The 229,800-nt window shown below is 50.6% G+C and carries 236 protein-coding genes, 3 tRNA genes and 2 other RNA genes (1 of these 241 only partly in view); 112 read left to right on the forward strand and 129 right to left on the reverse strand.

The window, feature by feature from the left end:
• The 6 genes from HYT76_00005 to HYT76_00030 all read right to left on the reverse strand — a co-directional run.
• Positions 1 to 2,980 (reverse strand): LamG domain-containing protein (locus tag HYT76_00005; protein ID MBI2081928.1); only part of this gene is annotated, 2,980 nt, incomplete at its 3' end.
• Positions 2,977 to 4,269, reverse strand: coding sequence for a PEGA domain-containing protein (locus tag HYT76_00010; protein MBI2081929.1), 1,293 nt, complete (start codon positions 4,267 to 4,269; stop codon positions 2,977 to 2,979). The genes HYT76_00005 and HYT76_00010, both read right to left, overlap by 4 nt.
• 201 nt (positions 4,270 to 4,470) lie before the next feature.
• Entirely contained in the window at positions 4,471 to 5,349 is an 879-nt protein-coding gene (locus HYT76_00015; GenBank protein ID MBI2081930.1) for a hypothetical protein, read from the reverse strand.
• 117 nt (positions 5,350 to 5,466) lie between these two features.
• Entirely contained in the window at positions 5,467 to 5,856 is a 390-nt protein-coding gene (locus tag HYT76_00020) for a hypothetical protein (GenBank protein ID MBI2081931.1), read from the reverse strand.
• 88 nt (positions 5,857 to 5,944) lie between these two features.
• On the reverse strand, positions 5,945 to 7,201 hold the full coding sequence (locus HYT76_00025; protein ID MBI2081932.1) for an NADH-quinone oxidoreductase subunit H: 1,257 nt from the start codon (positions 7,199 to 7,201) through the stop codon (positions 5,945 to 5,947).
• Complete coding sequence (locus HYT76_00030; protein MBI2081933.1) at positions 7,180 to 8,607, reverse strand: (2Fe-2S)-binding protein; 1,428 nt, start codon at positions 8,605 to 8,607, stop codon at positions 7,180 to 7,182. The genes HYT76_00025 and HYT76_00030 overlap by 22 nt, the downstream gene beginning before the upstream one ends.
• 108 nt (positions 8,608 to 8,715) lie before the next feature.
• Between HYT76_00030 and HYT76_00035 the strand changes: the two genes are divergently transcribed.
• Positions 8,716 to 10,146: a DUF1565 domain-containing protein gene (locus HYT76_00035; protein MBI2081934.1), complete on the forward strand. Its 1,431-nt coding sequence runs from the start codon at positions 8,716 to 8,718 to the stop codon at positions 10,144 to 10,146.
• Here HYT76_00035 and HYT76_00040 read toward each other — a convergent pair.
• Positions 10,143 to 10,421 carry a hypothetical protein gene (locus tag HYT76_00040; GenBank protein MBI2081935.1) on the reverse strand — a complete coding sequence of 93 codons (279 nt, stop codon included), beginning with the start codon at positions 10,419 to 10,421 and terminating at the stop codon, positions 10,143 to 10,145. The genes HYT76_00035 and HYT76_00040 overlap by 4 nt on opposite strands.
• Before the next feature lie 6 nt (positions 10,422 to 10,427).
• A complete protein-coding gene (locus HYT76_00045; GenBank protein ID MBI2081936.1) occupies positions 10,428 to 10,691 on the reverse strand; it encodes a hypothetical protein in 264 nt (87 codons plus the stop codon).
• Between the two features lie 213 nt (positions 10,692 to 10,904).
• Between HYT76_00045 and HYT76_00050 the strand changes: the two genes are divergently transcribed.
• Positions 10,905 to 11,813 (forward strand): hypothetical protein, encoded by a 909-nt coding sequence (locus HYT76_00050; GenBank protein MBI2081937.1) that lies wholly within the window; start codon positions 10,905 to 10,907, stop codon positions 11,811 to 11,813.
• Here HYT76_00050 and nuoF read toward each other — a convergent pair.
• The 10 genes from nuoF to HYT76_00100 all read right to left on the reverse strand — a co-directional run bounded on the left by nuoF (position 11,803) and on the right by HYT76_00100 (position 22,864).
• Positions 11,803 to 13,065: an NADH-quinone oxidoreductase subunit NuoF gene (gene nuoF / locus HYT76_00055; protein MBI2081938.1), complete on the reverse strand. Its 1,263-nt coding sequence runs from the start codon at positions 13,063 to 13,065 to the stop codon at positions 11,803 to 11,805. The two genes, HYT76_00050 and nuoF, sit on opposite strands and share 11 nt — an antisense overlap.
• Positions 13,065 to 13,538, reverse strand: coding sequence for an NADH-quinone oxidoreductase subunit NuoE (nuoE, locus tag HYT76_00060; GenBank protein ID MBI2081939.1), 474 nt, complete (start codon positions 13,536 to 13,538; stop codon positions 13,065 to 13,067). The genes nuoF and nuoE overlap by 1 nt, the downstream gene beginning before the upstream one ends.
• Entirely contained in the window at positions 13,535 to 14,698 is a 1,164-nt protein-coding gene (locus tag HYT76_00065; GenBank protein MBI2081940.1) for an NADH-quinone oxidoreductase subunit D, read from the reverse strand. The genes nuoE and HYT76_00065 overlap by 4 nt, the downstream gene beginning before the upstream one ends.
• Positions 14,698 to 15,180: an NADH-quinone oxidoreductase subunit C gene (locus HYT76_00070; GenBank protein ID MBI2081941.1), complete on the reverse strand. Its 483-nt coding sequence runs from the start codon at positions 15,178 to 15,180 to the stop codon at positions 14,698 to 14,700. Before HYT76_00070 ends, HYT76_00065 begins: the two co-directional genes overlap by 1 nt.
• A gap of 3 nt (positions 15,181 to 15,183) precedes the next feature.
• On the reverse strand, positions 15,184 to 15,669 hold the full coding sequence (locus HYT76_00075) for an NADH-quinone oxidoreductase subunit B (protein ID MBI2081942.1): 486 nt from the start codon (positions 15,667 to 15,669) through the stop codon (positions 15,184 to 15,186).
• A gap of 55 nt (positions 15,670 to 15,724) precedes the next feature.
• Positions 15,725 to 16,093 carry an NADH-quinone oxidoreductase subunit A gene (locus HYT76_00080; GenBank protein ID MBI2081943.1) on the reverse strand — a complete coding sequence of 123 codons (369 nt, stop codon included), beginning with the start codon at positions 16,091 to 16,093 and terminating at the stop codon, positions 15,725 to 15,727.
• Positions 16,090 to 17,562 (reverse strand): NADH-quinone oxidoreductase subunit N, encoded by a 1,473-nt coding sequence (locus HYT76_00085; protein MBI2081944.1) that lies wholly within the window; start codon positions 17,560 to 17,562, stop codon positions 16,090 to 16,092. The genes HYT76_00080 and HYT76_00085 overlap by 4 nt, the downstream gene beginning before the upstream one ends.
• Positions 17,559 to 19,058 carry an NADH-quinone oxidoreductase subunit M gene (locus HYT76_00090; GenBank protein ID MBI2081945.1) on the reverse strand — a complete coding sequence of 500 codons (1,500 nt, stop codon included), beginning with the start codon at positions 19,056 to 19,058 and terminating at the stop codon, positions 17,559 to 17,561. Before HYT76_00090 ends, HYT76_00085 begins: the two co-directional genes overlap by 4 nt.
• Before the next feature lie 12 nt (positions 19,059 to 19,070).
• Positions 19,071 to 21,113 carry an NADH-quinone oxidoreductase subunit L gene (gene nuoL / locus HYT76_00095; protein ID MBI2081946.1) on the reverse strand — a complete coding sequence of 681 codons (2,043 nt, stop codon included), beginning with the start codon at positions 21,111 to 21,113 and terminating at the stop codon, positions 19,071 to 19,073.
• 104 nt (positions 21,114 to 21,217) lie between these two features.
• The gene (locus tag HYT76_00100; GenBank protein ID MBI2081947.1) at positions 21,218 to 22,864 is read right to left on the reverse strand and encodes a trypsin-like peptidase domain-containing protein; all 1,647 of its coding nucleotides are present in this window, start codon (positions 22,862 to 22,864) and stop codon (positions 21,218 to 21,220) included.
• A gap of 114 nt (positions 22,865 to 22,978) precedes the next feature.
• On the opposite strand from HYT76_00100, the gene HYT76_00105 reads away from it, so the two are divergent.
• Together HYT76_00105 and HYT76_00110 are read left to right on the forward strand one after the other, a co-directional pair.
• Entirely contained in the window at positions 22,979 to 23,209 is a 231-nt protein-coding gene (locus tag HYT76_00105; protein MBI2081948.1) for a type II toxin-antitoxin system Phd/YefM family antitoxin, read from the forward strand.
• A complete protein-coding gene (locus HYT76_00110) occupies positions 23,206 to 23,619 on the forward strand; it encodes a type II toxin-antitoxin system VapC family toxin (protein ID MBI2081949.1) in 414 nt (137 codons plus the stop codon). Before HYT76_00105 ends, HYT76_00110 begins: the two co-directional genes overlap by 4 nt.
• A gap of 19 nt (positions 23,620 to 23,638) precedes the next feature.
• On the opposite strand, the gene HYT76_00115 is transcribed toward HYT76_00110, so the two are convergent.
• From HYT76_00115 to HYT76_00160, 10 genes are all read right to left on the reverse strand, one after another.
• Entirely contained in the window at positions 23,639 to 25,114 is a 1,476-nt protein-coding gene (locus tag HYT76_00115; GenBank protein MBI2081950.1) for a hypothetical protein, read from the reverse strand.
• A gap of 110 nt (positions 25,115 to 25,224) precedes the next feature.
• Positions 25,225 to 25,716 carry a hypothetical protein gene (locus tag HYT76_00120; protein ID MBI2081951.1) on the reverse strand — a complete coding sequence of 164 codons (492 nt, stop codon included), beginning with the start codon at positions 25,714 to 25,716 and terminating at the stop codon, positions 25,225 to 25,227.
• 102 nt (positions 25,717 to 25,818) lie between these two features.
• The gene (gene nuoK, locus HYT76_00125) at positions 25,819 to 26,124 is read right to left on the reverse strand and encodes an NADH-quinone oxidoreductase subunit NuoK (protein MBI2081952.1); all 306 of its coding nucleotides are present in this window, start codon (positions 26,122 to 26,124) and stop codon (positions 25,819 to 25,821) included.
• A complete protein-coding gene (locus tag HYT76_00130) occupies positions 26,124 to 26,633 on the reverse strand; it encodes an NADH-quinone oxidoreductase subunit J (protein MBI2081953.1) in 510 nt (169 codons plus the stop codon). Before HYT76_00130 ends, nuoK begins: the two co-directional genes overlap by 1 nt.
• Positions 26,617 to 27,108: an NADH-quinone oxidoreductase subunit I gene (locus tag HYT76_00135; protein MBI2081954.1), complete on the reverse strand. Its 492-nt coding sequence runs from the start codon at positions 27,106 to 27,108 to the stop codon at positions 26,617 to 26,619. The genes HYT76_00130 and HYT76_00135 overlap by 17 nt, the downstream gene beginning before the upstream one ends.
• Position 27,109: 1 nt before the next feature.
• The gene (nuoH, locus tag HYT76_00140) at positions 27,110 to 28,318 is read right to left on the reverse strand and encodes an NADH-quinone oxidoreductase subunit NuoH (protein MBI2081955.1); all 1,209 of its coding nucleotides are present in this window, start codon (positions 28,316 to 28,318) and stop codon (positions 27,110 to 27,112) included.
• 51 nt (positions 28,319 to 28,369) lie between these two features.
• Positions 28,370 to 29,491: an NADH-quinone oxidoreductase subunit D gene (locus HYT76_00145; protein MBI2081956.1), complete on the reverse strand. Its 1,122-nt coding sequence runs from the start codon at positions 29,489 to 29,491 to the stop codon at positions 28,370 to 28,372.
• Between the two features lies 1 nt (position 29,492).
• A complete protein-coding gene (locus tag HYT76_00150) occupies positions 29,493 to 30,008 on the reverse strand; it encodes an NADH-quinone oxidoreductase subunit C (GenBank protein MBI2081957.1) in 516 nt (171 codons plus the stop codon).
• 21 nt (positions 30,009 to 30,029) lie between these two features.
• Positions 30,030 to 30,536 carry an NADH-quinone oxidoreductase subunit B gene (locus HYT76_00155; protein ID MBI2081958.1) on the reverse strand — a complete coding sequence of 169 codons (507 nt, stop codon included), beginning with the start codon at positions 30,534 to 30,536 and terminating at the stop codon, positions 30,030 to 30,032.
• 9 nt (positions 30,537 to 30,545) lie between these two features.
• Entirely contained in the window at positions 30,546 to 30,983 is a 438-nt protein-coding gene (locus tag HYT76_00160) for an NADH-quinone oxidoreductase subunit A (protein MBI2081959.1), read from the reverse strand.
• A 129-nt stretch (positions 30,984 to 31,112) separates the two neighbouring features.
• Between HYT76_00160 and HYT76_00165 the strand changes: the two genes are divergently transcribed.
• From HYT76_00165 to HYT76_00185, 5 genes are read left to right on the forward strand one after another with little or no spacing between them, the layout of a single operon-like run.
• On the forward strand, positions 31,113 to 31,934 hold the full coding sequence (locus HYT76_00165) for an MBL fold metallo-hydrolase (protein MBI2081960.1): 822 nt from the start codon (positions 31,113 to 31,115) through the stop codon (positions 31,932 to 31,934).
• Complete coding sequence (locus tag HYT76_00170) at positions 31,931 to 34,015, forward strand: adenylate/guanylate cyclase domain-containing protein (protein MBI2081961.1); 2,085 nt, start codon at positions 31,931 to 31,933, stop codon at positions 34,013 to 34,015. Before HYT76_00165 ends, HYT76_00170 begins: the two co-directional genes overlap by 4 nt.
• Positions 34,016 to 34,222: a hypothetical protein gene (locus HYT76_00175; GenBank protein ID MBI2081962.1), complete on the forward strand. Its 207-nt coding sequence runs from the start codon at positions 34,016 to 34,018 to the stop codon at positions 34,220 to 34,222.
• Positions 34,215 to 34,568 (forward strand): hypothetical protein, encoded by a 354-nt coding sequence (locus HYT76_00180; GenBank protein ID MBI2081963.1) that lies wholly within the window; start codon positions 34,215 to 34,217, stop codon positions 34,566 to 34,568. The genes HYT76_00175 and HYT76_00180 overlap by 8 nt, the downstream gene beginning before the upstream one ends.
• 6 nt (positions 34,569 to 34,574) lie before the next feature.
• Positions 34,575 to 36,029 carry a hypothetical protein gene (locus tag HYT76_00185; protein ID MBI2081964.1) on the forward strand — a complete coding sequence of 485 codons (1,455 nt, stop codon included), beginning with the start codon at positions 34,575 to 34,577 and terminating at the stop codon, positions 36,027 to 36,029.
• A 2-nt stretch (positions 36,030 to 36,031) separates the two neighbouring features.
• On the opposite strand, the gene HYT76_00190 is transcribed toward HYT76_00185, so the two are convergent.
• The 9 genes from HYT76_00190 to HYT76_00230 form a co-directional block, all read right to left on the reverse strand.
• Positions 36,032 to 36,105: transfer RNA gene (locus HYT76_00190), tRNA-Arg, on the reverse strand.
• Positions 36,106 to 36,143: 38 nt separating this feature from the next.
• Entirely contained in the window at positions 36,144 to 36,665 is a 522-nt protein-coding gene (locus HYT76_00195; protein ID MBI2081965.1) for a hypothetical protein, read from the reverse strand.
• A 104-nt stretch (positions 36,666 to 36,769) separates the two neighbouring features.
• Entirely contained in the window at positions 36,770 to 37,114 is a 345-nt protein-coding gene (locus tag HYT76_00200) for an ATP synthase F0 subunit C (GenBank protein MBI2081966.1), read from the reverse strand.
• Between the two features lie 92 nt (positions 37,115 to 37,206).
• Positions 37,207 to 37,908 carry a F0F1 ATP synthase subunit A gene (gene atpB / locus HYT76_00205; protein ID MBI2081967.1) on the reverse strand — a complete coding sequence of 234 codons (702 nt, stop codon included), beginning with the start codon at positions 37,906 to 37,908 and terminating at the stop codon, positions 37,207 to 37,209.
• Positions 37,881 to 38,141 carry a hypothetical protein gene (locus HYT76_00210; GenBank protein MBI2081968.1) on the reverse strand — a complete coding sequence of 87 codons (261 nt, stop codon included), beginning with the start codon at positions 38,139 to 38,141 and terminating at the stop codon, positions 37,881 to 37,883. The genes atpB and HYT76_00210 overlap by 28 nt, the downstream gene beginning before the upstream one ends.
• A gap of 1 nt (position 38,142) precedes the next feature.
• A complete protein-coding gene (locus HYT76_00215) occupies positions 38,143 to 38,370 on the reverse strand; it encodes an AtpZ/AtpI family protein (protein ID MBI2081969.1) in 228 nt (75 codons plus the stop codon).
• Positions 38,367 to 39,644 (reverse strand): glutamate-1-semialdehyde 2,1-aminomutase, encoded by a 1,278-nt coding sequence (hemL, locus tag HYT76_00220; protein ID MBI2081970.1) that lies wholly within the window; start codon positions 39,642 to 39,644, stop codon positions 38,367 to 38,369. The genes HYT76_00215 and hemL overlap by 4 nt, the downstream gene beginning before the upstream one ends.
• Positions 39,641 to 40,315, reverse strand: coding sequence for a hypothetical protein (locus tag HYT76_00225; protein ID MBI2081971.1), 675 nt, complete (start codon positions 40,313 to 40,315; stop codon positions 39,641 to 39,643). Before HYT76_00225 ends, hemL begins: the two co-directional genes overlap by 4 nt.
• A 54-nt stretch (positions 40,316 to 40,369) precedes the next feature.
• Positions 40,370 to 41,314 (reverse strand): hypothetical protein, encoded by a 945-nt coding sequence (locus tag HYT76_00230; protein MBI2081972.1) that lies wholly within the window; start codon positions 41,312 to 41,314, stop codon positions 40,370 to 40,372.
• A gap of 81 nt (positions 41,315 to 41,395) precedes the next feature.
• Here HYT76_00230 and hpnH point away from each other — a divergent pair, with 81 nt between their 5' ends.
• From hpnH to HYT76_00250, 4 genes are all read left to right on the forward strand, one after another.
• Entirely contained in the window at positions 41,396 to 42,442 is a 1,047-nt protein-coding gene (gene hpnH, locus HYT76_00235; GenBank protein ID MBI2081973.1) for an adenosyl-hopene transferase HpnH, read from the forward strand.
• A gap of 122 nt (positions 42,443 to 42,564) precedes the next feature.
• Positions 42,565 to 45,822, forward strand: a complete 3,258-nt coding sequence (locus HYT76_00240; protein ID MBI2081974.1) for a hypothetical protein — start codon at positions 42,565 to 42,567, stop codon at positions 45,820 to 45,822.
• Positions 45,819 to 46,202: a hypothetical protein gene (locus HYT76_00245; GenBank protein MBI2081975.1), complete on the forward strand. Its 384-nt coding sequence runs from the start codon at positions 45,819 to 45,821 to the stop codon at positions 46,200 to 46,202. The genes HYT76_00240 and HYT76_00245 overlap by 4 nt, the downstream gene beginning before the upstream one ends.
• Before the next feature lie 21 nt (positions 46,203 to 46,223).
• Entirely contained in the window at positions 46,224 to 46,850 is a 627-nt protein-coding gene (locus tag HYT76_00250) for a hypothetical protein (GenBank protein ID MBI2081976.1), read from the forward strand.
• Here the strand turns inward: HYT76_00250 and HYT76_00255 are convergent.
• The 8 genes from HYT76_00255 to queG form a co-directional block, all read right to left on the reverse strand.
• Entirely contained in the window at positions 46,837 to 47,250 is a 414-nt protein-coding gene (locus tag HYT76_00255; protein MBI2081977.1) for a hypothetical protein, read from the reverse strand. The genes HYT76_00250 and HYT76_00255 overlap by 14 nt on opposite strands.
• Positions 47,251 to 47,345: 95 nt before the next feature.
• The gene (gene metH / locus HYT76_00260; GenBank protein MBI2081978.1) at positions 47,346 to 50,876 is read right to left on the reverse strand and encodes a methionine synthase; all 3,531 of its coding nucleotides are present in this window, start codon (positions 50,874 to 50,876) and stop codon (positions 47,346 to 47,348) included.
• Entirely contained in the window at positions 50,873 to 51,583 is a 711-nt protein-coding gene (locus tag HYT76_00265; protein MBI2081979.1) for an RNA methyltransferase, read from the reverse strand. Before HYT76_00265 ends, metH begins: the two co-directional genes overlap by 4 nt.
• An 8-nt stretch (positions 51,584 to 51,591) precedes the next feature.
• Positions 51,592 to 51,864 (reverse strand): hypothetical protein, encoded by a 273-nt coding sequence (locus HYT76_00270; GenBank protein ID MBI2081980.1) that lies wholly within the window; start codon positions 51,862 to 51,864, stop codon positions 51,592 to 51,594.
• A gap of 174 nt (positions 51,865 to 52,038) precedes the next feature.
• Positions 52,039 to 52,111 (reverse strand) — tRNA-Ala (locus HYT76_00275).
• A 27-nt stretch (positions 52,112 to 52,138) separates the two neighbouring features.
• Entirely contained in the window at positions 52,139 to 52,624 is a 486-nt protein-coding gene (locus tag HYT76_00280) for a tetratricopeptide repeat protein (GenBank protein ID MBI2081981.1), read from the reverse strand.
• 10 nt (positions 52,625 to 52,634) lie between these two features.
• Complete coding sequence (gene erpA / locus HYT76_00285) at positions 52,635 to 53,012, reverse strand: iron-sulfur cluster insertion protein ErpA (protein MBI2081982.1); 378 nt, start codon at positions 53,010 to 53,012, stop codon at positions 52,635 to 52,637.
• 44 nt (positions 53,013 to 53,056) lie between these two features.
• Complete coding sequence (gene queG, locus HYT76_00290) at positions 53,057 to 54,058, reverse strand: tRNA epoxyqueuosine(34) reductase QueG (protein MBI2081983.1); 1,002 nt, start codon at positions 54,056 to 54,058, stop codon at positions 53,057 to 53,059.
• A 44-nt stretch (positions 54,059 to 54,102) separates the two neighbouring features.
• Between queG and HYT76_00295 the strand changes: the two genes are divergently transcribed.
• From HYT76_00295 to HYT76_00315, 5 genes are all read left to right on the forward strand, one after another.
• Positions 54,103 to 54,840 carry an FAD-dependent oxidoreductase gene (locus tag HYT76_00295; GenBank protein MBI2081984.1) on the forward strand — a complete coding sequence of 246 codons (738 nt, stop codon included), beginning with the start codon at positions 54,103 to 54,105 and terminating at the stop codon, positions 54,838 to 54,840.
• The gene (gene pabB / locus HYT76_00300) at positions 54,833 to 56,182 is read left to right on the forward strand and encodes an aminodeoxychorismate synthase component I (GenBank protein MBI2081985.1); all 1,350 of its coding nucleotides are present in this window, start codon (positions 54,833 to 54,835) and stop codon (positions 56,180 to 56,182) included. The genes HYT76_00295 and pabB overlap by 8 nt, the downstream gene beginning before the upstream one ends.
• A 216-nt stretch (positions 56,183 to 56,398) precedes the next feature.
• The gene (locus HYT76_00305; protein ID MBI2081986.1) at positions 56,399 to 57,223 is read left to right on the forward strand and encodes a TIGR02147 family protein; all 825 of its coding nucleotides are present in this window, start codon (positions 56,399 to 56,401) and stop codon (positions 57,221 to 57,223) included.
• A 1-nt stretch (position 57,224) separates the two neighbouring features.
• Positions 57,225 to 58,931: a hypothetical protein gene (locus HYT76_00310; protein ID MBI2081987.1), complete on the forward strand. Its 1,707-nt coding sequence runs from the start codon at positions 57,225 to 57,227 to the stop codon at positions 58,929 to 58,931.
• Entirely contained in the window at positions 58,928 to 59,506 is a 579-nt protein-coding gene (locus tag HYT76_00315) for an ABC transporter substrate-binding protein (GenBank protein MBI2081988.1), read from the forward strand. Before HYT76_00310 ends, HYT76_00315 begins: the two co-directional genes overlap by 4 nt.
• On the opposite strand, the gene HYT76_00320 is transcribed toward HYT76_00315, so the two are convergent.
• The 3 genes from HYT76_00320 to HYT76_00330 all read right to left on the reverse strand — a co-directional run bounded on the left by HYT76_00320 (position 59,487) and on the right by HYT76_00330 (position 61,501).
• The gene (locus tag HYT76_00320) at positions 59,487 to 60,230 is read right to left on the reverse strand and encodes a hypothetical protein (GenBank protein MBI2081989.1); all 744 of its coding nucleotides are present in this window, start codon (positions 60,228 to 60,230) and stop codon (positions 59,487 to 59,489) included. The two genes, HYT76_00315 and HYT76_00320, sit on opposite strands and share 20 nt — an antisense overlap.
• A 5-nt stretch (positions 60,231 to 60,235) precedes the next feature.
• Positions 60,236 to 60,562: a hypothetical protein gene (locus HYT76_00325; protein MBI2081990.1), complete on the reverse strand. Its 327-nt coding sequence runs from the start codon at positions 60,560 to 60,562 to the stop codon at positions 60,236 to 60,238.
• A 90-nt stretch (positions 60,563 to 60,652) separates the two neighbouring features.
• On the reverse strand, positions 60,653 to 61,501 hold the full coding sequence (locus HYT76_00330) for a hypothetical protein (GenBank protein ID MBI2081991.1): 849 nt from the start codon (positions 61,499 to 61,501) through the stop codon (positions 60,653 to 60,655).
• Between the two features lie 91 nt (positions 61,502 to 61,592).
• On the opposite strand from HYT76_00330, the gene HYT76_00335 reads away from it, so the two are divergent.
• Entirely contained in the window at positions 61,593 to 62,465 is an 873-nt protein-coding gene (locus HYT76_00335; protein MBI2081992.1) for an aminotransferase class IV, read from the forward strand.
• On the opposite strand, the gene thiD is transcribed toward HYT76_00335, so the two are convergent.
• The 4 genes from thiD to HYT76_00355 all read right to left on the reverse strand — a co-directional run bounded on the left by thiD (position 62,419) and on the right by HYT76_00355 (position 65,116).
• On the reverse strand, positions 62,419 to 63,168 hold the full coding sequence (thiD, locus tag HYT76_00340; GenBank protein ID MBI2081993.1) for a bifunctional hydroxymethylpyrimidine kinase/phosphomethylpyrimidine kinase: 750 nt from the start codon (positions 63,166 to 63,168) through the stop codon (positions 62,419 to 62,421). The two genes, HYT76_00335 and thiD, sit on opposite strands and share 47 nt — an antisense overlap.
• Positions 63,169 to 63,251: 83 nt before the next feature.
• Positions 63,252 to 63,887: a thiamine phosphate synthase gene (gene thiE / locus HYT76_00345; GenBank protein ID MBI2081994.1), complete on the reverse strand. Its 636-nt coding sequence runs from the start codon at positions 63,885 to 63,887 to the stop codon at positions 63,252 to 63,254.
• Positions 63,888 to 63,891: 4 nt separating this feature from the next.
• Positions 63,892 to 64,632, reverse strand: a complete 741-nt coding sequence (locus tag HYT76_00350) for a ZIP family metal transporter (GenBank protein MBI2081995.1) — start codon at positions 64,630 to 64,632, stop codon at positions 63,892 to 63,894.
• A gap of 1 nt (position 64,633) precedes the next feature.
• Positions 64,634 to 65,116 carry a hypothetical protein gene (locus HYT76_00355; GenBank protein MBI2081996.1) on the reverse strand — a complete coding sequence of 161 codons (483 nt, stop codon included), beginning with the start codon at positions 65,114 to 65,116 and terminating at the stop codon, positions 64,634 to 64,636.
• Between the two features lie 81 nt (positions 65,117 to 65,197).
• Between HYT76_00355 and HYT76_00360 the strand changes: the two genes are divergently transcribed.
• The 5 genes from HYT76_00360 to HYT76_00380 are packed head-to-tail and all read left to right on the forward strand — an operon-like array spanning position 65,198 to position 68,947.
• The gene (locus HYT76_00360) at positions 65,198 to 65,656 is read left to right on the forward strand and encodes a hypothetical protein (protein ID MBI2081997.1); all 459 of its coding nucleotides are present in this window, start codon (positions 65,198 to 65,200) and stop codon (positions 65,654 to 65,656) included.
• Positions 65,653 to 66,432, forward strand: coding sequence for an enoyl-CoA hydratase/isomerase family protein (locus HYT76_00365; protein MBI2081998.1), 780 nt, complete (start codon positions 65,653 to 65,655; stop codon positions 66,430 to 66,432). Before HYT76_00360 ends, HYT76_00365 begins: the two co-directional genes overlap by 4 nt.
• Entirely contained in the window at positions 66,429 to 67,487 is a 1,059-nt protein-coding gene (tsaD, locus tag HYT76_00370; protein ID MBI2081999.1) for a tRNA (adenosine(37)-N6)-threonylcarbamoyltransferase complex transferase subunit TsaD, read from the forward strand. Before HYT76_00365 ends, tsaD begins: the two co-directional genes overlap by 4 nt.
• Positions 67,487 to 68,299, forward strand: coding sequence for a ribosomal RNA small subunit methyltransferase A (rsmA, locus tag HYT76_00375; GenBank protein MBI2082000.1), 813 nt, complete (start codon positions 67,487 to 67,489; stop codon positions 68,297 to 68,299). Before tsaD ends, rsmA begins: the two co-directional genes overlap by 1 nt.
• Positions 68,300 to 68,308: 9 nt before the next feature.
• The gene (locus tag HYT76_00380) at positions 68,309 to 68,947 is read left to right on the forward strand and encodes a deoxynucleoside kinase (GenBank protein ID MBI2082001.1); all 639 of its coding nucleotides are present in this window, start codon (positions 68,309 to 68,311) and stop codon (positions 68,945 to 68,947) included.
• On the opposite strand, the gene HYT76_00385 is transcribed toward HYT76_00380, so the two are convergent.
• Positions 68,948 to 70,087, reverse strand: coding sequence for a hypothetical protein (locus HYT76_00385; GenBank protein MBI2082002.1), 1,140 nt, complete (start codon positions 70,085 to 70,087; stop codon positions 68,948 to 68,950). It abuts the gene before it with no gap.
• A gap of 130 nt (positions 70,088 to 70,217) precedes the next feature.
• Between HYT76_00385 and HYT76_00390 the strand changes: the two genes are divergently transcribed.
• The 5 genes from HYT76_00390 to HYT76_00410 all read left to right on the forward strand — a co-directional run bounded on the left by HYT76_00390 (position 70,218) and on the right by HYT76_00410 (position 73,113).
• Positions 70,218 to 70,688 (forward strand): nucleoside deaminase, encoded by a 471-nt coding sequence (locus HYT76_00390; GenBank protein MBI2082003.1) that lies wholly within the window; start codon positions 70,218 to 70,220, stop codon positions 70,686 to 70,688.
• An 18-nt stretch (positions 70,689 to 70,706) separates the two neighbouring features.
• The gene (gene panB / locus HYT76_00395) at positions 70,707 to 71,582 is read left to right on the forward strand and encodes a 3-methyl-2-oxobutanoate hydroxymethyltransferase (GenBank protein ID MBI2082004.1); all 876 of its coding nucleotides are present in this window, start codon (positions 70,707 to 70,709) and stop codon (positions 71,580 to 71,582) included.
• Positions 71,521 to 72,357: a pantoate--beta-alanine ligase gene (locus tag HYT76_00400; protein ID MBI2082005.1), complete on the forward strand. Its 837-nt coding sequence runs from the start codon at positions 71,521 to 71,523 to the stop codon at positions 72,355 to 72,357. The genes panB and HYT76_00400 overlap by 62 nt, the downstream gene beginning before the upstream one ends.
• A gap of 73 nt (positions 72,358 to 72,430) precedes the next feature.
• The gene (locus HYT76_00405; GenBank protein ID MBI2082006.1) at positions 72,431 to 72,694 is read left to right on the forward strand and encodes a ribbon-helix-helix protein, CopG family; all 264 of its coding nucleotides are present in this window, start codon (positions 72,431 to 72,433) and stop codon (positions 72,692 to 72,694) included.
• Positions 72,691 to 73,113: a type II toxin-antitoxin system VapC family toxin gene (locus HYT76_00410; GenBank protein MBI2082007.1), complete on the forward strand. Its 423-nt coding sequence runs from the start codon at positions 72,691 to 72,693 to the stop codon at positions 73,111 to 73,113. The genes HYT76_00405 and HYT76_00410 overlap by 4 nt, the downstream gene beginning before the upstream one ends.
• 14 nt (positions 73,114 to 73,127) lie before the next feature.
• Here the strand turns inward: HYT76_00410 and HYT76_00415 are convergent, their stop codons facing one another.
• The gene (locus tag HYT76_00415; GenBank protein MBI2082008.1) at positions 73,128 to 74,240 is read right to left on the reverse strand and encodes a hypothetical protein; all 1,113 of its coding nucleotides are present in this window, start codon (positions 74,238 to 74,240) and stop codon (positions 73,128 to 73,130) included.
• A gap of 28 nt (positions 74,241 to 74,268) precedes the next feature.
• Between HYT76_00415 and HYT76_00420 the strand changes: the two genes are divergently transcribed.
• Both HYT76_00420 and smpB read left to right on the forward strand, forming a co-directional pair.
• Positions 74,269 to 75,540, forward strand: coding sequence for an amidohydrolase family protein (locus HYT76_00420; GenBank protein ID MBI2082009.1), 1,272 nt, complete (start codon positions 74,269 to 74,271; stop codon positions 75,538 to 75,540).
• A complete protein-coding gene (gene smpB, locus HYT76_00425; GenBank protein ID MBI2082010.1) occupies positions 75,518 to 76,000 on the forward strand; it encodes an SsrA-binding protein SmpB in 483 nt (160 codons plus the stop codon). Before HYT76_00420 ends, smpB begins: the two co-directional genes overlap by 23 nt.
• On the opposite strand, the gene HYT76_00430 is transcribed toward smpB, so the two are convergent.
• Positions 75,981 to 76,697 (reverse strand): hypothetical protein, encoded by a 717-nt coding sequence (locus HYT76_00430; protein MBI2082011.1) that lies wholly within the window; start codon positions 76,695 to 76,697, stop codon positions 75,981 to 75,983. The genes smpB and HYT76_00430 overlap by 20 nt on opposite strands.
• Positions 76,698 to 76,734: 37 nt before the next feature.
• Here HYT76_00430 and HYT76_00435 point away from each other — a divergent pair, with 37 nt between their 5' ends.
• Entirely contained in the window at positions 76,735 to 76,953 is a 219-nt protein-coding gene (locus tag HYT76_00435) for a hypothetical protein (GenBank protein ID MBI2082012.1), read from the forward strand.
• Positions 76,954 to 77,096: 143 nt separating this feature from the next.
• On the opposite strand, the gene HYT76_00440 is transcribed toward HYT76_00435, so the two are convergent.
• Positions 77,097 to 77,369 carry a hypothetical protein gene (locus tag HYT76_00440; protein MBI2082013.1) on the reverse strand — a complete coding sequence of 91 codons (273 nt, stop codon included), beginning with the start codon at positions 77,367 to 77,369 and terminating at the stop codon, positions 77,097 to 77,099.
• A 128-nt stretch (positions 77,370 to 77,497) separates the two neighbouring features.
• On the opposite strand from HYT76_00440, the gene HYT76_00445 reads away from it, so the two are divergent.
• Entirely contained in the window at positions 77,498 to 78,091 is a 594-nt protein-coding gene (locus HYT76_00445; GenBank protein MBI2082014.1) for a hypothetical protein, read from the forward strand.
• Between the two features lie 119 nt (positions 78,092 to 78,210).
• Entirely contained in the window at positions 78,211 to 78,663 is a 453-nt protein-coding gene (locus tag HYT76_00450) for a tRNA (cytidine(34)-2'-O)-methyltransferase (protein ID MBI2082015.1), read from the forward strand.
• 4 nt (positions 78,664 to 78,667) lie between these two features.
• Here the strand turns inward: HYT76_00450 and HYT76_00455 are convergent, their stop codons facing one another.
• Both HYT76_00455 and HYT76_00460 read right to left on the reverse strand, forming a co-directional pair.
• Positions 78,668 to 79,942 (reverse strand): hypothetical protein, encoded by a 1,275-nt coding sequence (locus tag HYT76_00455; GenBank protein ID MBI2082016.1) that lies wholly within the window; start codon positions 79,940 to 79,942, stop codon positions 78,668 to 78,670.
• A 360-nt stretch (positions 79,943 to 80,302) separates the two neighbouring features.
• Positions 80,303 to 83,965, reverse strand: coding sequence for a S8 family serine peptidase (locus HYT76_00460; GenBank protein ID MBI2082017.1), 3,663 nt, complete (start codon positions 83,963 to 83,965; stop codon positions 80,303 to 80,305).
• A gap of 114 nt (positions 83,966 to 84,079) precedes the next feature.
• On the opposite strand from HYT76_00460, the gene HYT76_00465 reads away from it, so the two are divergent.
• Positions 84,080 to 85,528, forward strand: a complete 1,449-nt coding sequence (locus tag HYT76_00465; protein ID MBI2082018.1) for a haloacid dehalogenase-like hydrolase — start codon at positions 84,080 to 84,082, stop codon at positions 85,526 to 85,528.
• Here HYT76_00465 and HYT76_00470 read toward each other — a convergent pair.
• From HYT76_00470 to HYT76_00500, 7 genes are all read right to left on the reverse strand, one after another.
• Positions 85,485 to 86,921, reverse strand: a complete 1,437-nt coding sequence (locus HYT76_00470) for an FAD-dependent oxidoreductase (GenBank protein MBI2082019.1) — start codon at positions 86,919 to 86,921, stop codon at positions 85,485 to 85,487. The genes HYT76_00465 and HYT76_00470 overlap by 44 nt on opposite strands.
• Positions 86,897 to 88,234 carry a 4-aminobutyrate--2-oxoglutarate transaminase gene (gabT, locus tag HYT76_00475; protein ID MBI2082020.1) on the reverse strand — a complete coding sequence of 446 codons (1,338 nt, stop codon included), beginning with the start codon at positions 88,232 to 88,234 and terminating at the stop codon, positions 86,897 to 86,899. The genes HYT76_00470 and gabT overlap by 25 nt, the downstream gene beginning before the upstream one ends.
• Positions 88,234 to 89,703, reverse strand: coding sequence for an aldehyde dehydrogenase family protein (locus HYT76_00480; protein MBI2082021.1), 1,470 nt, complete (start codon positions 89,701 to 89,703; stop codon positions 88,234 to 88,236). The genes gabT and HYT76_00480 overlap by 1 nt, the downstream gene beginning before the upstream one ends.
• An 11-nt stretch (positions 89,704 to 89,714) precedes the next feature.
• The gene (locus tag HYT76_00485; GenBank protein MBI2082022.1) at positions 89,715 to 91,184 is read right to left on the reverse strand and encodes an aldehyde dehydrogenase; all 1,470 of its coding nucleotides are present in this window, start codon (positions 91,182 to 91,184) and stop codon (positions 89,715 to 89,717) included.
• Between the two features lie 75 nt (positions 91,185 to 91,259).
• Complete coding sequence (locus tag HYT76_00490; GenBank protein MBI2082023.1) at positions 91,260 to 91,592, reverse strand: ORF6N domain-containing protein; 333 nt, start codon at positions 91,590 to 91,592, stop codon at positions 91,260 to 91,262.
• Between the two features lie 7 nt (positions 91,593 to 91,599).
• Positions 91,600 to 91,824: an ORF6N domain-containing protein gene (locus HYT76_00495; GenBank protein MBI2082024.1), complete on the reverse strand. Its 225-nt coding sequence runs from the start codon at positions 91,822 to 91,824 to the stop codon at positions 91,600 to 91,602.
• A 144-nt stretch (positions 91,825 to 91,968) separates the two neighbouring features.
• Complete coding sequence (locus tag HYT76_00500; protein ID MBI2082025.1) at positions 91,969 to 92,886, reverse strand: DMT family transporter; 918 nt, start codon at positions 92,884 to 92,886, stop codon at positions 91,969 to 91,971.
• 75 nt (positions 92,887 to 92,961) lie between these two features.
• Between HYT76_00500 and HYT76_00505 the strand changes: the two genes are divergently transcribed.
• From HYT76_00505 to nuoB, 8 genes are all read left to right on the forward strand, one after another.
• Positions 92,962 to 94,146 carry a saccharopine dehydrogenase NADP-binding domain-containing protein gene (locus tag HYT76_00505; GenBank protein MBI2082026.1) on the forward strand — a complete coding sequence of 395 codons (1,185 nt, stop codon included), beginning with the start codon at positions 92,962 to 92,964 and terminating at the stop codon, positions 94,144 to 94,146.
• A 53-nt stretch (positions 94,147 to 94,199) separates the two neighbouring features.
• On the forward strand, positions 94,200 to 94,916 hold the full coding sequence (locus HYT76_00510) for a hypothetical protein (GenBank protein MBI2082027.1): 717 nt from the start codon (positions 94,200 to 94,202) through the stop codon (positions 94,914 to 94,916).
• Positions 94,917 to 95,031: 115 nt separating this feature from the next.
• Entirely contained in the window at positions 95,032 to 97,011 is a 1,980-nt protein-coding gene (locus HYT76_00515) for a hypothetical protein (protein MBI2082028.1), read from the forward strand.
• A 13-nt stretch (positions 97,012 to 97,024) separates the two neighbouring features.
• The gene (locus tag HYT76_00520) at positions 97,025 to 97,924 is read left to right on the forward strand and encodes an NADH-quinone oxidoreductase subunit H (GenBank protein MBI2082029.1); all 900 of its coding nucleotides are present in this window, start codon (positions 97,025 to 97,027) and stop codon (positions 97,922 to 97,924) included.
• A gap of 3 nt (positions 97,925 to 97,927) precedes the next feature.
• The gene (locus HYT76_00525) at positions 97,928 to 98,560 is read left to right on the forward strand and encodes a hydrogenase (protein ID MBI2082030.1); all 633 of its coding nucleotides are present in this window, start codon (positions 97,928 to 97,930) and stop codon (positions 98,558 to 98,560) included.
• Positions 98,557 to 99,999, forward strand: coding sequence for an NADH dehydrogenase FAD-containing subunit (locus HYT76_00530; GenBank protein MBI2082031.1), 1,443 nt, complete (start codon positions 98,557 to 98,559; stop codon positions 99,997 to 99,999). Before HYT76_00525 ends, HYT76_00530 begins: the two co-directional genes overlap by 4 nt.
• Positions 99,996 to 101,453, forward strand: coding sequence for an NADH-quinone oxidoreductase subunit C (locus HYT76_00535; protein ID MBI2082032.1), 1,458 nt, complete (start codon positions 99,996 to 99,998; stop codon positions 101,451 to 101,453). Before HYT76_00530 ends, HYT76_00535 begins: the two co-directional genes overlap by 4 nt.
• 11 nt (positions 101,454 to 101,464) lie before the next feature.
• Positions 101,465 to 102,160 (forward strand): NADH-quinone oxidoreductase subunit NuoB, encoded by a 696-nt coding sequence (nuoB, locus tag HYT76_00540; protein ID MBI2082033.1) that lies wholly within the window; start codon positions 101,465 to 101,467, stop codon positions 102,158 to 102,160.
• Here nuoB and HYT76_00545 read toward each other — a convergent pair.
• Positions 102,052 to 103,158 (reverse strand): tRNA-dihydrouridine synthase, encoded by a 1,107-nt coding sequence (locus tag HYT76_00545; GenBank protein ID MBI2082034.1) that lies wholly within the window; start codon positions 103,156 to 103,158, stop codon positions 102,052 to 102,054. The two genes, nuoB and HYT76_00545, sit on opposite strands and share 109 nt — an antisense overlap.
• Positions 103,159 to 103,199: 41 nt before the next feature.
• On the opposite strand from HYT76_00545, the gene maf reads away from it, so the two are divergent.
• Complete coding sequence (gene maf, locus HYT76_00550; GenBank protein ID MBI2082035.1) at positions 103,200 to 103,751, forward strand: septum formation protein Maf; 552 nt, start codon at positions 103,200 to 103,202, stop codon at positions 103,749 to 103,751.
• 70 nt (positions 103,752 to 103,821) lie between these two features.
• Positions 103,822 to 104,171, forward strand: a transfer-messenger RNA (tmRNA) gene (gene ssrA / locus HYT76_00555).
• Positions 104,172 to 104,233: 62 nt separating this feature from the next.
• Here ssrA and HYT76_00560 read toward each other — a convergent pair.
• The 4 genes from HYT76_00560 to HYT76_00575 form a co-directional block, all read right to left on the reverse strand.
• Positions 104,234 to 105,388, reverse strand: a complete 1,155-nt coding sequence (locus HYT76_00560) for an ATP-binding protein (GenBank protein MBI2082036.1) — start codon at positions 105,386 to 105,388, stop codon at positions 104,234 to 104,236.
• Positions 105,389 to 105,459: 71 nt separating this feature from the next.
• Positions 105,460 to 107,661 (reverse strand): hypothetical protein, encoded by a 2,202-nt coding sequence (locus HYT76_00565; protein MBI2082037.1) that lies wholly within the window; start codon positions 107,659 to 107,661, stop codon positions 105,460 to 105,462.
• A 296-nt stretch (positions 107,662 to 107,957) separates the two neighbouring features.
• A complete protein-coding gene (locus HYT76_00570) occupies positions 107,958 to 110,783 on the reverse strand; it encodes a hypothetical protein (GenBank protein ID MBI2082038.1) in 2,826 nt (941 codons plus the stop codon).
• Positions 110,764 to 111,918, reverse strand: coding sequence for an MFS transporter (locus HYT76_00575; GenBank protein ID MBI2082039.1), 1,155 nt, complete (start codon positions 111,916 to 111,918; stop codon positions 110,764 to 110,766). Before HYT76_00575 ends, HYT76_00570 begins: the two co-directional genes overlap by 20 nt.
• A gap of 4 nt (positions 111,919 to 111,922) precedes the next feature.
• Between HYT76_00575 and HYT76_00580 the strand changes: the two genes are divergently transcribed.
• Positions 111,923 to 112,885, forward strand: coding sequence for a hypothetical protein (locus HYT76_00580; protein ID MBI2082040.1), 963 nt, complete (start codon positions 111,923 to 111,925; stop codon positions 112,883 to 112,885).
• Here HYT76_00580 and mutY read toward each other — a convergent pair.
• The 7 genes from mutY to folB are packed head-to-tail and all read right to left on the reverse strand — an operon-like array spanning position 112,871 to position 118,532.
• Complete coding sequence (gene mutY, locus HYT76_00585) at positions 112,871 to 113,923, reverse strand: A/G-specific adenine glycosylase (GenBank protein MBI2082041.1); 1,053 nt, start codon at positions 113,921 to 113,923, stop codon at positions 112,871 to 112,873. The two genes, HYT76_00580 and mutY, sit on opposite strands and share 15 nt — an antisense overlap.
• On the reverse strand, positions 113,923 to 115,329 hold the full coding sequence (locus tag HYT76_00590) for a hypothetical protein (GenBank protein MBI2082042.1): 1,407 nt from the start codon (positions 115,327 to 115,329) through the stop codon (positions 113,923 to 113,925). Before HYT76_00590 ends, mutY begins: the two co-directional genes overlap by 1 nt.
• A gap of 19 nt (positions 115,330 to 115,348) precedes the next feature.
• Complete coding sequence (locus HYT76_00595) at positions 115,349 to 116,374, reverse strand: mechanosensitive ion channel (GenBank protein ID MBI2082043.1); 1,026 nt, start codon at positions 116,372 to 116,374, stop codon at positions 115,349 to 115,351.
• Between the two features lie 2 nt (positions 116,375 to 116,376).
• Entirely contained in the window at positions 116,377 to 117,123 is a 747-nt protein-coding gene (locus tag HYT76_00600; GenBank protein ID MBI2082044.1) for a type 1 glutamine amidotransferase, read from the reverse strand.
• Positions 117,124 to 117,126: 3 nt separating this feature from the next.
• Positions 117,127 to 117,531 (reverse strand): 6-carboxytetrahydropterin synthase, encoded by a 405-nt coding sequence (locus HYT76_00605; GenBank protein MBI2082045.1) that lies wholly within the window; start codon positions 117,529 to 117,531, stop codon positions 117,127 to 117,129.
• Positions 117,515 to 118,192: an SDR family NAD(P)-dependent oxidoreductase gene (locus HYT76_00610; protein MBI2082046.1), complete on the reverse strand. Its 678-nt coding sequence runs from the start codon at positions 118,190 to 118,192 to the stop codon at positions 117,515 to 117,517. Before HYT76_00610 ends, HYT76_00605 begins: the two co-directional genes overlap by 17 nt.
• Positions 118,182 to 118,532 carry a dihydroneopterin aldolase gene (folB, locus tag HYT76_00615; protein MBI2082047.1) on the reverse strand — a complete coding sequence of 117 codons (351 nt, stop codon included), beginning with the start codon at positions 118,530 to 118,532 and terminating at the stop codon, positions 118,182 to 118,184. Before folB ends, HYT76_00610 begins: the two co-directional genes overlap by 11 nt.
• 218 nt (positions 118,533 to 118,750) lie before the next feature.
• On the opposite strand from folB, the gene HYT76_00620 reads away from it, so the two are divergent.
• Entirely contained in the window at positions 118,751 to 119,461 is a 711-nt protein-coding gene (locus HYT76_00620) for a hypothetical protein (protein MBI2082048.1), read from the forward strand.
• Here HYT76_00620 and HYT76_00625 read toward each other — a convergent pair.
• The 3 genes from HYT76_00625 to HYT76_00635 are packed head-to-tail and all read right to left on the reverse strand — an operon-like array spanning position 119,458 to position 123,343.
• Positions 119,458 to 121,029: an FAD-dependent thymidylate synthase gene (locus HYT76_00625; protein MBI2082049.1), complete on the reverse strand. Its 1,572-nt coding sequence runs from the start codon at positions 121,027 to 121,029 to the stop codon at positions 119,458 to 119,460. The two genes, HYT76_00620 and HYT76_00625, sit on opposite strands and share 4 nt — an antisense overlap.
• Positions 121,030 to 121,740: a phosphoadenylyl-sulfate reductase gene (locus HYT76_00630; protein ID MBI2082050.1), complete on the reverse strand. Its 711-nt coding sequence runs from the start codon at positions 121,738 to 121,740 to the stop codon at positions 121,030 to 121,032.
• Between the two features lie 49 nt (positions 121,741 to 121,789).
• On the reverse strand, positions 121,790 to 123,343 hold the full coding sequence (locus HYT76_00635; protein ID MBI2082051.1) for a hypothetical protein: 1,554 nt from the start codon (positions 123,341 to 123,343) through the stop codon (positions 121,790 to 121,792).
• Positions 123,344 to 123,498: 155 nt separating this feature from the next.
• On the opposite strand from HYT76_00635, the gene HYT76_00640 reads away from it, so the two are divergent.
• The 9 genes from HYT76_00640 (at position 123,499) to rnpB (ending at position 129,645) form a co-directional block, all read left to right on the forward strand.
• A complete protein-coding gene (locus tag HYT76_00640; GenBank protein ID MBI2082052.1) occupies positions 123,499 to 123,699 on the forward strand; it encodes a 30S ribosomal protein S21 in 201 nt (66 codons plus the stop codon).
• Between the two features lie 5 nt (positions 123,700 to 123,704).
• Positions 123,705 to 124,148 carry a GatB/YqeY domain-containing protein gene (locus HYT76_00645; protein ID MBI2082053.1) on the forward strand — a complete coding sequence of 148 codons (444 nt, stop codon included), beginning with the start codon at positions 123,705 to 123,707 and terminating at the stop codon, positions 124,146 to 124,148.
• 86 nt (positions 124,149 to 124,234) lie between these two features.
• Positions 124,235 to 125,932, forward strand: coding sequence for a DNA primase (locus tag HYT76_00650; protein ID MBI2082054.1), 1,698 nt, complete (start codon positions 124,235 to 124,237; stop codon positions 125,930 to 125,932).
• Between the two features lie 13 nt (positions 125,933 to 125,945).
• Positions 125,946 to 127,760, forward strand: coding sequence for an RNA polymerase sigma factor RpoD (gene rpoD / locus HYT76_00655; protein ID MBI2082055.1), 1,815 nt, complete (start codon positions 125,946 to 125,948; stop codon positions 127,758 to 127,760).
• Positions 127,761 to 127,762: 2 nt separating this feature from the next.
• A tRNA-Ile gene (locus tag HYT76_00660) sits at positions 127,763 to 127,835 on the forward strand.
• A gap of 9 nt (positions 127,836 to 127,844) precedes the next feature.
• The gene (locus HYT76_00665) at positions 127,845 to 128,573 is read left to right on the forward strand and encodes a hypothetical protein (GenBank protein ID MBI2082056.1); all 729 of its coding nucleotides are present in this window, start codon (positions 127,845 to 127,847) and stop codon (positions 128,571 to 128,573) included.
• The gene (locus HYT76_00670) at positions 128,570 to 128,869 is read left to right on the forward strand and encodes a hypothetical protein (protein ID MBI2082057.1); all 300 of its coding nucleotides are present in this window, start codon (positions 128,570 to 128,572) and stop codon (positions 128,867 to 128,869) included. Before HYT76_00665 ends, HYT76_00670 begins: the two co-directional genes overlap by 4 nt.
• A gap of 3 nt (positions 128,870 to 128,872) precedes the next feature.
• On the forward strand, positions 128,873 to 129,277 hold the full coding sequence (locus HYT76_00675; protein MBI2082058.1) for a ribonuclease HI family protein: 405 nt from the start codon (positions 128,873 to 128,875) through the stop codon (positions 129,275 to 129,277).
• Positions 129,278 to 129,290: 13 nt separating this feature from the next.
• Positions 129,291 to 129,645, forward strand: an RNA gene (gene rnpB, locus HYT76_00680) — RNase P RNA component class A.
• A 23-nt stretch (positions 129,646 to 129,668) separates the two neighbouring features.
• Here the strand turns inward: rnpB and HYT76_00685 are convergent.
• Positions 129,669 to 130,097 carry a hypothetical protein gene (locus HYT76_00685; GenBank protein ID MBI2082059.1) on the reverse strand — a complete coding sequence of 143 codons (429 nt, stop codon included), beginning with the start codon at positions 130,095 to 130,097 and terminating at the stop codon, positions 129,669 to 129,671.
• Between the two features lie 129 nt (positions 130,098 to 130,226).
• Between HYT76_00685 and HYT76_00690 the strand changes: the two genes are divergently transcribed.
• The 4 genes from HYT76_00690 (at position 130,227) to HYT76_00705 (ending at position 135,972) form a co-directional block, all read left to right on the forward strand.
• Entirely contained in the window at positions 130,227 to 131,384 is a 1,158-nt protein-coding gene (locus HYT76_00690; protein ID MBI2082060.1) for a thiolase family protein, read from the forward strand.
• Positions 131,381 to 133,741: a 3-hydroxyacyl-CoA dehydrogenase/enoyl-CoA hydratase family protein gene (locus HYT76_00695; GenBank protein MBI2082061.1), complete on the forward strand. Its 2,361-nt coding sequence runs from the start codon at positions 131,381 to 131,383 to the stop codon at positions 133,739 to 133,741. Before HYT76_00690 ends, HYT76_00695 begins: the two co-directional genes overlap by 4 nt.
• 44 nt (positions 133,742 to 133,785) lie before the next feature.
• Positions 133,786 to 135,408 carry an OmpA family protein gene (locus HYT76_00700; GenBank protein MBI2082062.1) on the forward strand — a complete coding sequence of 541 codons (1,623 nt, stop codon included), beginning with the start codon at positions 133,786 to 133,788 and terminating at the stop codon, positions 135,406 to 135,408.
• A 99-nt stretch (positions 135,409 to 135,507) separates the two neighbouring features.
• Positions 135,508 to 135,972 (forward strand): hypothetical protein, encoded by a 465-nt coding sequence (locus HYT76_00705; GenBank protein MBI2082063.1) that lies wholly within the window; start codon positions 135,508 to 135,510, stop codon positions 135,970 to 135,972.
• Between the two features lie 61 nt (positions 135,973 to 136,033).
• On the opposite strand, the gene HYT76_00710 is transcribed toward HYT76_00705, so the two are convergent.
• From HYT76_00710 to HYT76_00770, 13 genes are all read right to left on the reverse strand, one after another.
• Complete coding sequence (locus HYT76_00710) at positions 136,034 to 136,519, reverse strand: YajQ family cyclic di-GMP-binding protein (protein ID MBI2082064.1); 486 nt, start codon at positions 136,517 to 136,519, stop codon at positions 136,034 to 136,036.
• Positions 136,520 to 136,551: 32 nt separating this feature from the next.
• On the reverse strand, positions 136,552 to 138,084 hold the full coding sequence (locus HYT76_00715) for a 2,3-bisphosphoglycerate-independent phosphoglycerate mutase (protein MBI2082065.1): 1,533 nt from the start codon (positions 138,082 to 138,084) through the stop codon (positions 136,552 to 136,554).
• Positions 138,081 to 138,428: a ribosome silencing factor gene (rsfS, locus tag HYT76_00720; protein MBI2082066.1), complete on the reverse strand. Its 348-nt coding sequence runs from the start codon at positions 138,426 to 138,428 to the stop codon at positions 138,081 to 138,083. Before rsfS ends, HYT76_00715 begins: the two co-directional genes overlap by 4 nt.
• A gap of 40 nt (positions 138,429 to 138,468) precedes the next feature.
• Complete coding sequence (locus tag HYT76_00725; protein MBI2082067.1) at positions 138,469 to 139,725, reverse strand: glutamate-5-semialdehyde dehydrogenase; 1,257 nt, start codon at positions 139,723 to 139,725, stop codon at positions 138,469 to 138,471.
• Positions 139,722 to 140,849 (reverse strand): glutamate 5-kinase, encoded by a 1,128-nt coding sequence (locus HYT76_00730; protein ID MBI2082068.1) that lies wholly within the window; start codon positions 140,847 to 140,849, stop codon positions 139,722 to 139,724. Before HYT76_00730 ends, HYT76_00725 begins: the two co-directional genes overlap by 4 nt.
• Complete coding sequence (locus HYT76_00735; GenBank protein MBI2082069.1) at positions 140,837 to 141,079, reverse strand: BolA/IbaG family iron-sulfur metabolism protein; 243 nt, start codon at positions 141,077 to 141,079, stop codon at positions 140,837 to 140,839. The genes HYT76_00730 and HYT76_00735 overlap by 13 nt, the downstream gene beginning before the upstream one ends.
• Positions 141,080 to 141,112: 33 nt before the next feature.
• A complete protein-coding gene (locus tag HYT76_00740) occupies positions 141,113 to 144,133 on the reverse strand; it encodes a cyclic nucleotide-binding domain-containing protein (GenBank protein MBI2082070.1) in 3,021 nt (1,006 codons plus the stop codon).
• Between the two features lie 24 nt (positions 144,134 to 144,157).
• Positions 144,158 to 145,141: a GTPase ObgE gene (obgE, locus tag HYT76_00745; GenBank protein ID MBI2082071.1), complete on the reverse strand. Its 984-nt coding sequence runs from the start codon at positions 145,139 to 145,141 to the stop codon at positions 144,158 to 144,160.
• Positions 145,142 to 145,271: 130 nt separating this feature from the next.
• Positions 145,272 to 145,523, reverse strand: a complete 252-nt coding sequence (gene rpmA, locus HYT76_00750) for a 50S ribosomal protein L27 (GenBank protein MBI2082072.1) — start codon at positions 145,521 to 145,523, stop codon at positions 145,272 to 145,274.
• Positions 145,524 to 145,534: 11 nt separating this feature from the next.
• Positions 145,535 to 145,846, reverse strand: a complete 312-nt coding sequence (rplU, locus tag HYT76_00755; protein MBI2082073.1) for a 50S ribosomal protein L21 — start codon at positions 145,844 to 145,846, stop codon at positions 145,535 to 145,537.
• A gap of 53 nt (positions 145,847 to 145,899) precedes the next feature.
• On the reverse strand, positions 145,900 to 147,417 hold the full coding sequence (locus tag HYT76_00760; protein MBI2082074.1) for an Rne/Rng family ribonuclease: 1,518 nt from the start codon (positions 147,415 to 147,417) through the stop codon (positions 145,900 to 145,902).
• Positions 147,418 to 147,476: 59 nt separating this feature from the next.
• Complete coding sequence (locus HYT76_00765; GenBank protein MBI2082075.1) at positions 147,477 to 148,583, reverse strand: hypothetical protein; 1,107 nt, start codon at positions 148,581 to 148,583, stop codon at positions 147,477 to 147,479.
• A gap of 101 nt (positions 148,584 to 148,684) precedes the next feature.
• On the reverse strand, positions 148,685 to 151,132 hold the full coding sequence (locus tag HYT76_00770) for a TIGR03960 family B12-binding radical SAM protein (GenBank protein MBI2082076.1): 2,448 nt from the start codon (positions 151,130 to 151,132) through the stop codon (positions 148,685 to 148,687).
• A gap of 61 nt (positions 151,133 to 151,193) precedes the next feature.
• On the opposite strand from HYT76_00770, the gene HYT76_00775 reads away from it, so the two are divergent.
• The 4 genes from HYT76_00775 (at position 151,194) to HYT76_00790 (ending at position 155,681) form a co-directional block, all read left to right on the forward strand.
• Positions 151,194 to 151,640, forward strand: a complete 447-nt coding sequence (locus HYT76_00775) for an EF-hand domain-containing protein (GenBank protein ID MBI2082077.1) — start codon at positions 151,194 to 151,196, stop codon at positions 151,638 to 151,640.
• Positions 151,641 to 151,758: 118 nt separating this feature from the next.
• Complete coding sequence (locus HYT76_00780; protein ID MBI2082078.1) at positions 151,759 to 153,969, forward strand: hypothetical protein; 2,211 nt, start codon at positions 151,759 to 151,761, stop codon at positions 153,967 to 153,969.
• Between the two features lie 50 nt (positions 153,970 to 154,019).
• Entirely contained in the window at positions 154,020 to 154,622 is a 603-nt protein-coding gene (locus tag HYT76_00785; GenBank protein ID MBI2082079.1) for a phosphoribosyltransferase, read from the forward strand.
• 9 nt (positions 154,623 to 154,631) lie between these two features.
• Positions 154,632 to 155,681: an endo-1,4-beta-xylanase gene (locus HYT76_00790; protein ID MBI2082080.1), complete on the forward strand. Its 1,050-nt coding sequence runs from the start codon at positions 154,632 to 154,634 to the stop codon at positions 155,679 to 155,681.
• A gap of 40 nt (positions 155,682 to 155,721) precedes the next feature.
• On the opposite strand, the gene HYT76_00795 is transcribed toward HYT76_00790, so the two are convergent.
• From HYT76_00795 to HYT76_00840, 10 genes are all read right to left on the reverse strand, one after another.
• On the reverse strand, positions 155,722 to 156,696 hold the full coding sequence (locus HYT76_00795) for a hypothetical protein (GenBank protein MBI2082081.1): 975 nt from the start codon (positions 156,694 to 156,696) through the stop codon (positions 155,722 to 155,724).
• Positions 156,697 to 156,699: 3 nt separating this feature from the next.
• Positions 156,700 to 158,058: a 30S ribosomal protein S12 methylthiotransferase RimO gene (gene rimO / locus HYT76_00800; GenBank protein MBI2082082.1), complete on the reverse strand. Its 1,359-nt coding sequence runs from the start codon at positions 158,056 to 158,058 to the stop codon at positions 156,700 to 156,702.
• Positions 158,015 to 158,869: a 3-hydroxybutyryl-CoA dehydrogenase gene (locus HYT76_00805; GenBank protein ID MBI2082083.1), complete on the reverse strand. Its 855-nt coding sequence runs from the start codon at positions 158,867 to 158,869 to the stop codon at positions 158,015 to 158,017. The genes rimO and HYT76_00805 overlap by 44 nt, the downstream gene beginning before the upstream one ends.
• A 56-nt stretch (positions 158,870 to 158,925) precedes the next feature.
• Positions 158,926 to 159,591, reverse strand: a complete 666-nt coding sequence (locus HYT76_00810) for a hypothetical protein (protein MBI2082084.1) — start codon at positions 159,589 to 159,591, stop codon at positions 158,926 to 158,928.
• Between the two features lie 36 nt (positions 159,592 to 159,627).
• Positions 159,628 to 160,893, reverse strand: coding sequence for a crotonyl-CoA carboxylase/reductase (ccrA, locus tag HYT76_00815; protein MBI2082085.1), 1,266 nt, complete (start codon positions 160,891 to 160,893; stop codon positions 159,628 to 159,630).
• 125 nt (positions 160,894 to 161,018) lie between these two features.
• Positions 161,019 to 162,383 (reverse strand): hypothetical protein, encoded by a 1,365-nt coding sequence (locus tag HYT76_00820; GenBank protein MBI2082086.1) that lies wholly within the window; start codon positions 162,381 to 162,383, stop codon positions 161,019 to 161,021.
• 147 nt (positions 162,384 to 162,530) lie between these two features.
• Positions 162,531 to 164,492, reverse strand: coding sequence for a protein meaA (locus HYT76_00825; GenBank protein ID MBI2082087.1), 1,962 nt, complete (start codon positions 164,490 to 164,492; stop codon positions 162,531 to 162,533).
• A 46-nt stretch (positions 164,493 to 164,538) separates the two neighbouring features.
• Positions 164,539 to 166,125: a hypothetical protein gene (locus tag HYT76_00830; GenBank protein MBI2082088.1), complete on the reverse strand. Its 1,587-nt coding sequence runs from the start codon at positions 166,123 to 166,125 to the stop codon at positions 164,539 to 164,541.
• A gap of 62 nt (positions 166,126 to 166,187) precedes the next feature.
• On the reverse strand, positions 166,188 to 167,330 hold the full coding sequence (locus HYT76_00835; protein MBI2082089.1) for a MaoC family dehydratase: 1,143 nt from the start codon (positions 167,328 to 167,330) through the stop codon (positions 166,188 to 166,190).
• Complete coding sequence (locus HYT76_00840; GenBank protein ID MBI2082090.1) at positions 167,327 to 168,883, reverse strand: acyl-CoA/acyl-ACP dehydrogenase; 1,557 nt, start codon at positions 168,881 to 168,883, stop codon at positions 167,327 to 167,329. The genes HYT76_00835 and HYT76_00840 overlap by 4 nt, the downstream gene beginning before the upstream one ends.
• 110 nt (positions 168,884 to 168,993) lie before the next feature.
• Here HYT76_00840 and HYT76_00845 point away from each other — a divergent pair, with 110 nt between their 5' ends.
• Together HYT76_00845 and HYT76_00850 are read left to right on the forward strand one after the other, a co-directional pair.
• Positions 168,994 to 170,424 (forward strand): hypothetical protein, encoded by a 1,431-nt coding sequence (locus HYT76_00845; protein ID MBI2082091.1) that lies wholly within the window; start codon positions 168,994 to 168,996, stop codon positions 170,422 to 170,424.
• A gap of 59 nt (positions 170,425 to 170,483) precedes the next feature.
• Entirely contained in the window at positions 170,484 to 171,896 is a 1,413-nt protein-coding gene (locus HYT76_00850; GenBank protein ID MBI2082092.1) for a hypothetical protein, read from the forward strand.
• Here HYT76_00850 and HYT76_00855 read toward each other — a convergent pair.
• Positions 171,893 to 172,888, reverse strand: a complete 996-nt coding sequence (locus tag HYT76_00855; protein MBI2082093.1) for a CoA ester lyase — start codon at positions 172,886 to 172,888, stop codon at positions 171,893 to 171,895. The two genes, HYT76_00850 and HYT76_00855, sit on opposite strands and share 4 nt — an antisense overlap.
• Positions 172,885 to 173,295 (reverse strand): methylmalonyl-CoA epimerase, encoded by a 411-nt coding sequence (gene mce, locus HYT76_00860; GenBank protein MBI2082094.1) that lies wholly within the window; start codon positions 173,293 to 173,295, stop codon positions 172,885 to 172,887. Before mce ends, HYT76_00855 begins: the two co-directional genes overlap by 4 nt.
• An 82-nt stretch (positions 173,296 to 173,377) precedes the next feature.
• Here mce and HYT76_00865 point away from each other — a divergent pair, with 82 nt between their 5' ends.
• The 5 genes from HYT76_00865 to HYT76_00885 are packed head-to-tail and all read left to right on the forward strand — an operon-like array spanning position 173,378 to position 179,216.
• Positions 173,378 to 174,685, forward strand: coding sequence for an NAD-dependent malic enzyme (locus tag HYT76_00865; protein ID MBI2082095.1), 1,308 nt, complete (start codon positions 173,378 to 173,380; stop codon positions 174,683 to 174,685).
• A 47-nt stretch (positions 174,686 to 174,732) separates the two neighbouring features.
• Positions 174,733 to 176,049, forward strand: coding sequence for a malate dehydrogenase (locus HYT76_00870; protein MBI2082096.1), 1,317 nt, complete (start codon positions 174,733 to 174,735; stop codon positions 176,047 to 176,049).
• A gap of 58 nt (positions 176,050 to 176,107) precedes the next feature.
• Positions 176,108 to 177,046 carry a thiamine pyrophosphate-dependent dehydrogenase E1 component subunit alpha gene (locus HYT76_00875; GenBank protein ID MBI2082097.1) on the forward strand — a complete coding sequence of 313 codons (939 nt, stop codon included), beginning with the start codon at positions 176,108 to 176,110 and terminating at the stop codon, positions 177,044 to 177,046.
• Positions 177,046 to 178,023, forward strand: a complete 978-nt coding sequence (locus HYT76_00880) for an alpha-ketoacid dehydrogenase subunit beta (GenBank protein ID MBI2082098.1) — start codon at positions 177,046 to 177,048, stop codon at positions 178,021 to 178,023. Before HYT76_00875 ends, HYT76_00880 begins: the two co-directional genes overlap by 1 nt.
• 5 nt (positions 178,024 to 178,028) lie before the next feature.
• Positions 178,029 to 179,216, forward strand: coding sequence for a 2-oxo acid dehydrogenase subunit E2 (locus HYT76_00885; protein MBI2082099.1), 1,188 nt, complete (start codon positions 178,029 to 178,031; stop codon positions 179,214 to 179,216).
• Positions 179,217 to 179,222: 6 nt separating this feature from the next.
• Here the strand turns inward: HYT76_00885 and HYT76_00890 are convergent, their stop codons facing one another.
• Both HYT76_00890 and HYT76_00895 read right to left on the reverse strand, forming a co-directional pair.
• Positions 179,223 to 180,389 (reverse strand): hypothetical protein, encoded by a 1,167-nt coding sequence (locus HYT76_00890; GenBank protein MBI2082100.1) that lies wholly within the window; start codon positions 180,387 to 180,389, stop codon positions 179,223 to 179,225.
• A complete protein-coding gene (locus HYT76_00895) occupies positions 180,386 to 181,267 on the reverse strand; it encodes a hypothetical protein (protein ID MBI2082101.1) in 882 nt (293 codons plus the stop codon). The genes HYT76_00890 and HYT76_00895 overlap by 4 nt, the downstream gene beginning before the upstream one ends.
• A gap of 95 nt (positions 181,268 to 181,362) precedes the next feature.
• On the opposite strand from HYT76_00895, the gene HYT76_00900 reads away from it, so the two are divergent.
• Positions 181,363 to 182,238 carry an ATP phosphoribosyltransferase gene (locus HYT76_00900; GenBank protein ID MBI2082102.1) on the forward strand — a complete coding sequence of 292 codons (876 nt, stop codon included), beginning with the start codon at positions 181,363 to 181,365 and terminating at the stop codon, positions 182,236 to 182,238.
• A 444-nt stretch (positions 182,239 to 182,682) separates the two neighbouring features.
• A complete protein-coding gene (locus HYT76_00905) occupies positions 182,683 to 182,988 on the forward strand; it encodes a hypothetical protein (protein MBI2082103.1) in 306 nt (101 codons plus the stop codon).
• On the opposite strand, the gene HYT76_00910 is transcribed toward HYT76_00905, so the two are convergent.
• Complete coding sequence (locus HYT76_00910) at positions 182,985 to 184,181, reverse strand: endonuclease/exonuclease/phosphatase family protein (protein MBI2082104.1); 1,197 nt, start codon at positions 184,179 to 184,181, stop codon at positions 182,985 to 182,987. The genes HYT76_00905 and HYT76_00910 overlap by 4 nt on opposite strands.
• 55 nt (positions 184,182 to 184,236) lie before the next feature.
• Here HYT76_00910 and HYT76_00915 point away from each other — a divergent pair, with 55 nt between their 5' ends.
• Genes HYT76_00915 through HYT76_00925 form a run of 3 tightly spaced genes read left to right on the forward strand, consistent with a single transcriptional unit; the run spans position 184,237 to position 186,864 of the window.
• Positions 184,237 to 184,983, forward strand: coding sequence for an ABC transporter ATP-binding protein (locus HYT76_00915; protein ID MBI2082105.1), 747 nt, complete (start codon positions 184,237 to 184,239; stop codon positions 184,981 to 184,983).
• Complete coding sequence (locus HYT76_00920; GenBank protein MBI2082106.1) at positions 184,971 to 185,738, forward strand: ABC transporter permease; 768 nt, start codon at positions 184,971 to 184,973, stop codon at positions 185,736 to 185,738. Before HYT76_00915 ends, HYT76_00920 begins: the two co-directional genes overlap by 13 nt.
• A 7-nt stretch (positions 185,739 to 185,745) precedes the next feature.
• Entirely contained in the window at positions 185,746 to 186,864 is a 1,119-nt protein-coding gene (locus HYT76_00925) for a hypothetical protein (protein ID MBI2082107.1), read from the forward strand.
• Here the strand turns inward: HYT76_00925 and HYT76_00930 are convergent.
• The gene (locus tag HYT76_00930) at positions 186,833 to 187,108 is read right to left on the reverse strand and encodes a cold shock domain-containing protein (GenBank protein ID MBI2082108.1); all 276 of its coding nucleotides are present in this window, start codon (positions 187,106 to 187,108) and stop codon (positions 186,833 to 186,835) included. The genes HYT76_00925 and HYT76_00930 overlap by 32 nt on opposite strands.
• Before the next feature lie 53 nt (positions 187,109 to 187,161).
• Between HYT76_00930 and HYT76_00935 the strand changes: the two genes are divergently transcribed.
• Complete coding sequence (locus HYT76_00935; protein ID MBI2082109.1) at positions 187,162 to 188,388, forward strand: thioredoxin domain-containing protein; 1,227 nt, start codon at positions 187,162 to 187,164, stop codon at positions 188,386 to 188,388.
• Here HYT76_00935 and HYT76_00940 read toward each other — a convergent pair.
• The 5 genes from HYT76_00940 to pal all read right to left on the reverse strand — a co-directional run bounded on the left by HYT76_00940 (position 188,357) and on the right by pal (position 192,384).
• Complete coding sequence (locus HYT76_00940) at positions 188,357 to 189,748, reverse strand: GldG family protein (protein ID MBI2082110.1); 1,392 nt, start codon at positions 189,746 to 189,748, stop codon at positions 188,357 to 188,359. The genes HYT76_00935 and HYT76_00940 overlap by 32 nt on opposite strands.
• Positions 189,739 to 190,434, reverse strand: a complete 696-nt coding sequence (locus tag HYT76_00945; protein MBI2082111.1) for an ABC transporter permease — start codon at positions 190,432 to 190,434, stop codon at positions 189,739 to 189,741. Before HYT76_00945 ends, HYT76_00940 begins: the two co-directional genes overlap by 10 nt.
• The gene (locus HYT76_00950) at positions 190,418 to 191,134 is read right to left on the reverse strand and encodes an ATP-binding cassette domain-containing protein (GenBank protein MBI2082112.1); all 717 of its coding nucleotides are present in this window, start codon (positions 191,132 to 191,134) and stop codon (positions 190,418 to 190,420) included. Before HYT76_00950 ends, HYT76_00945 begins: the two co-directional genes overlap by 17 nt.
• Positions 191,131 to 191,889: a tol-pal system protein YbgF gene (gene ybgF, locus HYT76_00955; GenBank protein MBI2082113.1), complete on the reverse strand. Its 759-nt coding sequence runs from the start codon at positions 191,887 to 191,889 to the stop codon at positions 191,131 to 191,133. Before ybgF ends, HYT76_00950 begins: the two co-directional genes overlap by 4 nt.
• A 63-nt stretch (positions 191,890 to 191,952) precedes the next feature.
• Entirely contained in the window at positions 191,953 to 192,384 is a 432-nt protein-coding gene (gene pal / locus HYT76_00960; protein ID MBI2082114.1) for a peptidoglycan-associated lipoprotein Pal, read from the reverse strand.
• A gap of 139 nt (positions 192,385 to 192,523) precedes the next feature.
• On the opposite strand from pal, the gene HYT76_00965 reads away from it, so the two are divergent.
• On the forward strand, positions 192,524 to 192,934 hold the full coding sequence (locus HYT76_00965) for a hypothetical protein (protein ID MBI2082115.1): 411 nt from the start codon (positions 192,524 to 192,526) through the stop codon (positions 192,932 to 192,934).
• Positions 192,931 to 193,272, forward strand: coding sequence for a PilZ domain-containing protein (locus HYT76_00970; protein ID MBI2082116.1), 342 nt, complete (start codon positions 192,931 to 192,933; stop codon positions 193,270 to 193,272). The genes HYT76_00965 and HYT76_00970 overlap by 4 nt, the downstream gene beginning before the upstream one ends.
• On the opposite strand, the gene HYT76_00975 is transcribed toward HYT76_00970, so the two are convergent.
• The 6 genes from HYT76_00975 to HYT76_01000 form a co-directional block, all read right to left on the reverse strand.
• Positions 193,263 to 194,342 (reverse strand): ArsA family ATPase, encoded by a 1,080-nt coding sequence (locus HYT76_00975; GenBank protein MBI2082117.1) that lies wholly within the window; start codon positions 194,340 to 194,342, stop codon positions 193,263 to 193,265. The two genes, HYT76_00970 and HYT76_00975, sit on opposite strands and share 10 nt — an antisense overlap.
• Positions 194,339 to 195,223 (reverse strand): ArsA family ATPase, encoded by an 885-nt coding sequence (locus HYT76_00980; protein MBI2082118.1) that lies wholly within the window; start codon positions 195,221 to 195,223, stop codon positions 194,339 to 194,341. Before HYT76_00980 ends, HYT76_00975 begins: the two co-directional genes overlap by 4 nt.
• On the reverse strand, positions 195,224 to 195,670 hold the full coding sequence (locus HYT76_00985; GenBank protein ID MBI2082119.1) for a hypothetical protein: 447 nt from the start codon (positions 195,668 to 195,670) through the stop codon (positions 195,224 to 195,226).
• Complete coding sequence (locus HYT76_00990; protein ID MBI2082120.1) at positions 195,657 to 196,067, reverse strand: hypothetical protein; 411 nt, start codon at positions 196,065 to 196,067, stop codon at positions 195,657 to 195,659. Before HYT76_00990 ends, HYT76_00985 begins: the two co-directional genes overlap by 14 nt.
• Positions 196,060 to 196,239, reverse strand: a complete 180-nt coding sequence (locus HYT76_00995; protein ID MBI2082121.1) for a twin-arginine translocase TatA/TatE family subunit — start codon at positions 196,237 to 196,239, stop codon at positions 196,060 to 196,062. Before HYT76_00995 ends, HYT76_00990 begins: the two co-directional genes overlap by 8 nt.
• 71 nt (positions 196,240 to 196,310) lie before the next feature.
• Positions 196,311 to 196,961 carry a ribulose-phosphate 3-epimerase gene (locus HYT76_01000; protein ID MBI2082122.1) on the reverse strand — a complete coding sequence of 217 codons (651 nt, stop codon included), beginning with the start codon at positions 196,959 to 196,961 and terminating at the stop codon, positions 196,311 to 196,313.
• A 344-nt stretch (positions 196,962 to 197,305) separates the two neighbouring features.
• On the opposite strand from HYT76_01000, the gene HYT76_01005 reads away from it, so the two are divergent.
• The gene (locus HYT76_01005) at positions 197,306 to 197,761 is read left to right on the forward strand and encodes a hypothetical protein (GenBank protein MBI2082123.1); all 456 of its coding nucleotides are present in this window, start codon (positions 197,306 to 197,308) and stop codon (positions 197,759 to 197,761) included.
• Here HYT76_01005 and HYT76_01010 read toward each other — a convergent pair.
• From HYT76_01010 to HYT76_01025, 4 genes are read right to left on the reverse strand one after another with little or no spacing between them, the layout of a single operon-like run.
• Positions 197,741 to 198,670 (reverse strand): methionyl-tRNA formyltransferase, encoded by a 930-nt coding sequence (locus tag HYT76_01010; protein MBI2082124.1) that lies wholly within the window; start codon positions 198,668 to 198,670, stop codon positions 197,741 to 197,743. The genes HYT76_01005 and HYT76_01010 overlap by 21 nt on opposite strands.
• Complete coding sequence (gene def / locus HYT76_01015; protein ID MBI2082125.1) at positions 198,663 to 199,280, reverse strand: peptide deformylase; 618 nt, start codon at positions 199,278 to 199,280, stop codon at positions 198,663 to 198,665. The genes HYT76_01010 and def overlap by 8 nt, the downstream gene beginning before the upstream one ends.
• Complete coding sequence (priA, locus tag HYT76_01020) at positions 199,226 to 201,184, reverse strand: primosomal protein N' (protein ID MBI2082126.1); 1,959 nt, start codon at positions 201,182 to 201,184, stop codon at positions 199,226 to 199,228. Before priA ends, def begins: the two co-directional genes overlap by 55 nt.
• Before the next feature lie 24 nt (positions 201,185 to 201,208).
• Positions 201,209 to 201,466 (reverse strand): hypothetical protein, encoded by a 258-nt coding sequence (locus tag HYT76_01025; protein MBI2082127.1) that lies wholly within the window; start codon positions 201,464 to 201,466, stop codon positions 201,209 to 201,211.
• A gap of 102 nt (positions 201,467 to 201,568) precedes the next feature.
• Here HYT76_01025 and HYT76_01030 point away from each other — a divergent pair, with 102 nt between their 5' ends.
• The 8 genes from HYT76_01030 to HYT76_01065 all read left to right on the forward strand — a co-directional run bounded on the left by HYT76_01030 (position 201,569) and on the right by HYT76_01065 (position 207,267).
• Complete coding sequence (locus HYT76_01030) at positions 201,569 to 202,381, forward strand: hypothetical protein (GenBank protein MBI2082128.1); 813 nt, start codon at positions 201,569 to 201,571, stop codon at positions 202,379 to 202,381.
• Positions 202,382 to 202,387: 6 nt separating this feature from the next.
• A complete protein-coding gene (locus HYT76_01035; GenBank protein MBI2082129.1) occupies positions 202,388 to 203,098 on the forward strand; it encodes a Crp/Fnr family transcriptional regulator in 711 nt (236 codons plus the stop codon).
• 75 nt (positions 203,099 to 203,173) lie between these two features.
• On the forward strand, positions 203,174 to 203,506 hold the full coding sequence (locus tag HYT76_01040) for a cyclic nucleotide-binding domain-containing protein (protein ID MBI2082130.1): 333 nt from the start codon (positions 203,174 to 203,176) through the stop codon (positions 203,504 to 203,506).
• Between the two features lie 77 nt (positions 203,507 to 203,583).
• Positions 203,584 to 204,270, forward strand: a complete 687-nt coding sequence (locus tag HYT76_01045; GenBank protein ID MBI2082131.1) for a cytochrome c oxidase subunit II — start codon at positions 203,584 to 203,586, stop codon at positions 204,268 to 204,270.
• 82 nt (positions 204,271 to 204,352) lie between these two features.
• Positions 204,353 to 205,918: a cbb3-type cytochrome c oxidase subunit I gene (locus tag HYT76_01050; protein MBI2082132.1), complete on the forward strand. Its 1,566-nt coding sequence runs from the start codon at positions 204,353 to 204,355 to the stop codon at positions 205,916 to 205,918.
• Positions 205,915 to 206,460 (forward strand): cytochrome c oxidase subunit 3, encoded by a 546-nt coding sequence (locus tag HYT76_01055; protein MBI2082133.1) that lies wholly within the window; start codon positions 205,915 to 205,917, stop codon positions 206,458 to 206,460. Before HYT76_01050 ends, HYT76_01055 begins: the two co-directional genes overlap by 4 nt.
• Positions 206,457 to 206,726, forward strand: a complete 270-nt coding sequence (locus HYT76_01060) for a cytochrome C oxidase subunit IV family protein (GenBank protein MBI2082134.1) — start codon at positions 206,457 to 206,459, stop codon at positions 206,724 to 206,726. The genes HYT76_01055 and HYT76_01060 overlap by 4 nt, the downstream gene beginning before the upstream one ends.
• On the forward strand, positions 206,716 to 207,267 hold the full coding sequence (locus tag HYT76_01065; GenBank protein ID MBI2082135.1) for a heme-copper oxidase subunit III: 552 nt from the start codon (positions 206,716 to 206,718) through the stop codon (positions 207,265 to 207,267). Before HYT76_01060 ends, HYT76_01065 begins: the two co-directional genes overlap by 11 nt.
• A gap of 73 nt (positions 207,268 to 207,340) precedes the next feature.
• Here HYT76_01065 and HYT76_01070 read toward each other — a convergent pair whose 3' ends face one another.
• Positions 207,341 to 207,505, reverse strand: a complete 165-nt coding sequence (locus tag HYT76_01070; GenBank protein MBI2082136.1) for a hypothetical protein — start codon at positions 207,503 to 207,505, stop codon at positions 207,341 to 207,343.
• A gap of 264 nt (positions 207,506 to 207,769) precedes the next feature.
• On the opposite strand from HYT76_01070, the gene feoB reads away from it, so the two are divergent.
• The 24 genes from feoB (at position 207,770) to HYT76_01190 (ending at position 228,730) form a co-directional block, all read left to right on the forward strand.
• Positions 207,770 to 209,722, forward strand: a complete 1,953-nt coding sequence (gene feoB, locus HYT76_01075) for a ferrous iron transport protein B (protein MBI2082137.1) — start codon at positions 207,770 to 207,772, stop codon at positions 209,720 to 209,722.
• An 11-nt stretch (positions 209,723 to 209,733) separates the two neighbouring features.
• Complete coding sequence (locus HYT76_01080) at positions 209,734 to 210,168, forward strand: ferrous iron transport protein A (GenBank protein ID MBI2082138.1); 435 nt, start codon at positions 209,734 to 209,736, stop codon at positions 210,166 to 210,168.
• A gap of 95 nt (positions 210,169 to 210,263) precedes the next feature.
• Entirely contained in the window at positions 210,264 to 211,517 is a 1,254-nt protein-coding gene (locus HYT76_01085; GenBank protein ID MBI2082139.1) for a hypothetical protein, read from the forward strand.
• Between the two features lie 144 nt (positions 211,518 to 211,661).
• On the forward strand, positions 211,662 to 212,345 hold the full coding sequence (locus tag HYT76_01090) for an ABC transporter ATP-binding protein (GenBank protein MBI2082140.1): 684 nt from the start codon (positions 211,662 to 211,664) through the stop codon (positions 212,343 to 212,345).
• Positions 212,342 to 213,028, forward strand: coding sequence for a heme exporter protein CcmB (locus HYT76_01095; protein MBI2082141.1), 687 nt, complete (start codon positions 212,342 to 212,344; stop codon positions 213,026 to 213,028). Before HYT76_01090 ends, HYT76_01095 begins: the two co-directional genes overlap by 4 nt.
• Entirely contained in the window at positions 213,028 to 213,678 is a 651-nt protein-coding gene (gene ccsA, locus HYT76_01100; GenBank protein ID MBI2082142.1) for a cytochrome c biogenesis protein CcsA, read from the forward strand. The genes HYT76_01095 and ccsA overlap by 1 nt, the downstream gene beginning before the upstream one ends.
• Positions 213,675 to 213,800: a CcmD family protein gene (locus tag HYT76_01105; protein ID MBI2082143.1), complete on the forward strand. Its 126-nt coding sequence runs from the start codon at positions 213,675 to 213,677 to the stop codon at positions 213,798 to 213,800. The genes ccsA and HYT76_01105 overlap by 4 nt, the downstream gene beginning before the upstream one ends.
• A complete protein-coding gene (locus HYT76_01110) occupies positions 213,797 to 214,237 on the forward strand; it encodes a cytochrome c maturation protein CcmE (protein MBI2082144.1) in 441 nt (146 codons plus the stop codon). The genes HYT76_01105 and HYT76_01110 overlap by 4 nt, the downstream gene beginning before the upstream one ends.
• Positions 214,234 to 216,267 (forward strand): heme lyase CcmF/NrfE family subunit, encoded by a 2,034-nt coding sequence (locus HYT76_01115; protein MBI2082145.1) that lies wholly within the window; start codon positions 214,234 to 214,236, stop codon positions 216,265 to 216,267. The genes HYT76_01110 and HYT76_01115 overlap by 4 nt, the downstream gene beginning before the upstream one ends.
• Positions 216,264 to 216,773, forward strand: coding sequence for a redoxin domain-containing protein (locus HYT76_01120; GenBank protein ID MBI2082146.1), 510 nt, complete (start codon positions 216,264 to 216,266; stop codon positions 216,771 to 216,773). Before HYT76_01115 ends, HYT76_01120 begins: the two co-directional genes overlap by 4 nt.
• A complete protein-coding gene (locus HYT76_01125) occupies positions 216,770 to 217,156 on the forward strand; it encodes a cytochrome c-type biogenesis protein CcmH (GenBank protein ID MBI2082147.1) in 387 nt (128 codons plus the stop codon). The genes HYT76_01120 and HYT76_01125 overlap by 4 nt, the downstream gene beginning before the upstream one ends.
• Positions 217,153 to 217,839: a hypothetical protein gene (locus HYT76_01130; protein ID MBI2082148.1), complete on the forward strand. Its 687-nt coding sequence runs from the start codon at positions 217,153 to 217,155 to the stop codon at positions 217,837 to 217,839. Before HYT76_01125 ends, HYT76_01130 begins: the two co-directional genes overlap by 4 nt.
• Before the next feature lie 98 nt (positions 217,840 to 217,937).
• Positions 217,938 to 218,162 carry a cytochrome c gene (locus tag HYT76_01135; protein MBI2082149.1) on the forward strand — a complete coding sequence of 75 codons (225 nt, stop codon included), beginning with the start codon at positions 217,938 to 217,940 and terminating at the stop codon, positions 218,160 to 218,162.
• Between the two features lie 6 nt (positions 218,163 to 218,168).
• Entirely contained in the window at positions 218,169 to 218,852 is a 684-nt protein-coding gene (locus HYT76_01140) for a hypothetical protein (GenBank protein MBI2082150.1), read from the forward strand.
• On the forward strand, positions 218,849 to 219,991 hold the full coding sequence (locus HYT76_01145) for a hypothetical protein (protein ID MBI2082151.1): 1,143 nt from the start codon (positions 218,849 to 218,851) through the stop codon (positions 219,989 to 219,991). Before HYT76_01140 ends, HYT76_01145 begins: the two co-directional genes overlap by 4 nt.
• A 3-nt stretch (positions 219,992 to 219,994) precedes the next feature.
• Entirely contained in the window at positions 219,995 to 220,423 is a 429-nt protein-coding gene (locus tag HYT76_01150) for a Rieske 2Fe-2S domain-containing protein (protein MBI2082152.1), read from the forward strand.
• Positions 220,411 to 221,208: a cytochrome c3 family protein gene (locus HYT76_01155; GenBank protein ID MBI2082153.1), complete on the forward strand. Its 798-nt coding sequence runs from the start codon at positions 220,411 to 220,413 to the stop codon at positions 221,206 to 221,208. Before HYT76_01150 ends, HYT76_01155 begins: the two co-directional genes overlap by 13 nt.
• A gap of 3 nt (positions 221,209 to 221,211) precedes the next feature.
• On the forward strand, positions 221,212 to 222,267 hold the full coding sequence (locus HYT76_01160; GenBank protein ID MBI2082154.1) for a cytochrome bc complex cytochrome b subunit: 1,056 nt from the start codon (positions 221,212 to 221,214) through the stop codon (positions 222,265 to 222,267).
• Positions 222,268 to 222,504: 237 nt separating this feature from the next.
• Positions 222,505 to 222,777 carry a c-type cytochrome gene (locus HYT76_01165; protein ID MBI2082155.1) on the forward strand — a complete coding sequence of 91 codons (273 nt, stop codon included), beginning with the start codon at positions 222,505 to 222,507 and terminating at the stop codon, positions 222,775 to 222,777.
• Positions 222,778 to 222,861: 84 nt separating this feature from the next.
• Positions 222,862 to 223,386 (forward strand): cytochrome c3 family protein, encoded by a 525-nt coding sequence (locus tag HYT76_01170; GenBank protein ID MBI2082156.1) that lies wholly within the window; start codon positions 222,862 to 222,864, stop codon positions 223,384 to 223,386.
• A gap of 3 nt (positions 223,387 to 223,389) precedes the next feature.
• Positions 223,390 to 225,579 carry a molybdopterin-dependent oxidoreductase gene (locus tag HYT76_01175; GenBank protein ID MBI2082157.1) on the forward strand — a complete coding sequence of 730 codons (2,190 nt, stop codon included), beginning with the start codon at positions 223,390 to 223,392 and terminating at the stop codon, positions 225,577 to 225,579.
• 2 nt (positions 225,580 to 225,581) lie between these two features.
• Complete coding sequence (locus HYT76_01180) at positions 225,582 to 226,271, forward strand: 4Fe-4S dicluster domain-containing protein (GenBank protein MBI2082158.1); 690 nt, start codon at positions 225,582 to 225,584, stop codon at positions 226,269 to 226,271.
• Complete coding sequence (gene nrfD / locus HYT76_01185) at positions 226,272 to 227,600, forward strand: polysulfide reductase NrfD (protein ID MBI2082159.1); 1,329 nt, start codon at positions 226,272 to 226,274, stop codon at positions 227,598 to 227,600.
• Complete coding sequence (locus tag HYT76_01190; GenBank protein MBI2082160.1) at positions 227,597 to 228,730, forward strand: c-type cytochrome; 1,134 nt, start codon at positions 227,597 to 227,599, stop codon at positions 228,728 to 228,730. The genes nrfD and HYT76_01190 overlap by 4 nt, the downstream gene beginning before the upstream one ends.
• 8 nt (positions 228,731 to 228,738) lie before the next feature.
• On the opposite strand, the gene HYT76_01195 is transcribed toward HYT76_01190, so the two are convergent.
• The 3 genes in view from HYT76_01195 to HYT76_01205 are tightly spaced (at most 60 nt apart) and all read right to left on the reverse strand, a layout consistent with a single transcriptional unit that may run on beyond the window.
• Positions 228,739 to 229,035, reverse strand: a complete 297-nt coding sequence (locus HYT76_01195; GenBank protein MBI2082161.1) for a hypothetical protein — start codon at positions 229,033 to 229,035, stop codon at positions 228,739 to 228,741.
• Between the two features lie 60 nt (positions 229,036 to 229,095).
• Entirely contained in the window at positions 229,096 to 229,383 is a 288-nt protein-coding gene (locus HYT76_01200; protein ID MBI2082162.1) for a hypothetical protein, read from the reverse strand.
• Positions 229,380 to 229,800: the 3' portion of a hypothetical protein gene (locus HYT76_01205; protein MBI2082163.1), read on the reverse strand. Its footprint extends 134 nt past the window's final position; only the last 421 of its 555 coding nucleotides appear in the window; its start codon lies off the right edge, out of view — the gene reads right to left on this strand; the stop codon is at positions 229,380 to 229,382. Before HYT76_01205 ends, HYT76_01200 begins: the two co-directional genes overlap by 4 nt.

Raw genomic sequence — 229,800 nt, forward strand, 5'->3', positions numbered from 1 at the left:
TATAATTCTCTTGTCCATTGAACCGGAGGGCGGTCTCAAGAATCCCGTCATTCCGCCATCTGGAGGAAGAGAGAGGACCGTAGAGACTCCCCTGATTCAGCGGTGAGTTCCCGCTGAGGTCGCCAACTCCTGTGCCAGAAACCTCATCAAACGACCACCACCCGACCACTGAGTTGTCGGTCGAAAAGAGGCGGGTGAAGTCGAACGTTTGACTACCCTGAGTCGCGGTTACCTTTAACTCAAAATCGGTATCAAACTGCGTTGCAGGATTAAATGGTTCAATAAGATAACCAGTGGTGGTTTTGCCTCTGTCAATTGGACCGATCCACGGGAAAATACCCTGTCTCAATTCTTTGAAAGTCACCGAATACTCCAAATCATCATAAAGCAACTCCCCCTCCCTCCCCCTCTCCCCCCTCCAGCTCCAGTAGGCGCGAGTGGGCGGAAGGACCTGATTTGGGAGTGGGGTGAGAATAATTGGTTCGCGGGGATCGGGGCATCCTCCTTCGCCGGAGGCTACGGAGGACGAGGTACGTCGACACGACTGCCGGATCTCATCGACCGTCAGTGCCCGGTTGTAGATCGCGATCTCATCGAGGGATCCCTGAAAATATCGCCACAACTCCCCATCCACCCCTATCTTCAGCGTCGATGTCGAATTCGGTACCGAACCGGTGAAAAACTCCGAGGAGATCTTCTCCCCGTCCAGATAAAACTCCCACCGATCCCGATCCCTCACCAGCACGATCTGATGCCACTCACCCGTTGACAGGGAGGCGGTGGCCCCAAGATCTTCTGCAATACTCCCCTGCATGTGAAAGCCGATCCCTCCGGTCAGGGGATAGTTATAGCCGATCCCCCACTTGTCCTGGGATCCCCCTCCATTGGATTGACCGATCAGGTTATGAATAGCGGCGAGATCACTGAAATTTGCCCAAAGCTCGATCGCGAAATCGCCTGAACCAAAATTCCAGAGGGGATTATCGGGAATCTCAACGTAATCATTCACCCCGTCAAATTGAAGGGAACCGTCAGCCCAGTCCGGTGATCCGATGAGTGTCCCGTTATTCCCGTTCCCGCTCGAATCCTCAGTTGTCGTTCCGCTCCCTTCATCGAGTCTCCACCAGCCGATCAGGTTGTCGTCCGTAACAATACCGGAAGTAGAAGCGGAGACGGGAGAGATGTTATCGGAGGTTGTCACGGTAACGGTATAACGAGTCCTCGCCGCAAGGGTTAGTGGGCTTGCCAATTCTCCATAAGTCTTTCGATCCACTAAGGAGAGGGAACAGTTTGTCGTAGAGCCTCCTTCAAGGAATGATCCTGAAATATTGGAACAGGTGATCGTAGGGCTACTATTCCCTTCCGGTGTCAAGGCAACCGTGGAGGTTAATCTGTCGCCATCAGGGTCAGAAATAGTCCAGCCGATAGTAAAATTTTGGGGTTGGATTGCCGATCCATTGGTCGGGCTGAAGGTCACGCCTGAAATGCTGGGTGGGTTGTTGACAACTGTCACATCAAAATCGACCTGGGCCTGATCCCGAAAGTTCCCATTGGTAAAGGTCAAGACACAACTGACCCGACGCGAGCGCTGGGCAGCGGTGACATTCGGGGGAGTCAGGGAAACAATGGAACCTAATCCGGAGAAATTAAACCCTGAAGAATCGCTGCACAACCAGCTGTAGATCTTCGACTGGGAATCAAACGGCCCATCGCAGAGGGAAGCATCGAGTTGCAAAGCGGCAGTTTCAGCAACCGGACCGGAGGTCGGACTGCTATCCAACAACAATCTCGCGACCGCTCCGAAAACGGTCACAGGAGCGCTGTTTTGGAGTCTTACGGGAACAGTCTTGCGATCGGTATTCCCCAAAGAATCTGCTACAACCAATTCCACCTGATACGCCCCATCGGGAAGATCGGTCACCAGGTAATCGACCGACGCCGAAAAGCGCGTGGTGGAACTATCCTGATCGGTCAACGGAACCGTTACGGTGAACGGGTTGTCCTGATTCCGCAGGAGGACCGAAACAGAACTGATCCCGGAGGGGTCGTTTGCCTCCAGGCCAAAGCTCAACTTATCCCGAATGATCTGGTCGGCTGTGAGACCTGACTCGAGGATAGCAGGCCCAAGGTTGTCGATCGGGTTATAGGCAGCGAAAGTCAGGATCGTATCACGGACAATGTCGAACTCATCGGTCACCCGGACGGTCAAGGAGATCTGCCCAACATTCGGCCCTGCCACAAACCGGAGGGTGTTGAGCTTGATCTTCAGTTGTTTGTCATCGAAGTTGGTGGAAAGCAGCTCAAATCCGTAGTGAGGAGAGACCACCTCCATTGATTTCAGATCAAAAGGGGTCTCAGCCTCGAGGATCAGTTCTACCTCACCCCGAAGGGCAGCAATCGGATCGGAACCCGAAGGCGGGAGACCGACGGAGGGATTTACGCCCAACGGATCGTCCCGAGAACCGCTGACCCTTGCTCCTCGTGGGAGACTTTCCGTAGAACGGGGATCGCTCCCATAACCAACCTCAATCAAGTTGTTGTAAGCATCCCCATCCAGATTGAGGTCATTCGGGACCCCAGGAGTCAGGTCAAACAGTGTCTGCCAGTTCTGTTCATCTCCCTGATACTTGACATCCATTGAGCTGCCAGAAGCAACAAGTCCTCTACGGATGTAATGAGCGATCTGTACCAACTCTCCGTCCGGCTCTTCAGCCTCATAGACGACAGTCAGGTCAAACGTTTCACCTGTCGGGACCTCAACCGAACCGGTGAACCGGTTCGTCGCCCTATCCAAGGTCAGGCTGAACTTCCGACCGGGATCAATGGAGGTAACAACATAGGCGGAGAGTGGAACACCGAGGGCTGTAAGTTTTGCCGGCGGGACAGACTGAAACGCCCCTTCCCGATCTGAAGAGCCGCCGCAGGAGGCAAGCAATCCTTCCGCAAGGACTAAGGCAAAGAGAAGTAACCGTTTATTCATTTCGCCTCCAACACAGGTGCCGGCAGTTCGACTGAGATTGAGGTACCGTCACCACCACCCCCTACTCCGCCACCCAAGGCGAGCCCGAGACCGGTCCCTGTCCCGGCAAGGAGAAGTCCCCCCACAATCCAGAAGACCGGTTTCTTCCAGAAAGGTTTTCCTCCCTTCACTGTTTTTTCGGGGGTCACAACCGGTTGAAAGCTGTTCTTATTCTGTACGACGTAGGTCGAATCTGAAAAATGCGCGAGGACGAGTCGACTCCCCTCTTCCACCGCTTCATCATGATTTGAGAATGTCCCCCTCTTCTGGACAAAGCTTCCTGGCTTGGAGAGATTGACCAACGTGATAGACAAAGAACCGCTCTCCTCGGAAACCTGCAAAAGGGCAACCTGCTGAACCATCAGCCACTGACCGGCGATCACCCCCTTGCGAACGATCTCTTCTTGAGACTCTGAACCGGAAACAAGGATCCCAGCATCCGTCGGCTGCTGGTCGAGCTTTTCCTCTTGAAGCGAAAATGAATGCTCGAGGATTCCGCCGGAAGGGATCTCAACCGGTGTGACCGTCGGCTCGTACCCCTCCCTCTTCAACATCAGATAATGTCGGCCGGAAACAAGTTGTTCCAGTCGCAGAGGGGCGACCCCTCTGAAATTCCCATCGAGAAAAACCTCTGTCTTCTTTTGATCGGCATTCACCTTCAACCCCCCAACTGAAAATTTTCCATCCGAGACCTCCTGCCTTGCCCGTTCGAAGGTCGCCCGGACACGAGGTGAATGATCCCGTTCGTTTAAGACAGTCTCCGGAGAGAGACGAACCACCTCTCGAAAGGCACGAATCGCCTCCGTCGTCTCCTGAAAGGCGAGATGGATCGTCCCCATAAGAATATAAGCCGGCACGAGGTCATGAATCTCGATCGCCTTCAGCTCGCCGGATTCAATCTCTCGGATTTTTTTCTTCAGAAGACTCTTCGCGAGATCGAGCTCCATCCGGTAGTAGGCATCGGTCGACTTTCGGATGATCTGGGAAAGTTCCTGATCGGAATCCCCCTGCTCCTTGACCAGTTGACCCAAACCCCGAGCGGTCTCCTCACGACTCAGCACAACGAGAGAGGTCTCACGTGCGAGGTCATGCCGAACCCGATCGGCCATCTTCCTGACCAACGACCCCTCGCTCCCTGATGAATAGACCTCCAGAACGGCAATTTTTTTGGTGCCCTCTGCAGAGGCGAAAGACGGATAAATGGAGTAAAATAAGATCAGTAAAGAACCAACCCAGCTAACGAATCGCATGAATCCCTCAATTCTTAAAACGCGTGATTGAATTATCGGTTGTACCCGCTTCATGTTGCTTGCTTTCATTGCCTTCTTTGCTTTCTTTCTTGAGAAGGGAATACAAACGGCGTGCCAAACTTAACTATTTGAAAAATAATGATTATTAAAAATGGTGAGCGTCCGAAAATCGGACGGAGCGTTTGATTTTCGGACGGAAAGCTAACCCAAAACCCCACGGGCAAAGAGGGCCAGGTATCCCATAAGCTCCTTCGAGCTACCAATTACCCAACAGGTCTCTCCTATCGGGAGTAATCGAACCGGCTCATCCCAAGTAAGAGGTTTTGAGTCGGGACGACCATGCCATGGTGGAAGGGAGGGTCGACCTTGAAAGGCTGCTGCTGGAGGTGTCTTGCCGGCGATCCTTGCTGCACGCTCAATCCTGCTTGAGAGTGTCGAATCGCCGAGACGTTCCAGGACATGTCGTAAATTCGCCGCATGAATTAAAGGATTACTTCCGACCGCCCCCATTTCAAGAAGCTCTAAGGTCGCATCAACAGATCTCTCGACATCCCATACCCGTCTCGCCGCAGGGATTTCTGCCAGTGATCGTATCGCGGTCCCGACTCCGCCGGCGACAACATTCCTCCAATCAAATGTCTGGGGACCCTTGGCCCTAAGGGTACGATTCCTCTCCAACACCCGGACAATGGAGTTGCCATAAAGGGCTGTGCGTAAGGCCTCCAGATCGGTATCCTTCCGCATTGTGCGTGTATGCATCAGTGTCCTTAGTTCCTGCACGAGACGATCCGCCTCACGTCGAAGTTGGAAATCCAATTTGTCTGGCCTCACCCTTTCTGCTGAAAATCGAACCCAATAGGGAATTCTGAAGGGCCCAGGTTGGGCATGGGGCTCACCGGGAGCGGCATGGATCAGTGTGAGCCAAGGATTCGCCTTGGGGCCTTGAACCAGCTCAAATCCCCCCTCATCAACCATCCGAGCGAGGCGCCTGACAAAACGTTCAACCGGTTCTCCCGCCAGCCGCGTGGTAGCGGCAGAGGCAACGATACTAAATAGTGGTTTAGTAGAGATAGCTGGCATAAAAATTGGACAGTTGGTGTATCGACGAGAGAGAAAATTGGTTGCTAAGTGACTTAAAAAAATCGGGGCAGCTTATAGAAGCTACCCCGATTAAGAACAGCAAAACTTAGTGGTGGCTTATTCCTCTGACTGCTTGATTGTCCCGAATGGTGTCGCCGTCCCGCGCTCAACTGTCCCACCCCTGACCGCACGCTGCTGGCCTGGAGGGACACAACCGGCCTTTTTGATCTCCTTCGAGGCCCCTAGCTTAAAGAGCCTGATCCCACCCTTTTCCTCAGAGAGCTCTTTGGAAACAACCTTGTCGTCTTGCATCAAAATACAGCTGTGTTCACCGTAAAACCATGCCGAATACCCCTCGGCATAAGGATCGATCCGTGATGGACCCCCCTTCATCTCTGTCATGACCATCTGACCCGTCATGCCGGGGACAATCTTGTCCCACTTGGGGCCAGCGGCACATGCGGCTAATGCCATAATGGCAACGCCGAGAATGACGATTGATTTCATATGATTCCTCCTTGTTTTTCTATTTCTAGAGAGTGTCAAAATGCCACAATAGGAAAAAAAGTAAAGTTTTCTTTCAAACGGTCACCTCTTAAACTGTAAAAAGAAGATAAACGCCTGTTGCGATGATATTGAAAAGCGCAAGTGGCAACAGCCCCTTCCACCCAAAGGACATCACCTGATCATAACGAAATCGTGGCAGCGTCCAACGGACCCAGACAAAAAAGAAACAGAAAAGCGTCACCTTCGTGAGGAAGGACCCCATTTGACAGGCGGCAGCAAAAACCGATCGTGCCCAATCCGGCAGGATCGGGACCCCTACATAATAGAGATAAAATCCTAAACCGAATCCGACAAGGATCGCCGGAATCCCTAAAACAAACACTTCATAGTCACGAAGGTCTCGATATTTTCCACGTCGGAACTTCGACAGCAGAAGGAGACCGGCCAGGATCGAAATAACGCCTGCCGCGAGAAGGACCATTCTCAGATAAAAGGAGGCCCCTTCTTTTAACATCTCCGTCGAAAGAAATGGGACCTGCCAACCGCCGAAGAAAAGCGAGACAATCACGGCAGAAGCAACAACCATCGCCACATACTCGGCCATAAAAAAGAGGGCGAATTTCATGCTCGAATATTCGACATGAAAACCGGCGACCAACTCCGATTCCCCTTCAGGGAGGTCAAAAGGGATCCGATTCGTCTCGGCAAAGACTGCCATGACGAAGAGCACAAAGGCGAGCGGCTGTTTCAGAAAATACCAGTTCCAGGGCGCCGTCCCCTGAGAACGGACGATCTCGCCGAGACTCACAGACTCCGAAAGCATGAAGATGGAAACGATCGAAAGTCCGAGCGCCACCTCATAGCTGATCATCTGAGACGAGGCACGCAGTCCTCCAAGAAAGGAATACTTGTTGTTCGAGGACCACCCCGCCAACAGGATCCCATAAATAGCGAGCGAGCTCATCGAGAAGAGGTAAAGAACACCGACGTTCAGATCAGCGACCTGGAGCGGAATCTTCCACTTCCCAAGCTGCAGCTCATCTCCAAAAGGGATCACGGCGACTGTCACGAAATAGATAAACATCGTGAGGAACGGGGCCAAGACAAAATAAAACTTGTTCGCCCCTGCCGGGATAAATTCCTCCTTCGTCAGGAGCTTGATGACATCGGCCAGATTATGAAGCATCCCACCAAGACGAATCCCGAAAATACTGGCGCGATTCGGACCACGCCGATCCTGCATATACGCTGCCCCTTTTCGCTCAAACCAGATCAGCAGCGGGATAAAATTCAGAACAATGACGGGAATTAAAATGACCTTGATTAATGTGGTGGTGATTTCCATTCTCTCTGGATCTCCTTAAAAATTTCGGAGGCCTGCCTCGCCTCGCCGGGTGGGGAGAAGGCAGGCAGGATTTCTTGTCTCATCCCCTTCTTGTTGGTGAAGGTTCCCTCGGACTCGGCCCAGCTCGCGATCGGGAAAATGAGATCGGCATATTCGTATTCGGAACTCTGGTGCGACACAAAAAGGGCGACCTTTCGACCCTTTTCAAATGAAAGCGGTTGGATCACCGACTCAGCCACCCCTCCCAGGATCACAAACCCCTGATACCTCCGAAAATCGGAAGCCGGAATCGGATTCATCCCTAATGCGGTAACGCCGGCACGATTTGGATTTTTATCTGGTGAAATCAGGAATTGATCTTGTGAAGGATGATCGACCTCTTTTGCATGGAAATAAAAATCCTGGACACCGATCTCACGTAGACATTCCATCATTGCAAGATTGTCTTCATTGGTTCCCCAGGCAGAACCGATCCCGACAATGGCGCTCGAATCGATCCCGCGAAAAATTTGAACAAGCATCTCGATCGCCTTTTTCATCCGAACCCCCTCTAATCCTTTTTCCGTACGAACGAATGGCGTCCGGAGGCGATTCGGTTCATTGACCTCTTTGTAGGTCATCCGCCCCTCGTCACACATCCAGCCTTGGTTCACCTCCGGATTCTCGCGGGGGAGGAGGCGATAAATGATACCTTTGTTGTGCTGGATCTTAATGTTGCAACCGGTCGAGCAACCGGGACAAATCGAATCGGTCGACTTCAGAAACCAGACACGCTGCTTGAATCGGAAATCGGAACTCGTGAGGGCACCGACTGGGCAAACATCCACCGTATTCAATGAATATGGATTGCCGAGTGCCTTGCCGGGATAACAGGTCAGTTCCGTATGATCTCCCCTCTCGATAAAACAGAGTTGGTCCTCGTGCGCGATCTCCTGACAAAAACGGATACAGCGCGAACAAAGGATACAACGCTCCATATCGAGCATCACATGAGGACCGAGCGGGATCGCCTTATCCTTATGAACCTTCTCCTCCTCCATCCTTGAGACCTTCAGGTCATGTTGCATGTAATACTCTTGGAGCTTACACTCACCCGCCTGATCACAGACAGGGCAGTCAATCGGATGATTGACTAAAATAAATTCGAGCACCCCCTGCCGCGCCTCAAGAACTCGGGGGTTCTTCGTGTGTACGACCATCCCCTCGGTCGCCTTTGTATTACAGGCGATCTGAAGCTTCGGCATCTTTTCGATCTCGACCTGGCAGATCCGGCAGTTCCCGGCAATCGAGAGCTTCGGGTGGTAACAATAATGAGGGACCTCGGCCCCAACCTTGCGCGCTGCCTCGATCAGATTCGTCCCCTCAGGGACTTCAATTTGTTTACCGTCAATCGTTAGCTTGGGCATGGGCAACCTTTTCTACATGTTTTCCCTAGAAAACAAATAAATAGATCGAGCTGTATTTGCCAGCAACTGCTTTCTGAAGAAGAGCGATATAATTAATATAACGGTTTTATGCAGAGATCTATTTTATTTTTCTTAGCAATCCCGCTTCTCCTGCTCGGTTGTTTGGAGAACTTGCCGGGAGATGATCAAGATCAGGAGCCTGGAATTACCGCCTCAGAAGGGGTAACAGAAGATACTTCAATAGAAGACGAAGAGTCTCAGGAACTCCCATTAATCACGACGGGAGGGATGCCTCTGCTACCGGCCTCCTCTCCACAGCCGGCCACGAAAAAATGGCAGCCGAATCCGGAGAAGAGCGCCCCTGTTTCAACCTGTTTCCCTGAAAAGATCGAGTTGGATGAAGGGCCCGGGCCACATTCAAATTCAATCGATACGAATAGCTGGAAGGGAGAGATTGTTTACGTCGGTGGTCAAACCGATGGTGATGGTCAAAAAGAGACGCCGTTTCGAGCCCTCAGTGAGGCATTGGATAAAACCAGAGATACGAAGACTCCAACACTAATCCTTGTCGCGGGGGGCACATACGAGGAGCCGAGTCTCTCTGTCGGAGGGGGACAGTATCTGATCGGCGGCTTCGATCCGAAAAACTGGGAACGAGACCTTTCCAGCCATCCTTCCGTCATTCAACTCACAAAAGGTTCCCTTTCCATTTCAAACAATTTTTCAATCGATTCGAAATCAAAACCGATACTGATCGATGGATTTGAGATCACTGGGGCAAAGACCAGGGAGCCGACGATCAAGATCGTCAATAACACCCGTGTCATCCTGCGCCACAACGTCATTTCGACAAACCTCGATGTCGTCACATGGGAGACGTATGGAGACACGCATTATGGTTCGGCGATTGAAGGGATCGGCACCTCGCTACATGCCTACCATAACCGTTTTCTGGTCCCATCAGACTCACCCCAGCAGGTGATCTCGCGTGGCATTGTTATGACGAGTAGCTGCCTCCTCCTTGAGAAAAATCACCTGATCAGTTTCAGGATCCCGATCAGCAGTTCGAATTCGACCGGCGTCATCTCCAGCAATGTTATTGAAGATGGATACAACGGGATCTTCACGCGAGAAGAAGAGATCGCGATCGAGAATAATACGATCGGGCTCAAGGCGTACGAGAGCGGTTGCGGCTATGCGATTTATATAGAGACCCGAAACACTCAGAAAAAAACACGCCCCCGTATCGTCGACAACCAGATCTTATTAGAAGGAGGATCCGCTAAGGGGATCAATGAAGCGGACGTCTACTCCGACCCGCTGGTCTTGACTGGAAATCGTTTTGTCCTTTTGGATCTCGTTCCGCCAACCATGGGGACGCAAATGCTCTACGGAGACGCCGATGGACCGCATGGTCCGAATCGGGTCAATCAAATCCTCTCAAAGATTGAAGAGGTCGATCTTCTCTCCGACATTCCGGAGATCGGGGATAACGTGATAGAAACCTCGGTTTCGGAGATCCTCCAGACGCAGTATTAGAGGGATTTCAGGTAACGCTGGATATCATCATGGTTCCCGACACGATGGAAGCTGATTGCGTTTGGTTCGAATCCAAAGAGCACCCTCAATCCAAGACCAATGCGTGCTTCAAAAACTCCAGAACGATGAATCTTGCGCAAGCCGAGTCCGCTGTGGAGATGAGGGTTCTTGAGGACCGCTGGCACCTTGAGCATGACGGAGAAGAGTTGTGCTTGCTCTTCATCTGACAAAGAGCCGACATCCCGTTGAAAACTCTCCGTCAGTTTGATCTGCATGGATATTCAGGAATGTTGTTTTCTGAGAAAGGTTATCGCCTTGGCAGGGTTTGAAAAAGTTCGGGGACTCTCGTCTTCCAGTTCTGCCCAGAAGCGCTTTGCCTGCTCATCGGTCAACGGGGAGTTGATCTGCAAGTCCCTTGAGTGGAGGGGAACCAGAGTGGCCACCACTTCGGAGCCGCGCATCAGGACAACCTGCTCTCCCGATTCGGCCGCCTCGACCAGCTGATGCAACCTCGCCTTCGCCTTGTTGAGTGTCACCGTGATCATGCCTCACAATCGCAAAAAAGTAGGTCCCTTGTCAAGGACTTACTTTTTTATAGATTCCGAGCGCCTGTCCACCAAAGCTTTAGCGGTTGTGAAAGACCACCCCTCTGTGGAGAGAAACTGGTCTCTTCAGAGAACAGTCAAGGATCCATGGCCGCACGCGGCGGCTGAAAACAAACAACTCTCGAATGAGAGTCTACGATAGATCCCTTGTCCATGGCAGAAGCGACTTCACTATCGAAGAAGTACGAAGCGGTGCTCGGTCACCCATCGACCGATCCCTATGACCTTGGGGTCGCTCAATGCCTGAATGTCATTGACCAGGCAAGAGAGGGACAAACCAAGTGGGATCAGATCGATCGGGACTTCAAATTAGTTCAAGAAGGAAGACTCTTCCAAACACAACAACCAGAGTTCCTTTGGGGGTTTGCCAGGGCCTGCCGATGGACAGGTCCTTTTTTAGGTGATCCCAAAAAACCAATCCCCGATCGGGAGATTGAAGAAACCTTGCAACAAATTCAGAAAGGGTACGTTCCGCATCGACTTTTACTCAGAAAACAAAGAGTCGACCCCGCTGAGGCTGAAAAATCAACCTTGGCCGACCCAAAAACCTTCCTGAAATCGTCCCCAAAACCGGGGACCGATGGAAGAATTGTCCATCTTGTTGCGGTCATGCCGGCTTCTATTGACGAAGCGGCACGTATCTTGGGACTTGAGGCGACGAAGATGAAACAGAGGTCTCCTAAATGCCTCCAATCGGATATTGTCGGTGACGTCCAACCCAATCTTGAAGGCAAGCCATTTCAGATGAGGGTTGGCCTAAAAATGCCGCCGTTATTTTTTAATCGTTTCTTTGATATCAAGGTTAAGGTCAAAAAATGGGGGAACCATGGTGATCCCAATGAGGGGATGCGGATTGATATGCGATACGTGGCTGACTCCGGAAATATCAACGCCTTCGAAGGAACAGCGGAAGTCTGGAGAATTGATCCTGAGAGATTTGTTATCTCCTTCCGACTTTACGTCGATGTGAATCTGCTTTTATCCGCTGACTGGATCCAAGATATGCAAACAAAGCATCTCGGTGAATTTGTGAAAAAGCTTGTTGCTGAGGTTAAGAGGTAGCAGGGCAACTCTTTCCGATATGATTCTCAAACTCCTCGCGAAATTTCCCGATATGACTGGCGATCGGCATCGCAAGCGCATCGGCCAGGACGCATACCGTCATCCCGGTCATCTTTTTGCCGATATCCAGCAGGAGATCGATATCCTGCTCTGTCCCCTCCCCCTCTTCAAACCGTTTGAGAATCTTGTACGACCATCCGGTCCCTTCACGACAGGGGGAACATTGGCCACACGACTCATGCGCATAAAACCGCGCGAGGTTCATCAAGGCACGCACAATACAATACCCCTCATCAATAACGATCACCCCGCCCGATCCAAGCATTGAACCTTTTGACTGCAGCGATTCGTAGTCGAGATTCACCTCTTCGACCTCCTGTGCGGTCAGAATCGGGACGGAGGAACCGCCCGGAATCACCGCCTTCAGGACCTTTCCATCAGCCATCCCACCGGCATACTCCCGAATCAGTGTGCGTAGCGGGGTCCCAAGCGGAACTTCGTAAACCCCCGGCTTTTTCACAGGCCCGCAAATAGAAAAAAGTTTTGCCCCTGGGCTTTTTTCGGTCCCGATCGCCTTGTAAGCAGCCGCCCCTTTCTCGATAATAAAAGGGACCGACGACAGGGTCTCCACATTATTCACGACCGTCGGACATCCGAAAAGTCCCTGCACCGCCGGGAACGGAGGCTTGATTCGCGGATAACCGCGTTTCCCCTCGAGTGACTCGATCAAAGCGGTCTCTTCACCACAGATATAGGCCCCCGCCCCTCGATGGATGTAAATTTCCAGATCGTAGCCAGACCCAAAGATATTTTTGCCGAGATACCCTTTGCGATACGCTTCTTGAACAGCCGCTTCTATCCGCTTCAGTGAAAGATCAAATTCCCCACGGATATAAATATAAGCGGTGTGACACTGAATCGCGTAGGAGGCGATCATCGCCCCTTCGATCAAGCGATGCGGATCTTTTTCCAAGATCGGTCGATCCTTGAAGGTCCCCGGCTCGCTCTCATCCGCATTCACACAGAGATAGGTCGGCTTACCGGTATTTTGAGGGACAAACCCCCACTTCATGCCGGCCGGAAAACCGGCACCACCACGCCCACGAAGGCCGGAGGACTTGACCTCGTTGATAACATCTGCCGGCTTCATCTGGAGCGCCTTTCGGACCGCCTGATAACCACCGGTTTTCTCGTAAACCGCGAGGGTCCAGGATTCGGGAAGGGAGAAATTTTTTGTGAGAACGAGTTCCATTATTTCAATTTTTCCAAAATCTGATCGACCTTTTCCGCCGTCAGCCCCTCATAATACTTCTCATTCACCATCATTGCGGGCCCAGTCCCACACGAGGCGAGGCACTCGACGGTGGTTAATGTAAATTTCTTATCCTCGGTGGTTTCGCCATCCTCGATCCCGAGTCTCTTTTTGAGATGTCCAATGATCGAATCAGACCCCATCAAGGCACACGGGAGTGTGCGACAGACCTGAAGGTGATATTCCCCGACCGGTTTTTTGTAGAGCATCGTATAAAAGGTCGCGACGCCGTAGACGTGGGCCGGTGAGAGGTCGAGACGCGCCGCGATCAGTTCCATGACCTCCTGAGAAATCCAACCAAACTGCTCCTGCGCGATCCAGAAAACCGGAAGCAGCGCCGCCTGGCGGGTTGGATAGTGCGAGAGGGCTTCCTGAATCTTTTGTTCGGATTTTTCGGTGAAATTTGGTTTCATCGATCCAGCTCCCCGACAATAATATTCAGACTCCCCAACACCGCCACCGCATCCGCAATCATCCCCCCTTCTACCATCTTCGAGAATGCCGAGGTGAGAAGGAAACAAGGAGGACGAACACGGACCCGATACGGCCTCCCTCCCCCATCACTGATAATATAAAAACCGAGTTCGCCATTCGCCGCCTCTGTCGCGGAATAAACCTCTCCAGCAGGGACCTTGATCCCATCCATCAGGAGCATGAAATGGTTCATGAGACCCTCAATATTCCGGTACACCTCTTGTTTCGGTGGCAGTGCAATGCGGGGATCCTTCACCATAACCGGTCCTTCCGGTATCATCCGAAACGCCTGTTCGATAATCCTTGCCGATTGTCGCATCTCCTCAAATCGAACCATCAGTCGATCATAAACATCACCCACAGTTCCGACAGGAATCTCGAAATCAAAGGTATCGTAATGATAATAGGGCTCCGCCCGCCTCAAATCATGGGGAACACCGGTTGCCCGAAGACAGGGGCCTGTAAAACCCCAGCTGATCGCATCCTCCTTCGAAATAATCCCGACCTTTTGCGTCCGATCCATAAAGATCTTATTTCTCTCCAGAAGCCGGCTCACATCCCGAATCGCCGATCCAAGATCCTTCAGGACCTTCCGGATCCCATCCGCAAAATCAGGTGTCAGATCCCTCATCACCCCGCCAATTCTGGTGTAATTCGTGGTAAGTCTGGCCCCACAAAGTTTTTCGGTAAAATCGTAGATCGCCTCTCGCACATTGAAAAAGTACCAGAAATTCGAAAGCCCACCCAGATCGACCGCCGCGGCCCCCAAACAGATGAGATGATCCATGATACGTGACAGCTCACAGACAATCACACGGATAAACCGGGCCCTCTCCGGAATCTCGACACCGAGAAGTGTCTCGACCGCACGACAGTAACCGACATTGTTCATCATCGAGGAGCAGTAATTCAAACGATCGGTGTAGGGAATCACCTGTGTCCAGGTGCTCACCTCTGAGTGTTTCTCAAAGGCACGGTGCAGGTAGCCGATCTCGACATTTGATTTTTTGATCGTCTCTCCATCCAGCTCAACGAAAAACCGCAACGCCCCATGGGTCGCCGGATGCGAAGGACCGATGTTCAAGGCCATTTCCTTCATCAGACAATCTCCCCAGGAATCGGAATTTTTTGGCGTTTGTTAATCGGATAGTCTTTTCGCAACGGATGCCCCTCAAACCCCTCGAAGAGCAGCAGGTGTTTCAAGTTCGGATGCCCCTCAAAACGGATTCCAAACATTTCCCAACACTCTCTCTCTGACCAATCCGCCGCCTTCCAGAGATCGACGACAGACGAAATCACCAGCTCCTCTTCAGGCACTTTGATATGGACACGCAGACGATGGTTATGGGTCAGTGAATAGAGCTGATAGACAACCTCAAATCGGGGGGATTCGTTTAATTTCAGCCGATCAACGCCGAAGAGGTCGATCAGGAATTCAAATTTCAAGGCTGGTTCGTCCCGCAAATAGGTGAAAAATTCATGGGATCTCTCTTTTTTGACGAAGGCAAAGAGATTTCCATACCCCTCACCCGTCTTGATAATCTCCAAAGGAAATTTCTCCTGTAATTGCTGTAGGATCATACCTTAAGCGGCAACAACCTTGCCCCTTGCCTCTGCAACAATCTTCTCTTGAATCTTCATCACTCCGTTTAAAATCGCCTCGGGCCGTGGAGGACAACCGGGGACATAGACATCGACAGGAATCAATTCATCGATCCCCTGGATAACACTATAGTTGTCATAAAAACCACCGGAAGAGGCACAGGCACCGGCCGAGATCACCCACTTCGGTTCGCACATCTGTTCGTAGATTCTCTTTAAGATCGGCGCCTGTTTGTAGTTGATCGTCCCCAAGACAATCAGGAGGTCCGCTTGTCTGGGAGAGAACCGAACCAACTCGGCACCAAACCGCGAGATGTCAAAGTACGATGAAACAGTCCCCATGAATTCAATCCCGCAACAGGCGGTCGCATACGGCATCGGCCAGAGGGAGTTCTTCCGTCCCCAGGCAACCACTTCCTTCACGCGAGTCGTGATCACCGCACCGGCGAAGAGGTCTTTCATGGACATAATGAAATGAAGAGTAGAAGCGAGTGATTACCTTGTCAAGCGTGGGATCAACCCTTTACTCCCACTTCAGTGCCCGGCGACCGTAGACATAGAGAAGACCGACAACAAGGACACCGAGAAAAACCGCCATCTCGACGAAGAGGAAAAGTCCCATCCCCTCTCGAACAAATTCCTTGAAGAGGACCGCCCAGGGATAAAGAAAAACGACTTCGATATCGAAGACGATGAAGATCATCGCGACGAGATAAAATTTCACGGAGAAGCGGTGCCGTGGTTCATCGACCGGATTCACACCACATTCATACGGAAGCATCTTGGCCTCAGTCTTTTTGAGGGGACCCAAGAGATGGGAGACTAAAATAAAACCACCCGAGACAAGGGCGCCAAATAAAAAAAGAAGTAATAAAGAAATATAGGGGCTCATAGCAACAAGCCACTCGATTGGGTTATCCACCGCGCCAGTCCATTCCAAAAGATTCCTAAATAGAGGGTCAGAAATGCCAACCCAACGAGAATTGTCGAATGACGAGGTACCAGCGTTGGAAAGGGTCTCGAATCAGTCGGAGGGTCGAAATACATCACCTTGATAATCCGCACATAATAATAAAGAGAGACGACGCTATTCAGGACACCCGCAATCGCCAGACCGTAAAGCCCCGATCGAATCACCGCGCCAAAAAGATAAAACTTCCCGACAAACCCGGCAAAAGGAGGAATGCCGGTCAGTGAAAAGAGGAAGATCGACATCGCCAGCGCCAGAAGCGTTCCCAGTGTGCCCCGTCGTCCCAAGCCTTTATAACCATCCAACTCCTCCACATCCAAATGATGAGAAACCACAATCACAACCAAAAAGGCGCCGAGGTTCATGATGACGTAGACCACGAGATAGAAAAGGATCGCCTGTAACGCCTCGTCATTCAGGGCGGCGAAACCCATCAGCAGATACCCCGCATGGGCGATCGACGAATAGGCGAGCAACCTTTTCATATTCTTTTGACCAATAGCGGCGAGATTCCCCACAGTCATCGTCGCCACGGACAACATCATGATCATCTCAGGCCAGCCAGAAAATTTGATATCGACAAACCCGTGTTCTCCTCGCGAGGTCAAGGCGGTCAAAAAGAAACGGATCAGGATCGCAAAGCCGGCTGCCTTCGGACCGACAGAGAGAAATGCGGTAAAGGGGGTTGGGGCCCCCTCATAGACATCGGGACACCACATCTGAAATGGAAAAGAGGCGATCTTGTATCCAATCCCTGCCATGATCAGCAGGACCGAAAGAAAAAGGACCGATCGATTCACCGCATGGTTCTGGAGGTACTCGGCTATCGCAGGGAACTCCATCGCCCCTGTTAAGCCATACAAGAGAGAGAAGCCGTACGCCATCACCCCTGAGGCAACACCCCCGTAGATCACATATTTTAAAGCCGCCTCTGAGGAGCGTCGCGATCCACGGACATATCCGGTCAGGATGTACGAGAGGACACTCACAAATTCGAGTGAGAGATAGAGCATCAAGAAGTGATTAGAGGTGGCAAGCAGCATCATCCCCAACGTCGTCGCGATAAGCAGTGTGTAATAACTCGTCTCATCCGTCTGAACGACTTCCTTCTGCTTTAATGAAAAAAGGATCGCGAGAAGGGCCGCTCCACCAAAAAGGTAATTGAAAAAATAGGACATCCCGTCGAAGGTGACCATGCCGGAGAAGTAGCGGATCGGTGTGAGATTGTACTGGAAACCGTTTGCGATCATCATCAAGACAAGACCGATGATCCCTAGTACAGGAACAGCTTCCTTCCCTTTTTCTCCCCCAAAAAACTCAACTAGAAAGAGAAAAACAATTGTCCCGACAAGAACCAAACCTGGCAAAAATAGCAGGAGATCACTCTTCATAGTCCAGCAACTTTCCAGGCTTCTAAAGCGCTATTCAACGCCGTCAGAGAAATATTCTGTAGATCCAGGATAAATCGAGGATAGATCCCGACCGCAATCACAATAAGTCCCAAGGGGACCAGCGTAAACATCTCACGACGATTGATCTCAGGGAGAGTCGCATACTTCTCATTCAGCTTCCCTAAAAAGATTCTCTGGTAGGTCCAGAGCATATAACCGGCCGTCAACACAACACCGGTAGAAGAAATGATCGTGTAGAGTCGAAAACTCTTGAAACCACCGAGGAAGCAGAGAATTTCGCTCACAAAACCGGAAAGTCCGGGGAGACCAAGCGCAGCGAAAAAGGCGAGCGCCGTCACGGTCGCATACTGCGGCATCGACTTCGCCAATCCCCCAAACGCATCAAGGTCACGCGTATGGGCGCGGTCATAGACCACACCAACCAGCAAGAAGAGCATCGCGGTGATCGTGCCGTGATTGAACATCTGAAGGACCGCCCCATTGATCCCCTCTGGTGTAAAAGAGGCCATGCCGAGGAGACAGAATCCCATATGACTGACCGAAGAGTAGGCGATCAACTTTTTGAAATCCTTTTGAGCCATTGCACAGAGCGCACCGTAGACGATGTTGATCATCCCGATCACAACCATGAGTTCTGAAAAATAGATCGTGGCATCCGGGAGGAGTGGATATGAAATTCTCAGGATCCCATAGATCCCCATCTTCAGCAGGATTCCGGCCAGGATCACTGAAATAGCGGTCGGCGCCTCCACATGCGCATCCGGCAACCAGGTGTGAAACGGGACGGTCGGGACCTTGATCGCAAAACAGATAAAAAGCCCGAGCCAACAGAGGGTACGGAAGGTAGGTGATGTCAGCGGACCGAGATGCTTTTGCTGATCCGCAAGTTGAACAAGATTAAAGATGTTCCCATCACTGTAGAAATAGAAGGCCAACATGACAAGAAGCATCAGGACGGAGCCAAAAAGGGTGTAGAGAAAAAACTTGATCGCCGCATACTCGCGCCTCGGACCGCCCCAAATCCCGATCAAAAAATACATCGGCAGGAGCATCACTTCCCAAAAAACATAGAAGAGGAAAAAATCGAGGGCACAGAAGACCCCCATCATTCCAGCATCCAAAAGAAGAAAGAGGGAGAAATATCCCTTTACTTGTTTATCGATCCCCCACGAGGCGGGAATACAAATAAAACAGATCAGGGCGGTCAAAAGGACCATCGAGACAGAAACTCCGTCGATCCCCATATAGTATTGAATATGAAATGCCGGGATCCAATCGAATGGTCCTTCAACAAACTGCATTACCGACGTTGTTCGATCAAAAAGGAAAAAAAGATTTGCCGCTGCCAGGAGCGGAGGGATGGTCGCCACCAAGGCGACCCACTTCACCCAATGATCTTTTCCCTTCGGCAAGAAGGGGATAATGATCGCCCCCAAGAGTGGGAAAAAAGTCATGAAGGATAGGTATGGGAACATAATGACTCCTTATTAAAATAATCGATACAGTAATATCACCACCACCGCACCCAACGCATAATAAAGATAACTCTGAATCTGTCCTGTCTGGATCCTTCGACTCCCGGCGCTGCCAAGAAAGGTCCCGTCGGCAACACTATTGACAGCCCCGTCAACAAATGTTCGATCAAACCACCCCGAGGCAAATGAGGTCAATTTCGTGCCAAGGGCAGAGAGGTTTACGAGGCCGTCAATCACAACAAGATCGAAACGCCCCAGAAAATCCTTGAGCCACATCAGGCTCCGAACAACGACGGCAAAATACAATTCATCGACATAAAACTTATTGGAAACCAATTTGTAAAACCTTGGATAAGAAGCAACAATTCTTTGAGGGATATCGACACGACGGGTATAAAAATTAAATCCAAGATAACAGCCAAAAGCAGCAACAGCGAAGGAGAAGATCATGAGACCATATTCAACTGAATGCGGAAGAGACTCAGGAACCATCGTCGGTTCCGGCATCACCTCTGACAGCCAGTGATGGATCAGGTTGCTCTCGTGAAGGCCAAAGAGATGCCCCAAGGCGTCCGGAAAGCCGAGCAATCCACCAACAACCGAAAGGATCGCGAGCGTGACCAACACAAAGGTCATCGATAAGGGGGATTCATGGATATGATGACGCGCCTCTCCCTCAAGTCGTAATTTTCCATAAAAAGTCAGCGTCGCGAGCCGGAACATGTAGATCGCTGTCCCCAAGGCAGCAACAACACCGACCACCCAAAGTGCGGGGATTCGATTGAAGGTCTGCCACAAAATTTCGTCCTTCGAGAAAAAGCCGGCGAACGGAAAGATCCCCGCAATCGCGAGTGTCGCGACAAAGAAGGTCATAAATGTAATCGGGAGATGATGTTTGAGCCCTCCCATCCGTCTCATATCCTGTTCTCCACTTAAGGCATGGATCACGGAGCCCGATCCCAGAAAGAGACAGGCCTTGAAAAACGCGTGCGTGACGAGATGAAAAATACCGGCGGAATAAGCCCCAACCCCCATCGCCCCAAACATGAAACCGAGCTGGCTGATCGTCGAATAGGCGAGGACCTTTTTGATATCATTTTGGGCGAAGGCGATTGTCGCCGCAAAGGCAGCAGTCAAAAAACCAACAACGGCAACGACATTTAAGGTAAAAGCAGACATCGAATAAAGAAAATTGAGTCGCGCGATCATATAGACACCGGCGGTCACCATCGTCGCGGCATGGATCAAGGCAGAGACCGGTGTCGGACCGGCCATCGCGTCGGGAAGCCAGACATAAAGAGGAATCTGCGCCGATTTTCCTGTCGCCCCGACGAAGAAAAAGAGCGTGATCAGTGTGACAGCAGGGACTCCCAACCAGAATTTCCCGGCAAGGAGAGGGGCTGCCTCACGAAGCTCTGTAAAGTTCATTGTCGGGAACCCAACCTCGTAGAGACTCCAAAAGAGGAGGAGCACTCCAACGATGAATCCGAAGTCGCCGATCCGGTTCACGATAAACGCTTTCATACCGGCGACTGCCTTTTCCTTGTCAGCAAACCAGAATCCGATCAGCAGATAAGAGCAGAGCCCAACCCCCTCCCATCCAATGAAGAACATCAATAAATTTGATCCCATCACGAGGAGCAACATCGCGAAGCAGAAGAGATTCAGGTAAGAAAAGTAACGGGCATACCCGTCATCATGCGCCATGTAACCGATCGAATAGACATGGATCAGAAAACCGACACCGGTCACGACCAGCATCATCGTCAGTGAAAGTGGATCGACCAGAAAGGCAACATCAACCCAAAAGGTCGAGGTCGTAATCCAGTTGAAGAAGGTCACGGTCACCTCTCGAGATTCAGTCGGAAGCGAGAGAAAATGAAAGAAGGTCGCGGCGGTGATGACGAATGAGAGAAAAAGGGAACCACAGGCGATCCAATGCACGATCGGACGGACCAGTTTCGCCCCACTGAAACTGTAAAATCCGTTCAGAATCGCCCCGATCAATGGAAGAATCGGAACGAACCCGACTAAATGACTAACGTGTTCAAACATAAGGAGAAATTGAGTCGGGACGCTATGATAAGAGACGCATCAGGTCAAGGAGATTGAAGCCTTGGAAACTTCTTGTGAATCAATAACGATAGGAATTCGGTGTATCATGGATCAACAGCGCAGATGGGTAGTTTTTTGTGGCCCTGTTTATTTTTGTAGGAGTCTTTACAGGTATATTCCGGAACCTTGGGCCACTTCTTAGTTCGGTGGGCTTTAATCAGCCATCGAACCGCCCCCCCAATCAGATCAATTGCATATATTTTACTCCCCGCAATAGGGGCATCGAGAATCCCTTGTTGAGTAGGCTCACTTGCTTCATATTTTCGATAAGAATCAGCTGCCGTCAGAATACCAACCAGATTTCCATTGAGATCGACAACAGGACCACCACTGTTCCCTGGGAGGGCTACAGCGGTTGTTCGTAAGAGACCTTCGGCATTCGTCATAAACCGGTTCCCATAAACTCGGCCCGTCGAGGCAAGTAGATCGGACCCCTCTTCTTGAGCAGGATAGCCAATGACAAACAATGGACCTGGGCGATACACGCGAAAAGTGGTGCTAAAGGGAATAACATAGCCAGTACCTATCAGATGCTCATTCATTAACCTAATCTTGACAGGGGTATTGCTCTCAACAGTATCTAGAGTGGATATTCCATGCTCTTCTCCAAGAAAATTGGCCGCAAATGAAATAGGTGGAACCGTTTCTGGCAAGGAAGGGACATAAAGCAGGACAAGATCAGCAGATTTAAGGTTCAAAAAGAGGCGCGATTCAATTTCGTCTGAAAAGGGGGGGAAAGAGATCACCTCAAAACTTCCCCTTAATTCTTGATCTCTTCCTTGATTACGAAACCTTATCGTTACCTGAGTTCTCGGAAAAGGAAATCTCTGAGGATCGTGGGACGCAAACAATCTTGAAAGCTCATGACGATTTGTCAGAATATAGTTTCGGTCCACCACAACACCACTTCCCCACCCTCTTTCTGTTTGAATCATCACTGCGGATTGCGCCGCTCGCTGAACGGTATCCGGCACTTGATCCAGGCGATAAAAGAGTCCCTTCATGACATAGTGAAGAGATGGAAGGTAATCGCACGGAGATTCGACCGCCATTGTTGAGCTTTGTACGCGCCCTTCTTCTGTTATTTCATCATGCAGATGATGATTCCGCCAACCATTGATCGCTCCGAGAAAACCAACGCGGAGCGCCTCTTCAGAGAGCCAGCAGTTGTTTGTCATGACCTCTGAGATCACTGCTTTGGTCCGATCCGGATACAATAAAGTGGGTGATGGAGTTGTAGGAAGAGGGTCGCGATCCGGAGACCAATGATCCAACGCCTCAAGAACGGCGCGTAACACCAACGCTTCGTCTGAATTTATTTCAGTATCTTCAGACAAGAGAGGTTCTAGACTTTGCTCAAAGGCACGATCAAGAAACTTTCGTAACGCATCAGCCGCCGGATTCCCTGTCGTAGAAACGGAAGAACCTCGATCAAGAGTTTTTTTACGCTCCAAGAGAGTTCTGGCAGAATCCTTTCTAAAAAGTGGATTAGAAGAAGGAGAAGCAAGCCTTGCAAACCTCTGAAAAAATTCGAAAGGAACCCCAATTCTTTCAGATGCCTCACGGTAAAGGACTCTTTTGCCTGGATCACCCTCCTCCTGAGCTAGATAAATTCCAAGCTGTCCCAAATTCCATATCAAAACAGGATCATTCGGAAGCTCTAACCGGTCTCTCGAAACAGGGGGTGCCATCTTGCCAATATTTTCGGCTTATCAGGGGTTTAAGTTGCTACCACTTTACTGACAAGATTCTATTTGACATAAAATGCACATAGATGTACATTAAGGAGCATAAAGGAGACCTCCGTGAAAAAAGTGGCCTTCACCGATTTCAGAAAAAGTGCCTCTGAGTTTTTTGACGAAGTGGAAGAAGGACAAACGATCCGGGTGTACCGCCACGGACGGGCCATTGCGGAAATCGTTCCCCCATCGGACGAAAAACGGGCTCCTTCATGGAAAAAAAGTGGCCTGAAACTGACCGTCAAGGGGGCTTCCTTGAGCCGGGCTATTTTGGAGGAAAGGGAGCGGGGCCGGTGAAGGTTTTCTTTGATTCCTCCAGCTTCGCCAAGAGATACATCCGGGAGGAGGGGAGCGATGAGGTTGATGAAATTTTAAAGAAGGCGACAGCGCTGGGTCTTTCGGTGCTTTCTCTTCCGGAAGTCATCTCCGCTTTGTCCAGAAAACTCCGCGAGTCGATTCTCAATCGAGAGCAATATGCCTTGGCTAAACAGGCCCTGCTGGCGGATACCCAGGATGCTGACATCGTTAATGTAACTCCGCAGGTGGTGGGACATGCCATCACCCTTCTGGAAGACAATTCCGTTCGAGCCTTGGATGCCCTTCATATCGGGAGCGCCTTGGGGTGGAAGGCGGATACGTTTATCTCCTCAGATAAAAAACAGCTGGAAGCAGCCTCCCACTCCGGTCTTAAGACAAAGCTGGTTTGAATCATTCCCGGATGATCGGCTACTCAGGTAAAATCTCTGAAAGAGAGGCGACCTTGATCTCATCATCGGTCGCGACAAAGGCCCTCTCTCCATAAGAGGTGATGTCGTAGGCACGGCCAAAACCGTCGGAAACGAGCATGCTGGAGGCGCTTGTCGACATCGTCGTCCAGACCTCAGGGAGGTCTCCGAGCGGCCAGAGATCCAACGGCTCATTCGGGACAAAATAGAGAACCCCGTTCTCATCGTCTCCTGCCAGGACCGTCATGGAGACAGCGTCATTCGAAAAAACGAGGGCTGAGTTGATGATCCTCCCCTCGGGGTTAAAACCGGGTGAGAGTGGGTTGTAGTCCCCCCTAACCCTCGTAAGCGTCTCTTCGGGGGTGTCCCTCCACGCATCCATCGCCTCATCATAGGGCCAACGCAGGATTCCACGCGGCAAAAAACCATCGTCTGACTGATGAAATGGAATCACCAGATGTCTTGATCGCGGGACCTCGACATGGGGAATCGCATCGGCAACGATCGGCACAGACATCTCACCCGAAAAGACCGCCAGACTGGCCGATAACATCCGAAACCTGGTCGAAGATTCCGGGGAGGAGACGAGGAGATTCAGGACCGATTGTTCACCCGCCCCCCTTGCCGTTCCATCGTTGGTCGTCACACCAAGGCAGTTACCACCCATATTGGAGGCGAGTGCGAGAGTACCAATCCCATCCGCCTTCACCGCCACATAGTTTTCGGAAGGATAACATTGAAAATCGATTCCAGGAACGGTGCAAAAAACAAAAAGAAGATAGGGATGTTCCGTCCCCGAAACATCCCTCCCTGTCGTTGTGATACAGATGTTTCCATTTAGGGGAGCCGCATCAGCACCAGAGAGTCGGCTGCGATCAAAATAAACCAGATTCCCATCGAGATCCTCAAGCGGAGGAAGTCCATTCAGGGTCACCTGTTCCTGAATCTCCCCTGTTTCATGATTCAAGGCGAGCAGGCCATTCGTTTGGCCAACCAAAAGAGTGGTGCCCCAGTTCATTAAATTAACCGGCTGCATCTCGGCTGCCACTAACAAGGGATTCCAATTCGGTTCCCCATCCACCATCTCGGGCGTCCCGTCCGGATTGAAACTCAAACGATAGATGGTGGAGGGATTTTCATAGGCCAGAAAGAGATAACGAAGCGGTTCGGTTGGTGGCAGATTCGCGTTCCATGGAGGATACGTCGCCAGGGCTGCGACAGTCCCTTGAGCGGTTGATGGATAAGCAACAAACGAGTCAACAGAGGGCCCCGGGATACGAATCGCCTCTCCCAACCCTCTCGTTTTTCCCCGATCAGGATCGGTATCAATCGAAACCTTGTCGTCATCGGTTGGAGGCTTAGGAGAACCGGCATCAGGCAAGGGCTGATCTGCCTCTTGGAAATCGACACCCCCTGAAGCAAGACAGGATGCGAGACCCACAACAAGCCCAGAAAGTTTTTGGTAGCTCACCCTCATATTGTCTACCTCAAAAAACTGAATCGAGATTTAAATCGATGAATAAATATATCTGTTGTGAGGAATATCTTATTGAAGTCTATTTTCTGTACCCCCATGGTGTACGTCTTTCATGGGCAAACCCGATAGGTTGTCAGTGCCGCATGCAACAAAAGATCATTCGAATCGGGAATCCGACAATCAATCTGATTCGGGAACCAGCGACGCGCCATCTGACCCTTTTCATCCCAAAGAACAGCCGCAAAGCGCCCTTCTTCATCATTCTGAGGATAATATTGAAACTGGAGCAGACGCTTTACAGGAATACGGGTATAGTGACCGGGGCTATCCTTCTTCAAGACAACATCGGGGACCTCGAGGCTATAAAAATCGACACGCCTTCCATCTTCATATTCCACAGGGGTCGGTTGGGAACTGACCTCCATGGAACCTTCCAGATAGTCCACTCGAAGTTTCCGATACATTTGACCGATCGGTTCCGTGGTCGATTGCAATTCAGGTGCTGGAGGTCCTGAAAAATGATCGATCAAAAACAGACTCGCAATACCCCCGAGTCCAAGACCAAAAGCTGTCGGGAAATTCAGTCTTATCCTGTTGAGCATAACGTCGTCTGACTCGGTACTCTTCGAAAGAAGTTGCTAGCAAGTACGTCGCAAGGAGTGCCAACGAAGGCAACGAAGCAAATGGACTTTTGCAGAGGCTTCCTATCCCTTCAACGTCGTCGCCTCACTCGCCTCAATCGTATGGAACTGCCGATAGATCGAGACGACGATGGCAAGCGCCACCGCTGCTTCGGAGGCAGCAAGGACAATCAGAAAGAGGGAGAAGATGTTTCCGGCGATGTCATTCCCATTGAAATGCGCGAAGGCGACCATGTTGATCGAGGCGGCGTTCAGGATCAGCTCAACCCCCATCAGGATCCCGATCGAGTTGTTTCGGGTGAAGATATTGTAGAGGCCGAGCGAGAAGAGGATCGCGGTGACGATGAGATAGGATTGAAGGGAGACCATTATTTTACCTCCCTCTTGATCAACACAATCGCCCCCACAAGTGCACCGAGGAGAACGATCGAAACAACCTCAAACGGCAGGAGATACTTGGAGAGCAAGGCATCGCCAATCGGCTTTACCATCGAGCGATACTCTTCTTTTTCCACAACAAGCCAGGTCCCCTTCGCAAGGGTAGAGAGGAGGAAGAGGGTAAAAAGAGTTATGATCGGAATGCCGATCTTCCGATTCACCGAAAGATTCGTCAACTTCACATCTCCGATCTTCGAGGTCAGCATGATCGCGAAGAGGATCAGGACAAGGATCCCGCCAACATAAATGAGCAGCTGTGTTGCTGCGACGAAATCAGAGGAGAGCAGGACGAAGAGTCCTACCGCACCTGCAAAGCTCCCCAGCAGGGCAAAACCGGAATAAACAATACTTCGTGAAAACGAGACAATCGCCGCTGAGACAAGCGTGAATCCTGCTATGCCTAAGAAAACGAGATCTTTAATTTCAGGCAGCGGCAACATCCTCTTTTTCCTTTTTAGGCGCCTTGTACGGCATGATCCTCTGACCACCGGGGACAAATTTATAAACCAGATCGGCCAACGTCTCCGTCGCTCGCTCAAACTGACGCGTAAAATGAATCGCGCCGGTCGGGCAAGGTTCTGTGCAAAGCCCACAATACATACACTTCGCCATATCGATATCAAACTGTGTCAGAAGCCTCTCCTTCGAGGCCTCGTCCTTCTCGGTCACGATCTTGATGCAGTCAATCGGACAGTCATTCATGCAGGCGAGACAGGCGGTGCAGATCTCCATGTCGACTTTCAAGAAACCGCGAAATCTTTCCGGAAGTGTTTCGGACAATTTCTTTGGAATCCGATCGGGATACTGGATCGTGACCGGTCTCCTGAAGAGATGGGAAAAGGTCACCGCCATCCCCTCGAAAATTGTCGAGGTAGCGTGAGAGATGTTTTTGAAGTAGGAAACAAATGTATCCATATTATACAAACGGATTCAGATGCACCCTCACGTTTGCCGCCTTCAATTGATACCACACCCGATAGAAAAAATAACCCCCTGTCACCACGGCCCCACCGAAAAGGGTGTAACTCACCAAAGGGACTCCTTTTGGAAACAAGACCATCCATAAGGCGGTCCCTAACGCACAGGCAAAACCAAATGGCAAAAGATATTTCCAACAGAGAATCATGAGTTGATCGACCCTCACACGCGGGAGTGTCCACCGGATCCAGATGACAACAAAGACAATCGCGATCGCTTTGATGAAGAAGGTCAAGAACTCCAGGAGATGGGGAAGGATAAAATGAGTCGCAGCCCCCCATTGACGAACTGCCGGTGGAATCTGCCACCCGCCGAGGAAGAGCGCCGTCCCGACAGCGGCAATCAGATAAATATTGGCCCACTCCTCAAAATAAAAGAAAACGAATCGCATCCCGCTATACTCTGTCGAATAACCGGAAACGAGCTCGCTCTCCGCCTCCGGGATATCAAAAGGGGCACGATTTCCTTCGGCCAGGGCCGAGATAAAGAGGATGAAAAAGGTCATCGCCGTAAATGGGTTTGAAAAGAGGAACCACTCCCAGGGATACGCCCCCTGTGCCGCAATGATCTCCTGCATGGAAAGACTCCCTGACAAGAGGACAATCACGAGGATCGCAAGCCCTGTCGGAATCTCATAGGAGACAATCTGGGCCGCCGACCGCATGCCTCCCAACAGGGAATATTTGTTATTCGAGGCCCAACCACTCATCATGATCCCGACCGTTACGATTGATGTGACCGCAATGAGATAAAAAATACCGATATTCAGATCGGCAATGATCAACTTGCTCGAAAAAGGAACAACCACGAAAGCAACAAACATCCCGATGAAAACGAGATACGGCGCCAAACGAAAGAGAATCGGATCGGCGTTCGTCGGAATAATATCCTCCTTCAGAAGTGATTTGATCCCATCGGCAAGCCACTGTAGAAAACCCTGGGGTCCTACCCTGTTCGGTCCGACTCGATCCATCATTCGGGCAGCCACCCGTCGCTCTACCCAAGAGATGATGCCGGCAAACGGGGCCACAAAGAGCATCAGCATCAGGAGGGCAAATATCAACTGAACCCCGATATAAAGGTATTCCGTGGGCAAGAATGCTGGATACGGAATTTTCGTGAGGAGCCAATTGGCAAATTGTTGCATAATTTTAAAATCTCCTCTTACCCCACTTTGAAAAAGGGGGGTTGGGGGGATTTACCTATCTATCTCCGGTGCCACAACATCCAAACTCGCAATAAACGCCACCAAATCAGCAATCATCATCCCTCGACTGATCTTCTCGACGATACTCATCGCCGTAAAGGAGCCAGCCCTGAATTTGACCCGATACGGCTTGTCACTTCCATCGCTGACGAGATAACAACCGAGATCTCCCCGTGTACTTTCTGTCCGGACATAAACCTCACCGGCAGGGGGACGAACCTTCTTGGGGACCTTCACCTGAGCCTCCCCCTCCGCAGGGATTTTTTCAAAACATTGTCGGAGGATCTTGCAAGACTCCCTCATCTCCTTGATTCGAACCATGTAGCGATCGTAACAATCACCCAACGCACCACCTTCACCGGTCCCAACCGGGATCTCAAAATCAAACTCCGGATAAACCGAATAGGGAATATCCTTCCGAAGGTCCCATTTCACTCCGGAGCCGCGGAGGTTGGGCCCCACGAGGTTATAGTTAATCGCATCCTCTTTCGTAATCACACCAATCCCGCGAAGCCGATGGATCAGGATCTTGTTATCGGTCAGCAAACGATTGAACTCCTCGAGGAGAGGTTCGAACTGGTTGATAAATGAAAGGACCTTTTTATCCCATCCCGGCGGCATATCGTAGATAACTCCACCCACACGGGCATAGTTATAGGTAAGCCTCTGACCGCAAAGCTCTTCGATCAGGTCATTCACCTTCTCTCGCTCGCGAAGCCCATGAACGAACGGCGTATAGGCCCCCACATCCATCCCGAGGGCGCCGACAGCGAGCAGATGTGAAATGATTCGATTCAGTTCCATGGAAATGACACGCAAGAATTCGGCACGGCGACTTGTCTCGATCCCCGCCAATCTCTCAACCGCCAGCGCATAGGTGTAGTTGCAGTTCATCGCCGCGAGATAATCGACCCGATCGGTCCACGGCATGAAGCCATGATAGGTCGCCTTCTCCGCAATCTTTTCGATCGAACGATGGAGATAGCCGACATCCGGGACCGCCGTCGTCATCACCTCACCATCAGTCTTCACGACGAAGCGGATGACGCCATGGGTGCTCGGATGCTGAGGGCCCATATTCAAAAGCATTTCTTGTGTGCGAAGTTCGCCCATACTATTGTATCAACGGTGGTCGCGTTGTCGCGATCCCATGATAATCCTCTTGCTCCTTATAATCCTTACGCAGTGGATGCCCCACCCAATCATCCGGGAGCATGATCCGTCTCAAATCACTGTGCTGATCAAACTTGATCCCAAACAGGTCGTAGACCTCTCGCTCGAACCAATTCGCGCAACCCCAAAGCGACTCAACTGTAGAAAGATGTGCGGTGTCCCCTCTCTCCAGATAGATCTTCAGGGTAACGTTGTGCCGATGTTTGTAGGAAAACAGATGATAGACCACCTCGAAACGCTGATTCGCAAAACGATCAACAGCGGTAAGACTGGAAAGACAATCAAAAGAGAACTCTTCCCGTGTCTTCAAAACCTTGGCAATCTCCAAAATCTTCGCAGCGGGGACAACAAGAAAAGGATCTCCACTCGTCGCCGAAGTGACAGGAAGTTTCGCCCCCTCTACCCATTCGATTTGGGAATGTTTTATTAACTCTCTGTAGATCTCTTCGGGTGTCATGGTTTTTTCCTTGAAAGCGAATCAGGCAACCATTTGGGTTTTCTCTCGGTTGCGCAATAAGAATTTTTCCCGTTTCATTTTTTCCTGAATCTTCAAAAGTCCCTCGGTCAATGCCTCCGGGCGCGGCGGGCAACCAGGGACATAGACATCGACAGGAATGATCTTGTCGACCCCTTTCACGACGGAATAGGCTGGCTGAAAAAGCCCTCCGCAATTCGCGCAACTTCCCATCGAAAGAACATACTTTGGCTCCGGCATCTGGTCGTAAAGAATCTTCGTCCGAAGCGCCATCTTGTAGGTCAATGTCCCGGCGACAATCATCAGATCTGACTGACGAGGTGAGGCGCGAGGGACAGCGCCGAAACGATCCAGGTCGGTTCTGGGCCCGCCGGTCTGCATCATTTCAATCGCACAACAAGCCAACCCGAAGAGCATATACCAAAGCGATGAAAGCCGTCCCCAATTCAGCAGGCTATCCACACCGGCCGTAATCACATTCTCCGGAATCTTGTTTTTTAATGTCAGCATCTCAACCCCTTAAGGCACATAACTCGCCTTCGGAACAATCGACTCTCCTTGTCCTTCGGGCTCAATCGCCACCTTCTTCATCCACTCGAGATCCCCCTTTTTCCAGACATAGACGAGGCCCAAAAGCAAGATGAAAACAAAAATCGCGATCTCGACAAACGCCAACATCCCCTTCCCCTCTCCAATCCAGGCCTTGAAGACAGTTCCGACCGGAAGCATCAGTGCAATCTCAACATCAAAAATGATAAAGAGGAGGGCGAGGATATAAAAACGGATATTAAAATTAATCCGTCCCCCTTCGGTCGGGATCTCACCACATTCATAGGTCATAAGTTTTTCTTTAAACGGCACCTGCGGACGAAGCAGTCGACCGATCAGGAGCGAGGCAAAGACAAACCCGGCCCCAACAATCAGAAACATCAATATATTCGCGAAGTTAAAAAGCATATAAGCCCTTTCAAGCAGGGCTATCTTAAGCCCGTCCCTGTAAATTTGTCAATTTAAGACGGCAAAAATTCTGGTCTCAACGACAAATCTGGAGTAATATTCAATAGCTTGAAGCGACGTGGGGGAAAATTGCAGGTCCGATTTTGGGGGACGCGCGGTTCGATTCCGTCGCCCGGCAGGTCAACCCTTCTTTACGGCGGAAACACCTCATGTCTTGAAATTATTTACGGTGATCATTCACTCATCCTCGACGGGGGAACCGGCATCCGTCTCCTGGGACAATCGCTTCCGAAACACTCGAAAAAACCGGTTAATATTCTCATCAGCCATACCCATATGGATCATATTGGTGGAATCCCGTTCTTTACCCCTGCCCTGAATAACGGCCAACCAATCAGGATCTATGGCCCCCCAGGATTAAAACGGTCCCTTAAAAATCTTTTCCCCTTCCCCAAACTCCAATCCAGAAAAAAAGTCCTCGAAATCAAACCACACTCTTTTCGAATCCCCCCCTTTCGAATTAGTTGCCGTTGGGTCAATCATCCGGGGGGCAATTTGGGATACAAGATCCAAACCCCCTCTGGACATTCTGTCGTTTATATCAGTGATCATGAACCATCCCTTTCCTGTCGTCATGGGAAATGGGCTCCTTTAGACGAGGAGATTGCCCGATGGATCGATCACACTGATCTCCTCATCATGGATGCCCAATATTTCGAAAACGAATACAAAAAACGTCTGGGATGGGGCCACAGTCCTATTTCTTATACAATTCAACTTGCGATTCATGGGGGGGCAAAAAAACTTTGTCTCTTTCATCATGATCCGAATCATTCCGATGCTACCCTAAAACAAAAATTGAAGCTGGCGCGAGCATTGATCACCCATTCCGGCACCAAATTACCTTGTTCTCTGGCACAAGAAGGGGCGGTGATCACCCTCTCATCATGAAGAAAGCGATCCTTCTTCCTCTAGTCCTCACCGCTTTTGGTCTCCTCCTCTCTTTTCTGAGACCCCCTTTTTTTGAGACCCTTGAAGGGAAACTCTACGACATCCACTTCACACTCCGAGGCCCTGTCCCTATCTCAAATCAGGTCGTTATCACGATGATCGATGAAAAAAGCATCGGCCAGATTGGTCGTTGGCCTTGGCCACGGGCTATTTTTGCGGATTTGTTCGAAGAATTAGTGGCCCAAGGGGCGAAGGTCGTCGCCCCCGATATCTTTTTTTCCGATCCTTCAATCGGTGAACAAGGAGCCCAGCAAGACACCCTTCTGGCAACCACCCTGCGTCAGTCTCCTCAAATCTACACCGGCTACTACTTTCTCATGACACCTGAAGAGATAAAAGAGAGCGCGCTTGATCGAGAGACTTTGAATCAAAATTTTGAAGATGTCCAAAATGATGCCCTCGATGTCGCCTATAATCCAGATAAAAGTCTTGAGGCGCTCGGGATCCAAAACATGTATGCCCCATTCTCACACTTCTTGGGCGAGAAACGACAGGGTTTTTTCAATATTGTCCATGGTCTCGATGGGACCGTCCGTGCCCTTCCGCTTCTCATTGCTTATCGGGAAAAAGTCTTCCCCTCCTTCCCCCTTCAGATCGCGTTGGGAACAATCGCCAAAAACGACCCGTTGAATTTTCTGAAACAGCTCCGGCTCGATTCCCAAGGCAAATTCCTTGTCAATTTTCGAGGTCGGGGAAGCTCCTTTACACGCATCAGCGCCGTGGATGTCCTGGAAGGGGATCAAACAACTGTCCTCAAAGATCGGATCGTCCTGGTTGGCGCGACGGCAGCCGGCCTGGAAGACCAGCACCCCACCCCGGTCGATCCTGCGATGGCGTCAGTAAATCTCGCTGCCAATGTCCTGGATAACATGATCAAGGGAGACCTCTTAAGACATGACCTCATCACAGAGATTTTCTCTGCCCTTCTGATCCTCTTGATTGGAACCAGTCTCGCGTTCTCGCTCTCAAGATTGAATGCGGCGTTTGGATTCCTATTTTTTCTTGGAGTGACCGTCTTTCAAGCCTTCCTGCTCCACTTCGTCTTTATTAAGTTTCAATGGGTCTTGCAGAATATCTATCCCATCTTTTCTGGATTCCTGGTTTACGGCGGCACAACCCTCTATCGATATTTCGGAGAGGAAAAAGAAAAAAGATTTATCAGTGAAACATTCCAACACTATCTTTCGCCTGATGTCATACGGGAGCTGACCGACAACCCTCAAAAGCTCCGATTGGGGGGAGAAAGAAAAGAACTCACCGTCTTCTTTAGTGACATCCGAAATTTTTCATCGATGGTAGAAACAACGCCCCCTGAAACCCTTGTCAGTTTCTTGAATGGCTATCTGACACCGGTCACCAATATTATCCTCGAACACAAGGGGCTCCTTGATAAATACATTGGAGACGCCGTCATGGCGGTTTTTGGGGCCCCTCTCCCGGAACCAGAACATCCACGTCTCGCCTGTGAGTCCGCTGTAGAAACCATCAGACTGGTCAAGGCCTTCCAGGAAAAATGGGAAAAGGAGTTCAATGTCCCGAGGCTTCGGATCGGCATCGGGATCAATACAGGGGTGATGACTGTCGGAAATATGGGGTCGGAGAGACGATTTGATTATACGGTCCTCGGTGATGCCGTTAATTTGGCCTCGCGGCTTGAGGGGCTCAACAAATACTACACGACAAATATCCTGATCAGTCAGTGGACCTATGAAAAAGTCAAAGAGCATTTCCTCTTTCGTGAGCTTGACGATGTCCAGGTGAAGGGAAAGCGTGCGACAGTTCGAATCTTTGAGCTCCTCGTCGATCCCCTCTCGGCAGAGGAAAAGATGCTCCCGATCTTTGCCGAGGCGCTCCATCTCTATCGGCGTGGGAGCTTCCGGGAGGCGAGGGGACTCTTCGAGAAATGTCTGCTCCTTGACCCGAAAGATGGCCCCTCACAACTTTTTGTTGAACGTTGCCAGCAATATGAGAAGAATCCTCCGGAAGATTGGGAGGGAGTCACTGCGTTTAAGGTGAAATGAATGGAACCAATTGAAGAAGTCACACATGAAATGTTAAAGAAGGCAGTCGGACATCCGATCGAAGTCGTCGCCTTCGGGATCTGTTATCGTGGGAAGCTGACCCAGTTTGATCCAAAGTTGGGGACAATCCGGATTGTCGATGAAAAGAAAAATTATGCCGTCCTGGAGATTGAAAGGATCGAGGGGTTTACAAAGCTGGATGAATAAAACCATGCTCAAAGTATTGGGTCTGTTTTTCTGCTTGTCTTTACAACAAATCTGTCTGGCCCAAACCTCAGAGCCTCAAACCAGCGGCATTCAGATCGTCCTCGTGAAGATCAGCTCCTATACGGAGTCCCAGGAAATCCGCAACGAGATCCTGAAAATCTCGGGGGTCGATTCGATCACCACCCGATCGGAGGCGAAGGAGCTCATCACATTGAGGATCCTTTATTCAGGTCCCTCGGAGAACCTCATCGAGGCACTCCGAACAACCTTTCAAGGCCGTTATTCGATCACACCCAAAAAACTGGCGTCAGGAATTGTAGAAATCAACTTAAGTCTTGGGGGATAAACTTGCATGATGACTCATCACAAATGTTTCAAGCTCGGTGTTGTTCTCCTGACAGCCTGTCTGCTCTCTTGTGATAGCGGATCTGGCACCTCAACAACATCGGAAGTCGTATCGGATCCCTCTGAATTTGACGATGTCGATTTTGTCCCGGCGGATATCTCCCTCATGAACCTTATAGGGACATCGACAACGACAAGCACACTTGAATTTGAACCTGCTGAGATCGGAAGTTCATCCCTTATGGGCTGCCAGGCCCATCAGCTTCTCAAGGAGGTCGAAAGAATTGGCCAGCAAGCTACTTTATTTCAATGCTATATCAGTAATGCCACCGCCTTGCTGCCGCTCGCAGGAATTTTTCTGTCGCTCGATGAATATACTTACGTAACACTCGAACTCAAAGGCGAGGCGTTAAATACCAAGGGATATATTGGCGATGACGGCAAAATGAAATTCCGAATAAAAAAGGGGGTCGCAACTTCGAAGGTTGGAACACTCGCAGTAGAACTATGTCAGAACGATACACAAACAGACGCTTTTTTTCTCCAGATTGATCTCAGCACCGGAGCCGTTTCACTCAACCTGACCCACCGCTACAGGCATAATCTGGACGACCCGGCTCTGGATGATTGGACACAAGTCACCGGGACAGTCCTCATTGATCCGGCTCAAAAAGGAACCAATGTCTTCGCAAAAGTGGAATCATTGGCGAATATTATTTATGCCCTTTATCAAATCAAATTTGATGGAACTTTTGGCGCCGGTCATATGCAATTTCAGTACGACAACGATGGCGGCCCTGATGAGAAGGCCAACAATTTTGCTTCAGGATGTTTTGATGGTAATTTCTCGGGAACGGATCAGTTTTTAACATGCATGCTCTCCCTTTTTAACTCTGAAGAGGGATCAGGGAAATTTGCTGCAACCGGAAACTTCCCTGGCATTACGTTTCAAAATTTGCCTAAATTCCCCGGTTTGATTGCCGCTGGTGAAGGCACAATTTATTGCCCCATCAGTGGTTGCAATCCGGTAACACAAGCTCAACAGGACACATGCAAAACCCCGACCCCCGCGGTATCTTGTTTTTGTCTGGAGACAAAACCTGTCGCTGAGGGCTGCTCTTTTACGGCCGATCGTACTGAGCATTTTACGATCTCCTCCTCTGAAGGAACACCAACATTTACCGTAGCAAACAGTTCTATCTTTTCGTCTCTCGTCGAAAATTTCAGTATGCCCACAGCTGTTGAAACCCTCAGCAAAAATTTTGGTGATTATGCGTGGGATTGCAAAACCCCTTCAAAAGCAGCGTCTGCTTCCATTCAAACAAGCAGCTTCGATTTCAATGGAACAACGTGTGACAAGGTCTATGCGAAAGCGAATTTTGAGGAATCAGAACAGACCTCTTGCTTTCAAGACGAGGGGGCAGATCTCGTCTCAGATATTGCCAAACAACTTGGATTATAATGTGCGCCTGGCAGGATTCGAACCTGCGACCCCTTGCTTCGTAGGCAAGTGCTCTAATCCACTGAGCTACAGGCGCAAAACGTTTCCTGTATATCGTATATTGGGGGATCGAATTCAAATACCTTTTTTTGAATCCGAAAAGACAGAAAGAAGACCGGTAAACAAAAGGAAGGCGATCGTTAACTTACCTGTTGTTTGTGAGCTAAAAACTCTTATGGCCCTCTGAAAGGCATCGTTCACTCCAGAGTAAAAGAGACCAATGACAAATGCCGATCGATGCTGAGGCCACCCAGACTGGTTCATCGCTCCATAAGCTCGCCGCATTTCATACGAAATAATTCCAAGGTCATCGTACCACCGCCGTAACTCCTCTGCCGAAAGAGTTGCACTGGGAAGCGGGTATCTTTTCTGATGAGCAGCGGCACGATTTGCTGCAGATACGAGACGACGGTAATGATACCTCGCTTTTATTTCAAATCGTGAATCCCCTAATCGATCAGCCCAAGGTTGGACCTTCGCCTTGAGTTCTCCAGGAAGTCTTTCCATCCCATCGGCAGGGGTAATCAGGCGCAGCCCGGAAAGTGCCCGAGCATACCGACCGATCCCAATCACGGCATCCTGCTGTCCCCCATCCATTCTAACAGGAGCGTCGTCTTTGACAAAATAACGTTGCGAGGAAAATACAAAAAAAAGCCCCCACGCCAGAAAGGCGAGGGGGCTTTTCGCTCTATACCATGACCTTAGATCTTCCCCTGTAGCAAAAACGCAATAACCAGTGCGTAAATGACGAGGGATTCGATGAGCGCCAATGCGATGATCATCGGGGTTTGGACCTTTGCGGCAGCACCTGGGTTTCGTGCGATTCCTTCAAGTGCAGCGGCAGCAGCTCGGCTCTGGCCTAAGGCACCGCCGAAAGCAGCGATACCAATTGCAAAACCTGAGGCGAGCGCCAACATCGGCTTGACCCACAGGCTGTCACCCGCCGCAGCAGAGGCCACCTCAGCTCCATGCTCTTGGGCAAACGTGACCGCAGAGACGAGAAGAAAAGAACAGAGTCCGCTTAAGAAAGTAATAATCCGCTTCATGATATTCACCTCCTTCCTTCTGAAAGTCCCTGCAGTCTCTCTTGCGTGTCTAAACAGTCCAAAAAATCGGACAAATCGTAGCTTTTATCTAGTTAATGTCCCTCTTCATGTGCCGTCGCGAGCGCGATATAGATCATCGACAGCAAAGAAAAGACAAAAGCCTGGATAAAGGCGACAAACAGACCCAGGGCCATAAAAACAACCGGTACCAGGACCGGTACCAAATCTGAAAAAATTCCCAAAACCAGATGATCGCCCGTAATGTTCCCAAAAAGACGCAGTGAGAGCGAAACAGGGCGCACCAGATGACCGATCATTTCAATCACAAACATGAGCGGTGCGAGCCAGACAATCGGTCCCATGAAATGTTTGAGGTAGTTTTTAAGACCATGGGCGCGAATCCCCATCGCATTGTAATAGACAAAGACGGTAATCGCACAGGCGAAATTGGTATTAATGTTATCTGTCGGGGGTACAAAACCGGGGATGACCGAAAGGAGATTGCAAAGAAAGATATAGATGAAAAGCGCCCCAATGAGTGGGAAATATTTCGGGGCCTCATGACCCATGACCCCTTCCATGAGTCCGAGAATATTTTCGACAGCCGCTTCAAAAATATTGGTGAGACTCATCTTCCCCTCTGGAATCAAACGAGACTCAGGATTCTTCAATTTTCGGTGGGCAAGAAATGAGGCGATCACAATCAAAAGGACAATAAAGGCAGACGAAAAGATATGGACGTTGTGATGATCAATCTTGTCCGTAATCAGGCTGAACCACGTAAAGTCATGCATAAGTAAACCACCAAAGGGACCGAAAAACCTCCCAAAAACGCGAGGGGGGTAACATGCCCCTTCCAGAGAATCAAGGAGATAATCCCGAAGAGAAAGAGGAACTTAGCCACGACCAACAGACCGAGCCTCCCCTTCCCCTTCTCCTGTCCGATTCTTCGAACAATTTTCGCGAGGAAGTATAGATTAATCCCCGCAATAATCCCTCCCAAGAGAAAACTCGTTATGATTTTCACGTTACTTCCTCTTCTCCTTCCAAGTCGCAATCCGGATCAGATTATAAAAACCGCCGATCGACCCAAGGATCAGCCCGATCAGGGTCAACCACGGCATCGTCCCCCACTTCCGATCGAGCCATTGTCCGAGCAAGAGTCCACCGATCACCATGCTGGCGAGCTGAAACCCGATCGCACCGTAGATTCCCCAGGCGACGATGAAGCTGTCTTTTGGAGGTTCTTTTTTCATTCAAATGCCTTTTCTGCTGCCTTCACCGTCTTCTCAATATCTTTTTCACTATGCCCCATCGACACAAACGCCGCCTCAAACTGCGAGGGGGGGAGATAAACCCCGTTCTCCAACATCCCATGAAAGAATTTGGCAAACCGCTTTGTATCACAACTCCTCGCTGATTCCGCATCGAGAATCTCTTTCTCTGTAAAAAAAAGGGTAAACATCGAACCGGCCCTTTCAACCTTCACCGAAATGTTTTTCGCCTTTGCCACCTCTTCCAAACCTTGGGTCAGTTTCTGAGTCAAGGTGTTGAGAAAAGCGTAAGGCTTTTTCTTCTTCAAGACCTTGAGGGTCGCAAGCCCCGCTGTCATCGCAACAGGATTTCCCGACAATGTCCCCGCCTGATAGACAGGCCCTTCAGGGGCGACCAACCCCATGATCTCTCGTCGTCCGCCATACGCCCCGACTGGAAAACCTCCACCAATAATCTTCCCCAACGTGGTGAGATCCGGAGAAACCCGATAGAGCTCCTGCACCCCCCCATACGCAACACGGAATCCCGTCATGACCTCATCGAAGATAAGAAGCGCCCCTTCTCGCTGACACAGTTTTTTGAGGCTGGTGAGAAAATCCCTCCTCGGCAGAATCACACCCATATTTCCGACGATCGGTTCGACAATCACCGCGGCAATCTCTCCTGGGAATTTTTGAAAATGCCTTTCGACAGAGGCAACGTCGTTAAAGTTGGCCACGAGCGTCAAGGAGGCGAACTCCTCGGGGACGCCGGCACTGTTCGGCACACCCAGTGTCGCTGCGCCGGAACCGGCCTGTACGAGCAGAAAGTCGGCATGTCCGTGATAACAACCATCGAACTTGACGATCCTCTTTCGCTTCGTAAAACCACGAGCAACACGCACCGCCCCCATGACCGCCTCGGTCCCTGAATTGACAAAGCGAACTTTTTCTATGGAAGGAAAGGCCTCGCAAACCTCCTGGGCCAGTTCGACCTCTGTCTCCGTCGGGGCCCCGTAACTTGTCCCCTTTTTTAATTGTTTCTTAACGGCATCAACAACATCCGGGTAAGAGTGCCCCAGGATCATCGGCCCCCAACTGCCAACATAGTCGATGTACTCGTTCCGATCGACATCCCAGATCTTCGCTCCTTTTGCTCGTTGAATAAAAAGGGGAGTCCCTCCGACAGACTTGAAGGCGCGAACGGGGGAGTTCACACCTCCGGGCATGAGCTTAAGGGCTGATTGGAAGAGACCCTCTGACTTGGAAGAGTTCATCTTCTGCGAACCCACGACTCGCAGGCATAAAGCAGGCGACAAGACTTTGCAAAGACACGTTGAGACTTATCCAGGAGAACCATATCATCAACCATTGCCCGATCACGAGGTCCTCTCACAATTCTCGCCTGAAGTTTCCCGATCCTTTCGGTCAGCAAATCAAAAAATGCCTGCTCCCTTCCCCTCAAGGGCCGTTCGGATCGTCTCATGCGACGACGTAATTCACTCATGACCGCTTCAGCCACATCGGGATTCCCCGTATATCGGCCAACGGTCACCTGAACTTTTTCCATTTTACGGTGGGCAAACACAGAAGCAAGAACGGCCAAATCCCAGTTGGACGGTTTCAATCGATCCAGTTTTTGAGTGGTTAAATTGTATTCCGCCCCCCTGCGAGGTGGATGGAACCGTGGCCGTGGACTCGGACCGATCCTTGCTTCACCACGCCCTCGAACATTCGGCGCATACCCCCTCGCCGCTGCGGCCCGATGGGAGAAGGTTCCTGTTCCTACAGTCGGTTGGAGGCCAGCCCAAGGGGACCTGGAATGAACAAGTCCTGCGAAACGATCAACACCCGGTGTGGGTCGCCCTCCAAAAACGGCACGCGTGACGTGACGAGCAACACGCCCTCCCAGTGCGACAGCAGCTCTACTTATAGAATGGATGGCCATAATGAGATCTTCCTATTGCAGATACAACTACGAAATTAAAAAAACAACAAAGAGTTAGGAAACAAACCCTCTTAGAAATTCCTTCACAAACGATTCTGAGAGCGGTGGAGTACTCGCTGATAAATCCCACGCCCTTTCTAGCTGGGCCCGGGCAAAATAAAAATCCCCCGATGGATCTTCCTCCCAAAAAATCCGGAGGAGCGGATCTTCTTTTCTTCTGTAAAGTAACATCAGGTCGGCATGGAGTTGATGTGGTGTTGGAGGGACGGAAGTAAAATATCCGACCAGATAGCCATCAGGAATCGCACCCGTTTTGAGAAATCCCTCATAGTGGGGTGAGCTTCGATGTACATAATCACTATAGTAATCAGCGGGACGAGATCGCAATACCCGCTCCATCGCCTCTCGAGCCGCCTTTTGGGCGTCTCCTTTCAGACGAAAGGTCAGTGTCCCTGAATAAACCTCCCGTCCATCATGAAACTCAAGTCGTGGAGCCGCACGGAGGATTCTTTGCTGCCATGGCTTCCCTCGGGCGTTCATGACATCTGCCAAATAAAACAGATTCCTGAGCAGGGAATCGGCAATAATTCTTGAGCCAATAGCACCTCCAATTAAGGCAATCGCGGTGGGAACCAGCGAATTGGTTTCAGGAGAAACCATCGAATATCTGAACTCATTCACAGTAGCATAAAAAATTATACCCGCCACGAGCAATACCGGATGATGGGAGATCATCAGGCAGGTGGCAGCCAGCTCTGAAACATCAAATCCAAATTCATGAAGCGCCACACCTGTGGAAACTTCACGGCTTGAATGGAAATAATTGGCAACCGTACGGGCCATCACTATAGCCCCCCCAAAGAGGGCAACATATTTCGCACGACTCCACCTCGGAGATTCCTTATGAACTGCGTGCGAAAACCCCTGTGTCACTGCCAACTGCAGAAGACTCCCTGTACAAGCAGAAAGGGGAAAAGAGGGGGGGATCAAATCAACCATCGTTCAATCTATCGGCAAATACCCACAAACGTTGCTTTTTGTCTTGATTGGAGAGCGAAGCAAGACTAATCCCTCTCCCTTATGTCGGTTCCTGTTTCCCAGGCCGTGCGGATCATGAGTTATGTGTTGATCCAGAAATATCTGAGACACCGAAAGCGCTATCCGCTCGTCCTGATGCTCGAGCCGCTTTTTCGATGCAATCTGGAGTGTGCCGGTTGCGGAAAGATCCAATTCCCAGAAGAAATACTGAAACAAAGTCTGACCCCGGAACAATGCCTGAAGGCGGTCGATGAGTGTGGGGCCCCGGTCGTCAGTATCCCCGGGGGGGAACCGCTGATCCATCCGCAGATCAAAGAGATCGTCGAAGGGATTGTCGCACGAAAGAAGTACGTTTATCTTTGCACGAACGCAATCCTTCTGAAAAAGAAGTTGGACTTGTTTACCCCTTCAAAATTTCTGACCTTTAGCGTCCATATGGATGGGCTGAAAGAGGAACATGACCATGCCGTTTGTCGTGAAGGGATTTTTGATCTCGCTGTCGAGGCGATCCGTGAGGTCAAGAAAAGGGGTTTTCGAGTCACCACGAATACCACCCTGTTCGATGACGCGGACCCCGAGCGGGTTCGCGAGATGTTTGATTATCTCTCGGAACTCGGTGTGGAAGGGATGATGATCTCACCCGGCTACTCTTACGAAAAGGCGCCGGATCAGGAACATTTCCTGAAACGCGAAAGAACCCGTCAGCTCTTTTCCCAAATCCTGTCAAACCCGAAGAAAAAATGGCAGTTCAATCAATCACCTCTTTTCTTACGATTTCTGCAGGGAAAGGAAGACTACGAGTGCACCCCTTGGGGAAATCCCACCTATAACGTCTTTGGTTGGCAAAAGCCGTGCTACCTGCTGAGTGACGCTGGTTATGCAAAGACCTTCAAGGAACTGATGGAAGAAACCCCATGGCAAAAGTATGGCACGGGCCGCTATGAGAAATGTGCCGATTGCATGGTCCATTGCGGCTATGAGGCATCGGCAGTCGAAGAGACCTTCTCCTCATGGAAAGGTTTTTCAAAAACGGTCCGCATGACCCTTTTTGGGGACAAGGAACCCCAGGTAGGTCCCGTCTCAAATTGATAAAATTATCATTCTGAGAAAGGGGGTTAGAAGGGAGGAGCCGTTAAGCAGATGATATCTGCAACCTTTGTATCACGGCCCTCAGACGGCTTTTGGCATGAGAATTGCTTATCTAGTCTAGTATGGATCTTAGAGGAGTGCTGTTCTGGCTCCTCGGGGGTCTCGTAAGTATCGTCTGTTGTCCCCCCACCCTCGTTGCAGGCCCATCAAAACAAATCGGACAAGTTCTACCAAAAACCTGTGCGGGACTTCAAAAAGGGATCGTGGATCATTGTTGCGATAACTTTAAAGGAAAGAAGGTTCAAAAAACTTCGACGACAGCAAATCCACTTCAAAACGAGGTTCGGGTCAGAAATATCACCGTCACCGATTGTCTCGGAGGTCACTACAAAGTCAAATGTGTCGATCAACATGGAAACGATCTGACACACCTTCCACACGACAAGAGAAACAAGAAAAAATTTACGAAGACCAAGCTAAAGGGTTCCTCCGACCCTACTTGTCTTGTTTACGAAAAGGAATTTACAAAACGAGGTTGTGAAAAGAAAATCCCGGAAATTGTCTGCCCTGCAGAGGTCACGAGTGAATCGGTTACGATAGCCAACATACCAACCTGCCAGGAGGTACAAAATCGGGCAAGGATCACCTGTCCAAAACTCCCAGAAATTAATACGGAGGCGCTCGATACCTCCGTGAGCCTTGAACCGACAGCAGGGTCATCCGCCACCCCCTTCTCTACCGATGACAACCCCGAAAATACCTATACAGGGGAGATCCCTTCTGTCTTTACAAACATCCCCGAGGAAGATCGGCATCAAGTTTTGGATGTCCTTCGATTCGAGCTTCCTGCAAATTCTCTTCGATATTGGATTGCCCGATCTGCCTTTCGCGTCGCTGTCCAGCAACTCCCCGATGCCGCTGTCTTGGGGGGTGCGTTGGAGGGAGCCTTGTCGTGTGACACGGATCAACTATTCTGTGAAATAAGACCGCTGGGGCTTATCGATCTGGATGAGGCCTTGAGCGCATCACTTTCAGAATTGGAAAGCGACACCGAGTACCGTGATGACATGAGAGAGTTTCGGATCACCGGTCTCTCCTACTCAGAGGATTGGATCGATATCGACTGGACAGGCTGGATTTCGATCACATCCACGGGGGATTGGGGATTTGATCTCAAGAACCAGGCACGATTCAATTTTCTCCCCACACACTTTCCTGAAAATGGATACGAAACAAGCACTGAGAACAACCCCCTCGCAACCACTCAGATGATCAATGGACTCCCATGGTCGCTTTGTAGCGCCACAGCCGCCTTGGCAGAAAATGGACAGTATTATGGATACAAAAAACCATTTTCCACCACCTGCAATAGCACGACAAATCAGTATAAAAATTTTGGTATCCTTGATGAATTTCCTCGACCGATCGACCCGCTTCCCCTTTCGGAACATATCGAGGAGTCTGAGGAGGCGGGAGGAAATCCTTTTTCATTTGCGACACGTTGCTATGACATGCCTTGGGCCTCCATCGTTGCCGCTGGCCCATCTGGTGCTATGCCTCTGATGGATAATGCAGACCTCACCTTCCCCGTAACCAATGCCACTGGGACCTTAACTGAACCTGAATTCACATCTCTACGGACGAGCACAGCCCAATTTGGTTGTGCTGGCCAAGAGTACGCATTTAGAAGCGACCTGCCAGGACTTGCCTATCTACCTATTGAATCGGATTTCATTGAGCTGGGACTTGCACTCGAACATTACGTCGTCTCTGCCGCTGGAACTGATTTCGCCGCAACCCTGAAGCTAGGTGGATTTGAAGCAAATATCCATCCGGGGGTTTTAAATATCGAATTTCGCGTTTTGGTCGAGATCTCTGAGTGGATCGAAGAGAATGTCTGGGGGGGATGGCTGATCGGCTGGGCCCTGCGGTGGGTCGAGAGAATCTTCTCCGGCCTTGTCACCATCATGGCCAATGGATTTAATATGACGATTCTCTGGTCGCTCCCCTCCACCTATGAGATTGAGGCAAATGACATCACCGCCAACATCCATGGAGTCATCCGACAGATCCCCTATCTGGATGATGGAATCACCGAGGAAGCGAGACAAGAGGGGATCGCGATCGGAACACGACGTCTCGTCACGTCAACACCAAGCGTCACGCGCCCTGCCATCTCCTCCAGCTGGTATTTTGACGAATGCTCCGAGAGCTACACCGCATTGGGAGAGGGACGCTTTATCGATGCGCTTCTCTCGTTGCTGGGAGGCTGCCTCTTCGAACAGGCAGCCAACCTCATTCGGTATGTGACCTCACCGATTGTGACCGTCTTCATCGATTTTGCCGATTGGTTATTTGATTTCATGAACGCTATCCAAGGCGCCATTAATCAAACCCTGATCACAAATGTCGACCGTATCCAGGAACAGAACGACTTCGCAGGACTCATTCAGACGTCAGTGGAACAAAGTTATTACCAAAGCAGTTACCTGACAGAGGAGGTCGTCCCGCCTGATGCCGAATCGATCGTGAACCGCCTTCCCTATCCTTATAGCCAAGCCTGCACGATCGCAGGTCCTGAATCAGGGGCCTGTGAAATCATGGAACTGATGCTGGGAGGACCACTCGTCGCAAGACACAGCAGTCGTCTAGAAATCAATCGTATCGGGGCCAAGACACACTACCGAAGCTACAGTGACTTTACCGATTATTTGGAGTCTGGAGAGGAATTGGATTTTAATTTTCCACCGGTTCGATTCTGCACGGGAGGAGACAACCCCCCTGCCGATGAATCGGTCTATCCCTTCACGAAGGCGGAGATTGATAGTTTTAGTACCTTCGAAGAGATCAAGATTGACACCCCTGGAAATTGGCAAAATCAGTGTGCCTATTTTATCGATGTCAAACCACAATTCTGTATTGCCGTGGATAATCCGACTCCCGTTCCAACCCCGACGGAAGAATCGTATGGACTTTTTTTCGCCCCGACGTTGCAAACGGTTCTTCTGGTCAATGAAATCTTCTTCTGCCCTGAAAATTCCTGGTGCAATATCAGACTCCCAAACCTGAGACGGCGGGCTGAGGCAGCGGCCTGCTCTGTTCTCGCGGATACCTGGTACCATCAGATCGTCCTCCCCGGTGACGCAACAACCCCTTCAGACGTTAACCTGCTCCAATCACTCACAGGGAGTGATAGCAGCGCGAGGACAACCGTCGAAGAGGTACTCGGGAGGGCAGGATATAGTGACGAAGAGATCGAGCGGATGATCGGTTTTGCCAGCAGCTGCCGGACGGTTTTTGAAGAGGCAGGCGGCACGATCCCAACAGCCCCCGAAAGGAACCCCTGTCAGCCACCTGCTGAGGAGGGGGGATCTCCATGAAACGCATTCTCATTTTGTTGGGAAGCCTCCTTGTCATATTAGTGAGCCTCTGGTTTTTTCTTCAACCGCGAATCACTCAACTCAAGAAAACAGGGCTAAAATTTGAATCCAGAGATTTTGAGAAGATCGAGACAACACGAAACCTTCAAGGCCAATATCTCACCTTAAAAGAACACTACCAATCCTTCCTGGGACGAAAGGAGAAAAGAGAACCAAGGCGACATTTCCCTCTTTCTCATGCCGTTGGAATTTACGACTCCAGAAAATTAATGACCCTCTCTTCGGCACGGCGAAATCGTTTAGAGGAGAAAGCTGCCAAGATAAAAAAGCGTCTCGGAAAAGCAGACCTTGTCTCGGTTCTCCGATCTTTACAGCGTTAGAATTTACGGTAAAGAGGGATCGTGCCTGCACTCATCTACGCCTTGAGCGATGAGATCAAACCATTTCTCAAAAAAAATCGAGAGGGATCACCCCTCCTCCTCTGTCGTTGTGGTATCGGGATGGGGAATGCGCATGAGGCGACTGAAATTCTGATTGACCGTTCTCATCCCGACTTTATCCTCTCCGCCGGATATGCTGGAGGCCTCCGGGAGGGGATGCGGCCGGGTGATATTGTGCTGCCCACTGAAATCTGGTGTGAGTCTCCGGATCGTTTTTCTCCAGATCCAACATTAAGGAATCGGCTCAAGGACGAGATCCAGAAATCGGATCTGCCACTTCACGAAGGTCCACTGCTGACTGTTTTTAATCCCCTCAAATCACCCGAAGAGAAAAGAGAGGCTGGCAAGAGAGGGGCGATCGCCGTCGACATGGAGACCGTCGCGATCGCCGCGGTTTGTTCCAAGAAGGGGGTCTCGTTCGTCTCGCTTCGTGTCGTTTTCGATCCCGTAGAGATGGAGGCACCGGAATTCGAGCCGAGTAAGGTCATCCAAAAATCCCCGCTTAAGATTCCGAAATTGTTTTGGATGAATCAGAATTGCCGCAAAAATCTGTCGACTCTTTTAGAGAGGTTTTTCAAACTCGTCTGAAAAGTGCCGAACTCCATCGAAGCCCCGACATCCCTTTCCCTAAAGAATCGGCCGCCTCCAGAACCCCTCGAACCATCTGACGGATAACATCATCCACTGATGATTCTGTCATCGTCAGGAGTTTCCGTCTCTCATCACACACCCACCAGTCCGTCCCTACCAGAACCCCCTTTTTCAGTTTGATGAGCGCGTCTTGTCGGGCCAAGGTCGCGGAGGCAACCAAATGAAAACCTGTCGTCGGTCCTAAGCTCAGCAGTCTTCGGACATCGATCCCCGATCCAAGCATCCGCGCCCGTTGAACCTCCAAATGGACCATCTCTGGCCTGACAAAACCCCTGACATAAACCGGCTCATAAACTCTTCCTGTATCACCAAAAGGGAGCAAGACAGCGCGAGACATGGAACTGTCTCCTGGTAGATGCACTTGAGGAGACAACCGACCCAGGTCCAATTCCTCAAAAAGAGTCGTCACGAGTTGTACCGGATAGATTTCCATTAGATTACAAAATACTTACAATCCGGATGATGCAAAACAATCGCCGAGACGGAGGCCTCAGGCTCCATCATCATCCCTTCGGTTAATTGTACCCCAATATCTTCGGGATGGAGAAGCTTCCAAATCCCCTTCTGATCGTCGAGATCAGGACAGGCAGGATAACCAAAGCTGTAACGATTCCCGCGATACTTGGCCTGCAACCGATCTTTCATCGTCATCGTAACGGGATCGGGAAACCCCCAATCCTCACGAATCCGGCGATGAAGCCATTCCGCAGCCGCCTCAGCCGTTTCAATCGCCAACGCCTGAAGGGCATGGGATTTGAGATACTCCCCCTTCGCCTTGAATTCCTCCGACTTCTCACGAATTCCCTGACCGGCACCAACGACAAAAAGCACGACATGGTCTCTTGGAGGTAGAACATAATCGGCCAGGCAAAGCCCCTCCTCTTTTCTCTGTCGATGAAAGTGAAACGTATGAATGGGGCTTTTGACATTCGGAGCGAAGAGATGCAGGTCGTTTCCCTCCGACGCCACCTCAAAGAACTGCCAGACCGCCTTCACCTTCATGAACTTTCTCGCGTCTCCCTTAACCTCTTCAATGATCCTTTGCAGTTCGAGCGCCTTCGGATCACGCCCCTTCAAACTCTCCTCGAATTTTCCCTTGAAACCCAAATGCCTCACAAAGAGCATCTGGGGATTGATATACTCCCAGATCTCATCAAGCTGTGGAACATCGCGGATCTTGCGCTCGAGGTAGGGGGCCGGTGGAACCGGAATGTTCAGTGAAACCTGTCGGCTGCGAACAGTGGTCTCCGGTAGGGGCGCTGCTTGCTGCGCCCTATTGCTGAGGGCGAGGCTAGCCTCGCCCCTATGTAATCCCGCTTCAATCTTCTTCCTTTCCTCCCCATCCATCAGTTTATTCGCAAGACCCAACCCCGTCATCGCATCCTTCGCGTACAGGACAAGTTTTGTGTAGGATGGGGCAATTTTCTCACGTGTGTATTTATCCGAAAGCGCCGCTCCTCCCACCAGAAGAGGAACGGTAATCCCAGCCATTTTTAAATCCTCTGCCGTCACCGCCATCTGTTGCGCCGACTTCACGAGAAGCCCTGAAAGCCCAATGATGTCCGGCTGGTGCTCATGATACGCCTTGATCAACTCCTCAGGCGGCACTTTGATCCCAAGATTGATCACCTCATAACCATTATTATTCAAAATGATCTCGACAAGATTTTTTCCGATGTCGTGGACATCCCCCTTCACCGTCGCAAGGATCACCTTCCCCTTTTTCGTCACGTCGGCCTTCTCCATAAATTGTTCGAGATAGGAAACCGCCGTCTTCATCGCCTCGGCTGATTGTAAGACCTCAGCAACAATCAATTCATTCTGATTAAAGAGCCGCCCCACCTCATCCATCCCCTTCATCAGAGGACCGTTGATGATCTGAAGCGGTGTCGCCCCCTCTTTTCGTTTGAGCTCGAGGTCTGTAATCAGACCATCCTTTGATCCTTCAATAATATACTGCGCCAGCCGCTCATCGAGTGGGAGATCGACCCGCTGTTTCTTCTCCACCTTTACCCGATCCCGGAAGTGGGCAGCAATGGCAGCGATGTTGGATTGATTGATCGCGATACGTTGGTCGCGAGTTTGACTTCGCCAATCAGAAATCCCCCCCTCGCTCCCCCTCTTTGACAAAGAGGGGGATGGGGGGAGATTTTCAGACCAATTAAACAACACCCTCTCCGCCAGCTTCCTCTCCTCCTCCGGAATACTCGCATACCTCTCCAACTTCTCGGAATTCACGATCGCAAGATCGAGACCAGCCTTCGTCGCATGATAGAGAAAAACCGCATTCACCACCTCACGTGCCTGAGGCGGCAAACCAAAGGAAATATTTGAGACACCGAGGATTGTGCGGCAATTCGGAAACTCCTTCTTGATCAGACGAACCCCTTCGATCGTCTCAACCGCCCCCCCGATGTAGTTTGCATCCCCCGTGGCACATGGGAAGACGAGTGGATCAAAAATAATATCTTCTTCTGGAATCCCATATTGATTCGTCAGGAGATCATGGGACCGCTTCGCTATGCCAAGCTTTCTCTCCCGCGTGAAGGCCTGCGCCTGCACCGGATCTTCATCGATACAACCAACGACAAGCGCCCCCCCGTATTTTTTTGCTAACGGGCAGACCTTTTGAAACCGCGTCTCCCCCTCTTCCAGATTGATGGAGTTAATGATCGACTTTCCTTGGGCATACGTCAGCGCCTTCTCAATCGTACGTGGGTCTGTCGTGTCGATCATGAGTGGGGCTTTGATCTTCCGGACAAGTTTTTCGTAAAAGGGCTCAATGTCGTTGAGCTCATCCCGATCGGTACTCTGGAGACAGACATCGACAATCTGCGCCCCATTTTTGACCTGACGACGCCCGATATCGGTCGCCTCTTCCCACTTCTCCTCATTGACAAGCCCCTTGAAGAGACGGGATCCGATGACATTGGTCCGCTCTCCCACAATCAACGGTCGGTTATCTTCAGTTGATTCAACCAGCTCAATGCCACTGTAAAAACACCTTCCTCTCTTGAGTTGAAGAGGACGCGGCTTCTTGCCTATAACCATTTGGGCAATGGCCCGAATATGTTTTTCCGTCGTCCCGCAACAGCCACCGACAATATTGAGCCAGCCGTTTTCAATGAATCGCTCCAACTGCCTCGCCAACGACTCTGGGGTTTCCAGATATTTCCCGTCTTCATTCGGAAGGCCGGCATTCGGATAACAGGAGACGGCAGTATTTGCGAATTCATGAATCGTCCGGATATGGTCCGTCATAAATTCCGGACCTGTGGCGCAATTGAGACCGATCGCAAAAAGATCAATGTGAGACGTCGAAACGACCAACGCATCGGCCGCCTGACCCGCGAGCATCGTCCCCATTGGTTCGATCGTCCCGGAGATAATCAGAGGGACCTTTTTCCCAAACTCCTGAAGGCATTTCTGAATCCCAATCACCGCTGCCTTGATATTTCGGGTGTCCTGACAGGTCTCGATCATCAGGAGATCCACACCACCATCGAGCAGTCCCAAGACTTGATGATAAAAATGATCGATTAATTGCTCAAAGCTCACACCACCTGTCACGGAAATCGCCTTCGTCGTCGGGCCGATCGATCCGGCGACAAACCGCGGTTTGGCTGGAGTTGAAAACTCCTCTGCCGCTTTTCTCGCAAGATCCGCTGCTGTTTTATTGATCAAATGGGTTTTATCCTGAAGACCATACTCTCCCAAAACGAGTGGTGTCGCACCAAAGGTATCGGTCTCGACAATATCCGATCCCGACTCAAAATATTTTCGATGGATATCGAGGATGACATCGGGGCGGGTCAAAACGAGATTCTCATTACACCCCTCAAGCTGAGGTCCGCCAAAATCGGTGGCCGTGAGATGACGCTGCTGGAGCATCGTCCCCATCGCGCCATCGAGGACGAGGATCCGTTCTTGAAGCAGTTCTTGAAGTTCTTTTGATCGACTCATAACGCCCTCTGTATTCTCCACAGCACTTGATGACAGATTCCTCGCATCATCCGAATTTCTCTTATTGTCAAATTCGTTCGTGAGAAGAGCCGTCTCAATTTTCTCATCACCGACGTTGGATTCTGATGTGGGAAAAAACCGATCGACCCAAGCATCTCCTGGAAATGACCGAACATCCCCTCCACATCCTTCAAAGAGGCGAGTTGTCTGTCTTTGAGGTGTAATTTTTTCTGCGGCACCTGAAACTGATTTCGCGACAGTTCATACGCCATGAGCATGACCGACTGGGCCAGATTGATCGACGTAAATCGAGGATTCACCGGAACCGAGACGACCTGCTGACACTTCATCAGCTCCTGCGTCGTGAGACCCTTATCCTCAGGACCAAAAAGAACCCCGATCTTTTTTCCGACCGGGAGACGCTCAGACAATTCTGTCACCGGGAGAAACTGTCCCCTTTTTTTCCCGTAGCGACAACTCGTTCCGATCAGCAGATGAAACCCTTGGATCGCCTCCTCTAAGGTTTTATAAATCTTCGCCTTCCGCAAGATGTCGGCCGCCCCCACCGCGAGCCGCTTCGCCTCCGGATCGGTCGGTTTTGCCCGCGGAGAAACAAGGATCAGTTTCGAAAACCCCATATTCTTGAGCGCCCGTGCGGCGGCCCCGATATTTCCGGGATAGAGAGGGCGAACCAGAATGAACGCCACTTCCGACCTCACTTTTCACCCCTTAATATCTTCTCTTGTTCCCGCGTTTCTCTCATTTTGAGGAAGAACTTCCGCTCTTCAGAACTGATCTGACCATCCTGATTGTAGTCAAACCCTTTTTCACGTCGATGGAAGACGCGGCCGATGACATTTTTCTTTGGCGGTTCCTGTTGCGCCTCTTCCTCTTCAATCACCCGCTTGCCGTACATCCACGGCCAAAAGGAGGCGCATGAGAAATAGAAAGGTAAAAGAAGAAAAAAGAATAAAAAAAGTTTCTTCATGAAACATGCATTGTGGAGCTGAGGGGGATCGCCCTCCGCCTAAACACGTTGTTATTTACGGCTTCGGGCGTCGGCACCTCACTGCCGCTCGCCGGAGTTGGCTCGCTTTTCCTCCCTCACCGGTCGGCGTTCGGTGCCGTTCGACCCCCAACGAAAAAACATATACATCCACTATGGAGCTGAGGGGGATCGAACCCCTGACCTCGTCGTTGCGAACGACGCGCTCTCCCAGCTGAGCTACAGCCCCAGTACCGTTGACGTTATTAATAAAAGATTACTGAATCGTCGATGAGATTTTTTCGAGGGCCTCTTGGGCAAGCAAATATTCCGGATCCCGTTCAAGGGCCTTTTGATACTCCTCTTGCGCCTTAAACATCATCCCCTTGATCTCATAGGCCCTGCCCAGATTGTAATGTGGGAAACAGTAGCTCTCATACCGAGGAGCACCGAGCGCCTTCTGAAGATAAGGGATCGCCTCATCGATCTTCCCCTTTTCGATCAGATAGGCCCCGATATCATTGTAGGGATTCCCATATTCAGGATCGACCTGAATCGCTTTTTCACACAATTCGATCGCCCGTTCGAAATCCCCCAAGAGACTAAAGGTCCAACCAAGAAAGGTATAGGCCTCGGCTGTCGGACAAGACTCAATCGATCTTTGGTAGAGTTGAATCGCCTCAGAGAAACTCCCAGACATCTGGGCTTCGTAACCCCGCTGAAAATATTCAATCGCTACCTTTCGTCTCTGATCACCATTCATATTCTAAATTTTAAGCTGAGAATGATGTCCCGCACCCACAACTTGAGGTCGCATTGGGATTTTGAACGACAAAACCGGACCCTTTAAAGTCCTCAAAATAATCGACCACAGAACCCTTCAAATACTGAAGGCTTGTCGGATCGACTAAAACCTTAAGTCCGTTAGGGGCATCGACGATAAGGTCATCGTCCCTCTGATCATCAAACCGAAATCCGTACTGGAAGCCTGAGCATCCGCCTCCTTCAATATAGACGCGGAAAAACTTCCCCTCCGCCTCCTTGTTGTTTTGGGCATATGCCTTCACCTTCGCCACCGCCTTTTCGGTCACCTTCACGGTCGGTGAGTCCTGAATGGTCGGTAATTCAAAAGAATCTACTTGTGGCTCCATAATCTCCTCCCTTTTGATAAATATAGGGAGTAGCGCCCAAACTGTCAACGCCCCTTATTATTTCTGCAGGCCTCCAGATTTCGTCTCCATTGGCCCCACCGGATCCTCTCCATGGCACTCCCCTGCCGGATCGCCTCAAACCCTCTTTCATCGACTTTCGCCAACTCCTCTAAATCAGGCGATCGAAACAGCTCCCTTGGGTAGAACTCTAAGTGGCTTGATGCTTGAATCCGATCATTATAAGGACAGACCTCCTGACAGATGTCACAGCCGTAGAGGTGATTGCCGACCATCTGTTTCTGTTGATCGGTAAACTCCCCTTTGTATTCAATCGTCAAATAAGAGATGCATTTTGTCGCATCGAGAATCCCCGGCTCGGGCAAGGCACCGGTGGGACAGGCATCGAGACACTTTGTGCAACTCCCACATTGATCGAACGTCGGTCGATCATAGTCGAGGAGAAGGCTCGTCAGGATCTCACCAATAAAGAAAAAAGAGCCTAATCCGTTATTAATGAGGCAGGTATTCTTGCCAATCCAGCCAAGGCCCGCTTGGGCGGCATAACTCCTTTCGAGAATCGGGCCGGTGTCGACATAGGTTTTTGTCTGCGCTCCCGGATCAATTTCTTTTTGGATGAATTCAGCAAGTTGGGCAAGCTTCTCACCAACAATCCGGTGATAGTCCTCGCCCCAAGCGTAGGAAGAAATCCTAGCTCTATAGCTTTCAGGAGCGGGTGGCTGGGGGTCGGGCGCCCGGTCGCGCGCAACGGGTGAGCACGACTGGGCGGAACCCCCAGCCAGGACCCGCTCCTGACCTGAGTAGTAGTTCAACCCACAACAGATGATCGACCGAACCCCCGGTAGGACCAGTTCTGGATCTCCCCTCTTCTCCAACCCCCTCTTGAGATAATTCATTGAGCTGGCAAACCCTTGATCAAGCCACCAACGGAAGAAATCAAAGTCGGAAACCGATTTCGCGGGGGAAATACCGACGAGTTCGAAACCAAGTGCGTGGGCTTTTGATTTGATTCGATCGGAAGGTTGCATATCCCACTCTCTTACATTAAGAGAGTGGTAAAGGAAACAACCCGATGCCCCTCGAACCGATTACCGCTACCCTCGAACAGGTCGTTGACCTCACACCGACGGTCAAGCATTTCAAGATCGGTTTCCCGAGAGGGAATCGTCCCACTTTTCAAGCCGGCCAGTTCTGCAGCATCCATATTCCGGAAATATGTGGCCTGGACTCAAAAACAGGGAAGCCGCTCCGACGGGCCTATTCGATCGCGTCACCTCCTCATGAAGAGGGATTCGTTGATCTTTGCATCAAGAGGGTTGAAGGAGGCCCGGCAACCAACTGGCTCTGGCAACAAGAAGAGGGGGCAAGTGTTCTTGTCAGCATTCCGTATGGAAAATTTTTGATGAAGGAGCCGGTGAACTACACCCCCGTCTTTGTCGCAACAGGAACCGGCATCGCCCCGCTTCGAAGCATGCTCTTCGACCTTTATTATAAGAAGGGGCTCGCCACCGGGCAGGAAGTCTGGCTGATCTTCGGAGTCCGTCACGATGATGAAATCCTCTATCAAGACGAGTGGAAGAAGTTAGAAAAAGATCATAAAGAATTTCACTTTATCCCGACCGTCTCCCGCCCCAAGAAGTGGCCCGGAGAGGTTGGCTATGTCCAGGACAAGCTCAAAAAATTCATCACAGACCCTATGGGCAAAGAAATCTACATCTGCGGCCTCGGTGCGATGGTGAAGGCGGTACAGGAAACGGCGCTATCGATCGGGTTCAAGAAGGAACAGATTCATTTCGAGCGATATGATTGATCTGCAACTGACTCCCGATCAGCTTCCTCGTGAGCTCTTTGAACAACCTTATTTTTTCCTCCTGGAAACAACATTGCCTGACAGTCGAAACCGATGGACGATCGCCGGATGGAATCCCACACTCATTCTTTCGTCAACTTCAGAACCAAACCTTCTGGAGAGGCTTCGAAAAGAATTAATAAAAGAAACATCTGAAAGGGCGTATCGCGATACGCCCCTACTACCTTTTCAAGGCGGATGGATCGGTTACATCGGTTACGAGTTTTACCGCTTTCTGGGGGAGAAAATCCCCTCTCGGAAATCAGACCTGATCCCTGAAGGACTGTTTGGGTATTATGAAAAATTTTATGCTTATGATCATGAGAAAAAGAAAGCCTACCGGGCGCCAAAAGACCAGGAGCTTCCCTCCTGGTTTCTGCGAAAATCGCAGCACCATTCGAGTCATGTCCCTCTGGTCCAAGGCTTCCCGGCGGGTCATGACTCGAGTTTAATGGTAGCGACGTCCTCGAAACCATCCGGGAAGGCTCCTGATCTTTTCAGCAATTTCTCAAAAAAAGCTTACCTTCGGACAATTGACAAAATCAAAAACTACATCACCGCCGGTGATTGTTATCAGGTTAATCTGTCACAGAGGTTTTCTTGTGCCGTGAAGGAATCCCCGTATGACATCTATCAACGCTTAAAACAAATCAGCCCCGCCCCTTATTCGGCATTCCTGAATCTCGGTGACACCCAAATCATCTCCTCCTCTCCCGAATCTTTTCTGCAGGTGAAAAACAAAGAGGTCACAACACGGCCGATCAAAGGAACACGCCCTCGTGGAAAAACTGTCGCCGATGACGCTCGATTAAAAGAGGAATTGACCATCAGTACGAAAGATCGAGCCGAACTCCTCATGATTACCGATCTGCTCCGTAATGATTTAGGAAAAGTCTGTGAAAAGGGATCGATTCATGTCCCCTCCCTCTGTGAAGTCGAGAGTTTTGCCCAGGTCCATCACCTGGTCTCGACGATACAAGGGACTCTCAAAGAGGATACCGACGTTATCGATCTCCTGAAGGCAACATTCCCAGGTGGTTCGATCACAGGGGCCCCGAAGATTCGGGCGATGGAAATTATCCATGAACTCGAAACGGTGCCAAGAAACGTCTATACAGGTGCGATCGGTTTTATCAGCCTGAATGGTCATGCCGAGTTCAATATTGCGATTCGAACAATGGTTATTAAGGAAGGACAGGCCTATTTCTGGGGTGGAGGGGGGATCGTCTCCGATTCGTCCCCTGAAGAAGAATACCTGGAAACAACGGTCAAGGTGGAAGGACTCGTCTCGTCAGTTTCTTAAATAAATTAATAAATATTTGATTTTATTAACTACTTTATAAATAGGCCACCAGTGGCCTGTTTTCTGAAGTAAACAAAAATTGCCCATTCCAAGCAACATCCGGTTGGCTTGAGCCGATAAGTAATCTTAGAAGGACGAGTGAAATTATGACCAAGTCCGGGCACCCCCGCGCTGCGGGGGTGGACGCGGAAATGGTTGGAGACGGAGTCGGAAACCATGGCCAACATCTACGATTATCTCGACTACAGGCGTTTTCTGAAGGATCGGGTAGAAAATCTTCGGATCAATGGTCGCTTTTCCTTCCGAAACTTCAACCGCCGCTCCGGTTTTCGATCCTCGGCAGCCCTCAAGTTGGTCATGGATGGGAGGAGAAACCTGGCTCAGGAGGGGATTTTCAAGGTCACGAAGGGTTTTAAATTAACCTCGACCGAGGCGAAATTCTTTACCCACCTGGTCCAGATGACCCAGGCGACAACCCACGAAGAAAAAGATTTTCACTTCAGACAACTTGCCGCCTATCGCCCTTTCCGCAAGGCAAAGGAACTCACAGCACTTCAGTATGATTGCCTCTCTCATTGGTACTACGCCGCTATCCTTGAACTCGTTCGGCTTCATAACTTTCAGGAAAATCCTGAGTGGATCGTCCGTCGACTCGGCGGAAACGTCACCCTTTCTGAAGTCCGAAGGGCCTTGACCGATCTCGAACAACTTAAATTTCTGCAACGAAACAAAGAGGGAAAAATTGAGAGAACAGAACAGACATTGGTCACACCGGATGAAGTCAGAAGCCTCTCTGTCGTCAATTTTCATCGGCAGATGTGTGATCTTGCCAAAAAGGCGGTTTCAGAAGTTCCGTCAGATCGTCGAGAGTTTTCTTCGATCACGATTGCCCTCTCTGAAGAAGGGTTTTCGAAAATCAAGGCGAGATTTCAGGAGTTCAAAAGAGAACTGGATTCCTATTTAGAGGAAAATCAAACCCAGAAAAACCAGGTCATCCAAATCAACCTGCAAGTTTTTCCGCTCACAACGAAGGAGAGCTAAGATGAAACGAAAAATAGCCATTTTGGTCGCCTTATTTCTTATCCTGTCAGGTTGTTTTGGATCGAAGAAAAAAGATCCCGTTGGCCCCGGCGACCCCGAAGGAACGATTATTGGAAATCCAGCCCCCTCCGCCCCTCCTGCTGGAACGTTTAATATTTATACGGACGCCGGTGCGCTTCGTTACCGGGTAGTCGTGCAGATTGACGGGTCAGCAGATGTCACGATTTACAATGACGACGGAACCGTTCAAGAAACGACCTCCGGCCGTTTTACACAGACAGAAACCTCTGAGAGTTCGTCAACATTTGCACTAGAAATTAATTTATCAGATGGAAGTCGAGTTGTCATAACCCTCACCAGCAACACAGATAATACGATCACAGACGTTTCTCTTTCCCTAAACGGTCAGCCAGCCAGCGCGGTCGTGGAGTTTGTGATGCCTGGAGGGGCAACCACCACCTTTACCTTGACGGGAGAGGTCAGTATCGAACCTCCACCCCCCTGCCCTTCGGCTTCAGAATGTTTTGATTTGGCGATGACCGCCTTGGGAACTGCCCAGATCACGACGGCCCAAACCTATTTTGATCAAGCGGTTGTTTTCGATACCAGTCATTCCAGCTCCCATTTCGGTGCCGCCTTGGCCCGAATCCTCCTCTTACCCCAATCAGTGCCGGTGATTTCACTTCAAGATGGACTCGGTCAGGAACATTTCACAACCGACGATGCGGTGGGGCCAAACAGCTATCTAGACCAGTTGAACGAATTTAATGCCGGTCGTCGCGCGGAAGATCCTGATCTCTCGCGATTCCCCTATGGTTATCTCAGAGAACCCAGGGAGGGTCCGAGCGATAACTTCAGCCTGGGAGAGATCCTCGCACGCGCCCTCAACGGATTTACTGCAGAAGATGCGCAGCAGAACCTCGCAACACTTCGAACCGGGATGGATGCCATTATCGACTCGCTCGATTCCGCCCGCGAGGATGCGAGTTTCGAATTCACAATCCCCGGTGCGCTTTACTATTCGGATGACAATATTGTGGTCGGAAGAGCCGATGTCACGCTGCTTCTCTCTGGATTCTACTTTGCCCAAAGCAGCCTCTCATTTGCCAATACCTGGAGATTCGATATCGATCTTGGAATCCTCTATACGGCTGAGGGAAACAATGAAACGGACCCGGAAACACTGATTGGAACCTTCAATCAATTCTTCCGACTCCGTAGCACCGATGAGTTAGCTGAGGCCCAATCGGCCCTTGCAAACGCCTTGACCACGCTGATTGAAGGGCTTGGTCAATTACCTACCGACCCAGCGCCCGGCGTTTTTGAGACAAGCGCGCTTACCAGTGCGGGTCTTACCGAATTGGCCGATCTAGCGCGAGCGATCAATCTATCATTCGGGGGACTCACTACCCTACCCGGCACCACTCCTGTCACGTCGATTAATCTCTCGAACCTCTTCTCAGATCCCCCCGATCTTGACGATATCGGTATTGACCCGTTCGTCGTGGATGATGGGAGAGTGGAACTCGTCGAAGCGTTCTTCCAAGAGATGATTAACCGTGCCTTGGTCGGCTTTGACCTCGATCAAGAGTCGTTCGAGATCCTGGCCTCTATTACTGGTGATGCCAGTGAGGCCTTTTATCAAGACCTCTTCTCGGAATTCCGAGATTTCACCGTCTCGGGAGAAAATTTATGGGAGAGCCGATGATAAAAACCATCCGAATCCTTATCGGACTTCTACTGTTCTGGCCCTCACTCACAGTCGCCTCGACACCACTCGAAACGGCGCGCTCCTTTCTGAAAGAACTCGTCACTGTCTCCACTCTCCAGACGATTGAAGAGCGAACCGACAGGATCAGAGGGCTGGTCCAAGGGCACTTCGACTTCAACAGTTTCTATCAAAAGACACTGGCTGATCATTGGACTCAATGGACCCTTCTGGAACAACTCAGCTTTGATCATTCCTTTCGGGGAAAATTTGTCGAGCATCTTGCAAAGAATGCCAACCGTATAAAGTCGCTTCATGAGACCCAGATTCGCTTCAAGCTCTCCAAACTCCCAAACCAAGTAGTTAAGGTCACCGCGACGGGAACCCACGGTGGAGAAAGGATCCCGGTCTCGCTCTACCTTGTTTTTCGAAATGGTGACTGGAAGGTCTACGACCTCGATGTCGCGGGCGCGAATCTTTCACGGAATTATAAGGGGAGGTTTAACTACCTGATCCGAAATGAAGGGTACAGCGGGCTTCTTGCAAAACTTTCAACTACAACTCCACACCCATAGCAAGTCCACCCAGCAGAATGGTCGGGTCATCTAATTCCCTGCGAAGCCCGCTATCGAGGATGACGCTCAATCCTGCATAAGGTCGGACAAAGAGGTATTTTTGAGGCTTCCAGGTGAGCGACGCCGCCACAAGATGGGCATTGAGGGCGGACCTGGAAGGACCAACCATGACCTCATTAAATAGGGGAGAACCCCAGCCAATCGACGTCGACGATTTAAACGAGAGTTGCGAACCCCAGTTGCGGTCATAGGAGATCCCAACCTCTCCGAAATACATCCCTGGGTGAGCGATAAGATCGGCGACATGACTTGTAAAAATGCGGATAATAGAAATGGGATAAGAAACGGTGAGACCTGCAAAACTCGTTGGCGATACGTCTTGATTCGGAAAAAAGAAAAAGCCCAGCCAAGGATTGAAGGAGATTTGACGCCACTCATGTGTTGAATCCAGAAAAAAATCGACTTCATTAAATTGACCCTCATTTGTTTCTTCGATCAATACGAGATTCCCTCGAGTCCTCAATGTGACCTTATTCAGAGAGACCCATGCCGAGGGTTGAAGGACTGGCCCATCGCTGAGCGGGATCCCTACCCAGACATAGCGAGAGGCAAAGTTCGTCTCGGCACCGTAGGAAAGATTCCCTTTGTTCTCTGCAAGGAGGTTGCCTCCCAAAAAGAGAAGAGATAGGAAAAATGAAAAAAGAATAAATGTTTTTTTGAGCATAGGGGTTAGATCCAATACGTCGGAATGATCTCTGAGAATTCAGTCTGGACCGGCAAAGCCCCCTTTTCAGGGAAGACCATCAGGTACAAGACACGGGTGACCAGGAAGAAGTTATAGATCCAGACCGGGTAGAAGTAGGTGAGAAGGATCACAAAACCGACCAGAAAGAGAAAAAGGCCGCTCGCCCGGTGGGCCTTAGAGATCTTTTTCTGAAGTCTTTTCGGGAGCTTAGCATACTTCTTCTGGAGTTTTAGCGTCCACCGAGGGTGAAAGATCAACCCCATCCCCCATGTGAGCGGCAGGAGACCCCAAGCAGTGACCAGTAGACCCATTATTGTTTACCTCTTTCCTTAAGTTGGAGAATTCGTCTCACATTAAAGTTATCGGCTTCTCGCGGAAAAGGTTTCTGGTCATTCTTCAAATTAATGTGGCCAGTCACAATTTCCTGTCCTTCTCTGCTCCCCAGTCGCGGGATCTTCTTCCCAACACTTATTCGCTTCCTTAGCCGCTTCGCGGCATTTGTTGTAGTTTGGATAGTAGGCAGCAGGATCACTCAGAAAGATCAGGAGAAAGGTGTGAGGTCCTACAATATATTTAAATGGAAAAGTATCCAGCAGCCCCTCAAAATGCCTTCCAATTTTCCTGTGATAACCTGACTCAAAGTAATACCTCTTCGCAGGATCAAAGGTATACCAACGGCTCAAGTCCTGCGCATATTTTTCGACCTCGACCGGATTCCCGGGATAAAGTTTTCCTGGCAGGGCGGATAGAGACAGGACCACCTCTGGATCTCCGAACGGCGTTGGAAAAGGTGAAAAAGGCTGGGAAGGATCATCTTCGGATAATTTCCCAAAAGAGGCCAATGGAATCCCCGAGAGACCAGGACGAGCCGGTTCACGACGTCTCACGTGCACCTTGGGGGGAGACGGTGGTGGTGGGAGGGGTGGCAACGGCGGTGGGGGGATTGCCGCACAAATCGGCGCTAACTCATATCCCTCTTCCTCTGGATCCCAACATTTCTCAGTACAGCGTTGACTTCGAATATATCTCGCCAGAAATGTTTTGAAATCATCAAACCGACTTCCCCATCGGCTGAGATCGTGTCCTGCCAGGCTCTTGGCAGTATACTGAAAATCTTCCTCTGAAAATTCGTCGTCGGGGCCCCGATTCAGAGTCCGAAGCCAACTTTTAAGTTGAGTTTTATTGTCCCAGTGGACAACACACTCGGGGATTTGATCAAAACGGATGGAACTGATGGGCGCCTCAGACATCCTCGCCCTCCATCAATATTATCGGCTGAAAAAACAACATGTTGCTTTAAGTATTGAAATTTAAAAGAACGCACGCTAACGCTCCCACCTCGTGAAACCTTTCGTATCCATTAATAGCCGGCTTATCCCACTTCAGAAGGCACGGATCTCCGTCCTGAATGCCGGCTATCTTTACGGCGAGGGGCTCTTCGAGACGCTTTTGGCGGTCGAGGGAAAGGTCCTATTTTTTGAAAAACATCTTGAACGACTATTGAATGGGACAAAGGCACTGCAGATCACCCTCCCGATGTCCGGTCCGAAAATCAAACAGGAAATCCTCCGACTCCTGAAAACGAACAAACTCTCGAAGAAGGTCGCCTACGTCCGTCTCTGCCTTTCGGCCGATGAGGAACAGGTTGGCTCCAGAAATCGGAGCAACAGCGCATTGAAAAGGAGAAAGACAACACTGGTTATTTTTGCCATCCCTTTTCACCCGTTCTCGCCCGAGTTCTTCAAAAAAGGGGGACGACTGATCTTGATCCGTTCGACACGAAACGACGACTTCCCGGTCGTCGGAGTCAAATCAACGAACTACCTGACCCGGATGATGGCGCGTCGGGAAATTCTGAAGAGAGGTGCCGTCGAGGGACTTCTGATGAATCAATCAGGACGCCTTACCGAAGGGGCCTCGAGCAATTTCTTTCTGGTCAAAAAAGGGGTCTTGATCACACCTCCCCTCTCGGAAGGACTCCTGCCGGGAGTCACGCGAGACGTGATTATCCGTTTAGCCAAAAAAATAAAAATCCCATTCCAGGAAAAACCGGTCACCATCAAAGATCTACGAAACGCCGATGAGATTTTTGTGACGAGCACGCTGAAAGGGGTGATGCCGATTCGAAATTTTGAAGGTGCCAATAAAAAACCGGGGGAAATCTCTGCTACTCTGATGTCCGCCTACGAATCCAGCTGGTCACGTAGTCCTTAGCGAGTTTCGCCGACCTCTCGATCGATTGCCCCCGCGCCAGGTAAGAAGCCAAAGCGGCGGAGTAAACACACCCGGTCCCGTGAACTTTTTTTGTGAATTGAACATGGGAGGTATAGAAATGCCATTTCTCCCCATCATAGAGGACATCGGTCGCCTCTTCTTCCAGATGTCCCCCCTTCACCAGAACCGCCTTCACACCACGGCATCCTTGATGAAGATAGAGGGCTGCCGCCTTCATCTCTTCGATCGTCCTCACCCGAAGACCGGTCAGAACCTCCGCCTCATCCAGATTCGGTGTCACGACAGTTACCTTCGGAATCAGTAACTGCTTCAGGATCGCAACCCCTTTCGGGTCGAGGAGGATCGCCCCCGTGGAGGAACGGATAATCGGATCCAGAACAACCTTCGCATTTTTCTCAGATTCCAAAAACCGATAAACGGCGAGGACATTCTGTTCTGTCCCCAACATGCCGATCTTGATCACCGATGGCTTGAAGTGGGGGGTAATTGATCGAAGTTGTTCTCTCAAGAGGGTCGAGGCGACCGGATTCATCGAATAAAACCGCGCCTCGTTTTGAGCGGTCAGAGCAGTGATCGCCGAGATCCCATTCACTTTTAATGAATGAAAGACCTGGAGATCGACCTGAATCCCCGCTCCACCAGAAGGGTCAGAACCAGCAATAGTGAGGACAATACGCAACATTTTTAAATCAGTGCCGATAACTCCTATAGATGACCACTTGGGCTTTTACAGCAGAATGTCTCGATCCTTCATACGACCCTAATTCAACTTCTACCTTTGAAAAGACCCCTGTAAAACTTCACCTCGTCTACAGTGCTAACGCCCGGTCGGAGCAAGGCGGAGATCATTGCGACCATCGAGACACCAGTCGACAAAACCCTCTTTATATTGTCGCGTCCAATCCCACCTATCGCAACGACGGGAACATTTAGAAGGCTGACAACCTCCCGCAACTTTTCAATTCCTTGCACCGGATGATCATGCCCTTTCGATGGAGAGGGAAAGATCGCCCCAAACGCCACATAATCGGCCCCCCTCTTTTCCGCCTCTAACGCCTCGGCAACCGAATGTGACGAATACCCGATCAATTTCCGAGGCCCTAAAATTCGGCGCGCCTCTTCGATTGACGGATCTTCTTTTCCTCCATGGTACCCATCGGCATTGATCTCTCGGGCCACTTCCAGAGAATCATTCACAATCAAGCGGAAATTAAATAACTCCTTCAACCCAACAATCTCGCGAGCCGCCTGAAAAACTTGATCAGCAGGAGCCCCTTTCATCCGGAGCTGGAGGGTCGTCGCCCCCCCCTGAAGGTACATTAAGGCAATCTCTCTCGGCGAAAGGTTTCTAGAGGAATGAGTATCAGCAATCGTGTAAAGTCCTGCCAGATTTTCATTCATAAAATCACCCCGCGGCGTGTAAAACCTTCCCTAAAAGATACATCCAGAAAAGACCGAAAAGGAAACTCACAAATAGCGTTACCCTCCTGTCAGAATATTTATGGATCTCCGGTAAAAGATCGGAAATCGCTATGTGGAGAAAGGTCCCTGCAGAAAAGGCAAGGGCGTAACCACTCAGATGGGGGAATCCAAATCCTGAGAGCCAATAAACCAACAACCCCCCGACAGGAATCATGACGATCAGGAGGAGATTGAAGAAAACAACCCTCGTGCGGGCCTTCGATTCATGCAGAAGAATCGAGGTCAGGGCAAAGGCCTCGGGAAGTTTGTGAAAGAAAATAGTGACTAAAACAACAAAACCAAGCCCTGAAACCAGGAGACCGGAGCCAAGCGCAATCCCATCAGTCAGGGCATGGGCGGAAATCCCGATCGCTGCCGCAATCCCCATCGAATGCACCTCACACTCAAGCGCCTCACAGATATGAACGGTCACGAACCGCTCAAAGGCATAAAGGAAAAGAAATCCGATCAGGACCCAAAAAGAGGTCTCCTTCCCAATCAGCTCGATCGCCTCAGGGACCAGATGAATGAGTGTCGCCCCCAGCATGATCCCGGCAGAAAAGGAGAGAAAAACAGGGAGATGCTTGCGAACAACGGAAAAGAGCAGCGGGATAATCCCGCCGAGAATAACAGAGAGAGAAAGAACGGCGGAGTAGACACCTAAATTGGTGAGAAAACCTTCCATATTACTGTTTGGGACGTAATCCCATCTCCTTAATCTTTTTAAAAAGGGTATTTCGATTCATCCCTAAAATCCGCGCCGCCTTCAACTGATTCCAATCTGTCTTTTGTAAAACAAGCTCGATGAGTGGTTTTTCAACCCTTTTTAAGACCTCTTCATGAAGGTCCGAAATCTCATACCCCTCCCATTTCGAAAAAAAGGCAACCAATTTCCCACGAATGATCTCTTCGAGAGAAGAGTCATTGTAATCAGCCTTTGGAATCTCCCCTTTTGGAAATTCAATCTGGGAAATTATCAAAGCTGAAGGGGCCAAAACCACGGCTCTTTTCATGGTCGCCTCAAGCTCACTTAAACCCGACCACGGATGTTTCTTCAAGAGCTCGGCGATATTGGGAGCGATTTTTTTATAAGGACAGGCAAGCTCATCGCAATACTTTCTCAAAAAAAATTCTGCCAACACCGGAATGAGCTCTCGATCGACTTCCATAGAATTCCTTATTCGCCCCTTCAATATTTCCTCTTGCCAACACAACCTTTGATACCTAATTTCTGCCTGAGGATATAGAAAATGGCAACCCCGTTTAAACTCCTCTTCAATCGATCCGCCCCCTTGCTCCGCCTCCTCGAGGCGATCGGAGTCATTAATTCTTTTTTCTTTCTCAGGAGTAGAGAACCCGATCTCCTCTTCGGACTCTACCTGTTTCTGCTCCTCGCCTATCTTTTTATTCGAGTTTGCAATGCCCTCCGTTGGTATTCAAAAGAAGAATCTGCCCGATGGGGGAGATCGATTGGGATCCGTGTCCACTTTCAGAAGGCACTCGTCCCGACCTCTTATATCCTGGCGATCGTATCGACGATTTGCCTCCTCGGAATCGATTGGCTTTCGCTGACAATGACTCTGCTGGCTGATATCTGCATGTTGATTATCGCCCCGGTTAATGGGATCCTGATTTGGTTTCATTGCCGGGATCAAGAGAAGATGCCGATTAATTATTTTAGTCTTAACAGGAGAGAGACCGACCTGTGAAATATATAATACTTGAAAATCGCGGCCCTGCCCTCTGGATCACCCTCAATCGCCCCGAGGTCAAAAACGCCTTCAGTCTCGAGATGGCGACTGAATTGTTGAAGGCGATCCGACAGGGGATGAAGGAGAAACAAACAGCGGTCATTGTCATAACCGGTGCCGGTGGCAGCTTCTCTGCCGGTGGGGATATCAAGGCGATGAGCCAGACAAAAAAACTAAAAGATTTTTTTCTGAAGATTTCCAAAATCATCCACGCCGCTGTCCTCGAAATGAGAAACGGTGACAAACCGGTTATTGCCGCCATTCCCGGTTATGTCGGCGGGATCGCGTTTGGAATGGTTTTGGGAACTGACCTCCGAATCGCCTCGACAGAGGCGAGGTTCAATGCCGCCACAATCCGCCTTGGTCTTGTTGCGAATGGAGGGGCTACCTGGTTTCTTCCTCGACTCATCGGTCTCGCGCGCGCCTCCGAAATCCTGCTCTTGGGGGATATCCTCTCCGCCGATGACGCATTGAAGATCGGTCTCATCAATCGAGTTGTTTCTGCTGCAGAATTGGAGACAACCGTGCAATCGATCGCGGAGCGCCTTGCGGCAGGACCCAAAAAGGCGTTGGGTCGTTTAAAAAAGATCCTTCAACAAGGCCTTCACTCCCCCCTCCCCCTCCAACTCGAACGAGAACGTCAGGCAATCGCCTGGTCGTCAACAACCGACGATTTTCAGGAGGGGATGAGGGCTTTCCTTCAAAAAAGGAAACCTGCATTTAACCGACCATGATCATCCTCGGCATCGAAACCTCGTGTGATGAAACCTCGGTTGCTATTTTAAATATGAAAATCCGTAGGGGCGACCGGCCGGTCGCCCCTACCATTAAAATCCTCTCGAATCTGATCGCCTCTCAAGATGAAGTTCATACCCCGTATGGTGGGATCGTCCCTGAGCTCGCCAGTCGTCGACATATAGAGATCCTCGAACCAATGGTCCGAGAGGCACTCAAACGTGCCAATCTCAAACTCTCGGGCCTCAATGGAATTGCTGTCACACATATGCCGGGGCTGGTTGGATCACTCCTCGTTGGACTTTCTTTTGCGAAAAGCCTTGCGTTCAGCTTACAAATCCCGTTCATCGGTGTGAGTCACCTGGAGGGACATCTGAACGCCCCCTTCCTGGAAAACCCAAAGATCTCCTATCCGCAGATCGGTCTGATCGTCTCCGGTGGTCATACCGCTCTCTATGAAATCAAAAAGTTTGGTGATTATCGACTGCTTGGTGGGACCCGAGATGACGCCGCCGGTGAGGCGTTCGACAAGGTCGCCAAAATTTTGGGTCTCGGTTATCCAGGTGGGCCCTTCATCGATCGGCTCGCCAGGGAGGGAAATCCGGAGGCTGTCAAGCTGCCAAAACCAAAACTGCCTCGGTACGACTTTAGTTTCAGTGGATTAAAAACAGCCGTGAAGAATCTTACGCATGACGCACGACGCAAGACGCATGACGTCTGCGCCTCCTTTCAGGAAACAGTCGTTGACCATCTGATCGAAAAAACAATCGCGGCGGCCAAAAACCGTCGTTGCCGTCATGTCATTCTGTCCGGCGGTGTCGCCTGCAACTCCCGACTGAAAGAAAAACTTGGGGCGTCACTGAAGAAATCAGGCCGCCATCTCTGGTTCCCCTCTCCCAAATTCTGCACCGACAATGCGGCGATGATCGCCTACACCGGTGGGAGGTATCTTCTGCAGGGGAAGTCGTCGCCACTTGACTTGAATGCGTATGCGAACGTTGATTTAAAATCCCCCCTGGCCCCCCTTTTTCAAAGGGGGGTTGTGAAAATTTAATGAAGTTTCGCGCCAAAAAATCGCTCGGCCAACACTTCCTGCTGAATCCAACGACGATCGATTCCCTCCTGAAAAAGGCCCATCTCAGCACCGAGGATCAAGTCCTCGAAATCGGCCCTGGACCGGGACTCATGACGGAAAAGATCGCCCAAAAAGCAAAGCGGCTGATCACCGTTGAAAAAGATCATCATTATGCCGAAGAATTGAAAACGAAATTAAAACACCTTCTGCACGTCACCATCGTTGAAGGTGATTTTCTCTCGATTAACCTTGAGAAACTACTCGAGTCCGGAACGTGGAAGGTCATTGCAAACCTCCCCTACAATATCGCGACCGAGGTCATCTTTCACCTGCTCGAGGTCAGCAGCCTTTTTTCTGCATTTTATCTGATGTTACAGAAAGAGGTCGCGGAACGGATCACGGCAGTACCCGGCTCTAAAAATTACGGAATCCTCTCGATCTTCAGCCAGCTCATCTCCAAAAATCACATCGTTATGAGACTCCCGCCCGGTGCCTTTACGCCACCGCCGAAGGTCCATTCCGCTGTCGTCGAATTTCTGGTTCAAGAAACTACTCCCTACGATATCCATCACCTCCCGACCTTTGAGTCAGTTGTCCAGGCGGCGTTTTCACAGCGCCGGAAGATGATCCGTAACGGCCTCAAGAATGTTTTTAATACTATGAGACCAGAAAATATGGATCGTGCCCTGAAGGATTCGGGCATTGATCCGCAGGCCCGTGGCGAGACGCTCCCGATCTCAAAATTAGCAAACCTCGCGAATCTCTTGTCAGCCGTCAACAAAGTGGGATAAGGCACTTCTGTGCCATCACCCCGTTACATCGCGGTCGAAGGTCCTATTGGAGTCGGAAAAACCTCATTCGCCAAAAAACTCGCGGAGGATTTTAATGCGAGACTGATCCTCGAAGAGGCCGATGCCAACCCGTTTCTCGCCCCCTTCTATAAGGACCGGGCCAAACATGCGCTGAAGACCCAACTCCTCTTCCTGATCAACCGCTATCTCCAGCAAAAAGAGCTTGCCCAGCAGGATCTTTTCCAGAGGACAGTGGTCTGTGACTACCTCTTCGCAAAAGACCGGATCTTTGCCGCACTGAATCTTGGCAAGGATGAGATGTTCCTCTATGAGAAGATCTATTCGCTCCTCGATACGAATCTCCCAAAACCAGATCTTGTCGTCTTCCTGCAGGCCTCGCCCGAGATTTTGATCAAGCATATCAAGAAGCGCGGGATTGATTACGAAAGAAACATTGACTCTTCATACCTGAAAGAATTGATCGATGCCTACAACAGATTCTTTTTTTCTTATACGGATACCCCTCTGGTTGTTGTGAATGTCTCCGACATCGATTTTGTAAAACGAAAGGTCGATTACGAAAGTCTCGTCCGAGAGATCCTGTCCGATAAAAAGGGTGAGAAACACTACGTGTCGATTGGAAGGTAATCAGCGAGGACGTTCAGAACATTCCCGATTATAAGCTGGATCACTGAGCGCCTTCCACATATCGATACAGAGTCTGGAATTCTCAATATCACGTGGTGAGAATCGCTCCAAAATCGAAAAAAATCGATAATAGACCGGCATGTGACACCGTAATATTTTCCGCCCCTCCGGGTGATTATAGAGAATCGCCACACCCGCAAAAAACTCCCGTTCTGTTGTGAATGCATGGGGGACAAGCTGTCTTTCCGTAAACCGCAACAAAGTCGGTTCATCTATTTTCCCACCATGATCCTGTTCCTTGGCCCTTTCTTTTGCCGCTCCAATAATTTCTCTTAAGACCTCGGTATCCGAGATATCAAACGCCCTTTCATACTCACCAAGTCTCTCAGGGGCATAGACCTGGACCAGCTCCCTTTCATAGGCAAACTCCAGATTCTGGAAACAGATGGGATCGATGGAAAAAACGGAGACAGAGCCATCTCTCGACGGACCATTCTCCACTTCATATCTGTTAGCCACATAGTAATCGATCGCATGCCCCATTTCGTGCTCGGTGGTATGCGCAATCATCTCAGCAGAGATCTTTTGAAATTTGTAGAAGGGGTAGCTGCGAATAAAGATGAGGCTCTGATCCTCATGATCCTCGAAGAGACCATAAAAATTTTCGAGGTCTGTAATCGAAAAATTGTCTTTTATCTCCCGCCCAACCTTGTTCCATTGATCAATCGGCCCAAAATAGATCCGTGTCTTCTTCTTGCCCGGTCGATCTGAAAAGATCTCGCGGACGAGCCATGGATCGTGACGACGTATCCCCTCACCGATCGCAAGCATCTCCTCGACATCCGGGTTTCCTCCGATCTGGATGTCGATCCCATGAACCCGGATCAGATGGCGTTTTTCATCAACAACGGTGACTAATTGGTCGGCAACCGCCTCAAGTTTTTTAACGGCATCCGGATAACTTCTCTGAAGACCGGGAAGACCCTTCAAGATCCTCTGGAGTTCATAATAACCAGAGACCGCCTTCAGGCCCTCTTCATATCGGATCTGCCCATCCTCAATGACATCCCCCAGATAATAATTGACGAGGTTCCCATGCCAGGGGCCAAAGATTGAGCCGTCCCTAATACTCTGTAACAAGGCGGGATCTAGAGGAATCGGATGGAAAGCGGGACGAGAACTCATATGCCGTCATTATCGGCCCATGAACAAACAAAGTTGTCTTTTATGATGCGGTCCACTCTCCCACCATGCTATAGCGCCATGAGCTATGAACCATAATAAATTCATGCGCTTGGCGATCAAAAAGACGCAGCAAGGGATGAAAATGGGAAACACCCCCTTCGGCGCCTGCATTGTAAAAGGTTCCCAAGTCATCAGCTGCTCCCACAATCAGGTCTGGAAAGACTGTGATATCACGGCCCATGCCGAGGTGACGGCAATCCGTGCCGCCTGTAAAAAATGGAAGGCAGTTGACCTCTCCGGCTGCGTGATTTATTCCACCTGTGAGCCGTGTCCGATGTGCTTCGCCGCCTGTCATTGGGCTGGGATTTCGAAGATAATCTATGGGGCAGCGATTCAGGATGCCCGTCGGATAGGGTTTAATGAGCTTTCTCTTTCGAACAAGATGATGAAGAGATTAGGGAAGACTCCAATGACTGTTCAAGGAGGTTTTTTGAGAAAAGAATGTCTCGAACTCTTCCAGAAATTTGAAACTTTGAAGACCAGAAGAATTTATTAAGGGGCTTTAATAATATTTATGAAATCCAAGATCACAATCCCGAAGATCCAAAAAATGAAGGCGGGCGGGGAGAAGATTGCGACAATTACCTGTTATGACTTCTCCTTCGCGAAGATTGTCGATCAGTCAGGGATTGAGATCATCTTGGTCGGTGACTCCCTCGGGATGGTCATTCAAGGCGAGCCAAACACGCTGCCGGTCACGATCGATCAGATGATCTATCACAGTGCGTGCGTTGCGCGTGGACTGACCGTCCCTCATCTGGTGACCGATATGCCGTTCATGAGCTATCAAACCTCGCTCAAGGATGCGCTCCAGAATGCCGGGCGACTCATGAAGAAGGGACGGGCCGAGTCGATCAAGATCGAGGGGGGAGTCGAGGTCGCCGAACTGATCTACCGAATGAACCGTCTTGGCATACCGGTCATGGGACATATCGGCCTTCAACCCCAGTCGATCCATAAGTACGGTGGTTACAAGATCCGTGGAAAGACATTCGAGGAAGAGAAGACCCTCCTCGAAGATGCACGCGCCATAGAAGAGGCGGGGGCATGGGGGGTTGTGCTGGAGGGGGTCCCACGCGAGGTCGCTGAGAAGATCACGAAGAGACTCAAGATCCCGACAATCGGCATCGGCTCTGGCCCCGAGTGCGACGGTCAGGTCCTTGTCCTCTATGATCTGTTGGGGCTTGATCCTGAATTTCAACCCCGTTTCGTCAAACGTTATGCCAATCTTTTTGAAACCGTTTCCCAGGCATTGAACCAATATAAAAAAGAGGTGAAGGAGAAATCCTTTCCTGCAAATGAACATTCTTTTCGAAAGAATCTGATCGATGCAAAAGATAAATTCCATACAAGAAATGCTCTCCCACGCGCAAAAGGGGCGAACGGATAAAAAAAGGATCGCCTTTGTCCCAACGATGGGGGCGCTTCATTCCGGTCATCAGGCCCTTATGCGCGAGGCGGCCCGTCATGGCGAGATCCGTGTCGTCAGTATTTTTGTGAATCCGACGCAATTCAATAACCCCACTGATTTTGAAAAATACCCCCGAACACTCGAGGAGGATCTGAAGATTTGCGCACAAGAGGGAATCGATTATCTCTTCACCCCATCGGTAAAGGAAATTTACCCGAAGGGGCTCAAGGTCGAAAACTCCCTTCCGAAGGTTGCCAAAGTCCTGGAGGGGGAGTTTCGTCCTGGACATTTCGCCGGTGTCTGTACCGTTGTGGGGCGTCTTTTTGACGCGGTCCAGCCTGATGTCGCACTCTTCGGAGAAAAGGATTATCAGCAGTGGCTTGTGATCCGCGAGTGGGCGAAACAGAAAAAAAATCCGGTCAAGATCTTAAGTTGCCCGACCGTGCGAGATCAGAATGGTTTGGCCTTGAGTTCACGAAACCGTCGATTGAGTCCCAAGGGACTCAATAGGGCCTTGGCGATTCCTGAAGCAATCCGAAAGGCCCAACAGCTTTTCAAAAAGGGGGAACGAAAGACCGAAAAACTGGTTCATGTCGCGAAGGAACATCTCGGAAGTATTCCCGTAGACTATGTCATGGTCGCTGATGACGAGAGGCTTCAGACCCTAGAGATCATCGATCGCCCTTCCCGAATCTTTATCACGGCGCGAATCGAAGGGGTACGACTGATCGATAATGCGAGTTTGGACGGTTAAATGGCACTCCCCATCTCATTAAAGAATGGAGTTGATTTAAGACAAAATTGGAAGTAATTATTATATAATTTTTATGTCTAAAGTAATGATTTCTATGCCGCAAGAGGTCTTGGAGGAGCTGGATCGGGCTGCCAAGGCGAATCATAAGCGTCGCAGTGAGCTTCTTAAGGATTTGGTCCTGGAATACCTGCGTTCCGGTAAGATTTCTGGTGAAGGTCCGCGGACCTACCATCCTTCTACCAGGAAAGCGATCGAGGATCTGCGGGAATTTACCTTCGAGATAGAACCGGGTGAGACTGCGGCCGGCCTGATACGTAAGGAACGAGAATCCCATTGAAGCGGCAAATCGTCGTTGATTCTTCCGTCGTCGTAAAGTGGTTTGATCAAAAGGAGCCCTCTGCTTCCAACGCGATACGCATTTTAGAGGAGTTTATTGAAGGCAAATTTGAGATCATCATCCCAGACCTTCTCTTCTATGAAGTGGGCAATGTCTTCCTGAAAAAATGGCCGGGCGAATCCTATAAAATGAAAAAGGGCCTCCAAAAACTTTGGCGTCTCCCCTGGCTCCTGATGCCACTTCGCGACTCTCTTCTGAGTCGTACATTAGAAATTGCGGATCAGTGTAGAATTACCTTCTATGATAGTCTATTTCTTGTTGTCGCCGAATATTCAGGCGTTGAGTTGGTCACTGCCGATGAAAAATTTCTCAAGAAGGTCGGGAATTTTTCGTTCGCAAAATCGCTTGAAAGATTCTGAGCCTGATGGATCATTCAGCCAAACAAAGAATCCCCACCGAGACCGAGGAAAACCAAGGCGCCGGCGGCCAAGATACCACCCTTCTTCAGGCTGCTTCGTACCAAGCCATGGACCACACTCCCTGTCCTTGGTGTCGCGGAAGCGACGGCGAATCGAGCCATATGGGTACCCAAAGAGGATTCTCCCGCCACAGCAAGTACCGGTCTTAGGGTGACTTCGAGATGCGGTGGATGTTCCCTCAGCGCCGGGAACTCCCCCATCTGACGAAGCAAGGCATCTTTTGCATCTCTTGCTCGCTTTTTGGCGGTTCGAATGAGCCCAGCATTGTTTCGTATATCCTTGGCTCCATTGTCTGTTGCATTCCCCCAAAGGAGCCTCCCGGCAATATCATGATCGGCAAGGGCTTGATCAAGATACCCTTGGAGCTGACTATAGCAGGGATTTGCAAGGCCTTTTGTTCGAACTAACTCCAATGCCTCTGCATACCTTGAAAATGGGAGTCCTTGGGAAGCACCAAACAGATGAAAAAATCGATCCCCTGCCGCAGCACAATATCCATAAAGCAGTTGAACCCCGAGGTAATCCGTCGCTCCCCCACCCCCTAAATAGAGGACATTTCTGACACCCTCGAGATAATAAACAGCGCCTAAGGGAACACGGGCGTAGGCAGCGTGGATAAGATCCATTCGGGCTGCCGCAATATGCGGATCGGCAAATCGTGTCGCCTTTTTATAAACGCTGAGAACATCCCTCCATGTTACCGTTTGCCAATGAATTCCCTCAGAATGTTCTCTCAAAGCGGTCACGAACCCCCGCCAGGTTACCGCTTCTTCTCGCAATATTTTTAATTTTTCTGGAACCTCCCGAGGAAGCCCTCGAAGAATAGCCTCCAGTCGAACAAGTAATCCCTCATAGGAATCACGAAGTCCAAGTAACCCTCTTCTTACTGTTTCACGATCGGTACGTTCAAAACGATTTTGGGGTGTTACGAGATGCAGATCTCCAAATGACCTCCCCCACGAAGGTCCCCCTTCAGACTCGATACGAGGGTAATAAAGCCAGGAATCACGCGCATCGGCCCATGCGGTAATCCATTGGTCAACGATCGGTTGGGCTTCCAGAGACATCGAGTCTGTTATCGGTAATTGAATCAATATGTTGCCCCCGATCTTCAGGTCTGATACGCTCGGTTTTGTCTTGAAACTCCTTTCTGCCCAGTATCTCCTCCCGATCTCCGAGGGACCAATCCCTGAGGGGGCGGTGGTTATCGCCGAGGGGAAGATCGTTGAGATCGGTCCTCTTTCAAAAATTCGAGAAAAATACCCAGACGCACCGTCTGAAGAGTTCAACAACACTGTCCTGATGCCGGGACTTGTGAACACCGATACCCATCTCGAACTCCTCTCACTGGAGGACGACGGACGCGAGCCGAATTTTATCGACTGGTTTTTTGCGCGATTGGAACACAAACAACGACTCACGCCGACAGAGAGACGGGCAAACTTAAGCGAAGGGGTTCGCCATCTCTTACAGTGCGGAACCACCACCGTCGGTGATGTCGGTGACTACACCGGCGCCCTCTCACACTTGGACGACTTCCCGATCCGGATGACGCTCTTCCCGGAGATCCTGACTTCGGCAGAGGCTGACGTGCAGGATCGGTATCAGGCCTCACTCGCACTGGTCGAAGAGATCATCGGAAAACAATCCCCTCGCCTCACCGCTGGCATCGCCCCCTACTCCGCCTATACAGTCTCAAAAAATCTGCTGAAGGTAATCGGCCAGCAGGCGACCCAAATTCCAATCAAGATCCATGCGTCAGAATCATTCGCGGAAATGCAGTTTTTCTTTGAGTCAACCGGAGAGATTGCCGAGCGACTCTTCCCGAGGCTTGGATGGACGAACTCTCTCCCCCCTCCGCATCGCAAGACACCGATTCAGTTTCTCGACTCGATCCACCTGCTCTCAAACAGATCCCTGCTGGTCGGTTGTCTCCATCTCGCCGAAGGGGATCTTCAAACCCTTGTCAAACGACAGACTCCTGTCGTCCTGACACCACGCGCACAAAAATATCTGAAGTTAGGCGAATCACCGATCGGAAAACTTAAAAAGGCCAAAATCAAGATCGGTCTTGGAACAAATGGTCTTGGCCCAAAACAGTCCCTCTCGCTCTGGGAGGAGATGCGCCTCCTGGCAGAAGACCTCAAACCTGAAGAGATCCTTCAGATCGCCACACTCGGCGGGGCGACCGTCCTCGGTCAGGAGAAGGAGATCGGCTCGATGGAGCTTGGGAAACGGGCCGATCTGATTGCCGTCAAAATTTCACCCAAAACTTCTAGAAAAGATCTCATTCCTCATCTTATTGACCGAACGACCGAGAGAGAGATAGCGTCGGTCTTCATCGATGGGGAAAAAGTTAGAATCTAAATCGACCGGCCACAAGATCGTCGCGGATAATCGTAAGGCGGGCTTCCGCTATTTCTTCCTCGAAAGATATGAGGCGGGGATTGCCCTCACCGGTAGTGAGGTCAAATCGCTGCGGGACGGCAAGGCGAATCTCGGAGATAGTTATGTGGTCCACCAAGGGGGGAATCTGGTTCTGATCAATTGCCATATCTCCCCGTATGCACCGGCCAGCAGGATGAATCACGACCCCTTGCGCTCCCGCCGACTCCTGCTTCATGCCGAGGAGATCGAACACCTCTTGGGAAAGATGAAAGAGAGGGGGCTCACGCTGATCCCGACGAAAATCTATTTTAAAAAAGGGCGCGCCAAATGCGAGATCGCGCTCGCGAAGGGGAAGAAGTTCCACGATCAACGTGAAGAACTTCGAAAGAAGGCGCATGTGAGGGAAATCGAGCGGGCGATCAAGGGTGGGAAGAGCTGATTCTTCGTGTCGCCGCAATCCAGGCATCAGCGGCTGCCTGACAAAGCCCCTGGAGCCTTGTTGCAAAAGGGTGCTCCATGACACCCAACTGACCCCCTTCGAAACTGATTACCCATTCGGCCAGATGCCGCTCATAAAGAAAAATCCTCGCGACAACCTCAAGCCTCTTTGGATCCTGACACTGCACAAACCGATCCGGCAATTTTTGAAGTACCGTTTCACACCCACTTGCCACCTCTGAGACAATCCTCTGTCTCTCGCCAGAACTGAACTGAGCTCCCTCGAAGATAAGTCTTTCAAAGATCGCATCGATTTGTCGGTTGAGGAGTTGAATCCGTTCGGTATTCGCAAGAGAGGCTCCTGCAACTTTTTCCAATTGAAGTAACTCCATCGCCATCGTGGCAACCCGATCCGCAGCCTCAGCCTCCCTTCGATAAACCCTTCTCACAATAATTGCCCGAGAAGGATCTCTTCTCCAAGGGTAGTGATGCAAGGGGCCACTACGTGGCATCGGGCATCGGGCGGCCGAGGCCCTCCGAAACAGCGGCTGGAGAGACCAATCAGTAGAGGGCCTTAACCTCCCCAGAAATCTTCGTGTCTCTGAAAAAACTGGTAATCGAGAAGGTTGGAGATGACTCCCCCTCCTGAAAGCGGCGACAACACCCCTCGCAACCCTGCTCAAACCTCGAACTCGCATTTGACCTTACCATCGACCTTCATATAAATCAGTTGCTATGCTTCGAACCCTCTTCTTGATCTTCCTCGGCTATCTCACCTATCGTATGCTCCGTCTTTTTCTGCTCCCTATGAGAAAAGTCGATTTTCAAAAAAAGGGAAAGAGAATCGAGGCGGAAGAGATGGTCGCCTGCAACCGGTGTGGGACGTTTGTGGCTCAGAACCAGGCGATCTCTAAAAACAGCCGACTCTTCTGTAGTGTGAGTTGCTCCTCATAACGCCTCGCTAAGGGGAGGTAGTCGGAATCGCTGAACGCTTTGTTAGTGGGGTTGACCTGTCTTTTCTTTGTGGTGAATAAAATAAGCGAAAATAGCCGCGACAATCACTGTGGTCACGGCAATAGCAGCAACAATTTCCATAATTATGCCTCCCCTCCATCTTGCGGAGTGATATAAAAAGCCAGGACGATCAAAACAAACGAAAAGAAAATAGCGACCGCACTGGAAACCAGACTCGCATCTTTTGCCAAAAAAGAACCGACAGCGATCGTTGTCAAAAGATATTTCGCCACATCAAAAAAGAGCCCACCTAATGCCTTTCTCCGCTCCCGATGCGTAGTGTAATAACACAACAAATCACGGGATGATTCAATCGGTATTTTTTTGGACGCATTACGAATAGAGATTCTTATCATCGTGAATCCAAAATTCTTTTGATCGGGACCAGAAGCAGGGAAGTCTCAAAAGCGGTGGGAGTTTTTGAGAAAGGATTGGTGTTATAATTTTATTGACACAGGCTCCAATTGTCACTTAGGGACTACGTGTGGGATCGCCTCTTGCCACCGCTGACCCTCGTTTCACACTCCCCGCAGCTACTACATTGCCTGTTATTTCCAATGCAGTTCCTTATCATGAACTGATGTTTGATGGTAGGCTTGGTCTGGATAATTTTGCAGCCGTCAAGACCCGCGATTTTGATTGGGCAAATGGATATCGTGGGCCTGTCCTTTTATTCACTTCTGACAGAACAGTTCACGACTCTGTCGTTCAGGCTTATCGGCTTGACCCTCAAAAGATACCGAAAGGGGCGCTTGTTGGAGTAGGGGAGCTTGTTGATGTTAGAGAATTGACCTTTAGGGAACAGGCGATTCTGATTGATCGGTTTAATAATCTGGGACTGGGTCGGGTAAAACTTTGGGGCTTGGCAAGGAATCTCAGGCGCCAAACCGTTCCTGAATCCTTACGAGCAAAGATTGGGATCGGGCCGGGCAAGTTTGGACTTTTCTTCCGTCGAGTGTATCGTTTTCCCGTTCCCATACCGTTTGTTCGGCCTCCAGGAGGAGGGGATCGTTTTGTAGCACCCGTATCGCTTGTAGTGGAGCAGCTGATCGCTGTGGGGCTCCGGGTGTTTAGTTAAGATTCATCGCACGAGACACACAGTTTTTTTGAATGGTTGAGACTGCGTGATAGGGAGTGGCTCTGTTTTTATCCTTCCCCAGTATTCGAAACCTCTGAATTCTTGGCGGAGGAGCTATAATGAAGGTTGTGCTTTACCAGCCAGAAATCCCACAGAACACCGGTAATATTGGCCGTCTCTGTGTCGCGACGAAGACCACGCTTTATCTCATCCGCCCCCTCGGTTTTCATATCGATTCAAAAGAGATCGAGAGATCAGGACTCGACTACTGGAAAGATCTTGATTTGAAACTCGTCGATCGACTCGATGAGGTCATTGTCGAAAGCCCTCACTCGCAAGTCTGGTATCTCAGTACAAAAGGAGAGCGCCTTTACACCGATGTCGCGTATCAGGCTTCTGACATCCTGGTTTTTGGCTCCGAAGGACACGGCCTGCCTGCAGAGATCCTCTCAAAGAATCGAGAGAGTATACTCAAAATCCCGATGTGGGGGCCAACACGGAGTCTGAATCTCGCGACATCGGTCGGAGTTGTCCTCTATGAGGCGTATCGGCAGATGGGATTTGGCGATTAAAACATTATTTTTTCCGTTTGGACGGTTCTATCGGCGAAGGTGGTGAACCTTCTGTAACGAGTTTGAAGGGGATATCGATCACCTGTTCTGCCTGTAATGAAGGAGATGAATATCGAAGCAGGTAGCGTCCCTTGGGAAGACCAAAGAGGGTGTAGCGGCCATGGCTGACATGAAATTCGGCCTTGTGATACTGGGAAACCCCTCGAACCTTCAGTGGACCAGAGAGATCGATCGGGCGATCGTTGGCATCACAAAGTTGCCCCTCGGCCTGGGGAAAATCCTTCCCCGGAGACTCGGCGATTGAAGAGGGATCTGGTGTATTGGCAGTCGCTGGAGGTGGTGTGTCAAGCCTGACAACGAAATGTCGTGTATGATCATCAGGGATATCAATTCTCAGAGTTCCCGACCAGTGCCTTAAGGCACCTGTCGCCTTTATTTCATATTCTTCCCCGCCGTCAAGATCCAGACCTCCCTGGCCGGCAGGGAATCTCCCTAGCCAAATGAAAGGGGTATCGCCAACTCTTCGGTACTCAATATCAGCGGCGGTATGTCTTCCCCCTTCTGTTTGAACTTCTATTTCAGCCAATGCATTTTCAACTGAAGGATTATCTGCCGCATAAAAAACAAAAACCCCGTTTTCAAGAAGCCTCCCCGTCCTGGTGGTGTATCCTGAGTAACGACCCGAAAGGCACCCTACCGTTACACGTGATCGTTTGTTGGGGTCGCTCGTTCTACAATCATCTCCCAGAACAGTCTCTCCAGCATCTCCAAAGAGAGATCCATCACCTCTAGTCGAACATTGTGCCGTCCTCTCGGGCTGACACTCAATCCACTCGTCAATCACACCCCCCTCTGCTGGAAGGATAACGGTCTTCACGAGCTCATCCCCACATCGCTGTTCGACCTTTGCCCTGCACCCCTCACCACTCGGAGTCATCACTTGGTAATAATTCTCAGGAGTCGAATCCGCCCCACCAAATACATTTGAAAAGAGCGATCGGAACTGATCCAAGGACTCAGGTCGTGAGGGCAGCTCTGATTTTTCAGGGATCCTGGCATTTGAATTGCCCGGCATAACACGGAGACAGGGCGCCGGCTCCTCTCTTGGAGTTATCCTTAGAATCCTTGGTCTCGGAGAAATTGTGTTGTTGAGATTTTGCCTGAGATCACTTTCAGCAAATACCGTCGGAATCACCAAGACAAAGGCCAGCAGAATCAGATATCCCCTCATCGACCAAACCCTCCAGGAAAATTCAGAGTCGCTCAGTTTTTTGAGCATCAATAGTAGAATATGCAAGTTCAACACCAAGAAGCATTGCACCCGATACAATTATATCCATTTGAAAAATAAAGTTTTTTTATATGGGATGGGATGGGATGGGTTGGCTATCGGCGAGAGTCCCCAAAAAGGTGTCAGAAATCCCACGCCCGATTATCACTTTGATAATCAAATCCCCCTCCCACGAGAGTCAGGAATAACCTCTATTATTCGCCCGACGGTCTTTCCTTTGGAGCACCAAGAGGAAGCGCCTCATGCTGAATCTTGATGTCGTAAAAAAACTTGTCCTGTATGGATCCTGCTTGAGGTCACTCTCAAAATGATAATGGTTATCGTTTTGATAAAACTTCCAGAGACATTTTATGGCAGGGGGCGAAAAAACTTAAATCTCCGCAGAAAATCGACAGGAATTTCCAGGAAACGCCAGGAGGTTGGCTCGGTACAGTAAAGTCCTGTCCGATTGAGTTCAAGCCCCGGACAACATTCCTGCCCTGGAATACCAAAGACTCCTGCCGGCTGACCACGTCCAATACAGCTCCAGCATGTCACCGTACAACCATCTCGATCATCCCGGTTCCCGTCATCGCATCGTTCCCCGGAGTCACGAACACTATCTCCACAACGGGCCGATTGACAGTTCGCACGACAGGCATCCGGGAGAGAATCATTATTCAACGCCCCATTATCACATTCTTCTCCCTGCAAAGAATCCAGCTCCCCATCACCACAAAAAGAGGTCTCTCCCGATCGAAGATGACAGGTGGAATCACAGACGTCACAGGAGGTGAGACCGTAAACGCAAGCTTCCAATTCTGTATTCCCATCATCACACTCTTCGCCTTCGCTCAAGAGACCGTCACCACAGATAGCTTCTGTCTGACAGGAAGAGCTGCACCCATCACCATCCAGGGTATTCCCATCGTCACACCCTTCCTGAAAATCGATCACGCCATCACCACATCGATCTGCAGGGAAAAAGAGATAGACGGTTGAATGGTCTCCCGCTGCCGAGACGGCGATATCCAGATCTCCATCCCCATCAAAATCTCCACTCACAATGCTCCTCCCAAATTGTGTCGGTCTTGAAAGAATGCTCTCTTCTTCACCATCCTTCAAAACATAACTCGCGATATGAGGGAAAATGTCTGAGCTAAAAGAAGGCGAACCCAAGCGAACGTAGGCAATCCCGGAAGAAAAACCTCCCAGGAGATCGGAGCCACTGGCCCCGAGAGCGATATCATCCAATCCATCTTCATTGAGATCTCCCAACCTCTGGATAACGCGTCCCCCGCGATCGAAAGAAGAGATTGTGGAAAAAACAGCGTGGGGAAGCTCTGTATAATCATAGATTCCAGTGAGGGTGGAATCACCCAAGAAGAGATGTGCCGCCCCCAGAACTCCAAAGACGAATAAACCATCACTCCCCACCATAATTTCATCCAATCCGTCTCCATTCATATCACCAACACCCAATGCCGTGATCCCAAAGTAATCATAGGCGGAACTCTCTAAAATCAGCGTGGCATCTGAAAAAGAACCACTCGGGATACCACTGCGATTCCCTAAAAAAAGATAAGTCCTCTCTTGAATCGTCACAGGATTCCCGATCACGAGATCATCGATCCCATCTCCATTAAAATCTCCGGCACGACTGATATCGATTCCCTCCCCGAAATAAGAGTCACTACATCGAAAACTGATCGAGGCAGTACCGGTGAGAGAGGTTCCACTCGATCCCTCAATGCCTGCGGAAACTCCCCACGAAGATCGATCTCTCCCATAAATGATGTAGACCTTCCCAAAATCAGACCCCGCCTCATCATGACCACAAGCACTGGTTGCGATATCTCTTGCCCCATCTCCATCAAAATCCCCGGTTGTGAGATGGTATCCCAAACGGTCTCCCGCCTCCTCACCATAGAAACAATAATCGGCAGTCGTCAGAGACATTTCCCGAGTCCAGGTTGATGAAGAACGTGCCCCTCCGAGAAAAAGACAGATCTTCCCTGAGAAGACACCATTGTCCGCAGCACCCGGTATCCCCATCAGAATATCCCCATAACTATCGCCATTGATGTCAGCAATTTCCAAAGAGACACCTAAACGGTGGGACGCGTCATCCCTCCAGGAAACAGGGAAGAGTGTGACATCGCCAACAGAGACATCGTGCCCTAATCCAGAGGTCCCTCCATAAACCAGATAAACCTCGCCATCCTCATTAGTCATCGAAGAGCATTGATAAGGGCTCTCGCAGGAAGGGGCACCGATCAGAAGATCAGCCTTCCCATCATGATCCAGATCACCAGCAGCCAAGGAAAAACCCAATCTCTGTTCGCTGATCGCCTCTCGGATAGAAACCCTTGCCCTCAAAGGAGCGTACTGAAAAAATCGCCGCTCTTCTCCACAGAGTCTTCCTTCATCATCATAGACACGAAGCCGCAGTGACTGCCCCCCGATTTGAGAGGGGTCGAGGGAAAGTTCTCCGATGAGCCCTTCCGCTATGGGAGCCGCCCCTTCTGCAATCGTAACCCATTCGACAGCAGACATCCCCCTCCCCCATTCCAATGTAAAACGTGAAAAATCCCGACCACCCACTTGCCCCTCGATCATCACCTCATCTTCTCTGAGAATGGCATAATTCTGGGGCGAAGAGATCACCGCCTCGCAGGTTGGTTGTTCAAGAAGGGTTCTCGGGAGATTCAAGCGTCCATAGCCGACCTCCAGATCCCAGCCCGTCTCCTCAATGTCTTCAGCACTCATCCGTAACCTCTGTCGAATCTCTTCGGGCGTGAGACTCGGATCATGGCTCAAGAGAAGGCCCACAGCCCCTGTTACATGAGGGGAGGCCATGCTGGTTCCTCGGGCACGATAATAGTTGGATCCAACAATCTGGATTCCCCCTCCATACATATCTGTCCCTTCGGCCCGGAGTGAAAGAATGCTCCGACCTGAGTCAACATCCGCAGCCTCACCACCACCAGGGGCGGCGACATCTATTTCAACACCATAATTGGAAAAAGAGGCGCGTTGATCCAGCGAGGTTGACGCCGCAACAGAAATCGCTCCGGGATAAGAGGAAGGAAAATGAAACGCTGCATTTGTCCGACTATTTCCGGCAGCAGCAACAATCACAACTCCATTGGAATGGGCATACTCCACAGCCTCTTCCAAGGCCGGCACCCTACCCACCCCCCCCAGGCTCAGATTAATGATCGAGGCCCCTTGATCCACCGCATACACAACAGCATTCGCGACAAGATCTGAAGGACAACGGGCATCGGCACTACAGGCCTTGACCGATAAGATCTTCCCGCTCCAGAGGACACCAACAATTCCACTCCCATTATCTCCGACTGCCGCAATCGTTCCCGCCACATGCGTTCCATGTCCATGATCATCTGAAGGATCACCATCTTCGGACACAAAGTCATATCCATGAATATCATCCTGATAACCATTCCCATCATCATCAACACCGGTTGACCCTGTTTGTTCACTCAGATTCGAAAAAACGTTACCCACAATATCAGGATGGTCGAGATCGAGACCAGAGTCGACAACAGCAATCATTAAATCAGGATCCCCTGTGGTGATCTCCCACGCCTCCGGCGCCCCAATAATCTCCAACCCCCACATGTCGCGGATCCCCTGCCCCCAGGAAGAAGAAGAGAGGAAATAAGGATCATCGGGAATCGTCTCCAGTTCCAAAAGAAAATTAGGGGAAACAGTTTTAATCCCAGGAATTTTTAGAAGTAAAAGGCTTAAGAAATCAAAATCAGGTATATTTTGAGGAAAGGAGAGTTTGTAAAATCGCGCAAGGGGGGTTCGACCTCCCTTTCTAAAGAGAGGGGTCACCGTTGGTCTCCCCACCTTCTTATAAATTTTTTCTAATGTTGCGCCCCCCCTTTCCAATTCAACCAAGATAACGTTCTTTTCCCATGCCGCCTCCAGAGGGAGTGGTTGAAGACCCCACAGGAAAACAAGAAGAAGATAGAGGGGATTTATTCGGAACCGGTTTGCCATAGTGCCATAGGCAGATGAGTGATCGGTACGCGAGTATTAAGAGTTGTGTCAAAAAGAGCCTTTCGAATTTATTTCTAAGCAACCAAAACAGGACTTGGCCGAAGTTTCCGAGTGATGAATCGAAGTCGTCTCTATTTTGGCCTCGGTGTCGCCACATCGGCAGGTGCCATTGAACTGTGGTTCGGGGTGAGAAAAATCTGGCGTGACCATCAAGAGCACAAAAAAGGGGTGCGCGTCCCTCCCGATCTCTATTTCAATGAGAAGGGTGCTCAGGAGCTCGCTCAGGCTACCGAACCCCGCTCCCTTCTGAACCCAAACGATCTAAAGACCGTTTTTAAATTGACCGATACGGAAGCTAGCCGTGTCTACCACCAGCTCATCAGTCGCCGTGAGGGGGAAACATTTCGTCATCCGCTTTTTATCAATTTCAACCACCTCCCGATCCGGAGCGCCTCACAATGTGCGGATGGCGGAACGCCTCGGGAGAATGGAACCGAAGAGAGCTGTTTTGTCGTGAAGACCACTCGGGACTACAGTGATTATTTCCCAGGCAACTCATGGACCTCACAAAACTTGGAAAAGATCAGGGCATGGTTACGTTCTCTGGAACTCTGGACTCCGGCATCCCTCATTACCTTCACCGATTGCGATGACACCCTCTGGGCACAGGGGGTCAATTACGCGGTCTTGAGGACCGCTGTCGATATGAAGCTTGTCCCGAAAGAAAGGGCGGAGGAGCTCAATGCCCGATACAATCGTGGCGATCATGATCAGGCCTACGCCTACATGACAGAAGAGGTCTATGCCGGTCTGACGCTGAACCAGGTCTACGCCGCCTTTCAAAAGGCAAAAACAAGTCCATTTTTTCCAAAAGTCTATGATGAGATGAGACAACTCGTAAATCATCTCTGGGGACAAGGGATCACGGTCGGTTACGTCTCTGCAGCTCCATTTTTTATCTCAGCCCCGATGCTGGAGGAATCAGGATTTAACGCCCCCTTGTGGGCTATTGAAGGAAACGATGTCTTTGTCGTCCCTCCCGACAATCCATCAGCCACACCGGTCAAATTATCGAATCTCGTCCAATCAGGCGGATTCAAAAACTGGGCTGAAGTCCTTGGCAAGCTTGGCGGGTACAAAATTGTCTCTCGAGAGATGGACCAGATCGTGAGTCGGAAGGGAAAGGGGACAGCGGCACGATCGATCCTGGAACGCCATGTCATCGACTGGAATAATCATCGAAAAACCAACGTCTCCTCTCAAGTAAGGGTTGCCGGGGTTTTTGGCGATAATTTCGCCCCCTTTAGCGACCTGCAGTGGTCGAAGCCGATCGAGAACGGAAACGATCAAGGGATGATCCGGGCAGCACCACTGATGCCGGGCGCCCTTCTCCTCAATATCACAGAGGTTGAAGAGACAGAAAAAGGGATCGCTCTTAGTAAAAAAGGACGAAAAAAATTAGATGAATTTAATGCATTTCGGGGACAACTTGAACTCACCGAACCTAACCTAATCCCACTCAGTCAGCAGGCGATCCGAACGCGTGGTGTTTTTTCTCAATAATATCCTTCACGACTCGAAAGGCAGAGCGAACCGCCCCATCGGAATGGGTGTTTTCGGTGAAATCCCCCGCGAGGTAGAGGCGACCGATCGGACGTCGGACCGCTTCCGAAAGCTTGTCGAAACGGGATCGACCGACCGGCCATGAGGCGATCGCGCGAGGGTGATAACGGAAGAACTCCCAACTCAAGATCTCCTGCCCGATTCCAGGGAAGAGCGCTTCGAGTGATTTCTCAAGCTCTTGGCGAACTTGCGATAACGGTTGTAGATTGAACGCCTCGGCAGAGGCACCGCTGCTGAGAAAATTGAGAACCCTGACCTTCGGATTTTCGTCATACGGATTCCCATCATAGACAAAACCAAGCGGGCCATCACTCAAAATCCCAAGCGTGGTTTCTCCATCCACTGTCCAGAATCGTTCCGCTGTCGGTTTCAAGAAAACATGCGCGCTAAAATAGGAACCCCATGTTTGAGTGCCAATCGCCTCCTGAATCTCCCTTGGAAGTTCGGGGTCGAACTGAACCTCAAAGAGTCGGAACAGCGGAATCGTACTGATCACATTATTCGCTTCAATCTTCACAACAGACTGCCCCTCATTCTGCACTGTCGTAACGATGATTCTATCTTCCAGTTGTTGAATGCCGGTCACCCGTGTGTCGAAAATGATATTTTTCTCCCCAATGGAACGGACCAGCGCCTGAATCAATCGGTCATTCCCTCCGACGATTCGGTGAGCGGTCTCTCCCCCCTCAACAAAAGTCATCCACTCATCAATTCCATCGAGAGCTGAAATAAGATCCCAACCTGTCGCTATCTCTATCTCGACGGTGATCCGGATCCAGTTTTGAACTCGTGGCGACAGTTCAGAATTCGCAACCCACTTGGCAAATGAGATGCCTTTTAAGGTCGAAAGCTCCTGGTTCGAATCTCCTTTTTGAATTGAGTTGTAGACTTCTTTGACCCTTTCCTCCCATCGTCTCAATGACTTAATTTCCGTTTCGGAAAACAGGCTACTCAAGAATTCCTCAGAGGTCTCGTGAACAAAAGGATGAAGTTTCCCATTCAGAATAACACTTGAATAAGCGACTTCCTTTTCAACAGGGATCTTGAAATCCTTGATAAACTGCAGGATGCCGTTATCACTCCAAAACTCCGCAAGCCCCGCTTCAACAACCGTATCACCATAATGAACTGTTTTAAGTCGCCCCCCCGCACGCGTGGTGAGTTCAACAATCTTGAAAGGAATCCCCTCTTTCTTCAGGAGATGACCGGCGCTGAGTCCACTCAAACCAGCCCCAATGATCAAGACCTCGGTTTTTTCAGGAATCTTTTTCTGACAACCCCCCAAAAGAAAAAGACACAGGAGGAGTGCTAATTTTTGGCCGATCTTAGACATTGTTCGACAACATCCAACCCTTCCTCAAGTTGTTCATCGGTGATCGACAAAGGGGACAGGAAGCGGATCACATTTCCATAAAGTCCAGCGGTGAGTAACAGAACACCTTTCGACGCGGCCTTCTGGACAATGCTTGCGGCGGTATCCTTGTCCGGTTCACGCGTCGCGCGATCCTTCACAAGTTCCACAGCGATCATCGAACCCAAACCGCGAACCTCACCGATCAATGGAACCTCCTTCTCCAGCTTCTTCATCCGTTTCCAGATCTTCTCACCAATGATCTTCGATCGCTCACAAAGTCGCTTTTCCTCAAGGATCTGGATCGCAGCCAATGCTGCCACACAACTCACCGGATTTCCGCCAAACGTCCCACCGATCCCGCCGGTCTGTGGCGCATCCATGATCTCAGCGCGTCCCGTCACGGCACCAAGCGGAAGACCGTTTGAGAGCGATTTCGCCATTGTGATCAGATCCGGTTCAATCCCGTATGGTGCCGAGGTGAAGAGTGTCCCTGTTCTCCCAAATCCGGTTTGCACTTCATCCGCAATAAAAACGATCCCCTCTTTTTTACAAAAGGAAACGATCTCCTGAACAAACCGCTTCGGTTGAACAATAAATCCCCCCTCCCCCTGAACCAATTCAAGGATCACGGCAGCCACCTGATCAGGCGCAACAGTCGCCTTGAAAAAGGTCTGCCACCTCGAGAGAACCTCATCGATATGTTCCTCCTCGGAAAGTCCGGCAGGTCGTCGATACGGATAAGGTCCTGGAAAAATATAAATCTCCGGCGCAAACGGCCCAAACCCTTTTTTATACGGTAGATATTTTGAGGTGAGACTCATTGTCAGAAGGGTTCGCCCATGAAATCCATTTTGGAAGGAGATGACGGCGGGTCGTTTCGTATAACCCCTCGCAAACTTGATCGCATTCTCGACCGCCTCCGCCCCTGTATTGAAAAGGGCAGTCTTCTTTTCAAATTTCCCAGGTGTGATCTCGGCAAGTTTTTGGGCCAATTGGACATACGGCTCATACATCGCGGTCATGAAACAGGTGTGTTGAAGTTTTTCGGCCTGACTCTTAACCACTTCAACCAATTCTGTTGGACTATGACCGACATTGAGACTTCCAATCCCTCCGATGAAATCAATGAAGGTATTCCCATCGACATCGGTCAGAAGCGCCCCTGCGCCTCGTTCGACAAAAATCGAGGCGGCATGGATCGAGACAGAGGAGGAGACATAGCGACGCCGTTTTTCCAAAAGGGCACGGCTCTTCGGGCCAGGGATTTCGGTTTTGAGATGAATGTGGCCCATCAATACCAACCGATCGGATTCTCATTCAAATTCACGTAAACCTGTTTCGACTCCAGAAAATTCTCGACCCCATATTTACCCAACTCCCTGCCAGTCCCGCTCATCTTGTATCCACCCCATGGCCCCTCGACATAACAAGGCTGCATATGATTGATCCAAACCGTTCCGGCACGAACCTGCTTCACGACACGGAACGCCTTGAAGATATCCCGCGTCCAAACCGCCGCTGCCAACCCGTAATCACTCTGGTTGGCGATGGCGATCGCCTCCTTTTCATTTTCAAAAGGGATGACCGCTGCCACCGGACCGAAGATCTCTTCGCGCGCAATCTTCATGCTGTTTTTCACATCATCGAAGATCGTCGGCTCTATGAAGTAACCTTTCGCGAGCTTCCCATTCGGTCTCTTCCCACCCATGACCAGCTTCGCCCCTTCCTGAACGCCAGCCTGGATATAAGATTCGACGCGTGCGAGCTGATTCGCGGAAACAAGCGGCCCCATCTTCGACTGAGGATCCGATCCCGGGCCCAAGACAATCTTTTCTGCCTTCACCTTCATCGCCTCAACAAATTTTTTGTGGATCGAACGCTCAACCAAGATTCGAGAGCCGGCCGAACAGACCTCGCCTTGATTGATAAAGACACCGAAGAGCGCGCCATCGACCGCCGCCTCAAAATCAGAATCGGCAAAAAAGATATTCGGCGATTTTCCACCTAATTCGAGGGTGACCTTTTTTAAATTCGTATCGGCGGCAGCCCGCATAATGGAACGTCCCACCTCTGTCGACCCAGTAAAAGCGACCTTATCGACCGATCGACTCTGGGCCAGACAGGCGCCGGACACCTCTCCAACACCGGTCACAACATTCACAACCCCCTTAGGAAGATCGGTGATGCCGTCCAGAATTTTGGCGAGTTCCAGAGCCGTCAGGGGTGTGTCCTCCGCCGGCTTCAGAATCATCGTACATCCGGCAGCAAGCGCCGGTGCGAGCTTCCAGGCTGCCATGAGAAGTGGATAGTTCCAGGGGACAATGAGACCACAGACCCCAACCGGTTCCTTCACCGTAAAAGAAAACGCCTGATCCGGAACCGGGTTCACCTCGCCATAAATCTTCGTCGCCCAACCGCCAAAATATTCAAAACAGGTCGCGGCATCGGCGAGATCAAATTCGGACTCGACAAGCGGCTTCCCCATATTCAATGTCTCTAACTCGGCCAACCGTTTTGCCTCTCGTCGAAGCGCCTCGGCAATCTGAAACAAGACGCGCCCCCGTTGCTGGCCGGTTGACTCCTTCCAGGGTCCCTCATCGAAGGCCCGACGCGCCGACTGGATCGCAACGTCAATATCCTCAGTCCCCGCTTCCGGAACTGTAGCGATCACCTCGCCGGTCGCTGGATTGCGAATCTCTCTCCTCTTCCCAGCCCGGGATTTTACGAATTCACCATTGATGTACATTTTATAGTCGTTCATGAGGCCTCCTCTTAAGGAACGGATCTGTTCTTATAGGGGAACCAATAACTCTTCCTCTCCATCACATAATCGAGATGCACATGTTTCGTCTCGCGGAAGGCATCGAGCCCTTCGAGACCCAATTCTCGGCCAAAGCCACTCTGGCGCATCCCGCCGAAGGGCCCGGCATCGTTATCAGAGAGCGGATCATTGATCCAGAAACTCCCCGCCTTGATCTCCTCCATCGCCCTCATCGCCGTCTTCAGACTCCCGGTATAAATGCTCGCCCCCAAACCATAGAGGGAGTTGTTCGCCTCTTCGATCGCCTCGTCTTCTGTTTTAAAAGTGGAAATCGCAGCGATCGGCCCAAAAACCTCTTCGTTAAAGAGCGGATTATCCCGCTTCACCTTCGTAATCACCGTCGGTAGGTAATACCAACCCTTGAGTCCGGGCGCCCGCTTCCCACCATAAAGCAATTCCCCTCCCGCTTTCAGCCCCTTCTCCACCTGTTTCTCTACCTTCCTCAGCTGCTCCTCAGAAATCAACGGACCAACATCGGTCTCCGGATTCATCGGATCTCCGACGCGAATCGTTTTTGTATGCTCGACAAAACGTCGGACGAATTCCCCTGCGATCGATTCAGCAACATAAATACGTTTCGAGGAGGTGCAGACCTGACCGGCGTTAAGATAACGAGCCCAAGCGGCACCCGGGACCGCTACCTCCAGATCGGCATCTTCAAAAACAATTAATGGATCGATACTTCCGAGCTCGAGATTGACCTTCTTCACACGATCCGCCGCAAGCCGCATGATCCCCTTCCCGACCTCGGTCGAACCGGTAAAGGCGATCATGTCGACATCCGGATGGCGGACGAGCGGATCGCCCACTTCTTCACCCGTGCCTGTCACCACATTCACAACTCCAACGGGGAGCAGCTCAAAGGCCCGCGCCATTCTGAGCGTCGAGAGCGGTGTCTGCTCCGCCGGTTTGACGACAACGGTATTCCCTGCCGCGATCGCCGGCGCCACCTTCCAGGACATCAAGAGGAGCGGGAAATTAAACGGGACGATACAGGCGACCACTCCGTACGGTTCTTTGATCGTAAAATTGACCTGATGCGGAGCGACCGGTGGGAGGGAAAACCCCCTCTCATGACGACCGATCTCGGCGTAATAATCAAAACAGGCGGCGACCCATTCAACACAATCGAGGCTCTCGATGAGCGGCTTGCCTGATTCGAGGGTCAGGAGTTTTGCGATTTCTTTGTTGTCGTTTCGAATTTTCTGGGCGATTTCGTGGAGGAGATGCGCCTTCTCGACCCCCGGAATCTTCTTCCACTCTTTTTGTGCCTGTTTCGCCGCGGTAACGGCACGATCGACATCTTTTGAATCTGATTCGGGGACCTGATCGATTTTCTCAAGGGTAGAAGGATTGATGACAGGATGCGTGCGCCTCGTGAGACTCTCGCACCATTCGTTCCCGATGAAAAGTTGAGCCATGGAACACCCCCCGGACGCGATATCCCTCGTTCAGGACAGAGGCGTCAAGGGAGAAAATTCCCACACCGTCTTGTGTTAAAACCCGATCCTTCTTCTAGTCGGCACCACTGGTTTCATCAACTGCCGTATTGCATCGAATACAACCTTGAATTGGGAATCATATCTCTTCTCCAGATTTTCAAGTTTTCGGGCGAGATCTTTGTGAGTGGTCAGAATCTGGCGAAGGCGACCAAATGTTCTCATGATTTCGATATTAACGAGAATTGCCCGCCGGCTTCGAAGCACACTGGATAACATAGCGACCCCAAATTCGGTAAAGACATAAGGAAGATAGCGTCGTCCACCCCACTCATTTGAGGTGCCAATTTGGCACCTCAAGATGGCAACCTCTTGATTATGGTTGATCAACTTTTGGTTAGTACATTTTTATTGATAAACCATAAGTATTTCTAACTTTTAGCGGGCACGTTCGTGCCCACCAAAAGTTGAAATGACGTTCGCGGTTTCTTTTGACAGCACGGTTAAGCACCTTGGCTTCTACCCCATAAAGCTCCGCAAGGGTCCGATCCAGCATTACCTTCTGTCCTCGGATCAGCAGGATTTTACTCTCAACCCTCTCTGCTGGTAACAGTGTGTTCATAATTTCTCCCTCTTAAGATGGGACATCCCTTGAAGCCTGATAAGCAAATTGGATGCCACGATAGGATCGGATTAAATCAATCGAGAGAGGCTAATCCGTCCGATTTTTGGACTCAGTGTCTATTTATCGTACGGTCTTGAGGACTCAGCTCGCACCCAACGAGGTCATGAAGACCCCAATAATGATCATCACGACAAAAACCCACTGAAGTTTTGTAATCTTCTCTTTCAGGAAAAGTCTCGCGAAACCCAACGTGATCACCGGATAGGCGGCGCTGATCGGTGTCACGATCGAGGTCGGGCCGGTGCGGTAGGCGATCAAGACGCCGAGATCGCCACTCCCCATCACCGCCATCGGCAATGCGGATCGTTTCCATTCACCGGGGGCCTGCTGCTGCCCCTCCCCTTTTCTCCACTTCCCCTTGAGTAGCCCATAAAGCCCGAGGGTCAGCATCCCGCCACTGATCCCCAAAAGCGACATGTTCGATTCGCTCGAACCGGTCAGCAGATAGGCATATTTAACCGTCGTCCCTGCAACACCCCAGAGGAGGAGTGCCGTGATCGCCAACGGAACCCAGCGACCATGCTTGACCCTCTCGGTGATTTGATGTTCAGAAGGGATCGAAAGACCGATACAACTCACGATGACCATCAGAACCCCCAACATCTGGTAAGAGCTGATCTGTTCATCCAGAAAAAATTTCGCGAAGATAATTGTCAGCGCCGGATAGGCTGCAGAGATTGTCCCCACAATCGTGATCGGACCTGAAATAATTGATTCATAGTAGAGGATCCAGGCGATCCCGTCTAATGTGTAACTCAAAAGCCCAAAGAGCAGAAAGGATCGCGCCTCCGGTGCCAAGAGAGGGGTGACCTCCCCTTGGGCATACGAGTAGAGGTAGAAACAACCCATCACCAATGAACGAGCCAAGATGTAATAGAGACAGAACCGCGCCGGTGAGACATCCTCGATATATTTTTTGACGAGACCTTGACCCAACCCCCAGAAGATCATCGCGGCAATGGTCGGGGTCATCCAGACAATCATTGGATTTTCGATCATTCTCCCTTCCCTATACAATGCCCTGCACATGTCAATCTTCTTGACCTGATACTGGGCTCCTTTTAGATCAACTCCATGCGTTACGTTGTCTTAGGCGGTGCCGGTGCGATGGGGCGGATCACGATTCGAGATCTCTTCGAGACCGATCCCGATGCCGAGATCATCATCGCCGATTTTAATCTGAAAAACGCCGAAACATTGGCGGCTTCGTTTCGCTCGCGACGTGTGAAGGCTGTTTTTGCCGATATCAAAAACCGGCAGTCGTTAGTGAAGGCGTTCCAAGGATCTTTTGTCGTGATCAACTCCACCCCTTATGTCTTTAACGTCGAGGTGATGAGGGCGGCGTTGAAGGCAAGGGTTCACTACGTCGATCTCGGCGGGCTTTTTCATGTCACGCGGAAACAACTACAGCTTCACAATCAATTTAAGAAGGCGGGGCTCTTGGCCTTGCTCGGCATCGGAGCAGCCCCTGGAATCACTAACATCATGGCGGATCACGCTGCCTCTCAACTCGATCGCGTGCAGGAGATTCATATCCGATTGGGGGGCAAGGATCTGACGCGGTATGATCGTGACGTTCCAATCTCCGTTTCCTATTCCCTCGACACAATCCTCGATGAGTTCTCCATGCCACCCGCTGTTTTTCACAAAGGGCGATTCGGTTTCGTCGAACCGATGTCAGGTCGCGAGGAGCACCTGTTCCCTTCACCGGTCGGGATTCAAAAACCGATGCACACGATCCACTCGGAGGTTGCAACACTCCCACTCTCTTATAAAGATAAGGGGGTTAAAGAAGTCAGTTTCAAAATCGCCTTCGATGAGGAGTTTACCGAACGGGTGCGGTTCCTGAGGGACCTTGGACTCGCCTCACAAAAACCGGTTCAAAATGGCCAGATCAACTTTGTCCCACGAAAAATCCTTTTGAAGTTGATCTCAGAGTTACCAAAGGGAAAACCGGTCGGTCCGATCCGGCAATACGAGGTGATCCGCTCGATTGTCCTCGGCAAGGAAAAAGGGAAGAAGGTGTGCTGGTTAGTCGACTGTCACACAAAGGGGATGCCACAATGGGGGATCGGACTCGATATCGACACCGGTGCCCCTCCATCGATCGCCGCCCAGATGATCGCTCGTGGTGAAATTGATGCCTTTGGCGCCTTGCCACCGGAAAAAGTGGTCCCCCCTCAACCGTTTTTCAAAGAACTGGCCCGACGGGGAATGACCGTTAAGACAAAAAAAGTCGCCGGCTGGAGCTTTTTGTAGCAACTTCTCAAAAAAATAATCCGAGTTCCTGAGTAGAAACTGATCGGGGGATCATGTCTAGCAGCTCGCTGATCAAAGCGATCACCGTCACCTTCGGCACCAACATGCTGGCCGATCTCGCTTCGGACAGGGTCCTCCATCCAGGCTACAAACTCGATTACGGATTGCTCAATCCACTCCTCGGCCGCGATATGTATGAGCCTTTTTGGGGAACACGTCTGCAGCACCTTGTCGGTATCGCAGGATCGTTGACTTTGACCGAACATGTTTCTTCATCTATTTTTAGCTTTTTCTTGAGAAAGGCAAAAATCCTCAAGGCAACGGAAGATATCTTCAAAATCCATAAAACTCCGCTCTCCTATCTACTCCATAATTTCATCTCAGTTTTTTTGGGAGTTTTTATCTACTGTTCCCTCGATGCCCTCTTCAATCCCTTGTATAAGAAAGAAGGAGAGCGGATGGAAACATGGGAAAAAACACTCTTGCCGACTGTTGCTGGAACCCCGTGGGCCCTTATCGAACCGGTACTCGGCTACGGTCTCAAAAAGGCATTCACCCCATGGGCTTGGCTTATACCTCATGCCAGTTTGACACTGAGACAAAAAACCAGTCTTTGGGTTTCTGATCTCTTGATCCCCGATATCGCCATCTATGGAACGATCAAGGGGTTTGGATGGCACGAATACGCCGATTACGGCCTGACCGATAGCGAGTTAAAATTAAACAGGATCTATTTCGAACGGGCGAAGCCAAAAACGATTCTTTACTAACCGCGATATTCCAAAGGCGAGTGCGGCCCCGGCAATTCCGGCAAAAAAATCCTTCCATTCATTGATAAATCAAATCAAAAGTGCTTAGTAGATTGAATTCATAGGCTTGGACACCATGAACTACCTCATTTTTTCTTTGGGAATACTGCTCGTTTCCTTCTGTCTTACCTTTCTGGTCCAGACAGAAAAACAGAAGAGGTTTCTCTCCTGTGGGGGAGTCATTGCCGGATCCGTTCTCGGGATTATTCCAGCCTTGCAGGTCCTCACGAGTGGTATCCCTTCCAGGGTAACGAGCCTCGCCTCGCCGATCCCGGGGCTTGAGGTTTCACTCGGACTCGACCCTTTGAGCGCCTTTTTTCTCGTCGGCATTTACGGTCTTTCCGGTCTCGTTGGAATTTACAGCTGGGGTTATCTGAAAGATCGACGGAGGCTCCTCCGAACGGCACCCTTCTTCCCGCTTCTCGTTGCCACCATGGCGACAGTCGTCGCCGCTCGCGACGGCTTCTTTTTTCTGATCGCCTGGGAGGTGATGTCACTCGCCTCCTTTTTTCTGGTCACTGCCGAGCACGAAAATAAAGAGGTCCGTCACGCGGGATGGATTTACCTTGTGGCGACACACCTTGCGACTGCCTTTCTGATGGCCTTCTTCACCCTCCTTTATAAGAAGACAGGGACATTCTCTTTCGAGGCCTTTTCCCAGATCGGAGCTGTCTCACCAACCCTCGCCAGTCTTCTTTTCGTTTTGGCCCTTGTCGGGTTTGGAACCAAGGCGGGGATTTTCCCCCTCCACGTCTGGCTTCCTTACGCCCATCCGGCAGCCCCAAGTTATATCTCGGCGCTGATGAGTGGGGTGATGATCAAGACAGGAATTTATGGGATCCTCCGCGCGCTGACCTTTTTGGGAGTGCCACCCCTCTGGTGGGGCGAACTCCTGGTCGGCCTCGGAATCCTGTCGGCGGTCCTCGGGGTCACCTACGCCCTGATACAACACGACCTGAAACAGCTCCTCGCCTATTCCAGTGTCGAAAACATCGGGATCATCGTAACGGGAATCGGGTTGGGATTGATCGGACTTTCTCGAAACCAACCAACCCTCACGCTTCTCGGATTCGGCGGATCCCTTTTTCACGTCTGGAACCATGCTATTTTCAAGGGGCTCCTCTTTCTGGGGGCTGGAAACGTCGTGCGTGTCGTCCACAGCAGGGCGATCGATCAGCTCGGAGGGCTCTTCAAAAACATGCCGTTCACGGGGGCAACCTTTTTTATCGCCTCGGCAGCGATCTGCGGACTTCCACCTCTGAACGGTTTTATCAGCGAATGGTTGATCTACGTCGGTTTCCTGAAGGGTGTCACCTGGAGCTTCGGCCCATCCCTTTTCTTTTCTATTGCGGGAATCATTGGAATCGCCTTTTCCGGAGGACTCGCGATCGCCTGCTTCACAAAGGTTGTGGGGGTTGTCTTTTTGGGAGAACCGCGTAGCGAACAGGCGGCAATCCCCTACGAGGTCTCTCGTCTCATTCTGGCCCCGATGGTGGTACTCGCCTTCCTCTGTCTTGCGTTCGGTCTCTATCCCCAGATCATCTGGTCCGCTGTTTTTTTTACCGTCAAATCCTTGCTGCCTTATGGGGCGATAGCGGAGCAAAATAGAATCCTCACCTCACTCTCCAGTATAAACGTCATTTTTTGGTTCGGTCTCGTTTTCTTTCTCGCCCTGGGCCTTTTAACTCAACTTATTGTCGGCAAGAGGCCAATTCGTCGCGCGGTTACCTGGGACTGTGGCTATGCCTCTCCAACACAACGGATGCAATACAGCGCCTCTTCTTTTGTAGAATCATTGGGGGTTTTTTTCGCCCCTCTCCTCAAACCCCAGACAGATCTCAAGAAACCTGCCGGTCTCTTCCCGCAACCAGGAAGCTTCGCAGAACAGGCAGAGGATCTCGCCGAACGGCGCCTCTTCAGGCCGCTCTTCAAGAGGACCGATCAATCCTTTTTATTTGTCCGAAAGATGCAGCAAGGGAAGATCCAGGCTTACCTTGCCCTCATCTTTGTGACCATCCTGGCCCTTCTGTTATGGGAGGTATGGTTTGGAATTTAACGTCCCATCACTCGTGCTCCATCTCGTTTTGATCGTCACGACCCCACCGTTTTTCCTCGGGGTAATCGCAAAGACGAAGGCCTTTCTGGCTGGCAGAAAGGGACCTCCCCTGCTCCAGATCTACTACGATCTCTTAAGACTCTTTCGAAAAGGGACAGTCTACAGCCGAAGCTCCTCGATACTCCTTCGTCTTGCCCCCGTCATGATCGTCGCATCCATTTTTTCGAGCAGCCTCCTGGTCCCCTTGCTCAAGACCGCACCGATTCGGTTTGAGGGGGATCTGATCCTCTTCGCTTACCTCCTGGGGCTCGTCCGATTTATGACGATCCTCGCCGCCATGGACGTCGGTTCCAGTTTTGAGGGGATGGGGGCCAGCCGCGAGGCGAGTCTGGGGGCCCTCACAGAACTCGCCTTCTTCCTCGGGCTGGTAGCCCTTTCGGCGATGACCCGCTCGACCTCACTCACTGCGATCTTCGAGTGGGAGGGGGGACATCCTTTTTGGAACCCGGCCCTTCTAATCCTCTTCGCCACTTTTTCCCTGATCCTCTTGACCGAAAATTCCCGGATGCCGATCGATGATCCGACAACACATCTGGAACTCACGATGATCCATGAGGTGATGATCCTCGATTACAGCGGACCGGATCTGGCGCTTATCCTCTACGGAGCCTCCATGAAACTCTTCCTCTTCATGGCGTTTACCTCCTCGCTTCTCTGGCCTCCCACGACGGCTAACATCTGGATGGGGGGCGGTTGGTTGATCTTGAAGGTTACAGGGATGTCGATCGCGATCGGTCTGATCGAATCGGCGAATGCCCGCCTGCGCCTGATCAAGATCCCGCAACTCCTGGTCGCGAACTTTGTCGCCGCAGCGCTCGGTCTCGCGATTATCCTTATCGGAAGGGGGGTATAGATTATGGAATGGTTCTTGACCGGCATTATCGTGACAACCTTCTTCATCCTGGGGGCGTCACGGCTCGCCCCCTGTATCCGGATCGCAGCGGTCCAAGGGGCGATGCTCTCCGTCCTGCCGATCCTGGCCCGCGGGTCGGTGACCGATCCGCACAGTTTGGGGATGTTTTTTGGAACCTTTCTCATCAAGGCGATCCTCATTCCGATCCTGCTTTTTCGCTCCCTGCGACAGTCCAAGATTCGTGAGGAAATGGAACCGACCGTCAGTCGTCACCTGTCGCTCCTGGCAGGCGGTCTCGTGGTGGTTCTCTCCTTTTCGTGGCAACTCCCTAACCTTCCCGGCTCTCACTCTCCCCTCATCGTCCCGACAGCGCTGGCGATGGTCCTTTTGGGGTTTCTGCTTCTCGTGACGCGCCGTAAGGCGGTGACACAGGTGATCGGATTTCTGGTCCTCGAAAATGGTGTCTTTCTCTTCGGAATGACACTCGCCACCGAATTCCCGATAACGGTGGAGATGGGGGTTTTGCTTGATCTCCTTGTCGGCGTGTTCGTCATGGGAATCATGATCAATCATATCAATCGAACCTTTGATCACATCGACACAACATTGCTCGCTTCACTGAGGGAGACCGAATGATACCGATCCTCCTTGTGGCGCTGCCAACCTTTTTGGGAATCGTCACCCTCCTGATTCGAGGGGAAAAAAGACGAAAGATTCGTCGGCTCTTTCTCATCCTGGGAGCTCTTGCGCATGCGGCAGGAACAGGTTGGCTCCATATCCGGCCGGAGGAAAAATCCCTTATGGGACTCATCGAGGTCGATCCCTTGGGGCTCCTCTTCCTGACGATCACAAGCCTCCTTTTCCTTATCTCGTCGATCTATAGTCTCGGTTATTTCCAACATGAACGTACGAAATATACCGAGGAGGGGGTGAGCCACCTCTATGTCCCTTGCATGCTCTTCTTCCTCGCCTCCATGACACTCACAACCTTCGCTTCCCAATTGGGAATCCTCTGGATTGCCATCGAGGCCACCACTATCGCCTCGGCCCCCCTCATCTATTACCATCACCATCACCAGGCGCTCGAGGCAGCCTGGAAGTATCTCCTCATCTGTTCCGTCGGGATCGCGATCGCCCTCCTCGGAATCTTTTTTGTCGCTGCTTCAGCGAAGGGAAACGTCGCCGATCTCTCACTCTCGACGATGATCGCTTCAGCAAGATCTCTCGACGCGCGCTGGTTTCGGGCTGGCTTTCTGCTGATCCTTGTCGGGTTTGGAACAAAGATGGGCTTGGCACCGCTGCATAGCTGGCTCCCGGACGCCCATAGCGAGGCCCCCTCTCCTGTCTCGGCCCTCTTGTCAGGTGCGCTTCTGAACTGCGCCTTCCTGGGGATCCTTCGATTCTATCAAATCCTGATTGCGGCGGGACTTGCCGATTTCGCTGGCAGGGCGCTGACACTCCTGGGGCTCTCCTCGCTCTTCATCGCGACCGTCTTCATCACCGGACAACGGGATTATAAACGGCTGCTCGCCTACTCCAGTGTGGAACACATGGGAATTATGGCATTGGGCCTCGGCTGGGGGGCCAAATTCGGGGTGCTGCTCCATGCGGTCAATCACTCCCTCACGAAGGGGCTTTTGTTTCTTGTCGCCGGCCAGATCCTGATCGCCTATCGAACAAAAAATTGCTCCGAAGTTCAGGGACTCATCAGGACAATCCCAGCAACAGGACTTCTCTTTCTTGTTGGAATCTTCGCCATCATCGGTTCCCCCCCCTTCGGTCCCTTCGTCAGCGAATTTTTGATCCTGCGAGAAGGCCTCGGCAGAGGGCATCCGGTCGGCTCTTTTCTCTACCTCCTCTTCTTAGGCGTCATTTTTATCTCAATGTCACGCATCGTCCTTGGAATGATCCAAGGGGAAAAACGGGATATCCTGCCGGGAGAAGCCCCTTCGCGACTCATGGTCTTCCCGCCGGTCGTGCTTGCCGTCGCTGTCTTCCTCTTCGGCCTCTATATTCCGGAGTCAATGGTTTCCTTCCTCAAAACCGCCTCTCAACTGATTGGAGGGGGTTCATGACTTTTTCAGCGACCAAGAATGCCTCACCTGTTTTGATTTCCGAGATTCCGATTCTCACCCTTGAAGACTGGCGGCTCTGGATCCTGGAGACCTGTCAGAAAAACGGTGGCCGCATCGTTTCGCTTTTGGCCCATCAGGAAAAAGAAACCGTTCGGATCTATGGAATCCTCGGGATTGATTCCAAAGGAGAATTACAGATTGCCGGTCTCGATCTTCAAAACAAAAAGTATCCCTCTCTGACACCTGATCTCCCTGAGGCGCATCTGTTTGAGAGAGAGCTTTTTGAACAGAGCGGCATCGTCCCTGAAGGACACCCCTGGCTGAAACCGGTCCGACAGCTTGCCAACTATCCCTTTTATCAAATGGCCGGGGAGGAGATTCATGAAGTGGCAGTAGGACCGGTCCATGCCGGGATTATTGAACCGGGACATTTCCGGTTCCAATGCCATGGTGAGAAGGTCTTTTATCTGGAAATCCAGCTAGGCTATCAACACCGTGGGCTAGAACAACTCATCGTCACGTCAAACCCAAGTCGCCGTGCGGTCCTCGCCGAATCGATCGCCGGCGATACCGTGATCGGTCATGGACTTGGCTTTTGCCACGCCATCGAAGGACTTTCCCAAGCAGAGGTCCCACAAAGAGCGAAGGGACTCCGCGCTATCGCGCTGGAACTTGAAAGACTCGCGAACCATTCGGGAGATCTCGGGGCCTTGGCCGCCGATATCGGTTTTCTGCCAGCAAGCGCCTGGTTCGGGAGGCTTCGGGGGGAATTTTTAAATCTCTTGATGGAGCTCACAGGAAATCGGTTTGGCCGATCTTTCTTGAGGCCGGGCGGGGTGCTTTTTGATCTCACAAACGAGATGATCATTGATTTCAAGAAACGGATCCTGCATGCCGCCTCGGAGATGAAGGAGATCTCTGACCTTTTCTTCAACGCCTCGTCAGTTCTTGCGCGACTGGAACATACAGGAGTCGTCGCAACAGAGACCGCAAGGGGCTTGGGAATGGTGGGGCCTGCGGCACGCGCGAGCAATCTCGTACGTGACGTGCGCCACGACTATCCCACAGAATTCTACCGCCTTTTCCCCATCCCTCCGATGAGACTGACCACAGGGGACGTCTCTGCTCGTGCACGCATCCGATCATTAGAAAGCAAAAGATCCTCTGAATTTATCCTGAAACAGCTCGACACGCTCACGTCGGACAAGATCCTTGGCACCTGCGAAGAACCAAGGGGCTCATCCCTGGTCGTGAGTCTCGTCGAGGGGTGGAGGGGAGAGATCGCGCATATCGTCCTGACCGATGAGAGGGGAGAGATCATGAGGTACAAGATCGTCGATCCCTCATTTCATAACTGGATGGCATTGGCCTTGGCGATGCGGGACGGACAGATCTCCGATTTCCCGCTCTGCAATAAGAGTTTTAATTTGTCGTACGCTGGACATGATTTGTAGAGGTAGCATCTATGTGGGAAATTCTTAAAAATCGTTGGCGGCAGGGATACCGAACACTGAAATTTCCGGAAGAAGCGCTTCTTCCCGAACGTTTTCGGGGAAGGCCAATCCTCACAGATGGGAACCCACTCGATCTCGGGAAATGCCTCTTCTCGCCGGATGATAATGTGGTCTACTCTCGTGATTACCGGATGGCTGTCCGCAAAAGGGAAGATTTGATTTTGAAGGGAGAGGAAATCAAGTTGGCAACAGCATTGGATAAGAAAATGAGGAAACTCTTTGGACGATCGCTGAAGCTCCGGGCGGTTTGTGCCGGAAGCTGTAACGGGTGTGATCTCGAGCTTCAGGCATTGAATAACGTCGTCTTCGACCTTTCACGATTCGGGATACAATTTGTCGCATCGCCCCGTCATGCCGATGGCCTTGTCGTCACAGGACCTGTGACCGAAAATATGAAACTCGCCCTCAAAAAAACCTACGAGGCAGTTCCCGATCCGAAGATCGTGATTGCGGTAGGCGCCTGCGCTATCAGTGGTGGACCTTTCGAGGGAAGTCCCGAGGTGAATAACGGCGCTGACAAGATACTCCCCGTCGATCTCTACATCCCTGGTTGCCCGCCGCATCCACTCACGATTCTTGATGGACTCTTGAGACTTTTGGGGAGGATCGAAGCCAATTCTTCCAGATTGACCGCTTGCAAGGCCTGATTTCTTACCGAACTGGCCTCAGGGAAATAGCGCAAATAACCGGACAGGTGTTTACGCACCTTCCTGAGATCATCGCCTGCCTCTGCGTAGAGCGAGGCATGTTCCAGCGCCACCATCGCACGTCTTTCATAGGAAATATTGAGTGGGTCAATCCCTTGAAAAAGCCATGGATTGCCGATGGCGCTCCGTCCGATCAAGACTCCATTGACGCCAGTTTTCTGGATGAGGGAGGTCGCTTGGGTGAGCGATTCGATGTCACCATTTCCTAAAATAAGGGTGCCGCTTCCGCGAGCCACTGCCACCGCCTCCGCAATCGCCTCCCAATGGGCAAGCCCCCGATACATCTGTTTCAAGGTGCGACCATGTATCGAGATCACCGCGGGTGATTGCTGTAGCAGGGTCTCGACCCACCGATCGATAATGATGGCATCATAACCGATCCGTGTCTTGATCGAGTAGGGAATCGGCCGCCTGACCACGAGTCTCTCTGCCCCGATTCGAGCCGAGTTCATGCGGCAAACGGTGGCAATGACCCGTTCCGAAAGCTTGAGCTCTTCCAGCGTTTGTCCTCTTGACCAATCCTGAATCGCGTGACGGACCGCCTTGATGATCTCGATCGCAAGATCGGGTGCCGTGATCAACTTGGCCCCGCAGTTTTTTTCGACCACTTTTTTTGAGGGACAGCCCATGTTGATATCGACCCCATCAAAGCCGAGTTCGCAAACAACATGGGTCGCCTTGTAAAAATCATCCGGGTCATGGCCATAGATCTGGGCGACAACCGGCCTCTCAATCTCGCTGTATCGAAAATCGTTCAGGATCCTTTCGGGGGCGTAAAAGAGTCCCTCGGCAGTCGTGAACTCGGTAAAGAGGACATGGGGCCGCCCATGCCTCGCCATGATCGCACGACAGGCAAAGTCGGTGACCCCATCCATCGGCGCAAGCGCAATGATCGGTTGGCAGAGGTTTTTCCAAAATCCTAAAAAAGGAGACGTCATTTTGTGCCTTATATAGTATGGGGTTCCTGAGGACAATGAGAATGAAGCTTTATCTGGCATCAACATCGCCCCGCCGGAAGAATCTTTTGGCCAGATTGGGGATACCTTTCGAAGTCGTCCCACCCACCTTCCTCGAACATGAGACAACACTCACTCCTTCAGAAGAGACCCTTCTCTTCGCCGAAGAAAAGGCACGCTCAATCGCTTCCCCCCCTCCGAATGCCCTGATACTTGGTTGTGACACCTTGATCGCGTGCGACGGCCAGAAGCTTGGCAAACCCGAAGATGCCGCCGATGCGAAACGGATCTTGAAAATTCTCTCAGGCAAGACACACGAGGTCCATACGGCGTTGTTCCTTTTAGACACTCAAAATGGCTCTTCTAAAAGGCATCTCGAAACAACGCGAGTGACTTTCCGAAGACTTTCTGATCCAGAGATTGCCACCTATGTCGCGACGGGTGAGCCATTCGGCAAGGCAGGGGCCTACGCGATTCAGGGAAGAGCGAGGGGTTTTATCACGAAGATCGAGGGGGACGAGGAATCGGTGATTGGGTTGCCGCTGAAAATTCTTAGGGGATGGCTCGGTTCTTGACAGAGACTCACCTAGTGAGCGAGCATTGATCGGATCCTGGTTCTTTGAAAACAAGTTTTTGAGATGTCCCGGGGGCGAATTGGATTCGACGAGAGTGCTGACGGCACCAGTCGCAGGTCGAGGTCGCTGGACCCTCGTTAAACACTGGCAAAAACCTAAATGACAATAGCGTAAGCTATGCCATGGCTGCTTAATTAGCCGCCCGTTCTCAATGTCCGCTCCCACCGGGTGTTGATGGACGCAACATGTGGGATGCTCATCTGACCGGGACGCTGGGTCAGATGTTAAGACATACAGTGTCTGGTCTTCCGGCCCCGGTCTTGGAGGTCACCGGAAGATGAGAAACAAACCAAGGCTAAGCCTGTAGTGACTTTGCTCGATCACCTTCGGACGCGGGTTCGATTCCCGCCGCCTCCACAAAAAAATCGGCTCGAACCGTAATGAAGGAATCTTCACCGGTGGATCCGGATGTGGTAGCTTGATCATCTCCCTCGATAAAGGGCCGCAACTGGAATGCAGCGAATGTCTTCGATACTGTAATAATCTTCCCCCAAATAGAACAGGTATCCGCTCCTATTCTCTTTATCCATACCAACAAACTCCTTGAGGTTGTTAATGTCTTTTCTGGAAGGGCGAAGGGTTGATTTTATTTCCACAGCCTTGAGTTTCTGATTTTCTACAAGAATAAGGTCAATTTCAAAACCGGAGTTATTCTTATAAAAAAACAGCTGATCCGTTTTATAAAACCCAAGTTTCCGCCTTTTCTCGATTTCAGAGATAACGAAATTTTCCACAATCTGTCCCCTGCTACACTGCGTACCCAAAGCGGAGATCATCCCTGTATCACAATAATAGGATTTTGATCCCTTAACGTATCTCTTGGAAGGACCATGCTGATATCCTGCCAAAGTAAAACCCAAACCGGATTGATAGAGACTCTGTAAATATTTCTTTGCTGTAATGTGGTTTAAATTGGCCTCATGTCTGAAATTTTCAATCTGTGTAATGTTGCCGATGGAAAGGGCGTAATGATTCAACATGGCCCGCAGGCCCGTAACATCCTGTATATTGGAAAGTAGACTTAAGTCTCTGGTGAAGTAGGTATTGCGATAATTCTCCAATATTTCTTTTTTCTCTGTTTCATCTTTGGCCGAGACGACTTCTGGAAAACCACCATACTTTAAAAATGATTCTAATTTCCGCTGTGCTTGAAGGATTTGAGGGAGGGAAGCCTGATCTTCAAAAATGGAATGTGTTGGCTCACCGAATTCTTCCCCCCAACAACAAGGGGGTAATTCCAAAATTTGTATGCGCCCCGCCAACGAGTCTGCCGATGCATCCAACAATCCGATTCGACTGGAACCGCTCATCAAAACAGTAGCCACCTGTTCGTCGATGGAAAATTTTGCCGCAATCGTTAGCCTCGGAACACGCTGTATCTCATCGAGGATTACCTTGGGGTTACCTTCCAAAAGGGCCTTGGGGTCTTTCTCAGCCAAGGCGAGTACGTCCAGATCATCCAATGTCAAGTATTTGAAATCAGGGAAGTTTTTCTTTAAATACATGCTCTTTCCTGCCCTTCTAGGGCCTAAAATTAAAGCGCTTTTAGCAGGTTTTCTAAGCCATCTATCAAACATGATATTAAAATAGTATGGATTTTTATATAGTCAACTATAAAAATTATTTGGATCCAGGTCTGATTCGGTTTTTAAGGAGCTTTTCCCATCCCAACCGACAGACACGACCCGGTCAGTTCCTCAATGAGATTGATCTTCAGATCATCGCCGATATTGCGAATCCGGAGTTGAGGGGTCGCATCCGGTTGGACTTCGATCGCCTCAAGTCGAAGTCGGAGCCGCTGACGGTCGAAGCCACAGGCAGCCGCCTCGCGGGGAAGGAGCGTCGGCTCTGATTCCTCGGCATCGATAAAAATCCTTTCAACAACCACACCACCCGCCTCACTGGGGGCCCTATCTTCAACACTCTCGACCGTCATCTGAATCGGCATCTTTTTCCGGACCCGGAAAGGAATCTTCACCGGTGGATCCGATAACGAAATCGCCGCCTGACCTGTCAACTCCCCTGAAAGAGACATGTGGTCAAAGAAGGCCTCCATCAATTCCAGAGAACCATCCTCGGCCGGTTGAATCTTCAGACGATGCCCCATAAAACGGGCATTCGTAATATTTAAACGAAGATCGTTCCATCGCACAAAGGCCTGGTGTGTGGAAAAAACAGCCCCACCCGGATGTTCTGCGAGAATTTCAACCTCTCGACGTTGTGGGACGATCTGAACCGAGCCTTCGACATCCAGATCCGCTTCGGCAACCCTCGTTGAGAAAATTCCCTCACGACTCCTGTTACTGACCCGTAGACCAAGGGTTGGTAAATCGGCATGCAGCTTGGCATTGCTAATAGAAATACGAGTATGATTCGGATTTTTCTCATCGGAACCTATGGAGAGAGGCGCGATGCCGGCAAGGGGACGAAATTTAATCTGCCCTAATCCCTGAATAGCGCCATCTGGAAAGTGATACGAGACAACCCCATCCATCTGGCTCGTGATGATCCCCTCGAAGCGGGGTCTCCCATTCACAACCTGAAAGTGGACATCGGCCAGACCGGCCCCTTCGGGGATTTCATTCAACCACTTATGGTCTCCCTCGAATTGCCGTCGTTTTGCGACAGTATGCAATGAAACCCCATGCCCATCATATTTGAGCTCGCCGGTTCGAAGCTGTTCAATCGAGACATCAGGGGTCAGACCATCAAGTCGGACGGTAAAATTCTTCACCTCACCACCTTGAGGGAGCTCCAGTTTGGAAAGGACCTTTCCGTTCGACCTCGAAATCTCTTCCAATTTTAATCCATCGTTATGATTCCAGCTAAAAGCAGCGGCAAGTTCCCTCGTATTCCGCGGATTCAGGGAAACCGCCACCTTCAGAGGGGTTGGGGTACGAGCGGTATTGCTGGCCCGAATCAGTCGCTCCGGATGGACGTATTCAATCGTCTTCAGACCGGCGATCTCGACTGTCGGTGAAAAAAGCCCACCGCGAATCGCAATCCGATGCCCCCCTGGCGGGACCTTCCCCGTGAATTCAAGTCGCAACTTTCTCACCTTTTTTGGATCCATCCTTTTTTGAAGATCGGTCTCCAGATCGACCTCGATCGTGCGATTCGAAAAATCACCGGTGATCTCGATGGTCGCTTGTTGCCAACGAGGGATTGTTCCCAAAAATTCTGAGTTGAGCTTTTTCTCTGTTTTGGCGGGTACATGAGCTGAACTCTGAAATCCCCCCTTGCCCCCCTTTGACAAAGGGGGGTTGGGGGGATTTTCTTTCTCACTCCCCCCCAAAATCATCCCGACAAGCTGATGAAGATGCTCGGGGACGCGATAAACAGGAAGTCCCCTCTTCTCAAAATCCCTTTTCGTGATCCCACCGGCATCGAAGACCATCTTTCCCCCCTCCACCGTAAGATCAAAAAAGAGATAGTTCGCCGTGACGAAAACGGCCCTATCTGGCGTCTCCTGTTCCAATTTTTCACGATAGGACTCCACAAGAAGACCGGCCAACGGAAGGGCCGAAACCACCTGCAACCAGAGCGGGAGGATTTTTTTATCCTCATCAACCATCTCGACCGCTTTCCCACGTACAGAGACCCATGGGCCAACAATCGGAATACCTGTAAAAAATTTTAGCCACGGCTTGAGCGGGATCGGACCGACCGGTGGTTTTGAGACAAGGCGAATCTCTCTGATTTCTCCTCCCTCCCCAACCTCAGCGACAAACTTGAGTTGGAAGGGGGACTGGGGGAGATCGGCCTCCAAGGGAAGTTGGACCTCGGCACGGATCTTCAAGTTCGGAACTGGCGAAGCTTCTCCAGATGCGGTTTCGAAAAGTCCTCGCACAAGTCGTTCGACAAAGGCGCTTCGCGGTTCCTCAACAACTGCTTTGTCCCGAAATCGCGCAGCGGAAACAGCAACCGGGGGTCTTTCGCAATAAGGTTTTGAGGGAGTTGCTTGGCAATAATAATCTCTCTGACCGATCCCAAAGTGTTCCCTCGGAAGGTCCGAGAACCTGTCTGAGACCCACCTTGAAACCGAACGATTTTCCGCAGGGAAGCCTTGGACCGGAGGAAAATCGTTCGATGGTGCCGGGCGAGTTTCGCAGGACCTGGAGAGAGGACACGAGGGATCGGTCGGCCTCATTGTTTATTCTCCAATGGCTTCCTTAACAACGACTCTCGAGTCAGTGGCAGCTTACTTCCACACCTCTTCAGATAAAACCACTTCCCATCTTTCTGAACCAATTCGACCTTATCTCCCAAAAGTGAAGCGGCCTGAGGATTCACAAAACCGGAGAAACAGAGACCACCGATCGTGTCTGTTCGTAACTGGCCCCCACGGATCCTTGCCGGCTCATTCAAAAGAACCTCAATGCCTCGAGCAAGAGTAAATTCTCTTCTCTTTTTCCCTATCCAGCTCCTAAACCCAACCTCCCCATGAACAAAACCGCTTGGATTTTTTTGAGGACGAATGGATCTCCTCTTTAAATCGAAGGGGATAGCGAGACCCCCTTCAATCTGAGTCGTCACAACATACTGATCGGGTGATTCTCGATTGTAAATCCACAATTTGAGGGATGATGCCGCCGGTCTTGACAAAAAGCTCACGGCACCATTTCGGACAGAGAATTGCCCACGGTAATCCAACGCTCCCTGGCCCCAGAAAGGATGCCTCGTTGTTGGTTCAATCCCAAAAAAGGCCCTAAAACCCTCTTCGTGCCATGGGATCAGCAATTTGCCATGAAAATTGACCTGATCTCCGACAGATCCTTTCGCACAAAAGAGCTCCGCTCTTCTATTGTTCCCCTCCCAAACACAGTTGAGATCACCCACAACCCTCTCTCCTCCCCTGTAAATGTTAGAGGGGGTACGAACCGTCCGGAAGGATGAGTCTTGCTTCACCCCATTGAGAATCTCCGTCTTCCCCTCCGGCTTAAATTTCACCTCTCCCTCCGTAAATCCACGAAAGGTCCAGTCAGAAAAAATCTGTTCGAAGGCTGGGACAATTTTTAACCGAATGGTTTCAAAATCACTCGAACCAAAGAGGGCCGTCGCCAAACTCACCACGGGCGAAGCGGCTGGCTGATTATTGAGTGACAAATGACCATCCCAGGTCATCCGACAGGAGTTTCCTTCAGGCTCGGCCCAAAGCTGCCCACCGGAATCAAAAACCAATTCCTGTTTGAATAACGGGACCGACTCTGCCTGGAGATTAACGAGGAGGTGAGGCCCATGCCCCGGCTCCGGAGGGACCCCGCTAAGTGACGCCCGAATCCCACGAACTTCATAAGGAGTCCCCCCCTCTGAGGTCACTCTCAGATTGGCCTCTGCCTCCGCCTTCAACGTGATGAGGTTCAAAGGCGATCGGACCCGCACCACGAGGTCCGAAAAATCAAGATTGTTCTTCGGTCCATGCGAAAAGGCGAACCCCCGAAGCTCAATCTCCTCGCTCATCGGCCCCTCGACCCGATCAGGGTCGTAGTCAAAAGAGACATAACCGTCTTCCACCAGACCGCCCGTCATCGTTTCGCCTACCTGAAATTGAATCGGTCCCCCATCTGCCGATCCAATCGCAAGCTCATCGATTTCGAGCCAACTCCTCTGTAAAACAGGTTTGTCTCCAGACAGGTCCAACTGAACAGAGCTATTCAGGCGACCCGACGAGCGAAGAGATCCCAACTGAGAGGTTGGAATATTTTCCACAACATACTCGAGATTATCGAAATAGATTTCGGCAAGATTCGGATGTCGCAGGACAATCTCGATCTCGCCTCGAAGGGCCAACGGTACCGATGTGGGAAGGGTCACATCAATATCCGACAGGACGATGGAGGTTGTTTTATCCGCTGCATTGTACGACCAATGCAGATCAAGCGTCCCTTCCGCATTTGGAATCAGGAGACTCGCCGGAAGTTTTGGGAAATTGGCGTAAGAATCCCCCTTGATCCCCTCAAAATCAAACTTGAGGAAACGTCCGGATTTTAAGGTTTCCATCAATCTCTGCCAATCAAGATGAAGGTAGCTCCTCCCGACAAGCTCATGGTTTGGTGGAGGTCTCGAATCAACCGTAATCTGTAAATCATCGAGGGTCCCGATGGGACCCTGGACCCATTTGGAACGCTCGCCAAACCACTCCTCAATGACCTGTCTCAAGCCTGACGAGTCCTGATCGACCCAGCTTCCCATGAGCGCCTTCAAAAATCGGCGACCAAAAGATTCTTTGTAAACGGCATTTTGCCTCTGTACTGAAAATGGCTGGGGATCGCTCCTCTCTGCTGGATCAGGATAGGCGGTCAAAGCCCTCGTCCTCGGTATCGGTGTCAAAAGAGATCGCCCGAGACCGAACAAATTCAACCCCTCGGTCACCTTGACTGTCGGGAGTCCCCGATGTGCGAGATGCGGAACAACGAGTCGCGCCTGATCTGTTTCAGAAAACCTGCTGACAAAGATATCTGAAAATCGTCTCTTCCTCCTCGTCAGCCCCGCCACATCAAAACCGTAAAAAACCTCAAGCCCATCGGTCCAAACATCCCCATCGATCTTGAACGTGTCATATCGAGACCGAGCGTTGAAGGCGAGCTCCGCCCCCTCATCCCAAGTCACATCTCCCGTCCAGCTATCCCTTTCGACCCTTCCCTCATGAAATCTTGCCCTCACGTAATAATCGTGATTCCCAAAAAAATGATAGGTGATCGGTAAGGATCTCCGAAAGCTCATCGGCTCTCGGCGGTCGAGAAGTTTCTCCACTATCCCTTGTTTCGTTGGATAGGCAAAACCGGCTTGCTCAGCAGCTACTGCAAAGAGATCAAGCAGACTCCTGTTCGGTGTCTCAGGAGGAGCTGCGTCAAAGGCAGAACAAAAAAGGTCTTCGAAACGAGAAGGTGCGGGGGAACCATTGACCGTAGCTGTCACACCCAGACAATCGGGTGCGATCGGAAGGAGGTTGCTACCGAAACCGAAGCACAATCAGGGCACTCAGTGTCGTCAATCCCCCCAAGGCCCAGAGGGTCATCGGAAGTCCCCAACTATCCGTGATCCATCCCAAGACAGGGGCAATTACGACAAAGAGGAGATGCTGTAAAAAATCCTGGGTCGAAAGGACGGTCGCCCTCCTCTCCGAAGAGATCAATTGATTGACCGCCTGACTCGTCATTGGGAGAAACAGACCCCAGATAAAGTAGACAAGACTCGCAAGAAGAAAGGAAAAGGGGTGGTGGATGAGGGCAAGCGCTGAAAGCGTCAGGGTAAAGAAAAAGGCGAGCAGAAAGAAATTCCCCCTTTTCAGAAAACGGTTTGGAAGATGCCTGGCCAATTGACTTCCCCCCATGCTGGCCATTTGGAAGAAAAGGAAGACCAAGCCAAAGTAGGCGAGAGGGACCCCCACCTCCTTCAGGTAGGGTTGAATAAGGGTTACAATAAAAACGAGGATCGTCGTGAAAAGGAGAGAATAGTAACCGACCATGGTTCTCAGATTTTTCGAACCGGATCGTATCTCACGAACACCCATCAGAAACGACTCGGCCCCCGCTGACGCCGTCTTTCTCGTCTTGGGGGGCTCGTGAAGGGTAATCGCAACAATCGCCGCCACCAGGAAGGCGATTGCCGAAAGGAAAAATGGGAGCCTCCCCGAAAAAATATAAACAGACCCTCCGATTAACGAGGCAATCCCCATCCCGACGAATTCAAAAAACTTCCCTTGGGCATAATCGACCTGATACCGATCGCTGACAGCCCTGTTCTCCAAAAAATTAAAGAGATAGGCCTCCTTGGAGCCGGTATAGAAGGCCTGCCCTATCCCCATGAAAATCTCGCCGACAACCGCCATTCCGATATGGAATGGAAAGGCGAGGAAGATGACACCGATCGATTGAAAAAGACCGCAGAACATCATCGCCCATTTATGGCCAAAATGATCCGAGAAGAGACCACTCGGGATCTCGGCAATTGTCACGGAGAGGAAAAAGATACTGATGAGGATCGTTACCTGAAGTTGTGTAAACCCGTGGGCCTGAAACCACAAAACCAAAATCGGGATGAAAAAATAGAGTCGTGACAAAAACGAGTGAAAGACATAGGGTTTGACTGTTGGGGCTTTGGGCATTCGAATGTTTTTTTTCTTAAAACTATTTTTTGTTGTTGTCATCTCTCTTTCCGCTTCGGTCGCTCACGCTGATCAGAATGTTGGATACGACCGTGGAATAAAGGGAAAGGAACGGAGCTGGATCCCGGCAGAGGGGTGTACCCTGAAACCCTGTGTCATCACCCAGTGGGGTGCGATCCGACTCCCCAAAGAGTTTGCGAGAACCTATCGTATCGAGATGGGGGGACTTCATCGGGGAAATTTCAGATCGATCGCTATTTTTCAGGAAAGTTCCTCTTTTGAACAAAAACTCTCCGAACGGGTTTTCAACCGCCAACCGAACCGAAAGATCGTGAATCTGGAGCGTCTGATCGAGACGGGAAAAACCAACACCATTTATATGTACGGTCTCCTCCTGCAGTATGAGTTTGACGAGGGAGACCTCCTCGGCATTAAATTCACCTCACTCAAAAATCCGAATAACGTTCAGGAATATTTCTTTCGTTATCACCATGACGGAACCAAGTGGGATATCGACTTCGCCTTTATCCAGCCGATTAATATCTTTCATCCCAATCCGAATGGAGTCCTGCGCGCCGCCTACTCGACAGGCGCCCTCTCCTTCTCCTTTGCACGGGCGATGGATCCGGACAAACATTACAGTTTTCTTTCGAAGGCGATGCGGGCAGTCCGTGTGAACCTCTTCACGGGAATTCTGCTCCGACGCGAGGTCGCCCCACTCAATGGCGACAATATCGTCGAGGACCGGATCGATGCCTTTGGGGGACTTGGTCTCACCTTCCTCGATTTTATCGCCTTGGGCTATGGTGGGACGATGGCCAATTCCCCACGCACCACCTTCCCCTTTGTCGGGATCGAGATCCGCCACCTCATGGAATTCCTCCGAACCCTGAAAAAGGACACCCACAGCCGCTGGCAGCGGTATCTGAAGGAGGAAATGGAAAGGACAAGTTCAGAGAAGTTTTGAAAGGATCTTTCGATTCATCGATGAGGTTGGGAATCGATCGATCTCCTCCGGATGAATCCATTGAGATTTCATTCGTGGAATTCGGCTCATTTGGCAGAGATAAGGGGTAATGACTAATCTCTTATTCAAAACAGAGTGCCGAATCGATCCCAAAGCACGAATCGGTCTGAAACCGAAATCCCTGACTAATCTCTCAGCCCCCCCCTCCACCATCGGAAATTCCCACATCTCTTTCAAGATCCCCTTCGCAGGCCTGCGAACCATGAGGAGAGAATCACCTTTTTGAATCAAGGCTGCCGTCATCGTGATCTTCTGAGCAGGAGCCCTTTTTGCCAATCGTGGATACAGATCCTGTCTCCCCTTTTTACGCGCCTCACACTCATCGTAGACAGGGCAGACCAAACAGGCGGGTCGTCTCGGTGTACAAATTGTCGCACCGAGTTCCATGAGCGCCTGATTAAAATCGCCAACATCCCTATCGGGCAAAATCAGCGCGGCGAGACCCCAAAAGATCTTCTGGCCTGCAGGACTTTTGGGATCACTTCCGATCAAAAAGAGTCGTGACAGGACCCGAACCACATTCCCATCGACTACCGGGACCCTTTCCCCAAACGCGATCGAGGCAATCGCCCCGGCGGTGTAGCGACCGATGCCGGGGAGTTGCTGCCAGTCTATTCGCTCGGACTGGCAAAGCCAGATCCTCGCTTGATTCGAGAGAGATACCGCTCTCCCTCGAGCTCCCATCTGATCAACGATTATCTTAGCTGCCTTCAATAGATTCCTCGCTCGCGAATAGTACCCGAGCCCCGACCAATACCGTAGCACCTCATCCTCTTCTGCCACTGCAAGTGATTCGATCGTCGGAAATCGTTTCAAAAATTTCTCATAATACGGAATCACCGTCTCGACCGTCGTCTGCTGGAGCATGATCTCCGAAACCCAGATCCGGTAAGGGTCTTTCGTCTTACGCCAAGGGAGGTCTCGTCGATGGGTGCGATACCAGTGAAGAAGCTTGTCTCCCCCGCGAAACTTTTTCATCATTGCTGAGGATTATTATTGGGAGGTGTTGGGTCAACGACCGTTTGTGAAATCTCTGTCGCGGTGACTGCTGCCCCGGAGACAGGTGTGAAGGAGGTATTAATCTTGAATGTGGTGTCTCCGTTGATTTCAGCGGGAAGTTGGAAGGCGACATTTTTTGAAATCTCGGCTCCTTTGGCAAGATTTGACATACACTCAATCTTCTGCCCCAGATTGTTACACCCTTCAGGAGTCGATTGAATCGTAGAAGAGCCGGTCAATTCGACAATCAATTTTGCCCCTGTCAGATCCCTCTGACTGTTATTGCGAGCGAGTGCGCGAACAGTCACCGTCTGGCCGAGACCCAAGGATCCTGAGAGAATGGAGTGTTCCACAACCAACTCAGGTTGTTTTTCGACCTTGAAGAGGTGTTTATGGAGGGTAATGGTTTGATCGTCCGGACAAATCGCTGCCGGAGTAAAGGCAATCTCCCCCGAGGCGCGATCATTTAATTGGAGACAGACCGGATCACACTTGATCTCCCCTCCCGGAATTCCTGTCGACCCACCGGTGGAAGAGGGCATGTCTACCGGAATCGTCATCTGCCGTGTCACGACATCAAACTGGAGTCCTCCTTGAGGGGAACCGCACGGCTCCAACCCTTCGGGAAGGGCAAAAGGTTCCAATTTGCATCGCACGGGGTAACAAACCGAGGCGTTGGTCCGCTCACCCACCGTCATTGTCTTGGTCTCAGGGACAGCGATCTTGGCAATGATCTTGTCATATTTCGGAGCAACCGCGACATTGATCTCCACAACACCTATCCCCTCACGACAGGCCTCCAAGGCACCCACCTGTTGTTTCACCCCAGAATCTGTTGTCGTCGTTTTGGAATCTGATGTGTCAGCTTTTTCGTCAGTCGTCTTTTTCTGATCCTCGTTTCCTGAACCTTGCTGGCTTCCGGAGGTTGTCTCACCGGATGTCGTACCGCCTGATGCTGTTTGACCCGACTGCTGCTGGCTTCCCCCTGCCGTCCCCTGATTCGTCTCTAACGCCGCGAGTTGAACTTGCTGTGGTCTCGGCAAAATCGCAACTGCCTGAGAGATCAGCGAGGCCTGCTGGATCTTCACACAATACTTGGCCTTTCCCGGGGTTTTGGCCTCTGTTGAATTTCCTGAATCTCCAGAAGGTTCGATCTTCGACGGATCAATTTCCAGTTTAAACTTTCCATCCCGATCGGTCACCACGTCTCCATGGGCCTTTCCTTCGCGATTGACCGAGATGATAACACCAGCCAAGACAGGTTCGGTCTCTTCCTTGTTAAGATTATTGTTTTCATCGAGATAGATCTGACCGTTTATCACGGTGCCACAACCGGCTGTCAGGAGGATAAAAAGGGAAATTCCAAGAAGTCGCCTATCCATCACGGTTTGAGAGTATACAGACTTATGTCTCCTTCTGCAAGTAAACTGTCCGAACGGGAAACGGGATCGAGATCCCTTCCTTCTGATAACGCTGATGGAGCCTCTTGATGAATTCATGTTTGAGCAGGAACTGATCGGTATATTCCCGAGCCCTGAGAGCGACGGAAAAATTAATACTCGAATCCCCAAAGGTATGAAAGCGAACCACCGGTTCGAATCCCGGAATACCCCCCGTCACCGATTTCATCACGTCTCGCGCAATCTCGACTGTCACTGTCTCCACCTTTTCCAATGAACTGGAATAATCAACACCCACGTCAACCGTGAAGGCCATCTCCTTATCGGGGTAATGGTAGTTCGTAATGACACTGCCGGACAATTTAGAGTTCGGAATGACAACGATATTGTTCGGAAGAAGCCGAATCCGGACCCCCCTCCAGCCGATCGACTCAACGTAACCGCAATCACCTGATTCGAGCTTCACGAAGTCCCCCACTCGAACCGGCTTGTCGATCAGGATGTAAAATCCTGAGAAAAGGTTAGCGAGCGCATCCTGTAGGGCCAAGGCAATTGCGATACTCCCCACACCCAGTGAAGCGATGATCGGCGTGATCGAGATCCCCGCCGTATCCAGGAAGATCAGCAGAAAAAGGGCATAGACGCCGATCGTGATAAAAACACGAATCAGGCTGGAATAATTTTTAAAAGACTCGTGATTCGAAACATAGCGACGATGGAGCTCGAGAAGGATCTTCTGAATAAAGAGGGCAAACCCGAAGATCGCAAGGAGCCGCGCCAAGAGTCCGATTGTCCTTTGCCAATTATCAGAAAGGGACAAAAAAGGTGGGAGAAGCCCAACCACTCCAGCCAACAAAAAAAGCGTGACGGGCCGATCCAACGCCTCAACAATCAGATCATCCCATTTCCCTTCCGTCCGTTCGGTCCATTTTCTGAGCAAACGAAAGATAAATTTCTTAAGCAGAAAGAGGACAACGGCACCCGCCGGAATAATAAGGAGCGAACCCCACTGAGGTAGATCGTGTGACATCTTTACGCCGCTCGCCTCACATTTTCACGAATGAGTGTGGCAAAACCATAAAAAAACTTGTGGCACAACTTTGCGAGATCCGGGAGATAGCTCGGGATCTCGTCTAAAATCTTTTCCGGATCCATTCCGGAACGATGAAGCCCATCACGCTCCGAAGCGACCCATTTTTTGATCATCTCTTCCGTCATTTCCGGATGAAACTGGATCCCCACGGCGTTTCCCTGATAACAAAACATCTGCACCGGATAATGATCATTCCAGGCGAGACGATACCCCTCGACCGGGAGATCAAAAAGATCTCCATGCCAATGAAAAACAATATGCTGTTTTGAAAGATCGCATTGAAAGGTCAGCGGATTCCTCTTCGAAAACCAATCATCGAAACGAATCCAATGCCAGCCGATCTCTTTCTTCGGCCCTTTCCTCACCTCAGCCCCGGCGGCATGGGCAAGAAGCTGAGAACCCAGACAGATCCCCAAAATTGGCATCTTCAGACGTAATGCCTCACGGAGGAGGAGAAATTCCTTCTCCATCCAGGGATAACGCCCATTCTTCATTTCATAAACAGACATTGGTCCACCGAGACTGATGACCGCACTGTACTTCTCTTCCAGTTCCTTTCCTGTCGGAAATTGCGGATTTCGATAGACCTCGAGAATCTCATATTCCAGATTTTGAAGACGGATCTCCTTCTCAAGATTCCCTAAAGTCTCTGTCTCGGCATGTTGAAAAACGAGAATTTTCTTCATGTTTCATTCTCCTCGATAGGAAGCCCAAGCACTCTCGGTCTCCCAGACCTTCACCTCTTCCACAGGTAATTCCTTCTGAACAGCGTAGCGATAAATCTTCCGGGCAATCGCCTCCGCAGAGGGGTTCGCCTCAAAAACCACGACCGGTTCTCCAAGCTCTCTTAGGGGACCGATCAACGGATCGTCTTTTCGGAGGAGCATTTTGTGATCCATCTCCTGATCGATCCAGGTCTTGACCTTAGCGGTGATCTCACCAAAGTCAAAGACGAAATCCCTCTGATCGAGCGTCTCACTCTTCAAGAGAATCTCCACCCTCGCATTATGTCCATGCAAGTGGCCACACCCCCCTTCGTGACCCATCAACCGGTGGCCGTAACAAAAGTAAATTGTTTTACAGATTTGAAACATTCAAAAAAACCGCCTTCACAAAATCTTCCACCGTCCCCCACCACTTTTTCGACATTCTTCCCATCACCTTTTTCTGGCGCCCCTTCCCAAGATAGGAGGCTGGCAGAATCGGACCGGGACAGACGGCAAAAATCTGTATCTTGGGGGGCAGGATCTTGGCAAGCCCTTCGGTAAGGGCGATGAGAGCTGCCTTTGAGATAGAGTAAGGGAGAAAATTTTTGTCAGGACGACCCCCTCCCCTGTCACCGATATTAATAATCCTCCCCCCTCTTCTCATAAGCGGGGCAATCGACTGGATCAGAAAAAAAGGGGCCTTCAAATTGATATCCAGAAAGGCATCCCAGTCACCTTCTTTCACACGACCAAAAGGCGCTGGATAAAAAATCGAGGCGTTGTTGATCAGGATGTCGATCGAGTAGCCATCGCGCCTTATTTTTCGAACCATTCGAGCGATCGATTTCAGATCGGAAAGCTCCGCCTGATAGGCATCGGATTCCACACTCCGATTCCGAAGATTAGAAACGAGCGCAAGCGCTTCTCTGCGAGACTTTCCATAATGAATGAGAACGTTCGAGCCTTTAGAGGCGAATCTTTCGGCAAGCGCCCGCCCCAAACGCCTCGCGGCGCCGGTAATGAGTACTGTTTTTCCTTTAAGATTCATCAGAGCTGACCTTCACAGAAACCGAATCGGCGAACCGGAGGGCGAATGGTTTCTCAACCTCGACCGTCGCACGAAGGACCTTCCTGTTTTTCATCACAAGTTTGAGAATTTCACTGGCTAATTTCTCGATCAGGAAATAACGCGACGATTCGACATGTCGAATAATCGCCTTCGTCATCGGCTTATAATTAACCGTATCTTTCAATCGATCTGTCTTGCATGCCTTTTGGGCATCAATATCCATCTCAATATGAACAACAATGTCTTGTTTGACCTTTCTTTCCCAGTCATCGGTCCCAATAATCGTCCTGAGTCTCAGGCTTTTGATTCGGAGGATCATGGTCCTGCCTTAGCGTCGATGGATCTGACTCGTCAAGCAGGCATCCCGATCATTTTGAGTTCTGTTCTAGCAGTAACCATCTCATCGATTCAAGCGGCGGCAGACAAGGTGGGATTGTCGACTCATTTCAATCGGGTTGTTAGAGAAAAAACTAGCAACTCAAAGGGCTGAATGCCGAAGAGCAGGGTAAGTTTTTCTTGTCTATCAAGGAGGTCCTCATGAGATTACGAACTTTACTGGGTATCGCAGCTGGCCTTGGAGGAGGTGCAGCCCTGTTAACTGTAGCATACCAGCGGCGACAGGCCGCTTCTCGTGAAATTCATAAGATGATGATCAGTCGGGATAGGATCAATTTTTATGTCAGCGATGTCAGCTATGGAAGGCCGTGTGTGAGCTCAGATGGAGGAGACTCAAACAGGACTTATTACAGCAGGACTTATTACAGTCAGATCGTCGGTAGCGCCCTCGCCCCTCATGAGCCTACCTATATCACTCCTAAAGGTTCGGAACCTACTTGCGGGTGGACTAATGAAACATATGAAGTGACTGATCCTCATCGACAAATATTCGAAACCGCCCAACGTCATTGGGGTCGCCTACAAAAGTTTTTTACCTTAACTGAAATCCGCTTGGCCTCATCCTGCCATCCCCTGACCGAGGCCGATTGGAGAGATCAACTTCACTTGAAACCGGAACCGATCGTTGACTCGGCGGTGATCTGTAAATTGGGCGCGTCACAAGCCCAACCCAATGGCGAGGCAACAGTTGTCGTAGAGTCTTTACACAATGGACGCAGCTTCTCAACCCGCGTTTATCTGAATGTCGACGGCGCCCCTCAACCTCCTCTTGTCTGGATGGACGACTCTTGGTCTACCAATGTCAAGAAGGTGAGGGAACTACACGCCACAGGATCGTCGGGAAACGACTAAAGAAGCCGCTCGTACTGCTCAATCCCATACTTCCAAACCGGCACGCCGCAGTACCGATCCCCCTCGGGACAGTACGGTTTGATCCCCGCCCCTTTTCTTAAATAACAAGGGGCAAGGATATGTCGTGCAATCCGCGGATGGATCTCCTGCACCTGTTTCAGTTCATCGATCGTCGCGAAGAAGATCTCCTCTTGCGCATCGTAACAGGCGCGCGTGCGCCATTTATGATGCAGATTCAAGAGATCCCCCGACTCCTGAAACCGGATCGGAAAGGCGTTCGGCAAGAGGTAGAGCGCGAATTCAGGAGAGACCCCATCACTCAAGAGATCATTGATCCCTCGGAAAATCTTCCGCATCGCCTCTTCGTAAACTTGTCGAGGCCCGTCGTTCTCCCGAATCAGCATTGGCGAAATATAATCCGGCTCTCCGGTATAATGAGCGAACAGGATCGGGCGCGAGGCCGGGGTCATCCGGTGACGTTGATCCTGCGAGTCAGCGGTATGCGAGATCTTTTTCTGAAAGGTGTAGTGAGGATGGGCCATCGTCCGTGTCAGCTTGGAGAGCGTTGTGAGATTGAGCGTATCTCCAAAATAGGAATTCTTTGCCGGATTCATAACAAGATCGATCGCCTCATCATCGACAAGTTGCGCTTTGAAAAGGCCCAGCACCTCCCGCACCGACTGGGCTAGGACCGCCTCGGCGTTTGATTTGTAGTCAACGAGCCTTGAATCATGCCCGTCGAGAGATTGATCAAACTCCCGGATAAATTCCTTATTTCTTGCGGGATTAAATCTGCCAAATTTTTCTGAAAAGAACCGGTACTCAGGCGTCTCTTCCAGAGGAATTGGATCTTTGAGCTCCTTTTTAAAATCAGGATCCGCCTCGCAGACCGCATCAACCATCTTCTGGACCACATAACGCTGCTCAAAAGGGGTATCGAACAATTCTGACAATCGGTAGTAGCGCAAAAGTGTCAGGGCACTTACCGTATGGTACATGTAAGAATGTGTCGCGACCGGCAGGATATACCGAGCGATTTCATAGGCCCGTTTTTTCAGTTTCGCTTCGTAAATCTTTTCTGACTTTTCCCGTGCCGGAAAAATTTTAAAGAATCTTCGCCGAATATCCGGAAGAAGAAGCTCAATGAGTCGATTATAGGTCTCCATCTGGAGGTTGACGACCTCAAGATACCGATCCTTCTGCCGATCCTTGAGTGGAGGGATCGTGAAATGGCCGGGGGCGACCTTCACGTATCTCTGACTCACCTGTTCTGAATTGTAAAAAGGATGGCTGTGCAGAAACGACCAGATGAAGTGGCGTGAAATTTTATCGAGCGCAAAGACAAAACTTCCATGCTGCCGGGTTGTCAGATGTCCCGCCTCGAGGGTTGACTTCGCAATCTTATCCCGAAGCGCAAGGGCCGCTGAATCCTTAACGACATCCGCCGTCGTCAGGATCCCCTTCGAGGAGTAACAGGTCCTCGCCGCAGCGATAGAGAGATTGTATGGTTCCCCAATAAACCCAGCTAAGGTAACAACAGGTGGCTCTGAGAGGAAGACTTCTGTCATCTACTTCTTTACATGAAGCCCGCATTCCTTGGTCTCCGGATTTTCCCACCACCAGCGACCGGCGCGCTCATTCTCTCCAGGTTTCACGGCGCGTGTGCAGGGGGCACAACCGATCGAAGGATAACCGGCATCATGGAGTTTGTTGTAGGGGACCCCGTTCTTTTTGATGTAGTCCCAAACCTGATCCTTCGTCCAATCAGCGATCGGATTCACCTTGATCATCTTGTTATGCGCCTCATCAACTTCAATCTTGGCCACAGCGGTTCGGGTCACGGACTGTTCCCGTCTTAAACCTGTCACCCAGGCATCGAGCCCCTTTAACGCACGATTCAGCGGCTCGACCTTGCGAATACCGCAACATTCCTTCCGGTTCTCGATCGAGTCATAGAAAAGATTCATCCCCTTCTCTCTGACCATCGCCTCGACCGTATCCCACTTCGGGAACATCACCTCGAGCTTGATCCCGTATCGCTCACGAACCCGATCCATGACATCATAGGTCTCGGGATTCAGACGACCGGTATCGAGGGTAAAAATCCGCGCCTTCGGGTTGATCTTCACCATTATATCGATCAGGACCACATCCTCAGCCCCAAAGCTGGAGGCGAGCGCGATCCGCGGATGGTAGGTCTGGAGGGCCCATTTTAAGACCTCTTCAGCGCTCTTTTCCTCCATCTCCTGGGCTTTCTCAGCGACAGCAACTCCTGCCATAAAAATCTCCTTCCCTATTGAGTGAGTTTATTAGGTTGGCGGTAACTTTTCAAACTACTTCTGTCAACTCTTCCTCTTCAGAATCGCGTCTCCGATCTTGGTGGTCTCCCTGTTGTTCTTGACCCTCTGCCGCCTCTTCAGGTTCTGGGACCTCGGGCAGGTCCTCGGAAACTTCTTCGGCATGGATCTCATACTCCAGCACCTGAGCCACTGCCTCTATTTGGGTGCTGTAATCACTCCCTCGAGGCTTGAGGGCGCTTGTGTCCATTGGGAAACTGACGATGCGAGGCTGCATCTGAGGGGTGAAACAAAAGTAGGTAGCCGATGATTCTGGAGCAAGGGGTGAAAATTCCACAGAACCAAAAAGGCCTCTGGATCGCCCTCCCTCAAGTAGCAATTTCCCTTCCCCTCTCCGCTCCCCTGACAACGAAACTCGTTTTCGTTTCAATAAAGAAGTCCTACCCCTCGGAGCTGGAATGACTGAAGGGCTATCCTGCCCAGGGAGATCAGATGCCGCCAAGACCAAAGATTGCTGTTGGATCAAGGAAGGGATAAAACCGGCCTCGGGAGGAAGGGCCCCTGAAACCCCATTCCCCCTTTCCGACAACTCATACGGCATCAGATAGGAATTTCTAGCTTTAGCAAAAAGAGGAGCAAGCCCCTCTCTCGTCCCTGCAGGTGAGGCCTCTCTCTCGGAATTTTCCAACACAACTCTCGTCTCTGCATCTCCTCCATCCGGAGTCAAAGAATCCTCTCTCATCGGGAGGAGTGGTGGAACCGCTTCCCCTCTCCTCTCCCTCACAGGAGCAGGCGGTGGAGAACTGTCACCCCTTAAATATCGATTTGTCAAAAGGATCCAGGTCGCTACAGGCCTGTCAGCCTCTAGTATTTGACCGCTGCGATCACGATATGGGTATTGAAAAGTAAGGGCTCTTGGCTGTTCGATAGCGATCGGACGTCCAATCTTCGCATCCACCATCCTGACGGTATGAAGGATATGAATCCCTTTTCCCTGAGGAGCTAATGGGAAGGATCTGCCAAGAGAAGAAGTACTTTTTTGTGGAGATAAAGCCGGTGGACGGGTCGAAGGAGCAATCTCTATCGGTTTCTGGAATAAACTCACTCGTCCCTGTTGAGACCATCGGCCACTCACCAAACTAAATTTTTCTAAAGAGGGATCTGAGAAAACGTCAGGAGACGACACCCTCTGCAATAAATAGGCTACCGCGGCAGTTGCCACTGCAGTGGGAAGCCATCTCACAAGAGGGGTAACGATTCTTTCAAGATGAAGATGGGTCGCTCCTTTGAAAAGACTCCTCAGACCTGTTACGATAGTCTCTGTATCTACTTTTTTCGAAAGAAAATAGGCACCGGCAATCATCGCCGCCCCAGCAACAGCAATTCCTGCTACAGCCATCACTTTTTTAAGATCAAGTTCTTCTTCCTCAACTTGAACGCGAGAAGTCGCTGAGGAGGCAGACTCAGCCGGAACAAAACGGTCAATGGGAACTGGTTTTTCAGAAGCGGGAACCCCTGGGACAGGAAGCGAAGCAACAACCGCCTCGATCAAACGAGTCCCGATTGGGGAATAGACCTCACCCATAAATTCTTTTCCTCTCACATTAAATATCGGGTAACCCTCTGAAATGTTGTTACAAAAACCTGCTTGACAATCATTTTTTCTCACCCTAACCTTCACCACCTTGGCGTTTTGTTAAGACGTTGTTTTTATTTGAATTTTTCAAAGGAGTGCCACAGGTGTCAGGCATTAAGATCCGAGAAGGTGAATCATTCGAAAGCGCTGTCCGGCGATTCAAACGATCTTGCGAAAAGGCGGGTCTGTTAACCGAACTTCGTAAAAGAGAGCATTATGAAAAACCGTCTGTAAGACGAAAGAAGAAAAAAATCGCAGCAAGGAAAAGGGCGCTGAAAAAATTCCGTATTAGGGAGCCCTGGTAAGTTCCATGTCAATCCAAGAAGAACTCAAGAAAGGCGCTATTGCAGCCGCCAAGTCCAAGGATCAAATCAAGCTAGATACGATCCGGATGGCCTCATCGGCCATCAAATACAAGGAGATTGAAAAGCGAGGAGTCTTAAACGAAGATGAAATCCAGCGCGTGCTCGCGACTCTCTGCAAACAGAGGCGGGAGTCGATCGAGCAATTTGAAAAAGGGGGAAGAAAGGATCTCGTTGAGAAGGAAAAACGTGAGCTCGAGATTCTGAAGGCGTTTCTTCCTCCGGAACTTCCTGAAGAAGAAATTCGAAAAAAAGTAAAAGAGATTATTGGATCTATGGGCGCTACCTCACCGAAGGATATTGGAAAAGTGATGAGGGTTTTGATGAAGGAGTTGGCGGGACAGGCCGACGGATCGGTTGTGGGGAAGATTGTCCAGGATCTTCTGAAATAAGGGGGCTTCCTATTCCATATTTTGATGACGAAGAGATCGACAAGGTCCGTCGTGCGGCCGATATTGTTCAGGTCATAGGTGATTTTTTGCCCTTAAAAAAGGCGGGACGACACTTCAAAGGTCTCTGCCCTTTTCATCCTGAAAAAACAGCCTCTTTCATGGTGAATCCAGAACGCCAGATCTTCCATTGTTTTGGGTGTGGTGAGGGAGGAAATGTTATCGGCTTTCTGATGAAATATGAATCATTGGAGTTCCCGCAAGCCTTGGAAAAACTGGCCCAGCGCTTTGGGATTACACTCAAAAAAAGCTTTCAGGACAGCCCTGCCCATCAAAAAAAGAAATCGGAAAAAGAGCTCCTTCTGAAAATCAATCGAATCGCTGCCCGTCATTTCTTCGACAACCTTCATGAAGGCGAGAAAGGTAAAAAAGGCAGGGGGTATCTGGAGGGACGAAAAATCAATCTCAAGAGCGCCCGAGAGGCACTCCTGGGTTATGCCGTTCCCTCTGGCCGTGAACTTGTCAATCACCTCAGGGAAAAAGGGATCTCTCTCGAAGCGGCCGAAAAAGTCGGACTTATACGAAAAAGAGATGACCAGACATTTTATGATTTCTTCCGAGATCGCCTTATTTTTACAATTGTCTCTCCCCAAGGAGAGATTCTTGGTTTTAGTGGGCGTTCTTTGGATTCAGAAGTCGATCCAAAATATCTCAACTCAGCCGATTCCCCCATTTACAACAAAAGCGAATCACTCCTGGGATTTCATGTTGCTAAACAACCGATCCGAATGAAGGACCAGGTCATTCTGGTTGAGGGAAATTTTGATCAACTCCGTCTCTACCAGGAAGGAATCATGAACACCGTCGCGCCCCTAGGCACCGCCTTGACAGAAAAGCAGGTCACGCTTCTCAAACGTTACACCTCAAATTTTATCCTTATTTTCGACGGCGATGCTGCAGGACAAAAGGCAGCAATGCGGGCGCTCGAGGTCTGCCTGCCTCTGGGGATTATGCCTCGCGCCGTTACCCTAAATCCCTCAGAAGATCCCGATAGTTTTGTCATGAAGGAAGGGGCAAAACCGATCCTGGATCGTATTGAAAGGGCCCCTCTGCTCCTGGATGCCACCCTGGAGAAAATCGTTGAAGAGGGAGGAGATTCCGCCTCTGGAAAGCGAACCGCTGTGGAAAGAATCGGTCATTTTCTGACCCTCCTGGCAGGGGATGTAGAGAAAAGTCTCTATATTCAGAAGGTTGCGCATCTTATTGGACTCCCTGAGAAAATTGTTGCCGAGACCACCTTGAAAAGGTCGAAGAAAGGAAGCAACTTTTTACCTGATTTCCACGAGGATGAACATCGAGTTCCGGTGGTTGAGAAGACGCTTGTTGAAATTCTGATCTCGGGACGCGTACCGCCTGCAGATCTCCTTCTGGAAATAAGGGGTTCTGATTTTAGCTTCCTTCTTTTAGGGGAGGCCTGGGAACGGCTCAGGGTTGATTATGAAGGGAACCGGGCGATTGATGTGGGACGGATTGTCACTCAGGAACTCTCAGAAGGCTTGAGGAAGATATTAACCGAATTGGCCATCGGGGCCACAGAGTGGGAAGAGAAAGAAGAGGTTTTTGCTCGTGACTGCATTAAAAACTTCCATCTTGGACGGTATCGGGGCCTTTTGAAAGGAATCTCTCGAGAGATCCGAGAGGCGGAAAGGGCCCATGATCTGGTGAAAGTCAGAGAGCTCTTGAAACAAAAAAATATGCTTTTGAGAGATATCAATACATTACATTAGGAGAAAGAAATTAATGAAGGCTGAAGCAACAACCACCAACCCAGAAAAAAAAGAACTCAAAGAAGTCAAGGAACTCATTACCTTAGGCAAGGAAAAAGGGTTCTTAACTTATGAAGAGGTTAATGAGGCGTTGCCAGATGATGTCGTTTCGGCCGAACAACTCGACGATGTCCTCAACATGTTCGATGAGATGGATATTGAAGTTGTCGACGGTGAAGATGACGCCAAGGCAATAAAAAACAAGGTCGGGACGCCAGAAGGGTATTCGATCGAGGAGAAACCTGTCCTTCCTGAACCGATTGATTCAAAATCTTTTGATACCGATCTTGAAGTCGCCAGCAAATCAACAGACCCGGTCCGTCTCTATCTCCGCAAAATGGGTTCGGTCCCTCTCCTCACAAGAGAAGGAGAGGTGGAAATCGCCAAGAAGATTGAACAAGGTGAAGACGAAGTCCTTCGTATTCTGATTCAGACACCGATCGGATTGAACGATTTCCTGGAGATGGGTGAGAAACTTTCGAAAAGTAAGATCCGCGTTGCGGAGCTGGTCAAGGATTTTGATGATATTGAAGATGGCCAAGGGCTTGATGAATCAGAGTATCGACTCAAGGTTCTAAAATTAATGAGCCGGGTTCGTACGGCGGCAGCGCTCTACCGAAAAAAGACGGGGCGCGCAAGCAATGAACGACTTCGGGAAGAGAATCGTAAAAAGGCAGAGAATGAAGCTGCGGAGGCCCGGGAGATCATCCTGAACTCCCTCAAAGACATGCGCCTCAACAAAAAGACGATCGACAATCTTATTGGCAGTCTGATCAGTTTTGAAGAGACGCTCGATGAGCAGGAAAAGATCCAGGCCAACCTTAGGCGTCGTCTGAACACCGATTTGGAAGGGATTAAAGAGCTGACGGGACGGTATCGTCGGAGTCCCTATCTTCGTCGGAAGGTCGCCGATGAGCTCAAGATGGAACCTGAAGAGCTTGATCCTCTCTTTGAATCTTATCAGCAGGCCGAAAAGAAAATTCGCGAGGCGTTGAAAAACTTCGGCGATGATGCGAAAACTTTAAGGCAAACCATTAAAGATATCTATAGGGCTCAGGCCTTTGCGGAAAGGGCGAAGTCAGAACTTGTAGAAGCCAATCTCCGTCTTGTCGTCAGCATTGCGAAGAAATATACAAACAGAGGTCTTCAATTTCTGGATCTGATTCAGGAGGGGAATATCGGCCTCATGAAGGCGGTCGATAAATTTGAATATAAGCGGGGGTACAAATTTAGCACCTATGCCACCTGGTGGATTCGCCAGGCAATCACGCGAGCGATCGCGGATCAGGCAAGAACGATTCGGATCCCTGTACACATGATCGAAACCATCAATAAGCTCATCCGAACTTCGAGATATCTGGTCCAGGATCTTGGTCGGGAACCAACCCCGGAAGAGATCGCTGAAAAAATGGAGCTCCCTCTGGAAAAGGTGCGCAAGGTCCTGAGGATTGCCAAAGAACCTATTTCTCTGGAAACACCGATTGGCGAAGAAGAAGACAGTCATCTGGGTGATTTCATCGAAGATAAATCGATTCCAACCCCTTCTGATGCCGTCACCGGATTTAATCTGGCGGAACAAACCCAGCGGGTCCTTGCCACGCTGACACCACGAGAAGAAAAGGTTTTGCGAATGCGGTTTGGTATTGGAGAAAAATCGGATCATACTTTAGAAGAGGTGGGGCGCAATTTTTCAGTCACCCGTGAACGGATCCGACAGATCGAGGCAAAGGCGCTGCGCAAGTTGCGCCATCCGAGTCGCGCGAAGAGGCTTAGAAGTTTTGTTGATTGACCGGGCCTGTAGCTCAATTGGCAGAGCCCCCGGCTCATAACCGGGTCGTTGGAGGTTCGATTCCTCCCGGGCCCAGAGGATAAAATGAGCGAAGCAAGAATCATTCAAGATCAACTTCAGCAACTCTACGATCTTTCCCAGATTGATCGCGAGATCACGAAGATTCGAAGTAAAATCGGTGATGCCCCGAAGCGTCGTGAAGAGCTCACCCACCAGTTAGAAGCTGCTGAAGTTCAAATGACCGAAAAAAAAGCGAGGACCGCGGTGCTTGAAAAAGAGAAAATCGGCATCGAATCGGAGGTCCAATTCTCCAGAGACCGTTTGATGGCATTCGAATCAAAAGTAAATCAAATCAAGACAAATAAAGAATACCAGGCAGCCCTCAAAGAAATTGCCGAGACCAAAAATGCCCAAAAACAGATGGAAGATCGAGTTTTGAAGTTAACCGCCGAACTTGAAGAGATTCAGAAGGATTTGAATGAGAAACAGCAAGCGTATGAATTGGAAAAGCAAAAAGCAGAGGAAGAGTTAAAAAGCCTTGCCGAACAGGAGACTCAAGTTGCCCAAGAGACACACGACTTCGAAGAAAAAAGAAAAGGGATGCTGGCGCGGCTCGATGCAGGCTTGAGAGCCAAATATGAAAAAATTCAAACGTCTCGCGGAGCCGCTATTGCCCTGGTGGTCAATGGAACCTGCCAGCAATGCAATATGAGGATTGCCCCTCAGCTCTTAATTGAGGTTCAACGATTCACCGCAATCCATTCGTGTCCTTCTTGTTACCGAATTTTGTACACCACAGGAGGTTCGTCATGAAAATTCAGTCTTTACCCAAAGACCTATTGGCCGAGGTTATTCACTACATCGCCGACTACGAGTCTCTGGACGGTTTGCGCGAAAACCTGGCAGCCGACTTCACCCAGGAAGATATTCGAGGTGCCCTGCGGGAGGTAGCGGTTCAGCTTCTGAAGGAGATCGAGGAGGAAAAGGAGTCGGGGAGATCCGAAATCTCCACCCGCCTTCTTTCTCAGGAGTCCAAAGAACTCCTCTCCTCCCTTTCGCCTCTTGAGGGGAAAAAACTCCTGAAGGCATTCGGGTTTCTTGACAATTAATCCATGAAAGTCGTGAGGCTCTATACCGATGGAGCGGCTCGAGGAAATCCTGGCCCTGCAGGTGCCGGTGCCTACCTTTGCGATGAAAATGGGGATACCGTCGCTGAGCTTTGCGAATACCTTGGAGAAACAACAAACAATATCGCTGAATACCGAGCCCTCCTGCTCGGTTTGAAAAAGGCGATTGAATTAGGATTCGATGAGATTGAGGTCTTGGCCGACTCAGAGCTGATGGTACGCCAACTCCTCGGAAGATATCGGGTCAAGAACGAGGGACTCAAACCTCTTTTTCAAGAAGCGGTCCGCCTCTTGAAACAATTTAAGAAATACTCTATAAAGCATGTGTTCCGGGAAGCGAATCTTGATGCGGATCGACTGGCGAATCAGGCGGTTGATGAAAATTATTGATCTTTGAAAATTGAGAGCTGGTCGGGCAACTACGCTTTCAAGCCTTGTTGCAAAAGGTTTGGAGTGAGGAAAGTCCGGGCTCCACAGGACGCCGCACAGGTTAACGACCTGGCATCGCGAGATGACGGAAAGTGCAACAGAAAGTATGTACGGTCCGCCGTAGCTTTAGCGAAGGCGGATGCTGTAGTGAAATCCGGTAAACCCTGCGGGGAGCAAGATCAAGTAAACCGTACCCCTAAAACCCATTGGTCCGATGGGGTTCCTGAAAAGGACGGTACGGAGGGTTGATCGCTAGAGGCGTTTGGTAACAAACGTCCCAGAGGAATGGTTGCCGAAGACAGAACCCGGCTTATAGACCAGCTCTTATTTTCCTTTCTCTATTTTCTTAAGATTAAGCGAGACCCAGTAAGGTCCGAACGCCTTCTGGAAGTGGTCCTTTTCTTTCGAGTCTTACGTAGAGATCCGAATCAGCCACTCGGTGGAAAAGGGACGCGCCGAGGGAAAAGGCTTGTTCACCGAACCTCACCACAGTGATCTGATCGACAGTCTCCCCCGAAAAACGGATACTGCTCACCATCCCCAGACCTGGTTCCGCACAGGCAAGACGAACATCCCGGCTTGTAAATAACAAAAAGCGCCGCCAACCTCCCCCTACCTGGAACTGGTCTGCCCTGACGGCTGTGGCATTAAAACCTGGGACTGCGGAAAAGGCAGTCTCCGCTTCTATCGCAACAGCCTTTTTTACTGCTACGATGATCCAATCTGTAGGACTACCTCTTCCTAAAATGGCAACAACACGGGCAAGGGCTTTTTCAATCATATTCTGTCAAGATGGTCGTATAGCAGGAAGAATTGTTGCTCCATTTTTTTAATGAGCCAATCACCTGACCAGAATCAATTTGACAGTGTGCGTTAGGGGGTGCAGGGAATGTGGGATGGAGGATAAGTTATGAAAGACGCCGTTATTGTTTCTGCCGTTCGAAGCCCGATGGGAAGGGCTGGGAAAGGGTCGTATGTCACGATGAGGATCGATGACCTCGGTGCCCTTGTGGTCAAAGAGGCACTCAAACGTGTCCCTCAGCTTGATTTGAACGAAATCGAAGATGTCCTGATCGGCTGTGCGATGCCGGAGGGGGAACAGGGGATGAATGTCGCCCGCCAGATTAGCCTCCTCTCCGGAATCCCCTTTTCCGCAGCCGCGACCACCGTGAATCGCTTCTGCGCCTCAGGACTCGAGACAATCAATACCGCCGCCCTCCGTGTCATGACCGGAAATGGTGAGGTCTTTGTTGCCGGTGGTGTCGAATCAATGACCCATGTCCCGATGGGGGGGTTTAACCCTTCCCTGAATGAAAAACTTTTCCAACCGGGGGCCCCACAGGCCTATATCTCAATGGGAATCACCGCCGAAAATGTCGCGGCCAAGTACAAGATCAGCCGTGAAGATCAGGACAAGTTCTCGCTCGCCTCGCATCAAAAGGCGATCCGGGCCCACAAGGAAGGAAAGTTTAAGGCAGAGATGATCCCGGTAGAGATTAAAACAGCCGATGGGAAGAAGATTGTGCTGGAACGTGATGAAAATCCACGCGAGGAGACGACACTTGAAAAACTGGCCCAGCTCAAACCGGCCTTCAAGGAAGGGGGAACCGTCACTGCAGGAAACTCATCACCACTGACGGATGGTGCTGCCGCGGTCGTGGTCATGTCTGCCGATCGCGCCAAGGCGTTGGGGATCAAACCGCTCGCCAGAATCCGGGCGATGGCGGTCGCTGGACTCGACCCTGCCTACATGGGAATGGGACCGGTCCCGGCGGTTCAAAAGGTCCTGAAGCGAGCCGGCATGACATTGAAGGATATCGACATCATCGAGATCAACGAGGCGTTTGCCGCCCAGTCCCTTGCCGTCTTGAGAGAGCTTAACGTCGATATGGAAAAGGTGAATCCTCATGGCGGTGCGATTGCCTTGGGACATCCCTTGGGATGCAGTGGTTCACGAATTATGGCGACGCTGATTAATGATCTGACAATTTACAAGAAGTCGATTGGTCTGGAGACGATGTGTGTGGGTGGGGGACAAGGGGCAGCGACGATCATTGAGATTTTATGACGGGTGAGGGCATTAAAAAAGTCGCGGTCTTGGGTTCTGGCATCATGGGGAGCGGTATCGCGGCCCATCTTGCGAGCGCCGGCATCCCCTCTTACCTCCTCGATATCGTTCCAAAAGATGCCGGAGGTGATCGGAATAAACTGGCAAAGGCCGGCATTGAAAATATCCTGAAGGCAAAACCGTCGCTGATTTATTCGAAAAAGGATGCCCGCCTGATCACCCCAGGAAATTTTGAAGATGATTGGGGGAAACTTGCGGAGTGTGATTGGATTATTGAGGTAGTTGTCGAAAAGCTCGAGATCAAGCGCCAGGTCTTCGAACGGGTTGAAAAGGTCATCCGTCCAGGGACCATCGTCACCTCCAATACCTCAGGCCTCTCTCTCACTGCGATGGCGGAAGGGAGGGGGGCGGAATTTCGACGTCACTTCCTGATCACCCATTTTTTCAATCCGGTCCGGTACATGAAGCTCGTCGAGGTGGTTTCTGCGCCAGAAACAGACCCTAAGACGGTCGCACGGGTCGTTAATCTCCTCGAGGAAAGGCTCGGCAAAGGGGTCGTCTATGCGAAAAATACCCCCAGTTTTGTCGCGAATCGGATCGGCGTTTATAATTGGGTCTCCACATTACAAACGATCCTTCAAGAGGGGTATCAGGTGGGTGAGGTCGACAAAATATTGGGGGCTGCCATCGGTCGACCAAAGAGTGGGATGTTCCGGACATCGGATATGGTCGGTTTGGATACGCTCGTCCATGTCGCCCAGCATACCTATGAATACTGCTCTCGCGACGAAAAGCGGGAGGCCCATCGAATCCCCGCTCCTGTCGAAAAAATGTTGGAAAAGAAAATGCTGGGTGAAAAAACTGGCCAGGGATTCTACAAAAAAATCAAAAAAGAAGATGGGGGCAGTGAGATATTCCAGCTCAATCTGAAGACATTAGACTATGAGCCCCAGCCCAAGTTCCGTTATGAATCACTCTCCGCCACCAAAAATATCGATGACGTTTCGAAAAGGATCCGGTTCCTGGTGGATCAAAAAGATCGGGCCGCCAGCCTCGCCTGGAAATCGGTTCGGGATATGCTTCTCTACTCTGCCCATCGCATTCCTGAGATCGCTGATGATGTGGTTAATATTGATAACGCAATGAAATGGGGCTTCAACTGGTCCCTCGGTCCCTTCGAAACATGGGATGCGCTGGGGGTCCAGAAGGTTGTTGAGCGACTGAAGTCGGAAAATCTCCCCACTCCCCCTCTTGTCCAGAAGGTCCTGACAAAGGGGATCGGATCCTTTTACAAAACAGAGAGCGGGCGTCGTTATTTCTTTGACCTAAAAACAGAGTCATATCTCCCGGTCCCCGATCGACCGGGAATCCTTATTTTAAAATCGGTCAAGGAACAAACCGAGGTCATTCTGAAGAATGACTCTGCCTCTTTAATCGACGTTGGTGACGGTGTCGCCTGCCTGGAGTTCCACTCCAAGATGAACGCGATCGATGGCGAGATCATTCATCTCATGAATGACGCGGTCGCAAGGGTTGAAAAGGACTTCTCCGGGCTCGTCCTCTATAATGAGGGAGAAAATTTTTCTGTCGGTGCGAACCTGATGCTCCTTTTTCTGGCGGCACAATCCGAAGACTGGGGACAGATCGAAGAGGTCGTGAAGTCCTTCCAGCAGGCCTGCATGAGGCTGCGTTACTCAGCAAAACCGGTCGTCGCGGCTCCTTTTAATTTAGCCCTCGGAGGGGGATGCGAGGTCTCACTGGGGGCAGATCAGATTGTTGCCCATGGAGAATTGTACATGGGGCTTGTCGAAGTCGGTGTGGGACTGATCCCTGCCGGAGGGGGATGCAAGGAGATGATCCGTCGATTCGATGAATCGCTCAAAACAGGTCCCTTCGCGAAGGTTCAAAAGGCGTTTGAGACGATTGCCTTCGCCTCCGTCTCGACGTCAGCCAAGGAGGCACAAGAAATAGGTTATTTGACCAAAAAAGATGTCGTCACCCCCTCTCGAGATCACCTTCTCGGAGAGGCCAAGAAAAAGGTTATCGAAATGAGTCGTAGTTATCAGAGACCGGAGCCACGGCGTGATATCCTGCTCCCGGGCCGCGGTGGATACTACGCCCTCCTCTCCGCTATTGAGGGTTTTAGGTTGCAAGGAAAGATTACCGATCATGATCAGGTGATCGGCGAGAAACTGGCCCATATCTTGACTGGTGGCGACATGCCCAACTTGGGATACGTCTCAGAACAGCGTCTCCTCGATCTCGAACGCGAGGTCTTCCTTTCACTCGTCGGGATGGAAAAGACCCAGGCACGTATTCAAAACATGCTTCTCACAGGAAAACCGCTCCGCAATTAAAAAACTTTGACTCGCATCGTTTCGAATGTTACTTTTCCTCCCGCGTGAGGAAAACTCATCTTCTTTTTTTATTCATTTTTCTGCTGACGGTTTCTACGCCACTCTTCGCACGCGATCCACAGTTCAACGCCCAAAATTTGAAACCAGCGACCGATGTTGGAAATTATCTCGGTGTCTCCGGAAGCACCCCCATTGCCCCAAAGCAATTTTGCCTGGGACTCATGATGGATTATGCCCATGCCCCGATCGGTTTTTTTAATGCTGCAGGAGTCAAGGTACAGAATATCATCGAGAGAGAGATCGACTTTCACCTGTCAGGGACTTACGGGTTCCTGGAGTGGCTGGATGCCGGAATCTTGATTTCTTCCGCCCCCTATCTCGTCTTCCGACCGACGGACAATGCAACGACTGCCATTGATGAATCATCAACGACCGATACCCGAATCCGGATGGGAGATATCCTGCTCAATGCCCGTTTTCGACTCTTGGACCATCACACGTATCCAGTGGGACTCGCCTTTATTCCATTTGTCACGATTCCTACCGGAAGCGGCGTCAGTTTCGTCGGGAATAATCAATTTACCGGTGGTGGGATGATCGTTGTCGAGAGCCCACGGGTGGCGAATCGATTCTCCGTCGCCTTGAATACAGGTTATGAGATTCGTGAGCGCGCTACCCTCTCAACAGGAACAGTCATTAATGACCTCTTCCTTTATGGTCTCGGTGGAAATCTCTCGGTTCATCAGAAGGTCGATATCATTGCCGAACTGAGGGGCTTTACAATGGTCGGTGACTTCTTTGGGGGCCAACGACCGATGGAATGGGAAGGAGGGGTCCGCTTCTACCCGGTGGAAAGATGGGCCGTCACGGTGGGAGGTGGAACAGGTCTCCTCGAAGGGATTGGAAACCCCACAGTAAGAGTCCTCGCTGGCGTTGCCTATGTGCCTGAACGGAAGCCTCATGAACGTAAGGAAAAAATCAAAAAGGAACCAAAACCGGCCGGAGAACCCAAAATCGAGGAACCCAAAAAAGAGAAGAAGAAAAAAGAGAGACTGACCAAGGAGCAAAAAAGAGATGCGGATGGGGATGGGATCAGAAACGCCGATGACCATTGTCCCACTGAGGTCGGCCCTGCCGACAACGGCGGCTGTCCGGTTCGGCCAATAATCGTCATTAATCCCAAAGAATACCGGATTCTGACACGACCGATCCACTTCGATTTTGAGAAGACAGCCCTTCGAAAAGATGCCCTGCCGATCGTTCAGGCAGTCGCTGATGCCCTGAAATCAAAACCAACGATCCGGCTTCTTTCTGTGGAAGGTCATACCGACGATGTAGGGCGCACAAAATTTAATCAATGGCTCTCCGAGGAACGGGCCAAAACTGTCTTGGGCTATCTTATTTCGCAAGGGATAGAAAAAGAGCGGCTTACCTCTGTCGGCTATGGTGAGACAAAGCCGGTCGATCCATCCCGTAATCGGGAAGCCTGGAAAAAGAATCGACGGGTCGAGTTTGTCTTTAAAGAGGTCGACGGCTTGATAGTCCCCGAGGAAACACCATCCTCCACTGAGCCGACCCTTCCCGAATCAGGGCCTGTGACTGTTCCCCCGGTCGAGCCTCCTGCGCCGGAAGGTACAATCCCGCCAATGCCACCATCCGGCCTCTAATCAACAACAACATCTGAAAAAATAGGAAACTTTTCGGTTAAGTCCCCGATAACTAGATCAGGATGATTGGTCATATATTATATTTATCAGGAGGTTAATATGTGGGGGCTCATGATCGATACAGCACTTTTACTGGCCAGCGCCATCCAAGTGGCAAGGGCAAGTCAGCACCTGTATGTCCCAGCCGGGACAGGAGTTAGAGTTCATGATATTGATGCTCATATGAGGAAGAGCCTCCGTGTTACGGCAAGGCCTCTTGATCTCATGGCAGCAGGAGACATTCTTCGTCAAAATGGTGTAGCGGGTGGAGTCTTCGATGCCACATTTCCTAGGGCCCACACATCTCCTCGATTATCCTACGCTGTCGATGTTCATCGAGACTCGCTAACCGTGTGGCGTGGAGGCACAATTCAGGGGAGGAAACAGCTAGTTATGGCTGATTTGAAGATGCCCGGGAGATGGGGGACAAAACTTGCCTTCTTGGGAGCAGCCCTCGCTGTCACTGACCTCTCAATGAGGGCCTTCTCTTCTGACCATCGAGGATTGGAACGAATCTTTACTTAAAACAACCTCCTTTACAACGTATCCTTCATGGGAAGAAACGCTACGAATTCTTGCTTTAACACTAATCCCGAAAGTTATTAAACTGCAGAGGAATCGGGAAATCGATCGCGCGGATGTTTTGAATCACATTCTGGAGATCATCTCTCTTCTTCCCAGTGACCCGAAGCTGTTCCCCCTGAATCGATACCTGGACCTTGAGATCCATCTCCTTGATCTTCTTTACGAGCTCCTTCCCCCTCTCCTGATCGATCCCCTTGATCAACTTCACGAGGCATTTCGTACGTCCCCCCAGAGCCGATTCGATCTTTCCAACTTCGAGCGACTTGATCGAGATCCCTCGCTTGATCGCCTTCGACTGAAGAATGTCGATGAGTGCCTTCATCTTATATTCATCCGAGCTCTCGAGCTGGATCCCCTCCTTGTCGAGACGGAGCGTTGAATTGGTCCCCTTGAAATCAAATCGGGCAATGACCTCTTTCACCGCCTGATTGACGGCATTGTCGACCTCTTGAAGGTTGATTTCTGAAACGATGTCAAAAGAGGGCATGGGGGTTCACTACAGAAAATAATAGGGGACTTTCAAGAAAATTTTGAGGAAGGAATCAATGACAGTCCGGTCATTTCAGCCGGCTTCGGGATCCCGATGATCTGAAAGATCGTCGGTGTCACATCGCGGAGCCCACCACTCCGGAGAGTAACCCCCTTCCATTGGTCACCGATCAATAAAAACGGGACCCGATTCGTCGTGTGAGCAGTATGGGGTCCTCCCCTCCCGTCGACCATCTCTTCACAATTCCCATGATCGGCGGTGATGATGAGGGTCCCTTTTTTTGCCTCCACTTCCTGAGCCAATTGACCGAGGCAATCATCGATCACCTCCACCGCTCGCATTGTTGCCTTCAAATCCCCGGAATGCCCGACCATATCGGGATTCGCATAGTTCATGATCACAACAGGACAGCCAGCTCGAATCCTCTTCATCGCCTCATCGGTCACTTGAGCGGCATGCATCTCCGGTTTCTTGTCATAGGTTGGGACATCGCGAGGCGACTGAATCAAAAGCCGCTCTTCGAGAGGGAATGGTTTCTCAACTCCCCCATTCAAAAAATAGGTCACATGCGCATATTTTTCAGTCTCCGCTGTGTGAAACTGTGGGATCTGATGCTCACTCAAGATCTCGGCCAGGATTCTCCTTGGCTTTTCGGGAGAAAAAGCAACTGGGAGCTTAAAGGTCTTGTCGTACTCGGTCATGCAGACAAACATCCCTAACTTTGGGAAACGTCTCCTTGGGAATCCGTCAAAATCGGCATCGGTCAAGGCGCGTGTCAATTCACGTGCCCTATCAGCGCGAAAATTGAAAAAGATCACGACATCGCCGTCCTGTATCCCATTGTCCTTTCCAAAAAGGACTGGTTGAATGAATTCGTCGGTGACATGCTTCGCATAAACTTGATCGATCGTGCGAATCGGATCGTCGTGTAATTCCCCTTTTCGTTCGACCATCGCCTCATAGGCCAACTGGACCCTCTCCCATCGTTTGTCGCGATCCATCGCATAGTAACGACCGACAAGTGTCGCGATCTCACCGACCTTCGCCTTCCCCATCTCTTCCTGAAGATGAGCCAAGTAACTCTGGCTGCTTTTTGGTGGGGTATCCCGCCCATCCAGAAAACAATGAACTGAAAGCTTTTCGACTTTCTGTTCCTTCGCCATCTTGAACAGAGAAAAAAGATGCCTTTCGTGACTATGCACCCCCCCATCGGAGAGGAGCCCCATGAGGTGGACCCTCTTTTTGGTTTCAACCGCCTTACGAAACGCGGTAAGGAGGGTTGGATTTTTAAAAAACGACCCCTCGTCGATCGCATGATTGATTCGGGAGAGATCCTGATAAATGATCCGACCCGCCCCGATGGTGAGGTGCCCAACCTCTGAATTCCCCATCGTGCCAGCCGGTAAACCGACCGCCTCACCAGAGGCATCAAGAAGTGTATGCGGATAATCTTTTAAAAAGTGATTGAGGTTCGGGGTCTTCGCAAGCCGGATCGCATTTCCTTCACGCGCCGCCCGCTCACCAAAACCGTCGAGGATGACTAATACAATTAGTTCAGTCATTTAAGCCGAAAGGTAACCCGTGGGGCATCCCCCCAGAGGCGATCGAGGGCGTAGAAAGAACGAACCTCTTCGTAAAAGATATGAACGACGACATTCACGTAATCCATCAGGATCCACTGCCCCTGGTTATGACCTTCAACACCGATCGGCCTGATCTTTTTATTCCCGAGGTTTTCTAAGATTCGATCCGAAATCGCACGGACCTGGCGGTCAGAACGCCCTGTGGCAATCACAAAAAAATCGGTGAACGCCGATGATTTTCTTAAATCAAGCACCTCAATATCAACTGCTTTCACGTCGTCAGCAGCTTGGGCAATGAGCTTTGCTACTGCCCTTGAATTCATCCCATCAGTACTTTTGGTCCTAGGCCGTTTCGGTGCCGTTTTATTCACGAATCTGTCCCCTTCCTCTCACAACAAACTTCGTCGTGGTTAGTTCCTCTAAACCCATAGGCCCAAAGGCATGCAACTTCGTCGTACTAATCCCGATCTCTGCACCCAGACCCAATTGCCCTCCATCGTTGAACCGGGTGGAGGCGTTCCATAAAACAACTGACGAATCAAGTCGATTCAAAAACTCCTCGGCATCTGTCGCATCCTCCGTCACGATCGTTTCGGTATGCGAGGAGCCGTATTTTTGAATATGACGGATCGCCTCCTCCATCGTCGAAACAACCTTTACTGAGAGGATCAAATCCAGATATTCCGCCGGCCAGTCCTTTTCTGTCGCCCTCTTGATGCCAGAAACGATCCTTCGGGTTGCGGGGTCTCCCCGGATCTCAACCCCAGCAGTCTGAAAACGGCGGATCATCGATGGCAGAAATTGGCCGGCGATCCCCTCATGAACCACAAGCGTCTCCATCGCATTACAGACACCCGGTCGCTGGACCTTCGCATTGAAGGCGATCTCCGCGGCCATTTTGAGATCCGCCTTTTCATCGACATAGACATGACAGACCCCCTTGTCATGTTTGATCACCGGTATTTTGGAGTGCTCCTCCATCCACTTCATGAGTGACTCCCCACCCCGAGGGATCATGAGATCGACAAACCGACTCTGACGGACCAGGATCTCCATCGCCTTCCGATCCGGGGTGTCAACCACCTGGAGGATATTGGGATCAAGACCCGAGTCCTGAATCGCCTGACGAAAAAGCCTCCCCAGAAAAATATTCGAGTGAATCGCTTCAGACCCACCGCGCAGGACGACCGCGTTCCCTGACTTGAGACAGAGCGTCGCCGCATCGATCGTGACATTCGGTCTCGACTCATAAATAATCCCAATGACCCCTAACGGGATACGAACCTTCGAAACTTGAAGACCGTTCGGTCGCGTCCAACTCTTCACCACCTGACCCACCGGATCCGAGAGAGCCTGGACCTCCCGAACCCCACGAGCCATCTCTTCAATCCGTTTATCCGTGAGGGTCAACCGATCGAGCATCGCAGGACTTAATTTCCCACGGGCTTTCTTTAAGTCCTTTTCATTTTCCCTTTTGATCTCTTCACGCCGCGAGAGAAGGATCTCGGCAAGCCGACCCAAGACCTGATTTTTGACCTCTGTCGATAACTTGGCAACTAATGGCGCCGCCTCGTGGGCCCGTTTGCAGATCGTTTCGATATGTTTTTTAAGAGACTTCATAAAAGCACGAGGTCATCTCGATGAATGAGTTCATCCGGTCCTTTATACCCCAAAACCTTCTCGAACTCGGATGTTTTTTTCCCCTTAATCTGCGTCACCTCTTCCGAATTATAAGAGATGAGCCCACGGGCAATGGTCTTCCCTGATGGATCATTCAGATCCACAGGATCCCCTTGGGAAAACTTTCCTTGAACCTCAAGGACACCCGAGGCCAAGAGGCTTTTCTTGCCAGTAACCAATGCCTGGACCGCCCCGCCATCGACGACGAGTCTCCCCTGAGGCTTCAAGGTATACGCAATCCAATGCTTTCGTGCAACGAGCGGATCGACACGCGGGAGGAAGAGAGTTCCCACCGATTCATCCAAAAAAATTTTTTTGAGGGTATTCGCATCCCGACCATTCGCAATGACCGTCGGGACCCCAAACTGCCCCGCCTTGTGGGCCGCTTCAAGCTTCGTCTTCATGCCACCGATAGAAATGTTTTTTGCCGTATCGGAGGCATAAGAAAAGAAATCATCATCAACATTCTCAACAACAGGAATGATTTTCGCTTCAGGATCATGATCTGGATCGGCGGTATAAAAACCGTCCCTGTCTGTCAGCAGCACCAAGAGATCGGCCTCGATAACATTTGTGACAAGTGCGGCAAGATTATCATTGTCTCCAAAACGAATCTCTTCAGTCACGACGGTGTCGTTCTCATTGATGATCGGCATGATCCCCTGATGCAGCAAGGCGGTCAGGGCATGTTTGGCATTCAGAAAACGGGCTCGGTCCTCCAGATCATTCCGGGTCAGTAAAACCTGCGCAACATGAAGACGATGTCTCTGGAGGGACTTTTGATAGAGGCCCATCAAAATCGGTTGCCCAATAGCCGCGCAGGCCTGCAGTTCCCCGATCTGATGGGGTCTCTTCGACAGTCTCAAATGCTGCATGCCAAGGGGGATCGCCCCTGAGGTCACCAGAATGACCCGAATCCCTTTTTTCTGAATAAACGCAATCCCGCTCGCAATACCACCGAGCGCCTTGGGAGAGAGACGACCTTTATCATCCAAGAGGACACTGGTCCCGATCTTGATCACGACACGTCGAACTTTACGGATGATTTTTTTTAGTGTGACCACTCTTGAGGTGTATATGTTTTTAGGGAAAAGGCATGGACAGAACCGGAAGCGATCTCCGCATCAAAAAAACCTTTGACCATTCGATGTTGTTCCAACATCGATTTCCCTTCAAATCGGGATGAAACAACAGTCACCTGCCAGTGGTCCCGGGTTCCCGTCAAATCCCGAATTTCAACCCGTGCACCCGGCAATCTCTCCTCGATCCTCTTCTTGATCGCAATATCGTCCATGCCTATTCATTTAAGCTATTCAAATGGGCTTGTCTAGTTCCAGCTGCTGCGAGTTTCGGCAGTCCGGGAGAGTGCAATAGCAACGCCTGGATATTGTCCCATCAGATGTTCCAAGGCATCGGCAGGAAGGCGGAGGACTGTGGCATCAGTTGAAGCGACCACTGTAGCCGAACGTGGGGCATTATTGACGAGGGCCATCTCACCGAACATTCCACCAGGCCCTTGCCTGTTGATTGAAAAACCTAGGGGGTTGCGAACGTCGAACTGGCCTGACTGAACGAGGTAGACATCACAATCCCTTGCCCCACGCCGGATCAATCTTTCCCCTTTTTTGACGGTCTGGATCTCTCCCACTGAAAAAAGGAGATCCTGGAGAGAGGGGGGAAGACTGGCCAACGATGAGAGACTGATCGCTTGTGGGGCGACACGACGACCATTTCTGACCCGACGCACTTTTTCCTGAAGAAGTTGACGGGTGTAGGGGGTCAGCCGCGCGGTATCAACCTCGAGAAGAAGTGAGGGGGTCGTTGTCCGAACATCGGCGTTTCTCGGCTCATCCACTAACGCCGCCTCTCCAAAAAGACCGTTCGGGCGAAGCGCTATGCTGGATCGGCTCCTGCTCACCTCCACCTCTCCATCGAGAAGGATATAAAATTGAGATTCCGTACTCCCCTCCCGAATAAACAGCTCTCCAGCATCCATCGCACGAATACGACCTGTACGTAGGAGCTCGTCCTTGAGCGGAGGGTGGAGAGAATCAAGAATCGGAAGCTGATCCAATGCCCTGCGGGCAAAATCACTCTGGGAGGACAAGGGGGCGTCGGGGAGATGACCGGAAAGATCGATGAACCCTTCATGGCCCGCCTTCCACTTGGGAACCCTCGCCTTCTCAGCAGCCTTGCTATCAATATGATAGACAAAGACGTTCGAGGTATTAGCCCCATCGGCTACCAATCGATCAAGAAGCGTTCTTGTCGATTCTGGTGGCGTGTGGATCGTGGGGACACCACCTTCGACGAGGATCACGGGTGGAGGAGTCTCTTTCCCATATTTTTTCAGGACCTCAGCATAACGGATAATATTTTGAGCCCGTTCCCGACTCATGATCGGCGACTTTCCATCCTTCCCTTCCGTATGCTTCCAGATCCCTTCAACATCGGCATAGCTATCCCCCGTAAAACAGACAACCGGTTTCCCGTGGACGAGATCAGGTCTCGTGTAGATCTCAAAGCCGATCGTCGGGATCACATGGAACGAATAATCGGCACGAAAATGAAGCCCGTTGATCTCTGTAAACCTCTGAGGAAGCAGAGGGACGAAATTCCATTGGATCAGTCCCTCACCCCTCCCTCCAAGGGCCAGTTGATATTGTCTCTGAAGCATCTTGAAAATAGTCGGTGTTGTATGAACCTTGATCTTCGGCAAGGCACGCAAAAGCTCAGGTATCGCCGGTCCATAATGATCGGAATGTCCATGCGTCAAGACAACCCCATCAATCGCCTCGAGAGGAAGCCCGTTCTGGGCAAAATATTCGAGGGTATTCGTGGGGGGATCGACCAGAACGACCTTCCCACGGTTCCAGATCATGAAGCCGCTTGTATTCTCACCTAAGGCATACCCGTGTCCTGTCCCGAGGGGCCACAGTGCTGGCTTTCCTTCTTGTAAAACCTCTCTCCTCCTCTTTTGTAACTCCGGATCCTTCCAGGCGGTTTGGGGTTGTGGAACAGGAGGTTTCGGCAGATATTTCCTGAGATCGAGTCTGCCGATAAATTTCCCTTGATCGGTAATATCATAAGTCAGCGGTGCAATTTTTCTGATAACCACACCATTCTTTCCGAAGACCCCATCTCCATCGAAACAATCGATCTCCCTTCGAGCCGAAGCAGGTGCGGCACCAAATCCCTCTCGCATTTCTCGAGGAAGGTCGGGGACTCCTGTAGCATCAGGGGGATATTCATCCTGGACTTGTTGGCGCAAGGTCGCATCATCGGGTCCATCGTGGGCCAGATTGAGCATTTTCTCCATCTGACCTGCCGTTTTGATGTCTGGCGCAACAAAATGATACCTCGTCCCCTTGGTGACATAAAAATTGTACTGGGGGAAATCGGCTGCCAGGAGACCGACTGTCTTCGGCACAAAATCGAGGTCAACGACACAGGTCAATGGGACCAAATGATGCATCCTGTCTTTCGGTATCTCTGCCCCACCATTTTTTAGATAGAGTTCGAGGACATCTTTGTTGCTCCACATCGGCAGACCAAACTGGAAAAGCCCCCCTTCCGTTTTGACCATGATCCCCCCATGCGGGAGTTGAGTGACTTTATCAGAGTCGATTTCTGGAACTGCCCTTTGATGGAAGGAGGGATCAACCCGGCGCAGAAAGGTACCAACCGGACGACCGAGGATCATCGAGGCGAGCCCTTCCCCCATTTCCATCTTCATCCGTTCTCTCATCGTCAAGTCGGATCGGGGATCACCATAAGACTCTTCAAGCAAAATTCCGGTCCCAATAGAAAAGGATGCCTGAACCGGTTGCAACAGAAGGTCCTGCAATAATCTCTGCCCAAAACCATATTGATGCAGAAGCCCCATCCCCAAAAGGGTCGAAGGACAGGAGTAAATAAATCCGTCAACCCAGGCCCGCCCAAAGGAGGGGGCGATGCTTTTTTCATCAGATCGAAACTGCTGAACCACCGCCATCGCCATCGAGGAAACGACGGAGAGAAAAATATTGGAAAGGGCAAATGAGGCGGCGCGATGATTTCCCGGCCCCAATAAACGATTGGCCGCTTTGAGGCAGAGGGGTGTTATTCGATTCGTCAACAAACCAAGACCAGCAATAATGCTGCCGGTCTCTCCCCACCGTGAGAGGGAAAACAGCTTATCCTCCCACGCCTCATAGGAACTGATATACTGTCGTCCTGTCGCCGATGGATTCGCGGCCAAAAGCCCATGCGTGAGACGGTATTCCTCGGTAGCTGGTCGGTAGCGACCAAGGTGATCCTGCGGCAAGATGGGTCGGGCGCCCTCCATGATTGTTAGAAGATCGACCACCTCCCCGAAAAGGTTGTCAGGAATTTACAAAATTTTTGCCGTTTTTTGAATCAGGGACTCGATTCCAAGGCCGGTAGCGGCTGAAATCAGGAGGGTTATCTTCCCCTTAAAAAGGGGCTTTGACTCCTTAACCTTCTTTTGGACCTCCGGGAGATCCCCCTTTGTAAAGACGACAATCTCAGGGCGATCCAATAATTCCGGGTTGTAGGTTGCGAGTTCCTGTCGGATCAGCTCATAGGAATGGAACGGCTCTGGATGTGAGGGGTCATTCGCATCAATCAGATGGAGGAGAAGTCTTGTCTTTTCAATATGCTTCAAAAACTTGAAACCCAATCCGGCACCATGACTCGCCCCTTCAATAAGCCCAGGCAAATCCGCGACGGTAAAACTCTTCTCACCGTAACGAGTCACACCAAGCACAGGGGCCTTCGTCGTAAAGGGATAATCGGCGATTTTTGGGCGTGCCTGGGAGATTGCCGAGAGCAATGTGGACTTCCCCGCATTCGGAAAACCGATCAACCCGACATCGGCGAGGAGTTTTAACTCGAGACGAACCCAACGCTCCTCACCAGGTGTCCCCTTCTCCGCACGTCGGGGGGCCTGATTCGTCGAACTCGCAAAATGCATATTTCCTCGTCCCCCACGACCTCCGGAGGCAATAACCTCCTCTTGCCCCTTTGTCTCAATCTCTGCCACGATACGATTCGTCTCATCTTCGTAAACGACAGTTCCTAAAGGGAGTCGGATCACGAGATCTTCTCCTGCCCGTCCATAGCAATCGCTTCCCTGACCATGATCACCATGAGGGGCACGGAAGTGTTTCTTGTATTTGAAATCGAGGAGGGTTGTGAGATTTGGATCTCCCAGAAAAATAACGTCCCCCCCCTTCCCACCATCCCCTCCATTCGGCCCACCACGTGGAATGAACTTTTCCCGTCGGAAGGAGACACAACCATTGCCACCATCACCCGCCTTCACAAAGATACGGGCTTCGTCGATAAACTTCATGGGGAGATACCGCTCTCCCCCTGAAACCCCCATCTGTTAAGTATTGTTCTCATCGTTCGCTCCGCTGGACCTCGCGGAGTAAATCCGACTCGGTCCATGCTCGCTCACTATTTATGGGTCTAGAGGGAATTTACTTGGGATAAACACTCACCTGGCGTTTTTCGCCGTGAGGTTCGAATTTGACGATCCCATCGATCTTGGAGAAAAGGGTCCAGTCACGACCGACACCGACATTTTTCCCGGGATAGATCTTGGAACCGACCTGACGGACAATAATAGAACCGGCACGGATCACCTCACCACCATACACCTTCGTCCCCCGCCGCTGACCGTGGCTATCACGACCGTTGGTAGAGCTGCCACCTGCTTTTTTATGTGCCATGAGAAAATTCCTTAGACTTTAATATCGGTGATTTCGACCAAGGTCTCTTCCTGCCGATGCCCCTGCTTCTTGTCGTATCCCTTCCGTCTCTTGTACTTGTAAACGATCACCTTTTCGCCCCTCTGCTGGGCAATGATCTTCCCAAGGACACGGGCCTTTTCAACCGTTGGGGTCCCGACCGCCCCCTGACCATCCCCTCCAACAAAAAGCACCTGGTCAAAGGCGACATCCTTCCCCTCCTCCAATGGGAGCTTCTCTAAGGAGACTTTGTCTCCCTTGGAGACCCGGTACTGCTTGCCGCCTGTTTGGATAATTGCATACATAGTTAAAAAGAATCAGCTTTTAAACATGTGCCGACCCCTCTTGTCAAGGACCGTCACGCCTTGTCCGTTACGTCGAATTGCTCTAAATGAAAGTCTTCCCGGGACTTTACAAGCACCTTTTTGCCGGAACGAGCCTCCCACTCCTCGAGGGAGGGGCGTTCTTCATCCAGCAAAAGCTCGGCAACCGTCGGGTTGGCATAAACGGTGATTGTCGGGTGATGATAATCCACCAAACCTCGTTTCAATTCCCGAAGGATCTCGTGACAGATCGTCGCCCGACTCTTCAAATAACCACGTCCCTCACAATAAAAACAGGGTTCACACAGGAGTCGACTCAGGCTCTCACGAGTCCTCTTTCGGGTCATCTCGACAAGCCCAAGATCGGTGATCTTCGTAATCGTCGTCTTGGCCCGATCTGATTTCAGATGCTCCTTCAGTGCTTGATAGACCTTCTCCCGATTCGCATGCCTCTCCATATCAATGAAATCGATAATGATAATCCCCCCCATATCCCTGAGCCGGAGCTGATACGCGATCTCCTTGACCGCCTCGAGGTTGGTTTTGAGAATCGTATCTTCAAGATTTCTCTTCCCCACAAATTTTCCGGTATTCACATCGATCGCCGTCAGCGCTTCGGTCTGATCAAGAATGATATACCCCCCCGACTTCAGCCAAACCTTTTTGCCAAGGGCACGGGAGATCTCAACCTCAATCCCATAAGCATCGAAAATCGGTTCCGCTCCGTCGTAAAGTTCGACAACATTTTGGGAGGGAGAGGAAAAAGAATGGATAAACTCCTCGATCTTTTTCTTCTCGTCTGGGGAATCAATCACAATATGGTCAATATCCGGGGTAAAGAGATCTCGAACAGCCCGGAGCACAACACTGAGTTCACTATGAACGAGCGACGGGGCCTTTTTCTCTTCGGCAATAAGACGGATCTCATTCCATAATCGAATCAAATACTCCATGTCCTGGCGGAGTTCCTGTTCGGTTGCCTTTTCACTCAAGGTCCTCGCAATAAAACCCCCTTCATCTCGAGAAACAATTTTATTCAGAATCGCTTTGAGACGAACTCTCTCATCATCGTCGGGAATACGACGTGATACCCCAACATGATTGACCGTCGGCATATAGACCAAAAAACGCCCCGGGAGACTGACATGTGTTGTGAGTCGGGCACCCTTTGTCCCGATCGGATCTCTCGCAATCTGAACAAGGATCTCCTGCCCTTCGCGGACAAGATCCTGGATTTGAGGGATATCGCGTGGCTGGTTTCGATCAAACCTCGGTCGTTCCGGAGGCAGCTCCTCCTCTTCCGCCATCATCTCCTCAGCAGCAAGATCAGGGGCGATATCGGAGACATACAGAAAAGCGGTCCTCTCAAGACCGATTTCAGCAAACGCCGCCTGCATCCCGGGGAGGACACGAACAATCTTTCCCTTGTAGATATTGCCGGCGTAACGGACTTCCTGGACCCTCTCGACAATCAGCTCGGTAATACTCCCCCCCTCGAGACGGGCAATGCGAGTTTGTGTCGGGGAAACATTAATGATCAGCTCATTTTTCACGGGGAGAGATTAAGCTTCCTGGGGTTCTCATTGCAATCGTAAAAAATCCCGCCGGGTTTTTAATCCTGCCCTACCGCTTTTCCGGAATTAAAGGTCAGGTCATCGAGGATAAATTCCGCACTGCCCGATGTCGACTCGCTTTGAGCGGTTATAGCCAGAAAGGCACCTGTTGGCATGTTGGTCAAAGAGGTGTCCGATCCGATCTGAACGAAGGAACCAGAGGAGAGTTTTCTAAAGCACTGAAATGTCGACCCCGACCGAACGACTCGGATCGAAATATTCGGTGTAAAACTTCCGGAAGCACTGCCTGGCTGATCGCAAGCGCTATCTGTGCTGAAACCCCCATTGGAAGAGCCCTTATAGCAATCGATCGACGTCAAAGCACACTGAAAGAATTTATCTTTGTTCTCCTCAAGAGAGGAGACGACGATCAATTTCACCGCGGCATTCATGCTGTCCACAGTCATGGAACTCACTGTAATCTGGGCATCGAAATCCCCCGAAACCTCCTTGGAGGCAGAAGGGAGGATATTGAAGGCGTCGAATTTGGAATTGTAGGTGGTCATATCAAACTTCAACTGACCCCCCGTGATCGTAACCGCCGCCGCCTCGCTGTTGGCGACAGTGTCTGTCTGATTCGTGGTATTGTTAAACTTGTAACAACTCGACGTGTCCTTCGAATAATCATCGGAGCTGGTACAGGAGGTCGAAGAGGAGGCGCCGTCTGTTGTTGTTACCGTCACTGTCGTCTCAGCCACTTCATTGGAACTTTTATCAACAACCCCTGAGACCAAAAAGGTACATGAGGCCCCGGCGGGCAGGGCCTGACTCGGCAGGAAGCAGCATTCATTGTCGACCACCGCATCGGTATCGACCGAGGTGTTGATCGATCCGGAGGTTGCTGTCCCATCACAGATCAGGGTAAGGGTTTCGGTGGTACAGGTAGTCAGGTCGACAGATTCTGTAAATTTGACGCAAAAATCGGTAGAGGGGCTCACGGTATCATTCGTCTGGATCGTATTTCCATCCGAGTCATTTGCCGTCCCTGTCGAAGAGGCGGCTGCATCGTCATCTGCACCGGAATCTGTTTTTTTGGAATTATCGACAAGCTCCGAGGCACAGGCAAAAAGGAATAACACCACGAGAATGAGTGATACCTTTGACACTGTTCAAGTCTCCCAGGAGTTACTGATCCACTAGGGAAGCAAATCAGATGCCACTTGCCGATTAAAAGTGAATTCTGAGGCGCAAAAAAATATTTTATAAATCATGTGGTTATAAGGCTTGGTGGGACAGTGGGGGGTGTCGGATCCGCATAAGAAGGTAAATTTGTACCCTTTTCAGTCGGTTTTTTTGACAAATTCACAACTGATTTCAAAAGGATCCCTTCCAGAAATTCCGGGGCAAGACGTCCCCAAATCAGAGGCTCTTCCAGGCACTCATTCAACTGAATTATAAATTCGCCGGTGACCTCGACACCAACAGGGGCTGCCGGACCAAAAGAGATCTTCGGATACGGATGAAACCCCTCTGAGAATTTAACCGGCAAGTTGGCGCGAGAGACCGCTCGACGGATATGATCGACAAATTCGAGGTGACTCAAGAAGGCGGCAGGACCGGTTTTGGAGTAGGTGCAAGTAAATGACCAGCCTGTGCGAGCCTTGCTCCGGCCTCCTGCGAAAATCGCGGCACCATCCGAACGATTCTCCTCTGGTCCAAGGCTTCCCGGCGGAGAATCGTTCGGTATTATTGTGGCGACGTCCTCGGAGGCCTTCACAAGATCTCTCACAGACTGGTTTAAACTGTATTCCCGAACCTCGGTCGTCGTCTTTTTCTTCACCAATTTCTGATTTTCATCATAAACCGGCAGTTCATACGACCGATTCCGGACCGCCTTATAATCACAAACCCCGCAGATCGTGCATTTCCCGGTAGAACAATCATCGATGAAGGCCTCGTGAAGCGATGCTTGATACTCATCCCAAAGCCACTCCTTATCCATCTCAACAAAGAGATGATCCCAAGGCAAAACCTCTTCTCTCTCTCGTCGCCGTTCGACATAGAACTTGGGATCGATCCCACATTCCTCCCAAGCCTCCTGCCAGAGATGGAATTTCAACCCCTCATCCCATTCGTCAAAACGACACCCCTTTTCCCAGGCCCGTACGATGAGGCCTGAAAGCCGGCGATCCCCCCTGGAAAAAACCCCCTCCAGATAGGTCGTATCGAGTCGATGAGGTTTGAGATGCAACTTTCTCGAACGAATCCGGGACTCGAGAAGATCCAGTTTTCGAACCGATTCTTGCAGAGAACTCTGGGACTCCCATTGAAAAGGGGTAAACGGTTTCGGGACAAAAGACGAAACACCGAGATTGATCTCGGCAGATCGGTTGCGTTGAAGCCCTTCTCGAAGGGTACGATAACCCAGCTCGGCGATCTCGATGACGTCCTCATCGGTCTCTGTCGGAAGTCCAATCATGAAATAAAATTTCATGAGACGCCATCCAGCGGAAAAGACCGCCCTGACCGTGTTCATTAAATTTTCTTCGGAATTTCCTTTATTAATCACCCGCCGCATCCGGTCTGTCGCTGCCTCAGGAGCAATCGTGAAACCGGTCTTACGTACCCGCTTGATCTCCTCGATCAGGGCTGGGGTCAGTTGTTCCACACGTGTCGCCGGTATCGAAATAGCAACCCTCTTCTCTTGAAATTCATCCATCAGATCTCTTGCGAGAGGGGTGAGGCAATCATAATCGCCGATCGAGAGAGAGACGAGACTGACCTCCTCCTGACCGGTCGCCGCAATCTGATTCCGAACAATCTGCTTCACCGTCTCAGGAGAGCGTTGCCTCTCGGGACGATCGATATAACCGGCCTGGCAGAAACGACACCCACGCACACATCCGCGCTGAACCTCGACGCCAACACGGTCATGGATCACCTTCGTATTCGGAAGGATCGGTTTTTTTGGGTAGTAGGCCTTGTCCAGATCTGAGACGACACGCTTTTTGATCCCTTTGTAATCTTCTAAGAGCGACTTGATCTCACGAATTGTTCCATCATCGTTATAAGTTGGTTCGAAGAATGAGGGGATGTAGACGCCGGGGATTTTGGAGAGTTGTTTCAAAATCCCCTCCGGCCCCCCTTTGACAAAGGGGGGTGAGGGGGGATTTTTCCAATTCTTCACAATCTCGCAAATCTCCAGGATCGCCTCCTCACCGTCTCCAATCAGGATCGCATCGAAGAAATCGGCGACCGGTTCGGGGTTGTATGCCCCAGTTCCGCCTCCAAGGATGAGCGGATAGCTATCGTCCCGATCTTTGGAATAGAACGGGATCCCGCCGAGATTGAGGACCGTCAGGATATTCGTGTAAGTCAGTTCAAACGGAATCGTGATCCCGAGGATATCAAGTTCGCGAAGCGGGATGTTCGATTCTAGTGTCGACAAGGGGAGCTTCTGATCACGTAACTTCTGTTCCATATCCGGCCAAGGGGCATAGACCCGTTCGCACGCGATGTGGGGTTGATCATTCAGGAGATGGTACAAGATCTGGGTCCCGATATGACTCATCCCGATCTCATAGGTGTCGGGATAGCAAAGGGCGATCTTGAGCTCGACCTGAGACAGGTCTTTCCGAATCGAGTTGATTTCGTTGCCCAGATAGCGGGAGGGACGACGGACCTGCGGGAGAAGCTCTTGAATCTTATTATTCATTTAATTTCAATGGGTTAGATTAGCAACCCGACTACCCTCTCTCGCCGATAATATTAAGGACATGACTGACAAGCTTTATCCCCTCTATCGCGAGGCCTTCCGGGCTGTTGATACCAATCACGATGGCGTCATTCTTCCGGAAGAATATGACCAAGTCCAGCGGTTTGATGTCGATCAAGACCGGCAGGTGACATTTTGGGAATATCTCACCACCCACAACAAGCGTCAGGCAGCTGCCGGGCTCGCTCCACTTTTTAGCACCCAACTGATCGATCGATTAAAGGGATCGTATCAGATCGTCTTTCATGAGGCGAATGAGGTGATCTTCCCCTCGTTACCGAAAGAGGCAGAAGTATTCGATCTCATCGACGTCGCCGCAAAATTACAAGAAATGGGGGCCTCGGAAAAGGAGGCCTCTGGTCTGATAAAAAAGATGTCAGGTATCAGACCCTCGCCAACCTATCGATACCTTCGGAGCGATTCCGTCAGTTGTCCAGGTCTTTTGTGAAGAGGGGATACCGATCCACGAGACACTGGCCCTGCTCAGAATCCTCTCCCATAAAGCACGATGGGGAACAGCGGAGCTTTTTATCTATCTTCCCAAGGTTATTGCGGAGTTGGAGGGATTGGGGAAATGGGACGAAAACGGACCGAAACGGATCGCCGAGATTGTTTCCAATACCGAAAATGCCGCCTCCGATGCGATTCAGCTCTATCCAAAACTGCTTGAGGCCGGTTTTACAGACGCCGAGTTTGATCAGCGTATCAAAGGGGTGATTTCATTCGGGCGAGAAGAGAGCTGGGACCTATTGAGAAGTATGAAACGTGCCCTCGATCCTCTCAAGAAGGAAGGGTACACGAAGAAAGAGATAGGGGACTTCCTCGACGCGTCCCTTTCTGACTTCGGTCGTATCGCTTCTGAGATCTATAATAAATTGGGGATCTATCTTGAGGCCGATTTTACCCTCTCGGAGGTCCTTTCATTCCCGTATGAGATTGCCCGGAACGCAGGTCTTCCCCCGGGATACCTCCACCTCGTGATCCTGACACCGAAGACAGTCCTGAATACCGTCTGTGAGGAATTGCCTTATACGATCCAGACACTCAGATCAGTCGGTTTCACAACTCACGAGATTCAGGATCTCCTGAGAGAGGTCACCCGACTTTCCGGCAGGATCGAATGGGGTCCGTATAACCTCCTTCAAAAAATCGCTTCGGCTGCCTCCCTCCTCAAACAAAACAACATTCCAAATGCTGATGTGATTGAATTTTTAAAAGAGATCGCCAAAAAATCTGGAGAGGCGACTGTGCTCACCTACGAAGTCCTCACCGACCTGCTCATCCGTCATCAGGATCAAGGCACACAAAAGTTCAAAGAGGAATTCCCCGACTTCCGCACAGGATTCGCCATCATGACCAAACAGATCAGTGGAACCGACCTGCTGGGCCTGAAAGATATCCTCAACAGGGGAAATCTCACGCTCAACCCCGCTGGGATCAAAGACCGACAAGGCCTTGCCGAACAGATCGCCGCGATCATCAACCAGAGATTCGACCAATTTCCCCTGGAGACTTTCTCAAAAGGAGAAGAGATCGGCTCGCGAAAGAATGAGGCCCAATGGATGGCGGTCCTGATCAACCATATCCATGACAGGGACCAAAAGGACGACCTGATGCGAAAGACGATCATCCAAAATCTCTCGACAAGGGCAGTCTATCTGCTCTCCTCTATCGCAGGACCGGACCTCTACACATCAACTTTTGTCGACCGGATCTACGCGATGAAGATTCAAAACAATCCGGATTTCCTTGCAGAAGTAAAAAAAATCGACCCTGAAGGGAATTTCATGGCTGGATTTATTCTGACGCTCGCCGGGTTTAACAAATTGAGGGAGGTCTTCGCACGAGACCCTGAATATTTTTCCGAAAGGGTCGTTGAATTGCTGGAGGAGGCCGATCCTGATCTCTTGCCAAGAAACATTTCACTCCTTTCCAAGATTGTCGGTCAATTCGTTGCTGGTGAAGGGGGTAAAACCATCAAGGAAAAAATCGAAAATGCGCTCCTTGAACAATATGAAATCCAGGATTTTCTCAAAAATGTCTCTAAACGGGCAGCGGTCGGTTATTTGATCAAGCTTTATCACAACGATTTTTCGGATAAGGAGCGTGCGAAAACGATCGCAAATGAGCTCCCGGAGATTCTTCCCCCCAAAATTCCATCTGAATGGTTAGCTGATGGTCGCCTGAAAGCGGTATTGAAATTCTATCCTGATGAAAAACATTTTTCACTGATTCAAGAGATGTATGCCAAGAAGGGGTTTCAAATCCGACGTTCTGCCGCTGGAAAGACCGTCACGATGACGAAACAGTTTCTCCGTCCCGATGGGCGGACGGTCACCTTCGAGGTCGTTGCCACATTAGAGGAGATCGCTATCGACAAATTAATGTCCGATCGCTCTGTCGACATCATTGGTCACCGAGGTCATTCCTTTCACCTGCATGAGACTTTGCCCGACACTGATGCTGCAAAAAACAAGAAAAAATTAATCTTTATCGGTTCCTGCGGTGGCTTCCGTGAGGTCCCCTCCCTCATGGGATCCTACAGCGGAAATTATTTCATCAGTGATGAGGATACCGGCCATGGGGCAGACAATAACAACATCCTCTATTACCTGATGGAGGCGATCGGAAGTGGTGCCAAAAATTGGGATCGGATCCGAAGCTATGTTGACGACCGATATCCTGTTGGGTCTCGTGGCCTTGTCTTCCCGAATGATCCCTCCCTCCTCCTCTTCGACTTCATCGAGGCGGTGAAGGCAAAACAAAACCAGCCATAAAAACTATTTTCGCTTGTCGGTCTCGCCACTTTTAAGGTAGCCAACCCCTTATGAATGAGGCCCTCAAAATCCTTCAAGAAACCGGCGCCGTCTTGACCAACGACCATTTCATCTATACCTCCGGGAAGCATGGAAGCACCTACATCAACAAAGACGCCGTATACCCTCACACACAGCTGATCTCCAGGCTTTGTCGAGCGATCGCCGAGCACTTTTCGAAAATTCCTGTCGATGCCGTTGTTGCCCCCGTGATTGGTGGAGTCATCCTCTCTCAGTGGGTCTCGCATCACCTCAGCGAACTAAAAGGAAAAGAGGTGTTGGGGATTTACGCCGAAAAGTCGGCGGATGGTTTTGTGATCCAACGCGGATACGATCGATTGATCCCGAAAAAAAATATTCTTGTGGTGGAAGATATCTTGAACACCGGTGGTTCGGTGAAAAAGGTCGTTGAAACGGTCCGATGCTTGAACGGAAATATTATCGGTGTCGGCGCCCTCGTCAATCGTGGTGGTGTCACTCCGGAAGATTTGGGGAATATCCCGAACCTCTACGCCTTGGTGAATCTCAATTTAGAGGCCTGGGATCCAAAAGAATGCCCGCTTTGCCTGAAAAAAATTCCGATCAATACCGAGGTTGGGAAGGGGAAGAAATAAGCCAACACAATGAAGATCAAGAATTCCATGATGACGCTCTCGAAATGTCTCGTACTGGTGATGGCTGGAACGATTACTGCCGCCTTGTTTTTCCATGGCTGCGGCAAGAGGAGTGAAACTGCAGCTACGGCTAGCCTCAAAACGCTTGCCGAGAAGCACGGCATCCGCTTCGGGGCCAATTATCAGTACGATTTTCGAAGCGACACTTATGATGAGCTCTTCGAAACGGAGATGAACGCGATGACTGCCGGGACGTTCTGGGGGGATGGTTCCCGCCCGAGCCGCACCGAATTCGACTTCACCGAGATGGATGCAAAAGTAGACTGGGGACTTGCGCGCAACATGGAATTGTTCGGTCAGACATTGGTCTGGTTCGAGCCGGGAGAGATGCCTGATTGGTTGAAGGCCGCACCTAATGCCGACATCGAAGCGATCATGAACGAGCACATCGATGCCGTGGTTGGACGCTACGCGGGCCGGATCAAGTTCTGGAACGTCGTCAATGAGGCTGTTGACAGTGATGGAACGCTCCGTCAGGGCCATAAGTGGGCCGAGGCGATGGGGGACGACTACATCCGGAAGGCATTCGTTCGGGCGCATGCCGTCGATCCGGACGCCGTGCTGTATTACAACGAGTATGAGATTGAGAGCAATGAGGCTAAGTTCACAGGCGTCAAGACGTTGCTCGTCAGTCTTAAGAATGAGGGCGTACCGGTGCATGCCCTCGGTTGGCAAATGCACGTTACTCCGGGAAGTTTCGACTCCGCCACGCTGCTTGCGCGTATGAATGAGATCGCGGACCTCGGGCTCGACAATTACATCACCGAACTCGATGTGGAATTGCCGGCCGACGCCAGCGAGACTGATTATGAGCAACAGAAGCAAACCTACAAGTCAGTCGTCGAAACCTTCCTCGCGGCACGCCGCCACAAGACCATCATCGTCTGGGGTCTGCGCGACCGTGATCCAGGGTGGCTCACGGAGAACCATCCACTCCTCTTCGACGAGAATCTTAACAAGAAGGCGGCGTATTCCGGCGTCCAGGAAGCCCTCGAATAATGAGGGCGACCTTTGGACACCGGTATGGGGAAAGGAAAGCTTAAGGTTTCCTAGTGCCGGTTTCAAAGAAGGCGCTCTTCTCCGCCGTCAACGTGTCAATCGGTCTCCAGTTTTTTCCATTTTTTTGGGAGATCTGAATCTTCAGATCGGCAACCCCTGAAAATTGAACCTGCCTCATCGATCCACGCGGGTCTTCGTACTGAAGATTGGTCATCACCTCAGAAGGAGAAGAAAAATCACCGATAAACAAGAGATCCTTATCCTGTACCTCAAAATGCCACTGATTGGTTCCGTAGGAACTTTTACTCTTCAACCAAGCGACAGGATCGCGGACAAGATACTCGTTCCCATGATAAAAAAAGTAGAGAAGGGGCACGATCATCGTTCGCCTCTTCCAGGTGACGGGAAGACAAAGACCTTCAAAAAAGGCCTCCTTATCCTCCCGAAAATGACGGCAATGACCCCACGTCCAGGAATCATCGATCCCCTTCCCCCAAAGATGTACCTGAGAGGCGATCACCGATGGAAAGGAAAAAACCTTATCCCGAACCTTGAGCTCCCCATTCAGCTGGAAGCTGAGTTGAGGGGCAATCCACTTCATCGCTGGAATATTCAAGTGGTAAAATGGGGCTGGGAGGTAACGAAAAGAGCGCGTAGGGGGCAAAAACTTCAATTCCCAGCTCATCGTCTTGTTTTTTAACTCCCCCCGGGCCCCTGACTGAAAAATGGCCGAGGCGCCAGCCGAAAAATAAAAAATCTCATGCTCAACCTGCATGTTGGTCAAAGGAAAAGTTTCTTTTAAAAAGAGATTTTGTTTTGGATCTCGACGATCAAAAAAATGTCCCCAAACAGTCGCTTCAGGATCCCTGCCTTGCGGAGAAAGGAGAATATAACGGAGTGATGCCGCCATCTCCTGACCAGGATCGGCCCAATGGACAACATAACTTTCAAAAAAGCAGTCTTTTGAGAGATTCCAGCGGCTGATATTTTCCCGCTCTCCCGCATCAATTGACATCGATCAGATCTCCGCAAAAAGAGTATAAGGAGTCGCTCCGGTCACCGTGACTTCGTAAAAATTCCCGGCCGTTATCCCTTTCCCTTTGAGTTCGACGTTTCCATCAATATCCGGCGCATCCCATTCGGTACGACCCACGGCTCGTCCTGAGCCGAAGGGCCTGTCGGCAAGAACTTTCAGTTTTTTCCCAAGGCGTCCACGATTCTTTTTCAGGCTAATCTCTTGTTGACGCTCCATAAGAATCCTTCGGCGTTCTTTTTTAACTTTTTCTGAAACCTGATCTGAAAGATCGGCCGCCTCGGTCCCTTCTTCATGAGAATAGGTAAAAACTCCCACGCGTTCCAGTTCGGCGTCTTCCAAGAAATGGGCAAGCTCCTGAAACTCAGTTTCCGTCTCCCCCGGATAACCGACAATGAATGTAGAGCGAATCCCGACATCAGGAATTTTTCCCCGTATTCTCTCAACAAACCGTCGGATGTAAGCACCGTTCGAACCTCGATGCATCGATTTCAAGATCCGATCGCTGATATGTTGAAAGGGGATGTCGACATAACGACAAAAGTTGGGTGATGAGGCGATGATGTCGATCAATTCGTCAGAGAAACGTAAAGGGTAGGCGTACATAAGGCGAAACCAATGATCCCCTGAGATCTTGGCCAGCTCCGTGAAAAGTTTTTCGATGTTGGTTCCATCATGCAGGTCATACCCATAATCTGTCGTATCCTGGGCAATCAGATTAAACTCCTTCACCTCCATTGACTGAAGATTTTTCACCTCAGCAACAATATCAGCGATCGCCCGACTCCTTTGTTTTCCACGAAGTTTTGGAATAATGCAAAAAGAACAGGTGTGGTTACACCCCTCCGCAATTTTCACATAGGCTATGTGAGATGCCGTGGCGAGAAGTCGGGGCGTGTCTGACGTGTGAACATAGAGTGGAGGGTGAATATATTCACGACTGGGCGGAACCCGAGACAGGACCCGCCCAATTTCGGCATAATCATTTGTTCCGATAAAGAGATCGACCTCCTGGAGTTCCTTTGGAAGCTCTCCCTGATATCGTTGCGAGAGACACCCTGTGACAACCAGCTTCTCGCAAGAGCCACTCTTCTTTTCTTTCGAAAGATCCAGAATCGTGTTGATCGATTCCTTTACCGAAGACTGCAGAAAACCACAGGTGTTGACGATGATCACCTCGGCCTCTTTCTGATTTTGCGTCAACTCAAACCCCTGCGTCGCAAGCTGCCCCAGCATGATCTCGGAATCGACGAGATTTTTGGGGCAGCCGAGGCTTTGGAGGTATACCTTTTTGGGGGCGTTATGAATTGTAGTCGTAGACCCCACGACCGGTTTTTTTGCCATACCGGCCGGACTCTACATACTTCCGAAGCAGAGGACAAGGGCGGTATTTGTCATCCCCGAGGTCTCTCTGCAGGACCTCCATCGCGGCGAGCGTCACATCGAGACCGACAAAATCAGCGAGGGCGAGAGGCCCCATCGGATGATTGGCCCCCAGTTTCATCACCTCATCGATCGTCTTCGCGTCCGCAACCCCTTCATAGAGCAGAAAGAACGCCTCATTGATCATCGGTAGGAGGAGCCGGTTCACGGCAAAGCCGGGAGAATCCTTGACCGCCGCTGGGGTTTTCCCCATCCCTTTGGCGACATCAAAAACCGCCTGATAGCTCTCATCGGAGGTCTGAAGGCCGCGGATCACCTCAACGAGCGCCATGACGGGGACCGGATTGAAAAAATGCATCCCGACAAATTTTTCCGGACGCCCGCTGGAGGCGGCGAGTTGGGTAATCGAGATCGAAGAGGTATTCGAGGCAAAAACCGCCTCCTTCTGGATAATCCCGTTCAATTCCCGAAAGAGATTTTGCTTCAGATCGCGATTTTCGGTGATCGCCTCGATCACGAGATCGACCGAGGCAAGATCCTGAAGACTTGTACAGAGATTGAGCCGGGAGGTCGCCTCCTTCTTCTGATCGGCTGTCATCTTTCCCTTCTCGATCAACCGATCCCAATTTTGCTCAATCTTTCCCCTCCCCTTTTTGGTCCTCTCATCATCCTTATCCCGGAACCAGACCTCAAACCCGGATTGCGCCGCCATCTGGGAAATCCCGTGTCCCATCGTCCCAACACCAACAACCCCGATTTTTTTGATTTTCATAAGATAACCTCCTCATTTGCAAGTTACAGTCTTCTTTTAGTGGGTGAGAATGTCAATCAGGTTCTGTTGAATCCAATCCCACAAAAAATCAGGACTCCGAGAGTCATGGCACTCCGAAAGGCCCAGGCATTAACCCTTTGAGCACGTCCCGGAGATCGAAGGAAATCAAGAAACTCAAAACGCGATCGAGGGATGCTTCTCGCGAGGTTTCTCGCCCTTCTCCCGACCGCAAGATCTTCTACCTCGACAACCCCCGCCGCAAGCTCAGCAGCGTCATACTGAACGATATAACCGACCTGACCTGGTCGAGTAGCACCCGTCTCGAGACAGGAAACAACCGTTTCTGTCGGTGTCTGCCTGAAACCAAATCGGACCCCCGCAAAGTCTGGTCGGGTCCGATCAAAAACATAGGTCACTACGGGGGTCTCAAAAGGGGCCGGTCTCGCTCGGCGGTCCGCCAAAGCAAGGGTCACAACCTGCTGGTGCTCATGAAAGACAGTTGTCTGACCAATCAAGGTGAGCCGCGCTGGGAAGGTAAGATTCATAGCAGCCTGTCGGCTACCTTGCGGTGAATAGTAGACAACGAGGGCCGAGTCACCAGGCGAATGGATCGCCCCATTGAGGGCCGAGTAAAGCTCATCGGCGACTATTTCTCCCTCGCCCGCGACCACTCGTGCTCGCTCAGCAGGACCAACGACGTAAACCACGGGTGACAATGTCATCTTGACCCTTTCATCGCTAACTCTGAAAGGCCGTTGCTAACTTTGTGACTTGACGGTGTCGGCGAGATTCTTCAGCCCTCGTTTTCGGGCGTTCACAAGAATCGCCATATTACCCGAGGGGTGTTTATTCTCACGCATCAGTTGATGGGCATTGCCTGTTTCCGAAAATTCGAAGGTCTGAGAAAGACAAGGGTTCACCTTTCCTTCGATGACGAGGTCGTTAATCCCCTTCGCCTGTTCATCATTGGCGAAATGAGAACCCTGAAGACGCTTTTGCCTCATCCAATGATAACGTAGATCCAGTGTTGCGTTATACCCACTCGTCCCGGCACAGATAACGACCATCCCCCCCGTGTCGCAGACGAACAAAGAGGTCGGTATCGTGTTTTCACCCGGGTGTTCAAAGACGATCCGCGGGTTTTTCTTTTCACCGACCGCCTCCCAAATCGCCTTCCCAAAGGAGCGGACCCCTTGAAACCATTTTCCGTATTCTTCTTTGTTTTTCCAATCGGGCAGAATACCCCAGTGATCAAAATGACTTCGGTTAATCACCCCTTTTGCCCCGAGCTGCATGCAGTAAGAAATTTTCTTGTCATCCGAAACGACTGCGATCGGTATCCCGCCCGCCGCCTTCACGATCTGGATTGCCATCGAACCGAGACCACCAGAACCACCCCAGATCAAAATGACATCTCCTTTTTGGACCGTATGTTCCTTCCAGCCATGGAGCATTCGATAAGCGGTCGCGCCGACCAACATAAAACAGCCCGCCTCTTCCCAAGACAGATGTTTTGGTTTCGGGAGGCATTGGTGGTCCTGAACCTTTGTGAACTGGGAAAAACTTCCATAGTTGGTTTCGTAGCCCCAGATCAACTGAGAGGGGGCGAGCATCGGGTCCTTCCCCGCCTTCACCCACGGGTCATCCGGATCCCACCAACCACAATGGACGACCACCTCATCTCCGACCTTGACGTTTTTGACCTCTTTCCCGACCGCCCAAACGACCCCGGAGGCATCACTCCCCCCGATGTGAAAACCAGGCTCCTCTTCTTTTTTTTGCCGGAGTCGAATGACATCCACCGGAACCCCAAGGGCTGCCCAGACGTTGTTGTAATTGATCCCTGCCGCCATCACATAAATCAGAACCTCGTGCGGACCAATCGACGGAACATCCATCTTTTCCATCTGGAAGGCATTCTTGGGTTCTCCAAACCGTTCCTGCCGGATCACCTGCGCATGCATTTTTTTCGGGATCTCGCCCAAAGGAGGGACTTCGCCGATTTCGTAAAGTTCCTTTGCCATGGTAGATGAAGTGCTTTCCTTACTTAATGAGAGAATCCAACCCCGTCAAGGGATCTCATAAGGCAAACCCCTTCTGCCCTAGCACAGAAGGGGTGAGTTAGACGCGGCAGGTGAGGTGTCGGCGTCTAGAGCTTTTCCAAAAGTATGGGTGTTTCCGTTAAATCAATTTTCTTTGTCTTCTTCGTCACTTCAATTTTCTTCTCGTAACTCCCCTCATAATCAACACCGCTTTTGAAATTGAAATCCCCATCGAGATCAAGACCGGCGTAGAGATAATAGTCCCCTTCGGGAAGATTGCTGAAGGTCACAACCGCACACTCTTCCACAAAATCAGGGACCTCTTCCACGAGATGAACCGGCTCGATGCAACTGACTGGGGGCTCATTTGATTTAGGACCTTTTGAATTTTCCCACACACAGGCGAAGAGATGCGAGTCCTCTGTGATTTCCTCTTCCTCAAACTCCTCTCCGACACAGACCTTCGCCTGAAGCTCCTTTCGACCGTTTGAGGTATACGGAGCGGCATAGCGATCGGGATCGGGTGCAAACTCCTCAAGATCAATCGGTTTTGAAGTCCAATCCTGATCAGGCTCCTCCTTCGCAACTTCAATCTCAATCGGACTATCAATCCCGCCCAACATCCCCCAGTAGAGAGGGGGAATCCCACGCAGAGGGGTTCGTCCCCTTAAATCTTTATGGAGTATCGCAAAGGCATAGTAGTGTTTGTTTCGTTCAAGCCCTTCAATCGTCACGGTTTCCCCAGAAATAGATTCCCCTTCCTCAAAATAAAGGGTCTTCATGATTGTCGGCTCGACCTCATAACGATCGAGTTTGCTCACGACACCCACAAGCAGGATCGCGTCGTATTCCAAAGGATCGGGAGACTCACCAATCGCAAGAGTCACTGAGCCAGGACCGCTACGACGGATTGATTCATGTCTCCTCGCAGAATGTTTCGAAGAGATGTTAAACGAAATCGAAGCCTCTGTCGTTTCGCCCTCTACGACTTCAACGCGTGGGAGATCGTCACATCCCCCTTCGAAATTTTCTGGATCAAAATTGGCAAAACCGATCCGATCCCCAGGCCCTGGCCCGGTAGCAAGATTATCACCACTCAAATCGGTGTCCTCAAAGGCACCAACAACATAACGACCCGGAGCGACATCGCCTTCATAAACTGCCGAACCATCTTCCTGGGCAGTAGCCTCTACAGCGACCGTTGGTCCACCAGCGAAACAGTCCTCAAAAAACCCGACATAGACAGAGGCCCCTTCGGTGATCGTACAGCTCCCATCATCACAAATCTTGACCACCACATTCGCCGAACCACCTGTCGTAAAACCGCTCTGCTGGGGACCGGTAAAAAGGCTTGAGAGATTGTCACTTGGTCCCGTCTCATCCTTCGAGGAAGACTTCTTAAAATCGTCCAAGCTGAGACACCCCGTAGAAACGAGAAAGATCAAAAGTAACAATGAATGGATTTTTTTCATGGCATCCTCCTGAAAAACGAGAGAGTGCAATGGAGAGGCCATTTTTTAAATCATTGAATTAATTGATTTTATAAGTTTGGTGTAAATTTTATATGTAAATTTTTTGGCTTAAATAATTTGTAAGCGATTAAAAAATAAACAGGTGGACTAGCGAACGAGATCGATCATTTCCGAGAGAATCCTGTTCAACTCAAAATCCTTTGGGGTGTAGACCCTTTTGACGCCGAGCTTTTTGAGTCTCGGCTTGTCTGACTCCGGGATAATCCCCCCAACAATCATCGGAAGCCTTTTGAGTTTTGCCTCCTTCATTTTTCTCGAGATCTCTTTAACAAGCTCGAGGTGAGAACCGGACAAAATCGAAAGACCAATAATGTGAACCCCCTCGTCCCGTGCCGCGGTAACAATCTGCTCAGGCGTGAGACGTATCCCCTGATAAATAACCTCGAATCCGGCATCGCGTGCCCGCACGGCAATCTGCTCGATCCCATTTGAATGCCCATCGAGTCCCGGCTTCCCCAGAAGGAGTCGGATCTTACCCCCGATCTTCCGACTTTTCTCCTCAACCTTTTTGCGAAGGGCTTGAAAGGAATCATTCGTCATCTCTTGAGACCGCAAACCACCGACGCCGGTCGGGGCGCGATATTCTCCAAAAACCTCTCGCAGGGCAAAGGCCCACTCCCCTGTCGTCACCCCGACACGGGCCGCTTCGATAGAGGCGGGCATGATATTGTCCCTCCCCCGAGCTGTGGAGAAAAGAAGATCGATGGCACGTTTCACCTTTTCTTCATCTCGATTTTTCCGGTGTCGCAGGAGATGAGAGATCTGTTCCCTCTCAGAGGCGGGATTGACCTTTAAAAAACCTTCCCCCTTTTTGGTCACAAGGGGAGAGGGTTCCGATTCCGTAAAACAGTTCACGCCGACCACTTTTTGTTCCCCCGACTCAATCCTGCGAACCCTTTCTCTATTGGAGGCAACAAGCGATTGTTTCATATACTCAATCGTCTCGAGCGTCCCTCCCATCTTGAGGATCTTTTCGAGCTCGGCCCACGCCTCTTCCTCCATGCGCAAAACCTTTTCGTCGACCACGGCGGAGCCGCGAAAGAGATCCTCATACTCCAGAAGATCGGTCTCGTAGGCCAAGACCTGCTGGATCCTCAAGCTCCACTGCTGATCCCATGGTCTTGGAAGTCCCAGCGCCTCATTCCAGGCCGGAAGCTGGACGGCACGGGCCCGCGCCTCTTTGGAAAGAGTGACGCCCAGGGTTTCGAGGATGATCCGAACAATATTGTTTTCAGGTTGTCTCTCGGTAAGCCCAAGCGAGTTCACCTGTACCCCATAGCGAAAAAGGCGCTGCTTCGGATCCTTCACTCCATAACGGGTTTCTGTCAGTCGATCCCAGATCCGGACAAAGGCCCGCATCTTGCAAACCTCTTCAACAAAGCGGATCCCGGCATTCACAAAAAAAGAGATCCTCCCAACGACAAGTGGAAAATCTTCAAGGGCCACCTTTCCGGAATCCCGTACCGCATCGAGGACGGTAATCGCATTCGCGAGAGAAAAGGCGATCTCCTGAATCGGTGTCGCCCCCGCCTCCTGAAGGTGATAACTGCAGATATTGATCGGATTCCATTTCGGGATCTCCCGAACCGTGAAGGCGATCATGTCGGTCATCAATCGAAGGGAATGCTCCGGCGGAAAAATGTAGGTCCCTCGTGAAAGATATTCCTTAATAATATCGTTTTGCGTGGTCCCCTGAAGATTCTTGCGATCAGCTCCTTGTGGTTCGGCCGTCGCCACATAAAGGGCGAGGAGCCAGGCGGCCGTTGCATTGATCGTCATCGAGGTATTCATTTTTTCAAGAGGAATTCCGTCAAAAAGCGCCTTCATATCCCCGATATGCCCAATAGGAACCCCCACCTTCCCAACCTCCCCACGCGCCAACGGGTAATCGGAATCATAGCCGGTCTGTGTCGGCAGATCGAACGCGACAGAGAGGCCTGTCTGTCCCTTGGCCAGATTTGTCTTGTAAAGTTTGTTTGAGGCCTTGGCAGAGGTGTGTCCGGAGTAGGTCCTCATTAGCCAAGGATTATCTCTTGGAGCCTTCACGATGATTTGAATGTAAGGAGTTTTATCTTAAGGGTCAACAAGTAGAAAATCAGTTCCCCCCATCAGAGGGGTTCACACCAGCATCCGGAACTCCTCCCGGAAGGGGAGGAACACCGGCATCTGGAGGTTCAGGAATAATGACCTTTTCTGGCCAGAAGCGATCGAGAATCAATGTGGGATTTGTATGCAAAACACCGTAAAGGAGGATATCGGCAGTCGCCTCCATCGCCCTTTTATTTTGAGGACGCTCCTGCCCATCTTGATCCAGCAGAAGGTCGTCTCCCTCTCGATGGAAAGGCTCTAGCCCAAAATAATTAGCGGACACCGATTGAACGCAGGCATCACCAGAATAATTTCGGCAATGGGCCCCAACCGCATCCGAGACCAAATGAAGCACCGCCTCTCGATGAAGCTGCCCCATGGCAACGATAGGCCCCCTCCCACGTGCCGTTTGCTCCCACATCTCCTCCGGAAGATAGCGGAGTCCTTCCTTATAGTACGAAACCCCCTCATTGAACGCCTGTTGAGCCAGATGTGAGTTCTCACTGTCTAGCAGCAAGACCTCCGCTTGATTAAACAACTCCAAAGCTGTCATGAAATACTCCCCGACACCGATATGCCTCTGAAGGAGATATCCAAGAAGCTTTTTTCTGGGATAACGACTCTTGCTCGCTTCCACTTTTTCGTCGTCCCACATCTTGAAATTGACATCGCTCATGATCGGATAAACCGCCATCTGACGATTATCCTTAAGCCATTGTTCGACCTCATCCAACCGCCCTGCCTGAAGTGCCAACTTGGCCGATTCAATTCCCTTCAGATAGTCTGCGAGAAATTGCCCCTCTTCAATGAGGGGAGGACGGGTTGCCAGTCCTAAATCCTTCAAGGCACCCTTTAATCGGCCAATCTCAAACAGGTGTTCTTCAACACTCGACCGGATCTGGCGACTCGTCTCTTCTGGTGTTTGCAATCGTGGAGGCCCATCGGGTGACTCGAGGACAAAGGCTGCCATCCCATGGTGAATGGTTCCTAAAAGTCGATCGAAAAGTCTTAAGACATAGTCAGGAATAGTGGCTAAAGGAGAAGGAGGGTGATCTCGATAGGCATTCCCCAAGGCCATTGTGCCCAATGCCGCCGGGTCGCCTTCATAGAAAAGGATCGACTTGTCAAAACCAGGATACATTTCACGGGCCCGAATAAACCCGCGTCGCAAGATCTCACGATGCGCATCCTGCTCTGCGGAGACGTCGGTCTCGAGGACAGCGACCCATTCAAAACGGGGAGCCCAAGCCACGGAGTCAAACTTCATGTCGGGAAAATATTCCATTTTGCTCGTATCGCCTGTTGAAAAGAAATACGCCTTCCCTGGAGAAATGACCATTGGGCCCTCTTTAAGATCAGCAAGAGGACTTTCCGATTCAACAAATTGACGAAGATTCGGGTTCAGAAGGTCCAGCGAAATACTTCCATCCTCAGGGAAACACATTTCCAGACCTGCTGACTCTGAAGTGAAGCAAAGACCGGATTTCAGAAGTGGCTCTGTTTCTAATCGATACCCCTTGCCGTAGATATGAAATTCGGCAGAGTAGGCCAGAGGCGCTAAAGGCAAGAAAAGCTTTGAGATTAGAGGACCCATCTCGTCTTAGTAAGTATCGGCTATTTCCTAATAAGGTTGTCCCTGCCCCATATCGCAGGGCGTCAACCTACCGCTGATCTCTTCTTAATCAAAAGCCTACGCTCTATTTCGAACACCTTTTCACTAATCTTTTGTTTTCCCAGATCTTTTTTGTCTTTTTCCTTCAAGAAAAGATCGGCCCCAAACTGCTGTAGGGCGTCAGAGGCCCTGAGATTCTTGAGACCAATCAACTGAGTCTGAATAACCCCGGCTTTCGGTAAAAAATCCTCCTTCGCCAAGATCCGACTGACCGCCGTCACGGTATCTCCCGAATAGGCTGGTTGGGTGTGATACCCTTCGGTATACCCAAGGTCCCACAAGGCGTTCTCGCTCGTGTCCCGCGAGGCAAGCCCACAGAGCCAGGCGAAGACGAGGCCACCGTAAACAACTGGTTTGCCGGTTCCGGAAAGTTTTGCCCCCTGTGTGTAGAGTTGATCGTAGTGAAGGGGATGCGTATTCATGAGCCGATAGGTCCATGGGATATGCTCATCGGTAATCGTCCGACCGTTTTTGTGGACAATGATCTCCCCCACCTGAAAATCCTCAAAATAGGTCTTCGTTCCGGTCAGGTTTCTTGGATATTTTCCCGCCGTTGGTAGGGGCAATTCGCGAATTTCCCCTACAGATTCCTCGGGAAATGGTTGACCCGAAACGGTGGTTGGATCGCTCTTTTTCCCCGATGGGGCGACCATGATCTTTCGGTTATAGCGACAGACAACCTCCCCCTTCTGGTTCAGTGCAGCTGTCCGAATCGTCACAATCCCCGGCTTGTCTCCCCGTCCCTGGGACTCAATGACCTTCGTTAATCCCCTTAAGGTATCCCCTGGAAAGACCGCCTTTGGAAATTCCACATTGTAATAACCAAGATTCGCCATCGCCTTCTCGGAGTCATTCTGAACTCCAAGGGAGATCGCCAAATTCAAGACCATCATCGGAGAGACCAAGAGATCCGAGAAACCATGCTTCTTCGCGTAATCGGCATTCAGATAGAGGGGATTCGCCTCCATAAAAGTCGTGGCGAATTCGATCGCAAAATTTCGATCGATTGTAATCCCCCGTGGATGACAAAAAACCTCACCGGGCTGAAAATCTTCCAAAACACGTCCGTATTCTGGAAAACGAACCTTGTTCAAGTCGACTGGAATTTCTTTTGCGAGTTCCTTCATAAATACCTTTGCAGCAACCCCGGTGCAATGACCCTCAACGCCAAGACTTCCTCAGCCCCTTCGAAGATCGAAAAAACACGGGCGTCCACAAAATACCGACTGACCGGATACTCCTCCGCATACCCATACCCCCCATGGATCTGCATCGCCTCACGCGTGACCCACTCCGAAATCTTCGAGGCGTAAAACTTTACCAATGAAGCCTCAATCTGTCCCTTTCCCTCATCCATGAGCCGCGCCACACGGTAGGTTGCCTGACGGGCCGCCTGGATCAGCATCGCCATCCGGACAATTTTCCATTGAGTCATTCCATAATCAAAGATCGGTTTTCCAAAAACCTTCCTCTCATTGGCATAACGAAGGGTCGCCTCAAAGGCGGCTTGCATGACACCCAAGGCACGGGCCGCCGTTTGGAGACGCCCACCGGAAAAACCCTCCATCTGGAGATAAAAACCGTTCCCAAGCCCCTTCTCCCCACCGATCAGGTTTTCCTCCGGGACCCAGTAATCAACAAACGCAACCTCATACGAATGCATCCCTCGATAACCAATCGTCGGAATCGCCTTGCCTTCAATCGTACCGCCATGGTCGGGTTGCTGGTGTTTGAATTCATGGCCTTCAAAGCGTGGCTTCTCCACAATAAAAATCGAAAGTCCCTTGTGACGCTTGCCCATATCCGGATCGGTCCTTGCGAGGACCATCAGGGTATCGGCATATCCGGCGAAGGTACACCAGGTCTTCACCCCATTGATCACCCAACCGCTGTTTTTGCGTGTGGCCGATACCTTCATCGAGGCGACATCACTCCCGTAGTCCGGCTCCGTCACCGCGACAGCACACATCCTTTCACCCGAGGCCAAGAGAGGAAGCCATTTCTGTTTCTGTCCCTCGGTGCCGCCTTTCAGGAGGGCCTTGGCCAGAATTTCGGGTCGGGTAATCAAACTCCCGGCGATCCCCAAGGAGCCACGGGAAAGCTCCTCGGTCACCACCACCATCCCCGTATTGTCCGGCTTTTGATCGTCCTGAAATCCCCCATAGCGTTGCGGCATCGAGAGGCCAAAACAGCCAAGCTCCCTCAGACCTTGAATAATCTCCTTAGGAATCAAGAGATCCTGACGATGAACCTTTTCCGCCCAAGGAGTCACCTTCTCCTCAGAAAATTTTCTGAAGGTCTCGCGAAACATCTGATGCTGTTCATCGAGACCGAAATCCCCCCCATGCCCCTTCTCATGAATGACCCGTGCCAGACGTGAGTAGGGGGCGCTGGTTCGAGAGGTTTTTTTATTTAATAAATCGGTAACCGCCTCATCCACAAAAAGAGAGGTAAGCCCTTTTTCTAACTCACCTCGGGATTTGGCATAAGCCAGGATACTCTCTGCCGCATAGAGCTTCGAAGAGAGCCATGCGAAGTCGTACGCCTCGAGCTGGAGTTCATCAATCTTGTCATTGGAAATTTTCCCATCGACAGTCGCCCTTTGGGCAAGGGTTTGTCCGATCTGATCAAGATTTTTTTTGGCAGATTCAAGTGTCTGAAACTCATCAGACAGAGACATTAGCTGGTCTCTAGCACCTCAATAGAGGTTGGCAACTTTTTCAGTTGACGCGAGGTGTTAGCGAAAGTTTTCACGAGAAACAAAGTTGTCTCTCTATCGATAAACCCCTTGTGATCGAAGGGATCTCCAATAGCGCAGAAGGGATCTTCAAAACCGGCCTCCAAATGGGGCTCTCGATGGGGGCAGCGGCGATGGCGCATAATCTCTCGCCAAACCCCAAGACAAAGGCGCTCTGGAGTGGGGTGGCGGGGGCAAGCTGTAGTCTTTTCAAGAGTGGTTATGATTTCTATACGGCACTTTCGCAAGGAAAAGAGACCGATCAGACGAACGATGAGTTTTTTTTGAACCTCATCGAAATCGGTGTTGGAACTCTTTTTTCGATAACGCTGATGACCCCCGCTGGAATGATTCTATCGGCAGCCCTCTCCTCGTTTTGTATTGAGACCTTTCGAACAAAGATCCAGGGAAAGACCACTTCTGAATCGATCCAATCAGCGCTCTTCGCCGCCTCCTCTTCCATCCTGATCGGTGGCGGGATGACGATCCTCTCCTGGAGGATAGCGGCGGGAAGGATCCAACCGGTAGACGAGCTGCCGCGACTCAAGCTCTCTCCCCAGGAATGGGAAAAACTCCCACCGGAGGTCCGCGAACTGACATCGTCCAACGCCCTGGAAGATTTTATCGATGCGGCGCATCGATCTGAAAGGGGCATCGCCTCTCCAACGGATCAAGTTTTTTTAGGTTTTTATGAAGACCCCTCGAGAGATCATCCAGCCGCATTGATTGATCTTGCCCGAAGAAAGGTTCGATTGGGGCATTTTGAAAAAGCCGATTCAACGTTTAATTTTAGGGGAGATTCCCTGGGTCTGTCACTAGACAACGCAACACTCCTCTATCCCAAAAATCTCCAGGCAGGATTCCCCTTAAGTGAGGCGGTTGTTGTGACCCGTTCAGGAGAGGTGATGCACTGGACCGATTTTTTCAATCAACAAAAATGGAAATCCACGGGCACTTACGCGACCCCTAAATCTCCCCTCCCTCTGGAGACAGGTGGACTTTTCCTGAGGCAGGGGGAGACTGTTTCCTGGTCGACTCGAGGTCTGAAAAAGGCCTTGTTTGTCTACGCCCCCTCTCCCGGTGTCCATCGGGTCAGTCGATCTTCTTTCGATTTTGGTTCTCCCTCCGGATGGGATCTGACAGACGAGACACAAGTGACACTGTGGATCCATAGCCATCCGACGCGAACCCTTGGGTTGACACGATCCCAGACACCTCAAGTCGATCTTTTGAGCGCTACCGATTTGAAATGCTATCTCAATTTGAGACAAGATCTTCGGCAAGACTTCGCCAGCGCCATCTATACCACCGGTGCCCCCTTCAACGGGAGTGGGCTCTCAATCTTCATCCCGAGGCCAGGCACAGATTTTTCAATGGATCATGATGATTTTGAGCGTGAATTCCGTCGCTGCTTCAGAACCCTTACAATCGAATTTCTGGAAGAGGGGCATCAGTTAAGGGTTGGAACGATTCAAGAATTTTAAGCGAGCTTAAGCGGAGTTTTCACGAGAAACAAAGTTGCCCCTCTATCGATAAACCCCTTGTGATCGAAGGGATCTCCAATAGCGCAGAAGGGATCTTCAAAACCGGCCTCCAGATGGGGCTCTCGATGGGGGCAGCGGCGATGGCGGTCAACCTTGCTCCAAACCAACAGACAAAAATCATTTGGGGAGGAATTGCCGGTGTGGGATGTACGCTTTTTAAAAGTAGTTATGATCTTTACACCAAGAGAGAGGCTACCCTCGAAAATGCCCAAGAATTCGGGCTCAACATCGCTGAACTTTTCTCGACAATCCTTTTCTCTATTCGATTTCAGAGTCCATTGGCCCTTATTCTCGCTGGTAGTGGGGCATCGCTCCTTTTTGAGACAATGCGTCGTTCGCTGAAGGGCGAGGAATTCGAAGAGGCAATGAATGCAGCCGCTCTCGCCGCTTACTCCTCCCTCATCCTTGGGGGCTTCATGACCCTTATTTCCTGGAGAATCGCCGCCGCTAGAATTCAACCGATCAAGGAGCCGCCAAGATTGGTTCTTCCAACAGAGGAATGGGGAAGGTTTCCTGACGAGGTGAAAGGAATCCTCTCACGAGACGTCTTAGAAGAGGTCATGCATGCCTCGCGGAGGGGAGCGTTAGGAATTGTTCAACATGAGGGATCTGTCGTAGTTTCTCTGATCCCTGCGGAAAGCGGCAGGCAGCCTCTTACCTTTTTTGATTTGACAAAAAGAACGGTTTTCAGAGGATCCGAGGACCTCGATCAAAAAACCTGGGTTATCCAGGCGGATGCCCCACACTCAACAGACCTCGCACGACTGCTTTATCCTCGTCATCTCCGCGGAAGATTTCCATTAGGTAACGCCCTTGTCGCCCTCCAGTCGGGGAAAGTGGTTCACTGGACTCGTTTTTCAGGAGAAATTTGGGGACGAGGTTTCGTCTTGCCTTTAGAAACAGGTGGGCTTCTTCTTAAAAGAAATGGGCGGTGCTCATATTACAACCCCCCAAGAAGGATTAGAAATGGAATTTCAATGCGTCCCTCGGGCTGTTATCAGCTCACAACCTGGCACGAGACTCCTTTACTTAGAGATTCCTTCCCGCGAGGAACCGAAGTTTCTGCGTGCTTCCATAGTCACCCTGGAGACGCTTTGGATCGACACGACCTTCTCTCTCCGATGGATCTCAAGTCCTATCTTGGCAGCATCATCGATTCTCATTATTTCGCAAAAATGCCGGCTAACCTCATCTACAGCACAGGGAGTACCCTTCAGGGAGGTTGCTTGTCCGTATTCGTCCCGAGGGAGGGGAGATTTTTTTCTGGATATCTATTGGGTAGAAGCCTGAAAGACAGTGCCTCGGTAGCCCGGGAATACGAGGAAGAATTCCGCCGCTGTTTCAAAACATTTACAATCGAGTTTTTAGAAGAGGCGGATCAGTTGAGGGTTGGATCGATTCAAGAAATTTAAGAAACGAAAAACGCCTGCTCGGCCGCATCAGTAAGCTTCTGCCCAGAAAGCCTGGCCGCTTGAACCAACTCCCAAAAATACCGATACGTCGCCCGGTCGTGGAGTTCCCCTTCGAACTGGATTGGACCCCAGTTATTTTCCTGGGCAGCCAGCAATATCTGGCACCCCTTCTCAACACGCGAGTGATCCGGTTGCATCGCCTCGATGATCGCATCGATCTGCGTTGGATAGATCGACCACATCCGTAAAAATCCAAAATCATAATGAGCACGTCGTGCATCCGCTAACGTCTGCTCACGATTCTTGAGATCCAGCGTAACATTATGTGCGGGTACAATTCCATTTGCCAACGCCGCGGCAACAATCGTCGTCTTTGCCCGCGCAATCAAGGCATGGTCAAATTGGCCCGGCGACCGCATGGCGGAATCAGGGATCGCCCCATGATGGCCGGAGACAAAATCCATGAGACCAAAATCCAAGACCTGCATCCAGGGAAGCGCAGCAATCTCGAAGGCGTCGCGCAAGGCGCCGTGGGTTTCAATCAAGACATGGATCGGAATTTCGCGTTTTAGGCCCGATTTTTTGGCAACCTGCTGGATATACCCAATCATCTCACGGACCTGACCCGCCGCTGTTGGCTTTGGGATGGTGATATAGGCCATCAAGCCGCCGGCACCAGGGACAATGATATCGACATCCTGTCTCCAATGGCGGTTCGTGAAGTCATGGATCCGAATCCCACTCATCTTGTGTTTGTTCAGAGGAGACTTCTGCATCGTCACAATCATCTCCGCATGTTCCTTTTCCTTTCCTTGTGGCGCACCATCCTCAAGGTCCATCGTGATATCGAAGAGCCCCCCCTTTTGGTTCTGGAGTTCAAGCGCCTTCGTCATCAATTTTTCAGAACCGGCAAAATGCTCGCAGCACGGGATGATCGGGAACGGTTTCTCACCGGCGAAGAGGGCTTCGTTGGGATGGATTTTTTGGGTCATTTCATAACCTCCGCTAATTCAATCAAAACGCCCCCTGTTGACTTCGGATGCACAAACGCAATTTTTTTGCCGTGCGCCCCAATCCGCGGTTTTTCATCGATCAAAAGAACTCCGGCCCTTTTATATTCTTCTAAAACCTTTTCAATATTGTCCACTTGAATACAAATATGATGAATCCCGCCACGTCCCTGTTTCTCGATAAATTTCCCGATCGGTCCGTCAGGGCTTGTTGATTCTAAAAGCTCCAGATTAGTTTCGCCAACAGAAAAAAAGGCGGTCCGCGCCCTTTGTTCGGCGACCTCTTCATAATGTTCAGGGGATTTTCCCAAGAGTTTACGATAAATCTCCACCGCCTCTTTGAGATCCGGAACGGCAATGCCGATGTGGTCGAGTTTCAAGAATTTCATTGTGTAGGGGCGTATAGCCATACGCCCCTCTTCGTCAATGAAAAGCTTGTGGAATCCCTTATTCGGTATGGTAAGGGAAGATATGGCCTACAAACGCCGGGTCATCAGAACCCTTCGCGTACGAAATCAACAACAGGTTGGTGCCTTGTCAAAGGTGATTCAGGCGATCGCCTCGGGAGGGGGAGATATCGGAGATATCAAGACCCTCTCTCTCGGGACTTTCCATACGGTGCGCGATATTTCAATGGAATGTAAAGATGAGGAACAGCTCGAAAAAATCCTCCAGGCGGTTCGAGCGATCAAGACCACGGAGCTTGAAGCGGTCGTCGATGACGTCATGGAGCTTCACAAAGGAGGCAAACTCCTCGTCGTTCCGAAATATCCTGTGAAGAGTGTTGAAGATCTTCGAAAGGTCTATACACCCGGTGTCGCTGCCGTTTCGATGCATCTCCAGTCCAATCCCGAGGCCGCTAAGGAGTATACCAGTATTGGCAGAACGGTCGCGATCATCACAAACGGAACGCGGGTCTTGGGTCTGGGGAATATTGGACCGATCGCCGCGATGCCGGTGATGGAGGGGAAGGCGGCGTTATTCTCCCAATTTTCTGGTTACAATATGATCCCGATCCTTTTGAAGACGGAGGATCCGGATGAATTTATAAAACATGTCATCGCCATTTCATCGGCCTTCAGTGCGATCCAGCTTGAGGATATAAGGACACCCGATTGCTTTCAAATTGAAGAGCAACTCATCCAAAAACTGGATATTCCTGTGATGCATGATGATCAGCATGGGACCGCTGTCGTGAGTCTCGCAGCAGCGATCAACGCCTGCCGGATCGTCAAACGCGACCTGAAGGATTCCCAAGTCGGTCAGATAGGACTAGGGGCTGCGGGGTCAGCGATTGCGCGCCTGATCATGAGCTACACAAAAAAGACGGTGATTGGGACTGACGTTCAACCCTATGCGATCGAACGGATGAAAAAATTCGGCGGGACTGTCGTCCCATCTGTTGCCGAGGTGATGAAGAAAGCCGATGTGGTCATCGCCACCACTGGCCAAGCAGGTCTGATCAAGCCGGAAATGGTTCGAAAAGGTCAGGTGATTCTGGCCCTTTCGAATCCGGATCCCGAGATCTCAATCAAGGAGGCAATCGACGCGGGGGCTGGATTTGCAAGTGATGGGAGGTATGTCAATAATCTCCTCGGTTACCCGGGAATATTGAAGGGGGCGATCGAGGGCCATGCCAAACGGATGACACCCGAAATGTATCTCGCAGCGGTCGAGGCGATTGTTAAACAAACGATACCAGGAGAACTGGTTCCGGACCCCTTGGATCCATCCCTTCACCAAAAAGTTGCCGCTGCAGTTTGCAACGCAGTGAAATAAAGACCCTGTTGACTCATAGTGCCTATTAAGAGAATATCCGTCTCCTCATGGTGACCAAAGAAGAAGCGCTGAGTTATCACTCCGAGGGACGGCCTGGAAAGATCGAAGTTGTCCCGACAAAACCGACATCGACCCAAAGAGAGCTCTCTCTCGCCTACACACCTGGTGTCGCTGAACCCTGCCTCGAAATCGAAAAAGATCCAAAAAAGGCATTTGATTATACGGCACGTGGGAATCTGGTTGCAGTTGTGACCAACGGGACCGCTGTTCTCGGTTTGGGGGACATTGGCCCAGAGGCCTCAAAACCGGTGATGGAAGGGAAGGGGATCCTATTCAAACAGTTTGCGGACATTGACGTCTTTGACCTCGAGATAAATGCGAAAGATCCCGAGGTCTTTATTCAGGTAGTAAAGAGTCTGGAACCAACCTTTGGCGGGATCAATATCGAGGATATCAAGGCGCCCGAGTGCTTTGCGATCGAGGAGAGACTGATCCAGGCAATGTCGATCCCGGTGTTTCATGATGATCAGCATGGGACCGCTGTCATTACAACGGCGGCTTTAATGAACGCCCTGGAGGTTCAGGGGAAGAAGGCGGAGAACATCCGCGTCGTCTTTTCCGGGGCCGGAGCGGCAGCAATCGCCTGTGCCAAGATGTTCTTGAACTTGGGTATTACGCGAGATCAGGTGATGATGTGTGATCGGCAAGGGGTTGTCTACGAAGGGCGACCGAATCTTGAATTCTATCGATCCCACTTTGCTCAAAAGACCTCCTTAAGGACCCTTGAGGAAGCCCTCGTGGGGGCTGATATTTTTATTGGGGTATCGGGCAGGGGGATAGTCCGGCCAAGTATGATCCGGGAAATGGCAAAAAATCCGATTATCTTTGCCATGGCAAATCCGGACCCCGAAATTGGATACAATGAGGCCAAAGAGATGCGACCGGATGCTGTCATTGCCACGGGACGTTCCGACTATCCAAATCAGGTCAACAACGTCTTGGGCTTTCCGTTCATCTTTCGTGGCACGCTGGATGTGGGAGCCAAAAGAATTAACGAAGAAATGAAAATGGCAGCGGTAAAAGCGCTTGCTCAGCTAGCGAGAGAAGAGGTCTCCAAAGAGATCTGTCATGCCTATGGAGTCTCCTCCCTCTCCTTTGGCCCTGAATACATCATTCCAAAACCTCTGGATCCCCGTGTCCTGCTTTGGGAGGCCCCCGCCGTGGCCGAAGCTGCGATCCGATCTGGCGTTGCAACACGCCCCTACAGCGATCGAAACCAGTATGAGACTTCGCTGAAAAAAATTGTGGACAAGACAACGAAGAAATTTGATAAAATTTCTACCCGTGGCGCTTCGCACTATTAAGTTGGCGTCCGATCTTAAGCGTAAAGAAGAGGAGCTCTCTCAACCCAAGCTCCTCGAAATGTATTACTATTTGACTCTCACCCGCCATTTGGAAAACAAAATTGCCTATATCTGTTACAGTCAAAATCCTCAAAACCCCCTCATTATTGGGAAAGGATATCTCTCGACCGGTCAGGAGGCTATCTCCGTAGGCGCCTCTTCAACGCTCGACGAGGGAGATTGGTTGTCCCCTTCTCATCGCGACATGGGGGCCCATCTTGTCCGTGGAATGACGGTCAAAGAGATATTTCTCCAATATTTTTGCCGTGCCAACTCTCCGACATGGGGACGGGATTCTAATGTCCATTTCGGGGTCACGTCCAAAAGAATTTTGTCTTTTATCTCTCATATGGGGTCAATGACACCTGTCGCCAATGGTGTCGCCGCCGCCATGGTGTATCGAGGAGAAAAAAATGTTGTCCTTTCCTGTTTTGGAGACGGCGCCTCCTCTCAAGGGATTGTTCATGAAGCACTCAATTATGCAGCAACTTTTAAACTTCCCGTCGTTTTCGTCCTCAATAACAACCAGATTGCTATCTCGACCCCGCTTCACGAACAGACCGCCGTCGAGCATCTCGCACTGCGCGCCGCCGGTTATGGAATGCCCGGAAAGACAATCGACGGGAATAACGTTATCGAAGTGTATCTTGCCGTCAAAGAGGCAGTGGACCGGGCAAGAAATGGAGAAGGCCCTTCCCTGATTGAATGCAAAACGATGCGAATGGGTGGCCATGGAACCCATGACCAGTACCAGTTTCTCTCCAAAAAAGAATTTGAGGAGTGGAAGAAAAAAGATCCGATCCTCTGGTTTAAAAATTACCTCAAGGAGAAAGGGATGCTTGATGAGACAGGCGAGAGGGAGATTGAGGAGAGGGTTGAGCGTGAGATTGAAGAGGCGGTGGAGTATGCACGCATGCAGCCGATGCCTAAACCTGAAGATTTGTTGAAGGAGAGATAATGCCGGTCATGACGTATGGAGAGGCAATCCGAGACGGACTCCGACAGGCGATGAAGGAGGATGAGAGGGTGTACCTCCTCGGTGAAGATATCGCAGAGTATGGGGGTGTCTATGGAATTACGAAGGGCTTGGTAAAGGAATTCGGGAAAAAACGGGTCAAGAATACCCCGCTTTCCGAAGGGGCCATCATTGGAGAGGCGATCGGAGCGGCGATTGCGGGACTTCGTCCTGTTGCCGAGATCCAATTCTCTGATTTTATGACCACCGCTTTTTCCACGCTTGTCGATGTCGCGGCCCCTTATCGATTCCGAATCGGGACCCCAATACCGATGGTTATTCGTGCCCCTTCGGGAGGAGGGCTTCGCATTGGCCCTTACCACTCAAAAAGCACAGAGGCGTGGTATTTCCATGTCCCGGGACTTAAACTTGTCGCCCCCTCAACCCCCTCTGATGCGAAGGGACTCTTGGCTGCATCGATTGATGACAATGACCCTGTCCTCTTTTTTGAACACAAAAAACTGTACTATGAGATTAAAGAGGAGGTCCCCGACGGAAGTTATCGAATCCCTCTGGGTAAGGCCTTGGTCCGAAGAGAGGGCTCCCATATCACCCTCATGACGTACGGCGCGATGGTCCATCTCGCCCTAAAGACTGCTGAAAAGCTCTCGAAGGAAGAGGGAATAGAACTGGAAGTGGTTGATTTGCGCACCCTCGTCCCTTTGGATGAAGAAACACTGCTCAATTCTTTTCGAAAAACAAATCGGGTTATTATTCTCCATGAAGCCCCTCGTCGTGGGGGAGTGGGGGCTGAGCTGGAATCACTCATTTGTGAAAAGGGATTCGATTCCCTCTCGGCACCGCCCGTACGTATTACAGCCAAGATGACACCGATCCCGGTCGCTCCGCAGCTGGAGGATTATTACCTCCCTTCAGAACAAGATATTGTTGACGCTGCCAAGAGACTCGTTCAATACTGAGCGCTGTGAAAATAGCACTTACCATGCCCCAATTCGGGGAATCGATTACCGAAGCGCTTATTGTCCGCTGGCTGAAGAAAGAGGGCGACGAACTGAAGGAACAAGAGCCGCTCATCGAGATGGAGACTGAGAAATCAGTTTTTGCCTATGAGTCTCCTTTTAAAGGGAAACTGATAAAAATCCTTGAGAGTGAAAATAAAAAGGTGTCCGTCGGGAAAGAAATCGCCCACTTCGAGGTCGCCGACGCCTTGGGGGAAAAATATCTCTCGATGGGGATTGGAAAGTCGTTAGAGGGGCTCGCGTCTCGGGTCCCCCCCTCAACGCCCGCCTTCGGCGGGCTGGAGGGTGACAAAAAGGCTGCAATATCTCCAATGATCCGGTCGCTCGCAAAAGAAAACAATATCCCCCTCGAGGAGATTGAAAAACTGGCCGGTACAGGACCCAATGCTCGACTGACGAAAGAGGACTTTTTGAAATATCTCGAGACACGCGGGAAACATCCTGGCCCATCCGCCGACGTCAAGGTAATTCCTTTAACCCCTATCCGGGCCCGCATCGCCGAGAAAATGTCCCTTTCGAAGAAAGAGATCCCTCATGCGGGAACAGGGGTTGATGTCGATGTCACAACCATTGACGAGTGGAGAAAGAAAAATGACTCCAAGTTAAGCCATCTCCCTTTTGTCCTTCTTGCCGTCATACCCGCCTTGAAAAAATTCCCGATCTTGAATAGCTCGCTCAAGGGACAGGGGGCTGATCAGAGGATCGAAGAACACCATTCGATTCATCTTGGGATCGCGACGGCAACCGCTCAGGGTCTCCTCGTCCCTGTCTTACGCAATATTCAAGACTTGAGCTTTTCCAGGATTGTTGAAGAGGTGCCTCACCTTATTAACAAGGCCCGCGAGGGGAGGCTGGACGTTTCTGAACTGACAGGAGGCACATTTACCGTCAATAATACGGGAGCCCTTGGAGCGATCAGAAGCAATCAGATCATCCCTCCCTCGCAATCAGGAATCCTGGCGGTGAATCGTGTGACCCGTCGTCCCTGGGTGATCAACGAAAAGATCGAGATACGATCGATCCTGCCTCTGGACCTCTCTTTCGATCATCGGATCGTTGATGGCGACGCCGCCTGTGGCTTCTTAGGCGAAGTGAAGAGCCAACTCGAAAATTTCAACTTTTCTGTAATTTAACTAAAACTAGAACCCGAAGACGAGGGCGCCCGCAATACGTCTAGAAGGTTGCTGCCGCGTAAATCGGCCAACTTCCTCGGCATAGGTGGCAAATTCAACCTTCACAAATCGAAGATCGAGCGAGGTCCCTGCCGCCAGATAGAGCTGTTGGGCCCCGATCCGCACTGAAGGCTGAAAAAATCCAAGGAATCTTGGCCCCATTAACTCATACCCAAAAAAGAGCTTCTTGGAAAAGGAGACCGGCTGATTCAACTCACGCAGATCAAGGTCAAAATGATTTTGAAATTCGTGTTTTCCTAAATGGAAGGTTGGATGAATCGCCGCCCCAAGACTGATCGACTGCTCCGTATCAACCACATCGCCTGCAAATCGGGTGTTCCCAATATCCTGCCAGGTGAAACCAACCGTCGGTTTCAAGACCTCCAAGGCCTTCAAATCAAAAGTCGGGACCTTGCCCTTTAACCCAAGATCAACACCGACACCGGTCGCCCGTTCAATCGGCATCGCATCTTTAAAGTCATCGGTGGCGAAAATATCATCGATCGTCAATACCTGATCAACACTGATCCGGTGGAGAACTTTGACATTCACACCCACCTGAAGCTGTTCCTCAAAGAAGCCATACGCCCCGCCGATCACCCCACCAGCATCAGAGCGAGATTGAAGCTCAAAATTACTAAATGACCTGTTTCTAAAAGAGACTGTGGTCCGAGAATCGACCAGTGTTCCTAGTGAAAGATACTTGTTCAATACCATAAAGACAGGGAGGCGGACATCTAGCGAATGAAACTCACCCGTGTGGGCATTCACAAATGTCTCAAAGGTGTCAATTTGGGCCGAAACATCCCCCTCTTCATCGTTAATTTCATCGGCAAGATCGACGACATCCTTCACAAGCTGAATGGAGGAGGTCGTGAAATCGATGGTGGGGCTCACAAAACGAAAATCAATACCTGGCTCATAGTCATTGATCGCAGCCGGGTTATAAAACATCGCATTCTCATCACTACCCGGCATCGCAACAAAGGCATTCCCCATCCCCAAAGGTCGAACCCCTTTATAGAGACTCGGATGGGCCGGTGGGATTGTCGATGTCGCCTGACCAAAGGCCGATAAAGGCAGCATCGCAAGAAGGAAAAGGAAAAAATAAGAAATCAATTTACTCAATTTCATTTTGTATCCGTCCCGGCACAGGTACTCAACCCATCAGGTGTCAGAAGTTTAAGGCAATCAACATCATTCGGATCGTCTGGAAGGGTGCCATCATAATCAGCCTCAAGTCCCCCGTTATCGCCCTCATTATCCGCAGCAGCAGGGTTTAGTTCACACCGCATCAGATCTCGAAGACAGCGAGCGGTAAATCCTCCTGACTGCAAGGAGCACCGACAATAATTCTCCCGAATCGGCTTTAGAATATCTTCATCATCGATATTGGTATCGGCCAGATAATTATCGGCATTCACAAAATCACTCTTGGTGACATCACCTTCTCCTGAACCGTCACTGAGCCCTGTTGCCACATCAGCAGCATCTGTCCCTGCCAGTTTGACAGGGCGGACAAAAGCCTCCAGAGCCATCATCAATCCGAGTTGCCTGAATATATCTTCGTTCCCTTCAGCCTTAAGATCCAGATCAGCAATAATCTGCGTTAATGTGGTAATCGAGGAGCGAAGATCAACAATATCGACGTCGATGTTGACAATAGCATTTCGAATCTCGACAAAGTCTTTTTCACCAGAATCAGCAAGACCAGCAAAAGTCTCTAGAAGAGAAAGGAAGTCCAACCCACTCCTCCCAAAATAGGCCGATGACAAGAGGAGACGGGCATTTTTGTCTGTCGGTGTTTTGGTAATCAGCTCCTCACCCTTCGTCACCGCGGTATTGCAAAAGGTATCGACCGTTTCCGGTTTGCTGGAGGGGTTACATTGATCCAAGGCAAACTTAATGTCATCAACCAGGGAATCCTCTGTACTTGGGCATGCTCCTCCGGTCAAAAAGGCTGAAACGGCGAGGACTAAAATGAGTTTTGGAACCAAAAACCTCTTGTGCATCTTGAAGGCTGTGGTATCCGAGAAACCCTGCCTCGTCAACTTTATTTGTTAATTTTTAGGACGATGAATGCATGTTTTTTGAGTAGAGATACACAATGGGCAAAATTCTAAAAATTGGATTGCCAAAGGGAAGTCTTCAGGAATCAACCTTCCGTCTTTTTGGAAAAGCGGGGTTTAAAATCACAGCGGACCCCAGAAGTTATAGTCCCAATATCAATGATGCTGAGCTTGAAGGCCTTCTGATCCGCGCGCAGGAGATGGCCCACTACGTGGAAAACGGGGCATTGGATTGTGGCATCACAGGACGCGATTGGATCCTCGAGGGAGAGACGAAGGTAGAAGAGATTTGTGAGCTCAGGTTTGCAAAGGCTGGTCTTAAGCCAGTTCGATGGGTCATCGCGGTCCCAAACGACTCAAAGATCAAGACGGTCAGAGATCTGGAAGGGAAGAAGGTCGCCACAGAATTGGTCCAGTTTACAAAACGGTATCTAAAGGGAAAAGGGATCCGGGCCAGTGTCGAGTTCTCCTGGGGGGCAACAGAGGTGAAACCCCCCTACTTGGCAGATGCCATCGTCGAGGTTACGGAAACAGGAAGCTCACTTCGCGCGAACAATTTAAGAATTGTGGAAACGATCTTGGAATCGACATCAGTTTTTATTGCAAATCAGCATTCATGGAAAGAGTCCTGGAAAAGAGAAAAAATGGAAAATCTGGCCCTCCTTCTCCAAGGGGCGATCGCAGCGGAAGAGAAGGTTGGGCTCAAGATGAATGTCCCAAAATCCCGTCTCAAGACTGTCATCGAAAAACTGCCTGCCTTGCATACACCGACCATTTCTCAACAGGCTGACGAGTCCTGGGTGGCGATCGAAGTGATCGTTGATGAGTCAATTGTGCGAGAAATCCTGCCTGCCTTGAAGAGGGCTGGTGCCTCCGGAATTGTCGAGTATCCCCTCAACAAGGTAATTCCCTAATAATTCAAGAGGGTTAAAAATTGCTTCAGGAACTTTTTCTTATAAGGCGTGTGGATGAAAAAAACAGGGGTGAGTTAACTTGCGAAAGTTATGAGGAAAAGCTGTGGATATTTTTTAATTCACAACTGTGGATAACTTCTTTTGAAAAAAGTTGTTTCTGTTTTTTTCACGCCAGCCGTGCCTCAGCCAATCCAGGAAAAGTTCGAGTTGAATTTTGAAAATTCCTGTTCTACACCGCTGACTGTCAGTTTGATTCGGTCTTTGACAAGGATTCAACAATCGTTTAGGAGGGCAACCCGCACTGGGTCCCGACCTCTCCGCTAGGAAGAGTGAATGCTTCACCTGAATCTGCTAAAGAGGCAGGCCCAACGGACAGAAGTTCAAAAAGGGGGTTTCTGGTTGAAAGATCAGAGACTATCCTCACGAGAGGCTCCCCCAAGATCTATGAATCAGTTACCTCACGGTGGCTCGATTCTAAGGGTGAAGGGGGCATCGATCTGGAAGCAGATCCTGTTAAGTGAGGAGAAGACCTTAGAGAACCCCTCGGAAAACCTAGGAGAGGATGGCGGCAAAAAGTTTGGGCATCCACCCAATCAAAAAGTCGTCACCATCTGGCAGGTAGAAATCTCTGAAGGTGAGGTGAAGGGGGCGGCCGAAACCTCTTCGAGCCAACACCATGAGAGAATGCGGATCCGAAAGGATTACGATCTGCTAAGATGGTCAGCTCCTCCGGAAGGTCACAGAGCCTAACCTAGACGATTCTTGAGTCCTTGTGAGCTGGGATAATTCTCGTAGTCCAGATTCCCGATAACTTTCGCCCCTACTGATTTTCCCTTGCGAGCTGAGCTCCCCTCCCCTTCCTTGAGGATCTTCAGCCCCCTTTGGGTAAACCAATCGAGTTTGAAAGAACAACGCCCCCCATGCTCCTTAAGAGCCCAATCGACAAACCGAAAGCACCAGTTGGGGAGCCATTCACGAAGGTTCTTGAATTGCTTGAGATCTCCAACAGAGAAATGACTCGTCCCAACCCCTAACTCATTACATGACTTATAATCAAAACCGTTCGCCTCGAGCCGCTCAAAGAGCCTCCTCTCAAAAAAACGGTCGGGATGGGGGTAGTGATTTTTGATCATATTCCCGGTCCCGATGAAAACCCGGATCCAAAAACCGAGGATCGAGGAGAAGGCGCTATGCGCATCGTAGGTGCTTGTATTCCAATCCCCACCGATTAGTGCCGGGCCACCCCCCATCTCTCGAACCACTTCGGTCACTTTTTCCAGCTGAAGGATCCGATGCTTCTGGGTCGAACGGACATCCAGATGGACTGCTGAAACAACAATCGACCTCCTGCCTAAATTAATTTGGGCTATCGGGGCACTCTGACTCCCCACCCTCTTTTCCCGTCCTCTCATCTTGTCGTGGGCATTCGGGAGGGGAACGGCCATTGGATTTGAAATAGGGTAACGGGAAAGAATCGCATTCCCGGCGATCCCCAATTTATTTTCCCCTGAAACCTCCTGCTCAATACCGCACCCTTTCGATAAATTAAGATAGGAAGGTGCGAAAAAATAATTCATCTGAAGCTCCTGGGCCAATTCCTGAGCGACATCCCTGTTGCCCGATCGTGCCATGCCCAAATCAGCCTCCGTGATCAGAAGAATATCCGCCGTCGAAAGAAGCGGGTGGTTTTTCAAATAATGAAGAATCGCCTCAAAACGCATCCCCCTTTCGATATTCCATGCCACACAACGATAAAAAGGCTCCGGTGCCGGTTCAGGAACCTGATGAACCAAATCATAACTCGAAAGGAGTTTTTGGATCTTCGGGCGAACCTCCTGAAAAAGTGGTGATTTTTCCAAAGATTCTGTTGAATGAAACTCTCTTAGCTTTAATAAGATGTGGGGATGCAGATCGTGTGATAAAGAGCTGGGAGCTTCTTGCATAGGGGCGCGACATTTATGAAAAAAATAAGCCGGGGTCAAGGGGTCCTCAAAAAGAATGATTGAGATTGTCCAATTAAAGAAATTTTTTGGCCCCTTGAAGGCGCTGGGGGGAGTGGATCTTAGCATTAAAGATGGGGAGTTTTTCGGCCTTCTCGGTCCGAATGGGGCCGGGAAAACGACTTTAATAAAAATGATCGTTGGGCTTGCCCACCCAACCGAAGGGACGGTCACTGTCAATGACATGAATGTTCGGACAGAGTCTGTGAAAACCAAAAGCCTGATCGGTTTTTCCCCACAGGAAATCAATTTGGATCGGTATTTCACGGTCCGAAAGATCCTGGAACTTCAGGGGGGATTTTACGGTCTCACTCGAGGTGATCGTAAACGACGGGCCGAGGAGTTGATGAGCCGTTTCCAGCTTTCCCCAAAGGCCGATCGAGAAACCTGGAGGCTCTCGGGAGGGATGAGAAAAAGACTTCTGATCGCGAGGGCCCTGATGTCCCATCCCAAAATCCTGATCCTTGATGAACCAACCGCGGGAGTGGATGTGGGCCAGAGACATGAACTCTGGTCATTCCTAAAAGGTCTGAACCGCGATGGGACAACCATACTCCTGACCACCCATTATATGGATGAGGCAGAGGAGCTTTGCGATCGTCTTGCAATTATCCATGAAGGCCGAATTATCCAGATCGGCTCGCCTCGGGAACTGACCCAAAGGCATGAGGGGAGCCTTGAAGACGTTTTTCTAAAACTAACCGGTAAATCACTGGAAGCGGGAGGGAATGAATGCACCCCTTAAGAGGTTTCCTAGCCTTGATCGAGAGGGAGTGTTACCGATTTGGGGGGAGCACCTCGATCCAAACGATTGCGACACCTGTTCTCACGACAGCCCTTTTTATCCTGATCTTCGGTTACTCTTTGGGGTCACAAATCAAGACAATTTCCAGTTTCTCCTACATCCTCTATATACTTCCCGGCCTCACTGGCATGGCAGTTTTGTCAAACTCATATTCCAATAGTTCGACCTCCCTCTTCATGGCACGCATCGATCAATCGATTGAAAATATCATCACCTCTCCCCTCTCACCCACACGGATCGTGATCGCGTTTGTGATTGGAGGAATGATCCGCGGGGTGATTGTCGGTACGGTGATCCTCCTTGTTGCTTCCGTGATCACCCCCCTCTCCGTCTCTTCCATTTTCTTGACAGGTCTGAATATCGTCATTGGCTCCCTTCTCTTTTCCTCACTCGGAATTATTTCAGGCTTGATGTCGGAGGAATGGGATCAACTCGCGCTTGTTTCCAACTTTATCATTACCCCCCTCACCTATTTGGGCGGTGTCTTCTATTCTGTTCAAATGCTCCCATCTCCATGGCAAGGCCTCTCACATCTGAACCCGATTTTTTATCTGATCGATGGTTTTCGCTATTCCATTCTGGGAATATCTGATATCTCACCGGCGATATCTTTTCCTGTGGGAATAGGACTCGCTGTGCTTGTTTTAACTATCGCTATACAGTTGTTTCGTTCTGGATATAAGATCATTACCTGAAGACCCTATGAGTCGTTTCAGCCGATTTCTCGTAGTTTTTCTTATTCTCCTCCCAAATCTTGGATCCGCTCGTTCGACCAGTTTTGACACCCTCCGTTTGCGTGCTGCACCCGACCAGGGACGTTATCTAACAATTTACGATACCGATATGCTCAAACCTTATGAATGGACTACCGGTGTTTTTCTCGATTATGCACGAGCCCCCTTATCGGTCGTCGTCACCTCCGGTGCAACCCAGGCGGTCGTTGAAGACCTCGTTGGCCTCCATCTCTCAGGATCGATCGGTCTGCTCGATTGGCTTGAAGTCGGTCTGAATCCAAATTTCGCCATATTGGAAAAGTTTTTCGATACCACGACAAATACCTCAAGCACGCGAATCCGGGCAGGCGATACGCGTCTGAATGCCAAATTGCGGATCCTCGAAAAAGGGAAATATCCTGTGGGAATCGTCTTTGTCCCCTACCTTGATCTCCCGATCGGGTCCGGCGCCAGCCTGGTTGGGAACAACAGCTTTGCGGGAGGAGGGCTTTTCTCTATTGAAACCCCCCAGATTGAAGAGCGATTAAGCTTTGCGTTCAATCTCGGTTACTGGACTCGAGACAGTGTCTTGGTTTTTGCGACACAGTTTGATGATTTGATGACCTTCGGGATTGCCGGAAACTTTATTGTGTTGAAAAAATTGGAGCTCTATTCGGAATTTTCAGGGGGAACAATGGTCTCTGATTTTTTCAGCAGCTCCGGTACCCCTGTCGAGGGGGGAGGAGGGGCCCGCTATTTCCTGACCAAAGATCGACGATGGCAAATGACAGGGGGTGTCTTCCTTGGCGTCGGTTCCGGCCTTGGGAATCCAGTCGTGCGTGGCCTTGTTGGAGTCGCTTTTACCCCCTCACGAGCGGTGCGGGGGGTTGAGATGCAGGAGGCGGTCACCGAAACCTTCTCTGTGTATGAGCTGAAAGAACCAACATGCCCCTTCGATATTGAGGGGGAAGTGACAGGCTCTATCCCGGCCACTGATCCCCGATGTCAGTCGATTAAAAATGAACTTTTATCGAAATGCCCCGAAAAGAAGGATTTTAATCCTGAGAGGGATGATATCAGGTGCTTGAAACTGTATCTGTCGGAGTAGTCTCCTCTTTCGAATAAACTTTAAGTCGAGTTACGCGCATCCCTCGTGACGTCAATCCAACATCAAAACCGACCTGTGTCCCTTCTTTAAAAAAAGAACGATCTCTGTTGGGTCCCACCAGTCGAACCTCATCCAAGTGAAAATAAACCTCATACCCCTGTTCATCCTTCACGAACCCATAGTTCCCCTGGGCAAGGAATTTCAGGATCTTCCCATGACGAAAATTGTCGGGGGGATAGGCCATAAAAACATTATGAAGTTGAATTCAAACATTGACAAGAATATATATGAAGCCCGATGAAAAAAATCTTCCCCGCCCTTCTTTTTCTGACACTCCTCGGGCTTATCGCCTCCGGCATTATGGTGAAGATGCACCTCGATCTGGCACCGGGTGGATTCGAATCCAAAAGTTTTTGCACGATCTCTGAGTTTGTTGATTGTGATACCGCGCTGGCGAGCCGTTATTCAAAGATCGCCGGCATCCCGACGGCCCAGATCGGCCTCCTCTATTACCTCTTTTTCTTTTTTGCGACGCTTTATGCCTGGTCCTCAGAAAAAGGTCGCCGCGCCACCGCTTCTTTTCTGCTGGCCGGCTCGCTCTTTGCCACCGGTTATAGTCTTGTCATCGCCTATCTCTCGATCTTTCGACTCGAAGTCCTCTGTCTCCTCTGTCTGACAACCTATCTCTGTAACTTTTTCCATCTGATTCTTCTCCCGCGGATCCTCGGCATCCCGATCTGGCGCATCCCGGCCCATCTCATGGAATATGCCCGGTCACTCTTGAGACAAGGATCGCTCGTCCCTGGGAAGATCGGTCTCCACCTGATCCTCTTTGGACTCCTGCTCGGGGGCGGATTGATCTTTTTTAAAGGCCTTCAGGCCAACGATCCAGTCCGAAAGGTCAAGATCCCGGATGAGCTTTACCTGAAACATTTTTATGCAACCCCCTCGCAGCCTCTGGGAATCACCCCGAAACTTCAGAGGGGAGAAGCAAACGCCCCGGTCACCTTGATCGAATTCTCTGACTTTCAATGTCCATTCTGTCGCCGCGCCGCCTTCAGCCTGAAGCCATTTTTGGGTGAATTAAAGAAGAATGTCCGGATTGTTTATCTGAATTACCCCCTCGATAACGCCTGTAACCCCGCTGTGAGCCGAAGCTTCCATATGGCTTCGTGCCTCTCAGCAAAGGCAGCCTTATGTGCCGAACAAAAGGGAAAATTCTGGGAGTATCATGATCTCGTTTTTGAGAATCAGAAAAAACTTTCCCGAGAAACCTTGATGAAACTGGCGAAGGAGGTCGGGATCGAAGAGGAGTGGTTTAATCAGTGTCTGGTCTCACCTGAGATTGAAACAGAGCTCTCTGCGGAGATCCAGGAGGGGCAGAAATTTGGCGTCCAAGGAACTCCTGCCATCTTTATCAATGGCCGTCCCTTCCACGACTGGATCAATCCTGAAAGACTTCGGCTGGTGGTCCGGTCAGAGATAGAAAAAGTTACCTCTTCCTCCGCCGCAACCAATAAATAACACCGCTACTCAAGATAAGCAGCGGATAACCAACCTGACTGAAATAGGCAATAAACCGGGCGCGGCCGGGGGTCATTGTGATTGTTCGAAATTCAGGGGTTTTCGGACGAATCGTCACCTGCTCCTTCTCACCCACAAGCCAGCCAACTATATTGAGGAAAAGATCGAGATTCCCGGGTGCCTGAATCAGGGCGTTCGAGGCGAAATCGGAATCACCGACAACAATCACCCTCCCCGCGGCGGGATCAGTCTCCGATTCTGAAATGACCCCGATCTTCAGGGGACCAGCGATATCGATTCCCTTGTCAAAACGTGGTTCGGTTCCTTCAACGAGTTGGAGCTCTCCCCACGCAGCCTTTGAGGTTGTGAAGAGGGAGGTGTTCTTTCGCCCCTTCTTTTCGTTCATCTCAAGACTCCTCACCGAGGAAAAAATCGGGTTCAAATCCTGAAGCCCCTTTGTCACCTCATGCGACTCCATCTGCGGAGAGGGGTAATGGGGACCCAAAAGGAAATGTCGTTCGGGATCGAAGACAAAATCATGATTCCAGGCAAGGCCCAGGGAACGAAGCGTCTCTGCGAGGAGAGGAGGGAGTTGAGATTCCCCCAGGACAAGCAGGGCCCCTCTCCCTTTTTGGAGGTACCGACCGATGAAACGATCTTCGGAGGGTGGGATTTCCTTTTTGGGACCAGAAACAATCAGCAGATGGCAATCATCCGATAATTTGCTCGTCTTGACAAGATTGAGTATCTGGATCTCGTAGTTGTTTTTCTTCAGATAATCCTGAGCCCCACTATACCCAGCAGGTGAAGGGTCGTTCAAGCCCCTCTCCCCATGCCCTTCGAGGAAACAAACGGTGAAAGATTTTTCCTGAGTGACCTTGAGGATCGCATTCGTAAAAAGACCTTCCCCGACAAATTCAGGAAGAGCCGCCTCTGACAGGCGTGAGTAGTCAAAAAGCTGGGACTGATAGATCTCTTTTCTGTTTTCCCCTGATTGAAAAACGATCGTGCCATCGGTACTGATTCTGTGCTGGGTCGCAGCCTCCACTTCCGTATCGGGATCCACCATCCGATAGCTGACACGGGAAGAATGGGTGGAATATTCTTTCAGGATATCATCCACTTTCCTTCGAATAAAAACAGCATCGAGATCTTCTCCCCTCCGAAAGAAGGCGAGAATTTTAACGTCTCTATCAAGATTGTTGAGTGTTGAGAGGGTCTGTTCGGAGAGTGTCAACTCGCGGTTCGCCGTCGTATCAAATCGAATCGATGCGCGATCAACAATTCCGTAAAGAAGGATGCCCGCCGCAATAACGACGACCGTAAAAATAAGAGAGCTGGTCAGTTTCTTTATCGCCATTTTTCGGCCCTCAAATACCGAACCGTCAGGAAGAGAAATAGAAATGTGAAGAGAAGATAGTAGGAGATATCCCCCAGATCGAGAACGCCGATACTAAAGCTCTCGAGATGAGAGGAAACCGAAATCTTCTCTCCCAAAACTCCCCCCACCTCTCCCAAAAACCAGAGCGTCAGGAGGAGGACAAAACTGAAAACGGCCGCAATGACCTGGCTCTGGGTCACGACAGAACAAAAAATCCCGGCAGCAAGAAACGCCCCTCCCATTAAAAGGAGACCGAGGTAAGAAAGAGTCAATGGGCCTGGGTCCGGCTCCCCGGATAAGAGGATGAAAATCGGATACTCAAGCGTGAGAAACAAGAGAGCGGCATAGAGAATCCAGACTGAAAAATATTTTCCAAAAACAATCGCCCGGTCAGAGAGCGGAGAGGTCTTCAAGAGTTCAATCGTCCCGATTTTTCTCTCCTCGGCAAATCCCCTCATGGTCAACAATGGTGTCAAAAAAACGAAAATGACCGCCATGAAATAGGTCATCCCCCTCATCGAGGCCTCCGGAAGATTCTGCGGAGAGGGCTCCGTCATATGGGCTGTAAAGGCAAAACCGGTCAGAAAGAGAAAGAGGGCAAAGGTGACCGCCGCAACCGGAGAGGCGATATGGATTTTGAGTTCTTTCTTAAGTAGAGACCACATCGGCCGCCTCCTCCTCGGTAAGTTTCAGAAAGAGTGCCTCGAGATCCGTCGCCCCGGAAATCGACTGATCGGCAACAATTTTCCCCCGATGAATAATAATCACCCTCTCACAAAGCGCACTCACCTCCTGCAGGATATGAGAAGAAAAAATAACCGCCTGCCGCCCTCCCCCTAACATTTTCAAGAGCCCTCGAACCTCCAGGATCTGTTTGGGATCAAGCCCAACGGTCGGCTCATCGAGGATCAGGAGATCCGGATCATGAATCAGCGCCTGAGCGATCGCAACGCGTTGCCGATACCCTTTTGAGATATTGCCAATGAGTCTTTTTCTGACAATCTCCGTCCCTGTCCGTTTCAAAATAGCAATCACTCTGCCGTCAACATCAGAGAGATGACGTATCCCGGCGACAAACCGAAGATACTCCTCAACAGTGAGCTCAGGATACAAAGGGGCATTTTCAGGCAAATAGCCGATCTTCTCTTTCGCCTTTTCAGGTTTCTGAGAAATATCGATTCCATCAATCTTCGCCGTCCCGGCAGTCGGAGGGAGATAACCGGTTATAATCCTTAAGGTCGTCGTCTTCCCGGCACCATTGGGACCGAGAAGTCCGACAATTTCCCCCGATCGGACACGAAAGGTAATATTCTCGATCGCTATTAAAGAACCGTATTTTTTTGTGAGCCCGGAAACTTCTATCATGGGGAAGGACGTGGTTGGGAAGGAGAAGCGGCCTGAGCCATCAGCGCATCAATCTTTTTGATCCTCTCTCTCGCCTCTCCCGCCTCATCGGATTTCGGATAATTCTGGATGAGTTGATTTAAAAACACCTTCGCATCTTCATATCCCTTCTGTTCGAAGAGACAATAACCCTGTTTTAAGATAGCCCCCGGGGTCTTTTCACTCTGAGGAAAATTCTTGACCACCTTTTGAAACTCCAAAAGGGCTGAGGCAAAATCCCGGGAGGCATACAAGGCCTCTCCCTTCCAATACTGGGCGTTGTCGGCCAGAGATGATTTCGGATACTTCTTCAGAAAGGCCTCGAAAAGCTTCAAGGCCTGGGTATAATTGCCGAGATTAATCTCAGAAAGGGCTGCTCGATAATCCGCCTCTTCCTGACTTTCACCTTTTTTCTTGATTAAAATCTCCTCGAGCTGCTTCTGATGCAGAGAAATCCTCTCCTCAAGACCGGTTATCCGAAAATCAAAGTCCCTCAAGAGCTTCTGATTCTTATCCGATTCCTGTTGGAAAAAATATTTCGCCTCCTCGAGCAGTCCTTTTAAAGCCTGGACCTCTCGACGGAGTTCCGTCACGGCAAGATTCGTATCGGCCAAGACCTTGGCATTGGAGTCCTGAACCCTTTTGAGCTCATCAATCTCCCCCTTCGATACCTTGGACGGATCTGCCCATGCTACCTGGAATGAGACTGTTAAAAAAAGTATAAGGAAAAATCTCATAATCAAAAAAAAGCCACGGTGAAAGATAACTCCACCGTGGCCTCAAATCAAGAACTTGCCTATTTATTTCTTAACAAACTCAGCCCGACGATTCTTCCACCAGCAACTTTCATTGCTGCAGGTCTCCAGTGGCTTCTCCTCGCCAAAACTCTTTGTCTTGACGCGGCCTTTATCAACTCCGAGTGAAACCAGATAATCCCGAGCGGCATTGGCACGCCGATGACCAAGGGCAATGTTGTACTCCTCTGTGCCTCTCTCATCGCAATGCCCTTCGACCTGGACACTCGCCTTTTCATTGTCCTTCATATAGCCGGCATTTCCCTTCAGGACCTTTTTATATTCGTCCTTGACATCCGACTGGTCGAAGTCGAAGTGGATCCGGTTCAACCCTTTCGAGGTCTTCCCTGCCACATCTGGTTTCCCCTGCTTGGAACATCCAAAAGTCAGAGCTAACCCCACAATCATGAGCATTGCAGCGATCGTCGTCTTCTTCATATCTTTCCCCTCCTTGAGGAATTTAAAAAGTTAAGATAATTTCCTTAAAAAATTTTAACGAAATTTATGTGAAGAAAAGGGAAAAGTCAAATAAAATACCTCTGGACTCATTGAGAAGTGACGTTATAAATTCGGCATAATGCCTGCCAAGATTTTCTACGATGTCCTTGTTGTCGACCACTCTCCACTGGCACAAAATATGTACCAGGTCCTTTTTTCAACGAATGACCGATTCCGGCTCAGATTTTCCGAGGAGTACGAATCGCTTTTCAAAAGAAGCACCCGTTTTCGACCCGATTTGCTTCTGATTAACAGCAATGCGATTGCCCAAGACCAGGAACTCAAATTCCCTTCTCCCACTATACTTATCGCTTCCAAAAGCAGGACCGATATCAAGGAATCCGCTGCAGAGGTCTCTGACCTCTATTTGCTGGAAAAGCCTTTCTATCCGTATGATCTCCTCTCGATTGCGCATAAAATGGTGCGGGATAAACGAGAAAAACCACGCCGAGGCCGACCTCCCGGCAAAGGTGAAAAGAGGAAAAAGTGAATTATTCCGGTCAAGAAAAAAGGATTTACCCCCGCAAACAGCTTCGAACCCGTGTCATCTTTGAAGACGAAACGGGGGAAGGCTTCGTCTATTTTTATACCACCGATATCAGCATGGGAGGTCTTTTTTTCGAATCCGATGTCCCTCTGAAGTTAGGCACAAAAGTTTTTCTTTCTTTCTCGCTGCACGAAGGTGACCCTCTGATTCGAGCCACAGGACAGGTGGTGCGTGTGGAAAAGGAATCAGGGGGTGCCTCACAAATCCTCGGGATGGGGATTCAATACCTCGACCTTCCGGAAGCAGGCCGACAGGCGATCGTACAGTATATTCAGGCCTGAAAAAGCGCCTCGGAAACCTTCAAGAGTCCCTCCAGATCATGAACATCCTCCGAGAAAAAAGGAATCGTAAAATAATAATTCTTCTTCCCCCCCATTTTTTTCAAGAGGGCGATCGCCTCCCGATCCCGGTCGGCTAATTGCTGATATTGATCCAGAACAGAAAGAACTCTGGATCTTAATTCCGCTGAAAGAGAGGCAAGACGTTTGGAAGAAGAATCGGAAACCCCTGCCAGAACCCGATTCACAATAAACCCAAGGAAAGGGAGATCTCGATCACTCATCTGACGATAAAAATAGAGGGCGTCCTGAATCGCCACCGAAGAGGTCGAGGTCACAAGCAAAAAACCAACGATCTCCTGTCGAAGCAATTCATAGACAGATTCGGCCCGATCATGAAATCCCCCTAAAAGCCCTTCCATGAGGGCCAGCATCTCCGAAAGTTCTTTTAAAAATTCAAAACCGGCGAGCTTGTCGAAGACGTGAAAAATTTTGGCCCCTTTTTGCAACATCCCAAAGCCGACACGACTCGCAAAAATTCCCGGCTTTAAAAACCACTTCAGGGCGCTGTGGGAAACCAGTTGAATCATCTTTTGGGGGGCCTCCAAAAAATCGAGGGCATGCCGTGTCGGAGGGGTATCGAGGACAATGAGATCAAATTCCTGACGCCGGAAGAGCTCGTAGAGCTGTTCCATTGCCATATACTCCTGCGATCCTGAAATCATGCTGGACAAATGTTGATAAAGCCGGTTTTCGAGAATTGTCTTCTGGGCGGTCGAAGAGACGGCATACTTTTCAATAAGCCGATCAAACGCCCGCTTCGTATCGAGCATCATCGCATAGAGAGGGGCTCCCCCCGCCGTGCCACGAACGATCTGCGGCTCCAGACCCAACGTATCCAGACCGAGGGCGGTGGCGAGCCTCTTCGCAGGATCAATGGTCAGGACAATCGTCTTGCGCCCATTTTTCGCTGCCCAGAGGGCGATCGAGGCGGCAAGCGTGGTCTTGCCAACCCCCCCACTCCCGCAACAAACGATGATTTTTTTATCCCGCATGGAGGTGGAGAGATTCATGAACAGCCCCCCTCGATTTCCTCTGAGATCCTTTCCACCTCAGCCAAACCGAATTGGCGCGAATAAACAAAAGGAATAGAAATTATTTTTTCTTGAGGAAAGTTTTGCTTCAGCTTGAGTCCATATTCCCGAGAAAGCTGGGCACGGGTCCAATGATGGGTAAAGGTACCGGGAAGGATATTTTTGATTTTCTCCCACTCGGCTTTGGAAAAAGGAGACTCAACCACCTGATTCAAAAAAACCGGTCCCAGTTTCAGATCCAGCTTTTGCTTGAGCCACTCGGCCGTTTCGATCGTCTCAGTCACCGGCATTTCTTCGGGAAGGGCGACACAAGCGATCGCCGTCATTTCATGATCGTGCAAGATCTCATCGATACGATGGGAATGGGTCCAGAGGGGGCCAAAACGAACCGCACTGGAAACAACCGACGAAATCTGGAGAAGGGCGATACTATGTCCTGACGAAGGGGCATCGACGATAATCTGATCATAAGAATCGATGAGTGAATAAATCTTGCCGATCGACATCAGATCAGGAAGTCCCGGCGTCCCATCAATGAAATTACTGACCAGACGGTTTTCGAAAATGGCGCGATAGAGACTTTTCAATTTAATCTGTTTCAGAACATATTCTTTGAAGGCCTCATGAGGATGGATATTGATCCCCCAAAGTCTTGGGAGGAGTTCGACCTCCCGATACCCGATCGGTGGGCATTGAAGGAGATGGGCAACCTGCTCTTCAGAATGAATCTCGGCCAGGAGAACCTTGCGTCCCGATTCGGCCGCGAGAAGGGCCAAGGCGAGACTGACAGTCGTCTTCCCAACACCCCCCTTCCCCGAGACAAAAATCAACTTCTTAGAAAGGAGAGAGGAGGCCTTCACTTACTTTTCATATTTTTTGAGTTGGGTCTCGAGCAGATCAATCTTCTTTCGGAGGGCCCGGATCTCTGATTGCACCGAGGGAAGTGAAGAGACCGATTCAATCGCCGTTTTTAGCTTTTTCTCCGCCTCTTCGCGCGCATGAGTAATCGAAGAGACTCCCGTTTGGACAAAATCGACAATCTTCTCTCCGCCACTTTGAATAATATTTCTGAGCGCCGGAAGAGGGAGAAGACTCTTTTTCTGTTTCTCCTGCTCGAAGATAATCTGGGTCAACGTCACACTCGTCAGATCGTCCTGAGTCTTGTTGTCGATCACCTGAACATCTTCCCCTTCACGAATCATCTCGGCAATTTCCTCCAACGTCACATAGCGACTCGAAAGGGTATCGTAGAGCTTCCGGTTCGGGTATCGTTTGACGAGTCTTTTTTTCTTATTAAGCGGCTGCATGGTGAATTTTTCCTTTCTTCCCCCCCATCTCTTTCCGAAGCGTTGTCACGATCGTTTCAAGTGCCTCTCGTTTCAATTGCGTCTTTGGTGATGTGGATCGTGAAAACCTCCCGATCTCAACCTCCAAGACCCCCAGAATTGATTGAAAAATCGCCTGCCGCATCTCCTCGGCCTTTTTTTCGTCTCCATCTGGCAGCTTATCAAGAACGGCTGTGGTAAGTCCCTTTACCTGAGACAAAACATCTTTCGTCGCCCCCTCTGCATACCGATCGGCAAGTTCAAGGAGGCTCTGAAAGAGAAGCAACACCTCACGTCCTGCCTGAAAGAGATGACGCCTCGCTATCCCGAGTTGGCTGAAGAGACCGGCAAGCGACGAGACCTCGTCCCACTTACCCATTCTTCGGCTCCTTGTTTTCTTTTTCGTCCTTGCCCTTCAATGAACCCTTGAAATTCTTGATCGCCTGTCCCAGCGAAGAACCGATCGAAGGAAGCTTGCCCGCCCCAAAGACAATCAGGACGATCAAAAAAACCAGAATCAGCTCCCAAGGCCCGAGGCCACCGATTCCCATCTGCGTCATAGGAATGTTAAGCATGCGTCATGGATTATCACCCTGCTCAGGGGTTGTCTAGTGCTTCGTCTTCAGAGATTTGCGCGTAGCGCAGCGATGGTTTTCTTATAATCAGAACTCTTGAATATCGCCGAGCCGGCGACGAAGGCGGTCGCACCGGCTTGGGAGGTAAGGTAAATATTGTCCGGCTTGATCCCGCCATCCACTTCGATATCAATCTGGAGATTTTTGCTTTGCAAAATCTTTTTCAGCTCCTCAACCTTTGAAACACAAGAAGAGATAAAACCTTGGCCGGGAAAACCAGGATCAACGGTCATGATCAGGACCATATCCACTTCACTCAAAACAGGGAGAATAGCCGAAACTGATGTCGCCGGATTGATCGCGACCGAGGCCTTCGCCCCCAGTTTATGAATTAGCGCCAGCGTCCCCTTCAGATCTCGGCAGGCCTCGTAGTGGACCGAGATCGAATCAGCTCCCGCCTTCACAAATTCAGGAATATATTTTTCGGCGTTTTCAATCATCAGGTGGGCATCGAGGGGAAGCTTCGTCGCCCGCCGCGCCGCCTCGACCAAAATTGGCCCAGCGGTGATATTCGGGACAAAATGGCCATCCATGATATCGAGATGGATCCAGTCGGCACCCGCCCTTTCAACCGCCTGAATCTCTTCGGCAAGCCGTCCAAAATCTGCAGATAATATGGAAGGGGCGATTTTTTTCACAGGCTTTCAGGCAATTTTACGCTCGATCTTGTCGACACGACGCTTGAGCTTCTCCTGCTCTTCACCAAAAACCCGAATATCCTCGGCGAGGGAGGTGTAAACCTTGTGTTTGTAGCCTTTAATTCAACAAATTCTTTGTCATGCCTTTCCAATATCTTCTTCACATCCGTAAATTGGTCGTTGTGTGTCTCGAGAACTTTGAGTATTTGATCAATTTTAGAGTCCGTTGGCATATGGGGCATATGGTTGGATGTTAGAAGAAAATTTCAAAAAAACAAGCAACTTTTAGAAATGGCTGAGGATAAGCTCAGCGTTAATTGTAAGTTATCATTAAGGAGGGGTTTATGGCACTGAACACATTATTAATTGGCTCGCGATACGGAAGGGATTTAGAAAATGATATCGCTAAGCAAGACGCTCAAACGTTTGGTGTCCTTTCAGGAATCATCGCTTCAGTTACTTTTGCAGTTGCCGAATATAGATCGAACCCTCTCCTAACAGCGAAGAAATTCGGGAAATTGGGTGCGATTGCAGGTGCCGGTTTTATTGGGACTATCAGTCTTTTTTCAAATATTTTTTTTTATGATCGAGGAGAGCGAACTGTTTGGGAGGCAACAGGTTCGACAATTGGATATTCTGTTGGTGGGGGGATAGCGACCGGTTTTGCTGCAGCTCTTGCCGGCTCCATTGGGAAGAGATGGGACCGCCATTTTGTGCCATTTTCTACCTTATTAGGTTTGGCCATTGCGCTAGGGTCAGGCTATCTTATCGCTCAAATATTATCTGAGATAACTTCCTAGTTTTAAGGGATGCCCTTTTAGAAACTCAGCGGCCAACATCCTCTTCTTCCCCTCCAGCTGCAGTTCGTGGATGACAAGAGAACCCTTACCGCAACCGATCTCGATCCCTTCGGGAGAAATCGCCAGGACCTCTCCCGGTTTTCCACTTTTATCGGAGACTGAAGCCCGATGAATTTTAAGAAGCTTCCCCTGAAGATGCGTGAAGGCACCCGGCCACGGAGTGACCCCCCGAATCTGATTCAGAAGTGTCGTCGCCTTCTTCGAGAAATCGAGCTGCCCATCCTCTTTCTTGAGGGAGGGGGCAAGCGTCGCCTCTGATTCATTCTGTGGAGTCGGGCGAAGATCCCCCTTTTCTAAAAGCCCGATCGTCTCAACGAGAAGCTGGGCGCCGCTATTCGCAAGCCGCTGGCCAAGCGTCTCTGCGGTCTCGTCCGATTCAATAGAAACCTTCTTCTGCATCAGGATCGGACCGGCATCCAGTTTTTCCACCATGAACATCGTCGTCACCCCGGTCTCTTCCTCGCCATTGATAAGCGCCCACTGCACCGGCGCCGCCCCGCGATATTTTGGGAGTAATGAAAAGTGCAGGTTCACACAATGTTTGGGGATTTCCAAAATCTCTTTTGGAAGAATCTTGCCATACGCGACGACAACAATCAGATCCGGCGCGAGTCCTTTTAATTTTTCAAAAAACGAAACGTCTCGAATTTTTTCTGGTTGAAGAAGAAGGAGATCGTGATCTTTCGCAAATTCAGCCACCGCACACGAGGTGATCTTCTGTCCCCGCCCCGCCGGACGATCCGGTTGGGTGATAACCGCTACAATACTTTCACCACTCTCCACCAACGCCTTCAGTGAAGGAACAGCGATTTCGGGTGAACCCATGAAAAGGAGGCGTGGTTTATCCAATGTACGCCGGTCCTTTGCCGTGTTCGACCTCTTCTTCGACCCTTTCGCCACGAGCCAATTTCTCTAATTTCTTCTTATAGAGGTCCCGTTTGAGACGCGAGAGGCGATCGACAAGCAGAATCCCCTCGAGGTGATCGATCTCATGCTGAAAGGCGACCGCCAGGAGGTCTTCGCCGAGATGCTTAACCATTTTCCCATGCTGATCGAGCGCCTCGACGATAATTTTCTTTGATCGTTCCACCGGAACAATCAACTGAGGGAGCGAGAGACACCCCTCTTCCCAGATAATCTTTTCTTCGCGTGTGATGATGGTGGGATTGATCAAAACTTTTGGATCGGGCTTCCGTTTTCCTTCTCCTTCAAGTCGTCCCCCCACATCGACAATCAAGATCCTCTTCAAAATTCCAATCTGCGGTGCCGCAAGGCCAACGCCTGGCGCGTCATACATCGTCTCAAACATATCCTCGACGAGCTTCTGGATCTCCCGATCAACCTTCTCAACCGACTCTGATTTCTTTTTCAGGAGAGGGTCGGGGTATTTAAGAATATTGAGAATCACATCATCTCCACTGGATCGACATTCACTAACATCCGTACCCCCGAAGGTAATTCATTTTGTGAAAACCCGTCAAGGATCGGCTGGAGACGTGAATGAAGTTTTAAAAACTCCTGACTTTTAATCAGGAGATGCCAGCGACTCTTTCCCCGAATCTTGGACAACGGACAAGGGGCCGGTCCCAGAATCCTGTGCACCCTTGAAACTTTTTCCGACAACATCCGGATACTGGACGCCACCTTTTTTTCATCCTGCCCTGAGAGAACGATCCGGATCAGCCGACAATAAGGAGGATAACCGGCTACCTGTCGCACCGCTAGTTCGGCATCGATAAACAATTTCCCATCATGATCACGAGCTGCCAAAAGTCCCGGGTGATCCGGGAAAAAGGTCTGAACAAAAACCTGTCCCGGTTTTTCTCCACGACCGGAACGCCCGGACACCTGTGTGATCAGTTGAAACGTCCTCTCTGCCGCACGAAAGTCAGGAAGATTCATCGCGGTATCGGCATCGACAACGCCGACAAGGGTTAAATCGGGATAATCGTGCCCTTTCCCGACCGTCTGTGTCCCCACAAGGATATCGATCTCCTTTTTTTTCATTCGTGAGAGAATTTTCCATAATCCCTCACCAGCAGAGGTGTCGCGATCAAGCCGCTCAATCCGAGCTTTCGGATATTTCTCCTTCAATTCCTCCTCGATCTTCTCTGTTCCAACCCCTTTCGGAGAAAAGGCAGAGGAGTGACAGCGGGGACAAGAGGCCGGTACCTTCTCGCTTGCATCGCAATAGTGGCAGACAAGTTTTCCCTCTTTTTTATGATAGGCGAGCGAGATTTCGCACCCCTGACAACGCGGGATCAACCCACACGATCGACAGAGAAAAAACGGGGCGAACCCGCGCCGGTTCAGAAAGATCAGGCTCTGCTCCCCTCTTCTCAAATTCTCGGCGATCGCCGCCTGGAGATCATTCGAAAGAATACCATTCCCGGAGAGACGTCGATCGATCAACTTGACTTGAGGAAGAGTCGTCCCCTCCGGCCGGCTTGTCAGTTGAAGAAGGGTCATTTTCCCGATCCGGGTCCGATGGAGAGACTCCAGAGAGGGGGTCGCTGACCCCAAAAGAATCCTCGCCCCTTCTTCCTTTCCCCGCCAGAGCGCAAGATCACGCGCATTGTAACAAAAACGCTCCTCCTGTTTGTAGGAAGGGTCGTGTTCTTCATCGACAACAATCAATTTAAGTTGAACAAAAGGGAGAAAAATGGCCGATCGGGTTCCGACGACAATAGATCCCCTCTTTTCGCGAACCGTGAGCCAACTTGCCAGCCTCTGAGCGGGCGTTAGACGGCTGTGATAAGGAGTGATCGAAATCCCGAGCGCCTTTTGAAACCGACCGATCAGTTGCGGGGTCAGGGAAATCTCGGGTACCAGGATCAGGACCTGATTCCCCTTTTCAACCTCCTCCCTCGCCAGATCGATGTAGATCTCTGTCTTTCCGCTCCCCGTAACTCCCTGAAGGAGAAACGGACCGGGGGATTGATCGCGTATCCTTCTGATAATTTCCTTCTGTTCACTGTTCAGATCAACACTCATTGCCGGTTCGAATTCATCGTGAGTTTGGAATGGCTTCCCCTTTCTCCCAACCTTTTTTTCTTTTCCAAAGAGTCCTGGAGGAAGCAGATGTCGGAGAACCTCCCCGATCGGTGTGAAATAATAGCGGGAGGCCCAGGTCAGAAGTTTTAGTTGGTGAATCGTCAAGAGCGGCGTTTCATCCAGGACCTTTTCGATCCTCCGAAGCCCCTTGGGAGTCGGACCCTTCGCCTCTCCGAGGAGACAACCGATCACCTTCCGATTTCCTAATGGAACAACGACGCGTAAACCGGGCACCGCTTTTGTTGAAGAATCAAATTCGTAGGTCAGTGTTCCGGCGAGTCGATAAGGAAGCGCCACGTCAACAAGCATGCAGTGAGCCTAGATGAGATCGCGCTAGGCAACAACTTTAAAAACTTTGTCGTGTTCGCGTACCCGCTGAGAAACCTTGATACCAATGTCGTGACCCCTTTTTGCCTCCTGGATTTTATTATGTTCTTCCTGGATCGAGTTGACCGGTTCCTGAAAATCGGTCGTATGTCCCTTGAAATGGAGCAGGTCTCCGACCTTGATCGCCCCCTTGGTCACTTTAATACCCGCCACACTGGCATGACCAAACCAGTGTTCGACAAAGCCTATTTCTTCCTCCGTCATATTATTTATCCCCCCTTTCCTTCTATAAAATTTACCGCTTGTCTCGATTCTTCGCAAGAGATTCCTTGACACCTTTTTTGAGGGGTGGAACGGATGGGCAGGATGTCTGAGCCGGTCGATATTAATCGTTTTCTGGATCATTCAGCAAAAATAGAAACCTCCGATCTCGACTGGTCCGAGGCAAAAAAACAGAGCCTGACAGAAGAGGAACGTTTTGTCCTCACCTATTTTTCCGATATCGAGGCCCAAACTATTTTCTACTTGAAGGCCCTCCTGAATACCCGGATCACTGATGACCCTGAATCGATCGCCTTCCTCTCCCTCTGGAACTACGAGGAATATTTTCATGGCCGGGTTCTTTCCCAACTTCTTTCTGAGTGTGGTGTCCCGCTTGCATCGCAGCGCTCTTCAGAAGTTCGGAATCGGTCAACTTTCTTAGAGAAAATTCGGGCAACCGGTTCGAAACTAGTCTCTCGTCTCTTCCCCAAATCGTTCCTCGCCCTCTACATGACCTGGGGAGCAGTCAATGAGCTGACAACACTCAAAGGTTATGAGCAGTTGGAACAGAAGACAAAAAATCCAATTCTAAGAGAACTCTGCCAAAGGATTGCAAAACAGGAGAGGCGTCACTTCGCCTGGTACTACAATAGCGCCAAGGAACGGCTTTCCCGATCGCGATGGGCGCAAATTTTTACGCGATCGATCCTCAATCTCTTCTGGTCGCCTGTCGGGGCAGCGGTGAAAGGGAAACAAGAGGCAGCTCGACTTTTTACAACCCTTTTCCCAAGCAATGCAGGAACTACCCTAGGCAGGGAAGTGGATCAGAAAATTTCAGATCTGCCCGGATTGGGAAAGACAGGTATTATGAGCCGATTCACGCATGCTTGCCAAAAAATATCTCCTATGGTTGTATAGAGGGCGATGGAAAAACCGGCGAAGCCACGTTGTGAAGTCTGTCCCTCCCGCCTCCTCGGCGTCTTTTGTACCTTGGAGGGAGGGGTGCTTGACGAATTCAACAAGCACAAGACAACAAACGAATACAAAAAAGGTCAGGTCATCTTCTACGAGGGAAATCAGGCCTATGGGCTTTATTGTATCTTCTCTGGAAAGGTGAAACTCTACAAAACCGGGGTTGATGGAAAACAACAGATCGTCCGGATCGTCGGTCCTGGCGATCTTCTCGGTTACCGCGCTTTTTTTTCTGACGAACCGTATCATGCCACGGGAGAGGTCTTGGAAGACGCGACCATTTGTTGTATTGATAAAAATGCCTTTCTTTCAGTCCTCGCAAAGAACTCGCAACTTGCCTTTAATGTGATCAAAAAGATGTCAAAAGACCTCCGTGTTGCCGAAGATCTGGCAACCAGTATTGCCCAAAAATCGGTTCGGGAGCGAATGGCGGAACTCCTCCTGATGCTGAAGGAGACCTACGGCAAGCAAACAAAGAAGGGGCATGTCATCGAAATTCACCTCTCGCGGGAAGAGTTAGCCGAAATGATCGGGATCACACAGGAAACCGCTATCCGTCTCCTTTCCGAATTCAAAAAAGACGGGATGATTGAAGTCAAGGACAGAGAGATCACGGTGCTCGATTCCAAGTCGCTTCTTGAAACTGCCGGCATTGAATTCTGACACAGCTGATCAAGATCATATCCACAACTGAGTCCTGTCATTTATAAACAAGCTAGCTCATTTACTCTTAGAATTATGACGAATGAAGAGATTCTTTCCGCCTTAAAGGGACAATGGGGAAACCTCCTGAAGAAAGGTCAGCCGCTGATCTTTCACAAAGGACAGGTCCTTGTTTACGAAGGGCACGACCCCTACGGTGTTTTTGTCATCCAATCCGGGGATATTCAGTTTACGAAGGGGAAATCATCCTGTCCTGCAGAGCATTTCTGGCACTCTCCAAAAGGAAATGTTTTAGGAGTCGAGCATTTTTTCGATGGAAGTCCTTTTTGTTGCACCTGTGTTGCCACTTCGGACTGCCGTGTAGTCTTTATTTCCAAGACTCAATTACTGCCATTCGCCACGAAATGAATTTGTCTCTGCTTTTCGAAAACGCATGATTAAGATCATATATTAAATTTTTCTCGTCACCTAAACCCGTCCCACAAATGACCTCCTGGCTTCCCGAAGACATTTCAACTTATGGTCACGGAATTGATCATACAATTCGTGTCATCTACTACATCGTCGGGGCCTGGTTTGTCCTTACGGAGGCGGTCCTTTTCTATTTCATCATCCGCTATCGGAAGCGAAAAACAACCACCGCGACCTATCAACCCGGCACCACTTTTAAGGCACTCGCCTGGATTTTATTGCCAGCGGCGCTGATCCTTGTTTTTGATCTTGGAATCGATCTTGTCCAAGGACCTGTCTGGAATGAAATCAAGATCTATCTTCCCACGGCAGATCAGACGGTCCGGATCAAGGGACGGCAATTCGTCTGGGAGATCACCCATCCGGGGGCCGACGGGAAATTGGAGACACCGGACGATATTCAAATCTTGAATCAACTCGTCGTGCCGGTTCACAAGAAAATTCAATTCGAACTTCAGTCGGAAGATGTCCTGCATAGCCTCTGGATTCCGAACTTAAGGCTCAAGCAGGATGCGGTGCCGGGTCGCACGATCAAGGGTTGGTTTGAAGCGACGAAGGAGGGGATCTATCCGCTCGCCTGCGCGGAACTGTGCGGCAGTGGCCATGGGACGATGAAGGGACAACTGCAGGTCTTGAACGAAACGGATTACCAGAACTGGTTAAAGGAGAACAGAAGCCTGGAGGTTGGACGTGTCGAATAATCATTTGAGTTTTTGGCGCCGTTATCTTTTTTCCGTCGACCACAAGGTAATCGGAAAACAATACCTGATCACCGGCCTTTTGATGGCAATCATCGGGGGTTACCTCGCCTATCTCTTCCGATACCAGCTCGCCTTTCCGAATGAACCGGTCCCGGGATACGGATTGGTGGGACCCGATCAATACAACTCCTTCGTCACGATGCATGGAACGATCATGGTCTTTTGGGTCGCGATGCCGATCCTGCTCTCCGGATTTGGGAATTTCCTGCTTCCCCTCATGATCGGCGCCGGAGACATGGCCTTCCCGCGTCTCAACATGACATCTTACTGGGTCTTTTTCTTGAGCACCGTCGTCCTCCTGCTTTCATTCTTCGTTCCGGGCGGATCCTTCTCAGGAGGGTGGACTATTTATCCCCCCCTCTCCGCATCGCCCGGTTACACCGGCGTCATATGGGGCGGACACCTCTGGATCCTTGCCGTCGCGCTTGAATTCACCTCGATGCTGATGGGAGGAATAAATTTCCTGACAACGACCGTGGCAATGAGGGCCAAGGGGATGGGTCTCTTTCGGCTCCCGATCTTTGTCTGGATGATCAATATCGCCTCCATCCTCTTCATGTTTTCTGTCGGGCCCCTCATCGCCGGGGCCTTTATGCTGCTGGCCGACCGGCTCTTTGATGTCGGTTTTTATCTCCCCGCCTCCGGTGGAGATCCGCTCCTCTTTCAACATCTCTTTTGGTTCTTTGGTCACCCGGAGGTTTATGTCCTTTTGCTGCCGGCGCTCGGGATCATTGCCGAAATTTTCCCTGTCTTCTCGCGCAAGCCGCTCTTCGGTTATCGAACGATTATCTATTCAACACTGGTTGCTGGCCTGCTCAGTTTCATCGTCTGGGCCCATCACCAGTTTATCAGCGGCATCGACCCCCGACTTGCGGCCCCTTTCAGTGTCACAACAATCCTGATTTCTGTCCCATTCGCTATCACCCTCTTCGCCTTTATTGCGACCCTGTGGCGCGGGTCGATCCGGCTCACGACATCGATGCTCTTCGCCCTCGGAATGCTCGCAGAATTCCTGGTCGGAGGGGTTACGGGGATCTTCAACGGCTCGACCGCTGCCGATATTTACATCCATGACACGCTTTTCGTCGTCGCCCATTTCCACTACACCTTATTCCCTGTCACCTTCATCGCCACATTCGCCGGCATCTACTACTGGTACCCAAAGATGTTCGGGAGATTCATGAACGAAACATGGGGCAAGGTGCATTTCTGGATCACGATCATCGGTTTCAATGCGGTTTTTCTGCCGATGTTTGCGTTCGGTCTGGCAGGACATCAACGCCGGATCTTCGATCCGACCCTCTTTGATTATCTCCAACCGTATCAGTATCTCCACGTCATCGCGACGGTCGGTCTGATCGTGATGTTGGCGGGGCAAATCCCTTTCATCATCAATTTTTTTGCAAGCCTTTCCCGAGGGAAGGTGGTCGATCGAAATCCATGGTTGGCCAACACCCTCGAATGGCTCGCTCCTTCACCACCGGGACATGGAAATTTTGATCAGGAACCGGTCGTTCAGCGAGGACCGTATGAGTACAGTCATCCCTTGTTAAAAGAAAGAGACTGGATCAGCCAGGGGGAGTTATGAAACATCGTCTCGGCATCTGGTTTTTTTTAGGCTCCGAAATCGCCGTCTTCGGGGGATTGATCGCCTGTTATCTGCTCTATCGCTTTCGCCATCCGGAATGGGGGTTGCAGGCGGTTCACACCCTGACCGGAATCGGTGCGATCAACACAGTCGTACTTCTTACCAGCAGCCTCACAATGATCCTCGCGCATTGGTTTGTTGAAGAAGACAATTTCAAATCGGCTGCGAATTATCTTGGGATGACAATCCTGCTTGGAATCGTCTTCCTTCTCTTCAAGTCTTATGAATATCACCATGAAATCAATCAGGGGCTCGTACCAACAAAGAGCCTCTTTTGGGGCTTTTACTATCTGATGACCGGCCTCCATGCCCTGCATGTTATCGGAGGTCTGGTGGCGAACGGGATCATCTGGACGGGACTCCGAAAGGGGTTCTCCACACATCGGATCGAATCGGTCGGGATTTATTGGCACTTCGTTGACGTCGTCTGGATCTTCCTCTTCCCCCTCCTTTATATAGCCTCTTCTGGAGGTGCCCAGTGAAACCGCGTCACCTTGTTGGGATCTGGGTACTCCTGCTTGTCCTCTTGGGGGTCAGTCTTCTCTTGGCCAATCTTGGGAACGTCCTGCTTGCAACGACACTCATATTTGGGGTTGCCGCCCTGAAGGCGACACTCGTCGCGCTGTTTTACATGCGTCTTAAATGGGAACCGGGGTATATCTTCGCCATCATCTTTACCGGACTTGCGGTTGTGCTGATCCTCTTTTTCACCCTCGTTCCTGATATCATCTACGTTTATGGAAACTAAAAAAGGCCAGATTGGACTTCTGTTTTTTCTGGCAACCGAGGTGATGTTTTTTGCCGGTCTCTTTTCTGCCTACTGGGTCCTTCGCGCGCAGACAGGGGAATGGCCCCCTGTCGGCCAACCGCGCCTTCCAGTCCTCGTCACCGGAATCAATACCGTTATCCTGCTCCTGAGCGCCGTCGCCATCTGGCGGGCCGATGCCGCCCAAAAAAAAGGGTGTCATCTTTGTCTTGTCGGTTGGTTAGGACTGACAGGCGTCGGTGGTCTTCTGTTTCTTGGAATCCAAGGGTATGAATGGATGCGATTGATCCAGTTCGGTCTCACAACAGCCCGAAATATCTACGGCGGCATCTTTTATATGATTGTCGGCGCGCATGGGGTCCATGTCATTGCGGCACTCATCGTTCTCTTGGTCGTCTTTCTAAAAGCGGTCCGCTATCGGTATGCAGAAACCAACAAAACGGGTCTCGTCCTCTTTCAGATCTATTGGACCTTTGTTGTCTTGCTCTGGCCGGTGATCTATGTGGCCATCTATCTACTTTAAGTGGAAAATAAATCCCCCCTTAATCCCCCCTTTGTCAAAGGGGAGTTGGGGGGGATTTTTCTGGATTCTTCTATCAAGCGAAGAGCTTTGGGCTTGTCCCCTTTGTGTGACTAACTTGGGCCGCTCCACTGTTTACCGCTGGCCAACCCTCCTGCTGATCCTCATCCCTTTGATAATGCTTGGCATTCTGGGATGGTGGCTGCATCGCCTCATCAAAAAAGAATTGGAAAAGGATCATCCGACCAGCTGATCTCCGTCATGTCGATTTTTGTGAGGTAGGGGGACAGTGTAACCAATGGTCTCATGCCAAAATTTTTCGCCGGCTAGTGCCTTCGCGGTCACCCTCATGGCACTGGCGTGCAATGAACCTTCGCGCAGTGCTGCCGCGCGTTTTCATTGCCCGCCAATGCTCATGGGGTTCCCGACCGCTCTCGGCAAACCCGACTCAAAATTTTACGCATGAGACCATTGGAAACTCATGATGCAAAGTACACCAATAAAAATGGCTGTTTCCTCTACTGAGCCCGCGAAACATCAACGAATCGCCCTGATTGGTAATCCTAACGTCGGCAAGAGCGTGCTGTTCGGTCTTTTGGGGGGACACTATGCCTCCGTTTCCAATTACCCCGGGACCACTGTCGAGGTCTCCTCCGTCGAGACAACCCTTCATCGAGAAAAAACTACCTTTTGGGATACCCCCGGTGTCAACCTCCTCGTCCCGATGTCAGAGGCGGAAAAGGTCACGCGGGATATCCTCCTGACCGAACCGATCGATGCCGTGATTCAGGTTGCCGACGCGAAAAACCTGCGCCGTTCGCTCCTCCTCTCCCTTCAACTCGCCGAGATGGGGATCCCGTTCCTCTTAAATCTCAATATGGAAGATGAATCATCCAAACGTGGAATCTTAATCGACAAGGAACAACTCGCCTCCTTGCTCGGAATTCCTGTCGTTGGAACCATCGCGATCAAAAAAAAGGGGATCGAGGAATTAAAACAAAAAATCGCCTCTGTGCGAACCTCAACATTTGCTTTTCATTATTCAAAAGAGATTGAAGAGGCGATCCATAAAATAGAGATCCGTCTTCCTAATTCACGCATCTCAAAAAGATCGATTGCCGTGATGATCCTGGCCGGTGACAAAAGCCTCAATGACTGGCTCTCCATCGGAGTCCCTCCTCCCGTGATGAAGGAGATCGAGCATATCCAAAACGAGACGGCAGAAAAATTTGCCGAACCGCTGCTTTATCTGATGAACCGGGAACGTTTAAAACAGGTCGACCTGATTCTAAAAACAGTTTTTCTCAAAAAATCCGGACAAAAGAAGGAGTGGCTCGAACTTTTCGGCAAGCTCTCGATGCACCCTGTGGGTGGTTTTGTAGTCCTGACAGGGGTTTTATTCGCCCTCTATGAATTTGTCGGCAAATTCGGAGCGCAAACCGGCGTCAACTGGCTCGAAAAAGTTCTGTTCGGTCAATACTTGAACCCCTGGGCCAAAGCTTTTTTTTCAACACTCTTTTCCTCGTCCCCATTCCTCAGTGATCTCTTCGTCGGTCCCTATGGGCTGATCACGATGGGACTCACCTACGCCTTTGGGATCATCTTCCCGATTGTGCTAACCTTCTTTATCTTCTTCGGTCTCATGGAGGACTCGGGCTATCTGCCAAGACTCGCGGTCATGATGAACAGGCTTTTCCGGATCATGGGACTCAATGGAAGGGCGGTCGTCCCGATGGTCTTGGGGTTGGGTTGCGATACGATGGCGACTGTTTCCTCCCGAATCATGGATACCAAGAAAGAGCGGGTCATTTTGACCTTCCTGCTCGCACTCGGTGTCCCCTGTTCGGCCCAGCTCGGGATCATCCTCGGGATGTTTGGATCCCTCCCGCGATGGGCCCCGTTCCTCTGGGGCGGCGTGGTCGGTGGGGTCATGATCTTTATGGGTTTCCTCGCCTCCAGGGTTCTTCGAGGAGAGACCTCTGACTTCATCGCCGAGATCCCCCCGATCCGAAGGCCTCTCCTGAAAAATATCATGACGAAGACGATCGCCCGACTTGAGTGGTATCTGAAAGAGGTCACACCCCTCTTCCTCATCGCGACATTTTTTCTTTTCTTGCTCGACCGGCTTCACCTGATCGCAGCGATCCAGAACGCCGCCTCCCCGTTGATTGTGAAGGGACTCAGCCTCCCCCCCGAGGCGACTGAGGTTTTTCTGGCAGGATTTTTGAGACGAGATTATGCCGCGACCTATTTTTTCGATCTCTTTAATAAAGGAATGCTGGACACGACGCAGGCAATTGTCTGCCTTATCGTCATCACCCTCTTCGTCCCCTGTCTCGCGAATCTCCTGATGATCGTCAAGGAGCGAGGCGCACGGACCGCGACGGTGATGGTTGGGCTGGTTTATCTGATCGCGTTTGCCGTTGGTGGAATTGTTAATTTTATCTTGAGAATTTGAGGGAGTGTAAAATGACCAAGTGTCCTCTTTGCCAACGTGAATTTGATGAGCAAAACGCCTGCCGGGGGTGTGGTCTCCGGAAGGGGTGTCAACTCTGGAGATGCCCGTATTGCCATTACGAGTTTGTTGAAAAGTCCTCCCTGATCGATTTCCTGAAACGAATCGGAAGTCGTTTCAAAAAGGAAAAAACCCTCCCTGTCGTCAGCGAAGACCCCCTCGTCATCTCGCTGACTGAAGGGATCGAGGGAGAAAACTATCAGGTTGTCTTTGTCCGTCCACGGCATGAGATGCGTCTGAACCATCTCGCCAGTTTTGGCGTGGTCCCCGGCAGTGAAATCTCACTCCATCAAAAAAGACCGGCCTTTGTAATCCAAGCGGGCGAAACCGAGATCGCACTCGAAGAGACGGTTGTCAAAGAGATCTTTGTCAAAAAAACAGCGCCCTGATGAGAATCATATAGCCACATGCTTTGAATCATTATATGCGTCTGAAATCGATAGTAAAAAAAAATTAACAAACTTCTTTCAAGAAAGGGGGCTTCATGAAAAACAAACTGATCCGATGGTGGCTAGAGGGTGTAGCGATTCTCTTCTTTACCTTCCTCCTCCTGCCACAACAGGCCAACGCCACTGCACAATGGGCCCGGAAGTACCAGATGAACTGTCAAACCTGTCACACCTCGTTCCCGAGACTCACCTACTTCGGGGAAAAATTCGCGCGGAACGGCTACCAGTTGCCGGACACCCAAGATGGGGATGAAACGAAAGAGGCGGTCGGCGACCATCTCTTTATCGACAAGATCGGAAATCTCCTCGGAATGCGAATCAGTGTCTCACCCGTCGAAGCCACAACAAATACACTCAACATCGATGGGAGCCGGAAGGATTTTGAGTTTAATTTCGGTGATACCAAGTGGCTCCAGTTCTTTACAGCAGGAAGTATTTTCAAGAATGCCTCCATTTTCATAGAGACCGAGATTGAACCGACGGCGGTTCATCTCAACTGGTTTACACTCGGCTATCACAATCTCTTTGATTCAAGCCTCCTCAATGTTCGGGCTGGCCGCATCTCAATGATGAACTGGCATGCCCAATCAGGACGCCTGAGGATGATTCCAAACGTCAACGTCGCTTCACACAGGTTTCGTCCCAGCCAAGGGGCAAACCGAGCGGTCGCAGAAGAGCCGATCCGAATCAGCTCACCGGTCCCTGGAATCGAGCTTTATGGATACCGTGAATTCTTCCTCTACTCCGTCGGTGTCTCCAACGGTGAAGATATGGACGACCCGAACCAGTACAAGAACTTCTTCGGGACACTCCGTTTCGATTTGCCCGAAGGGGAACTGGCAGGAAGTAACATCAGTGGCTGGGGGATGTGGGGACGAGATACAGTAAATTCAGGAGCTGAATCAACCCCCATAGCGCAGACACGCAACACCTTCTATCGTCTCTCTCCAGCGGTTAATGTGCGGTGGAAGGGATATGATCTCATCGGGGCTTATGTGTATGGGAAGGAAGATAATTACAATCTGGTTGACCCCGAAGTAACCAACAAGAGTCACGGTGCGACAGGTCAGCTCGGCTACCTGATCCATCCACAGTGGTTCGCAGCGCTCCAGTATGACTTCGTGAAGGATGATCAAAACAGCCGGGACGAATTCCACAAGATCTCGGAGAGCGTCTCCTTCATGCCACGAGAGAACATGAGGATCGGGCTGACCTTACGTGAAGACATGAAGAAACCAACGACCGGTCGGCAGCATGAATTGCTGCTAAATGTTCGTTCCATGTTTTAAAGTCACTCATACCCCAAGGTGACTCAACAAGCGGGGCAGGCCTTACAGGCCTGCCCCGTCTTCTTCTCAATTTCTGATCCTCATCATATCCGGAGGTGATAAGAACCCTGGACGCTCTAGTTTGAGTCTTGATAGGGTTTTTTAATGGATCGACCTGTCATCGAACTCAAAAATCTGGGGAAGCGCTTTGGAACCCATTGGGTCCTCTCTCAGATCAACCTTTCTGTCGGGGCCGGGGAATCGATCGCCCTTTTCGGAGGAAACGGCTCCGGCAAATCAACGCTGCTCAAGATCCTTGCGACCCTTCTCTCCCCCTCTCGAGGATCGGTTTTGATCTGTGGTGCCGATGCAACCCACGAAAAAAGGGAAATTCGCGAACTCTTAAGATATCTCGCCCATGAAAAACAGCTCTACGGACCTCTCACCGTCTCCGAAACGCTCCAGCTTGTAGCGGGACTTAGGCAGGTCACCCCTCCGCTAGCAAAAAAGGTTAAAGATGAAATCCTTGAACGTCTTCAACTCGATCGTTTTTCAGGAAAAAAGGTCAGCCAGCTCTCGGAGGGACTCAAAAAAAGGCTCGTCCTCGCCCGACTCCTCTTTGGGATCGAAGAGGCCCAATTGATTCTCCTGGACGAACCGCATCCGACCCTCGACAAGGAGGGGAGAAGGATCCTCGATGAATTGATCTCGGAATGGAAAAAACAGGGCAAAACGATCCTGATCGCGAGTCACGACCATGCTGAGGCGCTCGCACATGCCGATCGTCTTCTGGTCCTTGATGGTGGACAACTCATCTATGACGGCCAGCCAAAAGGATTCTCGCTATGATATCTTTTTTGTCCCAGACTTATTGGATTCTAACAAAAGACCTGAAGATCGAGTTTCGTGAGCTCTATCATTTGATCTCTGTTTTTCTCTTCGGATTCCTTCTGCTGATTCTCTTGAGTTTTTCACTGGGCAGTCATCCGGATCTGATGAAAAAAATAGCACCGGGTCTCTTCTGGATTGCCATTTTTTTCTCTTCCATCTTGATGCTCAACAGCTCCTTCCGCCGGGAAATGGAGGATGGTCAATGGGAAGGACTGCTTCTTTTAAGTATCGATCCTAAGGCGCTTTACCTGGGAAAACTTCTAGGAAATTTCCTCTTCCTCCTGGTTCTCGAAATCGGGCTCCTTCCTTTTCTCGTCATCTTTTTCGACCTCTCTCTCAATCCATCGCTCCTCTCGATCCTCATTTTAGGGAGTGCCGGAATCGCCACGGTCGGAACCTTTTACGCCGGGCTGATCACCTCTTTCCGCGAGGGGCAGATCCTGCTCCCGCTGCTGCTGTTCCCGATGCTTGTGCCCGTACTCCTCGCCTCTGTCCAGGCAACCCAATACCTGATGACAGACGATCCCTTCGGCCAGCAAATTATCTGGGTCCGCCTCCTGATCGTCTTTGATTTTATTTTTTTGTTAGGGTCTATTTTGTTAGCGGATTTAATGTTTGAAGAACCGCAGGGAGGGAAATGATGAAAACCAAATTGTTCGGCATTTTAGCTTTTGCCTTTCTCGGATTTGCTCACTACTGGGGACTTCGGGTTGCCCCGCCAGACGCCCTGATGGGGGATGTCTACCGGATCCTTTTTGTGCATGTCCCAGCCGCCTGGATGGCGATGCTTTTTTTCTTTCTCTCCTTCATCGGATCAATCGGTTATCTCATTAAAAGAAAAAACTCATGGGACCAATGGGCCGAATCGACTGCCGAGATTGGCCTCGTCCTGACCGGTTTGACGTTAGTTCTCGGGTCTATTTGGGGCAAACCGACATGGGGGGTTTGGTGGACTTGGGATCCTCGTCTGACCACGACAGCGCTTCTTTTAATTATGTACTCCGGGTATCTCATGATTCGAAAATTGATCTCCGACCCTGAAAGAAGACCAAAAATTTCTGCCGCGATCGGACTTCTGACCTTTTTAAACGTCCCGATTGTCTATATGTCGGTCAAATGGTGGCGGAGCCTTCACCAGGTCCAGTCATCCCCTCAAACGATGGACCCGGTCATGGTCTTGCCGCTTCGACTCGGCGCCCTCGCCCTATTGGCCGTTTGTCTCTTTTTCCTTATAGTGAGGTTAAAAATTGCGAAGGAACGCGCCGTCCGTGAGGAAGGAGGTTCATCATGATTCAAGGTGGATGGGGGTATATCATCGCGAGCTATACGATCACATGGGTCGTCTTGGGGCTTTATTTCGTTTCCCTTTTTGTCCGCGCAAATAAGACCAACCAGGAAAGGGACCGAACGTGAAAAATCGTCGCCGATTGTTATTTGTTTTTTTAATTTTGGGGATCTTGAGTGGCCTCGGCTATCTCCTTTGGGGAGGGCTCGAGGAAAATCTGGTCTACTTCGTGACGCCAACAGAATTGATCGCGAAAGGAGACAAGGCGATCAACAATACCGTCCGGCTCGGCGGCGTCGTCGAGGCAGGCACGGTCCACTTCGAGTCAAACATCCTGAGCTTTGAAATCTCCGATGATCAACAAAAAGTTCCTGTCGTCACGACAGCGGCCCCGCCACAGATGTTTCACGAGGGGATGGGGGTGATCGTCGAAGGGAAGCTGGGTCCTGACAAACGATTCGTCGCCGATCGACTGATGGTCAAGCATGGCAATGAATACCGTCCCCCCAAAGAAGGTGAGATGCCACAGGAAATCTACAAGGAACTCAGTCAGGGGATGAAATGAGCCCCATTGTCACGATTGGCAATCTCTGCATCGGTCTTTCGATCGGTCTTTGTCTGTTTGGTATTCTTTCCTTTATCGGGGCGAGAAAGAGCGGCTCCGAAACGGCTGCCTCACTTGGTCGTGGATCTCTCTACGGAAATTTTATCCTGATGACGGTTGCGAATCTCGCGATGATTTATGCCCTCCTCTCAAACGATTTTGGTGTCAGTTACGTCTCTCACGTCGGAAGCCTCGAGACACCACGCTGGATCAGCGCGATCTCCCTCTGGAGTTCGCTCGAGGGATCGATCCTTTTTTGGGGCTGGATCCTTGCCACCTACACCGCCTCCTGTCTCTACCTTTATAAGGATAGAAAAGAGGGGTTGCTCCTTTGGGCCGGTCTTGTTTTTCTGGTGATTGAACTCTTCTTCTTCATCTTGCTCGCGTTGCCAGCGAACCCCTTTCTCCCGGTTCAACCGACACCAGCGAATGGCCCAGGCCCAAACCCTCTCCTCCAAAATCACTGGTTGATGGCGATTCATCCTCCATGTCTCTACCTTGGTTATATCGGATTTACGGTCCCGTTTGCGTTTGCTGTAGCAACGTTGTTGGAAGGGCCAAGTGGCGGGTGGCGAGGGTCGGGCGCCCGCCCGCGCGCAACGGGTGAGCACGGGTGGGCGGAACCCGAGCCAGGCCCCCCCGCCACTTGGACGCTCCTCACACGTCCCTGGCTCCTTTTCGCCTGGTCATTCCAGACGATCGCGATCGTCCTCGGCGGCTGGTGGTCATACGCGGTCCTCGGATGGGGCGGTTACTGGGCCTGGGATCCGGTCGAGAACGCGAGCTTCATGCCGTGGCTTGCCGGCACCGCGCTGGTCCACTCCGTCATGGTTCAGGAAAAAAGAAAGATGCTGCCGGTCTGGAATCTGATGCTCGCAATCCTGACCTTTCTACTCACCCTCCTCGGAACCTTTCTGACCCGAAGCGGCGTCCTGGATAGCGTCCATTCCTTCACCGAGTCCCATATCGGCCCCTATTTTCTCGTCTTCATCGGGATTGTCCTCTCAGCCTCCCTCGCCCTGCTGCTTTGGAAATCGCAGAATCTTCGTCAGCCGGGTCAGTTCGAAAGTTTCTTGAGTCTCGAGTTTCTCTTCCTCTTTAATAATCTTCTTTTCTTGAGTTTCTGCTTCGTTGTCTTTTTGGGGACCTGGTATCCACTCCTTGTCGAGGCGATCCGTGGAACCCGTATCTCGGTAGGAGAACCTTATTTTAATCAGATGACAGTCCCGATCGTTCTCTTAATCACCCTCCTCATGAGCCTTGGATTGGTCACGCCTTGGAAAAGAGGAAATTTTAAAAATATCCTCAGCGCCTCACGTTTCCCCCTCTTCCTCTCACTGGGAATCACACTGATTCTCCTGATTGTCGGTATCCGAAATTGGGCGATCCTCCTGCTGGTCTTGCTCGCCTCACTGGCGCTCGATATCATGATCATCGAGGTCCTTCGGATCTCCTGGAAACGAGCTGAGGGGAATATTCTGAAATTCATTCCAGCAAAGCTTTCGCTCCTCAATGACAACCCCCGTCGTTACGGCGGTTTCATCGCCCATATCGGGGCCTTGATTCTGATCGTCGCCGTCGCCATCTCGTCCATCTATGATCAGGAAAAAGAGATAACGCTCAAACCCGACGAAACCACCGAGGTCGGCGGTTATCAGCTTACGCTGAAGGAAATTCGGGGCGATGAAGTTCCCCAGAGGTTCGAGATCAAGGCGGTCGTCAACGTTTCGCGAGACGGAAAATCGCTGGAAACGCTGACCCCTCAGATGAATTTTTATCCGACATCGCGCGAACCGATCGGAAGTCCGGCAATCCGATCGACCTTGATTGAAGACCTCTACTTGACGCTCAACAATTTTGAGAAAGACGGCTCGCAGGCAACACTAAAGGTCATCATCACACCCGCCGTGATCTGGATCTGGATCGGTGGGGGGATCACAATGTTGGGAGGGTTGTTGGCGATGGTGTGTGGGAGGAAAAGGGAGTTATGAAAAAGGCGCTGATATTTTTTGGTATCCTGATCCCCTCCCTTTTCCTCCTCTATTTCAGTCTCACCCGAAATCCGAGGGAACTCCCTTCGAGTCTCGTCAATAAACCGGCCCCTCTTTTTGAACTCGTCTCTCTGGAAGGCGAAAAAATCTCCCTGACTTCCATGAAAGGGAAATCGGTTGTTCTCAATTTCTGGTCGACCTGGTGTGGCCCCTGTCTCGGAGAGCATCAATTGATCCGGCAGGCGATGAAGGCATCTTCGGACTCGAAGATCCTCTTCTACTCGATACTCTACGAAGACACACCTGAGAATGCGAAAGGCTTTTTGGCCGAATATGGAAAGGCAGCCCCTGTTCTGATCGATGAGGGGCTTCGAACCGCGATCGATTACGGCGTGAGTGGCGTCCCCGAAACCTTCTTTATTGATGCGAATGGAATTATCCTCTACAAACATGCGGGGATGCTGACGCCTGAAATTCTTTTTGAGAAATTGAGGTTGATACAATGAAGCCAATTCTCATTCTCTGCACCTTTCTTTTTGTTTGGGCCGCTTGCGCTCCATCCCCCCTCACCCCGGAGGAGCGCGCCGAACAGATCGGCAAACAACTTCGCTGCCCTGTCTGCCGCGGGGTCCCGATCGCCGAATCCCCTTCCGCCCTCGCAATCGAGATGATGACGATCGTCCGTGAACAGGTTCAGGCTGGAAAATCGGACGAGGAGATCCTGAAATATTTTGAAGAACGCTACGGGGAATGGGTCCTCCTGAAACCAAAACCGGTCGGGATGAATCTGATGGTCTGGATCCTTCCGATCCTCGTCTTTCTGGGTGGAGGAATTTTTATTTTCGTTGCGGTGAGCAAGAAGAAAGCGACAACTAAGGAGGAATTATGATCCTTTCAGGAACACTGATCGGTTTTATCTGTGTCGTTGCACTTTTCATGGCGTCGCTGCTCATGGCCTATCTGGACAAAAAGGAGAAGGCGAAGGGGAATACGACACAGGCGCGCTTTTTCTCGCGTGTTGCCCTTACCCTTTTCTTTCTCGCGTTCGTCTCCGGTGTCACTGTCACCCTCTTGGGTGGGATCAAACCAAGGGTGGATGATCCCCATCCACAAATGGGGAGGAACAGGACCGCCTCACAAGGATTGAGCGGAGACGCCCAGGGGGAGGCGAAAAAATTGCAAGAAAAAATCAAGAATGCCCCTCAGGATACCATCTCGCGTGAGCGTCTCGCACATCTTTATTTGCAGTCCGGTGATTATGAAAAGGTCTTTCAACTGACCCATGAGGTTCTTCAGGTCAAACCGGAGAGTGTCGAGTCGCGTGTCCATATGGGGATGGTTTTATTTTCGATGCAAGAGGTCGATAGCGCTATCGCCCAGATCGATCAGGCACTCGCAAAAGATCCTCAAAACCTTGAGGGACTCGCCTTTAAAGGACTTATCCAGTTAAATGGCCAGAACAAACCGGAAGAAGCCAAAAAAACCTGGCAAAAATATTTAAAGAAGGCGAAGGAGGGGGATGTCGGCTGGGGGATGGTGAATGCGTTGATGGGAACCTTATCTTCGTCATGATGAAAATCATGGAGACAAAAAGGAAAAAACTTTATAGGAAAAATCCAAAAGAGGAGGGAACCATGAAAATCTTAAGCGGTTTCATCGTCGTCGGAATAATGCTTCTCTCATCGATACTGCCAGCCATCGCACAAGATGGAAAGGCGCTCTTTGGCAAGAAGTGCGTCATGTGTCACGGGGTGGATGGGAAAAAGGTCGCCGGGGTGAAGTTTACAGAAGAAGGGATCAAAAAAGGGAAGCCACCCAAGATGCCCGCCTATGAGGGAAAGTTGACCCCCGAAGAGATCAAGGCGGTTGTTGATTACGCAAATAGTCTCAAGTAGATAAAAATGAGAACTCTTCGCGCGGCATTTCAGCATTTGAGCCGCCGCGGAACGGTGTTCTTAGTCGTGGGGATCACTCTCATGCTTCTTGGTGGCGCAGCGATTTACCGTTCCTACGACTACATTCAACATGATGCCCGATTTTGCCAGTCGTGTCATATCATGCAAGAACCTTTTCAGAAATGGTCCACGTCACCACACCACCTGGTCACCTGTCATCGATGTCATCAGCAAACCTTGGGGGCCAGCCTCCATCAGGTTTGGTTCTACCTGACAAAACGTCCCGATCAGGTCGTCCATCACCCGACACTTGATCATAAGGTCTGTGCCCAGTGCCATTTGAGTGATGATCCGCAATGGAAATTAATAGGAGAAACCGCGGGGCATAAAGTTCACTTCGAAAAGGCGGGTATCGATTGTCTTGACTGCCACATGGGGGGACTTCATGAATTCTTGCGACCCGTCGACATCTGCGTCAATTGTCACTCTGACAAGGCAGAAGGGGCCTGGGGAAAAATGGCTTTCGTGCACTGCACCGATTGTCACTCCTTTTTGGCGAATAAAGAAGAACTCAAACCGGACCGCGAGACCTGTCTTGTGTGCCACAGCAAAATAAAGTCAGGGCATGAAAAATTCCCGGAAGGAAACTGTTCCAAATGTCACAAACCTCATGCTCGGAGGAGCCATTGAAAAGTATTTTCGTTGCCCTTACATTTCTGATCTCAGCTCCCACGTGGGCTGGAACCTCTTACCCAAAACTCGCCGAGAAAGGTTTTACCTCTGCCAAGATTTGTGGCGAATGCCATGAGGCGATCTACCAAGGCTGGAAAGAATCGATGCATGCCAATGCGGTCAAGGATCCAATTTTTTATCCAATCTTTTTGGAGGCCTCACAACGGACGGCGGGGAAGAGTGACGCACTCTGCCTTTCCTGTCATTCCCCAACCACACGCATCACAAAAAAATATGATCTGGACGATCCCCTGAATTCAGAAGGGATCACCTGCGATTTTTGTCATAGCGTGAAAGAGGTGCGCCTGAATGAGCCGGATCCTTTTGTCATCGAAAAAGACAAAAAGAAATGGGGACCGCTGAAAGATATCGAATCGCCGTTTCATGGGATCGGGTTTGCGCCCCATTTTGAACAATCGGCCTTCTGTGCCGGTTGTCATGAATACAAAAATGAAAAAGGGGTACCGATACTCGAAACCTTCTCAGAGTGGAAGGGGAGCCAGCAGGCCCGAGAAGGAAAGGACTGCCAGTCTTGCCACATGCCACCTATTCAGGGTCTGCCGGTCCCACCCCGTGTCAAACCGGTAAAGGAAATCTATATCAACAGTCACGAGGCGGTCGGGGGACATTCCATCGAGCAGGTCAAAAAGGCAGTCACCGTGAAGATCGTGGAGATGAAACGCTCCGGCGAAAAGATTCACGGCGTCGTCCGTCTTGTTAATGTCGGTTCAGGCCATAAGGTTCCTACAGGAATGCCGACAAGGCGGTTGGTTCTTTCCTTAAAAGTCCAAGCCGGCGGGACCTCTGTCTACTCGGAAGAAAGGGTTTTTCAGAAGATCCTTCTCAATCCTAAAGGAGAAAAAATCACGAAGGACTCCGATGTCTTCCTGGACGCCGATAAGATACTTCAAGATAACCGCTTGAAGCCAGGTGAAACCCGGGAGGAGCATTTCACTTTTTTTGCCCCTTCGGATCGTCCTTTGGAGGTCGAGACCTCGGTTTATTATCTCTACCAGCCGCGTTTGATTCAGGAAACAGAAATGCATATGGAATTGGGAAGGGAAAAGGTGGTACTCCCCACCGGGCGAGGCAAGTAAACGATGGCTGTAGAAGAGATCAAACCGACACGGCGCGGCTTTCTGGAAATTTGTATCGGCTTCATGGGGGCGATTTTTTCCCTCGGCATCTTCTCATCCGTCTTTTCTTACCTTATCCCCCCTTCCCGAAAAAAAGGGGGTGACATTGTCAAGATTCCGATAGCCGAGCTCCCTCTCGGAGGGATGAAGCGGTTCCATGTCCGTGGCGGCCCTGCTGTGGTGATCAACGGAAGCAAGGGTTACGCCGCGTATTCCCTCGTCTGCTCTCATCTCGGCTGTCTTGTAAAGTGGGAGGGGGACAAGAATGAGTTTGTCTGTCCCTGTCATGGGGCGAAGTTTGATGTGGAGGGGAATGTAATCTCCGGCCCGCCACCGAAGGGGTTGGAGAAGCTAACTCTGGAAGAGAAAGAGGATGAAGTATGGGTCTCCTGATTCTCTTCATGCTGCTTTCTTTATCTGCCACGGATCTTGCCGCGGAAGGGCCCTCCCAAGAAAAAGTCAGTGTCTGCATCTCCTGCCATGCTGAACTAGGCGGACCGATGTCGGAGCCGGTTGCGCTTTGGGAAAAGAGTATCCACCACGAAATGGGAAATAACTGTGAGGGGTGTCATGGAGGAGATCCAAACGATGCGGCGGAGGCGATGAATCCCGAGAGGGGATTCGTCGGTGCCCCAAAACCGGCGCAGATCCCCGATTTCTGTGGCAAGTGCCATGTCGGTGTTGTTGAAAATTATAAAAAGAGCCCCCATTACCGTGCGTTCTTGAATGGCAATGGTCCGAATTGCGTTACCTGCCATCAGAGCCATAACGTCCAACGCGCCTCTTTCGATCTGATTCAAGAGGATCTCTGCGGTTCCTGCCACTCGTTCGAAAACGGCCAAAAAATAAAACGGGCCTTCGTCTCGGCCGAGGTGGCGTTACAAGAGATGAAGAAGGAACTGACCCATCTGAACAAACGGGGGATGCCGATCAAGAAATTGGAAGAGAAACTTTTTTCGGAGCGAAACTCCCTGCATCAGATGACACACACACTGGATGTCGAAGAGATTCAGGAAAAGACTCGAGGCGCCCTCACAAGCCTCGAAACGATGAAACAAGAAACAATGCTCCTTCGAAAAAAAATCCATTTTCGATGGTGGACGGGAACGGCCGTCGGAGGATTTCTGATCATTCTGATTGTCTTTTTGGTAAAACTCCTGAAAACTTTTGAGGAATAGTTAATGAAAAAGGCCCTGCAAAATATAAAAGAATGGCTCGAGACCTCGGCTCCGGTTCCCGGAGAATTTTTCACGAAGGTAACCAGCGAGCCGGTCCCCCATCATCTGAAACGATGGTGGTTCGCCCTTGGCGGGACTCCGGCTTATCTCTTCATCATCCAGGTGATCACCGGAATCCTTCTTACCTTCTATTATGTCCCGGAACCGGGACATGCCTACGAGAGTGTCCGCCACATCACCTATGATATCAATTTTGGCTGGATCATCCGGAGCGTCCACAAGTGGTCTGCGAATCTGATGATTGTCGCCGTGATCCTCCATGTCTTCCGAGTCTTCTTCACCGGGGCCTATCGGAGGCCTCGCGAGTTGAACTGGATGATTGGCTGCGGGATCCTCGGGTGCACACTGATTTTCGGTTTCACCGGTTATTCGCTGATCTACGAACAACTCTCTTATTGGGGGGCGACGGTCGCTGCCAACATCACACAAAATGTCCCATTGATCGGCGACTATCTAGGACGGTTCATGAGAGGTGGAGATAGTGTCGAAGAGAACACCTTGACCCGATTCTTCGTCTTCCACACCATGCTGCTTCCATTGGCGCTCACACTCCTCCTTGTCATTCATATCACGCTGATCCGTCTTCTGGGAGTCACCGAGTTTGTTTTTGAAGAGGATAAGGGCAAACCAGAGAAACATTTTCCCTTTTTCCCAAATCATTTCCTGATGGAAACGATCATTGCGATGTGTCTTACCCTCCTCCTTACCTTTCTTGTGGTGTTTTTCCCGGCCAGCCTGGGACCCCCAGCCGATCCCTTTCTGACACCGGAACATATCAAACCGGAGTGGTACTTTTACTTTACCTTTCGATGGCTGAAGCTGACGAGCCTGCAGGTCGGTGTCCTCGGAACGGGAGTCGCTTACATGCTCCTGATATTCTGGCCGTTTATCGATCGGATCCTCGTGAAGAGATTTCCAGATAAAGATATCTCCGTCTGGCTCGGCGTGGTCGCTGTCTTGACATTAATCGTTCTGACAATCTGGGAGGCGATGGCATGACACTGAATTCGAAACGACGTTTAATCATGATTCTTTCAATCCTTGTAATCACATCACTCCTTGTCGTCGCCTATCTCGAGAGCATTCACTGACAGTCTCGGGATGATCTCCCTGATATGATGAGCGTCATATAGCTTTTCCCCTCTCTTTCTCCTAAGTCCGAGGCACGCTAAACAAGGAGGACACATGTTAAAAATCTCTGGTCTTCTCATCACCATCGCAAGCCTTGTGGCCCTCATGAATTCGCCACTGATGGCAGATGGAAAGGCGACATTCGAAACGAAGTGCAAGGCATGCCACGGCATCGATGCCAAGGGAAGCGAACCGATCGCCAAGGGGATGAAGGTCGAACTGAAGGCGCTCGATCTCACTGACGATACGAAGGGGAAGGCGGAAACTGATTTGGCCAAGGTCGTCACCGACGGGCAAGGTGGAAAGATGCCGTCCTTCAAGGGAAAGTTGGATGACGCACAGATCCTTGAGGTCGTCAAATACCTGAAGGGACTCTAGCCATCTTTCCGGCATGATATCTCTCATATGGATTGATGAGTGGGGTCATGTTGTCTCTCACTGTTTTTCACTATTTTTAATAGGATGTCTTGGAGTCAAAAAAAACTGAAGGGGAAGACCCTGCTTGTGGTGATCGCCGCGATCGCCCTTTTCGCCATCTTGCTTGGGCTACCTCGGCTGAAACGACGGGTCACACAACCGATCTCCTTCAACCACAAAATTCACGTGACCGAATTAAAACTGGAATGCAATCACTGCCATACTGGGGTCGAAACCAGCGCCTTTGCAATGCTCCCGTCCGTGGAAATCTGCATGGGATGTCACGTCGCACCGCTCTCCGAAAAGCCTGAGGAGGCGAAGGTGCGCGAGTACGCCGAGAAAGGCGGGGAAATCCCCTGGCGTCGTCTCACGCGAATGCCGGATCATGTCTATTTCTCGCATCAGAGACATGTCACCTTCGGAAAGATTTCCTGCGAATTGTGCCACGGCAAGATGGGGGAGAGAAACCGACCTCCGACGGCAGCACCGAAGGATCTTTCCATGGATGATTGTCTCGAGTGCCATCAGAGGCAAAAAGCCTCTGTGGACTGTATCTCATGTCACAGGTGACTTATGACGATTTCTCGTAGAGAATTTTTGAAGGATGCGGGGATCAGTTCTCTGATCCTCCTCGCCTGGCAGTCAGGCCTCCTCTCGACCTCCGAACTGGCGGGGATCGAGGATGCCTTTGCCCGTGGGGAGGAGAGTTGGGTGACATCGGTCTGTCAACAATGTCCAGGTGCCTGCGGTATTCGTGTCCGAATGATCGGCTCGTGGCCCGTTTCCATTACGGGAAATCCCCTTCATCCGATCAACCACAAGACCCTTTGCCCTAAGGGAGTTGCCGGTCTTCTGTCCTTTTACGACCCGGATCGATTGCGCGGCCCGATGCGGCGTGTTGGGGGACGCGGTGAGGGGAAATGGGAAAAGATCACTTGGGAAGAGGCGCTCGCACCCGTTGTGAAGGAATTGAACCGCCTCCGCGAGAAAAAAGAGACCGACAAGGTCGCCGTGATGGGGGGGCGCTATCACGGATTGATGCGAACCCTGTTTGGAAGATTTCTGGAGGCGTATGGATCCCCCAATTATATCGATAACAGCTTTGCGCCATGGCAGGGACCAATCGAGGCGCTCGAAAAGACCCATGGAATCCGGGTCGAACCGAAATGGGATCTGGAAAGGACACGCTTCCTCCTTTCCTTCTCGGCGCCGCTCCTGGAGGCAGGAAGTTCACCGGTTGAGAATCTCCGGGGTTGGGCAAATCTGCGACGCGGCAACACCGCCTATCGCGGACGGGTGATACAAGTTGAGAGCCGTCTTTCAACAACCGCCGCCAAGGCAGATGAATGGATCCCGGTCCATCCGGGGACTGAGGGATGGCTCGCCTTAGGCGTCATCCATGTCATCCTGAAGGAGGATCTCTATGACGGTTACTATCTGGGAGAACATACTGCCGGGTTCAGCCAGTTCAAAAATCTTGTCCTGGAAAACTACTCCCACCAAACAATCTCGGAGGTGACCGGTGTCCCGATCGATACTATCATCCGACTGGCCCGTGAATTTGCTGCCACAAAACCGGCCTTGGCGGTCTCAGCCCGCCTCGACCCAAGAGACCAGATCGCCATTCATACCTTGAATGCCCTAGTGGGAAGCATCAACATCCCTGGGGGTGTCCTGATCCCGCGCCAAGCGGATACAGGAGCTCTTCCACCTGCAGGAAAAGACCTGGCCGCCCTCGAAGAATTGGGGTTGGAGGTCCTCTTCTTTTATTACACCAATCCGCTCTTTTCGAATCCGCAACCTGAAAGGCTCCGCGAAATTTTTAACAAGATCCCGCTCCTCGTCAGCTTCTCCCCGTTTCTCGATGAAACCACGAACTTCTGCGACCTCATCCTCCCGGATCACACCTATCTGGAGAGGTGGCAGGACCACCCGACCTCCACAATACAAGGTTTTCCGATCGTCGGCCTCTCCGCCCCGGTCCGACCCCCGCTCTACGACACACGACATGCAGGCGACACCCTGCTAGAACTGTCACGCAAACTGGGGGACCCTGTCTCCAAGGCACTTCCATGGAAGGATTTCGAAACAGCCCTCTGGGAAAAGATGCAACAGCTCTTCGAATCGCAAAAGGGAGATCTGTTTGGTACCGAATTTGAGTCAACCTGGACCTCCTTCCTCTCACGCGGTGGCTGGCGTTCCCCTTCCTACAGCAACCTGGAGGAGTTTCAAAAAATGCTCCGGGAGAAGGGGGGCTGGTGGGATCCGGTCTATTTCTACGAAGATTGGGCCCGCGTTTTTCCGAATCAATCGGGAAAATTTGAATTCCCGGCCCTGAAGGATCTTCCGACGATCCCCCCGCGCATTCAGGAGGATTTCCCCCTTTCCCTGGTCAGTTATCCCCTCATGACGATGACCGGCGGGAGAAACGCGAATCAGGCCTGGCTGGCCGACATCGCCGGTCCCCATCTTCAGATCGGCTGGAAGACCTGGTTCGAACTAAATCCAAAAACGGCGGGCCAGTTAAAGATCGATGAGAACGACGAAATTTGGGTCGAATCCTCCAATGGCAGGATTCGCGGAATCGCCAGACTTTATGAAGGGACGGATCCGGTTGTGGTCGGTGTCCCCCTCGGATTCGGACACACGGCAATGGGACAATGGGCCAAGGGGATCGGGTCAAATCCCCGTGCCATCCAGGAGGCGGAAACGGCGGAGATGCCTCGGGGAAAAATGACGCGTGTAAAGGTTTACAAGGTGTAAATATGACAAGGTGGGGAATGGTTATAGACTTGGACAAGTGCAGCGCCTGTCAGGCCTGTGTCGTTGCCTGCCAATCGGAAAATAATGTCGCCCCACCGAACCAGGAAATCCATGAGCAAGGACGTTCCATCCACTGGATCCGCGTCCTTCCAACCTTCGAGGGGACATTTCCCCATTTCCGGATGAGGCTCTTCCCGTTGCCCTGTCTTCACTGTGATAACCCCCCCTGCACGAAGGTCTGTCCCGTGAGTGCAACGTATAAGAGTGAGGAGGGAATTGTCGGTCAGATTTTTGCCCGCTGTATCGGCTGTCGCTACTGCACGACCGCCTGCCCCTATACCGTACGCGAGTTTAACTGGCGAAAACCGGTCTGGCCGGAGGAGATGAAACCAATCCGGAATCGGGATGTGTCGGTTCGTCCCAAGGGGGTCGTCGAAAAGTGTACACTCTGCACCCACCGCCTCCAAAAGGGACGTGAAAAGGCCCGCGTGGAAAGGCGCGAAATGATCCCGGAGGACTACATACCTGCTTGCGTGGAAATCTGTCCTTCACAGGCGATGATCTTCGGAGACCTCGACGATCCCGAGAGCGAGGTCTCAAAGCTGGTTCGAAGCCGTCGTGCCTTTCGCCTGATGGAGGATCTCGGCACGGAACCCAAGGTGATCTATCTTTCGGAAGGAGGAGGCGACTAAATGAAGGTCAGCGAACAGGATAGAATTCTTCTCAAACCTGTGGAACAGACCACAAAGCGATTTTGGATCACCGCCGGAATCCTCTTTTCCATCTGGTTTATCGGCTTCCTGGCCTATCTGAAACAATTCTACGGCGGTCTTGGAGTCACCGGCCTTTCGCGACCAACCTATTGGGGGATCTATATTACCAATTTTGTTTTCTTCATCGGTATATCCCACGCAGGGACACTCATCTCGGCAATCCTCCGAATTTCCCAAGCGGAGTGGAGACGGGCCATCACTCGATCGGCCGAGGTCATCACTGTCATGGTCCTCCTTTTTGGTGTGGGTAATATCCTAATCGATTTGGGTCGGCCGGATCGGATGCTGAACGTGCTCAAACATCCGCACTTCACCTCCCCCCTCCTGTGGGATGTCACAAGCATCACCTGCTATCTGACCGCTTCGACGATCTATCTCTATCTCCCGCTGATCCCCGACATTGCACGACTCCGTGACCATGGAACCAAGTGGAAAGGATTTTATCGCCTGCTCGCCCTCGGCTGGCAAGAAACACCCCGGCAGAAGAAAATCCTTGAAAGATTGATTTCGATTATGGCGATTGTTGTCATCCCGATCGCGGTCTCCGTCCACACTGTGGTGAGCTACGTCTTTTCCATGACGATTCAGCCGATGTGGCACTCTGCCATCTTTGGCCCCTACTTCGTCGTTGGGGCGATCTTCTCCGGAATCGCCGCCCTCATGATTGCGATGGCAATCATCCGCAAGGTCTACCATCTGGAGGAGTACTTGAAGGAGATCCATTTTAATTACCTCGGCATCCTCCTCCTTGTGATGGCGCTCCTCTGGTTTTACTTCACCTTTTGCGAGTATCTGACCGTCTTCTACGGCAGTGAACCTCTGGAGATGCAGATCTTCATGTCCAAGATCACCGGCCCCTACGCCCTCTATTTCTGGACGATGGTCGCCTGCTGTTTCGTGATCCCGTTTGTGATCCTTGCCAACCGGAGGACGCGCACGGTCAAGGGGACGGTCATTGCCTCCATTGCCGTAACGATCGGAATGTGGCTGGAGCGTTTCACGATCGTCGTCCCATCGCTCGTCAACCCACGTCTCCCTTATGCGAGGGGGACCTATTATCCAACGCTCACTGAACTCGCAATCACCGCCGGATGTTTTGCCGCCTTTATCCTCCTGTATATGACCTTTACGAAGATCTTCCCGATCGTTTCTATCTGGGAGATCGAGGAAGGGCGCGAGTCCTCTCTTCGAGAAGTTCATGAGAGGGTTAAGGGGTATCTTCCAGGAATGGGAGGGAAATCGGAATGAGGATTTTTCTCGTCAGCATGTTTTTTATTGTGGCATCTCACGGATTGGTGTCTGCACAACAAAATTTCCCGCAGTCTCCCGTGCAGGGAGACCGGCTCTTTTCTGAAAAAGGATGTTCGAAATGTCACTCAATCCTCGGTCAAGGAGGTCGTGTCGGTCATGACCTGGGGAAGATCAACTTGAAAGGCTCGCGTTTGGATGTTGCGAGCGCGATGTTAAACAACGCCCAAACGATGGGAAACAAGATGCGGGAGATGAAGATCATTCGACCCCATCTGACCGGCACCGAGATTGAGAGCCTGATCGCCTTTCTCTATTATGTAAACTATTTCGATGAACCGGGAAACTCGACAAGCGGAAAGAGTCTCTTCAAGGATCGCCAATGTATCCGTTGCCATACCGATCCCTCTTCATTCCCGCGAGGGATGACGCCGATTTATCTTGCCAAGACACTCTGGAATCACGGCCCCCGGATGTGGACGCAGATGTCACGGCAAGGAATCCCTTGGCCACGGTTTGAGGGAATGGAGATGATGGACCTCGTCGCCTTCCTGAGGGAAACGGCACGGACTGAGTCAGTGGCGATGTATGGATCCCCCGGAAACCCGAATGAGGGGAAAAAGGTCTTTCGGAGCAAGGGGTGCCCCCAGTGCCACGGCGGTCATGACGACAGAACCGTACCGAATTTGGCGGATCCAACCCTTGGACTGCAGGTGAGCCTTACTCAAACAGTCTCCCGACTCTGGAACCATGCCCCGCAAATGTTCTCACGTTTCAGTGAAAAGGGTCTGGAGGCGCCTCACTTCACCGAAAGGGAGATCGCCGACCTCGTCGCCTATATCTACTTTCTCAACTATTTTGATTCCCCGCCAGATTTAACAGCCGGGCGAAAGCTCTTTGCAGAAAAACAATGCAGTACCTGTCACTCGCTCGGTGGAGGAATCCAGGGGGCTGGTCCCGATCTTTCGGTCAGTCAAAAATCCTCCTCGTCAATCGATATGGTGGCAGCGATGTGGAATCACACCCCCTTCATGCATTCAGTCATGCAGGAAAAAGAGATCCCCTGGCCTCGATTTGACAGGGGGGAACTAAATAATCTTTTGGGCTATATTCAGTCCCTGAAAAAATAATGGCTGAATTATTGTGCTGGCGTTCCTGGCTCCGCAGGAGCTTCAATCACCGGATGATGCCACCCCTTCATCTTATCGCGATCGCAGCAACCTTTGATCCCCAGATAGGCGCTGCAGAGGATCGAAAGAATCGAGGCGATGGTCACAAGACCACCGATGATCTTTCCAGTTTTTTTACAGAAAAACCCTTCGCCACAGGCCTTGTTCAGGAGCAGGACACCTGAGACCAAGGCGATGAACTGAAGGGCCAAAGCGGCATGCAGATGAAGATGCGAACCGTGCATACAAGCCATATGTTCCATCATAGATTGTCCCCCTTTTGGTTTGGATTCTATTATCACAAATATTAAAGGAGTCGACAGAATTTATGGCGCCCCATTCGTTCCATGACAAGCGGCACAACCAGAAACCCCTTCTTGAAGGGCATGATCGTGTACCACCTCAATATCCACAAGCCCGCCGGTACGATCGATCAAGTGGATGTTATCCAGATTATGACAGGTGGTGCAGTCGCTCCGTCCCCAACCGATCTCATGCTCCGATTCTGTAAGAGCAAGCCCTTCCGGTGAATCCAACAGGTTTCCGTAATTTTCCCCCTGATTGACGACACTCCCGCAGGAGATGAAGAACAACAAACCGAAGATTATTATCATCGTTTAGAACTCCCTCTTCCTGAATGACACTCCTGACAGTAATTGATTGTATGACAGGCATCACACTTCCTCGGATTCGCGCGCGCCTCGACCGAATGAAAAAAACGGAAGTTTCGACGATGCATCCGTTGCTGAACGGTATCCCGTCGGCTGTGACAGTCGACACAAAACCGTTTATTTGTGTGACAGGTTTCACACTCCTTCGGATTCTGTTTGGCAGAGATCTGGTGTCTCGCCTTCCAATCGAGCCGATGACTCTTCGGCTTCGGTGGTCCCTCGAGATGACAGGTCACGCACGGCTTTTTGACATCGAGGATTGGCTTCGGGCTGTTGTGGCAAAGATGACATCCTTCCTTGTTGACCTTGTTCCGATCACCAAAGGACTCTGGATCGGCATGGCAGGTCTCGCAGGCAACC

The organism is Deltaproteobacteria bacterium (assembly GCA_016180845.1).
Classification (GTDB): domain Bacteria; phylum UBA10199; class UBA10199; order JACPAL01; family JACPAL01; genus JACPAK01.

Bases quoted from the DNA above. Each gene is read 5' to 3' on its own strand.
- HYT76_00935 (MBI2082109.1), top strand. From the start codon at position 187,162: ATGAAAAAAATCTTCCCCGCCCTTCTTTTTCTGACACTCCTCGGGCTT.
- HYT76_01190 (MBI2082160.1), top strand. From the start codon at position 227,597: ATGAGGATTTTTCTCGTCAGCATGTTTTTTATTGTGGCATCTCACGGA.
- HYT76_00075 (MBI2081942.1), bottom strand. From the start codon at position 15,669: ATGTCCATGAAAGACCTCTTCGCCGGTGCGGTGATCACGACTCGCGTG.
- mce (MBI2082094.1), bottom strand. From the start codon at position 173,295: ATGAAATTCTTGAAACTCGACCACATCGGCATTGCCGTTCCGGATCTC.
- HYT76_00360 (MBI2081997.1), top strand. From the start codon at position 65,198: ATGGCAACCCCGTTTAAACTCCTCTTCAATCGATCCGCCCCCTTGCTC.
- HYT76_00500 (MBI2082025.1), bottom strand. From the start codon at position 92,886: ATGATCGAAAATCCAATGATTGTCTGGATGACCCCGACCATTGCCGCG.
- pabB (MBI2081985.1), top strand. From the start codon at position 54,833: ATGATTGATCTGCAACTGACTCCCGATCAGCTTCCTCGTGAGCTCTTT.
- HYT76_00560 (MBI2082036.1), bottom strand. From the start codon at position 105,388: ATGTTTGATAGATGGCTTAGAAAACCTGCTAAAAGCGCTTTAATTTTA.
- HYT76_00155 (MBI2081958.1), bottom strand. From the start codon at position 30,536: ATGCTGACATTAAAAAACAAGATTCCGGAGAATGTGATTACGGCCGGT.
- obgE (MBI2082071.1), bottom strand. From the start codon at position 145,141: ATGAAGTTTATCGACGAAGCCCGTATCTTTGTGAAGGCGGGTGATGGT.
- HYT76_00580 (MBI2082040.1), top strand. From the start codon at position 111,923: ATGTTTTTTTTCTTAAAACTATTTTTTGTTGTTGTCATCTCTCTTTCC.
- HYT76_01160 (MBI2082154.1), top strand. From the start codon at position 221,212: ATGAAAAAGGCCCTGCAAAATATAAAAGAATGGCTCGAGACCTCGGCT.
- HYT76_00270 (MBI2081980.1), bottom strand. From the start codon at position 51,864: ATGAAGAAACTTTTTTTATTCTTTTTTCTTCTTTTACCTTTCTATTTC.
- HYT76_00945 (MBI2082111.1), bottom strand. From the start codon at position 190,434: ATGTGGTCTCTACTTAAGAAAGAACTCAAAATCCATATCGCCTCTCCG.
- hemL (MBI2081970.1), bottom strand. From the start codon at position 39,644: ATGAACTCTTCCAAGTCAGAGGGTCTCTTCCAATCAGCCCTTAAGCTC.
- tsaD (MBI2081999.1), top strand. From the start codon at position 66,429: ATGATCATCCTCGGCATCGAAACCTCGTGTGATGAAACCTCGGTTGCT.
- HYT76_01050 (MBI2082132.1), top strand. From the start codon at position 204,353: ATGGCAATCATCGGGGGTTACCTCGCCTATCTCTTCCGATACCAGCTC.
- gabT (MBI2082020.1), bottom strand. From the start codon at position 88,234: ATGGGCCACATTCATCTCAAAACCGAAATCCCTGGCCCGAAGAGCCGT.
- HYT76_00575 (MBI2082039.1), bottom strand. From the start codon at position 111,918: ATGCCCAAAGCCCCAACAGTCAAACCCTATGTCTTTCACTCGTTTTTG.
- HYT76_00665 (MBI2082056.1), top strand. From the start codon at position 127,845: ATGAGCGAAGCAAGAATCATTCAAGATCAACTTCAGCAACTCTACGAT.
- HYT76_01115 (MBI2082145.1), top strand. From the start codon at position 214,234: ATGAGCCCCATTGTCACGATTGGCAATCTCTGCATCGGTCTTTCGATC.
- HYT76_00795 (MBI2082081.1), bottom strand. From the start codon at position 156,696: ATGTCAATTGATGCGGGAGAGCGGGAAAATATCAGCCGCTGGAATCTC.
- HYT76_00900 (MBI2082102.1), top strand. From the start codon at position 181,363: ATGGGCAAAATTCTAAAAATTGGATTGCCAAAGGGAAGTCTTCAGGAA.
- HYT76_00485 (MBI2082022.1), bottom strand. From the start codon at position 91,184: ATGGCTCAACTTTTCATCGGGAACGAATGGTGCGAGAGTCTCACGAGG.
- HYT76_00990 (MBI2082120.1), bottom strand. From the start codon at position 196,067: ATGGGTAAGTGGGACGAGGTCTCGTCGCTTGCCGGTCTCTTCAGCCAA.
- HYT76_00195 (MBI2081965.1), bottom strand. From the start codon at position 36,665: ATGGATGGGGGACAGCAGGATGCCGTGATTGGGATCGGTCGGTATGCT.
- erpA (MBI2081982.1), bottom strand. From the start codon at position 53,012: ATGGAGCCACAAGTAGATTCTTTTGAATTACCGACCATTCAGGACTCA.
- HYT76_01180 (MBI2082158.1), top strand. From the start codon at position 225,582: ATGACAAGGTGGGGAATGGTTATAGACTTGGACAAGTGCAGCGCCTGT.
- HYT76_00510 (MBI2082027.1), top strand. From the start codon at position 94,200: ATGTCTAGCAGCTCGCTGATCAAAGCGATCACCGTCACCTTCGGCACC.
- HYT76_00895 (MBI2082101.1), bottom strand. From the start codon at position 181,267: ATGCACAAGAGGTTTTTGGTTCCAAAACTCATTTTAGTCCTCGCCGTT.
- HYT76_01130 (MBI2082148.1), top strand. From the start codon at position 217,153: ATGATCCTTTCAGGAACACTGATCGGTTTTATCTGTGTCGTTGCACTT.
- rplU (MBI2082073.1), bottom strand. From the start codon at position 145,846: ATGTATGCAATTATCCAAACAGGCGGCAAGCAGTACCGGGTCTCCAAG.
- HYT76_00725 (MBI2082067.1), bottom strand. From the start codon at position 139,725: ATGAAGTCTCTTAAAAAACATATCGAAACGATCTGCAAACGGGCCCAC.
- rpoD (MBI2082055.1), top strand. From the start codon at position 125,946: ATGAAGGCTGAAGCAACAACCACCAACCCAGAAAAAAAAGAACTCAAA.
- HYT76_00240 (MBI2081974.1), top strand. From the start codon at position 42,565: ATGGATCTTAGAGGAGTGCTGTTCTGGCTCCTCGGGGGTCTCGTAAGT.
- HYT76_00100 (MBI2081947.1), bottom strand. From the start codon at position 22,864: ATGGCACCCCCTGTTTCGAGAGACCGGTTAGAGCTTCCGAATGATCCT.
- HYT76_01105 (MBI2082143.1), top strand. From the start codon at position 213,675: ATGATTCAAGGTGGATGGGGGTATATCATCGCGAGCTATACGATCACA.
- HYT76_00630 (MBI2082050.1), bottom strand. From the start codon at position 121,740: ATGGCAGGAGTTGCTGTCGCTGAGAAAGCCCAGGAGATGGAGGAAAAG.
- HYT76_00215 (MBI2081969.1), bottom strand. From the start codon at position 38,370: ATGAAAAAAGAACCTCCAAAAGACAGCTTCATCGTCGCCTGGGGAATC.
- HYT76_00245 (MBI2081975.1), top strand. From the start codon at position 45,819: ATGAAACGCATTCTCATTTTGTTGGGAAGCCTCCTTGTCATATTAGTG.
- HYT76_00905 (MBI2082103.1), top strand. From the start codon at position 182,683: ATGAATCAGTTACCTCACGGTGGCTCGATTCTAAGGGTGAAGGGGGCA.
- HYT76_00035 (MBI2081934.1), top strand. From the start codon at position 8,716: ATGCAGAGATCTATTTTATTTTTCTTAGCAATCCCGCTTCTCCTGCTC.
- HYT76_00015 (MBI2081930.1), bottom strand. From the start codon at position 5,349: ATGCCAGCTATCTCTACTAAACCACTATTTAGTATCGTTGCCTCTGCC.
- nuoB (MBI2082033.1), top strand. From the start codon at position 101,465: ATGTGGGAAATTCTTAAAAATCGTTGGCGGCAGGGATACCGAACACTG.
- HYT76_00610 (MBI2082046.1), bottom strand. From the start codon at position 118,192: ATGAATCTTAAAGGAAAAACAGTACTCATTACCGGCGCCGCGAGGCGT.
- HYT76_00940 (MBI2082110.1), bottom strand. From the start codon at position 189,748: ATGGCGATAAAGAAACTGACCAGCTCTCTTATTTTTACGGTCGTCGTT.
- HYT76_00910 (MBI2082104.1), bottom strand. From the start codon at position 184,181: ATGCAAGAAGCTCCCAGCTCTTTATCACACGATCTGCATCCCCACATC.
- nrfD (MBI2082159.1), top strand. From the start codon at position 226,272: ATGAAGGTCAGCGAACAGGATAGAATTCTTCTCAAACCTGTGGAACAG.
- HYT76_00025 (MBI2081932.1), bottom strand. From the start codon at position 7,201: ATGGAAATCACCACCACATTAATCAAGGTCATTTTAATTCCCGTCATT.
- HYT76_00685 (MBI2082059.1), bottom strand. From the start codon at position 130,097: ATGATTGAAAAAGCCCTTGCCCGTGTTGTTGCCATTTTAGGAAGAGGT.
- rsmA (MBI2082000.1), top strand. From the start codon at position 67,487: ATGAAGTTTCGCGCCAAAAAATCGCTCGGCCAACACTTCCTGCTGAAT.
- HYT76_00175 (MBI2081962.1), top strand. From the start codon at position 34,016: ATGGAACCAATTGAAGAAGTCACACATGAAATGTTAAAGAAGGCAGTC.
- HYT76_00355 (MBI2081996.1), bottom strand. From the start codon at position 65,116: ATGGAAGTCGATCGAGAGCTCATTCCGGTGTTGGCAGAATTTTTTTTG.
- HYT76_00605 (MBI2082045.1), bottom strand. From the start codon at position 117,531: ATGTTTCAAATCTGTAAAACAATTTACTTTTGTTACGGCCACCGGTTG.
- HYT76_00820 (MBI2082086.1), bottom strand. From the start codon at position 162,383: ATGAAAAAAATCCATTCATTGTTACTTTTGATCTTTCTCGTTTCTACG.
- HYT76_00320 (MBI2081989.1), bottom strand. From the start codon at position 60,230: ATGCTCAAAAAAACATTTATTCTTTTTTCATTTTTCCTATCTCTTCTC.
- HYT76_00230 (MBI2081972.1), bottom strand. From the start codon at position 41,314: ATGGTTGATTTGATCCCCCCCTCTTTTCCCCTTTCTGCTTGTACAGGG.
- HYT76_00965 (MBI2082115.1), top strand. From the start codon at position 192,524: ATGCCTGCCAAGATTTTCTACGATGTCCTTGTTGTCGACCACTCTCCA.
- HYT76_01200 (MBI2082162.1), bottom strand. From the start codon at position 229,383: ATGATAATAATCTTCGGTTTGTTGTTCTTCATCTCCTGCGGGAGTGTC.
- HYT76_00085 (MBI2081944.1), bottom strand. From the start codon at position 17,562: ATGAAGAGTGATCTCCTGCTATTTTTGCCAGGTTTGGTTCTTGTCGGG.
- HYT76_00440 (MBI2082013.1), bottom strand. From the start codon at position 77,369: ATGATAAGAATCTCTATTCGTAATGCGTCCAAAAAAATACCGATTGAA.
- HYT76_01055 (MBI2082133.1), top strand. From the start codon at position 205,915: ATGAAACATCGTCTCGGCATCTGGTTTTTTTTAGGCTCCGAAATCGCC.
- HYT76_00695 (MBI2082061.1), top strand. From the start codon at position 131,381: ATGACGGGTGAGGGCATTAAAAAAGTCGCGGTCTTGGGTTCTGGCATC.
- HYT76_00050 (MBI2081937.1), top strand. From the start codon at position 10,905: ATGGCAGAAGCGACTTCACTATCGAAGAAGTACGAAGCGGTGCTCGGT.
- HYT76_01030 (MBI2082128.1), top strand. From the start codon at position 201,569: ATGTCTGAGCCGGTCGATATTAATCGTTTTCTGGATCATTCAGCAAAA.
- atpB (MBI2081967.1), bottom strand. From the start codon at position 37,908: ATGCATGACTTTACGTGGTTCAGCCTGATTACGGACAAGATTGATCAT.
- HYT76_00735 (MBI2082069.1), bottom strand. From the start codon at position 141,079: ATGGACGATATTGCGATCAAGAAGAGGATCGAGGAGAGATTGCCGGGT.
- HYT76_00435 (MBI2082012.1), top strand. From the start codon at position 76,735: ATGCTTCGAACCCTCTTCTTGATCTTCCTCGGCTATCTCACCTATCGT.
- HYT76_00400 (MBI2082005.1), top strand. From the start codon at position 71,521: ATGCAAAAGATAAATTCCATACAAGAAATGCTCTCCCACGCGCAAAAG.
- HYT76_00835 (MBI2082089.1), bottom strand. From the start codon at position 167,330: ATGAAGGAACTCGCAAAAGAAATTCCAGTCGACTTGAACAAGGTTCGT.
- HYT76_00045 (MBI2081936.1), bottom strand. From the start codon at position 10,691: ATGATCACGGTGACACTCAACAAGGCGAAGGCGAGGTTGCATCAGCTG.
- HYT76_01090 (MBI2082140.1), top strand. From the start codon at position 211,662: ATGGATCGACCTGTCATCGAACTCAAAAATCTGGGGAAGCGCTTTGGA.
- smpB (MBI2082010.1), top strand. From the start codon at position 75,518: ATGGGGAAAAAGTTAGAATCTAAATCGACCGGCCACAAGATCGTCGCG.
- HYT76_00405 (MBI2082006.1), top strand. From the start codon at position 72,431: ATGTCTAAAGTAATGATTTCTATGCCGCAAGAGGTCTTGGAGGAGCTG.
- HYT76_00930 (MBI2082108.1), bottom strand. From the start codon at position 187,108: ATGGCCTATCCCCCCGACAATTTTCGTCATGGGAAGATCCTGAAATTC.
- mutY (MBI2082041.1), bottom strand. From the start codon at position 113,923: ATGAAAAAGTTTCGCGGGGGAGACAAGCTTCTTCACTGGTATCGCACC.
- HYT76_00180 (MBI2081963.1), top strand. From the start codon at position 34,215: ATGAATAAAACCATGCTCAAAGTATTGGGTCTGTTTTTCTGCTTGTCT.
- HYT76_00135 (MBI2081954.1), bottom strand. From the start codon at position 27,108: ATGGATACATTTGTTTCCTACTTCAAAAACATCTCTCACGCTACCTCG.
- HYT76_00785 (MBI2082079.1), top strand. From the start codon at position 154,020: ATGAATGAGGCCCTCAAAATCCTTCAAGAAACCGGCGCCGTCTTGACC.
- HYT76_00185 (MBI2081964.1), top strand. From the start codon at position 34,575: ATGATGACTCATCACAAATGTTTCAAGCTCGGTGTTGTTCTCCTGACA.
- ccsA (MBI2082142.1), top strand. From the start codon at position 213,028: ATGAAAACCAAATTGTTCGGCATTTTAGCTTTTGCCTTTCTCGGATTT.
- nuoE (MBI2081939.1), bottom strand. From the start codon at position 13,538: ATGAAACCAAATTTCACCGAAAAATCCGAACAAAAGATTCAGGAAGCC.
- HYT76_00880 (MBI2082098.1), top strand. From the start codon at position 177,046: ATGCCGGTCATGACGTATGGAGAGGCAATCCGAGACGGACTCCGACAG.
- HYT76_00225 (MBI2081971.1), bottom strand. From the start codon at position 40,315: ATGGCCATCCATTCTATAAGTAGAGCTGCTGTCGCACTGGGAGGGCGT.
- HYT76_00875 (MBI2082097.1), top strand. From the start codon at position 176,108: ATGTATTACTATTTGACTCTCACCCGCCATTTGGAAAACAAAATTGCC.
- HYT76_00915 (MBI2082105.1), top strand. From the start codon at position 184,237: ATGATTGAGATTGTCCAATTAAAGAAATTTTTTGGCCCCTTGAAGGCG.
- HYT76_00675 (MBI2082058.1), top strand. From the start codon at position 128,873: ATGAAAGTCGTGAGGCTCTATACCGATGGAGCGGCTCGAGGAAATCCT.
- HYT76_00170 (MBI2081961.1), top strand. From the start codon at position 31,931: ATGAAGAAAGCGATCCTTCTTCCTCTAGTCCTCACCGCTTTTGGTCTC.
- HYT76_00855 (MBI2082093.1), bottom strand. From the start codon at position 172,888: ATGACCCAAAAAATCCATCCCAACGAAGCCCTCTTCGCCGGTGAGAAA.
- HYT76_00090 (MBI2081945.1), bottom strand. From the start codon at position 19,058: ATGTTCCCATACCTATCCTTCATGACTTTTTTCCCACTCTTGGGGGCG.
- HYT76_00505 (MBI2082026.1), top strand. From the start codon at position 92,962: ATGCGTTACGTTGTCTTAGGCGGTGCCGGTGCGATGGGGCGGATCACG.
- rimO (MBI2082082.1), bottom strand. From the start codon at position 158,058: ATGGCAAAAAAACCGGTCGTGGGGTCTACGACTACAATTCATAACGCC.
- HYT76_00790 (MBI2082080.1), top strand. From the start codon at position 154,632: ATGAAGATCAAGAATTCCATGATGACGCTCTCGAAATGTCTCGTACTG.
- HYT76_00030 (MBI2081933.1), bottom strand. From the start codon at position 8,607: ATGCCCAAGCTAACGATTGACGGTAAACAAATTGAAGTCCCTGAGGGG.
- HYT76_01045 (MBI2082131.1), top strand. From the start codon at position 203,584: ATGACCTCCTGGCTTCCCGAAGACATTTCAACTTATGGTCACGGAATT.
- HYT76_00870 (MBI2082096.1), top strand. From the start codon at position 174,733: ATGGTGACCAAAGAAGAAGCGCTGAGTTATCACTCCGAGGGACGGCCT.
- HYT76_01065 (MBI2082135.1), top strand. From the start codon at position 206,716: ATGGAAACTAAAAAAGGCCAGATTGGACTTCTGTTTTTTCTGGCAACC.
- ccrA (MBI2082085.1), bottom strand. From the start codon at position 160,893: ATGGCAAAGGAACTTTACGAAATCGGCGAAGTCCCTCCTTTGGGCGAG.
- HYT76_00315 (MBI2081988.1), top strand. From the start codon at position 58,928: ATGATAAAAACCATCCGAATCCTTATCGGACTTCTACTGTTCTGGCCC.
- HYT76_00495 (MBI2082024.1), bottom strand. From the start codon at position 91,824: ATGAACACACTGTTACCAGCAGAGAGGGTTGAGAGTAAAATCCTGCTG.
- HYT76_00465 (MBI2082018.1), top strand. From the start codon at position 84,080: ATGAATCGAAGTCGTCTCTATTTTGGCCTCGGTGTCGCCACATCGGCA.
- HYT76_00525 (MBI2082030.1), top strand. From the start codon at position 97,928: ATGGAATGGTTCTTGACCGGCATTATCGTGACAACCTTCTTCATCCTG.
- HYT76_00115 (MBI2081950.1), bottom strand. From the start codon at position 25,114: ATGAGGGTGAGCTACCAAAAACTTTCTGGGCTTGTTGTGGGTCTCGCA.
- HYT76_00070 (MBI2081941.1), bottom strand. From the start codon at position 15,180: ATGATCCTACAGCAATTACAGGAGAAATTTCCTTTGGAGATTATCAAG.
- HYT76_00430 (MBI2082011.1), bottom strand. From the start codon at position 76,697: ATGCGAGTTCGAGGTTTGAGCAGGGTTGCGAGGGGTGTTGTCGCCGCT.
- nuoL (MBI2081946.1), bottom strand. From the start codon at position 21,113: ATGTTTGAACACGTTAGTCATTTAGTCGGGTTCGTTCCGATTCTTCCA.
- HYT76_00145 (MBI2081956.1), bottom strand. From the start codon at position 29,491: ATGGGCGAACTTCGCACACAAGAAATGCTTTTGAATATGGGCCCTCAG.
- HYT76_00810 (MBI2082084.1), bottom strand. From the start codon at position 159,591: ATGACATTGTCACCCGTGGTTTACGTCGTTGGTCCTGCTGAGCGAGCA.
- HYT76_00805 (MBI2082083.1), bottom strand. From the start codon at position 158,869: ATGAAAATCAAAAAAATCGGGGTTGTTGGTGTTGGGACGATGGGACAC.
- HYT76_00645 (MBI2082053.1), top strand. From the start codon at position 123,705: ATGTCAATCCAAGAAGAACTCAAGAAAGGCGCTATTGCAGCCGCCAAG.
- HYT76_01155 (MBI2082153.1), top strand. From the start codon at position 220,411: ATGGGTCTCCTGATTCTCTTCATGCTGCTTTCTTTATCTGCCACGGAT.
- HYT76_01005 (MBI2082123.1), top strand. From the start codon at position 197,306: ATGGCACTGAACACATTATTAATTGGCTCGCGATACGGAAGGGATTTA.
- HYT76_00920 (MBI2082106.1), top strand. From the start codon at position 184,971: ATGCACCCCTTAAGAGGTTTCCTAGCCTTGATCGAGAGGGAGTGTTAC.
- HYT76_01125 (MBI2082147.1), top strand. From the start codon at position 216,770: ATGAAGCCAATTCTCATTCTCTGCACCTTTCTTTTTGTTTGGGCCGCT.
- HYT76_00460 (MBI2082017.1), bottom strand. From the start codon at position 83,965: ATGGCAAACCGGTTCCGAATAAATCCCCTCTATCTTCTTCTTGTTTTC.
- HYT76_00995 (MBI2082121.1), bottom strand. From the start codon at position 196,239: ATGGGAATCGGTGGCCTCGGGCCTTGGGAGCTGATTCTGGTTTTTTTG.
- HYT76_00950 (MBI2082112.1), bottom strand. From the start codon at position 191,134: ATGATAGAAGTTTCCGGGCTCACAAAAAAATACGGTTCTTTAATAGCG.
- HYT76_00450 (MBI2082015.1), top strand. From the start codon at position 78,211: ATGAAGGTTGTGCTTTACCAGCCAGAAATCCCACAGAACACCGGTAAT.
- ybgF (MBI2082113.1), bottom strand. From the start codon at position 191,889: ATGAGATTTTTCCTTATACTTTTTTTAACAGTCTCATTCCAGGTAGCA.
- maf (MBI2082035.1), top strand. From the start codon at position 103,200: ATGAAGCTTTATCTGGCATCAACATCGCCCCGCCGGAAGAATCTTTTG.
- HYT76_00130 (MBI2081953.1), bottom strand. From the start codon at position 26,633: ATGTTGCCGCTGCCTGAAATTAAAGATCTCGTTTTCTTAGGCATAGCA.
- panB (MBI2082004.1), top strand. From the start codon at position 70,707: ATGAAATCCAAGATCACAATCCCGAAGATCCAAAAAATGAAGGCGGGC.
- HYT76_00330 (MBI2081991.1), bottom strand. From the start codon at position 61,501: ATGTCTGAGGCGCCCATCAGTTCCATCCGTTTTGATCAAATCCCCGAG.
- HYT76_00625 (MBI2082049.1), bottom strand. From the start codon at position 121,029: ATGACAGAAGTCTTCCTCTCAGAGCCACCTGTTGTTACCTTAGCTGGG.
- HYT76_00080 (MBI2081943.1), bottom strand. From the start codon at position 16,093: ATGAGCCCCTATATTTCTTTATTACTTCTTTTTTTATTTGGCGCCCTT.
- HYT76_01150 (MBI2082152.1), top strand. From the start codon at position 219,995: ATGGCTGTAGAAGAGATCAAACCGACACGGCGCGGCTTTCTGGAAATT.
- HYT76_00595 (MBI2082043.1), bottom strand. From the start codon at position 116,374: ATGTCACACGATCTACCTCAGTGGGGTTCGCTCCTTATTATTCCGGCG.
- HYT76_01040 (MBI2082130.1), top strand. From the start codon at position 203,174: ATGACGAATGAAGAGATTCTTTCCGCCTTAAAGGGACAATGGGGAAAC.
- HYT76_00020 (MBI2081931.1), bottom strand. From the start codon at position 5,856: ATGAAATCAATCGTCATTCTCGGCGTTGCCATTATGGCATTAGCCGCA.
- HYT76_00830 (MBI2082088.1), bottom strand. From the start codon at position 166,125: ATGGGTCCTCTAATCTCAAAGCTTTTCTTGCCTTTAGCGCCTCTGGCC.
- HYT76_00065 (MBI2081940.1), bottom strand. From the start codon at position 14,698: ATGAAGGAAATGGCCTTGAACATCGGTCCTTCGCATCCGGCGACCCAT.
- nuoK (MBI2081952.1), bottom strand. From the start codon at position 26,124: ATGGTCTCCCTTCAATCCTATCTCATCGTCACCGCGATCCTCTTCTCG.
- HYT76_00530 (MBI2082031.1), top strand. From the start codon at position 98,557: ATGATACCGATCCTCCTTGTGGCGCTGCCAACCTTTTTGGGAATCGTC.
- HYT76_00040 (MBI2081935.1), bottom strand. From the start codon at position 10,421: ATGCAGATCAAACTGACGGAGAGTTTTCAACGGGATGTCGGCTCTTTG.
- HYT76_01085 (MBI2082139.1), top strand. From the start codon at position 210,264: ATGAAAAACAAACTGATCCGATGGTGGCTAGAGGGTGTAGCGATTCTC.
- rsfS (MBI2082066.1), bottom strand. From the start codon at position 138,428: ATGAATTCAAGGGCAGTAGCAAAGCTCATTGCCCAAGCTGCTGACGAC.
- HYT76_00120 (MBI2081951.1), bottom strand. From the start codon at position 25,716: ATGCTCAACAGGATAAGACTGAATTTCCCGACAGCTTTTGGTCTTGGA.
- HYT76_01195 (MBI2082161.1), bottom strand. From the start codon at position 229,035: ATGATGGAACATATGGCTTGTATGCACGGTTCGCATCTTCATCTGCAT.
- HYT76_00325 (MBI2081990.1), bottom strand. From the start codon at position 60,562: ATGGGTCTACTGGTCACTGCTTGGGGTCTCCTGCCGCTCACATGGGGG.
- HYT76_00770 (MBI2082076.1), bottom strand. From the start codon at position 151,132: ATGAATAATAAGATTCAAGAGCTTCTCCCGCAGGTCCGTCGTCCCTCC.
- HYT76_01135 (MBI2082149.1), top strand. From the start codon at position 217,938: ATGCTTCTCTCATCGATACTGCCAGCCATCGCACAAGATGGAAAGGCG.
- HYT76_00620 (MBI2082048.1), top strand. From the start codon at position 118,751: ATGAGATTACGAACTTTACTGGGTATCGCAGCTGGCCTTGGAGGAGGT.
- HYT76_01170 (MBI2082156.1), top strand. From the start codon at position 222,862: ATGTCTTGGAGTCAAAAAAAACTGAAGGGGAAGACCCTGCTTGTGGTG.
- HYT76_00010 (MBI2081929.1), bottom strand. From the start codon at position 4,269: ATGCGATTCGTTAGCTGGGTTGGTTCTTTACTGATCTTATTTTACTCC.
- thiD (MBI2081993.1), bottom strand. From the start codon at position 63,168: ATGTTGCGTATTGTCCTCACTATTGCTGGTTCTGACCCTTCTGGTGGA.
- HYT76_00305 (MBI2081986.1), top strand. From the start codon at position 56,399: ATGGCCAACATCTACGATTATCTCGACTACAGGCGTTTTCTGAAGGAT.
- HYT76_00890 (MBI2082100.1), bottom strand. From the start codon at position 180,389: ATGAAATTGAGTAAATTGATTTCTTATTTTTTCCTTTTCCTTCTTGCG.
- priA (MBI2082126.1), bottom strand. From the start codon at position 201,184: ATGCTTGTTGACGTGGCGCTTCCTTATCGACTCGCCGGAACACTGACC.
- hpnH (MBI2081973.1), top strand. From the start codon at position 41,396: ATGTCGGTTCCTGTTTCCCAGGCCGTGCGGATCATGAGTTATGTGTTG.
- HYT76_00350 (MBI2081995.1), bottom strand. From the start codon at position 64,632: ATGGAAGGTTTTCTCACCAATTTAGGTGTCTACTCCGCCGTTCTTTCT.
- HYT76_00705 (MBI2082063.1), top strand. From the start codon at position 135,508: ATGTGGGGGCTCATGATCGATACAGCACTTTTACTGGCCAGCGCCATC.
- HYT76_00480 (MBI2082021.1), bottom strand. From the start codon at position 89,703: ATGAACGACTATAAAATGTACATCAATGGTGAATTCGTAAAATCCCGG.
- queG (MBI2081983.1), bottom strand. From the start codon at position 54,058: ATGCAACCTTCCGATCGAATCAAATCAAAAGCCCACGCACTTGGTTTC.
- HYT76_00690 (MBI2082060.1), top strand. From the start codon at position 130,227: ATGAAAGACGCCGTTATTGTTTCTGCCGTTCGAAGCCCGATGGGAAGG.
- rpmA (MBI2082072.1), bottom strand. From the start codon at position 145,523: ATGGCACATAAAAAAGCAGGTGGCAGCTCTACCAACGGTCGTGATAGC.
- HYT76_00545 (MBI2082034.1), bottom strand. From the start codon at position 103,158: ATGACGTCTCCTTTTTTAGGATTTTGGAAAAACCTCTGCCAACCGATC.
- HYT76_00200 (MBI2081966.1), bottom strand. From the start codon at position 37,114: ATGAAGCGGATTATTACTTTCTTAAGCGGACTCTGTTCTTTTCTTCTC.
- HYT76_00470 (MBI2082019.1), bottom strand. From the start codon at position 86,921: ATGTCTAAGATCGGCCAAAAATTAGCACTCCTCCTGTGTCTTTTTCTT.
- metH (MBI2081978.1), bottom strand. From the start codon at position 50,876: ATGAGTCGATCAAAAGAACTTCAAGAACTGCTTCAAGAACGGATCCTC.
- HYT76_01095 (MBI2082141.1), top strand. From the start codon at position 212,342: ATGATATCTTTTTTGTCCCAGACTTATTGGATTCTAACAAAAGACCTG.
- nuoF (MBI2081938.1), bottom strand. From the start codon at position 13,065: ATGGAACTCGTTCTCACAAAAAATTTCTCCCTTCCCGAATCCTGGACC.
- HYT76_00415 (MBI2082008.1), bottom strand. From the start codon at position 74,240: ATGTCTCTGGAAGCCCAACCGATCGTTGACCAATGGATTACCGCATGG.
- HYT76_00455 (MBI2082016.1), bottom strand. From the start codon at position 79,942: ATGCTCAAAAAACTGAGCGACTCTGAATTTTCCTGGAGGGTTTGGTCG.
- HYT76_00840 (MBI2082090.1), bottom strand. From the start codon at position 168,883: ATGTCTCTGTCTGATGAGTTTCAGACACTTGAATCTGCCAAAAAAAAT.
- HYT76_00715 (MBI2082065.1), bottom strand. From the start codon at position 138,084: ATGACTGAACTAATTGTATTAGTCATCCTCGACGGTTTTGGTGAGCGG.
- HYT76_00635 (MBI2082051.1), bottom strand. From the start codon at position 123,343: ATGGGTGAGGTCTATTCCCCAATCGGGACTCGTTTGATCGAGGCGGTT.
- HYT76_01140 (MBI2082150.1), top strand. From the start codon at position 218,169: ATGAGAACTCTTCGCGCGGCATTTCAGCATTTGAGCCGCCGCGGAACG.
- HYT76_01070 (MBI2082136.1), bottom strand. From the start codon at position 207,505: ATGATCCTTTTCCAATTCTTTTTTGATGAGGCGATGCAGCCACCATCC.
- HYT76_00310 (MBI2081987.1), top strand. From the start codon at position 57,225: ATGAAACGAAAAATAGCCATTTTGGTCGCCTTATTTCTTATCCTGTCA.
- HYT76_00515 (MBI2082028.1), top strand. From the start codon at position 95,032: ATGAACTACCTCATTTTTTCTTTGGGAATACTGCTCGTTTCCTTCTGT.
- HYT76_00160 (MBI2081959.1), bottom strand. From the start codon at position 30,983: ATGCTTTTTAACTTCGCGAATATATTGATGTTTCTGATTGTTGGGGCC.
- HYT76_00985 (MBI2082119.1), bottom strand. From the start codon at position 195,670: ATGCAGCCGCTTAATAAGAAAAAAAGACTCGTCAAACGATACCCGAAC.
- folB (MBI2082047.1), bottom strand. From the start codon at position 118,532: ATGATCCTCCGAATCAAAAGCCTGAGACTCAGGACGATTATTGGGACC.
- HYT76_00280 (MBI2081981.1), bottom strand. From the start codon at position 52,624: ATGAATGGTGATCAGAGACGAAAGGTAGCGATTGAATATTTTCAGCGG.
- HYT76_00295 (MBI2081984.1), top strand. From the start codon at position 54,103: ATGCCCCTCGAACCGATTACCGCTACCCTCGAACAGGTCGTTGACCTC.
- HYT76_01175 (MBI2082157.1), top strand. From the start codon at position 223,390: ATGACGATTTCTCGTAGAGAATTTTTGAAGGATGCGGGGATCAGTTCT.
- HYT76_00600 (MBI2082044.1), bottom strand. From the start codon at position 117,123: ATGAAGAAAATTCTCGTTTTTCAACATGCCGAGACAGAGACTTTAGGG.
- HYT76_00670 (MBI2082057.1), top strand. From the start codon at position 128,570: ATGAAAATTCAGTCTTTACCCAAAGACCTATTGGCCGAGGTTATTCAC.
- HYT76_00775 (MBI2082077.1), top strand. From the start codon at position 151,194: ATGACTGACAAGCTTTATCCCCTCTATCGCGAGGCCTTCCGGGCTGTT.
- HYT76_00975 (MBI2082117.1), bottom strand. From the start codon at position 194,342: ATGAATCTCTCCACCTCCATGCGGGATAAAAAAATCATCGTTTGTTGC.
- HYT76_00535 (MBI2082032.1), top strand. From the start codon at position 99,996: ATGACTTTTTCAGCGACCAAGAATGCCTCACCTGTTTTGATTTCCGAG.
- HYT76_01080 (MBI2082138.1), top strand. From the start codon at position 209,734: ATGACCAAGTGTCCTCTTTGCCAACGTGAATTTGATGAGCAAAACGCC.
- feoB (MBI2082137.1), top strand. From the start codon at position 207,770: ATGGCTGTTTCCTCTACTGAGCCCGCGAAACATCAACGAATCGCCCTG.
- HYT76_00255 (MBI2081977.1), bottom strand. From the start codon at position 47,250: ATGTCTCGCGCTGTCTTGCTCCCTTTTGGTGATACAGGAAGAGTTTAT.
- HYT76_01120 (MBI2082146.1), top strand. From the start codon at position 216,264: ATGAAAAAGGCGCTGATATTTTTTGGTATCCTGATCCCCTCCCTTTTC.
- HYT76_01035 (MBI2082129.1), top strand. From the start codon at position 202,388: ATGGAAAAACCGGCGAAGCCACGTTGTGAAGTCTGTCCCTCCCGCCTC.
- HYT76_01165 (MBI2082155.1), top strand. From the start codon at position 222,505: ATGAATTCGCCACTGATGGCAGATGGAAAGGCGACATTCGAAACGAAG.
- nuoH (MBI2081955.1), bottom strand. From the start codon at position 28,318: ATGCAACAATTTGCCAATTGGCTCCTCACGAAAATTCCGTATCCAGCA.
- pal (MBI2082114.1), bottom strand. From the start codon at position 192,384: ATGAAGAAGACGACGATCGCTGCAATGCTCATGATTGTGGGGTTAGCT.
- HYT76_00420 (MBI2082009.1), top strand. From the start codon at position 74,269: ATGTTGCCCCCGATCTTCAGGTCTGATACGCTCGGTTTTGTCTTGAAA.
- thiE (MBI2081994.1), bottom strand. From the start codon at position 63,887: ATGAATGAAAATCTGGCAGGACTTTACACGATTGCTGATACTCATTCC.
- HYT76_00390 (MBI2082003.1), top strand. From the start codon at position 70,218: ATGAACCATAATAAATTCATGCGCTTGGCGATCAAAAAGACGCAGCAA.
- HYT76_00710 (MBI2082064.1), bottom strand. From the start codon at position 136,519: ATGCCCTCTTTTGACATCGTTTCAGAAATCAACCTTCAAGAGGTCGAC.
- HYT76_01025 (MBI2082127.1), bottom strand. From the start codon at position 201,466: ATGACGGAGGAAGAAATAGGCTTTGTCGAACACTGGTTTGGTCATGCC.
- HYT76_00865 (MBI2082095.1), top strand. From the start codon at position 173,378: ATGGCCTACAAACGCCGGGTCATCAGAACCCTTCGCGTACGAAATCAA.
- HYT76_00925 (MBI2082107.1), top strand. From the start codon at position 185,746: ATGAGTCGTTTCAGCCGATTTCTCGTAGTTTTTCTTATTCTCCTCCCA.
- HYT76_00150 (MBI2081957.1), bottom strand. From the start codon at position 30,008: ATGACACCCGAAGAGATCTACAGAGAGTTAATAAAACATTCCCAAATC.